The 218,519-nt window shown below is 64.2% G+C and carries 246 protein-coding genes and 4 pseudogenes (2 of these 250 only partly in view); 134 read left to right on the top strand and 116 right to left on the bottom strand.

What is annotated here, in order from left to right; translation table 11 throughout:
- The 6 genes from EJ070_RS30395 to EJ070_RS30370 form a co-directional block, all read right to left on the bottom strand.
- Positions 1-399, bottom strand: partial view of a type I secretion system permease/ATPase gene (locus EJ070_RS30395; RefSeq protein WP_126094657.1) — the start only. It extends 1,356 nt beyond the left edge of the window; 399 of the gene's 1,755 nt are visible here — the first part of the coding sequence; it begins with the start codon at positions 397-399; its stop codon lies beyond the left edge, outside the window.
- A gap of 32 nt (positions 400-431) precedes the next feature.
- Complete coding sequence (locus tag EJ070_RS30390) at positions 432-1,940, bottom strand: family 16 glycosylhydrolase (protein ID WP_126094656.1); 1,509 nt, start codon at positions 1,938-1,940, stop codon at positions 432-434.
- A gap of 342 nt (positions 1,941-2,282) precedes the next feature.
- Positions 2,283-3,074 carry a pyrroline-5-carboxylate reductase dimerization domain-containing protein gene (locus EJ070_RS30385; protein WP_126094655.1) on the bottom strand — a complete coding sequence of 264 codons (792 nt, stop codon included), beginning with the start codon at positions 3,072-3,074 and terminating at the stop codon, positions 2,283-2,285.
- A 56-nt stretch (positions 3,075-3,130) separates the two neighbouring features.
- Positions 3,131-3,835 carry an SDR family oxidoreductase gene (locus EJ070_RS30380; protein ID WP_126094654.1) on the bottom strand — a complete coding sequence of 235 codons (705 nt, stop codon included), beginning with the start codon at positions 3,833-3,835 and terminating at the stop codon, positions 3,131-3,133.
- 302 nt (positions 3,836-4,137) lie between these two features.
- Positions 4,138-5,379: a patatin-like phospholipase family protein gene (locus EJ070_RS30375; RefSeq protein WP_126094653.1), complete on the bottom strand. Its 1,242-nt coding sequence runs from the start codon at positions 5,377-5,379 to the stop codon at positions 4,138-4,140.
- A 174-nt stretch (positions 5,380-5,553) separates the two neighbouring features.
- Complete coding sequence (locus EJ070_RS30370) at positions 5,554-5,997, bottom strand: SRPBCC family protein (RefSeq protein WP_126094652.1); 444 nt, start codon at positions 5,995-5,997, stop codon at positions 5,554-5,556.
- 166 nt (positions 5,998-6,163) lie between these two features.
- Between EJ070_RS30370 and EJ070_RS30365 the strand changes: the two genes are divergently transcribed.
- The gene (locus EJ070_RS30365; RefSeq protein ID WP_245464718.1) at positions 6,164-7,027 is read left to right on the top strand and encodes an aldose 1-epimerase; all 864 of its coding nucleotides are present in this window, start codon (positions 6,164-6,166) and stop codon (positions 7,025-7,027) included.
- A gap of 189 nt (positions 7,028-7,216) precedes the next feature.
- Here EJ070_RS30365 and dinB read toward each other — a convergent pair whose 3' ends face one another.
- Both dinB and EJ070_RS30355 read right to left on the bottom strand, forming a co-directional pair.
- Entirely contained in the window at positions 7,217-8,461 is a 1,245-nt protein-coding gene (dinB, locus tag EJ070_RS30360; RefSeq protein ID WP_126095969.1) for a DNA polymerase IV, read from the bottom strand.
- A 321-nt stretch (positions 8,462-8,782) separates the two neighbouring features.
- Positions 8,783-9,163 (bottom strand): cupin domain-containing protein, encoded by a 381-nt coding sequence (locus tag EJ070_RS30355; RefSeq protein WP_126094650.1) that lies wholly within the window; start codon positions 9,161-9,163, stop codon positions 8,783-8,785.
- A gap of 963 nt (positions 9,164-10,126) precedes the next feature.
- Here EJ070_RS30355 and EJ070_RS30345 point away from each other — a divergent pair.
- Positions 10,127-10,363, top strand: a complete 237-nt coding sequence (locus tag EJ070_RS30345; RefSeq protein WP_126094649.1) for a hypothetical protein — start codon at positions 10,127-10,129, stop codon at positions 10,361-10,363.
- A 25-nt stretch (positions 10,364-10,388) separates the two neighbouring features.
- On the opposite strand, the gene EJ070_RS30340 is transcribed toward EJ070_RS30345, so the two are convergent.
- Complete coding sequence (locus EJ070_RS30340) at positions 10,389-11,606, bottom strand: TadE/TadG family type IV pilus assembly protein (protein ID WP_126094648.1); 1,218 nt, start codon at positions 11,604-11,606, stop codon at positions 10,389-10,391.
- Between the two features lie 280 nt (positions 11,607-11,886).
- Between EJ070_RS30340 and EJ070_RS30335 the strand changes: the two genes are divergently transcribed.
- The 6 genes from EJ070_RS30335 (at position 11,887) to EJ070_RS30305 (ending at position 16,190) form a co-directional block, all read left to right on the top strand.
- Positions 11,887-13,122, top strand: a complete 1,236-nt coding sequence (locus tag EJ070_RS30335; protein ID WP_189350144.1) for a pilus assembly protein TadG-related protein — start codon at positions 11,887-11,889, stop codon at positions 13,120-13,122.
- A 4-nt stretch (positions 13,123-13,126) separates the two neighbouring features.
- Positions 13,127-13,564, top strand: a complete 438-nt coding sequence (locus tag EJ070_RS30330) for a TadE/TadG family type IV pilus assembly protein (protein ID WP_126094647.1) — start codon at positions 13,127-13,129, stop codon at positions 13,562-13,564.
- Positions 13,554-14,045, top strand: a complete 492-nt coding sequence (locus EJ070_RS30325; RefSeq protein ID WP_126094646.1) for a TadE/TadG family type IV pilus assembly protein — start codon at positions 13,554-13,556, stop codon at positions 14,043-14,045. The genes EJ070_RS30330 and EJ070_RS30325 overlap by 11 nt, the downstream gene beginning before the upstream one ends.
- The gene (locus EJ070_RS30320) at positions 14,030-14,293 is read left to right on the top strand and encodes a hypothetical protein (protein ID WP_245464716.1); all 264 of its coding nucleotides are present in this window, start codon (positions 14,030-14,032) and stop codon (positions 14,291-14,293) included. The genes EJ070_RS30325 and EJ070_RS30320 overlap by 16 nt, the downstream gene beginning before the upstream one ends.
- A gap of 442 nt (positions 14,294-14,735) precedes the next feature.
- A complete protein-coding gene (locus EJ070_RS30310; protein ID WP_189350142.1) occupies positions 14,736-15,497 on the top strand; it encodes a hypothetical protein in 762 nt (253 codons plus the stop codon).
- 282 nt (positions 15,498-15,779) lie between these two features.
- Complete coding sequence (locus EJ070_RS30305) at positions 15,780-16,190, top strand: hypothetical protein (protein ID WP_126094644.1); 411 nt, start codon at positions 15,780-15,782, stop codon at positions 16,188-16,190.
- 49 nt (positions 16,191-16,239) lie between these two features.
- Here EJ070_RS30305 and EJ070_RS30300 read toward each other — a convergent pair whose 3' ends face one another.
- Positions 16,240-16,581 carry an exopolysaccharide production repressor protein gene (locus tag EJ070_RS30300; RefSeq protein WP_245464715.1) on the bottom strand — a complete coding sequence of 114 codons (342 nt, stop codon included), beginning with the start codon at positions 16,579-16,581 and terminating at the stop codon, positions 16,240-16,242.
- Between the two features lie 189 nt (positions 16,582-16,770).
- On the opposite strand from EJ070_RS30300, the gene EJ070_RS30295 reads away from it, so the two are divergent.
- A complete protein-coding gene (locus tag EJ070_RS30295; protein WP_126094643.1) occupies positions 16,771-17,004 on the top strand; it encodes a hypothetical protein in 234 nt (77 codons plus the stop codon).
- 118 nt (positions 17,005-17,122) lie between these two features.
- Positions 17,123-17,395: a hypothetical protein gene (locus EJ070_RS30290; protein ID WP_126094642.1), complete on the top strand. Its 273-nt coding sequence runs from the start codon at positions 17,123-17,125 to the stop codon at positions 17,393-17,395.
- A gap of 552 nt (positions 17,396-17,947) precedes the next feature.
- On the opposite strand, the gene EJ070_RS36485 is transcribed toward EJ070_RS30290, so the two are convergent.
- Together EJ070_RS36485 and EJ070_RS30280 are read right to left on the bottom strand one after the other, a co-directional pair.
- Positions 17,948-18,328 (bottom strand): hypothetical protein, encoded by a 381-nt coding sequence (locus EJ070_RS36485; RefSeq protein WP_189350140.1) that lies wholly within the window; start codon positions 18,326-18,328, stop codon positions 17,948-17,950.
- A gap of 250 nt (positions 18,329-18,578) precedes the next feature.
- On the bottom strand, positions 18,579-19,385 hold the full coding sequence (locus EJ070_RS30280) for a DUF1236 domain-containing protein (protein ID WP_126094641.1): 807 nt from the start codon (positions 19,383-19,385) through the stop codon (positions 18,579-18,581).
- 245 nt (positions 19,386-19,630) lie between these two features.
- Between EJ070_RS30280 and EJ070_RS30275 the strand changes: the two genes are divergently transcribed.
- Together EJ070_RS30275 and EJ070_RS30270 are read left to right on the top strand one after the other, a co-directional pair.
- Positions 19,631-19,930, top strand: a complete 300-nt coding sequence (locus EJ070_RS30275) for a DUF1236 domain-containing protein (protein WP_126094640.1) — start codon at positions 19,631-19,633, stop codon at positions 19,928-19,930.
- Positions 19,931-20,150: 220 nt separating this feature from the next.
- The gene (locus tag EJ070_RS30270) at positions 20,151-20,372 is read left to right on the top strand and encodes a hypothetical protein (RefSeq protein ID WP_126094639.1); all 222 of its coding nucleotides are present in this window, start codon (positions 20,151-20,153) and stop codon (positions 20,370-20,372) included.
- A 711-nt stretch (positions 20,373-21,083) separates the two neighbouring features.
- Here the strand turns inward: EJ070_RS30270 and EJ070_RS30260 are convergent.
- Positions 21,084-21,440, bottom strand: coding sequence for a DUF982 domain-containing protein (locus EJ070_RS30260; protein WP_126094637.1), 357 nt, complete (start codon positions 21,438-21,440; stop codon positions 21,084-21,086).
- A gap of 241 nt (positions 21,441-21,681) precedes the next feature.
- Here EJ070_RS30260 and EJ070_RS30255 point away from each other — a divergent pair, with 241 nt between their 5' ends.
- The 5 genes from EJ070_RS30255 (at position 21,682) to EJ070_RS30235 (ending at position 23,989) form a co-directional block, all read left to right on the top strand.
- Positions 21,682-21,981, top strand: a complete 300-nt coding sequence (locus EJ070_RS30255) for a DUF1236 domain-containing protein (protein WP_126094636.1) — start codon at positions 21,682-21,684, stop codon at positions 21,979-21,981.
- A gap of 76 nt (positions 21,982-22,057) precedes the next feature.
- Positions 22,058-22,267: a hypothetical protein gene (locus EJ070_RS30250; protein WP_126094635.1), complete on the top strand. Its 210-nt coding sequence runs from the start codon at positions 22,058-22,060 to the stop codon at positions 22,265-22,267.
- A 109-nt stretch (positions 22,268-22,376) separates the two neighbouring features.
- Complete coding sequence (locus tag EJ070_RS30245) at positions 22,377-22,616, top strand: DUF2934 domain-containing protein (RefSeq protein WP_126094634.1); 240 nt, start codon at positions 22,377-22,379, stop codon at positions 22,614-22,616.
- A gap of 341 nt (positions 22,617-22,957) precedes the next feature.
- Complete coding sequence (locus EJ070_RS30240) at positions 22,958-23,473, top strand: porin (RefSeq protein ID WP_126094633.1); 516 nt, start codon at positions 22,958-22,960, stop codon at positions 23,471-23,473.
- 15 nt (positions 23,474-23,488) lie between these two features.
- A complete protein-coding gene (locus EJ070_RS30235; RefSeq protein WP_126094632.1) occupies positions 23,489-23,989 on the top strand; it encodes a porin in 501 nt (166 codons plus the stop codon).
- Between the two features lie 55 nt (positions 23,990-24,044).
- On the opposite strand, the gene EJ070_RS30230 is transcribed toward EJ070_RS30235, so the two are convergent.
- From EJ070_RS30230 to EJ070_RS30220, 3 genes are all read right to left on the bottom strand, one after another.
- Positions 24,045-24,254 (bottom strand): hypothetical protein, encoded by a 210-nt coding sequence (locus EJ070_RS30230; protein WP_126094631.1) that lies wholly within the window; start codon positions 24,252-24,254, stop codon positions 24,045-24,047.
- 244 nt (positions 24,255-24,498) lie between these two features.
- Entirely contained in the window at positions 24,499-24,843 is a 345-nt protein-coding gene (locus tag EJ070_RS30225) for a hypothetical protein (protein ID WP_126094630.1), read from the bottom strand.
- Positions 24,844-24,943: 100 nt separating this feature from the next.
- Entirely contained in the window at positions 24,944-26,032 is a 1,089-nt protein-coding gene (locus tag EJ070_RS30220; RefSeq protein ID WP_126094629.1) for a GSU2403 family nucleotidyltransferase fold protein, read from the bottom strand.
- Between the two features lie 281 nt (positions 26,033-26,313).
- Here EJ070_RS30220 and EJ070_RS30215 point away from each other — a divergent pair, with 281 nt between their 5' ends.
- Complete coding sequence (locus EJ070_RS30215) at positions 26,314-26,790, top strand: plastocyanin/azurin family copper-binding protein (RefSeq protein WP_245464714.1); 477 nt, start codon at positions 26,314-26,316, stop codon at positions 26,788-26,790.
- Between the two features lie 240 nt (positions 26,791-27,030).
- Here the strand turns inward: EJ070_RS30215 and EJ070_RS30210 are convergent, their stop codons facing one another.
- Together EJ070_RS30210 and EJ070_RS30205 are read right to left on the bottom strand one after the other, a co-directional pair.
- Positions 27,031-27,237 carry a hypothetical protein gene (locus tag EJ070_RS30210; RefSeq protein WP_245464713.1) on the bottom strand — a complete coding sequence of 69 codons (207 nt, stop codon included), beginning with the start codon at positions 27,235-27,237 and terminating at the stop codon, positions 27,031-27,033.
- Between the two features lie 184 nt (positions 27,238-27,421).
- Positions 27,422-28,054 carry a S24 family peptidase gene (locus EJ070_RS30205; RefSeq protein WP_126094628.1) on the bottom strand — a complete coding sequence of 211 codons (633 nt, stop codon included), beginning with the start codon at positions 28,052-28,054 and terminating at the stop codon, positions 27,422-27,424.
- A gap of 80 nt (positions 28,055-28,134) precedes the next feature.
- Here EJ070_RS30205 and EJ070_RS30200 point away from each other — a divergent pair, with 80 nt between their 5' ends.
- From EJ070_RS30200 to EJ070_RS30170, 7 genes are all read left to right on the top strand, one after another.
- Entirely contained in the window at positions 28,135-28,437 is a 303-nt protein-coding gene (locus EJ070_RS30200) for a hypothetical protein (RefSeq protein WP_245464712.1), read from the top strand.
- A complete protein-coding gene (locus EJ070_RS36480) occupies positions 28,434-28,904 on the top strand; it encodes a hypothetical protein (protein WP_189350138.1) in 471 nt (156 codons plus the stop codon). Before EJ070_RS30200 ends, EJ070_RS36480 begins: the two co-directional genes overlap by 4 nt.
- Before the next feature lie 110 nt (positions 28,905-29,014).
- On the top strand, positions 29,015-29,866 hold the full coding sequence (locus tag EJ070_RS30190) for a GcrA cell cycle regulator (RefSeq protein ID WP_126095963.1): 852 nt from the start codon (positions 29,015-29,017) through the stop codon (positions 29,864-29,866).
- Positions 29,867-30,240: 374 nt separating this feature from the next.
- Positions 30,241-30,840: a DUF6456 domain-containing protein gene (locus tag EJ070_RS30185; protein WP_126094627.1), complete on the top strand. Its 600-nt coding sequence runs from the start codon at positions 30,241-30,243 to the stop codon at positions 30,838-30,840.
- A 140-nt stretch (positions 30,841-30,980) separates the two neighbouring features.
- A complete protein-coding gene (locus EJ070_RS30180; protein ID WP_126094626.1) occupies positions 30,981-31,286 on the top strand; it encodes a hypothetical protein in 306 nt (101 codons plus the stop codon).
- Between the two features lie 52 nt (positions 31,287-31,338).
- Positions 31,339-31,767, top strand: coding sequence for a hypothetical protein (locus tag EJ070_RS30175; RefSeq protein ID WP_127221239.1), 429 nt, complete (start codon positions 31,339-31,341; stop codon positions 31,765-31,767).
- 255 nt (positions 31,768-32,022) lie between these two features.
- Entirely contained in the window at positions 32,023-32,484 is a 462-nt protein-coding gene (locus EJ070_RS30170; RefSeq protein ID WP_126094624.1) for an SEL1-like repeat protein, read from the top strand.
- 324 nt (positions 32,485-32,808) lie between these two features.
- Here EJ070_RS30170 and EJ070_RS30165 read toward each other — a convergent pair whose 3' ends face one another.
- The 4 genes from EJ070_RS30165 to EJ070_RS30150 all read right to left on the bottom strand — a co-directional run bounded on the left by EJ070_RS30165 (position 32,809) and on the right by EJ070_RS30150 (position 35,818).
- Complete coding sequence (locus tag EJ070_RS30165; RefSeq protein ID WP_126094623.1) at positions 32,809-34,086, bottom strand: DUF763 domain-containing protein; 1,278 nt, start codon at positions 34,084-34,086, stop codon at positions 32,809-32,811.
- Between the two features lie 262 nt (positions 34,087-34,348).
- Positions 34,349-34,696 (bottom strand): hypothetical protein, encoded by a 348-nt coding sequence (locus EJ070_RS30160; RefSeq protein WP_126094622.1) that lies wholly within the window; start codon positions 34,694-34,696, stop codon positions 34,349-34,351.
- Positions 34,697-34,943: 247 nt separating this feature from the next.
- Positions 34,944-35,267: a hypothetical protein gene (locus EJ070_RS30155; protein WP_126094621.1), complete on the bottom strand. Its 324-nt coding sequence runs from the start codon at positions 35,265-35,267 to the stop codon at positions 34,944-34,946.
- Between the two features lie 155 nt (positions 35,268-35,422).
- Positions 35,423-35,818, bottom strand: a complete 396-nt coding sequence (locus EJ070_RS30150) for a hypothetical protein (RefSeq protein ID WP_245464711.1) — start codon at positions 35,816-35,818, stop codon at positions 35,423-35,425.
- A gap of 277 nt (positions 35,819-36,095) precedes the next feature.
- Here EJ070_RS30150 and EJ070_RS30145 point away from each other — a divergent pair, with 277 nt between their 5' ends.
- Positions 36,096-36,449, top strand: a complete 354-nt coding sequence (locus EJ070_RS30145) for a cupin domain-containing protein (RefSeq protein ID WP_126094620.1) — start codon at positions 36,096-36,098, stop codon at positions 36,447-36,449.
- Positions 36,450-36,657: 208 nt separating this feature from the next.
- On the opposite strand, the gene EJ070_RS30140 is transcribed toward EJ070_RS30145, so the two are convergent.
- The 4 genes from EJ070_RS30140 to EJ070_RS30120 all read right to left on the bottom strand — a co-directional run bounded on the left by EJ070_RS30140 (position 36,658) and on the right by EJ070_RS30120 (position 40,156).
- Complete coding sequence (locus tag EJ070_RS30140) at positions 36,658-38,616, bottom strand: acyltransferase family protein (protein ID WP_126094619.1); 1,959 nt, start codon at positions 38,614-38,616, stop codon at positions 36,658-36,660.
- Between the two features lie 355 nt (positions 38,617-38,971).
- Positions 38,972-39,193, bottom strand: a complete 222-nt coding sequence (locus EJ070_RS30130) for an alkylphosphonate utilization protein (RefSeq protein ID WP_126094618.1) — start codon at positions 39,191-39,193, stop codon at positions 38,972-38,974.
- A 69-nt stretch (positions 39,194-39,262) separates the two neighbouring features.
- Positions 39,263-39,574, bottom strand: coding sequence for a RidA family protein (locus EJ070_RS30125; protein WP_126094617.1), 312 nt, complete (start codon positions 39,572-39,574; stop codon positions 39,263-39,265).
- Between the two features lie 351 nt (positions 39,575-39,925).
- Entirely contained in the window at positions 39,926-40,156 is a 231-nt protein-coding gene (locus EJ070_RS30120; protein ID WP_126094616.1) for a hypothetical protein, read from the bottom strand.
- Here EJ070_RS30120 and EJ070_RS36475 point away from each other — a divergent pair.
- The 5 genes from EJ070_RS36475 to EJ070_RS37515 all read left to right on the top strand — a co-directional run bounded on the left by EJ070_RS36475 (position 40,155) and on the right by EJ070_RS37515 (position 42,819).
- Complete coding sequence (locus tag EJ070_RS36475) at positions 40,155-40,430, top strand: hypothetical protein (RefSeq protein ID WP_189350135.1); 276 nt, start codon at positions 40,155-40,157, stop codon at positions 40,428-40,430. The two genes, EJ070_RS30120 and EJ070_RS36475, sit on opposite strands and share 2 nt — an antisense overlap.
- Positions 40,431-40,812: 382 nt before the next feature.
- Positions 40,813-41,745 (top strand): hypothetical protein, encoded by a 933-nt coding sequence (locus tag EJ070_RS30110; RefSeq protein WP_126094614.1) that lies wholly within the window; start codon positions 40,813-40,815, stop codon positions 41,743-41,745.
- 69 nt (positions 41,746-41,814) lie between these two features.
- Positions 41,815-41,907, top strand: coding sequence for a lasso RiPP family leader peptide-containing protein (locus EJ070_RS30105; RefSeq protein ID WP_126094613.1), 93 nt, complete (start codon positions 41,815-41,817; stop codon positions 41,905-41,907).
- A gap of 87 nt (positions 41,908-41,994) precedes the next feature.
- Positions 41,995-42,084: a putative RiPP precursor gene (locus EJ070_RS30100; RefSeq protein WP_126094612.1), complete on the top strand. Its 90-nt coding sequence runs from the start codon at positions 41,995-41,997 to the stop codon at positions 42,082-42,084.
- Between the two features lie 612 nt (positions 42,085-42,696).
- Positions 42,697-42,819 carry a hypothetical protein gene (locus EJ070_RS37515; RefSeq protein ID WP_281059631.1) on the top strand — a complete coding sequence of 41 codons (123 nt, stop codon included), beginning with the start codon at positions 42,697-42,699 and terminating at the stop codon, positions 42,817-42,819.
- Between the two features lie 35 nt (positions 42,820-42,854).
- On the opposite strand, the gene EJ070_RS30095 is transcribed toward EJ070_RS37515, so the two are convergent.
- Both EJ070_RS30095 and EJ070_RS30090 read right to left on the bottom strand, forming a co-directional pair.
- On the bottom strand, positions 42,855-43,058 hold the full coding sequence (locus EJ070_RS30095; RefSeq protein WP_126094611.1) for a hypothetical protein: 204 nt from the start codon (positions 43,056-43,058) through the stop codon (positions 42,855-42,857).
- 205 nt (positions 43,059-43,263) lie between these two features.
- Positions 43,264-44,181 (bottom strand): LysR family transcriptional regulator, encoded by a 918-nt coding sequence (locus EJ070_RS30090; RefSeq protein WP_126094610.1) that lies wholly within the window; start codon positions 44,179-44,181, stop codon positions 43,264-43,266.
- A 134-nt stretch (positions 44,182-44,315) separates the two neighbouring features.
- Here EJ070_RS30090 and EJ070_RS30085 point away from each other — a divergent pair, with 134 nt between their 5' ends.
- Positions 44,316-45,761 carry an MFS transporter gene (locus tag EJ070_RS30085; RefSeq protein ID WP_245464710.1) on the top strand — a complete coding sequence of 482 codons (1,446 nt, stop codon included), beginning with the start codon at positions 44,316-44,318 and terminating at the stop codon, positions 45,759-45,761.
- A 254-nt stretch (positions 45,762-46,015) separates the two neighbouring features.
- On the opposite strand, the gene EJ070_RS30075 is transcribed toward EJ070_RS30085, so the two are convergent.
- Positions 46,016-47,422: an FAD-binding oxidoreductase gene (locus EJ070_RS30075; RefSeq protein WP_126094607.1), complete on the bottom strand. Its 1,407-nt coding sequence runs from the start codon at positions 47,420-47,422 to the stop codon at positions 46,016-46,018.
- A 110-nt stretch (positions 47,423-47,532) separates the two neighbouring features.
- On the opposite strand from EJ070_RS30075, the gene EJ070_RS30070 reads away from it, so the two are divergent.
- Positions 47,533-48,231 (top strand): helix-turn-helix domain-containing protein, encoded by a 699-nt coding sequence (locus EJ070_RS30070; protein WP_126094606.1) that lies wholly within the window; start codon positions 47,533-47,535, stop codon positions 48,229-48,231.
- Positions 48,232-48,437: 206 nt separating this feature from the next.
- Positions 48,438-50,009 carry an alpha/beta fold hydrolase gene (locus tag EJ070_RS37270; protein ID WP_245464709.1) on the top strand — a complete coding sequence of 524 codons (1,572 nt, stop codon included), beginning with the start codon at positions 48,438-48,440 and terminating at the stop codon, positions 50,007-50,009.
- 157 nt (positions 50,010-50,166) lie between these two features.
- Here EJ070_RS37270 and EJ070_RS30060 read toward each other — a convergent pair whose 3' ends face one another.
- The 5 genes from EJ070_RS30060 to EJ070_RS36470 all read right to left on the bottom strand — a co-directional run bounded on the left by EJ070_RS30060 (position 50,167) and on the right by EJ070_RS36470 (position 54,304).
- Entirely contained in the window at positions 50,167-50,622 is a 456-nt protein-coding gene (locus EJ070_RS30060) for a MaoC family dehydratase (protein ID WP_126094605.1), read from the bottom strand.
- Complete coding sequence (locus EJ070_RS30055) at positions 50,619-51,926, bottom strand: NAD(P)/FAD-dependent oxidoreductase (protein WP_189350133.1); 1,308 nt, start codon at positions 51,924-51,926, stop codon at positions 50,619-50,621. Before EJ070_RS30055 ends, EJ070_RS30060 begins: the two co-directional genes overlap by 4 nt.
- 25 nt (positions 51,927-51,951) lie before the next feature.
- Positions 51,952-53,172, bottom strand: coding sequence for an NAD(P)/FAD-dependent oxidoreductase (locus tag EJ070_RS30050; protein WP_126094603.1), 1,221 nt, complete (start codon positions 53,170-53,172; stop codon positions 51,952-51,954).
- A gap of 66 nt (positions 53,173-53,238) precedes the next feature.
- The gene (locus tag EJ070_RS30045; protein ID WP_126094602.1) at positions 53,239-53,817 is read right to left on the bottom strand and encodes an OsmC family protein; all 579 of its coding nucleotides are present in this window, start codon (positions 53,815-53,817) and stop codon (positions 53,239-53,241) included.
- A gap of 265 nt (positions 53,818-54,082) precedes the next feature.
- Positions 54,083-54,304: a DUF1127 domain-containing protein gene (locus EJ070_RS36470; protein ID WP_189350130.1), complete on the bottom strand. Its 222-nt coding sequence runs from the start codon at positions 54,302-54,304 to the stop codon at positions 54,083-54,085.
- 345 nt (positions 54,305-54,649) lie between these two features.
- Between EJ070_RS36470 and EJ070_RS30035 the strand changes: the two genes are divergently transcribed.
- Complete coding sequence (locus tag EJ070_RS30035; RefSeq protein WP_126094600.1) at positions 54,650-56,068, top strand: nodulation protein NfeD; 1,419 nt, start codon at positions 54,650-54,652, stop codon at positions 56,066-56,068.
- Positions 56,065-56,829 (top strand): slipin family protein, encoded by a 765-nt coding sequence (locus EJ070_RS30030; protein WP_126094599.1) that lies wholly within the window; start codon positions 56,065-56,067, stop codon positions 56,827-56,829. Before EJ070_RS30035 ends, EJ070_RS30030 begins: the two co-directional genes overlap by 4 nt.
- A 162-nt stretch (positions 56,830-56,991) precedes the next feature.
- On the opposite strand, the gene EJ070_RS30025 is transcribed toward EJ070_RS30030, so the two are convergent.
- Positions 56,992-57,921, bottom strand: coding sequence for a LysR family transcriptional regulator (locus EJ070_RS30025; RefSeq protein WP_126094598.1), 930 nt, complete (start codon positions 57,919-57,921; stop codon positions 56,992-56,994).
- A 97-nt stretch (positions 57,922-58,018) separates the two neighbouring features.
- Here EJ070_RS30025 and EJ070_RS30020 point away from each other — a divergent pair, with 97 nt between their 5' ends.
- Positions 58,019-59,029: an NAD(P)-dependent alcohol dehydrogenase gene (locus EJ070_RS30020; RefSeq protein WP_126094597.1), complete on the top strand. Its 1,011-nt coding sequence runs from the start codon at positions 58,019-58,021 to the stop codon at positions 59,027-59,029.
- Between the two features lie 30 nt (positions 59,030-59,059).
- Here the strand turns inward: EJ070_RS30020 and EJ070_RS30015 are convergent, their stop codons facing one another.
- From EJ070_RS30015 to EJ070_RS30000, 4 genes are all read right to left on the bottom strand, one after another.
- Positions 59,060-59,545: a hypothetical protein gene (locus EJ070_RS30015; protein ID WP_245464708.1), complete on the bottom strand. Its 486-nt coding sequence runs from the start codon at positions 59,543-59,545 to the stop codon at positions 59,060-59,062.
- Between the two features lie 102 nt (positions 59,546-59,647).
- Positions 59,648-61,942 carry a xanthine dehydrogenase family protein molybdopterin-binding subunit gene (locus tag EJ070_RS30010; RefSeq protein ID WP_126094596.1) on the bottom strand — a complete coding sequence of 765 codons (2,295 nt, stop codon included), beginning with the start codon at positions 61,940-61,942 and terminating at the stop codon, positions 59,648-59,650.
- Entirely contained in the window at positions 61,939-62,922 is a 984-nt protein-coding gene (locus tag EJ070_RS30005; RefSeq protein ID WP_126094595.1) for a xanthine dehydrogenase family protein subunit M, read from the bottom strand. The genes EJ070_RS30010 and EJ070_RS30005 overlap by 4 nt, the downstream gene beginning before the upstream one ends.
- Positions 62,919-63,419, bottom strand: a complete 501-nt coding sequence (locus EJ070_RS30000) for a (2Fe-2S)-binding protein (RefSeq protein WP_189350128.1) — start codon at positions 63,417-63,419, stop codon at positions 62,919-62,921. The genes EJ070_RS30005 and EJ070_RS30000 overlap by 4 nt, the downstream gene beginning before the upstream one ends.
- A gap of 432 nt (positions 63,420-63,851) precedes the next feature.
- On the opposite strand from EJ070_RS30000, the gene EJ070_RS29990 reads away from it, so the two are divergent.
- Both EJ070_RS29990 and EJ070_RS29985 read left to right on the top strand, forming a co-directional pair.
- Positions 63,852-64,466 (top strand): TetR/AcrR family transcriptional regulator, encoded by a 615-nt coding sequence (locus EJ070_RS29990; protein ID WP_126095958.1) that lies wholly within the window; start codon positions 63,852-63,854, stop codon positions 64,464-64,466.
- Between the two features lie 275 nt (positions 64,467-64,741).
- Positions 64,742-65,572, top strand: coding sequence for an aldo/keto reductase (locus tag EJ070_RS29985; RefSeq protein ID WP_126094594.1), 831 nt, complete (start codon positions 64,742-64,744; stop codon positions 65,570-65,572).
- 49 nt (positions 65,573-65,621) lie between these two features.
- On the opposite strand, the gene EJ070_RS29980 is transcribed toward EJ070_RS29985, so the two are convergent.
- Positions 65,622-65,921, bottom strand: a complete 300-nt coding sequence (locus EJ070_RS29980) for a hypothetical protein (RefSeq protein ID WP_126094593.1) — start codon at positions 65,919-65,921, stop codon at positions 65,622-65,624.
- Between the two features lie 244 nt (positions 65,922-66,165).
- On the opposite strand from EJ070_RS29980, the gene EJ070_RS29975 reads away from it, so the two are divergent.
- The 3 genes from EJ070_RS29975 (at position 66,166) to EJ070_RS29965 (ending at position 69,210) form a co-directional block, all read left to right on the top strand.
- Positions 66,166-67,065 carry a VOC family protein gene (locus EJ070_RS29975; RefSeq protein ID WP_126094592.1) on the top strand — a complete coding sequence of 300 codons (900 nt, stop codon included), beginning with the start codon at positions 66,166-66,168 and terminating at the stop codon, positions 67,063-67,065.
- Positions 67,066-67,118: 53 nt separating this feature from the next.
- On the top strand, positions 67,119-67,721 hold the full coding sequence (locus tag EJ070_RS29970; protein ID WP_126094591.1) for a sulfotransferase family protein: 603 nt from the start codon (positions 67,119-67,121) through the stop codon (positions 67,719-67,721).
- A 112-nt stretch (positions 67,722-67,833) separates the two neighbouring features.
- Positions 67,834-69,210 carry an amidase family protein gene (locus EJ070_RS29965; RefSeq protein ID WP_126094590.1) on the top strand — a complete coding sequence of 459 codons (1,377 nt, stop codon included), beginning with the start codon at positions 67,834-67,836 and terminating at the stop codon, positions 69,208-69,210.
- Between the two features lie 20 nt (positions 69,211-69,230).
- Here EJ070_RS29965 and EJ070_RS29960 read toward each other — a convergent pair whose 3' ends face one another.
- Complete coding sequence (locus EJ070_RS29960; protein ID WP_126094589.1) at positions 69,231-69,962, bottom strand: DUF2270 domain-containing protein; 732 nt, start codon at positions 69,960-69,962, stop codon at positions 69,231-69,233.
- A 113-nt stretch (positions 69,963-70,075) separates the two neighbouring features.
- Positions 70,076-70,264 carry a hypothetical protein gene (locus EJ070_RS29955; protein ID WP_126094588.1) on the bottom strand — a complete coding sequence of 63 codons (189 nt, stop codon included), beginning with the start codon at positions 70,262-70,264 and terminating at the stop codon, positions 70,076-70,078.
- Positions 70,265-70,598: 334 nt separating this feature from the next.
- Here EJ070_RS29955 and EJ070_RS29950 point away from each other — a divergent pair, with 334 nt between their 5' ends.
- The 4 genes from EJ070_RS29950 to EJ070_RS29935 all read left to right on the top strand — a co-directional run bounded on the left by EJ070_RS29950 (position 70,599) and on the right by EJ070_RS29935 (position 74,689).
- Positions 70,599-72,896, top strand: coding sequence for a cation:proton antiporter (locus EJ070_RS29950; protein ID WP_126094587.1), 2,298 nt, complete (start codon positions 70,599-70,601; stop codon positions 72,894-72,896).
- Positions 72,897-72,997: 101 nt separating this feature from the next.
- Complete coding sequence (locus EJ070_RS29945; RefSeq protein ID WP_126094586.1) at positions 72,998-73,579, top strand: GNAT family N-acetyltransferase; 582 nt, start codon at positions 72,998-73,000, stop codon at positions 73,577-73,579.
- A 59-nt stretch (positions 73,580-73,638) separates the two neighbouring features.
- Entirely contained in the window at positions 73,639-74,253 is a 615-nt protein-coding gene (locus EJ070_RS29940; RefSeq protein WP_126094585.1) for a LysE family translocator, read from the top strand.
- A gap of 139 nt (positions 74,254-74,392) precedes the next feature.
- Positions 74,393-74,689, top strand: a complete 297-nt coding sequence (locus EJ070_RS29935) for a DUF1330 domain-containing protein (RefSeq protein ID WP_126094584.1) — start codon at positions 74,393-74,395, stop codon at positions 74,687-74,689.
- Between the two features lie 37 nt (positions 74,690-74,726).
- Here EJ070_RS29935 and EJ070_RS29930 read toward each other — a convergent pair whose 3' ends face one another.
- Positions 74,727-75,938, bottom strand: a complete 1,212-nt coding sequence (locus EJ070_RS29930) for an MFS transporter (protein ID WP_126094583.1) — start codon at positions 75,936-75,938, stop codon at positions 74,727-74,729.
- Positions 75,939-76,234: 296 nt separating this feature from the next.
- Here EJ070_RS29930 and EJ070_RS29925 point away from each other — a divergent pair, with 296 nt between their 5' ends.
- Positions 76,235-76,654, top strand: coding sequence for a VOC family protein (locus tag EJ070_RS29925; RefSeq protein WP_126094582.1), 420 nt, complete (start codon positions 76,235-76,237; stop codon positions 76,652-76,654).
- A 14-nt stretch (positions 76,655-76,668) separates the two neighbouring features.
- Here EJ070_RS29925 and EJ070_RS29920 read toward each other — a convergent pair whose 3' ends face one another.
- The 7 genes from EJ070_RS29920 to EJ070_RS29890 form a co-directional block, all read right to left on the bottom strand.
- Complete coding sequence (locus EJ070_RS29920; RefSeq protein WP_126094581.1) at positions 76,669-78,192, bottom strand: winged helix-turn-helix domain-containing protein; 1,524 nt, start codon at positions 78,190-78,192, stop codon at positions 76,669-76,671.
- Positions 78,193-78,255: 63 nt separating this feature from the next.
- On the bottom strand, positions 78,256-78,483 hold the full coding sequence (locus EJ070_RS29915; protein WP_126094580.1) for a hypothetical protein: 228 nt from the start codon (positions 78,481-78,483) through the stop codon (positions 78,256-78,258).
- Positions 78,484-78,733: 250 nt separating this feature from the next.
- On the bottom strand, positions 78,734-79,627 hold the full coding sequence (locus EJ070_RS29910; RefSeq protein WP_126094579.1) for a carbohydrate ABC transporter permease: 894 nt from the start codon (positions 79,625-79,627) through the stop codon (positions 78,734-78,736).
- Between the two features lies 1 nt (position 79,628).
- On the bottom strand, positions 79,629-80,567 hold the full coding sequence (locus EJ070_RS29905; protein ID WP_126094578.1) for a sugar ABC transporter permease: 939 nt from the start codon (positions 80,565-80,567) through the stop codon (positions 79,629-79,631).
- Between the two features lie 101 nt (positions 80,568-80,668).
- Positions 80,669-81,994: an ABC transporter substrate-binding protein gene (locus EJ070_RS29900; protein WP_126094577.1), complete on the bottom strand. Its 1,326-nt coding sequence runs from the start codon at positions 81,992-81,994 to the stop codon at positions 80,669-80,671.
- Between the two features lie 36 nt (positions 81,995-82,030).
- Positions 82,031-83,107, bottom strand: coding sequence for a sn-glycerol-3-phosphate ABC transporter ATP-binding protein UgpC (gene ugpC / locus EJ070_RS29895; protein ID WP_126094576.1), 1,077 nt, complete (start codon positions 83,105-83,107; stop codon positions 82,031-82,033).
- A 470-nt stretch (positions 83,108-83,577) separates the two neighbouring features.
- Positions 83,578-84,177: a DUF922 domain-containing protein gene (locus EJ070_RS29890; RefSeq protein WP_126094575.1), complete on the bottom strand. Its 600-nt coding sequence runs from the start codon at positions 84,175-84,177 to the stop codon at positions 83,578-83,580.
- 187 nt (positions 84,178-84,364) lie between these two features.
- Here EJ070_RS29890 and EJ070_RS29885 point away from each other — a divergent pair, with 187 nt between their 5' ends.
- Together EJ070_RS29885 and EJ070_RS29880 are read left to right on the top strand one after the other, a co-directional pair.
- On the top strand, positions 84,365-84,598 hold the full coding sequence (locus tag EJ070_RS29885) for a hypothetical protein (protein WP_126094574.1): 234 nt from the start codon (positions 84,365-84,367) through the stop codon (positions 84,596-84,598).
- A 330-nt stretch (positions 84,599-84,928) separates the two neighbouring features.
- Positions 84,929-86,029: an NAD(P)/FAD-dependent oxidoreductase gene (locus EJ070_RS29880; protein WP_126094573.1), complete on the top strand. Its 1,101-nt coding sequence runs from the start codon at positions 84,929-84,931 to the stop codon at positions 86,027-86,029.
- A gap of 46 nt (positions 86,030-86,075) precedes the next feature.
- Here EJ070_RS29880 and EJ070_RS29875 read toward each other — a convergent pair whose 3' ends face one another.
- The gene (locus tag EJ070_RS29875) at positions 86,076-86,609 is read right to left on the bottom strand and encodes an Hsp20/alpha crystallin family protein (protein WP_126094572.1); all 534 of its coding nucleotides are present in this window, start codon (positions 86,607-86,609) and stop codon (positions 86,076-86,078) included.
- Between the two features lie 329 nt (positions 86,610-86,938).
- Here EJ070_RS29875 and EJ070_RS29870 point away from each other — a divergent pair, with 329 nt between their 5' ends.
- The 3 genes from EJ070_RS29870 to EJ070_RS29860 all read left to right on the top strand — a co-directional run bounded on the left by EJ070_RS29870 (position 86,939) and on the right by EJ070_RS29860 (position 88,206).
- Positions 86,939-87,154 carry a hypothetical protein gene (locus tag EJ070_RS29870; protein ID WP_126094571.1) on the top strand — a complete coding sequence of 72 codons (216 nt, stop codon included), beginning with the start codon at positions 86,939-86,941 and terminating at the stop codon, positions 87,152-87,154.
- Positions 87,155-87,216: 62 nt separating this feature from the next.
- A complete protein-coding gene (locus EJ070_RS29865; protein ID WP_126094570.1) occupies positions 87,217-87,846 on the top strand; it encodes a glutathione S-transferase family protein in 630 nt (209 codons plus the stop codon).
- 135 nt (positions 87,847-87,981) lie between these two features.
- Positions 87,982-88,206: a hypothetical protein gene (locus EJ070_RS29860; protein WP_126094569.1), complete on the top strand. Its 225-nt coding sequence runs from the start codon at positions 87,982-87,984 to the stop codon at positions 88,204-88,206.
- A 15-nt stretch (positions 88,207-88,221) separates the two neighbouring features.
- Here the strand turns inward: EJ070_RS29860 and EJ070_RS29855 are convergent, their stop codons facing one another.
- Positions 88,222-89,229, bottom strand: coding sequence for an aldo/keto reductase (locus tag EJ070_RS29855; protein WP_126094568.1), 1,008 nt, complete (start codon positions 89,227-89,229; stop codon positions 88,222-88,224).
- Positions 89,230-89,433: 204 nt separating this feature from the next.
- Positions 89,434-89,931, bottom strand: coding sequence for a GNAT family N-acetyltransferase (locus tag EJ070_RS29850; RefSeq protein WP_126094567.1), 498 nt, complete (start codon positions 89,929-89,931; stop codon positions 89,434-89,436).
- A 326-nt stretch (positions 89,932-90,257) separates the two neighbouring features.
- Between EJ070_RS29850 and groL the strand changes: the two genes are divergently transcribed.
- The 8 genes and pseudogenes from groL to EJ070_RS29805 all read left to right on the top strand — a co-directional run bounded on the left by groL (position 90,258) and on the right by EJ070_RS29805 (position 100,354).
- Positions 90,258-91,886, top strand: a complete 1,629-nt coding sequence (groL, locus tag EJ070_RS29845; protein ID WP_126094566.1) for a chaperonin GroEL — start codon at positions 90,258-90,260, stop codon at positions 91,884-91,886.
- Positions 91,887-92,061: 175 nt separating this feature from the next.
- Positions 92,062-92,286 (top strand): hypothetical protein, encoded by a 225-nt coding sequence (locus EJ070_RS29840; protein WP_126094565.1) that lies wholly within the window; start codon positions 92,062-92,064, stop codon positions 92,284-92,286.
- 266 nt (positions 92,287-92,552) lie between these two features.
- Positions 92,553-95,051, top strand: coding sequence for a DNA ligase D (gene ligD, locus EJ070_RS29830; RefSeq protein WP_126094564.1), 2,499 nt, complete (start codon positions 92,553-92,555; stop codon positions 95,049-95,051).
- 263 nt (positions 95,052-95,314) lie between these two features.
- Complete coding sequence (locus tag EJ070_RS29825; protein ID WP_126094563.1) at positions 95,315-96,226, top strand: Ku protein; 912 nt, start codon at positions 95,315-95,317, stop codon at positions 96,224-96,226.
- A gap of 14 nt (positions 96,227-96,240) precedes the next feature.
- Positions 96,241-97,334, top strand: a pseudogene (locus tag EJ070_RS29820) (tetratricopeptide repeat protein).
- Between the two features lie 215 nt (positions 97,335-97,549).
- Positions 97,550-98,185, top strand: coding sequence for an alpha/beta fold hydrolase (locus EJ070_RS29815; RefSeq protein WP_126094562.1), 636 nt, complete (start codon positions 97,550-97,552; stop codon positions 98,183-98,185).
- A gap of 23 nt (positions 98,186-98,208) precedes the next feature.
- Positions 98,209-98,985: an exodeoxyribonuclease III gene (locus EJ070_RS29810; protein ID WP_126094561.1), complete on the top strand. Its 777-nt coding sequence runs from the start codon at positions 98,209-98,211 to the stop codon at positions 98,983-98,985.
- A 190-nt stretch (positions 98,986-99,175) separates the two neighbouring features.
- Complete coding sequence (locus EJ070_RS29805; RefSeq protein WP_126094560.1) at positions 99,176-100,354, top strand: hypothetical protein; 1,179 nt, start codon at positions 99,176-99,178, stop codon at positions 100,352-100,354.
- Positions 100,355-100,529: 175 nt separating this feature from the next.
- Here the strand turns inward: EJ070_RS29805 and EJ070_RS29800 are convergent, their stop codons facing one another.
- The 4 genes from EJ070_RS29800 to EJ070_RS29780 form a co-directional block, all read right to left on the bottom strand.
- Positions 100,530-100,616, bottom strand: a complete 87-nt coding sequence (locus EJ070_RS29800) for a lasso RiPP family leader peptide-containing protein (RefSeq protein ID WP_126095956.1) — start codon at positions 100,614-100,616, stop codon at positions 100,530-100,532.
- A 500-nt stretch (positions 100,617-101,116) separates the two neighbouring features.
- Positions 101,117-102,071, bottom strand: a protein-coding gene (locus EJ070_RS29790; protein ID WP_245464707.1) for an IS630 family transposase whose coding sequence is annotated in 2 segments (ribosomal slippage) — positions 101,117-101,753 and positions 101,752-102,071 — 957 coding nt in all. Because the reading frame shifts where the segments join, the coding sequence is not laid out codon by codon here.
- A gap of 406 nt (positions 102,072-102,477) precedes the next feature.
- A complete protein-coding gene (locus EJ070_RS29785) occupies positions 102,478-103,665 on the bottom strand; it encodes an IS91 family transposase (RefSeq protein WP_126091547.1) in 1,188 nt (395 codons plus the stop codon).
- Positions 103,666-103,678: 13 nt separating this feature from the next.
- Positions 103,679-104,539, bottom strand: a complete 861-nt coding sequence (locus tag EJ070_RS29780) for a site-specific integrase (protein ID WP_126094674.1) — start codon at positions 104,537-104,539, stop codon at positions 103,679-103,681.
- 193 nt (positions 104,540-104,732) lie between these two features.
- Between EJ070_RS29780 and EJ070_RS37510 the strand changes: the two genes are divergently transcribed.
- From EJ070_RS37510 to EJ070_RS29765, 3 genes are all read left to right on the top strand, one after another.
- Positions 104,733-106,310 (top strand): WD40 repeat domain-containing protein, encoded by a 1,578-nt coding sequence (locus tag EJ070_RS37510; RefSeq protein WP_126094558.1) that lies wholly within the window; start codon positions 104,733-104,735, stop codon positions 106,308-106,310.
- Positions 106,311-106,393: 83 nt separating this feature from the next.
- Positions 106,394-108,640, top strand: a complete 2,247-nt coding sequence (locus EJ070_RS29770; protein WP_126094557.1) for a tetratricopeptide repeat protein — start codon at positions 106,394-106,396, stop codon at positions 108,638-108,640.
- A 228-nt stretch (positions 108,641-108,868) separates the two neighbouring features.
- Positions 108,869-110,893 (top strand): amidase, encoded by a 2,025-nt coding sequence (locus EJ070_RS29765; protein WP_126094556.1) that lies wholly within the window; start codon positions 108,869-108,871, stop codon positions 110,891-110,893.
- A 203-nt stretch (positions 110,894-111,096) separates the two neighbouring features.
- Here EJ070_RS29765 and EJ070_RS29760 read toward each other — a convergent pair whose 3' ends face one another.
- A complete protein-coding gene (locus EJ070_RS29760) occupies positions 111,097-112,338 on the bottom strand; it encodes an MFS transporter (RefSeq protein ID WP_126094555.1) in 1,242 nt (413 codons plus the stop codon).
- Positions 112,339-112,436: 98 nt separating this feature from the next.
- On the opposite strand from EJ070_RS29760, the gene EJ070_RS29755 reads away from it, so the two are divergent.
- Positions 112,437-113,345: a LysR family transcriptional regulator gene (locus tag EJ070_RS29755; RefSeq protein ID WP_126094554.1), complete on the top strand. Its 909-nt coding sequence runs from the start codon at positions 112,437-112,439 to the stop codon at positions 113,343-113,345.
- Between the two features lie 10 nt (positions 113,346-113,355).
- On the opposite strand, the gene EJ070_RS29750 is transcribed toward EJ070_RS29755, so the two are convergent.
- On the bottom strand, positions 113,356-113,883 hold the full coding sequence (locus EJ070_RS29750) for a hypothetical protein (protein WP_189350126.1): 528 nt from the start codon (positions 113,881-113,883) through the stop codon (positions 113,356-113,358).
- 154 nt (positions 113,884-114,037) lie between these two features.
- On the opposite strand from EJ070_RS29750, the gene EJ070_RS29745 reads away from it, so the two are divergent.
- Positions 114,038-114,589 (top strand): isochorismatase family protein, encoded by a 552-nt coding sequence (locus EJ070_RS29745; protein ID WP_126094553.1) that lies wholly within the window; start codon positions 114,038-114,040, stop codon positions 114,587-114,589.
- Between the two features lie 80 nt (positions 114,590-114,669).
- Here the strand turns inward: EJ070_RS29745 and EJ070_RS29740 are convergent, their stop codons facing one another.
- Positions 114,670-115,641, bottom strand: a complete 972-nt coding sequence (locus EJ070_RS29740; RefSeq protein WP_126094552.1) for an IS110 family transposase — start codon at positions 115,639-115,641, stop codon at positions 114,670-114,672.
- A 317-nt stretch (positions 115,642-115,958) separates the two neighbouring features.
- Here EJ070_RS29740 and EJ070_RS29735 point away from each other — a divergent pair, with 317 nt between their 5' ends.
- The 4 genes from EJ070_RS29735 to EJ070_RS29720 all read left to right on the top strand — a co-directional run bounded on the left by EJ070_RS29735 (position 115,959) and on the right by EJ070_RS29720 (position 119,664).
- Positions 115,959-116,414 (top strand): GFA family protein, encoded by a 456-nt coding sequence (locus EJ070_RS29735; RefSeq protein WP_126094551.1) that lies wholly within the window; start codon positions 115,959-115,961, stop codon positions 116,412-116,414.
- A 349-nt stretch (positions 116,415-116,763) separates the two neighbouring features.
- Positions 116,764-117,981: an amidohydrolase family protein gene (locus EJ070_RS29730; protein ID WP_126094550.1), complete on the top strand. Its 1,218-nt coding sequence runs from the start codon at positions 116,764-116,766 to the stop codon at positions 117,979-117,981.
- A 105-nt stretch (positions 117,982-118,086) separates the two neighbouring features.
- Entirely contained in the window at positions 118,087-118,257 is a 171-nt protein-coding gene (locus EJ070_RS29725) for a DUF2934 domain-containing protein (protein ID WP_126094549.1), read from the top strand.
- A 93-nt stretch (positions 118,258-118,350) separates the two neighbouring features.
- A complete protein-coding gene (locus tag EJ070_RS29720) occupies positions 118,351-119,664 on the top strand; it encodes a mechanosensitive ion channel domain-containing protein (protein WP_126094548.1) in 1,314 nt (437 codons plus the stop codon).
- A 31-nt stretch (positions 119,665-119,695) separates the two neighbouring features.
- On the opposite strand, the gene EJ070_RS29715 is transcribed toward EJ070_RS29720, so the two are convergent.
- Positions 119,696-120,001, bottom strand: a complete 306-nt coding sequence (locus tag EJ070_RS29715; protein ID WP_126094547.1) for a hypothetical protein — start codon at positions 119,999-120,001, stop codon at positions 119,696-119,698.
- A 302-nt stretch (positions 120,002-120,303) separates the two neighbouring features.
- On the opposite strand from EJ070_RS29715, the gene EJ070_RS29710 reads away from it, so the two are divergent.
- Positions 120,304-120,459: a DUF1127 domain-containing protein gene (locus EJ070_RS29710; RefSeq protein WP_126094546.1), complete on the top strand. Its 156-nt coding sequence runs from the start codon at positions 120,304-120,306 to the stop codon at positions 120,457-120,459.
- A gap of 170 nt (positions 120,460-120,629) precedes the next feature.
- Here EJ070_RS29710 and EJ070_RS29705 read toward each other — a convergent pair whose 3' ends face one another.
- From EJ070_RS29705 to EJ070_RS29695, 3 genes are all read right to left on the bottom strand, one after another.
- Positions 120,630-120,926: an antibiotic biosynthesis monooxygenase gene (locus tag EJ070_RS29705; protein WP_126094545.1), complete on the bottom strand. Its 297-nt coding sequence runs from the start codon at positions 120,924-120,926 to the stop codon at positions 120,630-120,632.
- A 168-nt stretch (positions 120,927-121,094) separates the two neighbouring features.
- The gene (locus EJ070_RS29700; protein ID WP_126094544.1) at positions 121,095-121,409 is read right to left on the bottom strand and encodes a GYD domain-containing protein; all 315 of its coding nucleotides are present in this window, start codon (positions 121,407-121,409) and stop codon (positions 121,095-121,097) included.
- A 251-nt stretch (positions 121,410-121,660) separates the two neighbouring features.
- A complete protein-coding gene (locus tag EJ070_RS29695) occupies positions 121,661-122,401 on the bottom strand; it encodes a sulfotransferase family protein (RefSeq protein WP_126094543.1) in 741 nt (246 codons plus the stop codon).
- A gap of 335 nt (positions 122,402-122,736) precedes the next feature.
- On the opposite strand from EJ070_RS29695, the gene EJ070_RS29690 reads away from it, so the two are divergent.
- Together EJ070_RS29690 and EJ070_RS29685 are read left to right on the top strand one after the other, a co-directional pair.
- Complete coding sequence (locus EJ070_RS29690; RefSeq protein WP_189350725.1) at positions 122,737-123,924, top strand: PLP-dependent aminotransferase family protein; 1,188 nt, start codon at positions 122,737-122,739, stop codon at positions 123,922-123,924.
- A 448-nt stretch (positions 123,925-124,372) separates the two neighbouring features.
- Positions 124,373-124,918, top strand: coding sequence for a YbhB/YbcL family Raf kinase inhibitor-like protein (locus tag EJ070_RS29685; RefSeq protein ID WP_126094541.1), 546 nt, complete (start codon positions 124,373-124,375; stop codon positions 124,916-124,918).
- 122 nt (positions 124,919-125,040) lie between these two features.
- Here EJ070_RS29685 and yghU read toward each other — a convergent pair whose 3' ends face one another.
- Complete coding sequence (gene yghU, locus EJ070_RS29680; RefSeq protein WP_126094540.1) at positions 125,041-125,910, bottom strand: glutathione-dependent disulfide-bond oxidoreductase; 870 nt, start codon at positions 125,908-125,910, stop codon at positions 125,041-125,043.
- Between the two features lie 383 nt (positions 125,911-126,293).
- Between yghU and EJ070_RS29675 the strand changes: the two genes are divergently transcribed.
- On the top strand, positions 126,294-127,196 hold the full coding sequence (locus EJ070_RS29675) for a S1C family serine protease (RefSeq protein ID WP_126094539.1): 903 nt from the start codon (positions 126,294-126,296) through the stop codon (positions 127,194-127,196).
- A gap of 13 nt (positions 127,197-127,209) precedes the next feature.
- Positions 127,210-128,151, top strand: coding sequence for a LysR family transcriptional regulator (locus tag EJ070_RS29670; protein ID WP_126094538.1), 942 nt, complete (start codon positions 127,210-127,212; stop codon positions 128,149-128,151).
- Here EJ070_RS29670 and EJ070_RS29665 read toward each other — a convergent pair.
- Positions 128,102-128,830 (bottom strand): SDR family oxidoreductase, encoded by a 729-nt coding sequence (locus tag EJ070_RS29665; RefSeq protein ID WP_126094537.1) that lies wholly within the window; start codon positions 128,828-128,830, stop codon positions 128,102-128,104. The genes EJ070_RS29670 and EJ070_RS29665 overlap by 50 nt on opposite strands.
- 186 nt (positions 128,831-129,016) lie before the next feature.
- Here EJ070_RS29665 and EJ070_RS29660 point away from each other — a divergent pair, with 186 nt between their 5' ends.
- From EJ070_RS29660 to EJ070_RS36465, 5 genes and pseudogenes are all read left to right on the top strand, one after another.
- Complete coding sequence (locus EJ070_RS29660; protein ID WP_126095954.1) at positions 129,017-129,613, top strand: YdeI/OmpD-associated family protein; 597 nt, start codon at positions 129,017-129,019, stop codon at positions 129,611-129,613.
- A gap of 189 nt (positions 129,614-129,802) precedes the next feature.
- Complete coding sequence (locus EJ070_RS29655) at positions 129,803-131,176, top strand: adenylate/guanylate cyclase domain-containing protein (RefSeq protein ID WP_126094536.1); 1,374 nt, start codon at positions 129,803-129,805, stop codon at positions 131,174-131,176.
- Positions 131,177-131,258: 82 nt separating this feature from the next.
- The gene (locus EJ070_RS29650) at positions 131,259-131,942 is read left to right on the top strand and encodes an SDR family NAD(P)-dependent oxidoreductase (RefSeq protein ID WP_126094535.1); all 684 of its coding nucleotides are present in this window, start codon (positions 131,259-131,261) and stop codon (positions 131,940-131,942) included.
- Between the two features lie 235 nt (positions 131,943-132,177).
- Positions 132,178-132,300 carry a hypothetical protein gene (locus EJ070_RS37505; RefSeq protein ID WP_281059675.1) on the top strand — a complete coding sequence of 41 codons (123 nt, stop codon included), beginning with the start codon at positions 132,178-132,180 and terminating at the stop codon, positions 132,298-132,300.
- Between the two features lie 18 nt (positions 132,301-132,318).
- Positions 132,319-132,528 (top strand): annotated as a pseudogene (locus EJ070_RS36465) (hypothetical protein); the annotation flags it as partial.
- 616 nt (positions 132,529-133,144) lie between these two features.
- Here EJ070_RS36465 and EJ070_RS37260 read toward each other — a convergent pair.
- A pseudogene (locus tag EJ070_RS37260) lies at positions 133,145-133,270 on the bottom strand (integrase); the annotation flags it as partial.
- Here EJ070_RS37260 and EJ070_RS37255 point away from each other — a divergent pair.
- The 4 genes from EJ070_RS37255 (at position 133,223) to EJ070_RS29625 (ending at position 137,049) form a co-directional block, all read left to right on the top strand.
- Positions 133,223-133,426 (top strand): hypothetical protein, encoded by a 204-nt coding sequence (locus EJ070_RS37255; RefSeq protein ID WP_245464986.1) that lies wholly within the window; start codon positions 133,223-133,225, stop codon positions 133,424-133,426. The pseudogene EJ070_RS37260 and the gene EJ070_RS37255 overlap by 48 nt on opposite strands.
- A gap of 206 nt (positions 133,427-133,632) precedes the next feature.
- Positions 133,633-135,753, top strand: coding sequence for an EAL domain-containing protein (locus EJ070_RS29635; protein ID WP_126094534.1), 2,121 nt, complete (start codon positions 133,633-133,635; stop codon positions 135,751-135,753).
- A gap of 89 nt (positions 135,754-135,842) precedes the next feature.
- Positions 135,843-136,202, top strand: a complete 360-nt coding sequence (locus tag EJ070_RS29630) for a hypothetical protein (RefSeq protein WP_126094533.1) — start codon at positions 135,843-135,845, stop codon at positions 136,200-136,202.
- A gap of 322 nt (positions 136,203-136,524) precedes the next feature.
- Positions 136,525-137,049: a hypothetical protein gene (locus EJ070_RS29625; RefSeq protein ID WP_126094532.1), complete on the top strand. Its 525-nt coding sequence runs from the start codon at positions 136,525-136,527 to the stop codon at positions 137,047-137,049.
- Between the two features lie 82 nt (positions 137,050-137,131).
- Here EJ070_RS29625 and EJ070_RS29620 read toward each other — a convergent pair whose 3' ends face one another.
- The 4 genes from EJ070_RS29620 to EJ070_RS29605 form a co-directional block, all read right to left on the bottom strand.
- Entirely contained in the window at positions 137,132-137,350 is a 219-nt protein-coding gene (locus EJ070_RS29620) for a hypothetical protein (RefSeq protein WP_126094531.1), read from the bottom strand.
- Complete coding sequence (locus EJ070_RS29615) at positions 137,347-137,868, bottom strand: hypothetical protein (RefSeq protein WP_126094530.1); 522 nt, start codon at positions 137,866-137,868, stop codon at positions 137,347-137,349. The genes EJ070_RS29620 and EJ070_RS29615 overlap by 4 nt, the downstream gene beginning before the upstream one ends.
- A gap of 215 nt (positions 137,869-138,083) precedes the next feature.
- Complete coding sequence (locus EJ070_RS29610) at positions 138,084-138,599, bottom strand: ferritin-like domain-containing protein (RefSeq protein ID WP_126094529.1); 516 nt, start codon at positions 138,597-138,599, stop codon at positions 138,084-138,086.
- 80 nt (positions 138,600-138,679) lie between these two features.
- Entirely contained in the window at positions 138,680-138,766 is an 87-nt protein-coding gene (locus EJ070_RS29605; protein WP_126095953.1) for a KGG domain-containing protein, read from the bottom strand.
- A 546-nt stretch (positions 138,767-139,312) separates the two neighbouring features.
- Between EJ070_RS29605 and EJ070_RS29600 the strand changes: the two genes are divergently transcribed.
- Complete coding sequence (locus EJ070_RS29600; RefSeq protein WP_126094528.1) at positions 139,313-139,546, top strand: hypothetical protein; 234 nt, start codon at positions 139,313-139,315, stop codon at positions 139,544-139,546.
- On the opposite strand, the gene EJ070_RS29595 is transcribed toward EJ070_RS29600, so the two are convergent.
- The 3 genes from EJ070_RS29595 to EJ070_RS36460 all read right to left on the bottom strand — a co-directional run bounded on the left by EJ070_RS29595 (position 139,524) and on the right by EJ070_RS36460 (position 140,979).
- The gene (locus tag EJ070_RS29595) at positions 139,524-140,435 is read right to left on the bottom strand and encodes an alpha/beta hydrolase (protein WP_126094527.1); all 912 of its coding nucleotides are present in this window, start codon (positions 140,433-140,435) and stop codon (positions 139,524-139,526) included. The two genes, EJ070_RS29600 and EJ070_RS29595, sit on opposite strands and share 23 nt — an antisense overlap.
- A 70-nt stretch (positions 140,436-140,505) precedes the next feature.
- Complete coding sequence (locus EJ070_RS29590; RefSeq protein ID WP_126094526.1) at positions 140,506-140,808, bottom strand: DUF982 domain-containing protein; 303 nt, start codon at positions 140,806-140,808, stop codon at positions 140,506-140,508.
- Between the two features lie 6 nt (positions 140,809-140,814).
- Entirely contained in the window at positions 140,815-140,979 is a 165-nt protein-coding gene (locus tag EJ070_RS36460) for a hypothetical protein (protein ID WP_189350125.1), read from the bottom strand.
- A 1,051-nt stretch (positions 140,980-142,030) separates the two neighbouring features.
- On the opposite strand from EJ070_RS36460, the gene EJ070_RS29580 reads away from it, so the two are divergent.
- Together EJ070_RS29580 and EJ070_RS29575 are read left to right on the top strand one after the other, a co-directional pair.
- Positions 142,031-143,026, top strand: a complete 996-nt coding sequence (locus EJ070_RS29580; protein WP_126094524.1) for an SDR family oxidoreductase — start codon at positions 142,031-142,033, stop codon at positions 143,024-143,026.
- A gap of 18 nt (positions 143,027-143,044) precedes the next feature.
- Complete coding sequence (locus EJ070_RS29575) at positions 143,045-143,365, top strand: hypothetical protein (RefSeq protein ID WP_126094523.1); 321 nt, start codon at positions 143,045-143,047, stop codon at positions 143,363-143,365.
- A gap of 228 nt (positions 143,366-143,593) precedes the next feature.
- On the opposite strand, the gene EJ070_RS29570 is transcribed toward EJ070_RS29575, so the two are convergent.
- From EJ070_RS29570 to EJ070_RS29560, 3 genes are all read right to left on the bottom strand, one after another.
- Complete coding sequence (locus tag EJ070_RS29570) at positions 143,594-143,896, bottom strand: hypothetical protein (protein ID WP_126094522.1); 303 nt, start codon at positions 143,894-143,896, stop codon at positions 143,594-143,596.
- Between the two features lie 121 nt (positions 143,897-144,017).
- Positions 144,018-144,203 (bottom strand): hypothetical protein, encoded by a 186-nt coding sequence (locus tag EJ070_RS29565; protein ID WP_126094521.1) that lies wholly within the window; start codon positions 144,201-144,203, stop codon positions 144,018-144,020.
- Positions 144,204-144,290: 87 nt separating this feature from the next.
- Positions 144,291-144,494, bottom strand: a complete 204-nt coding sequence (locus EJ070_RS29560; RefSeq protein WP_126094520.1) for a CsbD family protein — start codon at positions 144,492-144,494, stop codon at positions 144,291-144,293.
- Positions 144,495-144,744: 250 nt separating this feature from the next.
- On the opposite strand from EJ070_RS29560, the gene EJ070_RS29555 reads away from it, so the two are divergent.
- On the top strand, positions 144,745-145,155 hold the full coding sequence (locus EJ070_RS29555) for an HD domain-containing protein (protein ID WP_189350723.1): 411 nt from the start codon (positions 144,745-144,747) through the stop codon (positions 145,153-145,155).
- 39 nt (positions 145,156-145,194) lie between these two features.
- Here the strand turns inward: EJ070_RS29555 and EJ070_RS29550 are convergent, their stop codons facing one another.
- Positions 145,195-145,509 (bottom strand): hypothetical protein, encoded by a 315-nt coding sequence (locus tag EJ070_RS29550; protein ID WP_126094519.1) that lies wholly within the window; start codon positions 145,507-145,509, stop codon positions 145,195-145,197.
- Positions 145,510-145,802: 293 nt separating this feature from the next.
- Between EJ070_RS29550 and EJ070_RS29545 the strand changes: the two genes are divergently transcribed.
- From EJ070_RS29545 to EJ070_RS36455, 4 genes are all read left to right on the top strand, one after another.
- Entirely contained in the window at positions 145,803-146,048 is a 246-nt protein-coding gene (locus EJ070_RS29545) for a hypothetical protein (protein ID WP_126094518.1), read from the top strand.
- A gap of 98 nt (positions 146,049-146,146) precedes the next feature.
- On the top strand, positions 146,147-147,199 hold the full coding sequence (locus EJ070_RS29540) for a PAS domain S-box protein (RefSeq protein WP_126094517.1): 1,053 nt from the start codon (positions 146,147-146,149) through the stop codon (positions 147,197-147,199).
- Between the two features lie 154 nt (positions 147,200-147,353).
- Positions 147,354-147,707 (top strand): SPW repeat protein, encoded by a 354-nt coding sequence (locus EJ070_RS29535; protein WP_126094516.1) that lies wholly within the window; start codon positions 147,354-147,356, stop codon positions 147,705-147,707.
- A 135-nt stretch (positions 147,708-147,842) separates the two neighbouring features.
- Positions 147,843-148,019, top strand: coding sequence for a hypothetical protein (locus EJ070_RS36455; RefSeq protein WP_189350123.1), 177 nt, complete (start codon positions 147,843-147,845; stop codon positions 148,017-148,019).
- A gap of 53 nt (positions 148,020-148,072) precedes the next feature.
- Here the strand turns inward: EJ070_RS36455 and EJ070_RS29530 are convergent, their stop codons facing one another.
- A complete protein-coding gene (locus EJ070_RS29530; protein WP_126094515.1) occupies positions 148,073-148,540 on the bottom strand; it encodes an Lrp/AsnC family transcriptional regulator in 468 nt (155 codons plus the stop codon).
- A 142-nt stretch (positions 148,541-148,682) separates the two neighbouring features.
- Between EJ070_RS29530 and EJ070_RS29525 the strand changes: the two genes are divergently transcribed.
- A complete protein-coding gene (locus tag EJ070_RS29525; protein WP_126094514.1) occupies positions 148,683-149,438 on the top strand; it encodes a tryptophan 2,3-dioxygenase family protein in 756 nt (251 codons plus the stop codon).
- A 276-nt stretch (positions 149,439-149,714) separates the two neighbouring features.
- Positions 149,715-150,134: a DoxX family protein gene (locus EJ070_RS29520; protein ID WP_126094513.1), complete on the top strand. Its 420-nt coding sequence runs from the start codon at positions 149,715-149,717 to the stop codon at positions 150,132-150,134.
- 87 nt (positions 150,135-150,221) lie between these two features.
- On the opposite strand, the gene EJ070_RS29515 is transcribed toward EJ070_RS29520, so the two are convergent.
- The 5 genes from EJ070_RS29515 to EJ070_RS29495 form a co-directional block, all read right to left on the bottom strand.
- Complete coding sequence (locus EJ070_RS29515) at positions 150,222-150,527, bottom strand: hypothetical protein (protein WP_126084587.1); 306 nt, start codon at positions 150,525-150,527, stop codon at positions 150,222-150,224.
- 141 nt (positions 150,528-150,668) lie between these two features.
- The gene (locus tag EJ070_RS29510) at positions 150,669-151,082 is read right to left on the bottom strand and encodes a hypothetical protein (RefSeq protein WP_126094512.1); all 414 of its coding nucleotides are present in this window, start codon (positions 151,080-151,082) and stop codon (positions 150,669-150,671) included.
- 88 nt (positions 151,083-151,170) lie between these two features.
- The gene (locus tag EJ070_RS29505; protein WP_126094511.1) at positions 151,171-151,440 is read right to left on the bottom strand and encodes a hypothetical protein; all 270 of its coding nucleotides are present in this window, start codon (positions 151,438-151,440) and stop codon (positions 151,171-151,173) included.
- A 222-nt stretch (positions 151,441-151,662) separates the two neighbouring features.
- Entirely contained in the window at positions 151,663-152,106 is a 444-nt protein-coding gene (locus EJ070_RS29500) for a hypothetical protein (RefSeq protein ID WP_126094510.1), read from the bottom strand.
- A 125-nt stretch (positions 152,107-152,231) separates the two neighbouring features.
- Positions 152,232-152,558: a hypothetical protein gene (locus tag EJ070_RS29495; protein WP_126094509.1), complete on the bottom strand. Its 327-nt coding sequence runs from the start codon at positions 152,556-152,558 to the stop codon at positions 152,232-152,234.
- Between the two features lie 561 nt (positions 152,559-153,119).
- On the opposite strand from EJ070_RS29495, the gene EJ070_RS29490 reads away from it, so the two are divergent.
- From EJ070_RS29490 to msrA, 8 genes are all read left to right on the top strand, one after another.
- On the top strand, positions 153,120-153,506 hold the full coding sequence (locus EJ070_RS29490) for a hypothetical protein (protein WP_126094508.1): 387 nt from the start codon (positions 153,120-153,122) through the stop codon (positions 153,504-153,506).
- A 350-nt stretch (positions 153,507-153,856) separates the two neighbouring features.
- Positions 153,857-154,423: a putative peptidoglycan-binding domain-containing protein gene (locus EJ070_RS29480; protein ID WP_245464972.1), complete on the top strand. Its 567-nt coding sequence runs from the start codon at positions 153,857-153,859 to the stop codon at positions 154,421-154,423.
- Entirely contained in the window at positions 154,420-154,623 is a 204-nt protein-coding gene (locus EJ070_RS36450) for a hypothetical protein (protein ID WP_189350121.1), read from the top strand. Before EJ070_RS29480 ends, EJ070_RS36450 begins: the two co-directional genes overlap by 4 nt.
- A 106-nt stretch (positions 154,624-154,729) precedes the next feature.
- Positions 154,730-154,969: an ABC transporter permease gene (locus EJ070_RS29475; protein WP_126094507.1), complete on the top strand. Its 240-nt coding sequence runs from the start codon at positions 154,730-154,732 to the stop codon at positions 154,967-154,969.
- Entirely contained in the window at positions 154,954-155,148 is a 195-nt protein-coding gene (locus EJ070_RS29470; protein WP_126094506.1) for a hypothetical protein, read from the top strand. Before EJ070_RS29475 ends, EJ070_RS29470 begins: the two co-directional genes overlap by 16 nt.
- Entirely contained in the window at positions 155,148-155,471 is a 324-nt protein-coding gene (locus tag EJ070_RS29465) for a hypothetical protein (RefSeq protein WP_126094505.1), read from the top strand. Before EJ070_RS29470 ends, EJ070_RS29465 begins: the two co-directional genes overlap by 1 nt.
- Before the next feature lie 152 nt (positions 155,472-155,623).
- The gene (locus tag EJ070_RS29460) at positions 155,624-155,875 is read left to right on the top strand and encodes a hypothetical protein (RefSeq protein ID WP_059186486.1); all 252 of its coding nucleotides are present in this window, start codon (positions 155,624-155,626) and stop codon (positions 155,873-155,875) included.
- A gap of 160 nt (positions 155,876-156,035) precedes the next feature.
- On the top strand, positions 156,036-156,554 hold the full coding sequence (gene msrA, locus EJ070_RS29455; protein ID WP_126094504.1) for a peptide-methionine (S)-S-oxide reductase MsrA: 519 nt from the start codon (positions 156,036-156,038) through the stop codon (positions 156,552-156,554).
- Between the two features lie 89 nt (positions 156,555-156,643).
- Here the strand turns inward: msrA and EJ070_RS29450 are convergent, their stop codons facing one another.
- A complete protein-coding gene (locus tag EJ070_RS29450) occupies positions 156,644-156,838 on the bottom strand; it encodes a hypothetical protein (RefSeq protein WP_126094503.1) in 195 nt (64 codons plus the stop codon).
- Between the two features lie 38 nt (positions 156,839-156,876).
- Between EJ070_RS29450 and EJ070_RS29445 the strand changes: the two genes are divergently transcribed.
- Entirely contained in the window at positions 156,877-157,266 is a 390-nt protein-coding gene (locus EJ070_RS29445) for a hypothetical protein (protein WP_126094502.1), read from the top strand.
- A gap of 23 nt (positions 157,267-157,289) precedes the next feature.
- Here EJ070_RS29445 and EJ070_RS29440 read toward each other — a convergent pair whose 3' ends face one another.
- The 3 genes from EJ070_RS29440 to EJ070_RS29430 form a co-directional block, all read right to left on the bottom strand.
- Positions 157,290-157,835 (bottom strand): PAS domain-containing protein, encoded by a 546-nt coding sequence (locus EJ070_RS29440; RefSeq protein ID WP_126094501.1) that lies wholly within the window; start codon positions 157,833-157,835, stop codon positions 157,290-157,292.
- Positions 157,836-158,399: 564 nt separating this feature from the next.
- Entirely contained in the window at positions 158,400-158,852 is a 453-nt protein-coding gene (locus tag EJ070_RS29435) for a GFA family protein (RefSeq protein WP_126094500.1), read from the bottom strand.
- A gap of 93 nt (positions 158,853-158,945) precedes the next feature.
- A complete protein-coding gene (locus EJ070_RS29430) occupies positions 158,946-159,236 on the bottom strand; it encodes a hypothetical protein (RefSeq protein WP_126094499.1) in 291 nt (96 codons plus the stop codon).
- 564 nt (positions 159,237-159,800) lie between these two features.
- On the opposite strand from EJ070_RS29430, the gene EJ070_RS29425 reads away from it, so the two are divergent.
- From EJ070_RS29425 to EJ070_RS29400, 6 genes are all read left to right on the top strand, one after another.
- Positions 159,801-161,027, top strand: a complete 1,227-nt coding sequence (locus tag EJ070_RS29425) for an anion transporter (protein ID WP_126094498.1) — start codon at positions 159,801-159,803, stop codon at positions 161,025-161,027.
- Between the two features lie 153 nt (positions 161,028-161,180).
- Positions 161,181-162,194 (top strand): LacI family DNA-binding transcriptional regulator, encoded by a 1,014-nt coding sequence (locus EJ070_RS29420; protein ID WP_126094497.1) that lies wholly within the window; start codon positions 161,181-161,183, stop codon positions 162,192-162,194.
- Positions 162,191-163,708, top strand: a complete 1,518-nt coding sequence (locus EJ070_RS29415; RefSeq protein ID WP_126094496.1) for a sugar ABC transporter ATP-binding protein — start codon at positions 162,191-162,193, stop codon at positions 163,706-163,708. Before EJ070_RS29420 ends, EJ070_RS29415 begins: the two co-directional genes overlap by 4 nt.
- The gene (locus EJ070_RS29410) at positions 163,708-164,781 is read left to right on the top strand and encodes an ABC transporter permease (RefSeq protein ID WP_126094495.1); all 1,074 of its coding nucleotides are present in this window, start codon (positions 163,708-163,710) and stop codon (positions 164,779-164,781) included. The genes EJ070_RS29415 and EJ070_RS29410 overlap by 1 nt, the downstream gene beginning before the upstream one ends.
- Before the next feature lie 73 nt (positions 164,782-164,854).
- Positions 164,855-165,844: a substrate-binding domain-containing protein gene (locus EJ070_RS29405; RefSeq protein ID WP_126094494.1), complete on the top strand. Its 990-nt coding sequence runs from the start codon at positions 164,855-164,857 to the stop codon at positions 165,842-165,844.
- Positions 165,845-165,999: 155 nt separating this feature from the next.
- Positions 166,000-166,230, top strand: a complete 231-nt coding sequence (locus tag EJ070_RS29400) for a hypothetical protein (protein WP_126094493.1) — start codon at positions 166,000-166,002, stop codon at positions 166,228-166,230.
- A gap of 343 nt (positions 166,231-166,573) precedes the next feature.
- Here the strand turns inward: EJ070_RS29400 and EJ070_RS29395 are convergent, their stop codons facing one another.
- Positions 166,574-167,596, bottom strand: a complete 1,023-nt coding sequence (locus tag EJ070_RS29395; RefSeq protein ID WP_126095950.1) for an aminopeptidase — start codon at positions 167,594-167,596, stop codon at positions 166,574-166,576.
- 335 nt (positions 167,597-167,931) lie between these two features.
- On the bottom strand, positions 167,932-168,471 hold the full coding sequence (locus EJ070_RS29385; RefSeq protein ID WP_126094492.1) for a flavodoxin domain-containing protein: 540 nt from the start codon (positions 168,469-168,471) through the stop codon (positions 167,932-167,934).
- A 320-nt stretch (positions 168,472-168,791) separates the two neighbouring features.
- Between EJ070_RS29385 and EJ070_RS29380 the strand changes: the two genes are divergently transcribed.
- The 4 genes from EJ070_RS29380 (at position 168,792) to EJ070_RS29365 (ending at position 173,113) form a co-directional block, all read left to right on the top strand.
- On the top strand, positions 168,792-169,391 hold the full coding sequence (locus EJ070_RS29380) for a LysE family transporter (RefSeq protein WP_189350721.1): 600 nt from the start codon (positions 168,792-168,794) through the stop codon (positions 169,389-169,391).
- Positions 169,392-169,678: 287 nt separating this feature from the next.
- Positions 169,679-171,766, top strand: a complete 2,088-nt coding sequence (locus EJ070_RS29375; protein ID WP_126095949.1) for an ABC transporter ATP-binding protein/permease — start codon at positions 169,679-169,681, stop codon at positions 171,764-171,766.
- A gap of 163 nt (positions 171,767-171,929) precedes the next feature.
- Positions 171,930-172,373: a hypothetical protein gene (locus EJ070_RS29370; RefSeq protein ID WP_126094490.1), complete on the top strand. Its 444-nt coding sequence runs from the start codon at positions 171,930-171,932 to the stop codon at positions 172,371-172,373.
- A 326-nt stretch (positions 172,374-172,699) separates the two neighbouring features.
- Positions 172,700-173,113 carry a DOPA 4,5-dioxygenase family protein gene (locus EJ070_RS29365; RefSeq protein ID WP_126094489.1) on the top strand — a complete coding sequence of 138 codons (414 nt, stop codon included), beginning with the start codon at positions 172,700-172,702 and terminating at the stop codon, positions 173,111-173,113.
- 71 nt (positions 173,114-173,184) lie between these two features.
- Here the strand turns inward: EJ070_RS29365 and EJ070_RS29360 are convergent, their stop codons facing one another.
- On the bottom strand, positions 173,185-174,543 hold the full coding sequence (locus tag EJ070_RS29360) for a hypothetical protein (protein WP_126094488.1): 1,359 nt from the start codon (positions 174,541-174,543) through the stop codon (positions 173,185-173,187).
- A 196-nt stretch (positions 174,544-174,739) separates the two neighbouring features.
- Between EJ070_RS29360 and EJ070_RS29355 the strand changes: the two genes are divergently transcribed.
- Complete coding sequence (locus tag EJ070_RS29355) at positions 174,740-176,281, top strand: hypothetical protein (protein WP_126094487.1); 1,542 nt, start codon at positions 174,740-174,742, stop codon at positions 176,279-176,281.
- A gap of 99 nt (positions 176,282-176,380) precedes the next feature.
- On the opposite strand, the gene EJ070_RS29350 is transcribed toward EJ070_RS29355, so the two are convergent.
- The 11 genes from EJ070_RS29350 to EJ070_RS29300 form a co-directional block, all read right to left on the bottom strand.
- On the bottom strand, positions 176,381-177,157 hold the full coding sequence (locus EJ070_RS29350) for a hypothetical protein (protein ID WP_126094486.1): 777 nt from the start codon (positions 177,155-177,157) through the stop codon (positions 176,381-176,383).
- Between the two features lie 480 nt (positions 177,158-177,637).
- The gene (locus EJ070_RS29345) at positions 177,638-177,883 is read right to left on the bottom strand and encodes a MoaD/ThiS family protein (RefSeq protein WP_126094485.1); all 246 of its coding nucleotides are present in this window, start codon (positions 177,881-177,883) and stop codon (positions 177,638-177,640) included.
- 54 nt (positions 177,884-177,937) lie between these two features.
- Complete coding sequence (locus EJ070_RS29340) at positions 177,938-180,202, bottom strand: xanthine dehydrogenase family protein molybdopterin-binding subunit (RefSeq protein ID WP_126094484.1); 2,265 nt, start codon at positions 180,200-180,202, stop codon at positions 177,938-177,940.
- Between the two features lies 1 nt (position 180,203).
- A complete protein-coding gene (locus EJ070_RS29335) occupies positions 180,204-180,680 on the bottom strand; it encodes a (2Fe-2S)-binding protein (RefSeq protein ID WP_126094483.1) in 477 nt (158 codons plus the stop codon).
- Entirely contained in the window at positions 180,680-181,540 is an 861-nt protein-coding gene (locus EJ070_RS29330; protein ID WP_126094482.1) for a xanthine dehydrogenase family protein subunit M, read from the bottom strand. Before EJ070_RS29330 ends, EJ070_RS29335 begins: the two co-directional genes overlap by 1 nt.
- Positions 181,541-181,801: 261 nt before the next feature.
- Positions 181,802-182,386, bottom strand: a complete 585-nt coding sequence (locus EJ070_RS29325) for a TetR/AcrR family transcriptional regulator (protein WP_126094481.1) — start codon at positions 182,384-182,386, stop codon at positions 181,802-181,804.
- A gap of 137 nt (positions 182,387-182,523) precedes the next feature.
- Positions 182,524-182,838 carry a cupredoxin family copper-binding protein gene (locus EJ070_RS29320; protein WP_126094480.1) on the bottom strand — a complete coding sequence of 105 codons (315 nt, stop codon included), beginning with the start codon at positions 182,836-182,838 and terminating at the stop codon, positions 182,524-182,526.
- Positions 182,835-183,359 carry a DUF4142 domain-containing protein gene (locus tag EJ070_RS29315; protein WP_126094479.1) on the bottom strand — a complete coding sequence of 175 codons (525 nt, stop codon included), beginning with the start codon at positions 183,357-183,359 and terminating at the stop codon, positions 182,835-182,837. The genes EJ070_RS29320 and EJ070_RS29315 overlap by 4 nt, the downstream gene beginning before the upstream one ends.
- A gap of 318 nt (positions 183,360-183,677) precedes the next feature.
- Positions 183,678-184,376, bottom strand: coding sequence for an RNA polymerase sigma factor (locus EJ070_RS29310; protein WP_126094478.1), 699 nt, complete (start codon positions 184,374-184,376; stop codon positions 183,678-183,680).
- Between the two features lie 70 nt (positions 184,377-184,446).
- On the bottom strand, positions 184,447-185,532 hold the full coding sequence (locus tag EJ070_RS29305) for an HPP family protein (protein WP_126094477.1): 1,086 nt from the start codon (positions 185,530-185,532) through the stop codon (positions 184,447-184,449).
- A gap of 265 nt (positions 185,533-185,797) precedes the next feature.
- Positions 185,798-186,967 carry a cystathionine beta-lyase gene (locus EJ070_RS29300; RefSeq protein WP_126094476.1) on the bottom strand — a complete coding sequence of 390 codons (1,170 nt, stop codon included), beginning with the start codon at positions 186,965-186,967 and terminating at the stop codon, positions 185,798-185,800.
- Between the two features lie 558 nt (positions 186,968-187,525).
- Here EJ070_RS29300 and EJ070_RS29295 point away from each other — a divergent pair.
- The 5 genes from EJ070_RS29295 to EJ070_RS29275 all read left to right on the top strand — a co-directional run bounded on the left by EJ070_RS29295 (position 187,526) and on the right by EJ070_RS29275 (position 192,728).
- On the top strand, positions 187,526-188,554 hold the full coding sequence (locus EJ070_RS29295) for an amino acid ABC transporter substrate-binding protein (protein ID WP_126094475.1): 1,029 nt from the start codon (positions 187,526-187,528) through the stop codon (positions 188,552-188,554).
- Positions 188,555-188,618: 64 nt separating this feature from the next.
- On the top strand, positions 188,619-189,806 hold the full coding sequence (locus EJ070_RS29290; RefSeq protein ID WP_126094474.1) for an amino acid ABC transporter permease: 1,188 nt from the start codon (positions 188,619-188,621) through the stop codon (positions 189,804-189,806).
- Between the two features lie 4 nt (positions 189,807-189,810).
- Positions 189,811-190,968, top strand: a complete 1,158-nt coding sequence (locus EJ070_RS29285; RefSeq protein ID WP_126094473.1) for an amino acid ABC transporter permease — start codon at positions 189,811-189,813, stop codon at positions 190,966-190,968.
- Between the two features lie 77 nt (positions 190,969-191,045).
- Complete coding sequence (locus EJ070_RS29280; RefSeq protein ID WP_126084530.1) at positions 191,046-191,849, top strand: amino acid ABC transporter ATP-binding protein; 804 nt, start codon at positions 191,046-191,048, stop codon at positions 191,847-191,849.
- 240 nt (positions 191,850-192,089) lie between these two features.
- Entirely contained in the window at positions 192,090-192,728 is a 639-nt protein-coding gene (locus EJ070_RS29275) for a TIGR02117 family protein (protein WP_126095948.1), read from the top strand.
- An 89-nt stretch (positions 192,729-192,817) separates the two neighbouring features.
- Here the strand turns inward: EJ070_RS29275 and EJ070_RS29270 are convergent, their stop codons facing one another.
- Together EJ070_RS29270 and EJ070_RS29265 are read right to left on the bottom strand one after the other, a co-directional pair.
- Entirely contained in the window at positions 192,818-194,053 is a 1,236-nt protein-coding gene (locus EJ070_RS29270; protein WP_126094472.1) for an FAD-dependent monooxygenase, read from the bottom strand.
- A 12-nt stretch (positions 194,054-194,065) separates the two neighbouring features.
- Positions 194,066-194,311, bottom strand: a complete 246-nt coding sequence (locus EJ070_RS29265) for a zinc-finger domain-containing protein (protein WP_126094471.1) — start codon at positions 194,309-194,311, stop codon at positions 194,066-194,068.
- 254 nt (positions 194,312-194,565) lie between these two features.
- Here EJ070_RS29265 and EJ070_RS29260 point away from each other — a divergent pair, with 254 nt between their 5' ends.
- Together EJ070_RS29260 and ppx are read left to right on the top strand one after the other, a co-directional pair.
- Positions 194,566-196,761 (top strand): RNA degradosome polyphosphate kinase, encoded by a 2,196-nt coding sequence (locus EJ070_RS29260; RefSeq protein WP_126094470.1) that lies wholly within the window; start codon positions 194,566-194,568, stop codon positions 196,759-196,761.
- The gene (gene ppx / locus EJ070_RS29255; protein WP_126094469.1) at positions 196,758-198,293 is read left to right on the top strand and encodes an exopolyphosphatase; all 1,536 of its coding nucleotides are present in this window, start codon (positions 196,758-196,760) and stop codon (positions 198,291-198,293) included. Before EJ070_RS29260 ends, ppx begins: the two co-directional genes overlap by 4 nt.
- 4 nt (positions 198,294-198,297) lie before the next feature.
- Here the strand turns inward: ppx and EJ070_RS29250 are convergent, their stop codons facing one another.
- The 4 genes from EJ070_RS29250 to EJ070_RS29235 all read right to left on the bottom strand — a co-directional run bounded on the left by EJ070_RS29250 (position 198,298) and on the right by EJ070_RS29235 (position 201,703).
- Complete coding sequence (locus EJ070_RS29250) at positions 198,298-198,720, bottom strand: DoxX family protein (RefSeq protein WP_126094468.1); 423 nt, start codon at positions 198,718-198,720, stop codon at positions 198,298-198,300.
- A 211-nt stretch (positions 198,721-198,931) separates the two neighbouring features.
- Positions 198,932-199,354 (bottom strand): DoxX family protein, encoded by a 423-nt coding sequence (locus tag EJ070_RS29245; protein WP_126094467.1) that lies wholly within the window; start codon positions 199,352-199,354, stop codon positions 198,932-198,934.
- Positions 199,355-199,531: 177 nt separating this feature from the next.
- Positions 199,532-200,929, bottom strand: a complete 1,398-nt coding sequence (gene fumC, locus EJ070_RS29240; RefSeq protein WP_126094466.1) for a class II fumarate hydratase — start codon at positions 200,927-200,929, stop codon at positions 199,532-199,534.
- Positions 200,930-201,229: 300 nt separating this feature from the next.
- Positions 201,230-201,703 (bottom strand): cupin domain-containing protein, encoded by a 474-nt coding sequence (locus EJ070_RS29235; protein ID WP_189350717.1) that lies wholly within the window; start codon positions 201,701-201,703, stop codon positions 201,230-201,232.
- 112 nt (positions 201,704-201,815) lie between these two features.
- Here EJ070_RS29235 and EJ070_RS29230 point away from each other — a divergent pair, with 112 nt between their 5' ends.
- On the top strand, positions 201,816-202,775 hold the full coding sequence (locus EJ070_RS29230; RefSeq protein ID WP_126094464.1) for a LysR family transcriptional regulator: 960 nt from the start codon (positions 201,816-201,818) through the stop codon (positions 202,773-202,775).
- Positions 202,776-202,778: 3 nt separating this feature from the next.
- Here the strand turns inward: EJ070_RS29230 and betI are convergent, their stop codons facing one another.
- Entirely contained in the window at positions 202,779-203,438 is a 660-nt protein-coding gene (gene betI, locus EJ070_RS29225; RefSeq protein WP_126094463.1) for a transcriptional regulator BetI, read from the bottom strand.
- An 85-nt stretch (positions 203,439-203,523) separates the two neighbouring features.
- Here betI and choX point away from each other — a divergent pair, with 85 nt between their 5' ends.
- From choX to EJ070_RS29210, 3 genes are all read left to right on the top strand, one after another.
- A complete protein-coding gene (choX, locus tag EJ070_RS29220; protein WP_126094462.1) occupies positions 203,524-204,462 on the top strand; it encodes a choline ABC transporter substrate-binding protein in 939 nt (312 codons plus the stop codon).
- The gene (locus EJ070_RS29215) at positions 204,459-205,295 is read left to right on the top strand and encodes an alpha/beta hydrolase (protein ID WP_126094461.1); all 837 of its coding nucleotides are present in this window, start codon (positions 204,459-204,461) and stop codon (positions 205,293-205,295) included. Before choX ends, EJ070_RS29215 begins: the two co-directional genes overlap by 4 nt.
- Before the next feature lie 216 nt (positions 205,296-205,511).
- Positions 205,512-205,991: a sulfocyanin-like copper-binding protein gene (locus EJ070_RS29210; RefSeq protein ID WP_245464971.1), complete on the top strand. Its 480-nt coding sequence runs from the start codon at positions 205,512-205,514 to the stop codon at positions 205,989-205,991.
- Positions 205,992-206,053: 62 nt separating this feature from the next.
- On the opposite strand, the gene EJ070_RS29205 is transcribed toward EJ070_RS29210, so the two are convergent.
- The gene (locus EJ070_RS29205) at positions 206,054-206,824 is read right to left on the bottom strand and encodes an NIPSNAP family protein (protein WP_126094460.1); all 771 of its coding nucleotides are present in this window, start codon (positions 206,822-206,824) and stop codon (positions 206,054-206,056) included.
- A gap of 239 nt (positions 206,825-207,063) precedes the next feature.
- Between EJ070_RS29205 and EJ070_RS29200 the strand changes: the two genes are divergently transcribed.
- Positions 207,064-207,705 (top strand): TetR/AcrR family transcriptional regulator, encoded by a 642-nt coding sequence (locus EJ070_RS29200; RefSeq protein WP_245464706.1) that lies wholly within the window; start codon positions 207,064-207,066, stop codon positions 207,703-207,705.
- A 222-nt stretch (positions 207,706-207,927) separates the two neighbouring features.
- Here the strand turns inward: EJ070_RS29200 and EJ070_RS29190 are convergent, their stop codons facing one another.
- Complete coding sequence (locus EJ070_RS29190; RefSeq protein ID WP_126094458.1) at positions 207,928-208,521, bottom strand: hypothetical protein; 594 nt, start codon at positions 208,519-208,521, stop codon at positions 207,928-207,930.
- A 145-nt stretch (positions 208,522-208,666) separates the two neighbouring features.
- On the opposite strand from EJ070_RS29190, the gene EJ070_RS29185 reads away from it, so the two are divergent.
- Positions 208,667-209,800: a metallophosphoesterase gene (locus tag EJ070_RS29185; RefSeq protein ID WP_189350713.1), complete on the top strand. Its 1,134-nt coding sequence runs from the start codon at positions 208,667-208,669 to the stop codon at positions 209,798-209,800.
- A 15-nt stretch (positions 209,801-209,815) separates the two neighbouring features.
- Here EJ070_RS29185 and EJ070_RS29180 read toward each other — a convergent pair whose 3' ends face one another.
- A complete protein-coding gene (locus EJ070_RS29180; RefSeq protein WP_126094457.1) occupies positions 209,816-209,995 on the bottom strand; it encodes a CsbD family protein in 180 nt (59 codons plus the stop codon).
- A gap of 168 nt (positions 209,996-210,163) precedes the next feature.
- Here EJ070_RS29180 and EJ070_RS29175 point away from each other — a divergent pair, with 168 nt between their 5' ends.
- The 5 genes from EJ070_RS29175 (at position 210,164) to EJ070_RS29155 (ending at position 213,703) form a co-directional block, all read left to right on the top strand.
- Positions 210,164-210,823, top strand: coding sequence for a glutathione S-transferase family protein (locus tag EJ070_RS29175; RefSeq protein ID WP_126094456.1), 660 nt, complete (start codon positions 210,164-210,166; stop codon positions 210,821-210,823).
- Positions 210,824-210,936: 113 nt separating this feature from the next.
- Positions 210,937-211,692 (top strand): SDR family NAD(P)-dependent oxidoreductase, encoded by a 756-nt coding sequence (locus EJ070_RS29170; protein WP_126094455.1) that lies wholly within the window; start codon positions 210,937-210,939, stop codon positions 211,690-211,692.
- A gap of 298 nt (positions 211,693-211,990) precedes the next feature.
- Complete coding sequence (locus tag EJ070_RS29165) at positions 211,991-212,320, top strand: YciI family protein (RefSeq protein WP_126094454.1); 330 nt, start codon at positions 211,991-211,993, stop codon at positions 212,318-212,320.
- A gap of 205 nt (positions 212,321-212,525) precedes the next feature.
- Positions 212,526-212,858 (top strand): YkgJ family cysteine cluster protein, encoded by a 333-nt coding sequence (locus tag EJ070_RS29160; RefSeq protein WP_245464705.1) that lies wholly within the window; start codon positions 212,526-212,528, stop codon positions 212,856-212,858.
- 233 nt (positions 212,859-213,091) lie between these two features.
- Positions 213,092-213,703 carry a LysE family translocator gene (locus EJ070_RS29155; RefSeq protein WP_126094452.1) on the top strand — a complete coding sequence of 204 codons (612 nt, stop codon included), beginning with the start codon at positions 213,092-213,094 and terminating at the stop codon, positions 213,701-213,703.
- A 9-nt stretch (positions 213,704-213,712) separates the two neighbouring features.
- On the opposite strand, the gene EJ070_RS29150 is transcribed toward EJ070_RS29155, so the two are convergent.
- On the bottom strand, positions 213,713-214,753 hold the full coding sequence (locus EJ070_RS29150; RefSeq protein WP_189350119.1) for an AraC family transcriptional regulator: 1,041 nt from the start codon (positions 214,751-214,753) through the stop codon (positions 213,713-213,715).
- A 185-nt stretch (positions 214,754-214,938) separates the two neighbouring features.
- Between EJ070_RS29150 and EJ070_RS29145 the strand changes: the two genes are divergently transcribed.
- Both EJ070_RS29145 and EJ070_RS29140 read left to right on the top strand, forming a co-directional pair.
- Positions 214,939-215,364: a GFA family protein gene (locus EJ070_RS29145; protein ID WP_126094450.1), complete on the top strand. Its 426-nt coding sequence runs from the start codon at positions 214,939-214,941 to the stop codon at positions 215,362-215,364.
- A gap of 68 nt (positions 215,365-215,432) precedes the next feature.
- Entirely contained in the window at positions 215,433-215,948 is a 516-nt protein-coding gene (locus tag EJ070_RS29140) for an OsmC family protein (RefSeq protein WP_126094449.1), read from the top strand.
- Between the two features lie 87 nt (positions 215,949-216,035).
- On the opposite strand, the pseudogene EJ070_RS29135 reads toward EJ070_RS29140, so the two are convergent.
- From EJ070_RS29135 to EJ070_RS29125, 3 genes and pseudogenes are all read right to left on the bottom strand, one after another.
- Positions 216,036-216,421, bottom strand: a pseudogene (locus tag EJ070_RS29135) (nuclear transport factor 2 family protein).
- 19 nt (positions 216,422-216,440) lie between these two features.
- The gene (locus EJ070_RS29130) at positions 216,441-216,875 is read right to left on the bottom strand and encodes an OsmC family protein (RefSeq protein ID WP_126094448.1); all 435 of its coding nucleotides are present in this window, start codon (positions 216,873-216,875) and stop codon (positions 216,441-216,443) included.
- A gap of 23 nt (positions 216,876-216,898) precedes the next feature.
- On the bottom strand, positions 216,899-217,909 hold the full coding sequence (locus tag EJ070_RS29125; RefSeq protein WP_126094447.1) for an NAD(P)-dependent alcohol dehydrogenase: 1,011 nt from the start codon (positions 217,907-217,909) through the stop codon (positions 216,899-216,901).
- A gap of 114 nt (positions 217,910-218,023) precedes the next feature.
- Between EJ070_RS29125 and EJ070_RS29120 the strand changes: the two genes are divergently transcribed.
- A protein-coding gene (locus EJ070_RS29120) for a TetR/AcrR family transcriptional regulator (protein ID WP_126094446.1) crosses the window boundary here: on the top strand, positions 218,024-218,519 show its 5' portion. Its footprint extends 122 nt past the window's final position; only the first 496 of its 618 coding nucleotides appear in the window; it begins with the start codon at positions 218,024-218,026; the stop codon falls past the right edge of the window.

Below are 218,519 nucleotides of genomic sequence, written 5' to 3'. Positions count from 1 at the left end.
CGGAGCGAAGGGCAGGTCGAACAACACCGCCACGCCGCGCGACCGGATGAAGGCGCAGACCGAAGCGAGGTCGCGCAGCGGCGACAGGCCGCCCGCATGTTTAGCGGCAAGCGAAAGGGCGAACGTTCCGGCACCCAGCTTTCGGTCGACGGTCGCAGCGACGCGATGCGTGTAGATGGCGCGCACCGCATCGAGGAAGCCGAGGAAGGCGAGAGCCAGCACCGCGATGAGCGAGAGGTAAAACAGCGTCTCGATGCTGGAGGACGGCAGCACGCGATCATAGACCTGGAGCAGGTAGAGCGGGATTACCAACAGCAGGATGTTGATCAGCACAGAGAAGGCGCCGACATCGGCGATGGCGCGCAGAAAGACCGGCCGCAGGCCCGACGGTCGAGTCATTTGCCCATTCCCGGCCGCTGCATGATCGCGCCTTAGGCGTGGCCCCCGAACTCGGAACCGCCGTGCAGCGTGCTGCTGGCGATACTGTACGTGGCTATGCTCTGGGTGGTCTGAGTGGTGGTACTGCTGCTGGTGACGTTCAGCGCGGTCGCCGGCGCGCTGTCGAGCGTGTAGGCGTGGACATAGTCGATCTTCATCTGAGCCGGGGTCGCCAGATGATCCGGCGGCGCGCCGGCCTGACCGCCGACCGCGAGGTCGACCAGCATATACATGGGCTTGTTCATGTCGGACGGCGTCGCCACTTCCGCCACCTGCACGCCATCATAGGTCCAGACAAGCTTGTCCGGCGTCCATAAGAGGCCATAGGTGTGGAAGCCTTGGGTATCCATAACGTTCACCGTCGACCCGACCTTGGTGTGCGTGCCCGTCTCATTGGTGTGCGCGGTCATCAGAAGCGAGTTCGGGCTTTGGCCGTACATTTCCACCACGTCCAGCTCCGGCGGCCACGAGCCGTCCTCCGGCAGCAGCCAGAAGGCCGGCCAGGCGCCGGCGTTTTCGGGCAGGTCGGCGCGCATTTCGAAATAGCCGTAGGTCTGCGAGAAGGAGTCGTGCGTCGTCAGGAGCCCGGAGGTGTATTCGTAGTTGTTGATCAGCGGCTTGATGTCAGCCGGTGTCTGCGCTGCGGTGATGGTGAGAACGCCGTTGTTCACGCTGAACGGGTGGACCGAGCTCGTCGGGGCGTAATTGGCGTCGATATACCACTGCAGCTCGTTGTTCTGGGTGAGCGTGCTGCCGTTCGGCGCGCCCCACCAGAAGTTGGTGTCCCAGGTGCCGCCTTGGCTATTGTGAAGGTTCAGCGTGTTGAACTCGTCGCCGAAGGACAGCGTCATGTGCGATTTGTCGATCGGCAGCTCGAACTGGCTGGGCTGCAGCTTGTCGATGGTCGTGTCCTTGAACTCGAGGATCTCACCGGATCCGAGGTTCAGGATCACGTTCGATCCCGCCTGAACCATGTTAGAGTGAATTGCGTCGAAGGAAGTGAACCCATAGCCATCGAGGCGGACAGTGTCGGTCGCTGCAAAATTGGCGATCAGGTCGCTTCCGTTGCCGTTCTTGATGATGAACGTGTCGTAGCCGCCGCCGCCGTCGATCAGAACATCGTTTCCCACGCCGCCGTCCAGCGTCTGGTGGTCGGCCTTAGCGGTGATGATGTTGTCCAGCGCATTTCCGAACGCATAGCGATTGGCGGTGGTGACGATGAGGTTCTCGACGTTGTTCGGGAGCGTATAGCTCATCCAGGTGCTGATCGTGTCGATGCCTGCCCCATAGCCCTCGGCCACCTTGTTGCCCGCGGCATAGAGGTAATAGATGTCGTCGCCGTAGCTACCGTGCATGGTGACATTGACACCGGAGGCTCCATAGAAGGTGTCATTGCCGGAGGTGCCCCACAAGTCCGGCCCAGACCCAGATGCCGAGAACCAATGGGTGGATGTGCCGCTATAGGGAAGAGGAACGCCTACTGCGTTGACGATGGAGGTCATCGGACAATCTCTCCGTGCTGCCTGGCTCCTGGAACACGCTATGCAGGTTCCGTCGACCGCTTCCAAAAAACTTCTAATTCAAATGATAGTTCCAAGGAATAACCATATAGTACAGAGGAAACTTTCCTTTGGATCGATTAATTCTTCAGAATAGATAGAATAAGGATTTGCTAATACAATTTAGGCGTGAAGTCTGGTTAATTTTATACAATAGTGATGAATTTCTGCCGACTGGTTAGGCAGTCTGCCGCGGATGAACGCATTTGTTGCGGCGCGGCGCTCTCACCCGGGGCGGCGGTTCGAATCAGCGGACGGATAGCGCAGTGACGGACCGTCGTCGGCTCAAAGCTTTCCCATCGCGATCGACTTCAGGAATGCCGCCGCAAGCCCCTTGGCCACCGCTTCGTCGAATCCCGCTTCGCGCATGGTCTCGATTGCCGCGGCGGTGGTGCCGCGATAGCCGAGGAAGGCTTCCACCGTGTCGGCCGGCGAGGCGTCGTTGAGCTTCAGCAGCCGGCCGGTGCCGGTAAGCACGGTGTTGACGGCGCGTCGCGCTACATCGGGCGAGAGGCCGAAGGCAACCGCGTCGCGCATCATCGCGTCCGCCAGCAGGGCAGGGAAGGCGGGGCCCGATCCTGTCAGGCCGGTGAGGTAGTCGATGTCGCGCTCCGTCGCCACCTCGTCCTCAACGCCGCAGGCATCGAAGATCGCGCGCACGGTTGCGCGGTCCACCTCGGTGGTGTCGCCGCTCGCGATCCATGGCGTATAGGATTTGCCGACCTCGGCCGCCGCGTTGGGCAGTGTGCGCGCCACCCGGCGCGTGCCGTGCTTCTCGCCGATCTCGGCCAGTCTTATGCCGGCCATCACCGAAATCACCAGCTTGCCCTTGGCGTCCAGCTCGAGCGACGGCCAACCCTGCGGCCGCACCGAAAGCATGATGACGTCGGAGCGGTCGGCGAGCGCCTGGTTGTCATCGGTCCAGAACGCGCCCGAAAAACGGTCCGGTTTGGCGCTCCGATAGGACAGCGCAAGGTCTTCCACCCGCACCACGCCGGCCGCAAGTGCAGCACCCGCAATGGCACCGCCCAGCCAGCCGGCGCCGCCGACGATGCCGAGCTTGAATGAAGCGCTCATCCTTGCCTCCTCGCCGAAAACCGCAGGGTAGCGGAGGCAGGTCGCTATTCAAGCACTCAATACCCCCGCATCAGCCCGCCATCGACGCGGATGTTCTCGCCGGTGATGTAGGCCGCGCCGTCCGACGCGAGGAACGAGATCGTCGCCGCCACTTCCTCCGACGTGCCGTAGCGCTTCATCGGCACGCTCTGGCGGCGTTCCTCGACAGCGGGCAGGCTGTCGATCCAGCCCGGCAGCACGTTGTTGATGCGGATGTTGTCGGGCGCATAGGTGTCGGCGAAGATCTTGGTGAAGGCGGCGAGCCCGGCACGCGCCACCGCCGAGGTCGGGAAGGCAACGCTCGGCTCGAACGCCCAGGCGGTCGAGATGTTGATGATCGCGCCGCCCTTCTGCTTCTGCATCACCGGCGTCACCAGCCGGGTCGGGCGCACGACGTTGAGGAAATAGGTGTCGATCCCCTTGTGCCAGTCGTCGTCGCTGATCTCGATGATCTGCGCGCGCGGTCCGTGGCCGGCGCTGTTGACCAGGACGTCGATGCGACCCCAGCGTTCCAGCGCACCGTCGGTGAGACGCTTCAGGTCATCGTTCGACTGGTTGGAGCCGGTGACGCCGAAGCCGCCGAGCTCGTTGCCCAGCGCCTCGCCCTTGCCGGAGGAGGAGAGCACGCCGACCTTGAAGCCGTCCGCCGCCAGCCGCTTCGCCGCCGCCGCGCCCATGCCGCTGCCGCCCGCCGTCACCAGAGCCACTTTTTCGTCTGCCATGTCGCTGTCCATCCTGATTTTTGGGCCGTTGTCGAAAGCACTTCAGTTAGCATGGACCTGGGCAGGCACGAACCGGTTTGGATTGCGCCAACGCGGATGGGGTTGGCGAAAGCGGCGGAGCGTGCAATCTCCCCCCTCGAGGGGGAGATGGCCGGCAGGCAGAGGGGGTCGTCTCACATAGATCGCCAACCTCATCTGGCCTCGCAGAGGACGCCGGCGCTTCACGCGCTGCGACCCCCTCTGTCGCCTTCGGCGACATCTCCCCCGCAAGGGGGGAGATTGGCAGCTCGCGCGCCCCGCGCTCAAACCTTGAACCCACTCATCAGCGCCTTTGATATCACCGCGCAGCGCCCCGGCTGCACGTCGCCCGCCTGCAGCGGCACGCCCTTGCCGGCCGGCACGGCCGGCTCGTACCAGGCGCGCAGCGCCTGGTCGCTGGCGCAATAGCCCCAGTTCACCAGATCGACGGTCTCCTTGGCTCCAAGGAAGTGCAGCGAGGTGCCGATATCGGCGGGCGCGATTGCCGCGGTCTGCACGAAGGTCGGCTCGACCACGTCCGGCTTGCTGGCGATCGACCAGTAGACGCCACGCGTGGCGGCATAGTCGGGCCGCGTGGCGTCATCGGGCAAGCCCTGATCGTCGGCGTCCTTGGCCGCCTGGAAACGCGCGACAAGATCGCGCCGCCGCAGCGACCGCACCTGGTTGTCGGTGGTGTCGAGCACCCGCGTCAATTGCGAGATCCAGTTCCAGTAGCCGGAGCCCGACGCCTGCCAGGGCGCGCCGGCATCGCTGACCAGCAGCCAGCGGCAGCGCTTCAGCGCCGGCTCGATGCCGTGATTGTCATAGACCCCGCCATCGGTGAGCACGGCGCGGCCGGCCGGGACCGGCGGGCCGACGCTCGCGTCGAGCTTGTCGTTCTCCCACTCGAATTGCGTGAGGTCGAGCCTGAGCGGCGACAGGAACGGCGGGAAGGCGGACGACGCCGCGACCGCGGTCGCGACCGGCAGGTCCGCATGCTTGGCCATGCCGATCCGGTAATCGGCAATGTAGCGGTTCGACATGCGAAACAGCGAGCCGGTGCTGAGGTTGCTCGAGCAGAACACGAACCAGGGACGTCCGCTCAGGCCCTTAAGCATCGGTCTCGAGCCATCGAACAGATGGCGCTCGTGGCAGGCGGCGACTTCGCGCGCGGCGCTCGAAAACGGATTGAGGATGCCCATGAGGATCGAGGGTGCGTCGAGGAAGACTTGCGAGAAGGCGAGTATTTTTTCCAGGTAAAGCGCGCGGAAGTTGGTTGCGACGCCGTTGGCGAAGGTCAGGCGCGGCCAGAGAACGGCCAGCAGCCCGGCGGCGATCGAGCCGCCCGAGACCGAGCTCACCATGTCGATTTTCTGAAGCAGGCCTGCCTCGTTCAGCCGGCAAAGCACGCCGGCATGGAATAGCATGGCGCGGTAGCCGCCGCCCGACAGGCAGAGGCCGAGATCGTAATGCTCGACCTTGTCTTCATCCGCATCCGGTGATGATCCGGCCGGAATCGGCTCCATCGCGGCCCCCCTCTGCCTGTCCATCCGGCGCATTCGAGCTCGGCTTTGCTCAATCCAGCCCAGCGCAGCCATTCTGGCAAGCGGTGGAAACGCGTAACTTCACAGATTGGAAATCGAGCCGCATGCCGGCCGGGACATGCTGTCGCGGCCGGCGTAGGACCGTTGCGATCGGTACTACTGATTGATCTCGGGCTCGACGAGCCTCGCCAGGTTCTTGAGCGACTCCTGCCAGCCGAGATAGCAGGCTTCGGCCGGAATGGCGTCCGGAATGCCCGCCTGAGTGATCTCCATCTCCGTGCCGACCGAGACTTTGTTCAACGTCACGGTCACCTGCATCTCGCCCGGCAGGTTGGGATCGTCGAACTTGTCCGTGTAGCGCACGAGCTCGCCCGGGACGAGCTCGACATAGTCGCCGCCGAAGGCGTGGCTCTCGCCCGTGGTGAAGTTGCGGAAGGACATTTTGAACTTGCCGCCGACCTTTGCCTCGAAGTGATGGACGCTGCAGGTGAAGCCGTTGGGCGGAAGCCACTTCGCCAGCGCGTCCGCCTCGATGAAGGCGCGGTAGACTTTCTCGGGCTTGGTAGCCAGGACGCGATGCAGGCGGATGGTGCTGGGCATATCGTTTCTCCTGTTGATTGCCGGTCTATGCTCCTATGACGAACGGGGCCTGGCCAGCCCGACATCGACGGAGAAGTTTTTTTGGACGCGTTTGCGGACTTCACGTCTCCTTCTCCGCCAATTCGCGTAAAGATGGGCGGCAACATCGCCATCGATGAGGGCCTGCATGGTGGAGCTTCATGACGGCCGCGCCCGGCTGGTTCTAGCGCCGGAAAGGGGCGCGGCCATCGCGCGCTACGACGCGCTGGTGATCGGCGGCGCGCTGGTTCCGCTGCTGAAGCCGGGAGACGGCACCGGCACGTCCGGCTGTCAGCTGCTGGTGCCGTGGTCGAACCGCATCTCCGGCGGCGGCTTCACCTTCGACGGCCGCTTCCATGCCGTCGAGCCGAACGTTCCGGGCGAAGCCTTTCCGATCCATGGCGACGGTTTCCAGAAACCGTGGCGGCTTGCTCGGCATACGGCAATCGAGGCCGAACTGGTGCTCGACGATGGCGCGATCGGGCCTTACCGTTATGCGGCGTCGATCACCTACGCGCTGCGCGACGGCACGTTGGACGCGCGGCTGACGGTGGAGAACCGCGCCGGCATTCGCCTGCCTTACGGCCTCGGTTTCCATCCCTGGTTCCCGCGCGGCGACACAACCCTGCTGAAAGCAAGGGCAAAGCGCGTCTGGCTGGAGGACGAGCGCCATTTGCCTGTCGGCGTCGTGCCGGTGAGCGAGCGTCCGGGCTGGGATTTCGACCGTCCCATCCCGCTGCCGCTGGAGTGGGTGAACAACGCCTTCGACGGATGGGACCGTCGCGCCTCGATCGTGCAGATGGAGGAGGGGATCAAGATTTCGCTTACCGCCTCGCCGGAGCTTGCCGTTTACATCCTCTATTCGCCGTCACCCGATGCCGGCTTCTTCTGCTTCGAGCCGGTGTCGCACACCGTCGATGCGCATCACGGCGAGGGGCTGACGGTGCTCGAACATGGGGCGACGATGAGCGCCGGCATGAGCCTGGATTGGAAAATTGCGGAAACCGATTGAGGGCGCGCCAGCGGCGGAGCGAAATCTCCCCCCTCGAGGGGGAGATGGCCGGCAGGCCAGAGGGGGTCGTCTCACATAAACGCCGCCCTCACTTTCGTCGCGCAAGCGCCGGCGCTTCACGCGCGGCGACCCCCTCTGTCGCCTTCGGCGACATCTCCCCCTCAAGGGGGGAGATTACCCGCCCCATTCTCATAGCTCCTTCTCGGCCAGTTCCCTGAATTCATCCGGCACCGAGCGCGCGGCTTCCAGCGCCACGGTGCCGTAGCCGACGGCCTCTTTGCCGAAGCGCTGGCGGATCTTGTCGATGGCGCGGTCGGCGCCGAAGCGGGCCAAGCCTTTGCGACTGCCGGGCCTCAGCTTCTCATCCGCCAGGCCGAGCGGCAGTTCAAGCTGCAGCTCGGCATGCTCCTCCAGATGCGAGACCGAGATTGCGAGCAGCGAAATTTCCCTTTCGCCCGGATGGGCGGCGAGCACGCCGCGCACCAGCTCCTCGGCGATTTCGGCGAGCATCGTCGTCGCCTGTATTGGCTGCTCCAACGTCACCGAGCGGGTGACCGCGCGCATGTCGCGGAAGCGCACGCGCACCGTCACCGTGCGGCCGGGCCGGGCTTTGGCACGCAACCGGCTGGCGACGCGGTCGGCGAGATGCAAGAGCGTCGGCACGAAGACGTGTGGCAGGGCGGGCTTGCGGCCAAGCGCCGACTGCGCGCCTGCGGAATGCGCCCGCCTGTGCGTCTCCAGCCGGCGCGGATCGCGGTTCCAAGCAAGGGCAGCAAGCTTCTGGCCTGCGGCGTGGCCGATCAGCCGCTCCAGCGCGCCGCTGTGGGTGCGCGCCAATTGCCCGATGGTCTCGACGCCGATCTCGGCCAGCCGCGCTTTCGTCACCGGGCCGACGCCCCACATCAGCGACACCGGCAAATCGTGCAGGAAGGCGAGTTCGGTGCCGGGCTCGACCACCACCAGCCCGTCGGGCTTCGCCACCTGTGAGGCGATCTTGGCGAGGTGTTTCGTGCGCGCCACGCCGATCGAGATCGGCAGGCCGAGCTCGCTCTTCACGCGGCTGCGGATTTTTCTGGCGATCTCCTCCGGCGGCCCGAACAGATGCGTGCAGCCGGCGACGTCGGCAAAGGCCTCGTCGATCGAGATGCGCTCGACCAGCGGCGTGAAATCGTCGAGCACCTTGATCGCGGCATCGCCGAGGCGCTGGAACTCGCTGAACCGCCCGCCGACGAAGATGAGCTGCGGGCAAAGCTCGCGCGCCTTGCGGCCGGGCATGCCGCCGCGCACGCCGAAGACCTTCGCCTCATAGGAGGCGGCCAGCACCACGCCGCCGCCAACCGCGATTGGTTTGCCGCGCAGCGACGGGTCGAGCAACTGCTCGACCGAGGCGTAGAAGGCGTCGAGATCGGCATGCAGGATGGTGGCGGCATCCATGGCGGGCATCGCGCGCTTCCGTTCCCATCGTGCGGCGTTGCAGCATTAGCTGCATCTTTTGTAAGGGATGTTTGCCAAACAAAAAGAGAACAAAAGAGGTCTACTGTCAAGCCGCCACGCCAAACCGTGCAAACCTCCACAATCCGGCGCAACCGGAAGGTTTGTGCGGTTGCGGTGGTAATCTCTCCTTGAGGGGCAATGGCCGCGAAGCGGCCAGAGGGCTTGTCTCGCGTTGAGCGCCAACTTTCGCGCCAAATGGCGTCTCGCGACGACCCTCTGTTCTACGGCGACACCTCAAGGAGGGAGATTGGCAGTGCCATCTTATGCCGGCTTGGCGTATTGCTCGGCGCTGAGCACCTCGATGCACTGGAACGGCTGATTGCCTTCCACCCAGGCGTCGTGGCCGGGCGGAATGGTGTAGGACGTGCCGGCCTCGAAGGCCTTCTGCGTCCCGTCGTTCATGCGCACGGTGATCGTTCCGGACACGACGTAGCCGACATGCGAGACCTGGCAGCTATCGGTCTTGACCACCGGTTTCACGCATTCCGACCACTTCCAGCCCGGCTGCATGTTCAGCCGCCCGAGCGTGAAGCCCGGCAGCCGCACGATTTCGACACGTGTCTTGGCGGGCGAGCGAACCTCGTCGGGATTGTTGTGCGACTTGGATTCGAGTTTGGTGACGTTCATTGGAGCTTCGGCCATGGCATCCCCCCATATTCCATGAGTCCAAGCGGAACCTGACGCCGCGATCGTCGGCGACCGCTGTCCGATTCATACGCCTTTCAATCCGGGATTGCTAATTTAAATGCAAAGACAAGCAGTCGCGGCCCGGGAAAAAAGGCCCGCGTCTTCCGAGGAAGCGCGCGGGCCGAAGCTGGAGTAGCCTTTTAATCAACGCGTTCGCCGGCCAACTGGTTGCGCCTGCCCGCGCGGCCAGGGCGGGACCGGGAGGCGAATGGCCCGGCCCTGGGGCTGCGGTCCCTCGCGCCGGCGGGACTGAGGTCCCACCTTGCAGCGCAGAGGCCCGAATGGCGGATTTCTTGAAACAAGTGCGGCGGCAGTTCATTGGCTCGGAGGCCGTCGAAAAAAGTCCCTTCATCGGCGGCTGACGGAGCGCCCGCCATTTCCTGCGATGTGGCGGGCAGCTCCACAGCAATTCCAGGAAAAGTGCGTAGCGGTTTTCCGTCCGGAATTGCGACGAACAAACAGAGCAATTCCAGGAAAAGTGCGTAGCGGTTTTCCGTCCGGAATTGCGACGAACAAACAGAGCAATTCCAGGAAAAGTGCGTAGCGATTTTCCGTCCGGAATTGCGTACAGCAAATGGTTAGAGCAGTTGAGCGAACTACCCCAGGGAGATATCCGTGCAGCCCGGCGAGTTATCGCGAACCTATTCGTCGGCCTTCTGCTGGCAGCAGTGACCGCAGGCATCTTCCTCGTCTTCGGCAGGCCGCTCTGGCCGGAGCGACGGGCGCAGATGGTCATCCTGCTTCCGGTCGATCCGACCCGACCGGATCCGCGCGCGGCGCCTGCTTCGAGCCTTGCCTGCCGCCCCGCTTCGATCTCAGCCGCGCGCCGCGGAGACCGCCGTCCAGTTCGTGAGCTGGAACCCGATCGTGCATCCCGCCGTTGATTGCTTCGAAGGGATGGCGCTGGCGGAGGCCGTCATGGACAGTTTCGAACTCATCGATCTTCTTTGCATCGTCGACGCCTGCGCGAGCGATCGCTCGGCCGGGCGTCTTATCTCAATGTCGAAAGCCGTCGAGGAACTGCGCGTCTTGACCGGCGACTTCGTCTCGTCGGACGAGGCGGCTGCGAACGCCTTGAGCCAGGTGGCGCTGAAACGCGGTTGCGCGGTGCTCTTCGACGAACAGCCGGGCGCCGATATCGTGGGCGAGCTGTGATCTCCCCCGGAGGGGATATTGGCGCTCACTTCACCAGCTTGATCATCCTGCCGGCGTACATCTCGCGGTTGCCGAGTTCGGCCGCGCAGTCTGCCTTCACGGCCGAGGTTCCCGTCATCTGCACGATATTGCCGACCACCCGCAGGCAACTGCCTTGCGCATTCATGTCCGAATTGCCGGTATAGGTGATCGTCGCGTCGGGCGCATAGATGAAGCCGCTCACCACGGAACCCGCTCCGCCGTTCAGCGTCAGCGCCGAGGTGTTGCCGTGGTCCTGGAAGATGGTGATGCCGGCATAGGGACCGCTGGTCGGAGGCGAGAGGTTCACCTGCTCGTTGGCGTTGATGTAGAGCTGCGAGCCTTCCATCAGGAAGATCGTGACGCCCTGGCCGGTGAGGCTGCCGTTGCCGCCGGGCTTTATGGTGACGCCGCGCAGGATGTAGACGCCCGGCTCGAGTGTGATCTTTCCCGACCAGGTCTTGTCGCAATAGGTGCCGGGCGAGAGCGTGACCGTCTTGCCGTTGGGCATCGTCTGGCAGAGCCCGTAGGCGGGCGGGGTGACGTTGGCCAGCGGATCGAAGGACGCATACTGGTTTTCCTTCGGCGCGCCGCAGGAAAGGGTGGCATTGGGCGGCGTAAGCCCCGCTGTGGCGCCGACCGTCGAGACGCATCCGGCGCTGACTATGGCAGAGCCGCCCCGGTTGACGGCGTCGGCCGCGTCCGAATTGGCAGCGATCACGCAGCCGTCCATCGCGACGTTGGTCGAGCCCTGCAGGTCGACGGCGTTGTCGGCGTGTGGATCGAGCGCAAGCACGCACGCTTGCGCCCCGGGTTTGATCTCGACGGAGGCGGAGCGGATCGCCTGCCAGGCAGGCGCGCCGCTGATGAAAGCCGGGCGGCTGATGCTGGACGACAGTGAAATGGTATAGGCGCTCGGATCGCCGCTGGCAGTGACCTGGAAGGCGTCGACGCTGCCCGAATATTCCTGCGCGTCGGCGGCGCTCATGTTGGCCGCGAAGAACATCTGGCCGAGCTGCCGCATGTCGCCGGCCGACATCTGCGGCTGGTATTTCGTGCCCACGGCAAGTCCGGCGGCGTCCAGCGAGTTCTGCAGTTGCGCGGCGTCGTCGCTGGTGCCCACGAGATCGACCGCCCCGGCCACGGCAAGCATCAGCGGCACCATGGCGATCGCGGTCGCCACCGCGAAATTGCCGCGCGTCGAAGCCCAGAACTGTCGGATCATGGAAGCATCCCTCGCCGTATACGGCAGAGTGATAAGCCAGCCGTCTCTACGAGCGATTTCCGAAAAAGATAAAATGCAGAAAATGCTAAAATAACAGGTTTATCCGTAGGTTACGCCTTAAGTCTGACGATGCGTGGGACCTAAGTCCGAATGCTTGTGCCACTCAGTCGTAAGTGCGCCCTCTGCGGTCTGACCGGCGCAAGTCGAGCAAAAAAATTAGCCAATCGTTTATCGACAGGTGTTGAACGTGATAGCCGGGATAGCTTGGGTGCGCTCGGCCATGGCCACATTCGGTCGAATTTTCAGAGACTTCTTCTCCCGCCGCCTGCAAAGGGGCGAGGGCGGCAATGTTGCAATCGTCTTCGCGTTCACTCTGCCGATCGTCGTCGGCGGTGCGGGGCTCGGTGTCGAGACGTCCTACTGGTACTATTCGAGCCTGAAGCTGCAGGCGACGGCGGACGCCGCCGCCTATGCCGGCGCGCTGGAAAAGATCCAGGGATCCGACACCGGGGCGATCACCACGGCCGCCACCCAGTCGGCGACCGATAACGGCCTGGGCAATGGCTCCATCACCGTCCACACGCCGCCCACCTCGGGGCCGAACACGGCCAAGAAGGCGGTGGAGGTTATCCTCAACCAGAACCTGGATCGGATGTTCACCTCGATCTTCACGCAGAGCAAGGTGCCGGAGCAGGCGAGGGCGGTGGCGCTCATCACCGACGCCTCCAAGGCCTGTGTGCTGGCGCTCAGTGCCTCGGCCTCGCAGGCGGCGCTCTTCTCTGGCAGCACCAACGTGAAGCTCAGCGGCTGCTCCGTCATGTCGGATTCGATCGCCCCCGATGCCATCAAGGTCCAGGGATCGGCCGGACTCCAGGCCGACTGCCTGATCTCGGTCGGCGGCATTTCGCTTAGCAATGCGGTGGTGACTGACCCCGCGACCTGCAAGGCCCCGATCACCAATGCGCTGCCGGCTGCCGATCCGTTCTCCAGCGTACCTGCGCCCGCGGCCAGCGGCTCCTGTCTGAACGACAACAAGCCGACGCTGGGCCCAGGGACTTACTGCAATGGCATGAACCTCAAGGGCAATGTCACGCTGTCTCCCGGTGTCTATGTCCTCGAGGGCAATTTGAAGATCAACGCCGGCGCGGTCATCCAGGGCGACGGCGTGACCATCTACATGGCCGGCAGCAACACCGTCAGCATGAACGGCAACGCCACGGTGACGCTGAGCGCGCCGACCTCGGGCACCTATTCCGGGGTGCTGTTCTACGGCGACAGGACAGGGACCACGGCGCAAAGCACCTTCAACGGCACCGCGGACTCGCTTTTGACCGGTGCCATTTATTTTCCCAGGCAACAGGTCAACTATCTTGGCAACTTCTCGGGCGTGAACGGCTGCACCCAGGTCGTGGCCGACACCATCCAGTGGTCGGGCAATTCGACCATCAACCAGGATTGCACGAGCCTCGGGATGAAGGATATCCCGGCGGCGCCGTCGGTCGCGATCGTCGAGTAGCGGCATGGGACCCGCGATCTCATTCCGCAAGAACCGCTCAGGCGCCGCCGCGGTGGAATTCGCGCTCGTGCTGCCGGTGCTGTGCACGGCTCTGTTCGGCGTCGCCGACGGCTGGTCCTACGTCACCAGCTCGTTGAATATGCGGGCCGGCGTGAAGACGGCGGCGAATCTGGTGTTAGCCGGCTCCTCCGACGACAGCGCCACCCAAGCCGCCGCGCTCGCAAGCTGGGACAACAAGCCCACCGACGCCGCGGTCACGGTGAACCGCACCTACAAATGCGGAACGACCGTGGTTGACCAGGCGACCCTGTGCGCCGGACCGAAGCTAAACTCGATCTACGTCCAGATCCAGGCGTCGGGCACCTGGGTTCCGCCCTTTGCCTTCGGCCCTTTCCCAAACAACACCGCGCTCGGCCATCAGCAGGTGGTCCGTGTCCGCTAAAGCAATTCCAGGAAAAGTGCGCAGCGGTTTTCCGTCCGGAATTGCGCCTCGATACAGGCAAAAAGCGAGGGCGTTTGCCTGCAATGCCTCAGGCGGCGCCGCCATCGAGTTTGCGCTCATTGTGCCTTTCCTGGTCATGCTGCTCTTCGGCATCTTCGCCTTCGGCTGGTCGATGAATGCCGACTCCAGCGTCCGCTATGCGCTGGAGGCCTCCGCCCGCTCGCTGCAGCTCAACAACACGCTGACCCAGGCCGACATACAGACGATCGCGACGCAGAAGCTGCAGGCGCTTGGCTTGCAGAACGTGAACGTCACGATCACCACCGATCTGCCGAGCGGCGGCTTCTGCATGGCGCATGTGAACGCCAGCTATGCCTTCGTGATCAACTTCCCCTATTTCAGCGACTTCCCGATCAACTACGCGACCACGGTGAACGTGCCGCTGCTCAACAGCGTGAAAGGAGCTTGTCCTCAGTCATAGTCGGAACTGAATCGCCCGATTATGGATTCCGCCTGACCGAGTCCGATATCCAGGCGATCGCGACCAAGAAGCTGCAGGCGCTTGGCCTGAAGAATGTGAACGTCACGATCACCACCGATCCGCCGAGCGGCGGTTTCAAGATGGCGCAAGTGAGCGCCAGTTACGCCTTCGTCATCAATTTCCCCTATTTCAGCGACTACCCGATCAACTATTCGACGTCCGTCACCGTGCCGCTGATCGGCAGCTAGGGGAAATCCAGCGAGAGTATATAATGATATATACTGGCATCGGCTCGGGATGTCTGAAATCAAAACCGTTGGCGCGCCTCGCGCTCAAGTACTCCCGGTGCTAGTAGATGGCGTCCACAACCAGTGCGATATTTCTCCAAAAAAGCGCGGTATAACAAGGAGATGAAGCCCTCTGTGGACGCAGGCTGAGTGGGGCTGGGCCTATGGTCCGACGGGGTATGGGCCTTCATTGTTCCAGAGGGCCGATCTCGATTTGGGCCAAATATTATCGTGAGATTTCAATGGCTTAATGCATTCTCTAGGTTGGAGATGAAGGTATTTCCCAGGTCGCTCCCTTGCCGCGACTGATTTTGACTAAAAGTTACTCCAAGCCGTTAGGGAATTCTCATATGAGGCGATCTAGCGGTTGGGCATTGGTGGCGATCACCTGCGGAGAAACATTATGACGATCCGAAAGACACTTCTGGCCTCACTGGCCGTCCTGGCACTCGCGACTGCTCCGGCGCTTGCCGGCGCCGGCGGCAACGGTGGTGGCAATGGCGGTGGTCACGGCAACAGCGGCGACCACGGCGGCGGCAACGGTAAAGGCGGCGGCAACGGCGGCGGCAAGGGCAACAGTGGCGCAACGCACGGCAAGGCATCGGCTCCGGGCCAGTTGGCGAAGTCGCAGGACGACACGACCGACGACGTCACGGATGACACGCCCGCGACGCCGAAGGAAAAGAACCTGCATGCCAAGCTCGGCCGGCTGAACTCGCTGCAGCGCAACATCAACGCTTACATGAACTCCAAGAGCCCGAAGTTTGCGGCCATCCAGGCCTATGTGACTCAGGCGGCGGCAGCCAAGAACGCGCAAGCCGCGGTTGACGCGGCAACCCAGGCCGTGGCCGATGCCCAGGCCGCGCTCGACGACCTGAATGCGCAGATGACCGCGCTGCAGGCGGACCCGAACGCCACCCAAGAACAGATCGACGCTTTGCAGGGGCAGATCGATGACGCGACCACCGCGCTGAACGACGCCAACCAGGCACTCACCGATGCCCAGACGGAGGCTGCCAATACGCCCGCGCCGGACGACGCGACGTTGGACGCAGCCCTTGCCGACATGGCCAACAAGCCGGTCGACGCCGAAGTCACCGACTGGGCCAAGGGCGTGCTGGCCGACAAGATCGACCAGGCAGCCGCCGCGACGACGACGCCGTAAGGCGCGAAGCGGCAAACCTGCCAGAGGGTGAAACTGTCATGCCGCCGGGCCTCGCCCGGCGGCATTTTGTTTTGGCGGGCGCACGCCGGGCATGGTCGCGTGCCTTCGCGCCCCTCTGTTCCGCCAGCGCCTGAAACATTAGCGAGCTTGCTGGCTCCGCCCGGCACCGCCCGCGATCCACACCAAAATCCACAGCCGCTCCCTGCGCGTCGTGGCTAATATGCTTTGCAGCGTGTAGATTTAGCGGGTGAGGGTTTTTCAGGGCATTGGGAGGACAACAAAATGCCACGGGTTTCGGAACTTTTCTTCAAGACGGCCATCGTGTTTCTCATCCTCGGCATCGCCGCTGGGCTGCAGATGGCGATTTCGGGCGATCACGGCGCCTTCCCGGCGCATGCTCACATCAACCTTCTCGGATGGGTCACCAGCGCGATCTTCGGCGGCTACTATGCGCTCAATCCGGCCAAGGCCGAGCGCCGGATCGCCATGATCCACTACGGCCTCTATACGGTGGGCATCGTGATTATGCTGCCGGCGCTCTACTGGATGCTGGCGGGGGGCCATCCGGAGATCGAGCCGGTCGTGGCGATCGGCTCGCTGATCGTCGCTGCCGCCGTGCTTGTCTTTGCCTTCATTGTGTTCTCGGCTTCGCAGGCCGCCGTGCGCTCGGTCACAGCCGTCACCGCACGCTGACGTCGCGCCGGCAAGCGCGTCGCCTGAATCCGCTTTTGGGCGACGCGCTTTACGGCAGCAGGCTGGGGAACAGCCGTGAGATCAGCGTGTGGATAATGCCGTCCCGCTCGAACGGGCCGGGCAGCTTGGCGGGGCTGGCGTCTTGCTTCGTCTCGTGCGTCGAGCGGGCTTGGGTGAATACGAGCCACAGCACCGCCACGAAGTAGCCTGCCTGCAGCACCACGGCTGCCAGGAATGTCCAGCCGAGCGACGCCCAAGCCGATCCCGTGGCTGCATAGGTCCAACCGAGGATCACCAGGAGTGTTGCCGTCATTCCCACAAGAAACTGCGGAAAATACATTTGCCCAACCGAGCGCCGCGACCGCATGCGATCCTCGGCGACCTCGCCCATTGCTCTACCCATCCCGACCCTTGCACCTTTTCCGGGGTGACCGCAAGGCTGAACAATGCCTCAAACGAACCCCCGCGGCTAGGCCTTTCGGCCGATGCCCTGAGGGCATGTGGTCCGGGACTTCTGCTTTCAGGAACCAAGCCAGAGCCAATCCGTTCCCGATCGGCACATTGATCATGTTGGGTCAAGATGCCGAAATTCTACTTCGATACTCAGGAGGGGGACGACGTCCTGATTGACAGGGAGGGCCTCGATCTTCCCGACCTCGAGGCGGTCAAAGACGAGGTCGCTCTTGCCTTGGCTGATTTTGCGAGAGGCGTTCTGCCGGGCGCCCGCCGGCAGTTGACGATCAAGGTCCGGGACGCCCAGTCACGCCGCGTGCTCTCCACCGCGGTGATTTTCGATGTGAAGCCTCCCCCGTAATAATCGAGTCCCTGGGTCCGCTGCCGGCCACCGGCGGGGCCGCTGCAAGCTGTGGATTAACCAGAGCTCGCGGGGATGCTTGATGGCTCCCTCCACGCGTTGGCCGTAGACTATGGAAATGGGACCTGCAAACTTCGCCCAGGAACTGCTCTCGGCCGCCGATCGAACCGGCGAGATGTCTGGCTCTGATCTGAAGGCGCTGCTTCGCCGGGCCGCGCTCGTTCTCAGAAATGCGGGCGATCTGGGCATGGAAGCAGATATCGAGGAAGCCCTGGATGGGGCCGCGGCCGAGATGCGGGTTTCCAAAGCGCAGTTGCTGCAATCGATTGCCATGCAATGGCTGATCGCCAACTCGCATATTCCGTTATATAAAATGGACGACTGGGGCTAGGATTTCGGCCGGCCAATCCGGAAGTCAAACCGTTGGCGTGTTCTCCCGTCTGGCCCGATAGTCTCCTTCCCAGGGCAACGCCTCGAAATCCGGCTTGAATCCTCCTGCGCGATAGGCATTTTCGGTAATGTAAGTGCCCCTGGTTCCTTCCAGGACACAAGCGAACGGCGGGTCTCCTGGACATCGGTAGAGGCCGACAGCTTTCATCAAAACACCCATGCCGTTGCTGCTTGCTTTGCCGGTCCCGAGGCTTGCATGGGCATTTGCGACCGTCGCCATTCATTTTGATGACGGCGCCGGCAGGTCAAGTGCGGGGTTGAGCGGAATTCCGAGCCTCGGCTGCCGGTATCGGCACGCACCTCGGCGCAGATCTCACACCGGTCTTTCAGCACCAGTCACGCTCCTCGCCGTGACGAATGTCAGCAGAGCTCGTGAGACTGAAGTCCGGCGCGGCAAGGTATTGGTCCGGGCGCTGAAACATAACGCTCGCTGCCTCATTCGAATAGAGCTGGCGAGAGCGTTCCTTCATCGCCGGCGGAGCAGAGATGTCCGTCAGCCCAGGGTTTGGCGGGCATCTTGCAAGCCATGGGGAAGCTGGTGCCCATACCTGTCGAACTTAACAATGTTGATCTCAAATTCGAGTGTCCGCGCTGCAAGCACCCGATTGTCAGGAAAGGCTCGTGGTTCAAGGTGATCGCCAACTTCAGATGCCAGAACTGCAGCGAGAATGTTCGTCTCGGCTACCCTGACAAACTCGCCATATTCGAAAGACACAAGCGTCTGGCTCAACGGCTCTAACCAAAGTCGGGACTGCCCAATTCGATCGTGCCGCGGAGACGTCTGATCGTCCGAAAAGTCACGCCGCCGTGCCGAGCGGCGGAATTGCAACGGCAATTGGACAAGCCGCGCCGCATTCATGCGTTCGAGTACCATGAGTTGCACATCTGCCCCGACGGATGCACACTGCCGATGCCTGGCATTCAACTGTCGGACACGGCCCGGCCTGCGAAGTCCTGTGTCACCACGATAAGCAGGCTGGGCTGTCCGGGTTCCCGCTCCCCTAAATATGGCTTGCTTGCTCTTTCGCAGGCAGCGCAGCTTCGACGGCCATGAGACGCGCGCGAAAGAGGCCCGCTTTGCCTGAGGGCAACGCGGGCCTATTTCGTCGAGATTCTGATGCGGATCAGGTCAGGATCAGCACGATCGTATAGGTGTTCGGGTCGACGATGACGATGCGTCCGTCGGCCAGTACGAAGTACTCATAGTCCTCATAGGCCGGGACGATCTTGACGATGCGGGCCGGCAGTCGATGCAGGCGGATCTTGTGCCGGGGAACCTCGATGCCGACCGAGATGTCGAAGCTGACATCGCGGACCGGCTGGATATTGGTCTCGTGGATGATCTGCGTGATCTGCGTCTTCTGCTCGACCGTCACGTTGGTGATCGAGGCCGTCTTGTTCTGGTCGGTCTGAACGTTGGCATTGCCCTGAGCATTCTGCTCGGTGGTGGTGCCGGTCTTGGTCTGGGCATTCTGCTCAGTGGTCTTTGTCTTGGTCTTGCCCTGGGCCTGTTCGTTCGTCTTCGAGCCCTTCGGGCAGTTGGCCATGCCGGTCTGGCACTTGGCCGTACCCTGAGCCTGCTCCTCGGTCTTGGTGCCAGCCTGACCCTGGGCCTGCTCGTCGGTCTTCATCTTGGTCTTGCCCTGAGCCTGCTGCTCGGTGCTGGTGCCGGCCTGACCTTGAGCCTGCTCATCGGTCTTCATCTTGGCCTTGCCCTGAACCTGCTCTTCGGTGTTGGCGCCGTTCTGCCCCTGGGCTTTCTGCTCGGCCCGCGGCTTCATCTTGCCCTGAGCCTTGCCACCCTTCTGGCAGTCGGCCTGGCCGGCGACGCAGTTGTTGTCGCTGCTCGGCTGCGCGGATTCGGTCTGCGCCATCGCGGCACCGCAACCGACGCCGAGCGCGATCATGCTCGTGATCAGAAGACGTTTCATCTGATTTTCTCCTCGGAAAGTCGGTCCCTTCGCTTGGGTAACCCGGGCTGAAAAGCATTGTTCCGAAACGTTTCGCGAGGCTGCGGTGACATTTTGTGAGAGCGCCGGCGGCAATTTTGCAGGAACAAGGCTTGTTTGCAGGAACAAGGCCTGGCCATCGGCGTTGGGCCGAGTGCCTACCGGCTGTGGAAAATCGCAGGCGCAGCGTGGGAGGCGATGCAACCACGAATGCAAAGGAAAAGACCATGAAAATGCACCTCACAGTCGCCGCCGCGGGCCTCCTGCTGCTCGCCGGCGCAGGCGCCGCGGCCGCTCAGGACGTCATCATCCAGCCCGAGCAGCAGACGGTGATCCGCGAATATGTGCACAAGCAGCCGCTGGCCTCGGTGGAGGTTCCTGGTGTCGAGCTCAGTATCGGCAGCACGCTTCCCGATACGGTCGAACTGCACGAAGTGCCGAACGTCAAATACCGCTACGTCGTCGTCGACAACCAGACGATCGTCGTCGATCCCGACACCCGCAAGATCGTCGAGGTGATCCAGTAAGAAAGGTGCCAGGCAGCGCTGGGGATGGCCCCGCCCTCCGCGGGTGGCGGGCCATAACCCAGTATTATTTTGTTACCAAACGCTAACGGAACCTTCCGCCCGGGCGGGCGTTGCCGCCTCTGGGTTCGCGTTGCCTCATAAGCAACATAAGCCGTTGGCAGGATGCGGATTCGGGCGGCGGCGCAACAGGCAAGGGCTGGGGCGAGGAGGACTGACCAACATGTCGAAACGAGAAATCGGAACATCCCGGTCGCTCGGGATGCGTGTCGCCGATCTGAAAGCCAGGATGCGGGACGCCAGGATCACCGAACATGAGATGAAGACCTTCCAGAAGGTCGCTGCCATCATGGGGAGCGGCGAGGGCTCCCTACGCATCGATGCGGACGACCTGATCGCCGCATCCTTCCTCACCGAACCACTGGGCGAGTCGTCGCCGAACTGACAGCTGCCCTTCCCGCCATTCGATGTCGACCGGCTGCCGGCCTGGATTGGACGGCAGTGAACGGCGTTGCGCGCTGAAGCGCAATGGCCGCTCTGATCATGTGAGGTCGTTCACAGTTTTGGCGCTGGACGTTGTGCAATCGTTGTTGGCGAAGGTGTGACCGCCTCCTGGGGAGAATAGGATGACCCTATCCAGAGACCTGAGCGACAAAGATCTGACTTTTCAATGTCCGAGTTGCTCCCTGACCATCGTCAAAAAGGGATCCTGGGTCAGGACGGTCTCCAGGTTCAGATGCGAGAAATGCCTCGAGGAGGTGAGGCTTCCCTATGGCGAGAAGCTTGCGATCTTTCATCGCCATAAACACCTTGGCCGCTGAGGAACCTCGCGGCGCTAGAGCAATTCCAGGAAAAATGCGTAGCGGTTTTCCGCCCGGAATTGCGTCAAAACAAAGAGATAGATCGGTTCGCCGTTTCTGTGAAACGGTGGAACGCTCTAGTGTTTCGATGGATGACAGCCATGTGGCCGACGCTGGGGCTCAAGCGGCGATCGCCGCCGTAAGCAGGGGAAAAGCTTCAATCGGGGTTTTGTTGCAGATTTGCTAATATTAGGGTTGGCGGCAGCCGGCTTGCCAGGCCGGTCAGGCCCGGCGGTCGACCGCATCACCCCCAACAGACTGTCGGGCCGCTTTGCAGGGGCGCCGCTTGTTCCTCGTCAGGGCGACCGCGCAGCCGTTTTTTGCCGGGCTTGGCTCTCGAGCCTGGCCCTGCGCCTGATCTTGGCTTCGCGCAGCGCCGTCACCGGATCGATGCCGGTCCACATGATGCCGGCCTTCTCCGCGAATGAGAGGAAGGCCCGCCGCGCCTTTTCGAGTTTGATCTCCCCGGCCCGCGCCGCATCGCAAGCCCGAACCGCCGCGCAATAGCTGTCGCCGCGCATCGCCGCGGGCCATTCCTTGAGGAAATTCTGCATCGCGGCCAGCGAGGCGATCTCGCGCTTGAAGCCGGCGCCGACGGTGATGGCCACCGGGGCTCGAAGCGGCATATCGCTTCTGACGAGAATTTCACTCATGGGCGGGACTTTCGGCTTGTCAAATCATCCAATGCAAACAATGCGAAATCGGCGCGACGGTTCCCGTCCGCCCTGCACGGCGGTTCACCGTCGACCGCGGCGGGGTAACATCAATTGGCCGGCGCTGACGGAACAAGAGCTTTCCGCGGACGTTGGCCCTCGGAGCTCCTATGTTCGACCTGCCAGGTTTCCGCGATCGCGGAGGCGGGGCGGAGCTCGCCAACACAACAGGAGACCTATGATGAAAACCCCCCTCATTCCTGCTGTTGCCGGCCTTGCTCTGATCGCCGGCATAGGCTTTGCCGCTGCGGACGAGGTGATCATCACCCCCGAGCAGCAGACCGTTGTGAAAGAATACGTCCACAAGCACCCGATCGCCTCGGTCAATGTTCTGGGACTGGAGCTTGGCGTCGGCTCGACCGTGCCGGACACGGTCGAATTACAGGAGGTGCCGGACGTTCAGTACAGGTATACTATCGTCAACGATCATATGGTTCTGGTTGACCCGAGCACGCGCAGGGTCGTCCAGGTCATCCAGTAACCTTACATGCTTACGAGCCCCGATCCTCCCGCCATGCCGGCGGGGGGATGCCGGCTCCTAGAAAGGAGTCGCAGCCATGCATCACCCTCACGTCGAATCACCTGACATCGCCAAGAACGTCGACAAGCTTCTGGCTGAGCATTGCACCGGCCTGCTGTCGATGAAGGATGCGATCGCGGCTTTGCGCAAGCGCACCGGGACTGAGCGCTCTGATGCCGATTTGGCCGGATTGATTACAAAAAAGGCAGCGTATCTCGGCGTCGCCGTCGTCTCCGACGAGCACTGAAGAAAATCGCCGCCAAAGTTCAGGCGCGAATGCGTCGAGCGCAAGACGCCACCGGAAAATTCGGCTAATGTTTCCGTCGGGGAACGGCCCCTACCAAATGGAGGCGACAGTGACGGACGACAGGCAGGAACGCATTCGCCGACGGGCGCATGAGATCTGGGAACAGGCCGGCCGGCCGGAAGGCGCGCATATGGAGCACTGGGAGCAGGCGGCCGCCGAGATCGACGGCGCCGCGAAGCCGAAAGCCAAGGCCGCGCCGAAGAAGGCCGCCGCTGCCAAGGCCGCCAAGCCAAAGGCGGCGAAGGCTGAAAAGCCAGCCAAGGCCGCCAAACCGAAAGCCAAGGCCTGATTTCCAGCGGCTGCGCCGCCGGCCATCCCGACAACCGTCGAAAAGGACGCGGCAAGCCCGCGCCCGAAGTTTTAGGCACGCGTGAAAGCGCTCTCGCGTTTCCAGCGATAGAGTTAGTCATCTCTAAAATTAGCTACGCTTAATAAATGAGCTTCGCGCGATCGCGATTTGCAGAATAGATCGAGAAATCCACTGTGACCCAGCTGCAACAGCTGCGTTCTCAGTCGAAATGCTCCCAGTAAAAGTCAGGTATTGGCTCAAAGCCCCCGTTGACGCCGCGCGCGCCCTGATGGTGCTTTTCGGGCAAGGGCTTTTCTCAATCCAACTTCGGGGGTCAGGGTATGCGGGGCATCAACCGTCTTATTTCGTTTGCGTTTCTGGCCGCTGCCAGCGGCTTTTCGGCTTCCGCGCAGGCGGCGCCGGTGGAGTACGTCAAGGTGTGCTCGCTTTATGGCGCGCAATACTATTACAGCCCCGGCACCGACACTTGCATCAACGCCAATACCGGCGAAACGAAGCGGAGGGTTGATGACGGCGAGGGCGGGTTCACCACCGTCACCGGCAAGACCGCGCTGGCGAGTAAGGTCGACGACATTGACGGCCGGGTTCAGCGCGCCTTCGAAGGCGCCTCGGTCGCCTCGGCGCTGATCAGCCCGGATCTGATGCAGGGCGAGCATTTCGGCGTTCGCGTCAACTGGGGCAATGCCGGCCAGTCCAACGCCATGGGCGTCACCGGCGCGGCCGTGCTGGGCGAGGGCTTCTTCCCCGGCGGCAAGGGCCGGCTGGCGGGTGCCGCGGGCGTCGCCTTCTCCGGCAAGACCGTTGGCGGCAATGCCGGCCTGCAACTCACCTGGTAAGAGCCGGGGGGCATCATGTTCAGATATCTTCTTGCGCCGGCCATCCTCGGCGCGGCAACGCTGCTGGCGGCGCCATCCGAGGCCGCGGTCGAGTATGTCAGGGTCTGCTCCGCCTATGGCCCCAACTACTACTACAGCCCGGGCACCGACACCTGCATCAACGCCGACACCGGCGTGACCAACCGGAAGGTCGATGACGGCGAGGGTGGGTTCACCACCGTCACCGGCAAGACGGCGCTGGCAAGCCAGGTCGACGACATCGACAACCGCGTCACCCGCGCCTTCGAGAACGCCTCGATCTCGGCCGCCCTTGCCGCGCCCGATCTCGTCCAGGGCGAGCATTTCGGCCTGCGCGTCAACTGGGGCAATGCCGGCGACGCCGACGCCTTCGGCATCGCCGGCGCCGCGGTGCTGAGCGAAGGCTTCGCCCATGGCGGCCGGCTGACCGGCACGCTCGGCATCGCCTTCTCCGGCAACATCGTCGGCGGCAATGCGGGGCTGCAGTTTAGCTGGTAGGCGAGGCTCCCCTTTCTCCCTTCTCACCGCACAAGGGAAGAAGGAGGCCGAACCGTTAGCGCGCTCCTTGCTTCCTGGCGTATTGCGCAACCGCGCAGAGGAAGGCCAGCGCCGCGGTATCGCAGGCCGCCCGCGACGGCGACGGGCCCTTGGCGAAAAGGACCGCGTCCGCCACCGGGATCGTCAGGCCATGCTTTCTGGCAAATGAGGTGACTTCGTAAGGCTGATCGTCAGGCTGTATGCCGATGTCGATTTGCAGGTCCATCAAACGAGTTCCTCCCTGTGCGACTATGCCTCTCCTTCGCCCGAAGGGAATTAAACTACCGGCTCGTTGTCTGCGTCCACCAATTGGCAATTGTGTGAAACGATGCATTTTTCGAGGGGTATAACCTGGGGTTGCCGAGGCATGATTGTTCTCGCGTTGCGGGAGATGTTCGGCAGGACAGAGGGGGCGCTGTCCCGCCCGCGTTCGGTCTTGCTTTCCCTATGGCGCAGAAGAGATAGCCGCCTCACCAGGCATCGCTCGACCTCGCAAATTGCACGCCCGCGGCAATCATCGCGCACTCGCAGTCGCTGATCAGCTTCAGATTCCTCAAATACCGCGCCACCGTTTCCGGCAGCCAGGCGGCACAGGACTCGACATAGGCGCGGCCGTGCACCAGCGTGCCGGTCGACAGACGCTCCTCCTTTTCGGCGATCACCTTGAGATATTGGCGGATGAAGCGGATGTCGTCGGCGATGTCCTGGCTGGCCATGCGCCAGGCATTGGCCAGACGCTCGCGCTCTTTGAGCGGCAATGGTGACAGCAGTGGACGGGAGAGGTCGGCGAAGGCGGCGTGGTTCGCGGTGTTCAAGCAAGTTCCCCTCAAACAAGGGAGATATCGTACTTTATGTACGAAATATGGTCAAGCAGGATTCGTACAATTTGAACGATGCTGCGATCTTCCGAAAAGCCTAAGCGAGCCGCATTGGAAAGCCTTCGAGCTGCGCGCCGATGCCGTTGAGCGCCCGCCCCAGGATAAGATCGACCATGTCATGCCTGTCCGGATGGAGCAGGCTCAGTCCCTTCCGAAGCGCCTCGCGCCAGGCATCTCCGCGCTCCCATGCTTCCGCGAAAGCGAATGCAAGGTCGTCCTGCCGGCGTGTCGTGTCCAGCGCCTCCACCAGCAGGCTGGCCTGGGCGAGATCCTTCTCTCGCTTGGCGGCGGCGCTTCGTTCCCGGCGCGCCGCTATGATCAGCTTGTGGACGGCAAAGCGCTCGGGCGAGGGGACAAGCACCGGCACGCCTGAGCGGTGGAGCAGCACCGTCCTGACCGGATCGCGGATGAGAAAATCGAGGAAGCGCAAGGGCTGCGCGGAAGCACCGCCCAGCGAAGGCATCAGACTGGCGTGGTCGGCATGGTCGTCGCTGCCCCGGTTCGGGGTGAGGAATTCGATCCGGTAGCGGGAAGCGTTCTCATACTGCGTCGTGCGCCCGGCATCGCTGCGGTGCGGGATCTCGCGGAATGTCGAATCGACCGCCTTCAGCACATCGATGACCGGCGGCAGGCTGTCGTCGACCTCGGTCGAGACGGAATGGAATTTTGCGAAGTCGGCATCGCCCGTCTGCAGCGCGGCGCCGGGCAGCCGCACCCCCAGATGCCCGGCATAGGTCTGAAAGGCGACCGTGCCGATGAGCACAGCGCGCAGGCGGAAGAGTCCGGCCTTTTCCAGCGCCTCGACCACGTTGCCGGTGAAAGGGTCAGGCGCCGTCAGGCCGGCGTCACGAACAAGGGTGGAGACCAGCTTGCGGCGGCTTCTGAGATCGTTCTTGATCTCCTTGAAGGTCGCCACCCGCTTGGCGATCTCGGGGTCTTCCGCCGGGCCGACATAACGCCTGGACTTCTGCGGCCGCGTCTCCTCGAAATACCAGTAGTCGCGGCCCTTCACCGGCACGCGCACAAAATTGCCCGCCGTCGAGAAGTCGGTCTCGAAGGAAGCATCCAGGCTGCGCTGCACCAGCTCGGCATAGAGCGTGCGATAGGCGAGATCGATGGTCTTCATGGCCGTTCCTGGGGCGTACGCTTCATTATAAGGGTTCTGCAGTTTTCTTATAACTGCACGCCATTAGGCCGAGTCGCAAGGGAATTATAAGAAAATTGTGAAAATCTTATAACGCGGTTATCCCGCTTGCGCAGAAGGGGCTCTGGCCCAATTTACTTGCCGCTCCCCGCCATGCCGTCAGCTTGCTGTCAGCTTTGTTCCCCTACACAGCGCCCGCGACCGACTGTGATTCCCTAGCAATCCGCCGTCTGAGGTCGCCAGATGGCGGCTAGGAGCACCCTATGCGTTTTTTGAGAATTGGACTGGCCTTGACCATGCTGGCCGTTGCGGCGCCGGCATTCGCCGACTCCACGGTCAACGTCAAATTGTGGGACAAGAACGGCGAGATGAATCCTGATGCCAAAATGGGCATAGGCATGCCGGCGAACATAAGCATGGCCATGATGAAAATCCAGCTCGACAAGAAGGTCGTGCCGGCAGGCAAGGTGACCTTCGATGTCACCAACGCCTCGAAGGGCACCGTCCACGAGATGATCGTCGTGCCGGTGGCCGACCCCAAGAAGACAACGCTGCCATATGTTTCGAACGAGAACCGTGTCGACGAGGACGCGGCCGGCCATCTCGGCGAGGTTTCAGAGCTCGATCCGGGCAAGAGTGGCTCGCTGACGCTCGATCTCAAGCCGGGTTTCTACGCGGTCTTCTGCAACATCCCCGATCATTTCATGAACGGCATGTGGGCGACCATCAAGGTCCAGTAAGGCCTCGTACACCTACCGGACATCTCCCCACTTGGGGGAGATTGGCAGCTTCGGCGCAAGCGCCCTTTCTGCAACGTTGGCGATTGGCGAAAGCAGCGGTGACAGCCAATTTCCCCCTTGAGGGGGGAGATGTCCGGTCCACCCTCCGCAGCTGCTGCGGAGGACGGGCGGGACAGAGGGTGCGCGAAGGAAACGCGGCGTTTCGCCGGGACTTTGCCGGGCGCTTCACGAGCACAGCGCCTAGTTCTTCGCGAGCTCGTAGAGCAGGGCGGTTTTGATATGTCGCCCGGGCTCGCCATCGAGTGACAGAGCGGCGGTGTAGAGTTTCGCGAAGGCCGGGCAGAGACCCTCGAAATTCTGGTTGGCGCTTGCGATTGCATCCATCTCGGCCGGCGTGCCAGCATTCCTGGTGAAGGCGTCGGCCACCAGCGACCAGTCCTCATCCACGGGCCAGCAGCAGCAACAGCGGCAGGCGCCATTTTCGCACCAGCCGTATCAACTGGCTTTCGCCCGCGCCCTCCAGGTCCGTCATTTCGCTGGCTCTCCCCCGAAAACCATCGACCTTGGCCGACTATCTGCATGCAAGCAGAAATTGCCGTGTCGAGAAGTAACGTTCGGCTTTTCGAAACGCTCACATGTCGATCATCGACCGCTTCACCCGCCCGATGATCGTGATCGCGCCCTCCAGCTCCGGCGGCGGGATATCGAGATAGGACGCTGGCTGGAACGGCGGATTATCGTTCGGCCGCCAGCGCTTGTAAGTGGCCCGTCCCGTCTCGTCGGCGATCACGTAGCAGCCATTGGTCACCAGCCGCTTGTCGCGCAGATTGACGAAGATGATCGAATCCGGCGGCGAGATCTTGTTCATCGATGGCCCGTCGACGCGCAGCGCGATCCACTCGCCTTCCTCGAGGTCGGCGGTGGGAATGGTCGGATAATCGGAAAGGTTGACCACGCTGTCCTGACTGCCGAGCTCGCCGGCGCTGATCCAGGACACGATCGGCACGTCGACGGTGACGGGCGAGGGGGCAAAGCCGACGGGTGCGGCTTCGGCGCCGTCCGCATTGAACAAGAGCCAGCCGGGATCGACGCCGAACAGCCGGCCGTATTTCTCCGCCGCCTTGCGCGACAGCGGCCGGTTGCCGTTCTCGTGGCTGATCAGGGTGTTCTTGTTGATGTCGCGAAGCGCCCGCGCCGCATCGCTGGGCGTGGCATAGCCGGCCTGGGCGCGCGCCTGCTGCAATCTGTGCCGGGAATCCATCATCGTACAAAATGCCTGAAAATTATCGTCCATTGTGTACGATTTCGCTTGCGCGTCATTCGTACATAACGTACGCTTAGCGCATGAATGAGCATCCCGCAAGCATTTCCGCATTACCAACGAGCATCCCGGCGCTGCCCACGAGCATTTCGGGGCCGCCCACGAGTGTCTCGGGGCTTATCGACCGCTGGCAGAGCATCGGCGCTTTCGCCGTCGATGTCGGCTGCGGCTACGAGGCCGCTCGCCAGATGCGCCGCCGCGGGCGCATCGCGCCGCAGCACTGGCCGCATGTGGTGGCGGCGAGCCGCAGGCTGGGCATTGCCGGCGTCAGCTACGAATGGCTGGCCGGCTGCGCCGCGGCTGCGATGCAAGGGGAGGCGGCATGAACGCGCGTCCCTCGACTCATGAATTCCATTCGTCCGGGCTGTCCTCCTCCCCGGTCCGGACGCATCCCGGGGCGTTTGCCTCGGATCCGGTCGAGCCGCCCGCACCCCGGTTCACCGGAACGGCCGGAGCCGCTCCTCCCCCGGCTCCGGCCGCCAATTCCGGCGGCACAAGCTGCATCCGCACCGAGGACGGCACCGTCATCCTGTTTGATCGCGCGACGGGCCGGGCGGTGTCGGGCCTGACGCGGGCCGCCGCCGAGGCGGCACTTCTTCGACTGCTTGGTGCGGCGCCAGAGCAATTCCAGGAAAAGTGCGAAGCGGTTTTCCGTCCGGAATTGCGTCGGAACAACGAGGCGCAATTCCAGGAAAAGTGCGAAGCGGTTTTCCGTCCGGAATTGCGTCAAAACAACGAGATGGAGCGCTTAGCCGTTTCCACAAAACGGCGAAGCGCACCAGGCGTCGCCTGACCTCCAACCCTTTCGCTGACCTGACATCGGCCTCGCGGCCGAACCCTGGCGCTTGGCCCGAGCCGAGCCCTTCGCAAGCCCAAGCCCTAGCAATCAACGGAATGAGAAAGATGGCAGCCGCCTACACCGAAAAGGAAATCGACGAGATCGCCGCCTGGCTGAGGGAGGGGCTTTCGGCCTCGCGCATCGCCGGCCGCTTCAGCGCCCTACGCGGCAGCCCGGTCTCGCGCAACGCCATCATCGGCATCGTCCACCGCAACGCCGGCCTCAGCGCCATCGGCTTCGCCAACCCGAAAGGCGGCCGCGCCGGCGGCCGGCCAAGGAAGCACGCGGCGCGGCCGGATCGTCCAGGCCGGCGGGGCAGGGTGGCGGCTGGAGGCGTGACGCTTTCCGAGCCGGCAGCGCTTTCGAGGCATGTCGAGTTGGTGGAGGAAGCCGGCGCCGCAACTGCCAATCTCCCCCCTTGTGGGGGAGATGGCCGGTCCACCCTCCGTAGCTGCAGCGCAGCTGCTGCGAAGGACGGGCAGGGCAGAGGGGGGCGCTGTCCGGCCGACATGCCCATCTGTGGGGTCGCCACGCAAACGGACGTCGTCAAAGCCCGCACTCCGCCCAAGCCCAAAAAACCCAAAGCACGCAAACCCGCGCGCACCTTGCCGCCCGCCTGGCTCGCCCCCGGCGAGCGCCAAAAATCCGAAGCCCAGCTTTACAAGCTTCCCGCACCACCACCCCCGGTGCCGCCCGGCCGCCAGCCGCATGTCGCGGCCATGCGCTTCCTCGAATGCCTGTTCGGCCGCTGCCGCGCGCCGATCGACCTCGCGCTGCGCGAGGATCCGGAACACGATCCGCCCGGCGCCCGCCCCGGCCCCGACATGCTCTGTTGCGGCCTGCGCACGACTGGAACGCGTTCCTACTGCGCGCATCATCATGCGCGGTTCCACGGCCATCGCGGGAGGGGGATGTGAGTGTGCCGACGCTAATCTCCCCCCTTGAGGGGGAGAGGTCGCCGAAGGCGACAGAGGGGGTCGCTGCGCGTAGAGCGTCAGCCTCTTCTTGCGGCGTCTGCAATGTGCTGGAGCTCTACGTGAGACGCCCCCTCTGTCCTGCCCGTCCTCCGCAGCTGCTGCGCTGCAGCTGCGGAGGGTGGACCGGACATCTCCCCCACAAGGGGGGAGATCAGATGTCGCCGTGGCCTTCGCCAATCACCAACGTTGAAAGCAAGAGCCGGCGCTGGAACCGCCAATCTCCCCCCAAGTGGGGGAGATGCTCGGCAGGGCAGAGAGGGGCGCGAAGGAACTCAGCCTTCCCATTAGCCACGCACCACAACCCAAGGACCCCCATGCCCCGCAAACCTTCCAAAAAACCCCAGCCCCCAAAGCTCCCCAAAGGCGAGGCCGAACAGGTGCGCATCCGCCGCGAGATCGGCCATGATTTCGCGCTGAAGCCCGACACCTTCGGTCGCCAGCGCCTCACCCCCGGCACGGCGGAGGCGCGCCGCGTCTACGAGGTGTCGAATGGCGGCTACACCTCTGCCGGCGGCATCGTGCGCCTGCGCAACGTCGATCCGCTGGTCGGCATCACCTCGCTCACCCGCCAGCAGCGCGAGGCAGGAGGGCGCTTCCGTGACGATTTCGAGCGCGCCGCCCGCGAAGGCCTGCAGCCGCAATCCTGGAGCGAGCGCGTCGACAGCGGCCGGGTGGGCGGCGGCATCCCCGACCGCGTGCTTTCAGCCGGCCGCGCGCATGCCCACGCCGCCGCCGCGCTTGCCCATTGGGAGGTAGCCGAGGTGGTGCGCAAAATCTGCCTCGAAGGCCAGTCGGTGAAGGCGCTCGCCGAGCGCACCGGCGACGGGCGGGATGTGGTGGTGAAGCTGCTGAAGGTCGGGCTGGACCTGCTGGCGGTGCATTACGGGATGATGATGGGGAGGCGGGCTGGGTGAGTGGCACAAGAAACGGTTTGGTTTAGAATATATCGCACCCACCATCTCGTTTGATGGCGTCCATGATCGCCAAGGAGACACCGGATTGAAGATGAAGCAGCCGGTCGGTAACGGCCAACTCGCTCCACTGTGACCGTTCAATGACGAAGCTCTGGGAACTGGAAAAGACCGTCGAGGTGGAGTTCACCGTCGAAACAGCAATTTATCGCTTTCGCCTCGAAGCGCAGAAGCCGGCCCACGAGCAAGGCAAATACCGGATCAGGCTATTCGAATATGACGTATTCCGCATCAAGCCGCCCTTTGGCGACTATCCCGAGGACGGCGCCGATCACGAAATCCAGTTCGCCGCCAACCTGTCCATCGACCAGAAGGAATATGAGGCCGCGTCTGCCGACGAAGCATTGCAAATGGCTATTGGCGACCTGCGCAAGCAGCTTTTCGTTTAGAATAGCAGCAGTCGAATATTGCCGGCTCTGGCGCCTCTGACTGGATCATGCTGTGATCAATAGGAAAGCAACAGGTGCCGACGCCGTCGAAGTTGGAATGAAACCAGACATTTTCATCGGCTGCTACGTCAAGGTGTTGTCCTTGTCGAAAGGCAATTACGGGCATCCCGTTGAGGATGTGCGCCAGACGGCTATTGGCACGGTATGCCGGATCGTTGAGCCTTTCGATGGATCCTCGGATGACGGGCTTCAAACAAGGCAAGGCGAATTCCTGGTCGCTTACAAGGCGATCTCGAAGGATGGCGTTGACAGCATTGGCTTTTATCTCCGGCCTAATAATCTCGAAGTGGTTCCTGCCACCGAGGAGCTTTTGCTGCTCTATAGCGACGACCTTTGGCAGTTGATCAGGCCATATGGCGAGCCACAGGACACGTCGACCTTCGCCAGACTCGCGACGGCGTTGGGATATTCACGACCATGACCTACCTTTTCGAGACCGATTGCCATCCGTACGAGGGCCTGCATGAAATACCCCGATGGAACCCTTGCCCGGCTTGGCGACAAGATCCTCGTCTGGGAAGGCAATTAAGGCGTCGTGGTCTGCTCCATGGATACCGACGAATATTCCGAGGAGTACCCCAAGGAAGGTGCTGTCCGAAAAGGCAGGGCTGATCCACTATGTAACGCCTGAGACCGGCATGCGACTGATCGAGAGGAGGAGATGAAGGCAAGGTCCATGACCAGACTGATTGCTCGGCTCCTGATGGGCTTGGTCGTGGTGGCGGCAATTGGCGTGGGGTTGCTGTTGCTGCGAAACAGCCAGATGGATCGAGGTGTACAAGCGCTGAAGCGGGAGGATGGCGCCGCTGCATTGGCGAGTCTGAAACCGCTGGCGCAGCTTGGGGATGGAACTGCCCAGATGCTCGTCGGGTCAATCTATGCCTACGGATGGGGCGGGGTCCACAAGAGTGATGCGGATGCGATTTACTGGTTCCATCGGCTTGGCCCGCGGGGTCCGTTGGTTGCCGAGGAAGGCGCCGATCCAGCAGCGCCATACCAGCTTATGGTTGCAAAAGCCTACGCCGCCGGGGCAGACGGGGTGAGAGCCGACGCCGGCGAAAGTGTGAAGTGGCTGAAGTTGGCGGCTGAAGCTGGAAGCAAGGAGGCCGCCTTAGCGCTCTCCCTATCTCGCCAATGATCTACGACGCCTCTTTGCCCCGCGACGAACATCAGATGAAATGCTGGCCGCCGGAAAAGACCAAACTCTGAAAGACGCAATGCCTTGAGTTCCACATCCACAAGCCCGGCGCCGCCCCTCATCCGCCTGCCGGCACCTTCTCCCCGTGAACGGGGAGAAGAGGGCTGGTCGCGACGCCGGCGCTCATTCTCGACGCTGAAGATTGGCGAAAGCGGTGATGACAGCCCCTTTCTCCCCGTCACTATACGGGGCGAAATGCCCGGCAGGGCAATGAGGGGCGGCGCCGACCGACAGCCTCTGTCAGCGGCGTTTCACCACGCCGCCTCAAGCGTCCTTCTTCAGGGGCTCCGGCTCATCCTCCGGCCCCTTTTCCCACCCGAAAACGCTGCGCCCTCCGAGCAGATGCGACTGGTCCATCTCGCCGGCGACAATCTCCTTCAAGCTCGGCCCCGTCACATAGCGCTCCATCCGCCGCGACTCCCCGTCCAGCCGCTTGAGCGCCTGCAGTTCCTCGTCCCGCCCGAGCTTGGCCTTCCCCACCGCCGATTTCAGCACCGCGATCGTCTCGTCATAGACCTTCAGCGGCACGGGGAAGGGGTGGCGGTCTTTGCCGCCGTGGGCGAGCGAGAAGCGGGCCGGGTCGGAGAAGCGGTAGGGCGCGCCGTGCACCACTTCCGACACCATGGCCAAGGCCCGCACCGTGCGCGGGCCGACGCCGGGCACAAGCAGCAGCTCGGGAAAATCCTTCGGGCCGCTTTCGATCGCCGACGCGATGTTGCCGTGCAGCCGGCGCATGACGATGTCGCTCTCGCGCACGTCGTGATGCGCGGGCATGACGAGGTTGGGGAGCAGCGGCTGCGCGGCCGGCTCGGGCTCGGGCTTCGCGGTTTCTTGGGGCTCCAGCGCGGCAAGCTCGCTCAGGATCTTTTCCGGGCTCATGGTCTTCAGAAGCGCGACCTGGCCTCCGCGCGCTTTCTCCGCGCGATGGTCGGTGAGGTTGACGATCTCGCCCTGGCGCTCGCCCTCGATCGCGGCATGCGGCTGGTCGACGAAGCTCGTTAGCCCCTCCGACAGCCAGTGGTAGCGCCGCGCCTGGCGGGCATCGCCGTTCATGCCCTGCTGCACCACCACCCAGCGCCCGTCATCGCTGACGATGAAGCCGTGCAGATAAAGGTCGTAGCCGTCCTGCACGGCGGCGCTGTCCACCTTGGCGACGAGGCGGCTGGCGGTGGCGAGGGCATCGCCGTCCAGGCCGACGCGGTCGCCGATGGCGATGAGCTCACCCGGCGTCTTGCGCGAATGCGCGCCGCGCCCGCCGCAGACATGGATGCCGAGCTCGCCGGCCATCGGATTGAGGCCGCGTTTCAGCGCGCCGATGACGGAAGTGGTGATGCCGGAGGAATGCCAGTCCATGCCCATCACGGCGCCGAAGGACTGGAACCAGAACGGATGCGCCAGGCGCCGCAAAAGCTCGTCGCGGCCGTAGTGGTGGATGATGGCTTCGCACAGCACCGCGCCGAGCCTGGTCATGCGCTCGCCCAGCCATTTCGGGACCCGCCCGCCATGCAGCGGCAGGTCGGCGCTGCCGCTTCGCTGCGTCACGTCGATTCTCCGTGGATGCCGGCGACTTAGATGGCATTTCGGGAGGGATTTGCAAGGCGGGTGCAAATCTCCCCTCTTGAGGGGGGAGATGGCCGCGAAGCGGCCAGAGGGGGTCGTCTCACATGGAGCGCCGGCGTCCAGAATCCTCCACCTTGTCTCTTTGCCGCGAAGGGCGTTGGCGCTCCACGCGCGGTGACCCCTCTGTCGCCTTTGGCGACATCTCCCCCACAAGGGGCACAAGGGGGGAGATCAGCCGACCTCGTCAATAGCGGCACACCCGCACGCGTTCCAGCACGCGGTGGTGATGGTGCCAGTGCCTCACCCACCTCACATGGCAATGGCGGTAGTGATGGTGCCGGTAGTAGCGGTACGGATAACGCATCGTGTAGCGGGGATAATAGCCGCCGTAATAGCGTGGGCCGTAGTAGCGCGGGCCGTAATAGCGACCGCCATAGAACGGATCGCCGTAATACGGGCCGTAAAAGGGGCCGAAGCCGCCGAACGGACCGAAAAAGCCGCCGCCAAGACCGAAGAACTGTGCATCAGCAGGCGCGACCGTGGCTGCCGCGGAGGCAACGGCGATCACCGAAGCAAGTAGCAGTTTTTTCATGGCAACCTCCTCCTGAAGGTTCACCATGACAACGCTCGGGCCGGCGAAAGGCTTCCTGCGCGGCGTTCACAGGATATCAGTGGCATGTGAAGACCGGCCCGAGTGTGCAGCGGCAGGTCGGCGCTGCCGTTTCGCTGCGACGTGTGCTTTCCGTTACGAATGCCGGCTTTGTAGATGGCTTTTGGGCGGGATTTGCAAGGGGGCTGATCTCGCCTCAAGAGGGGAGATCAGCCAATGCCGACCCGGCTCAATACCTGCAGATGCGGATCGCCTCGTACCTGTGGTGGCGGTGCCTCACATACTCGATATGGCATCGCCTGTGGTGCCGGTAGTAGTAATGCTGACGATAGTAATAGTGCGGCCTGTAGCTGTAATATTCGCCGTAATACGGACGATACATATAGCGATCGCCGTAATAGTCGCCATAGTAGGGCCCGTAGTCGTCATAATAGTCATTGTAATAACCGTCGCCGATGCCGATCCCGAATTCGAGGCGGCCGGCGTTGGCCGGGCCGATCAAGGTGGCCGCCGACGCAATGGCTACGACGGAGGCGAGCAGGAGCTTTTTCATAGACCTCCTCCTTAAAGGTTGATCGCCTCATAAACGCTTCGGAGGCAGCCTATGTTCCCAATCGCTAATATCCCCATCGCGCAGATAAGCAGGCGGCGATGGCTAATCCTACGCCTGGGAGATTAGCCATCGCTATCGGCTTCGCTCAGTCGCCCTTAGTCGCAGATACGCACTCGTTCGATGACGCGGTGGTGATGGCGCCAGTGTTTCACGATCCTAATCCGGCAATTATCATCATAATACCGGTTATGATAGCGCACCACATAACGCTCACGATAGGGAGTGTAGTAGTCGTCGTCATAGATGTGTCGGTAATAGCGATGAGGGTAATACCCGCCATAGTAGTCGTCTCCGTAATAGGGGTCGTAGGACGGGCCTATGCCGATACCGAACTGGACGCTGCCGGCGCTAGCCGGCGCGATCGCGAACGCCGAGGCGATGGCGATCATCGAAGCAAACAGAAGCTTTTTCATCGCTGCCTCCTCTTTCGATGGATGCCCCTTCAGGCAATAAACGGTTTCGGCGCGGACGGTGTTCCCGGGAAAATGCATCGCCCTATCTCTCCTCCTGTGGGAGAGAAAGCGATTTCAACATCTTAGCCGAAGGCTAAGTGCTAGAAATCGCAAGTGAGGGGAAAAGCGCCGGCCTCCGACAAAGGGTGCCGGCGCCCTACGAAATCCCCTTTCTTGCGTCTCTTTCCAAAACAACGAGGGGAGATAGACGCCGCCGTCGCCATACCGCCACTTGCTGTCGCGGCGCCGCGCGTACCCGCCGGCGCCGTCGGCTACTCAATCGCCCAGCCAATCCCGGCAACCACAGGAGCTGCCCATGACCAAGCCCACCATCCTCAAATTCGGCGCCGTCGAGCATGCCGAGGCCGGCGATCTGCCGGGCTGGGTCGTCGTCGAGGGCAGGCCGACCATGCAGACCGCCGTCCAGCACACCGCCGAGGACGGCAAAGTGATGTCGGGCACCTGGCGCGCCTCGCCCGGCACCTACCATGCCACCTACACCGACTATGAATTCGTGCACATGATCGCCGGCCGCATCGTCATCACCCCGGATGGCGGCGAGCCGGTCGAGGTCGGTCCCGGCGACGCCTTCGTGGTCGAGGCCGATTTCAAGGGTACCTGGCAGATCCTCGAGCCGGTGACCAAGCATTTTGTCGTCGTGGTGGGATAGAGCGCCTTCGCCGAAACTGCCGATCTACCCCTTGCGGGGGAGATGCCCGGCAGGGCAGGGGGGTGTGAAGGATCGCCAACCCTTCCGATAACGGCTTCAACCATCGGGAGTCGCAACCTCTCCAGTTGACACGCTGGCGGGACAGCACCCCCCTCTGGCCTGCCGGCCATCTCCCCGCAAGGGGAGATCACGCGCTCGATCGACCTGCCTACCGCCCCACCTTGGAAATCACCCTTTTCTCCACCTCCGGCTCCAGCGATTCCGCGAACGGCGTCGCTAGGTGATGCTGGTCGCGGAAGGCGAGCTGGCCGTCGATGAAGACGTGGCAGGTGGTGGCGTTGCAGAAGCGGTCGGTAAGGTCGACGTAAGAGGCGTTGGGCACGCTGGTGACGATCTCGCGCTCGATCGCCGCCATCTTGTCGTTGGCGGCATCGGCGCGGGTCTGGTCGCAGAGCGAAGGCGCCTTGTCGCGCCACAGCGCGCGCGACACGCAGGTGTCGATGTTCTCGTCGTTGAACGGCACGTCGCGGATGAAGGCGATCTTCAGCCCGGCCTTGCTCAGGCTCGTAAGCGTCGAACGCAGGCCGGCCCGCCACACGGCGTCCGGCGTGTCCGGCTGGCCCTTGCCTTCCGCCATCTTGCGCGAAGAGGTCAGCGCCAGCTCCGAGATCACCACCAGCGAAGGCTTCGCGGCAATGATCTCCTTGATCGCCTGCTCGCGCCATTGGTCGCATTCGCGGTAGTCGCGGTTGAGCTTCGTGACGAAGTAGGAGTAGCGCGAGGGACGGCACGAGCTTTTCAGCCAGGTTTCGACGCGGTAGCCGTTCTTTTTGCCCGCCTCGATCAGCGGCGTCGACCAATGATCGGCGTGGGAATCGCCGAACAGCGCGATCATGCGCTGGCCATTGCCGAACACACAGGGTTTCGGCGTCACCGTGTCGTAGCCCTCGACGCAGGCCTTGGCGCGCGCGGTCGCGGGTTCGGCGGCGCTTGCCGCGATGCTGCGCTGCTCGGGGTTCTGGTGGCGCACCGCAAGCGCGGCATTGCCGTAGGCGGCTGCGACGCCGGTGCCGGTCAGGAGGAGGGCCGGCACCAGCGCCCGCGCCGCATTGGCCATAAGCCAGCCGTTGCGGCGGATCGGATTCTCGATGAGATGGTAGCTCAGTGCCGAAAGCGCCAGCGTCAGCCCGAGGCAGGCCAGGCGTTGGGCGAGCGTCAGCTCCTCCACCAGCATGCCGGCATAGACGATGACCGGCCAGTGCCACAGATAGAGCGAATAGGAAAGTTTTCCGATCCACTGCAAGGGCGGCAGCGCGAGGAGGGCGCTGGGGCCACTCCTCGCGTCGGCCGCGCCCGCCAGCAGCAGAAGGACAGTGCCGGCAACCGGCACCAGGGCCAGAAAACCGGGGAAGGGAGCCTCCTCGCTGAAGGTAAGGTAAGCGAAAGCAATCAGCGCCAGCCCGCAGAGGCTGAACGCCAGGGCAAGCCGCGGGCGCCTCTCCAGCAGCCATGCCGGCGCCATCGAGGCCAGCCCGCCGGCGGCGAACTCCCAGGCGCGCAGCGGCGAGAAATAGAAGGCCCAGGGCTGCGACACGGGGGTCAGCCACGCGCAGACCGCGAAGGAGACGAGGCCAGCAATGCCGATCGCAAACATGATGGTCCGCTTGCCGGGCTTCAGCCAGGCCGCCAGCATCAAGAGCGCCGGCCAGGCGAGATAGAACTGCTCCTCCACCGACAGCGACCAGTAGTGGATGAAGGGGTTGTTGGCGGCGTCGTTGGCGAAATAGTCGAACGACCAGCGGATCAGCCACAGGTTGATCATATAGGCCGAGGCGAACATCGCGCCCTTGGAATAGAGCGCCTGCTCCTCCGGCGACAGGATGATCGCGCCCGCGGCAAGCGTCGCGGCGATGACGAAAAGCGCCACCGGCAGCAGCCTGCGCGCGCGCCGGGCGTAGAAGCGCAGGAAATCGAGCCGGCCGGTCTGTGAAATCTCGGTGGTGAGATGGCGGGTGATCAGGTAGCCGGAGATGACGAAGAAGATGTCGACGCCGGCAAAGCCGCCGGGCAGCGCGCTGAGGCCGAAATGGAAAGCGACGACGCCCGCCACGGCGAGCGCGCGCAACCCCTCGATGTCGGGCCGGAAATCCGGCGATGGTGCTGGCACGAAGACGAACCTCGCAACGGTCGTTCGTATCCCGCCTTGGGATCAAGCCTCGGCTCTACGCGCTCATATTGCAATGCAACAAATCTAACGCAGTGCAACATAGGGGGAGATGGCGAGGGGCGCGCGCGGCGCCGGAACTGCCGATCTCCCCCCTTGCGGGGGAGATGCCCGGCAGGGCAGAGGGGGGTGCGAAGGAACGCGGCGTTTCCCGCTCTGCCTGACAAAAATCCCATGTCTCAGGAAAGCAGGCCGAATGCAGAGAGGTTGGAGGGACAGCACCCCCCTCTGTCCTGCCGGACATCTCCCCCGCAAGGGGGGAGATTGGCTGTCGCCCGCGCAGCGCTCTCCGCCTCAATCACGCCTTCTTCAAAAACTCCGTCTTCAGCACCAGGCCCTTCACCTGCTTGGTGTTGCATTCGATCTCGCCGGGATTGCCGGTGAGGCGGATGTTCTTCACCAGCGTGCCGCGCTTGATCGTCTCGGACGTGCCCTTGACCTTGAGGTCCTTGATCAGGGTCACGGAGTCGCCATCCTTCAGCGGCGTGCCGTTGCTGTCTTTTACGATCGCGTCTGTCATGTCGGGTCTTTCATCGTTTGAATGACGGTGCGTCCGCCTATCGCGCCGATGATGGGCTGGTCAAGCCGATCACCCCTCAATCGTCACCTCCGCCTCGATCTCGACCGGGAGATCGAACGGCAGGGCGGCGACGCCGATTGCCGTGCGGGCGTGGCGGCCGACCTCCGGGCCGAAGACCTCGAGGATAAGATCGGAAAAGCCGTTCATCACTGCCGGCGTCGCGGTGAAGCGTGGCGCCGAATTGACCATGCCGTGCACGCGGCACCAGCCGGTGATCCTGTCGAGGCTGCCGAGCTCGCGCGTGAGGCTCCCGAGCATCGACAGCCCGACCTTGCGTGCTGAAGCCCGCGCCTCTTCCAGCGAGACACTGTCGCCGACCACGCCGCGCCTCCTGGCGCCGCGCCGCGACGAGCTTTCCGGTTCGCCGTCCTTTCGTCAAGAATGACTTGGCCCGAAGAAGAAATGGACTTGGCCTGAAAAACTGGCTCCGAAAAATTAGGCCCGCGCGGACCGCAGCTTTGCGATCCGCGCGGGCGGGCGCCGGCCCCCGCCGGCAGCGCCAAGCCTCCCAACCCTCAGGCTGGCTGGGTGGCTATCTGGTTCGGCCTTTTGCCCGGCCGATCGTTTTTCCTCGCCGATCCGCAGCCGCCGAGCGGCCTCCCGTGAACGGCTCCCCTTTTGTCTTAAGCAATTCCGGACGGAAGCCGCTGAGCATTTCTCGTCGAATTGCTTCTAGAAATGCAGGTCCAGCGGCGGCGGATAGGCCTGGCCCGGTTCGGCGGTCTTCGCCATCGCGCCGGCCGGAAGCATAATGCCGCCGGTGGCTTTTTCATCGAGCAGCGGCCGGTGTTTCTCGGTGTTGCACTTTATCTCGGTTGCCAGGATTTTCGTCTTAGCCTCCGCTGCTTGCGGCAGGGCAAACGTGAGGACAAGCGCCGATAGCGCCGACAGGATGATTTTCATGACGATGTTCCCTCTTGGCTTTGCCGCCTCCTCAATGTTTGAAACCGGACGCGTCGAGCAGGGCGACCTGCCTGCCGTCGATGTAGAAGCGAATCGCGTGCGTGTCGTTGTCGATGGCGATGCGCGTCGGTTGAAGAGCCTGCGCCGCGGGCGCCTGGGGAACTTTCGAGGTAAGGCCTCCGTCGGGCGCGTTGGCAAAGAGCAGCGCCAATGCGATGCATCCCGCGGTGAATACAATGAAGTGAGTCTGGAAGAGGCGGTTGAGGTCATGTGAAGCCGTTCCTTCCTGAGGAGGTGGCATTACGGTTCGGTTGTTCCCGAAAGCCGGGTTTCGCCGTTGCTCGAAATCGAGCGTGTCACAGCTCTACGAAGGAAAGGGGAACTCAAGCCCCACATTCAGCGCGTTTTTCCTGACGGTCTGCCCCTTGCCCGTCGCGAGCTTAGCGCTGGTCGCCGACCCGAAAAGAGAGTACATGCGGAACACCGTGGAATTCTCTGGAATTCCTGGAATATTAGCATATGGAAAACTAGTCGGCTAAGAGCGCGGATCCTGGTGAATGTCTTGCACAGCGGCCTTGCGGCGAGCCTGAAAGCATGATCTTCGCTCGAACAGGAGGCCGATCCCGATTCCATCGGGATGCAACGGGTGCAGCCGGATGGCACTGAATATCGCGCAGAAGTTGCGACTGACTTCGGTCGTGCTCGGAACCGCCACCCGCAAGGACCTGGCGGCGGCGTTCCGCGCCGTCAACCCGAAGACGGCTTTCGATGTCGGCCGGGCCGACAAATGGCTCCAGGGCCGCGCCCAGCCTCGCGAGCACAGCGTCTATGAAGATTGGGCGAAAGTGCTGCGCCTCGAACAGCCCGGCGCCTGGATCGCTGAGAGCGATCTGCCGACCTTCGCGGCCACGATAGCGGCACGCCACGGCATCGATACGGCGGAGCTCGAACGCCGCGCAAGCGCCCAGTCGGAGGCCTCGCCCGGACACGACGACAAGGGCGTCGGCCAGGCGCTTGCCGGAACCTACGCCTGCTATTCGCGCGCCTGGTCGCCCTATTATCGCGGCCAACTCATCAGGGGCCGCCTGTCGATCGAGGCCGGTCCGGGCGTGCATGGGTTCACCGCCACCTATCGCGAGACGTTGCCGACCGGCCAGTTGCAGCTCGGCGGCCCGGTCACGCCGGCAAAGCGCAGCCTCTATCTGCATCTGAAGGAGGTCGGCGGCGAGGCGCAGTTCTTCCTTTGCCTGTTTCCGCAGACGCAGCCGGTGAGTGTGCTCGGCGGCTATATGTGCGGCACCGCCATCATCGGCCCCGAGCCGCAACCCTCGCTCACCAGGATCTTGTTGGTGCGCCTGCGCGATGCGCCCGCCGCCGAACAATGGGGCGGGTACTTGTCGCCTGGAACCTCGATCGCCGCCGACCTGGCGAGCCTCGGCATCGTCATCGAGCATCCGGACGCGGTCGACCGGCAGCTCGGCCAGTTCCTCAGCGCCGAAAGCGACGGCGGCGTCAACCAGATCCCGCCGGCCGAATTCCGCGCCATCATCGAAGTGTTCGACCGCCACTGGCTGCAGCATGCGGGCTAAGGGCGTGCTTGACAGTGCGGCCGCATCGCGCTCACCTGCGCCGGTCGTTGACCCGTGCAGGAACGGACGATGAAGAAGACCTACGAGAAGCCCAGGCTGCAAAAGCGCGGCAGGCTTTCGGCCGTGACCGCCGCCGCGCCGTCGTCCGGATTCACGTTCTGAGATCCGCCCCGGCTGCCGACTGTCCAAACTTGACAATCGCCCCCCGCGGCGCTCATTTTGCGCGGATCGTGTTCAGGGGGAATCTCGATGAAGAAAGCATACAGCAAGCCGACGCTTGACAAGCGCGGAAAGCTCTCCGCCGTCACGGCCGCCAACGGCGCGTCCATAGCGATCTGACGAACGTTTTCGGACCCTCGCGCGGAAACCTCGCGCCGCTTCCGGCCAGGAGCGGGCGGTACACTGCATAGTGCCCGCCCGTCCGGCGCCGCCGCCAAGCTGCTGAAACCCCGTCCGTCCCCAACAGCAACGGTCATGGCGTGACCAGTGACTGCGGAGTGCCACTGGCCGGGCCTGCTGTCAACGCCGGGGGAGGAGCCCGGCGCGAGGCGTTTTCCGCATTGTGCAGGGCCGAAATTGGTCCCCCGCGATCACGCCATGCGGTTGCCGCAGGCCCGGAAAATGGCGGATTTCCGGGCTTTTTGGCCATCCCGCGAGCCGGCTGCGGCTTGTGTGCCTATCCGCTTGAATAGGTTCGTTTTTCGCCGGCTGACCTGTTTTCGAGGCTCGGTTCTCAACCTGACTTTTTTTGGGGGCATTTCCGCAACGCAACATTGGCGCCAGATATCGCTCTTTGAACGGCCAAATCTCCCTCTCGAGGGGTTGAGGGAGCGGTCGGCACGGCAGACGGAAGCCGTTGCCTGGAGAGGAGAGATCAGGCACCTCTGTGAACAGCTTCATGGTGCCCTGACGCCGGTGTGGTATGATATACGATGCGAGCGGGAGGGTGCGATGACCGATCGGTTGCTCGAGATTCTCGCCAGGCGCAAAACGTGGCTGGATCGTATGGCGCTTGGGTTGCTCATTTTCCTGGCAACGCTGATCGCCGCGCTGATGGGCGGCGCCAGCGCCTGAGGGACGTCAGCCCTCGGCGATCGTCAAAGGCTTGGCTATTCCTGACTGACTGGCACGCTGTAGCCGCGCAGGCCGGTCCCGTTGCAGTTCTGGCAGGTCAGCCTCTGGCCGGGGCAATTGTCGCGGCGGCTGCCGGCTGCCGGGCAGCAGGTGCCGTTGGAGGCGACCCACTTGTCGCATTGGAACACCTTGCCTGCCCCCTGGCATTGAGGGCAGGCGAACTTTCTGAAATCGCTCAAACGGCCTCCGGCCGGTCCAAACGGGCTTGGTAACGCCGCGACGGCGGTGCGCGGGTTCCAAGGCATGCGCCCGTTTGTTCGGCAAGCAAATAGATAACATTATTTAGCTTAAGCTAATGAGGCGGAATGCGACCTGCAATGCAAGTGTGGCGGCGTTCGCAGGCTGGCTTGATGGCGATTGCGAAAGTGGTCGCGATAGCTGATCTCATCCCATGGAGGAGATTGGCAGCTTCTGTTCCCCGCACACTTCGCGCACGATCCCCCGCAGCCAGCGATGCGCCGGGTCGGCGTCGACGCGCGGGTGCCATAGCAGCGAGATGGTGAGCCCGGCGAGCCGCATCGGCAGCGCGAAGGTGAACAGGCCTTCGCGGAGCTTGCCGGTGTAGCGCTCGGGCACCGTGGCGATGAGGTCGGAGCCGCGGGCGAGCGCCAGCGCTTCGGCAAAGCCGCCGACCACGGTCGTGATCGTCCGCGCCAGCCCCGCGAGTTCCAGCGCGTCATCGACCGGCCCGCGATCGAGGCCGCGGCGCGAGATCAGGATGTGGCGTCCGGCGGCGAAGCGGGCAGCGGTGATCCCGCCTTCGCTCAACGAATGACCCGGCCGCACGACGCCGACGAAGCGGTCGCGGAACAGCGCCTGCGCCCGCACCTCCGGCCCGGTCGAGCCGCCGACCACGCCGGTTTCGAGGTCGACGCTGCCCTCGCGCATCGGCGCGCTGTCCTTGTCTGGTTTCGGCACGAAACGGAGCTGCACCCCCGGCGCTTCCTCCGCGACGCGCGCTAAAAGGGCAGGGCCGAAATTCTCGACGAAACCGTCGCTGTTGCGCAGCGTGAAGCTGCGGACCAGCCGCTTGAGGTCGAGCCGTTCTGCCGGACGCAGTACGGCCTCCGCGTCCCTCACCAGCCGGCCGACCTCGGCGCCGAGCTCGATGGCGCGCGGCGTCGGCACCAGGCCGCGCCCGGCGCGCACCAAAAGCGGATCGCCGGTCGCCTCGCGCAGCCTTGCCAAGGCGCGGCTCATGGCCGAGGGGCTGAGCTTCAGCCGCCGTGCCGCCTTGGCAACGCTGCCTTCGGCAAGCAGCACATCCAGCGTGACGAGCAGGTTGAGATCGGGTCGCGACATGGCGCGACCTTAGCACGCTTGCAGCGCCATGACATGGCGTTTCATGCACTGTTCAAGTGCAAATGCTGCGTGTTCCGCCATATCAGCCGCGCGCTTATCTTCCCGGCAAGTTTCACCTGAGCCGGAGAAGAACCATGACCGACATCGCCGATACAGCCGCCGTACCGGCAAGCCGCTCGACGACCGGCGCGCTGGCCAGCCTGTCGCTGGCCATGCTCTTGTCCTCGCTCAGCACCAGCATCGCCAATGTCGCGCTGCCGACGCTGAGCATAGTCTTCGCTGCCTCCTTCCCGGCGGTGCAGTGGGTGGTGCTCGCCTATCTCTTGGCCATCACCGCGCTCATCGTCAGCGTCGGACGGCTGGGCGATCTCGTCGGTCGCCGCTTGCTGCTGGTCGCCGGCCTTGGCCTGTTCAGCGCCGCGTCGTTGGCGGCGGCGCTCGCGCCGACGCTGCCGCTGCTGGTCGCCGCCCGAGCCGCGCAAGGCCTGGGTGCTGCGGTGATGATGGCACTGACCATTGCCTTCGTCGGCGAGACAGTGCCGAGGGAGCGCATCGGCAGCGCCATGGGTCTGCTCGGCACCATGTCGGCGATCGGCACAGCCCTTGGACCGACGCTCGGCGGCGTGCTGATCGCCTCTTTCGGCTGGCGTGCGATCTTCCTCGTCAATGCCGTGCTCGGTATTGTGGCCGTAGTTGCCGCACACCGCTTCCTGCCTGCCGATCAAGCGGCGAAACTTCTCCGCCCAGCGGCGAAACTCGTCCGTGAGGCGAGGAGCGACAAACCACGCTTCGACATTCTGGGCACGATCCTGCTGGCGCTGACGCTCGCCGCCTACGCGCTGACGATGACGATCGGGCGCGGTCATTTCGGCGGCATGAACGCCGCGCTGCTTGGCATCGCCGCTCTCGGCGCCGGGCTGTTCCTCTACGTCGAGGGCAAGGTGGCCTCGCCTTTGGTCAAGCCCGCGCTGTTCCGCGATCCGGTGCTGGCGCCGAGCCTTGCCATGAACGCGCTGGTCTCGACGGTGATGATGGCGACGCTGGTGGTCGGGCCCTTCTTCCTGTCTCGCGCGCTGGGGCTCGGCGAGGCGCCGGTCGGCGCCGTCCTTTCCATCGGCCCGATCGTGTCGGCGCTGTGTGGTGTGGTCGCTGGCCGCGTCGTCGATCGCCTCGGCGCGTCGGCGATGGTCGTCGCCGGGCTGGCGCTGATGGCCGCTGGCTGTGTCGCGCTCTCGGTGTTGCCGGCGCTGTTCGGCGTCGCCGGCTACGCGGCGGCGATCGTGCTTCTGACGCCCGGCTACCAGCTCTTTCAGGCGGCCAACAACACCGCCGTCATGGCCGATGTCGACAGCAACGAGCGCGGCGTGGTGTCGGGCATGCTCAGCCTCTCGCGCAATCTCGGCCTCGTCACCGGCACGGCGGCGATGGGGGCGGTATTTGCCTTCGCGGTGGGGGCGGGGGACATCGCCGGCGCGGCGCCGGAAGCGGTCGCGGACGGAATGCGATTCACGTTCGCTGTGGCGGCGGGGCTGGTGGTGATAGCGATGACGATCGCGGTGGCAGGTTGGCGAAGGCGCTGACGCGCTCAATCTCCCCCCTTGAGGGGGAGATGGCCGGCAGGCCAGAGGGGGTCGTCTCACCTAGATCGCCAACGTCTTTCGCGACGAGAGACGACGCCGGCGCCCCACGCGCGGCGACCCCCTCTGTCGCCTTCGGCGACATCTCCCCCACAAGGGGGGAGATCGGCGGTTTCAGCGCCACCGCAGGGTAACCCACCACACATTCCCGCAACCCGTCCTGTCGTCCTTGGCCCCATGCTGCCCCCGAACGTCACTCAAATCGGGCGGATGTTCTGGTTGTGGTGGAAGACGTTATCGGGGTCGTACTTGGTCTTCACGTCCACCAGCCGGTCGTAGACAGGCTCGCCATACGCCTCGCGGACCCGGTTCGGATCTTCGTCGTTGCCGAGGAAGTTGATGTAAACGCCTTCGCGGAACGGCCCGAGGGCGGCGAAGAACCTCCTCGTCCAGGCGGTGTCCTGGTCGCCATAGTCCTCGCCGGGTCGCCACGCCGCGTCCAGGGTGATCGCGTGCGACGCCTGGCGGTTCCCAAACGCCGTCTCGCCCTCGGCCACACGGCTCACCGCCCCCTTCAGTTGGAACAGCGCCACGTAGGACCGCGGCGATGAGGAGGAGAACGCGTGCCCGGCGATCACGTCGACAAGCTCGTCGTGGAGCTCGGGCAGGTGGGTGGACTTCCAGTAGTAGTTCCAGCCGTGGGGGACGGTTGAGTCGAGAGCGCTCTGGAATCCCACGTACGGCGTGGGCCCGACCAGGTCGAGGAGGGGAGTCCCGAATGCGCGGAGCGGGCGGAGCGTCTTCTCACCGTCCTCGATCGGCCCGGCGTAGCAGCTACCCACGATCATCACGGGGCGCCAGTGCAGATCCTCAGGGATGACGGGCAGCGGCGGGGCGGTACCGAACCTCACGACCGTGCCTAGCTCGTCGGGAGCATCGCGGACGAAGTCGCGGTAGAAGCGGAGGACATCCCCGGCGTCGTTTGCGTCCCATAGGATGGGCCCGGCCAGTACGGCAGGCCCGACGGCGTGGAGACGGAACTCGAACGAGGTGACCACGCCGAAGTTGCCACCACCGCCTCGCAATGCCCAGAACAGGTCGGAGTGCTCGTCCTCGGACGCCCGCAGCAGATCACCGTCGGCCGTTACGACGTCGGCGGCGAGTAGGTTGTCGACTGTGAGGCCGTGCTTGCGCATCAGCCAGCCGACGCCACCGCCGAGGGTGAGCCCGGCGACTCCGGTGTGGCTCACGATTCCGCCGGTGGTGGCCAGACCGTGCGCCTGGGTCTCGCGGTCGACGTCGCCCCAGAGCGCGCCACCCTGCACCCAGGCGCTGCGGTCGGCGGGATCGACTCGCACGCCCCGCATCGCCGAGAGGTCGATGACGATCCCGTCGTCGCAAACGGCGGTGCCCGCCACGTTGTGGCCTCCGCCTCGTATGGCGATCTCCATATCGTTGTCGCGGGCGAAGCGCACGGCCGCGATCACGTCGGCGGTCCCGATGCATCGGGCGATCAGGCGCGGGCGCCGGTCGATGGCGCCGTTCCAGACTGCGCGGGCGATGTCGTAGTCGGCGTGGTCGGCACTGATCAGCCGGCCTTGGAATCCGTTGATCTCCGCGACGCTTGGCTGCTGGCTCCGGTGGCCGACGATCATAGTTGTCATTGTCGTGTCCTCTCACTCGAAGGAAGGCCACATCGGACCACCGCGGACCGCTGCCGTATAGTCAAGAATCTGGACTTCACAGCCGACGGCGGGCGTGGAACACTGGCGGCGTGAGAACGTACGGCCAGTACTGCCCCATCGCCCGCGGCGCCGAGATTTTCGCCGAGCGCTGGACACCGCTGATCATCCGCAATTTGTACCTTGGCTGCGGAAGCTTCAGCGAGATCCTGGAGGGCGCGCCCGGACTCTCCCGTACGCTGCTCTCGGAGCGGCTCAGGCAGCTCGAATGGGTCGGGGTCGTCGAGTCGACACCCAAGCCCGACGGGCGCGGGCGCCACTATGAGCTCACGTCCGCGGGCCACGACCTCTTCACGGTCTGCCAGTCGCTCGGCGAGTGGGGTGCACATTGGCTCGAGATTGCTCCCCAGCACCTCGACCCCTTTGTGGCTCTGTGGTCGATGTGCAATGCGCTCCGCAGGGACAGGCTCCCGGATCGACGCGTCGTCATCCGTTTCGACTTCACGGGCCGCCCGCGCCGTGAGCGCTATTGGCTGCTCATCGAGCTTGGAGACACCGAGATCTGCAAGATGTGCCCTGGCTTCGACGAGGACCTCTACATCACGGCGGAAGCCGAAGCCTTCGTCAAATGGCACGCCGGACAGCTTACTTGGGCCCAGGCCACCCGCGAGGGCCGCATCCAACTCGACGGCGACCTGTCGCTCGCCAGAGCCTTCCCGACCTGGAACGCCCGCAGCATGTTCGCTCACATCAGGCCGGTCTCCCGCGCCGCCGTGAGTCCCGCGGGCTGAAATCCTCGGTTCGGCCCTCCCGTCGCGGCGCCGCACCGCCGCCAATGTTACCCATCACACATTCGCCGCCACCAGTCCTGTCGTAACTCAGCCCCAAGCCGGTGGCGACGAGGCTTTCGTAAATTGGCCGATTTTGATATTGCGTGCGGTCATCTCCCGCCGCGAGAAGCAAAGGGGTAAATGGCAGTCGAAGGGTGCCTGGTCGCATGACCGACGGTCCGTATATCGGGCCGCTGGACATCTGCGTGCTCGGCGATTTCCAGGTGGCCCGTGATGGCGCGCTGCTCGACCTGCCGCCGTCGCGCAAGACGAGAGCCTTGCTCGCCTATCTCGCGGTCACCGGCAAGCCGCATCAGCGCGAGCGGCTTTGCGAGATCTTCTGGGACATTCCCGACGATCCGCGCGGCGCCTTACGCTGGAGCCTGTCCAAGATCCGCCAGGTGCTCGGCGACGACGAATCCGCCCTGGTCGCCGACCGCAACTCGGTCTCCCTCAAGGTCGCAACGGACTATGCCCGGCTGCTGCCGCTGGCGAAGGGCGATCTTTCCTTGGCGTCGACGGAAGAGCTCGAGGCCGTTGCCGGTTCGATCCGAGGCGATTTCCTCGCCGATCTCTCGCTCGACCGCTGCTTCGAATACGAGGCCTGGCGCGCGGGCGTCGCCAGCGAGGTCGAGATCGTCGAGCTCGGCATATTGCGCGAGCTGGTCGAGCGCCTTGCCGGCGAGCCGAGGCGGGCGCTGCCGCTTGCCCGGCGCCTGCGCCGGCTGCTGCCGGAGGATGTCGGCCTGGCGGAAGAGATCGAGGCGCTGGAGGAGAAGGTCAGGGCAATGGCCGCCCAGCCGGCACCACGCTCTCCGCAACCGGCCGCGACTGGCGTGGCGCCGGTGCAATCGCCTTCGCCGGCGAAGAGCCCGATGGCCGCGCAGGACCCTGGCCGCGCCGTCCACTTCTGCCGGGCCCGCGACGGCACGAGGCTTGCTTTTGCCAAGACCGGCAGCGGCCCGGCCATCCTGCGCGCCGCGCATTGGATGTCGCATCTCACCTTCGACTGGGACAGCCCGATCTGGCGGCACTGGATGTCGGCGCTGTCGCGCGAGAACCAACTGGTGCGCTACGACGAGCGTTGCAACGGCCTGTCGCAGCGCCACGTCGTCGACGTCTCGTTCGACACCATGGTCTCGGACCTCGAATGCGTGGTCGAGGCGGCCGGGCTCGACCGCTTCACGCTTCTCGGCCTCTCGCAGAGCTGCGCGGTATCGGTCGCCTACGCCATACGCCATCCCGAGAAGGTGTCGGGCATGATCCTCTATGGCGGCTACGTCAAAGGCTGGCGGGCGCGCGGCGACGCCGGCGAGATCGCGACGCGCGAGGCGATCGCGACGCTGATGCGCGAGGGCTGGGGCAAGTCGAACCCGATGTTCCGCCAGGTTTTCTGCTCCATGTTCATCCCCGGCGCCACGCACGAGCATTTCGCCTGGATGGACGATCTGATGCTGCGCACCATATCGCCGGACGACGCCTGGCGCCTGCAGAACGCCTTCTCCGTGATCGATGTCAGCGACCTCTTGGAAAAGGTGCGGGTGCCGACCCTGGTGCTGCACGCGCGCGAAGACAACGTCGCCCCGGTCGAATCCGGTCGCACCATGGCCGCGGGCATTCCCGGCGCGCGCTTCTTCGAGCTGGAGAGCCGCAACCACATCCTGCTCGAAGGCGAACCCGCCTTCGATGAGTTCGTCGGCCACGTCCGCGCCTTCGTCGCCGAGACCGCGGGGTCCTAGACATGTTCCTTCCGCGATCGCGTAATTTCGCCGCCGCGCGCGAAACCTATCTTGAGTGGCGGCGGTTCATTCCGCCTTCGGCCGGTGCCTCAGCTACCCCAACGCCCCCCGCCCACTGCGGCACCGGCCTCAATCTTCTCCGGACAATCTAAGTTGTTCAGCCCTTGGCCAGCGGCACGGTGAACACTGTCGCGGTGCCGGTTAGGCAGAGCTCGCCGGCTTCGTTGCGCACCGATGTCTCCAGCTTTGTGATCGGCTTGTCGGCGCGCACCTCCTTGACCTCGACGCGGCCGGTGATCAATTCGCCGACGCCGACCGCCTTGACGAATTTCCATGAGACTTCGAGGAACACCGAGCCGGGACCGGGAAGGTCCTCCGCTACCACCGCGTTGAGCATGCCGGAGGTGACGCCGCCCTGCACAATGAGCTTGCCGAACACCGAAGCCTCGGCCAGCGCCTTATCGTAATGCAGCGGGTTGCGGTCGCCGGTCATCTCCGCGAACGCGTCGATATCCTGCGGTCGCGTGCGCCGCGAACGCTCGGCGACGGCGCCCACCCGCGGCCGCCCCTTGATGACGCCGATCCACCCGTCCTTCGTCAAATGCACAGTCATGGTCTTGCTCCGGTTCGATTGCGGTAGAGGTTCGAGGTGCTCAGATTCGAGGCGCCGGCCGGAGCCTGCGGCTCGTCCTGGTTGGCCGGCGCCCGATACGGCCGGCCCTTGGCGGACGAGGCGCGGAGGACCGGCATCGGCTGTCCGGCCAGCGCCTGGACCTCGGCTTTCATGACGGCGCTGAAGCGGCGATGCCGCTCGCCGATGTCGGCGAGCGTCCAGTCGAAACCCGCTACCGCGTCCGTGGTGTCGAGGATCTGGTTGGCGAACCGGTCGCGCTCCTGCTGCCAGGCCGCGAAGGCCGCCGCCGAGCCGTCGAGGACCGCGTGCGCCAGGCCCGCGGCATCGCGCAGCGCGTCGGAGATGCCGTGCGCGGTGAGCGGGTCGCGGAAGAAGCCGGCATCGCCGACCAGTGCCCAGCCGGGGCCGCAAGCCTGGCGGATGTAACCCGGCACGCCACGGAACGCCTGCAGGCGGACATCCTTCGGCGCCCGGCTCGCCTGTTCGGCAAGCGCCGGCGAAAGCGCCTCCAGCACCTCCATGCGAGCCCCGCCGTGGCGGAGGCGGAAGCGCTGGTCGAACAGCCGCGTCGGCACCGAAGCGACGATGCAGGCCAGCCCGTCATTGGTCGGGATCAGGGATCCGGCGATGCCGTCGCGGAAATACCATTGGTAGCCGCCCCTTGGTTCGACAGGCGCGTAGGCAAAGACATGGGCGGCCGAAACGGTACCGCTTCGCAGCACCTGCGCGTCGCAGCATTTCGCGACCAGCGAACCGATGCCGTCGGCGCCGACCACGATGTCGGCGCTCACCCGCAAGGCGGCGCGGCCGGCGCCGCGGATCTCGACGCCGCGCACGCGTCCGCGCGTGTCGGCAAAGAGGTCGCCGACCGCCATGTCGTGCAGGAACTCGGCGCCGGCATTGCGCGCGGCGTCGACGAGCATGCGGTCGAGCACGGTGCGCCGCGGCGCGATCAGGCCGGGAAGGTCAGGCCCGGCATTGAGCGGGATGGTGATCTCCTCGTCGCCATAGTGGAACGTCGTTGCCTCGATCAGCGGCGTGCCGGCCTTGAGCAGCGGCTCCAGCAGGCCCCAGCGCGAAAGCTGCAGCACGGCGGGCCGCATCAGCGCATGCGTCGACAGCGTGTCGGAGCCATAGGGCCTGCGATCGATTGCCAGCACTTTCAGGCCAGCACGCGCCAGCAGCAGGGCCGTCGAGGCGCCGGCGCAGCGCGCGCCGACGACGATGGCGTCGTAGCGGGTGCGTTTGGGCACGGGCGGAAGGGAAATCGGGGTCATCGGCATCGTCATTGTCCTCAGGCGGCCTCCTTCAGGCGGCTTGGCGGCCGTTGCGGTCGAGATAGCGGGAGATCTCGGCGGCGATCGCTTGCGCGTCGGCGCCGACGCCGCCGATGAAGTTGGAATCGCGCTTGCGCAGGAAGCGGAAGCCGAGCGCGTAGAGGCCGGGAACGCTGGTGACGCCGCCCTGATGCGCGAGCTCGCCGTCGGCGCCGAGCGCCAGCGGCTCCAGCCAGCCGAACGACCGCGCATAGCCGGTCGCCCAGATGATGGTGCGGATCGAGCCGTCCCTCAGCGAAAGCCGCTGGGGCCAAGCCGAAGGCACGGCTACCGGCTCGCGCCGGCCTGGTCGCGCGTCGCCGGCGAAGCGGTCGATCTCGGCGAGCAGGCGCGCTTGCTTCATTTCCGCCGCCGCGATCTGCGTCGCGAGATCGTCGGCGAAGACGATCTCGCGATCGGCAATCCCGCGCACGCGTCCGGCCAGCTCGACGCCAAGCGCTTGCAGCGTGGCGAGGTCGACATCGGTCTTGTCCGGCCGCCCGGCGAGCTGCAGCGAAGGCTGGCGCCTGGCGCTCTCGGGGTTGGCGAGCGCGTCGAGCGGTTGCGCCATGAAACCCATCCGGCAGAGCCAGAAGAAGATATCCTTGCCGCGCCAGCGCCTCGGCAGGCGCGTGTGCTTGCCGACGGACAGCGTCACCCGCCGCCCCGCGCGGGCGAGCTCGTCGGCGATCTGCACGCCGGAGGAGGACGCGCCGACGACCAGCACCCCGCCGGGCGGCAGTTCGCCGGGGGAACGATATTGCGAAGCGTGGATGCCGAGCGGCTCGCCCTCAGTTGCAAAAGGGATCGACGGCCGGTCGCAATGGCCCGTTGCCACCACAACGGCCTTGGCCGACCAGGCGCCGGCGCTGGTTTCGAGCGCAAAGCCGTCGCCGGTCCGTCTCGAGGAGAAAACCTCGATGCCGCATTCGACCGGCGCCTGCCAGCGCCCCGCATGGGCCTCCAGGCTCGCCACGAAAGCGTGTTTGTCCATGAAGCCGTCCGGATCGTCGCCTTGATAGGGCGAGCCCGGCAGCGCGTTCAGCCAGTTGGGCGTCAGGAGCCTGAGAGAGCGCCAGCTCTGCGAGCGCCAGCGTTCGCCGATGCGGCCGCGCTCCAGCACGGCATGCTCGACGCCGGTCCGGCCGAGGCAATGGCTGAGCGCAAGGCCGGCCTGGCCCGCGCCGACAATGACGACGTCAGCCCGTTTCATGGTTCCGTTCCGCTGGCAGAGGAGGGAAACGGTCCGGACCGGACCGTCTCCACGACCTTCAAAGGGTCACTGGATGGTCTTGATCCCGACCGTGACCGGCACGCCCTTGGTCAGCACGTCGAAGACGGCCGAGCGGGCGCGGGCCTGCTCGACGAGCTGGTTGAGCTTCTCGGCCGGCGCGTCGCCTTCGACCTCGAACGACACCTGGATGTTCTGGAAGCCGTTGCGGACCTCGTCGGAGATGCCGAGGATACCGCGCAGGTCGATGTCGCCGTCGACCGAGCATTTGACCCGGCTGAGCTTGATGCCGCGCGCCGCGGCAATGTTGGCAAGACCCGCCATCAGGCAACTCGCCAGCCCGTGCAGCAGCCATTCCACCGGGGTCGGCGCATTGTCGGCGCCGCAAAGAATGGCGGGATGGTCGCTGTCGGCGTAGTAGGGCTTTTCATGCTTCTGCTCCTGGCCGGCGCCGAAGAAGCCGTGCATCACGCTCTTGCTGTGGGTGCCTTCGATCCATTCGTTATGGGCGCGGAACTGGAACTTCGCCAGCTCCGGCTGGCCGGCCACGAAATTGATCGTCGCAATCAGGTTCGGCGTGTCGACGCCGTTGAGTGGAACGCGTGCAGGTTTGGTGTTGGGTTGCATTTCTCTACTCCCAGGGTTGTTTGCGGCTTGGTTGCCGTGACGCTTTTCTTTGGCGGTCGAGCGTTTGAACGAGAGTGGGTGCCAGCGTGGAATTTTTGATACGCCTACCGTGGAAATTGCGTTGGACATTCCATTTGAGACGAGCGTCCGCCACCGGAATCCAACGCCCGGGAAGCCGGTCGGCGGGCGGGGCCAAACGCGAAAACCCCGGCAATGCCGGGGCTTTTGACAGGCCTTCGAGCCGTTCCGGCCGCCGAAGCGGCCGTCACTCATCCGTGTCGAATTGTCTGTAGCGCACGGAGTACTCTATCTGCGAGCGGCTGATGCCGATGTCCTTCAGCACAAAGTCCGGCATGGCCTGCAGCGCGGCGCGCTCGCTGCGCATCTTCATGGCGCGATAGGCCAGGCTGAGCGCGCGGCCGACGAGGCCGGACAGGCTAAGGCCAGCCCGGCCGGTTTCGCGAGTGGTTCGATCCAAAGTCGTCATTGTCGTCTCCATTGGTTGCGGGCGCGCTTGGTCGCGCGGTCGATGGGGACAATGCAGGATGGGCGAGGGAGCCAGCGTTGGAACCCGCGTCGAAATTGCCGTGGAATCGTGAGTAGGCGAAAGCGGGCGAGCGCGTAATCTCCCCCCTCGAGGGGGAGATGGCCGGCAGGCCAGAGGGGGTCGGTCCGACTGGGCTCGGCCTGCTGCGGCAGATTGAGGTTGGCGTTCCATGCGCAGCGACCCCCTCTGTCGCCTTCGGCGACATCTCCCCCTCAAGGGGGGAGATCAGCAGCTCATTGGACTTGCCCCGGCACAACCCCATATTGAATCTAAGGAGCTTTGAGCGTGAAACTCGCGCGGGTGGCCTTCGTAGCAGCGGCCTTCGTGGCCGCGGCGGTTCTTTTCCCCTTCTCCTCGGCCGGAATGGCGGCGGAGAGGATCGCTCTCAGCATCGCGATCGACGGCGCCATCGGCCCGGCGAGCTCACGCCAGCTCAAGGAGGCGCTCAAGGCCGCGGCCGAGCGCAACGCTGCGGTCCTCATCCTTCAGCTCGACACGCCTGGCGGCCTGGTCACCTCGATGCGCGAGATGATCGCCGACATCCTGGCCTCTCCGGTTCCGGTTCTCGGCTATGTCGCGCCGGCCGGCGGCCATGCGGCGAGTGCAGGAACCTATATTCTCTACGCCACCCATGTCGCGGCGATGGCGCCCGGCACCAATCTGGGCGCGGCGACGCCGGTCGAACTCGGCGGGCTGCCCTCGCTTCCCGGCGGCGAGAAGGACATTGCCCCTGGCAAGGACGGGGTCCCTGACAAGGACGGCAAGGACAGCGGGCGGCCGCCGGGCGACGCGATGATGGCCAAGGTGACCAATGACGCGGTGGCGCTGATCCGCTCGCTCGCCGAGCTGCGCGGGCGAAACGGCGACTGGGGCGAGAAGGCCGTGCGCGAGGCGGCGAGCCTTTCGGCAAGTGCTGCGCTGCAGGAACATGTCATCGACTTCGTCGCCCGCGACACGACCGAGCTTTTGCAACTGGCCGACGGCCGCACCGTCGACGTGGCCGGCAAGAAGGAAGTGCTGGCGACAAAGGGCTTGGCTGTCGAGATGCTGGATCCCGGCTGGTTCATCCGGCTTCTCGGCGTCATCACCGATCCGAATGTCGCCGTCCTCCTGATGCTGGTCGGCTTCTACGGCATCGTCTTCGAGGTCACGAGTCCCGGCGCGGTGGCGCCCGGCGTCATCGGCGCCATCTGCATCGTGCTCGCCCTCTATGCCCTCGATCTGCTGCCGATCAACTATACCGGGCTCGTCCTGATGCTGCTCGGCGTCGCCTTCCTCATCGTCGAGGCCTTCAATCCGACGGTGGTGCTGGGGGTCGGAGGCGCGGCCGCGTTCCTGCTCGGTGCGGCCATGCTGCTCAAGGTCGAGGGGCCCGGCTTCGCCATATCGTGGGTGGTCATCGGCCCGGCCACGGCGCTGACGCTGGGGCTCGCGCTGCTTGCCGGCAGCTACCTCTGGGCGGCGCGGCGCAATCCGCCGCGCGTCGGCGGCGAGGCCATGCGCGGCCTGCCGGTGCAGATCCTCGACTGGGAAGGCGGCGAGGGCCATGTGCTGGCGCTCGGCGAACGCTGGCGGGCGAAGGCCGATGGGCCGATCGCGCCGGGAGATCGCGCAGAGGTGACCGCCGTCAGCGACCTCGTGCTGACGGTGCGGCGGCGTGGTGCAGGTTACGACGGGGCAGGAAACGACGGAGCAAAACAATGACGGTCGGTTATGTCGCCTATCTGGTCCTTGCGCTGCTGGTGATCATGTTCCTGTCGGCGGCCATCCGCATCCTGAGGGAATATCAGCGCGGCGTGGTCTTCACGCTCGGCCGCTTCACCGGGGTCAAGGGGCCAGGGCTCATCCTGCTCGTTCCCTTCATCCAGCAGATGGTACGGGTGGACCTGCGCGTGGTGGTGCAGGATGTGCCGCCGCAGGACGTCATCTCGCGCGACAACGTTTCGGTGAAGGTCAACGCCGTGCTCTATTTCCGCATCGTCGACGCCGAGCGGGCCATCATCCAGGTCGAGGATTTCATGACCGCCACCAACCAGCTTGCGCAGACCACGCTGCGCTCGGTGCTCGGCAAGCACGAGCTCGACGAGATGCTGGCCGAGCGCGACAGGCTCAACAGCGACATCCAGGAGATCCTCGACCAGCGCACCGACGCCTGGGGCATCAAGGTCTCCAATGTCGAGATCAAGCATGTCGACTTGAACGAGAGCATGATCCGCGCCATCGCCAAGCAGGCCGAGGCGGAGCGGCTGCGGCGCGCCAAGGTCATCAACGCCGACGGCGAGCAGCAGGCCGCGGCAAAGCTCGTCGAGGCCGGCCGCATGCTGGCGGCCGAGCCGCAGGCCATGCAACTGCGCTATTTCGAGGCCCTGCACGACATCGCCGGCGAGCGCTCCTCGACGGTTGTCTTCCCGCTGCCGGTGGATTTGCTCAGCCAGTTCCTGAAGGGGCAGGGGAAGGGCGGGTAATCTCCCCCCTTGAGGGGGAGATGTCGCCGAAGGCGACAGAGGGGGGCGCCGCGCGTGGAGCGCCAACTTCTTCTTCGTTGCGACAGGGCGCCGGAGCTCCATGTGAGACGACCCCCTCTGGCCTGCCGGCCATCTCCCCCGCAAGGGGGGAGATTGGCAGCTTCACCGCCGCCAGGGCGGTTCCGGCGAAAATCGCTTGCCGATCCAGTCGGCGAAGGCGCGGGTCTTGGCGGCCTGGCCCTTGGCCGAGGGCATGACGACATAGACCGCGCCCTCGTCGGCCAGCGTCCAGTCTTCCAGGATCGGCACCAGCCGGCCGTCGGCGAGCTCGCGCCCGACCAGCCAGTCCGTGCTCATCATCAGGCCGACCCCCTGCACGGCGGCCTCGACCAGCACCTCGGCGTCGTCGCTGACCAGCGGCCCCGAAACCTCGACGCGCACGCGCCGGCCTTCGCGGTCGGTCATCTCCCAGGCCGGAAAGGTCTGGAAGCCGGTGAAGCCGAGACAGGAATGTTCCAGCAGCGCCTGCGGCGTCTCCGGCCGACCCCTTCGGGCGAGGTAGGAGGGGGAGGCGCAGAGCAGCCGGCGCCGCGTCGCCACCTTGCGCGCCACCAGGCGCGAGTCCTCCAGGCTGCCCAGCCGCACGGCAACGTCGAAATTCTCGGCGACGAGATCGGCGAAGCGGTTGGAGAATTCGGCTTCGATGCGCACATTCGGGAACTCGGCGAGGAACTGGGGCAGGAACGGGGCTACCCACATGCGCCCGAACGTGCCGGGCAGCGCCAGCCTCAGCAGCCCGCGCGGCCCGCCGCCGGCATGCGCGGAGGCGGCGGCTTCCGCCTCGTCGACCGAGGCGAGGATGGCGCGTACGCGCACCAGGAATTCCGCACCCGCCTCGGTCAGCGACACGCTGCGCGTCGTGCGGTGCAGCAGCCGCACCCCCAGCCGCTCTTCCAGCGATTGCAGGCGGCGCGACAGGATGGTCGCGTCGCGCCCGACCCGCGCCGCTGCCCTGGTGAAGGAGCGCGCCTCGGCGACAGCCGCGAACGCCGCCATTTCCGCAAGGGCCGCCGGTTCATGGGATTGCTGCATGATTTGCAATACTCAAATGCAGAGACCAAGGATTATCGAGAAATAGCGCAGCAGCTAGGTTCACTCAACCACCAAACGGCCACCCACGGAGTGAACCATGAAAGCCATCGAACTGACCCAACCCAGGCTGGACGCTTTCCGCACCGCCAGCGTCGCCACACCCGAACCGCAGCGCGGCGAGGTGCTGATCCGCCAGCGCGCGGCGAGCCTGAATTTCGTCGATGTCGCGGTGGCGAGCGGCAACTACCCCGGACCGGTCTTCCCGCTCATCCCGGTTGCCGACGGCGCCGGCGAGATCGTCGCGCTCGGCGAGGGCGTGACAAGGTTCGCTGTCGGCGACCGCGTCGTCGCCCACGCCAAGCCGCGCTGGATAGGCGGCCGGCCCCGTCCTTACGAGATGACGCAGATGCGCGGCATTTCGCTGCCCGGATCGCTCGCAGAATATGTCGCGCTGCCGGCCAATTCGGTCGTGCCGGTCCCGGCGCATCTTTCCTTCGAGGCGGCCTCGACGCTGCCCATCGCCGGCACCACCGCCTGGAACGCGCTCCGCGCCGCCGATGTCGGGCCGGGCTCGGTGGTCGTGCTGCTCGGCACCGGCGGCGTCTCGATCTTCACGCTGCAGCTCGCCAAGGCCGCCGGGGCCACCGTCATCATCACCTCGTCTTCGGACGAGAAGCTCGAGCGGGCCAAGGCGCTCGGCGCCGATCACCTCATCAATTACCGCGCGACGCCGGACTGGGACGGCAAGGTGCTGGAACTGACCGGCGGCCTCGGCGCCGACCTCGTCGTCGAGACAGGCGGCACCGCCACCTTCGCGTGTGCCGTCAACGCCACTGCGCCGGGCGGCACGCTGTTCACCATCGGCTTCGTCACCGGCGCCGAGGCGACCGTCAACCTGCTGCCGATCATCATCAAGGCGCTGAAGGTGGTGGGCAACAACACCGGATCGGTCTCCGACCTGCGCGACGCCGCCCGCGCCATCGGCGCCGCCGGCATCGAGCCGGTCGTCGACAAGGTGTTTTCACAGAACGAAGCGACCGAGGCCTACACCCACATGGCCGCCGGCGGGCTGCATTTCGGCAAATTGGTGTTCGGGTTGGAGTGGTAGGGAAGGCACCGACCGTAGGGGATCGGCGGCTCAATCCGCTTCGTCGCCCGAGCCCTTGCCGCAAGCGGCCAGCACCTTGCCGATCGCCGCGCCGGAGCCTTTCAGCGGAAAGCTCGCCTCGCCATATTTGGCAGCGCTGACTGTCGCCTCGCCTTTTCCCCGCAGCAGGGCGAGCAGCGGGTCGGCGGGGCCGGAAAGCTCGGCCGTGAAGTAGTTGTACATCGCTTCAAGGTCGAGCTTCCGCGTCACGATCTTGCCGCCGGCCTTGAAGGTGAAGGAGGCGTTGATGCCGGGCTCGAGTTGCCCGCCCGCGGCGCCGATATCATAGCTCAGTACTGGCTTGGCAAAGCAAGTCAGCATCAGATGCGCATCGCCCTTCGGCCCGCCGCAGACCGAAGCCGTCATCACGCTGCCGCCTTCGTCCTCCTCCATCTTGGCGGACCAGGCGCAGGAGGCGGCGTGAGCGGGGAGGGTGGTTGCAAGCGCCAGGATGATGGTTGCCGCTATGCTCTTCATGATGCTTCCCTCAGCATAGCGCAATCATACAGAGATTGGCGAAAGCGAGCGAGCGATTGATCTCCCCCGCAAGGGAGGAGATCGGCAGTTTCTACGCCGCCCCTAAATCAACTTCTCCAGCGTTATCGGCAGATCCCGCACCCGCTTCCCCGTCGCGTGGAACACCGCGTTGGCAATCGCGGGCGCGATGCCGACGATTGCCAGTTCGCCCACGCCCTTGCCGCCGAGGGCGGAGGAATGCGGGTCGGGGATGCCGACCGAGATGGTCTGGATGTCGGGAATGTCGGCATTGGTCGGCAGCATGTAGTCGGCGAAATTGCCGTTGACGATGCGGCCGTGGCGGCGGTCGACGATGCCTTCTTCCAAGAGCGCCTGGCCGATGCCCATGATGATGCCGCCCTTCCACTGGCTCTCCGCCAGCTTCGGGTTGTAGAGCCGGCCGGAATCCAGCGCCGACACCACGCGCGACACGCGCACAGTGCCGAAATCCTCGTCGACGCGCACCTCGACGAAATGCGCGCACCAGGAATGGCGCGAATAGTCGCCTTCGGTGTGCGGCAGCGCCGTGGCGATGGTGGTGTAGTTGTTGTAGCGCTGCTCCCGCGTGAAGCTCGCCGGAACGGTGTCGCCCCTGGCCTCGATCTTTTCGCGGCCGAGCATGCCCATCAGCTCGGCGATCGACAGCTCCGGCCCGTCGCCGCGCGGCGAGGCGACACGGCCGTCGTTCACGACAAGCGTGTTCGCCTGCAGCCCATGGAAGGGCGAGCGCGGATCGGAGAGCGCCAGCCCGATCAGCTCGTCCAGCGCCTGGCCCGCCGCCTTGTAGACGGCGCCGGTCATGACGCCGGCAAGCCGCGAGCCGCCGGTGACGCCCGCCCGCGCAAGGCGCGAGTCGCCGAGCTTCACCGACACCTTCCCCACCGGCACGCCGAGCGTCTCGGCGGCGGTCTGCGCCAGGATCGTGTAGGTGCCCTGGCCCATATCGATGGAGGAGCTTTCGACCTCGGCCGAGCCGTCTGCGGAGAGCCTCACCACCGCCTCGCCATAGGCGCGCCGCACCGGATAGGTGCCGGCCGCCACGCCCCAGCCGATGAGCTGGTGGCCGTCGCGCATCGAGCGCGGCTCGCGCGAACGCTTGGCCCAGCCGAAGGCGTCCGCCCCTGTTGCAAACGCCTCGCGAAGCTGGCGTGTCGACCACGCCTTCTTCGCTTCCGGATCCTGTTCGGCATAGTTGCGAAGCCGGATCTCCAGCGGATCCAGCCCAAGCTCATAAGCGAGCTCGTCGATGGCGCATTCGATGCCGAAGGCGCTGGGGTTCTCGCCCGGCGCGCGTTTGGCGCCCGGCACCACCGTGTTCACCCGCACCACATTCTGCTTAGAGGAGAAATTGGGCGTGGCGTACATGATCGAGGTGACGGAGCCGAGCGGCTCGACCCACATGCCGTCGACGGCAGTCTCGTTGACGCCGCGATGCACGATCGACTGGATGCGGCCCTCGCCGTCGGCGCCGATCGCCACCGTCTGGCGGGTTGCGGCGCGGCCGCCATAGGAGGTGAAGTTCTGCGGGCGGTTGAGCATCAGCTTCACCGGTCGGCCGAGCATTCTTGCCGCTGCCGCCGCCACCGCGCTGTGCGCCAGAGCCAGCGCCTTCGAGCCGAAGCCGCCACCGATATAGGGCGAGACCAGCCGCACATTCTCGAACGGCACGCCGAACCATTCGGCATAGGTGCGCGCCATGCCGTCGAGCCACTGGCTCGGCTCCCAGATGGTGAGTTCGTCGCCTTGCCAGCGCGCGATCAGCCCGTGCGGCTCCATCGCCGCCTGGAACTCGCGCTGCGTGTTGTAGGCCGCGCAGATGCGCACCGGCGCTTCGGCGAAGGCGGCCTGCGCGTCGCCCCATTCCTTGGTCATGGCGTCGATCGGGATGCCGTCGCCGGCCTTGCCGTCGCTAAGGTCGACGATGGCCGGCATCTCGTCATACCAGACCTTGACGAGTGCGGCCGCCGCCACCGCCTGCTCGAAGGTCTCGGCCACGACCGCCGCGACATGCTGGCCGGAAAAGGTGACCTCTCGGGCTAAAGGGCAGTAGGGTCCATCGGACGGTCGGTTGCCGAACCAGTCCGATGCGGTCTTGAGCGGCATGATGGTGTCGGGCGTCAGCACCGCCAGCACGCCCGGCGCGGTCTCCGCGGCGCGGGTGTCGATGGCTGTAACCTTGCCGGCGGCGATCGTTGCGCCGACCAGCACCGCATGCGTCAGCCCTTCGAGCTGCTGCTCGACGGCGTATTGAGCGGCGCCCGTGATCTTGGCCGGGCCGTCGACGCGCGACAGGCGTCCGCCGACCGCTTCGAGGCGTGCGCTGTCCGAGGCCGCGTGTTTCATGTCATGAACGGTCATGCCGTCTCTCCCAATTCGAGGATGGCGCGCGCGATGACGCGCGGCGCGAGCGCTATTTTGTAGTGGTTGGCGCCATGGTCGACGGCGCCCTCCATGGCGAGCTCGCTCGCCTTGCGAACGGTCGCTTCGTCGAGCGTCTTGCCCTTCAACGCCTCTTCGACCGCGCGCGCGCGCCACGGTTTGGTCGCGACGCCGCCGAGCGCGACGCGGATGTCGCGGATGGCGCGGCCGTCGCTTTCGAGCTCCAGCCCGACCGCGGCGCTTGCCGCCGCGAATTCATAGGACTGGCGGTCGCGGATTTTCAGATAGGTCGAGCGTCTGGCTGCGGCCGAGCCGGGGATCTCTATTCCCACGATGACTTCGCCGGGGCGGATGTCGTGCTCCTGCTCGGCCGTCGCGCCGGGGGCGAGGAAGAAGTCTTCCACCTTCAGCCTGCGCTCGCCGAGATCGACCTCGGCGTCGAAGGCGACGAGCGCGATGGCGAGGTCGCCCGGATAGGTGGCGATGCAGGCCTCGCTGGTGCCGAGCACCGCATGGCCGCGCGTCACCCCGCCGATCGCCGAGCAGCCGCTGCCCGGCGCGCGCTTGTTGCAGGTCGGGAAGTTTTGCGGATCGCGGAAATAGGGGCAGCGCGTGCGCTGCATCAGGTTGCCGCCGATGGTCGCCATGTTGCGAAGCTGCGCCGAGGCCGCCTGCCAAAGCGCCTCCGACACGGCCGGAAACAAGCTCTTCACCCCGGCATCGTCGGCGACATGGCTCATCCTGGCCAGCGCGCCGATGACGGCGCGGTCGGCGCTGACATCGATGGCGTTCAGTCCCTCGATGTGGCTGATGTCGATGACGGTTGAGGGCTCGGCGACGCCGCATTTGGCGAGGTCGACCAGCGTCGTGCCGCCGGCAAGCAGCATGGCGCCGGGAAGGGCGGCGGCGTTGCGCGCGGCCTCGACGCTGTCGGCGCGGAGATAGGAAAAGTCTTTCATGAGCGGAGCTCCTTGGCTGCCTGGCGGACGGCGGCGACGATGTGCGGATAGGCGCCGCAGCGGCAAAGATTGCCGGCCATGTATTCGCGGATTTCCTCGTCGGAGCCGGCATGGCCCTCGCGGATGCAGGCCACCGCCGACATGATCTGTCCCGGCGTGCAATAGCCGCACTGGAAGGCGTCCTGTTCGAGGAAGGCGGCCTGCACGGCGTTGAGCGTGCCGTCCTCGTCGGCCAGCCCCTCGATGGTGGTGATCGAGCGGCCTTCGACTTGCGCGGCTAAAGTCAGGCAGGCCAGCACCCTTTGGCCGTCGACATGAACGGTGCAGGCGCCGCACTGGCCCTGGTCGCAGCCCTTCTTGGTACCGGTGAGGTGGAGCCGTTCGCGCAGCGCGTCGAGCAGGGTGACGCGCGGCTCGATGTCGAGCGCATGGTCGCGGCCATTGATGGTGAGGTTTATGGAGAGGGTGGTGGGGCTGATGGTGACTTGATCATTCATGGGGCGTCGGGCTCCGATTGCTGGACGCTAGGCGGATGGAAATGGGGCTTGGGAGGAGAGGGGCAAGGTCTGAGGCACGAAGGAGGGCGAGGGCGTAGGAGCTGCCAATCTCCCCCCAAGTGGGGGAGATGCCCGGCAGGGCAGAGGGGGGCGCGAAGGAACGCGGCGTTGGCGGTCTGCTTTTCTTGAGAGAAATGTCTTCGGAGGAATCGCTTACCAAGCCTCGAGAGGCTGGCGGGACAGCGCCCCCCTCTGGCCTGCCGGCCATCTCCCCCACTTGGGGGGAGATCACGCTCTCACCAACACGTGACATACCGCTTCCCCTGATTATATGATAAGACTACTCCACTAAAACGGAGGCGCCTCCGTTTATTTACGTGGGGGCTGACCCGCATGGGTTCAAGCCCCATATTTGCGAGAGTGGAGAAAAAACTGTCCGAGCGGCCACCAGCATCTGCCGAAGAGAAGCCCGACGCCTCGGCGCAAAAGCCATTGCGCGCCGACGCGCAGCGCAACCGCGACAAGCTCGTCGAGATGGCGGCGCAGGCGTTCGCGGCCGACGGCGTCGATGCCTCGCTGGAGGAGATCGCGAAGCGGGCAGGGGTCGGCATCGGCACGCTCTACCGCCATTTCCCGACGCGTGAGCACCTCGTCGAGGTGGTCTACCGCCGCGAGGTGGAGGGGCTCTGCCAGGCGGCCGACGAACTCGCCCGTGATCATCCAGCCGATGTCGCGCTGGAGTTCTGGATGCAGCGCTTCGTCGACTACATCGCCACCAAGCGCGGCCTCGCCACCAGCCTGCGCCTCCTGCTTACCACCAACTCGACGCTGTTCTCCGACACCTCCGGCCGTGTCTCGGGCGCTATGCGAAGCTTGGTCGAGGCGGCCGCCGCTTCGGGAAAAATCCGCGCCGATGTCGACGCTTCCGACGTGATGCATGCGCTCGGTGGAATCTATTCGGCTCCCAACACGCCCGATTGGCGCGAGCGTTCGGGGAGGCTGGTGAAGTTGCTGATGGATGGGCTGCGCTTCGGGGCGAGAGGGTAAGGCTCTCCTTCTCCCCCTTGTGGGAGAAGGTGTTGCCGAAGGCGACGGATGAGGGTGTTCCAGAAAACACCAGCATCTCACTCCGCTGGAGCACCCCTCATCCGTCTCGGCGCTACGCGCCGATCCACCTTCTCCCACAACAAGGGGAGAAGGGAGGAGCGAGCCCTTCGCGCTCTTTATGGCTGGCTCAGCCGTTTTTTCCAGATATCAACTCGTCATCCTAGACCTAGGGCCTACATAGTCGGCACCACCCCTCCCTCCCAAAAGGATCCCCCATGTCCGAACAACTCAAACTCAACGACGGCGCCACCATTCCCCAGATCGGGCTTGGCGTCTGGCAGGTCGATCCCGATATCACCGCCAAGGTCGTGCGCTGGGGGATCGAGGCCGGCTACCGCCTCATCGATACCGCCGAGGGCTACCGGAACGAGGAAGGTGTCGGCGAGGCGATCCGCGCCGCCGGCTTGCCGAGAAGCGAGCTGTTCATCACGTCCAAGCTTCGCAACGGCGGCCATCAGCGCGATGCGGCGCTCCGCGCCTTCGATGACACGATGCAAAAGCTCGGCATTGACCGGATCGACCTGTTCCTGATCCACTGGCCGGTGCCCAGTCAGGACAAATATGTCGAGGCCTGGAAGACGCTGGTCGAGCTCAAGCAAGCCGGCCGCATCAAATCGGTCGGCGTGTCGAACTTCAACCAGGACCATCTGGAGCGCATCATCGGCGAGACCGGCGTGACGCCCGTCGTCAACCAGATCGAATTGCATCCGCATTTCCAGCAGCGCGACAAACGCGAGTTTCATGCCAAGCACGACATCAAGATCGAAAGCTGGAGCCCACTGGGCAGCGGCCGTCTGCTCGCCGACCCGACGCTTGCGGCAATCGCCAAGAAGCACGGCAAATCGGTGGCCCAGGTGATCATCCGCTGGCACCTGCAGCAAGGGCTGGTCGTCATCCCGAAATCGGTCCACCAGGACCGCATCGCCGGCAATTTCAACGTCTTCGATTTCGAGCTGGACGCGGGCGACATGGAGACCATCCAAGGGATGGATTCCGCCGACGGCCGAACCGGGCCTGACCCGGCCACGGCGGCGTTTTTGTTCTGAGGATTAGGCTCCACCTTCTCACACAAGGGGGAGAAGGAGAGAGGTGCCGCTAAATCCCTTCCCCATCGACCAGCGGCACGTCCTCGCCCTCCCAGGGGCTCGGCATCGACCCGCGCCCTGCCGTGGGCAGCGGCATCCAGCATCTCAGCTCCGGCTCGGCATATTCGACCACGCGTCCGGGCGAGGAGTCGGAAGCCCGCCAGCCTTCCTCGCCGAACTGGTCGGCGCGCGACCAGTAGGCCATGTCGACCTCGGCCGGTCCCTGCTCGGACGAGCGCACCGTCACCAGGATGCGGCTGCCGTCCCGCGGCGCGCTCGCCATGTTGCGCCAGTGGTCGGTCTCGTCCATGGGAAGTCCTCCTGCTCAAAGCAATTCCAGGAAAAGTGTGTAACGGTTTTCCGTCCGGAATTGCGCCAAAACGAATACCAATTCCAGGAAAAGTGCGCAGCGATTTTCCGTCCGGAATTGCGTCAAAACAAATTGCCTATTGCGATAGTCGCCGCCCGCCGGGGAGGGGTCAACCCGAACTTGGCGCAAGACAGAAATATCGTTCAGCGCTAATATGTTCCCGACCGCAATCGGATAGACGACGATGGACGACGGATTGCTGTCTCAAGCCACTCGTCTCGGGCCGGTCCATCTCAGGGTGACCGATATCCCGGCAGCCCTCACTGTCTGGCGCGACACGCTTGGACTCGATCCGATCGGCGAGGATGCCGTCACGGCGGAGCTCGGCGCCGGCGGCAGGGCGCTGATCGTGCTCCACGCCGGAGCGGTGACAGCGCTGCCGCAGAAATCGCGCGATCTCTTCCATGTCGCGATCCACGTGACGACGCGCCGCGATCTCGCCCACGCGGCTGCCCGCCTCAAGGCATCGAGATTGAGGTACAGCGCCCAGGATCATCTTATTTCGGAATCGCTCTACGTCTCCGATCCGTCCGGCAACGGCATCGAAATCTGTTTCGACACCCCGGAGCGTTTCCTGCGCCGGGAGGTGTCGGCCGACGGCCGCGTGACGTTGATCGCCGTCGACGGCAGCGCGCATTCGGGTCTCGAAGCGCTGGACGTCCCAGGCCTGTTGCGCGATCTCGGCAATTCCGGCCATGTCGAACCGCGGATGGCAGCCGATGCCTTCATCGGCCACATCCATATGCGCGCCCGCGCGCCCGAGGCGCTGATGCAATTCTATGTCGGCGTGCTCGGCTTCCGGCCGCACATCCAGTCCAGGACCTTCGGCATGTTCGACTGCGGCACCGGGCGCCGGCCGCATATGGTCGCCTTCAACATCTGGGCGCGCGAGGAGTTGCGCGAGCCGCCGCCGAATGCTGCCGGCCTCGACCATTTCACGGTCGAGCTCGCTTCGACCGAGGAGCTCGATGCGGTGGCTTCCAGGCTCAATGACGCCAATGTGCCGGCGAAAAGGATCGGCGACGCCATCGAGGCCGCCGATCCGGAGGGCAGTCGCTTGCGGCTCGTGGTTCAAGGGGTTTGATGGCGGCCACCGGCCGGACGCCGGACCGCACCGGGGAGAGAGGGGAGAAAAAAATGTCGCTGAGGGTGGTAGGAACCGGCTTCGGTCGCACCGGCACGGATTCGATGCGCGAGGCGCTGACGATGCTGGGTTTCGGCCCCTGCCACCATATGTCGGAGGTCATGGCGCATGAGGAACAGAAGCGGCTCTGGCGAGCTCTCGCCAAGGGCGCAGCACCCGACTGGGGCAAGCTCTTTGCTGGCTACATATCCTGCGTCGACTGGCCGTCGGCGCACTACTGGCGCGAGCTGATCCAAGCCTACCCACTGGCGCGCGTGATCCTCACCTGGCGTTCGCCCGAAAGCTGGTGGGAGAGTTTTGCAAAGACGATCGTGCCGGCAATCAGCGACAGCCAGGACCAGGAGTCGCTGGGCATCGCGCTGATCAAGAAGCAGGTTTTCGGCGGCCGCCCGCAGGACCGCGCGCATGCGATCGCCGTCTATGAGGCCAATGTCGAGGCTGTGCTCAAGACCGTACCAGCCGGGCGCCTCCTGATCCACAAGCTCGGCGACGGCTGGGAGCCACTCTGCGCCCATCTCGGCGTCCCGGTGCCGGCCGAGCCCTATCCCAATCGCAACACCGCGAAGGAGTTCCGCACGGCGCTTTCGTTGAATTGAGGCAGTAGGCAGTAGGCAGTAGGGAGTAGGGTAGTGGCAGCCAAAATGCACGGCCCCAGTCTGATCTTTCCCTACTGCCTATTGCCTACTCCCTACTGCCTGGAGCACGACCATGATCTACCCCGAAACCACCTTCCTGACCGCCACCCAACTGGCGGCGGCGATCCGCGAGAAGAAGGTCAGCGCCGTCGAGGCGATGGAGGCGCAGCTTGCCCGGATTGCGCTGGTCAATCCGCTCCTCAACGCCATCGTCACCCTCGATGAGGAAGCTGCCAGGGCCGGAGCGAAGGCTGCCGATCTCGCGATCGCGCGCGGCGAAGCCGTTGGCCCGCTGACCGGCGTGCCGGTCACGCTGAAGGACGGCCACGCCACCGCGGGCATGCGCACCACCGTCGGCCTGGAGGCCTGTGCCGATCATGTTCCGACCACCGACAGCACCATCGCCGCGCGGCTGCGCAAGGCGGGCGCCATCATCATCGGCAAGACCAATGTGCCGCCCAGGCTGCGCGACTTTCAGACCGTCAACCCGATCTTCGGCCGCACCGTCAATCCCTGGGACGTCACCCGCACGCCCGGCGGCTCGAGCGGCGGCGCGGCAGCCGCGGTCGCCGCCGGGCTGGTGCCGCTGGAGATCGGCAGCGACGCCGGCGGCTCGATCCGGGTGCCGGCGCATCTCACCGGCATCTACGGCTTCAAGCCGACGCAGGCGACCGTGCCGATCACCGGCAGCTACGCCGATCCGCCCGACATGCCGCGCAGCTTCCGCCTGCTGTTCGACATCGGGCCTTTGGCCCGTGACGTCGACGATCTCATCCTTGCCCACCGCATCATCGCCGGCGCCGACGGCCTCGACACCGAAGTGCCGCCGGTTGCCACAGACGAGATGCCGGAACCCGCGCTCGATGAGCTCAAGGTCGCCTGGGCGCCGACATTTCCCGGCGTGCCGGTCGCGATCGATATCGCCGATGCGATCACCGGCTTCGCTCGAGCTCTCGACATCGCAGGCGCGCGAGTGGGGCAGGCCTTGCCGCGGCATGATTTCGCGGCCGAGCGGACGCTGTTCTCGGTCTTCATCACCTGGTATTCGGAGGCTTTCCAGCCGCCGCGCGAGGCCTCGCCCTCGCTGTCGGCCTATCTCGAGGCGCTCAACCAGCGCGACGAATTCATCATCGCCTGGGAGCGTTTCTTCGACGACTGGGACGTGCTCGTCTGCCCGGCGATGATGTGCACAGCCTTCCGCCATCGCGAGACGGGGGCGCCGATCCCCGTCGACGGCGTCGAGACGCCGTACTGGAGCGCGCTCAGCCACGTCTGCCGCTTCAACCTGACTGGACATCCGGCCGTCGTCATTCCGATCGGTCTCGACCGCGAGGGCCTGCCGATCGGCGCCCAGCTCGTCGGCCGCCGCCATTCGGAAATGACGCTGCTGGCAGTCGCCAAGGCGCTGGCGCGTCTTACGGACGGCTTCGTCAGGCCGCCGGGATTGTGAGCAGACAGCGGCGCTGTCGCTTACACATGCACGTCGCCGAACGACAGCTCGCCGTCGTCGGCGCGCATCAGGAAGGCAGCGGCCAAAAGCGCGAGATAGAAAACCACCACGCCGCAGACCACCACGATGCCCGGAATGGGACCGAGCGTCGCTACCCGGAAGGTGTCGAGGAGCGAGGCGCCGAAGCCGATCGGCGAGCCTTCGCGCGACAGGCTCGGCGTGGTGATCTTCAATATCCAGGCGAGCAGCAGGATCGTGTACATGAAGATGTAGTTGCGGCGCAGCCGCCTGATCAGCGCCGCGCGCTGCGAGATGAGGAAGCGCGGCGAGCGCAGGCCTTCGCCGACGATCGCCAGCCAGTTGGAGGCATAGTCCGGCTGCGGCGAAAATATCTGCGCGAAATAATAGCGCTCGAACTGGCGCACCCGCGCCCGGTAGACATCGAAGAAGCGGTAGCGCCGCGCCTCGATCCAGAGCAGCAACGTGATCAGAAGCATGGCGAAGAGCAGCACGCCATGATGCGCGCTCGGCGTCGACAGCGACACCGAGAGCATCGCGGCAACCACAGTGATCGACCAGTTGCTGGTGCGGTCGAGGCGGTCGCGCCAGCCGGCCATGCGCGCGATCTCGGCGCGGTGGAAGTGCGACATCGTGGTTGCGAATTCGGAGGAGGTCAGCTTCAGCGCGAACGCGTCGGATCCGCGCGGCGCCGCTGCCGCCTCGGCCGGCTTTATGGTCTGGACCTGGGACATCCCCTTGCCACGTGCCTCCCGCCGTGGCCGGCCGATTGAGCCGGCCACACCCCATATAACACAACGTGCGGCCGGCAAAAATGTTCCTGGATAAGTTAGGATGCGGCGGGACGCTATGCCCGCTTTGAAGTAGCTGGAAACTGCAGCACCTCTGCCTCGGGCCGGGCATACTGGGCGGTAGCCACCGCCTCGATCACGAGGTCGAGCGCGGCGAGTGCCGTGCGGCTCGTTTCATCGTCGCCGCGCAGATAGTGGCAGGCCCTGTCGAGGTGCAGGTGGGCGGCGGCAAAGTCGCTTTTCATTAGCTTCTCCTTATTGCCCGCCGTGTTCGACCATGCGCGAGTCGCTTTACGCAAACGCAAAGATCAGCGGTCGTATTTGAATCGAATTGTCGGGACGGTGCGTAATCTCCCCCCTTGAGGGGGAGATGGCCGCGCAGCGGCCAGAGGGGGTCGTCTCGCATAGAGCGCCAACCTCGTCACGGCGCACAAGACGCTGGCGCTTCACGCGAGGCGACCCCCTCTGTCGCCTTCGGCGACATCTCCCCCGGGAGAGGGGAGATCGCGGCCGTGCAACCGAAGCTCTCGCCAAACCGTTATCGCCGGGCATAATCGAGGGGTGCAGAAATTGTCCTTCATGCCCAACCGGCGCCGGCTGCTGTCGGTCTCTCTCGCGCTTGCGCCGGCGGCGCTCCTTTTGATGCCGGCTGTCGCCTGGGCCGCCGAGAAGAGCGGCATGTCCAGCGAAGGCATCTTCGTTCTCGAAATCATTTTGCTGCTCGTCGTCGGCCGCGGCATCGGCGAATTGCTGGAGCGGTTCGGCCAGCCGGCGGTTATGGGCCAGTTGATCGGCGGCATCCTGCTCGGCCCTTCGCTGCTCGGCTGGCTGTGGCCCGCGGCCGAGCGCGTGGTCTTTACGGGCGATGCCGCGCAAAAGTCGATGATCAATGCCATCGCCCAGCTCGGCGTGCTGATGCTTCTGCTGCTGACCGGCATGGAGACGGATTTGCGGCTGGTGCGCCGCGTCGGCCGCGCCTGCTTCTCCATCTCGGCCACGGGTGTCGCCGTGCCTTTCGTGCTGGGCTTCGCGGCGGCGCAATTCATGCCGGACACGTTGCTCGCCGCCGGCAGCGAGCGTGTCGTCGCCGGCCTGTTCCTTGGCACCGCGCTTTCGATCTCCTCGGTCAAGATCGTCGCCATGGTGGTGCGCGAGATGAACTTCATGCGTCGCGACCTCGGCCAGATCATCGTCTCCTCGGCCATCATCGAAGATACGATCGGCTGGGTGATCATCGCCATCACCATCGGCATCGCTACGCATGGCCGCATCGAGGCCGGCAGTCTGGCCTTCACGCTGGCCGGCGTTGCCGCCTTCATGGGTTTTTCCTTCACGCTCGGCCGGCGCATCGTCTTCGACGCCATCCGCTGGACCAACGACACCTTCCGCTCGGAATATGCGGTGGTCACCGTCATCCTCGCCATCATGGGCGCCATGGCGCTGATCACCGAGCTGATCGGCGTCCACACCGTGTTAGGCGCTTTCGTCGCCGGCATACTGGTCGGCGAGTCGCCGATCCTGTCGCGCCACATCGAGGGGCAATTGCGCGGAGTGATCACGGCACTTTTCATGCCGGTGTTCTTCGGTGTTGCCGGCTTGTCCGCCGACCTCACCGTGCTTGCCGACCCGGAGCTCGCGCTACTTACCGTAGCGCTGGTGGCGATCGCCAGCCTCGGCAAGTTTGGCGGCGCCTTCATCGGCGCCGAGCTCTCCGGCATGAGCCGCGCCGAGGGCATTGCGGTCGGCTGCGGCATGAACGCGCGCGGCTCGACCGAGGTCATCGTCGCCTCGATCGGCCTGTCGATCGGCGTGCTCTCGCACAACCTCTTCACCATGATCCTCACCATGGCCGTCATCACCACCTTGGCCATGCCGCCGACGCTGCGATGGACGCTCGGGCGCCTGACGATCGGCGAGGCGGAGAAGAAAAGGCTGGAGCGCGAGGAGGTCGACCAGCGCGGCTTCATCGCCAATCTGGAGCGGTTGCTGGTGGTGGTCGACGAGGGCGTGGTCGGCCGCTTCGCCGCCTACCTTGCCGGCGTAGTCGGCGCCGGCAAGCCGATGACGGTGCTGCATGCCAGCGGCGAAAGCGAAGCCGAGCCGGGCGAGGCTGCGCATCTGGACGAGATCGAGAAGGGCGCCGAGGAGGGTCGCGAGGCGGCGAAGGAAGCCGACGAGGAGCCCGTGCGTGAAGCCCCCTTGACCCGCCGCAGGCACGAGGTCCAGCTCTCGGCCGAGGCGGTGGCCAAGGAAGCGCGTAAGGGCTATGGCATGCTGCTCATCGGCCTCGGCCGCGCGGTGACCGCCAAGGGCGGTTTCTCGCACCGGCTGAACGAGGTTGCCGGCGCCTTCGACGGCCCGCTCTGCCTGGTGCTGAAACCCGTTGCCGCCGGGCGGCATATGCCGAGGCTTGGCCCCGAGTCGGGTCGTATCCTGGTGCCGGTCAACGGCACGTCGGTCGCTCGCCGTGGCGCCGAGCTGGCGTTGGCAATCGCCGCTGTCACCGGCGCGCCGGTCAAGATGCTCTACGTTGCGCGGGTCGGCCGCGACCAGCCGCGCGACGCCGTCTCGCATCGCCGCAGGGAGGCGGTGCTGAAGGACATTGTCGCGCTTGCCGACCGCTACGGCGTCGAGATCGAGACCGCCATCCGCTCGAGGCCTGCCGCCGCCGATGCGATTGCCCGCCAGGCCGGCAGGGGGGTGGCGTTGATCGTCATGGGCGTGGCGCGCCGTCCGGGCGAGGAGTTGCTGTTCGGCGAGACGACCAGCGATGTGCTGCAGCGCTGCCGGTGCCCGGTCGTGCTGATCTCCGACGCACGCCTGCGCCGCGACGACGAGGGCAGGGAGGCGCTGCGTTCGGGGACGGGCACGGGGTAGGCGATTGGCTAATCTCCCCCCTTGTGGGGGAGACTAACCGTTCCGGCGCCTGGCTCCAAAACCCAACCGGATCGGTTATCCTCGCCGCCGAAGAGGTGACGATGAGCTTCAGTGTAAAACCTCTCGATACGACCACCTGGCCGCATTTCGCCGCGCTGGTCGAGCGTCACAATGGCGTGTGGGGCGGCTGCTGGTGCATGGCCTTCCACGCCAAGGGGGTTGGCGCCGCCGGCAACCGCGCGGCGAAGGAGGTGCTCGTGCGCGAGGGCCGGGCGCATGCCGCGCTCGTCTTCGACGGTCCGGCCTGCGTCGGCTGGTGCCAGTTCGGGCCGACCGCCGAATTGCCGCGCATAAAGCACCAGCGCGCCTATCGCGAGGGACTGACGGCGCTGCCGGACTGGCGCATCACCTGCTTCTTCTCCGACAAGGCCCATCGCGGCAAGGGCGTGGCCGCGGCAGCCCTTGCCGGCGCGCTGACCGAGATCGGCCGTCTCGGCGGCGGCAGGGTGGAAAGCTATCCGGAGGATTCGGAAGGGCGCCCGGTCGCCGGCGCCTTCCTGCATAACGGCACGCTGGCGATGTTCGAAGCGCAGGGTTTCAGCTGCAACCGCCAGATCGGCAAGCACCGCTGGGTGGTCGAGAAGATGGTGACGGCCGCCGGCGCTTCCCCAGCCCGCGGTTGACACCATCGCCCCGCCCTCCGATTGTCCTGGCTCACCTCGTATCGAAGGACTCCACACCAATGACATTGTCGGGCTTTGCCGCCTATTCAGGCGCGCTGGCGATTGCCGCCATCATTCCGGGGCCGCAGATCGTCGCCATCGTGGCGCAGGCGCTCAGGAGCGGCTACCGGCATGCGGCCTGGATGACGGCCGGCATGGTGCTGGGCGACGTGCTCTACCTCGCCGCCGTGCTTGCCGGCCTTGCCTTCATCGCCGAGACTTTCAGCTTTCTCCTGATCGCCATCAAATGGGCGGGCATCGCCTACCTCTGCTGGCTTGCGGTCCAGTTCTGGAGGGCGGGCGAGACCTTCGAGGTCTCCGACAGCGGCGCCGCAAGGAGCGGCGGCAACGCCTTCCTCTCCGGCGTTCTGGTCACGCTCGGCAATCCGAAATCGGTGCTCTTCTACATCTCCATCCTGCCGACGGTGGTCGATATCGGCGCGCTGTCGGCGCTCGACGTGCCGATTCTGCTTGCCATCACCGCCGTCATCCTGGCGGCCGTGCAATTCCCCTTCGCGATCGCCGGCGCCGGCACGCGCCGCACCTTGCAGTCGCCGCGCGCCGCGCGCCTGTTCAACCGCGGCGCGGCGGTGTGCATGGGCGGCGCGGCCGCGACGATCGCACTGAGGAATTGAGGGATCGCGGACAGCCGCCCCGACAGGATCGAGCGTTTCCGGGATGGGCGGGTTTTCACCTTCAATATAAGTGAATTCTAATATAAAATGGTCGCCCCTCTGATGATTTGGAAGATGATCTGAGAAGGGGAGAGTTCCGATGCCCGCCTATCTGATTGCCGATGTCGACGTCACCGACATGGCCATGTTCGACGAGTACAGGCGCGAGGTCCCGGCGACGGAGGCTCGCTATGGCGGGCACTATCTTGCTCGTGGCGGCACGACCAAGGTGCTCGAGGGCGACTGGGAGCCGCACCGCCTGGTCATTATCGAGTTTCCCGACATGGCCGCGCTCACCGCCTGGTACGACTCGCCCGAGTATGAGCGGCTGAAGCAAATCCGTTTCCGCTGCGCCCACACACGTATCATAGCGCTCGAAGGGGTGGCGCCCGCCTGAGCCCCGCCCCCTTTGGGGGCGAGGATCCAGGCTTGTGCTACGCCATCTGCAGCCTCTGCCGGCTTGGCTGCGGCGGGAAGGCGATGGCGATGCCGGCGGCACCGAGGCCGACCAGCGCCGAGCCGACGAACAGCCAGGAATAGCTGGCATAGGCGTCGTAGATCATGCCGCCGGCGAGCGGGCCGAACGACATGCCGAGGCTGGAGAGCATGGTGGCTGCGCCGAGCACGGTGCCGATGATGCGTCCGCCGAAATATTCGCGCGCCAGCACCGCATAGAGCGGCATCACGCCGCCATAGGTGGCGCCGAATATGACGGCGAGAACGTAGAAGTGTTCGAGCCGTGCGGCGCCGAGATAGGCGGCGATCACCATGCCCTGGATCGCGAGGCCGGCGATCAGCACCGGCTTGACGCCCAGCCTGTCGGCGAGAACGCCATAGAGCACGCGCCCGCCGAGGCCGGCCAGGCCCTCGACGCTGTAGATCGAGACGGCCGCCATCGGCGCCACGCCGCAGGCCATCGCATAGCTCACCATGTGGAAGATCGGGCCCGAATGCGCCGCGCAGCAGGCGAAGAAGGTCATGCCCAGCACCAGGAATTGCGGCGAGCGCAGCGCCTGGCCGACGCTCATGCCGGGATCGTCGGCGGCGGGTGCCGGCATGCTGCCGTCGTGTGCAGCGACCGCCGCCGGCGGTTGGCGCACCAGGAACACGGCGGGAAGAAGCAGCACCCAGGCCATGACGCCGATGTCGAACATCGCCGTGCGCCAGTCATAGGCAGAGATCAGCCAGCGCGCGAAGGGCGAGATGGTCATCGGCGCTACTCCCATGCCGGCCGAGACCAGCGACACGGCGAGGCTGCGGTTGGTGTCGAACCAGGCGGTGGTGAGCGCGATCATCGGCGCGAAGAAGGCGCTGGCCGCGAGCCCGACGATCACGCCGTAGCTCAACTGGAAGACCAGCAGCGAGTTGGCGCGGCTTGCCACCACCAATGCCAGGCCGAGCAGCACCGCGCCGGCAAGCACGACGGGCCTGGCGCCGAAGCGGTCATAGATCGCGCCCCAGGCGAAGCCGCCGACGCCCATCACCAGGAAATTCAGCGTCATGGCGCTGGAAATGCCGGCGCGCGACCAGCCGGTGTCGAGCGACATTGGCTCGAGAAAGATCGCCAGCGAGAACATCGCGCCGAGCGCCACACAAGTCATCAACGCGCCAGCCGCGACGATGACCCAACGATAGGAAAGCTTCATGGTTTTCTCCCATGCCGTAAGGCATCCTGTTTGATGCGGCACGGTTTTTCCAGGTTCATCGCGCCGCTTGCGTCCGAAGGACGCCGCAGGCGACACCGATCCTACAATCTGGTTGCATTTTTTATCCGGATTTTTTTGGAGTGCCTATCTCCCCCCTTGTGGGGAGATGGCCGGCAGACCAGAGGGGGGCGCTGTCCCGCTAGCGTCTCAACATGTCAGCAGTCAGTGGCGCCCCACATTGACCGCGCTCCCGCCCCTTCTACATTGAGCCCTCTCAACCCAGGAGGCGTCACCTCATGCAACTCTACCGCGGCCGGCTCATCGACCACATCCAGCTCGTGGTGCGCGACCTCAAGGCGAGCCGGCGTTTCTACGGCGCGCTGTTCGAGGTGCTGGGCATCCCGGTCGGCGGCGAGGCGGAGGATTATTTTTGGGCGGACGAGCTTTTCATCTCCAGCGCCGACAGCCGCGCGGCCCTCGGCGTGCTGACCGGCCGCCACCATCTCGCCTTCCAGGCGAAGGACCGCGCAATGGTCGACGCGTTCTATCACGCCGGGCTCGCAGCCGGCGGCAAGGACAACGGCGCGCCGGGCGAGCGCCGCTACCACCCCGGCTACTACGCCTGCTTCCTGCTCGACCCCGACGGCAACAATATCGAGGCCGTGTTCCATGGCGAGGCGAAGCGGAGCGCGGCGGCGGTGGAAATCAGCTTTTAGGAAGGGCGACCGGCTCAGATGGCCGTGTCCCAGCCGGCGAGTTCGAGCCCGCGACGGAGTCGTTCGCGGTCTTCTAGGCGTTTCATGCGCATTTCTCGGACGATCTGGGCGATGGTGAGGTCGGGTTCCAGGGCACGACCTTCCCTGACGCAGGCCAGCGCCTTTTCGTGGTCGCCGGCAAATGCATGGCATGCGGCCAGCCGCGCCCATTGCCAGGCGCTCTTGCGGGGCAGGCAGGAGAAGGAAGCGGCCGCTTCCCGGTATCGGCCGACGGCCAGCAGGGCTTCGCCGCGATCGTAATAGTACCAGGTCGGATGCATGGGATTGAGCTGGACGGCCTTGTCGAGCAGGGCCAGGCCGGCTTCACCATCGCCGCGCAACGCCCGGAAATGGCCGGTCTGGGCCAGCGTGTCGGCGTCATAGGGATTGAGATCGAGCGCGCGGGCGAAATGCCTTTCGGCGGCGTCGTACTCGTCACGGCCGCGATAAAGCAGGGTCAATGCAAGAATGCGGTGGCACCGCGCCTCGTCGGGGCTGAGCGCGATGGCATGAAGTGCGCGATCACGCGCCTGGTCGAGCACGGCGCGCGGCGCATCGGCATAGCCGCCGATGATCACCTCGGCGAGCGCAAGGTAGGCGTGCGCCAGCCCATAGCCTGGATCGCGCTCGATCGCCTTCAGGAAATGCGCGCGCGCCTCCTGGTTCACGCCCTCGCCATAGCTGCGCAGCAATTCCTTCCCGCGCAGGAAATGCAGATAGGCCTCGACATTGGCGGCGGGCGCGGGAAGACCCCGCCGCATCACCGCGCTTTCGATGTTGGCGACCAGCGCCGTCACGATCCGCTGCGCCACCATCATCTGGAAGGCGAAGATTTCGCCCTTGGGGAAGGTGAAGCTCTGCCCCCAGACGCGCCGGCCGGACGCCGTCTCGGTAAGCACCACGCGCGCGCTGTAGTCCGCTCCGACGGTCTCGACGCTGCCTTCGGCGACATAGTCGGCCCCGAGGCGCTCGGCGGTCGCGCGGATGTCTTCGCGTGAGTGCTCGGCCAGAGCAAATGCGGAATGACGCGCCAGCACGGCGACGGTCTTGAAGCAGGAGAGCGCGTTGGTGATTTCCTCGACCGCGCCGTCGAACAATGCCTTGGCGGTGCTGTCGGCCGGATCGACACGGAAGGGCAGGACGGCCACCATCGGCTCCGCCCGGGCGGCAGCCGCGGCGCCGGCGGGCGGTGGCACCGCCTCGTTCCCCGGCGCCTGGAACAGGTAGCCCCGGCGCGGCACGGTGCGGATCAGTGCCTGCGCCTCGTCGCCGATCGATTTGCGCGCGTCGTGGATCGATTGGGTAAGCGAGTCCTCCGAGACGATAATTCCCGGCCAGACCGCCTGCAGCAACTCTTCCTTGCTCAGAACCCGATCGGGATTGCGCGTCAGATAGGCCAGCAGCTCCAGGGTTTTTGGCCGGACCGGCACGATCTCGCCGTCACGCCGGAGCGTACCCCGGTCGAGATCGAGCACCGCGCCGCCGATCCGTAGCGCCAAGCTCTTGCCCCATCGCCGCGCTTCATCGCGCGCCGTTCATGGGAATGACAAATGTCGGCAAGGTCAAGCTGGAAACAAGTTCAAGCCTGAAAAGAGGCCGCGAAGGCGAAACCTTGGTCGGGTCGGCTCGGTGGCCGGGGCTTTGTCGCTGGACGCCACCCGTTCGAGGTAGCTCAGCATCTCGTTGCTCTCGCCGCAGCATGGGCCGGCAAAACCGGTCGATAGGAAACGAAGCATTTCCTCTCGTGCCAGCTGGGCGGACTGGAAAGGCGCGTCGGCGTTGATATGCATGATCCACCTCCAGGTAGCCAACGGCAGCGGTGCTCGTCGCAGATCGCTCATCGGGCTGTCTGCGAAAGCATCGCCGCGACAGGGCTTCTTTGTCCTGAACGGCAGCTGATATTTTGCTGAATTCCATCGCCGCATCCGGTTCGCGGCTGGCGGGCATACGCAGGCCGTGCCGCATAGCGGGCTATCCCGTCAACAATCCCGACGTCGCTGCGGCATCCGCGACGCGGCAAAGCCGATGCCGGGGCGGCGCTTATTCCTTCACCGCGCCCGTCATCGAGGAAACATAGTGCTCGACGAAGAAGGAATAGAGCACGACCACCGGCAGCGAGCCGATCAGCGCCCCCGCCATCAGCGCTCCCCATTCGTAGACGTCGGAGCGGACCAGCTCGGTGAGCACTCCCACCGGCACCGTCTTCTTCTCGGACGATTGGATGAAGGTCAGCGCATAGATGAATTCGTTCCAGGAGAGCGTGAAGGCGAAGATGCCGGCCGAGATCAGGCCCGGGACCGACAGCGGCAGCACGATCTTGGTCAGGATCTGCCAGCGGGTTGCTCCATCGATGAGCGCGCATTCCTCCAGCTCGAACGGGATCGAGCGGAAATAGCCCATCAAGAGCCAGGTGCAGAACGGGATCAGGAAGGTCGGGTAGGTGAGGATCAGCGCGAACGGCGTGTCGTAGAGACCGAGGTTGAACACCATCACCGACAGCGGGATGAACAGGATCGAAGGCGGCACGAGATAGGCGAGGAAGACGGCAAGCCCAACCTGCCGCGCCCCCGAGAACCGCAGCCTTTCGATCGCATAGGCTGCGAGCACCGCGGCCGCCAGCGACAGGAAGGTGGCGGCGGTCGAGATGATGACGGTGTTGAGCAGCCAGCCTGGATAGGACGTCTCGAAGAGCAGGTAGCGTATGTGCTCCAATGTCGGATGCACCACCCAGAACGGATTGTAGTTCACATAGTCGGTCATCTCGACATTGGGTTTAACCGCCGTGATCGTCATCCAGTAGAACGGAAACAGCAGCACGATCAGAAACACCAGCAGCGGCAGATAGACCGTCACCACCCGCCGCGGCAGGCTCTGCAGGTAGCCCATGCCGCCTTCGTCGGCGTCCAGGTGCTCGACTTCCTTGATCGCCGCCATGTCAGTCTCCGCCGCCTTGCTGCCACCTGCGCCGTTGCAGGCCGAAATAGCTGAACAGGATCGCCGCCAGCAGGAAGGGGATCATGGCGACCGCGATCGCCGCGCCCTCGCCAAGCTGGCCGCCGGAAATGCCGCGCTGGAAGGACAAAGTCGCCATCAGGTGGGTGGCGTTCACTGGCCCGCCGCGGGTCAGCACATAGATCAGCTGGAAATCGGTGAAGGTGAACAGCACCGAAAAGGTCATGGTGATGGCGATGATCGGCGTCAGCAGCGGCAGCGTCACATGGCGGAACAGCTGCCAGCGGCTGGCGCCGTCGAGCGTGGCGGCCTCGTAAAGCGATTGGGGAATGGTCTGCAGGCCGGCAAGCAGCGTGATGGCGACGAACGGAATGCCGCGCCAGACATTGGCCGCGATGACGGAAGCGCGCGCATTGGTCGGGTCGCCGAGGAAATTGATGCGATGGTCGATCAGGCCCATCTGCTGCAGCGCCCAGGACAGGATCGAGAACTGCGAATCGTAGATCCACCAAAAGGCGATGGCCGACAGCACCGTGGGCACCACCCAAGGCAGCAGGACGATCGCGCGGAAGAACGATTTGAAGGGCAAGTTCTCGTTGAGAATGAGAGCGAGCCACAGGCCGAGCACGAACTTCAGGATCGATGCGCTTATCGTGTAGAGCAGGGTGTTGAAGACGGAGAGCCAGAAGACGCCGTCGCTCCACAGATATTGATAGTTCTCGATGCCTATGAAGATGCCGGGACGGCCGATACGGGCATCGGTGAAGCCGAGCCAGACACCGAGCCCGAGTGGATAGGTGAGAAACACCAGGAGCAGCGCCGCCGCCGGCAGCATGAAGCCGAGGCCAAGAGCGTTCCGGCTCTCGGCGAGCCGCGACAGGATCGACGGAGGTCGCTGAACGGCAACGGATGGCACGGCCATGGCGTGGGTTCCCTATGAAGTCTGATGGAGCGGCCGGGGCGGCTCTTCGTTCCGAATGCCTCCGGACGACAGGCGGCCACCCCGGCTCAGGTCGAACAGGATCAGACGCGATAGTAGCGGTTGGCGCGCTTTTCGGCCTCTTCCATCGCTTCCTGCGGCGTGGCCTGGCCTGTTACCGCCTTGGCGAACATGTCCACCAGCACATAGTCGGCCATGGTCGCGGCGGAGGCATAGCCGAGCGGCCCGGCATAGCCGTTGGGGCGCAGTGTCGCCGAGGCTTTCGCGTAAGCCGCATTGTTCGGGTCGGCCTTCCACACCGGATTGTTCTCGAAAGCCTTCAGCGTCTGGCAGCAATACGCGGCCGACGACGTGATCCAGTCCGGCATCTGCGGGTCCTCGAACATGAACTGCAGATAGGCTTTGGCCGCATTGGGGTAGGGGGTGTAGTTGAAGATCACGGCCGTGGTCACCTGGAACAGCTCGACCGATTTCCCGACCGGACCGATCGGCAGGTTGGTGGTGCGCATGTCCTTGGCGATTTCGGTCAGTTTCGGATCCTTGTCCTTGTTGACCTTGGCGGTGTTGTAGACCGAAATGCCGTTGGCGATCACGCTCACTTCGCCGGCCAGGAAGGCGCGGTTGTTGTTCACGTCGAGCCAGCTTTCGGTGCCGGGAATGAAGGTCTTGTAGAGCTCCTGCGCATACTGGATCGCCTTGAGCGTCTCGGGGCTGTTGATCGTCACCTTGCCGGTTTCGTCGACCATCTGCCCGCCATGGCTCCACAGTAGCCAATGCGCGTAATTGTTGCCGTCACCGACGCCGTGGCCATGCGTGAAGCCGGCCGGATGGCCTTTCGCCTTCAGCGCCTTGCAAAGCTCGAGAAAGCCGGCCGTGTCCTTCGGGAATTCGGAGAAGCCAGCCTCCTTCACCCAGCTTTCGCGATAGACGATGGCGTTGCCGATGGTGGCGAGCGGCAGGCCGAGGAACTTGCCCTCGCGCGTCGCATACTGTTTCGGGCCGTCGTACCAGCCGCCATACTTCTTGCCGAGATAGTCGCCCAGTTCCGTCACGTCGAGCAGCTTGTCGGGATATTGGTGGGGGTCGTCGAACCAGACGAACATCAGGTCCGGGCCGGAACCGACATTGGCGGCGACAGCGGCCTTCGGACGGATGTCTTCCCAGCTCTCCTTGTCGACACGGACCTCCACGCCCGTCGCTTCGGTGAACCGCTTCGAATTCTTCAGCCACTGGTCCTCATCGCCCTGCACGAAAGGCGACCAGCGCAGCAGCCTGAGCTTCGCGCCGTCCTCCGGCTTGTATTTCAGGCCCTCCTGGGCGAAGGCGCTCGAACCGATGAAGCGGCTGCCCAAGGCACCGGCGGCCGCGCCGGCGGTCGTGCGAATCACGTCGCGTCTGGTGAATTTCATGCTCGTCTCCTCCTGTTTGTTCCTCGTTGCGTGGCTTTATCGCGCTGCTTCGATCCGCCTGCCGGTTTCGCCGTGAAACAGATGGATGGGGCCAGGCTCGACCGACAGCCGAATGGTCTCTCCCGGCGTGAAGGAATGGCGCTCGCGGAAATTGGCGACGATGTCCTCGCCGCCTGCCGTCCGGCCGATGACCTGCACTTCCGAGCCGGTCGGCTCGATCACCGCCACGGTCACCGGAATGCCATCGTCGGCCAGCCGCAAATGCTCGGGCCGTACTCCGAGCACGATGGCTTCGCCGTTGCCGATCGAGGGTGGTTTCGGCAAAGGCACGGAAATGCCGCCCGCGGCCTGGAAGGACGGCGCGCCATCGGCTACGAATGTGCCCTTGAGCAGGTTCATGGCGGGCGAGCCGATGAAGCTCGCGACGAACAGGTTGTTCGGCCGGTCGTAGAGCTCCAGCGGCGGCCCGATCTGCTCGACGACGCCGTCATGCATGACGACGATCTTGTCGGCCATGGTCATGGCCTCGATCTGGTCGTGGGTGACGTAGATGGTGGTGGTCTTCAGCCGCTGGTGCAGCTCCTTGATCTCCGCGCGCATCTGAACCCTCAGCTTGGCGTCGAGGTTGCTGAGCGGCTCGTCGAACAGGAACACCTGCGGATTGCGCACGATGGCGCGGCCCATGGCGACGCGCTGGCGCTGGCCGCCTGAAAGCTGGCGCGGATAGCGCGACAGAAGCGGCACCAGCCCGAGGATTTCGGCCGCCCGCTTCACCCCGGCATCGCTTTCAGCCTTGGGGACACCCTTGAGCATGAGCGAGAACGCCATGTTCTCGGCAACCGTCATGTGCGGATAGAGCGCGTAGTTCTGGAAGACCATGGCCACGTCGCGCTCCTTTGGCGCAACGTCGTTGACGATACGGCTGCCGATCGAGATATGGCCGCGCGAGATTTTTTCCAGGCCGGCAATCATCCTGAGAAGCGTTGATTTTCCGCAGCCGGAAGGCCCGACAAGCGTGACGAACTCGCCGTCGTCTATGCCGACGCTGACGCCATGCAGGATCTCGGTGGCTCCAAACGATTTGTAGACATCGCCAATCGCGACAGACGCCATCGAACTCCTCCCGATGGTCCCTGCGAAGCCTCGCGGGGAGCCGTTTCTATCAGGTGTGGTTGAAACGGATGCCGGCAAGTCGGCAGTCCACCACTGAAGTCGGCGACGTTTGCCCCAGCTCCCCCCGGGTCACGCGACTGTGAAACGGTAGCGCTACCAAACCTGCCTGTAAAGCGGCGGCGCGCAGGCTTATACTTTCGTCGCTGAGGACAGATGAGCGGCACCAGCCTTGAGGGGATGTCGAACCGGGCCGTGCCGAATCGCCGCCGATCAATTCGTCGAATAGCGGCCAATAAACATTAGAGAATACTAAGATATTGGATTTCAACCTGCCCGGGAAAATCCGCACGTTCCGGCGGAGTGGGATTGGCCGCCATGCGTCCAAGGTGAGGGAATTGCCGGGTCGGTGCTTTCCATTGTGGCTCTGCTCGCTACGGGCAGGGAACCGCACAACCGCTGCTTGGTCCTTCTCACCCGCCGATCAGGAATCCCGCGATCAGCTTCTGCAGGTTTCCGCCGGGTCCGAACTCGACCTTGTCGAAGTCGCGGCCAGCCTGGCGCTGGGCCTTGGAAAGCTGGTCGAGATATTGCGTCAGCTCGGCCCTGATCTTGGTGCAGCCGGGGTCGTCGGCGACGGTGAGGCCGACGCTGAAGGCGACGATCTTGTCCACCATGTCGACGATGCCGGCGCCGTGCACCTTCTCATGCGCGGCGAGCCCGGCGGCGAAGGAATCCCAGCGCGCCTGCACGGCAGGTGGAAGCTTCCCGGCGGGCTTGGGCAGCGTGTAGGTGATGATCAGCTTCGGCCGCGCCGTCTTCAGCACGCAGGCACCGCCCTGCGGTTGGTAGTCCCGCTGCCACGTCAGTTTGAAATTGGTGTGCGCGATGACCCGCCGCTCGGTACCCGCGCTGTCCTTGCCGATCACCGGGCCTTTCTCGCCGATCGAGACATAGAGCGCCTCCGGCGTCTGGCCCGAGATCGCATAAGTCTCGATCTTCTCGACCGGCTTCCAGTCGGCGAGGGCTGGGGTGGAGAGGAGGAGGGCGGAAAGCAGGATGGCTGGCTTCATGGGACTCGGTGGGATTCCGGGCGAGGCTTCGTGCATAGCGATTGTCGGCGGCGAGCGCAAAGCTAGCCGCCGCTGGCGCTCCTTCGCGCCACCCTCTGTCCTGCCGACGTCTCAACATTGATCGTCGGAACCCACCGCCGCCGTCCCCCGTTTCTATGCCATCGCCTCGATCCACGGGGAGGGCAGGATGACCCGCAACGAGATCATTTCGGTGCTTGGCCCGGTCGACGAGACCGTGATCGCCGATATCGCGCTCACCGGCGCCAGCCTCGAGGAACTGCGCGAGGCTTTCGCCTGGATCGGCGCCGACGAAGCGCTGATGAACGAGGGTCGCGCGATGCCCGGCGCGCGCGTGGCAAAACTGATCGAGATCCTGGAGCCGCCCGAGGACGAGCCCGAAGCGCCCGGCGGAGTGGAGTAGGGAGCCGACGCCGTATCTCCCCCCTTGTAGGGGAGAAGCGATTTCAACATTTTAGCGGAGCTAAGTGCTAGAAATCGCAAGAGAGGGGATTTGCTTGGCAGAGGCCTTGAGGCTGGCGGGACAGCGCCCCCCTCTGTCCTGCCCGTCCTCCGCAGCAGCTGCGCTGCAGCTGCGAAGGCTGGACCGGACATCTCCCCCACAAGGGGGCGGGTCGGATGTCGCGGTCGCGTTCGCCAATCGCCAACGGGTTGGAGGGATAGGTGTTTCTCCCCACTTGTCCCTTCCACACCTCCCGGCATAGCCTGATATGGCCTGCGCGAGGAGGGGAGCATGGACACCAATGTCGTCATTGTCGGCGCGGGGCCGGCGGGGCTGGCCGTCGGCGCCTGCCTGAAACAGGCGGGGGTGGATTTCACCATCCTCGAAAAGGCCAGCGAGGTGGCGCCGGCCTGGCGGCGGCACTACCGGCGCCTGCACCTGCACACGGTGAAATCCTTTTCGTCACTGCCTTTCGTGCCGTTCCCGAAAAGCCACCCCCGCTACGTCCCGCGCGAAAAAGTGGTCGCCTATCTCGATGCCTACGCGCAGCATTTCGGCCTCGAGCCGCGCTTCGGCGTCACCGTGAAATCGATCCGCTGCGAGGGTGCAAGGTTCCTGGTCGACACCGACGCCGGCGAGATCAGGGCCCGCAAGATCGTCGTCGCCACCGGCAACAATGCCGAGCCCATCGTGCCGGGCTTCCCAGGCATCGAGGCGTTCAAGGGCGAGGTGCTGCACAGCGCCGCCTACACCGAGGCCGCGCCCTATGTCGGTCGGAGCGTGCTGGTCATCGGCATGGGCAATACGGGCGCCGAGATCGCGCTCGATCTGGCCGAGTCCGGCGCGCGGCCGACGATCTCGGTGCGCAAGGGCGTCCACATCGTTCCGCGCCAGCTCTTCGGCGTGCCGATCCAGATGGTGGGCATCGCCAGCCGGCCGATGCCGCAGGCGCTGAACGACTGGATGTTCCCAAAAATCCTCGACCTGGCTTTGGGCAGGCTGGAGAAGTACGGCATCGTGCGGCCGAAGACCGGCATTCTTGCGCAGATCGACGCCGGGCGCATTCCGGTGATCGATGTCGGTACGGTGGCGGCGATCAAGGCGGGCAAGATAGGCATCCTCCCCGACATCATACGCTTCACCGAGAATGGCGCGAAATTCAGCGACGGGCGGGAGACAAAATTCGACGCGGTGATTTTCGCCACCGGCTACCGCCCGGGCTATGACGGCTTCCTGCCTGCGGAGCTGCGGCCGGCAAAGAGCGGCGTCAATCCGCGAGCGGCCGACCTCGGCGTCTATCTCGTCGGCTTCCACAACCCGGTCACCGGCCTGCTGCGCGAGATCGGCATCGAGGCGCAGGCTGTGGCCGCTGATATCAAGAAGCGGGGGTGAAAGTGCGCCCCCTTTCCCCACAAGGGAGGAGGGGGGCGCCAGGCCCTCAATGCTTCGCGCTGCTGGCCTTGCCTTCGTTGACGGCGATACGCTTGGCCTTGGTCTGGGCGCGCTTGGTCTTGGGCAGCGCTACGGTGAGCACGCCGTTGCGGAAGCTGGCGTGGACCTTGTCTTCCTCGACTTCGTAGCCGATCGGGATGCGCCGCTCGAAACGGCCATAGAAGCGTTCGGAGAATTGCTTGCCCTTGTCCTCGGTCTCGGCGCGCTTCTCGCCGCGCAGCGTCAGCACGCCGTCCTCGAGCAGCACCTCGATGTCCTTTTCCTCCATGCCGGGAATCTCGGCGGTCACGTGGATCTCCGTCTCGCTGTCGGAGATTTCCACACTTGGCCAGGCTTGCCCGGCATAGGCCCCGCCAAACGACGGCATGCGCGTTTCGAAGCCACGCATGGCGTCGTCGAACAGGCGGTTCATTTCCCGATGCAGCATCATGAAGGGGTCGCCTCCACGATGGAGATCGCGATATATGTCGGAGAGCTGGCTGCCCTCCCGGCCCCAGGGAATGAGATCACGGATTGCCATTGCATTTCCTCCTCATCTGGTCGCGTCAGGATGTCGTTGAATGTCCCGGCCTGGGATCGTGTGACTCTCAAGTCGAGCCGCGCCGTCGCATCGGGTCCGTGCCCAAATGGCCAGAAAATCGTGGCCAGCAAGTCGCGGCCGGCAAGCCGGCGGCGTTGCCGGTCCCCTCAGGCGACCGGCAAGTGTCGATGTGGAAGTTGTCTGATCGAAGTCAAGACCCACGTTCCGTCTGCCGGCAGATTTGATCATGGAACCGGGAAGCCGGCCGCATGCCGGGCCTCGTTGTCGTTCAAAGGCCCGCCCTTGCATGGGGCGGTGTGGGGCCAGCCATGACACGCGAGGACATCATTTCAGTGCTGGGCGGTGGACGCACCGTCATCGCCGCCATCGCGCTGACCGGCGCCAGCCTTGGCGAACTCCGCGATGCGTTCGCCTGGATCGGCGTCGACGAGGCGCTGGTCAATGAAGGCCGCCGTATGCCGGGCGCTCGAGTGGCGAGGCTGATCGAGATCTTGGAGCCTCGGAGCCTGCGGATCGCCGCATGAATCGGGTGGCGCCCCTGACCGCCGCATGCGAAACCAGTCCCAGTCAATCGGGGGACCCAGCCATGCTTACGCTCTACGACTACCTGCCATCGCAAAACGCCTGGAAGGTGCGTGTCCTGCTGGGACTGCTCGGCATTGCCTACGAAACCCGGCAGGTGTCGATCTTCGAGGGCGAAAGCCGCACGGACGCGTTCCTCAAGCTCAATCCGGCGGGCGCCGTTCCGGTGCTGGCGGTCGAGAATGGTGAGGCGATCGCCGAGTCCAACGCGATCCTCGCCTGCGTCGCGGAGGGCACGCCCTACCTGCCGGCGGACCGCCTTGCGCGCGCCAAGGTCATGCAATGGCTGTTCTTCGAGCAGTATTACGTCGAGCCGGTCATCGGCTCGCTGCGCTTCTGGACGCTGACCGGGCGGCTGGAGCGCAACAAGGCGATTGCTCCCGGCAAGCGCGAGGCAGGCGCCCGCGCGCTGGCGGCACTCGAGCGCAGCCTGCAGGACATGCCGTTCCTGGTTGGCAGCTCGCTCACAATCGCCGACGTCGCCGTCTATGCCTACAGCCACCGCGCCGAGGATTGCGGTTTCTCTCTCGCCGATTATCCGGCGGTGAGCGCCTGGATCGGCCGAGTGAGCGAGGCGATCGGCCCGGGCTATCCGGTGCATCCTTATAGCATCGACCCGCATTCGGGCGGTTGAGCGAAGCGCGCTTCGACGAAGTTCCCGGAACGGAAGTCGGGGCAGGGCGTTTCCGAAAAGCAGTGTGCCGGCGCCTTCTATGCAAAGCGTCGGCAGTTCCGGCCTGCTTTCCAACGCAAGCAATGGAGACCGGAAATGGTTCGCGCCATCGCTATCGCCATCCTCGCCGCCGGCATTGTCGGCCTGCCTGCCATGGCGGCCGAATACTGGGTCGCCAGGGATGCCGTCTCGAAGCAGTGCGAGATCGTGCCGAAGAAGCCCGACGGGACGCTGGTCATCGATCTCGGCAAGAAGAAATACGCCAGCGAGGGCGAGGCCAGGAAGGCAATGGAGGCGTTGCCGGATTGCAGGGAGAAGTGAGGCAGGTCGGTGACCCTACCGGTCCACCATCGACATCGTCCGCTCGTTATACCTCGGCCCCGACACTTTGTCCGGCGTCAGCGCCATGTCCAGCCCCAGCATCTCGGTGGCGTCGAGCTTGATGTCGGCCGCCGCGACATTCTCCTCCAGGTAAATCCGCCGCTTCGTGCCGGGGATCGGCACGATATCGATGCCGAATTCCGGCCCCTTGGCGAGCAGCCAGGCGATCGCGATCTGGCCGGGCTTCACGCCCTTGGCGGTTGCGATGTCGCGCACCGTGGCGGCGGCCGCGACGTTCAAGTCGAAATTCTCGCCCTGATAGCGCGGGTCGCCGCGACGGAAATCGCCTTCGGGATAATCCTCCGCGCGCCTGACGTCGCCGGCGAGGAAGCCGCGGCCGAGCGGCGCGAACGGCACCAGGCCGATGCCGAGTTCCGCAAGCGCCGGGATGATCTCGGGCTCGAGGTTGCGCTCCCACAGCGAATATTCGCTCTGCAGCGCCGAGACCGGATGCACGGCATGCGCGCGGCGGATGTTGGAAATCCCCGCCTCCGACAGGCCGAAGAAGCGCACCTTGCCTTCCGCCACCAGCTCGCCGACCGCGCCGGCGACATCCTCCATCGGCACGTCAGGGTCGACGCGGTGCTGGTAGAGGAGGTCGATGCGGTCGGTGGCAAGCCGCTGCAGCGAAGCCTCCACCACCTCGCGGATATGCTCTGGCCGGCTGTCGCGCCCCGTTCCGTCCTGCTTGCCGTCGACGATGCGGAAGCCGAATTTTGTCGCGATCGTCACCTGATCGCGCCGGCCCTTCAGCGCGCGGCCGAGCAGCTCCTCGTTGATGAAGGGCCCGTAGACCTCGGCCGTGTCGAGGAAGGTGCAGCCGAGCTCGATCGCCCGGTGCAGCGTCGCGATCGACTCCGCCTCGTCGGCCGGTCCGTAGGACTGGCTCATGCCCATGCAGCCGAGGCCGATCGCCGAGACGACGAGCCCCTGGTTGCCGAGTTTCTGCTTGCCCAGGCTCATCGTCTTGCTCCGGCCGAATTTGCAACCCGGCTAAATTATAGGGTCGGCACCGAGCACGTCCAGCGCTTGATCCATGTCAAGGGAAACCGGAGAGCGGGATCGTATGGTCGGTCCGTCTTGGGAAGGACGCAAGGCGGGCGGGTGGTTCCGGCCGACTCCACTCCCTCGGAACCCTGACGGAACCACCTGGACCGCCTTGTTGGCTCAGGCCATCGGCAGCAGCCGACGCATGATCAGCGAGGCGTGGCCGCCGACCCCATGCGCCGCCGGCCGGTGCTCGACCACCTCGAAGCCATGCTTGCGGTAGAAGGCGATCGCCCGGTCGTTACCCTCGATCACCTCCAGCGCGATGCTGGGAATGCCGGCATGGGCGGCGAGCACGGCATGCAGAAGATCGACGGCAAGGCCGGTGCCGAACTCCTGCGGTTCGATATGCAGCCGGTCGAGCATGACGTCGCCTTTCTCATCCATCGCCGCCATCGCATAGCCCGCGATCGAGCCATCGGTCCGCTCCGCGACGAACGACATCTTGTCGTGGTCGGCGAGCTCCTCGGCCAATTTCTCCGGCGCGTGCTTCTCGTCGGAAAGCCGAGCGGTGTTTTCTTCACCCATGATCGGCGAATAGGTCCGCCGCCAGGACCCTCCGAGCAACCGCGATACCTCTGCCAGGTCGTTCTTTGCCATCGCCCTGATCTGCACCATTGCAATCTCCTTCGCTTGCCGGCGCAAGGCGGCGGCGCGGCCCACCTTCTGCGGCCCTGCGCGAATGCCTGGCAAGGCCGGCCGCCGGATCACTCGAACGGGCTGACAAGGCGAAGTGTTCCGATGCTGCACTGCACAAGTTCGCCTGGCAGCGCGGCAGCCGCTGCTTGTCCTCCCACCATCCTGAATAAGCCCATGATTACAGTGCGTTGAAATTAAGACAGGCGCCGAAAAATTCCGGGTTTCGGCCTTGAAACCCCTAGGCGCCAGACTAGTTCGATAGACGCGCGCGGCCCAGAAGAGGGCGTTCGCGGAGGGAGGGTTCCATGGTTGCCAAGGAAGTGAAATTCCACACCGAGGCCCGCGACAAGATGCTGCGCGGGGTCGATATCCTGGCCGACGCGGTAAAGGTGACGCTCGGGCCCAAGGGCCGCAACGTGGTCATCGACAAGTCGTTCGGCGCCCCTCGCATCACCAAGGACGGTGTGACGGTGGCGAAGGAAATCGAACTGGTGGACAAGTTCGAAAACATGGGCGCACAGATGGTGCGCGAAGTGGCGTCGAGGACCAGCGACATCGCCGGCGACGGAACCACCACCGCCACGGTCCTTGCTCAGACCATCGTGCGGGAAGGGGCGAAGGCCGTCGCCGCCGGCATGAACCCGATGGACCTGAAGCGCGGCATAGATCGCGCCGTCGAGGCGGTCGTGGCCGAGATCAAGGCCAATGCCCGCAAGGTGACCCGCAACGACGAGATCGCCCAGGTCGGCACCATCTCGGCCAATGGCGATGCCGAGATCGGCCGCTTCCTGGCCGAGGCGATGCAGAAGGTCGGCAATGAAGGCGTCATCACCGTCGAGGAGGCCAAGACCGCCGAAACCGAGCTCGAGGTCGTCGAGGGCATGCAGTTCGATCGCGGCTATCTCAGCCCCTATTTCATCACTAACCAGGACAAGATGCGCGTCGAGCTGGAGGAGGCCTATCTGCTGATCCACGAGAAAAAGCTCTCCAACCTGCAGGCGCTGCTGCCGATCCTTGAGGCGGTGGTGCAGTCGAGCAAGCCGCTGCTGATCATCGCCGAGGATGTCGAGGGCGAAGCTCTGGCGACGCTGGTCGTCAATAGGCTGCGCGGCGGATTGAAGGTCGCCGCCGTCAAGGCGCCCGGCTTCGGCGACCGTCGCAAGGCGATGCTGGAAGACATTGCCATCCTCACCGGGGGTCAGGTCATCTCCGAGGATCTCGGCATCAAGCTGGAGAATGTCACGCTCGAGATGCTCGGCCGCGCCAGGCGGGTGACCGTCGAAAAGGAAACCACCACCATCGTCGATGGCGCCGGTGGGAAGGAGGAGATCCGGGGCCGCGTCGCCCAGATCCGGCAGCAGATCGACGAGACCACCTCAGATTATGACCGCGAGAAACTGCAGGAACGGCTGGCTAAGCTCGCCGGCGGCGTGGCTGTCATCCGCGTCGGCGGCTCGACAGAGGTCGAGGTCCGGGAGCGCAAGGACCGGGTCGACGACGCGCTGCACGCCACACGCGCGGCGGTCGAGGAAGGCATCCTGCCCGGCGGCGGCGTCGCGCTGCTGAGAGCCGTAAAGGCGCTCGACGGGGCCGTCGTCGACAATGCGGACCAGAGGACCGGCATCGAGATCGTGCGCCGCGCGCTGGAAACGCCGGTGCGCCAGATCGCCGAAAATGCCGGCGCAGAAGGCTCTCTCATCGTCGGCAGGTTGCGCGAAAGCGGCGAATTCTCCTTCGGCTGGAACGCGCAGACCGGCAACTATGGCGATCTCTACGGCCAAGGCGTGATCGATCCCGCCAAGGTGGTGCGCACCGCGCTGCAGGACGCCGCCTCCATCGCCGGCCTGCTCGTCACCACCGAGGCGATGGTGGCGGAAAAGCCGAAGAAGGAGACCGCTCCGGCAATGCCGCCCGGAGCGGGAATGAATTATTGAGCCAGCCACTTCGCCATCCCCCGGCTTAGGCCGTGGGTGGCGAAGCTCAGGGGCTTTCGCAATCACGACCTTGCCGGAACGATCGCCGCCGTTGCGCCAAAATTGACTCCCCCGCCGCTCTCCGCCATCCTTATATCCGCCGCCCTTCACGCGGCAGCATGTTCAGAGTGAGGCCATGGCCAGTCCCGTCGCCAGAGAAAATTCCCGCCGCGCCGCGGTGAAGAAGGCGCTCGACCGCCACAAGGTCCATGTCACCGCGCAGAGCTTTTCCGGCGGCACCTACAGCGCGCGCGTGCTGGTCGATGGCGAGGCCTATTGGGTCGACGAGTTCCGGCTTGACCAGCTCAGGCAGGGGTTGACGCCCGCCGAGCTGGAATTGACGCCGGCCGCCGACGATTGAGCGTGGCTGCCGTCGTCTCGCACTGCGCCGGAAAATCCGAAATGCTGGCGGGACAGCACCCCCCTCTGTCCTGCCGGACATCTCCCCCGCAAGGGGGGAGATTGGCAGTTTCGCCGGCGGCGCCCTTCGTTCAACACTGGAGATTGGCGAAGGCCAACGCGACATCTGATCTCCCCCCTTGCGGGGGAGATGTCCGGCAGGACAGAGGGGGGTGTGACGGAACGCGGCCTTTGCCATTGTCTGCTCTGCGCCTTGGCGCCTAACCCATGCCCTCCAAGCTCAAATCCTACCGCGCCAAGCGAGAGTTCAGCCGCACGCCGGAGCCCACTGGCGGACTGATCGGCGAGGGCGGCAACCGCTTCGTCGTCCACAAGCACCACGCCACCGCCGACCATTACGACCTGCGCCTCGAAGTCGGCGGCGTGCTCAAAAGCTGGGCGGTGCCGCGCGGGCCTTCGCTCAACCCGGCCGACAAGCGCCTCGCCGTCGAGACCGAGGACCACCCCATCGAATATATCGACTTCGAGGGCGTCATCCCCGAAGGCGAATATGGCGGCGGGCCGATGATCGTCTGGGACACCGGCACCTGGGCGCCGATGGAGGATGTCGAAAAGAGCCTCAGGACCGGCGCCTTCAAGTTCCGGCTGGCCGGCCAGAAGCTCAATGGCGGCTGGATGCTGACCAGGCTGAAGCCCAAGCCCGGCGAGGACGAGAACAAGAAGAACTGGCTCTTGTTCAAGGAGCGCGACCTCGCCTCCGACACCAAGCTGGACATTCTGGAGGCGCGGCCGGAAAGCGTGAAGTCCGGCCGCCGCATTGAAGAGCTGGCGGCGCCGCGGAAGAAGCCGCAGCGCCTGCCGCCGAGAGCCGGCTCATTGAAGCCGGGCACGCTGCCTGGCGCCGTCAAGGGCGACCCGCCGACCCGCATCGAGCCGCAGCTCGCTACCCAGGTGACGGAGCCGCCGGGCAGCGAACACCCCGCACAGAAAACCCGCGAGCTCTGGCTGCACGAGATCAAGTTCGACGGCTACCGCACCATGGCGCATGTCATCGATGGCGAGGTGCGGCTGATCACTCGCGGCGGCATCGACTGGACGAAGCGCTATGGCAATCTCCCGCAGGCCTTCTCGCGCCTGCCGGTCAGCCGGGCGATCATCGATGGCGAGATCATGGTTCTCGACGAGAAGGGCATCTCGCGCTTCGCGCTGCTCCAGGACGCGCTGGCCGAGGGCGCCGGCTCGAAGCTGCATTTTTACGCCTTCGATCTTCTCCACCTCGACGGCTGGGATCTGCGCAAGGTGCCGCTGCAGAAGCGTAAGGCATTGCTTGCCGAACTGCTCGCCGGTCAGGCCGCCAATTCCGCCATCCAGTACAGCGACCATGTCGAAGGCGACGGGCGAGGTCTATACGAACAGGCGACGGAACTGGGGTTGGAAGGCGTCATCTCCAAACGCGCCGACGCCATCTACCAGAGCGGCCGCACCAAGAGCTGGACCAAGATCAAGGCGCAAAAGACAGGCGATTTCGTCATCGCCGGCTACACTGTCTCCGACCGGGCGGAGGGGCTGGCGGCGCTCGGCATGGCCGAGTTCGAGGATGGCGAATTGCATTATCGCGGCAAGGTCGGCACCGGCTTCGACCGCGACATGGCGACGGACCTGCTCGCCAGGCTGGAGCGGCTGACGGCCGGCGCCACGCCGCCCGAAGGCGTGCCGCGCGAGATCATGCGCGAGATGCACTGGGTCAAGCCGCTGCTCTCGGCCCGCATCCACTACGCCAACCGCACCGCCGACAATGCCTTGCGCCACGGCGTCTTTCGCGGGTTGCGCGATGTCGGCGGCCTGACCACGCCGGTGCCGGTCAAGCGCAAGCGGCTGATCGCGGAATCCGACCTTGCCGCCATTTGGGTCACCAATCCGGAGCGGCGGCTTTTCGGCAAGACCGGGCCGACCAAGCTCGACATCGCCGTCTACTACGCGCTGGTCGGCGATTTCATGCTGCCGCACATCATCGGCCGCCCGGTGTCGCTGGTGCGCTGCCCGACCGGCAAGCCACAGGACTGCTTCTTCCAGCGCCACGCCTTCACCGGCATGCCGCCATCGGTAGCGGTGTTCGAGTCCACCAATTCGGAAGGCGAGACCAAGACCTATCTCTCGGTCGAGGACGCCAAGGGCTACCTTGCGCTGGCGCAGTTCGGCGTTGTCGAGTTCCACACCTGGGGCGCGCACCGCACCAGGCTCGACAAGCCGGATCAGATCGTCTTCGACCTCGACCCGGGCGAGGGGATTTCCTGGCGCGAGGTGGTCGAGGCTGCCGTCCACATCAAGGGTGGGCTGGAAAGCCTCGGCCTGGTGCCGTTCGCGAAGACCTCCGGAGGCAAGGGCATCCACATCACCGTGCCGGTGACGGAGAAGCAGAATTGGAAGAAACTGCACCAGGCCTCGAGCGCCATTTCCACCTTTCTCGCCGCGACCGCGCCTGACACCTTCACCACGACGATGGGCAAGGAAAACCGCAGGCGCCGCATCTTTATCGATTTCCACCGCAACGCCCGCGGCCACACCTCCGCGGCGCCCTATTCGCTGCGCGCCCGCACCAATTTGCCGGCCTCGACCCCGGTGAGTTGGACGGACCTGGAGACGATCGACGCGCCGGAGGATCTGAACTACGCCTCGCTGCCAGGGCTCTTGGAGACGTCGGGCGATCCCTGGGCGGAGATCGATGAGGCTGCGAGGGATTTGCCTTCCCGTTTTTCGTCATTCTAGGGTCTGCGCGCGTCGCTTCGCTCCTTGCTTCGCCCTAGAATGACGAAGCATCAAGGCTTTCGGCCAATCGCCAGCGTCTCAATCCCTCTCCATCGACGCTTCCTACAATTTGAACTATCCTCCGGCCCAATCCGCCCCAAAAACACTTCGTCAGCAATTTGCATGTACCATCAGGGGTCGGTGTAGGATTTCCGCAGCCTCATTCGTCCTTCGGACGAAGCGCTGCAATTAACCGTCAGTGCATGGCCGCGTAGGAGTTCATCATGGCGCCCAGGGCAAGTTGGAAAGGTTATCTCAAGCTCAGCCTCGTCAGCTGTCCGGTTCGGCTCTATCCGGCCACCAGCGCGAGCGAGCGCATCTCGTTCAACCAGTTGCACAAGAAGACCCACAACCGCATCAACATGAAGCCGGTCGACCCCGAGCTCGGCCTGGTCGAACGCTCGGATCTGGTAAGAGGCTACGAATACGAGGACAAGCAGTACATCATCATCGATGATGCCGACCTCGACGCGGTGAGGATCGAATCCAACCACACGATGAACATCGAGGCCTTCGTCGACGAGGACGAGGTCGATGTCATTTACCAGGACTCGCCCTATTATCTGGCACCCGACGGCGCCATGGCGGAGGAAACCTTCGCCGTGCTGCGGGAAGCCATGCGCAAATCCGGCAAGCTGGCGATTGCGCGCCTCGTTCTCTCCAGCCGTGAGCGTGTCGTGACGATCGGCGCGCGCGAGAACGGCATGTTCGTCTGCACCTTGAGGAACCCCAACGAAGTGCGCGGCACGGCTGAATATTTCGGCAACATCCCGGCGGGTAAGCCGGACCCGGAAATGCTGGAGCTTGCCCAGGCGCTGATCAAGCAGAAGGAAACCCACTTCGATCCGAAGAACTATGAGGATCGCTACGAAGTGGCGCTGATGGCGATGATCCGCGAGAAGCTGAAAGGCCACAAGCCGATCATCGCGGCGGCACCGGAGCGCGGCAATGTCATCAACCTGATGGATGCGCTGAAGGCGAGCCTGTCGCAGCAGGCGAAGCCGCCGGCCAAGTCGAAGAGCAAGGCCGAAGAGGCGCCGGCCAAGCCCGCCAGGAAGGCGGCCGCCGGTGGCGGCGCGCCTGAGAATCCGCTGAAGGCGAACCTGTTGAAGGCCGTCGGCAAGAGCAAGAAGTGACTGGAGGGCCGGCGATCGTTCCCGGCGCCGTCTTCGGCGTCGTTGGCGCGTTTGTAGCCTTTCCGCTCAGGCTCGGCGCGCGCGAGGTCGAGCGCCGACATGCCGAGCTGAGGCGCGGCGTCACGCGCCGCACCACGCATGTCGTGTTCGGCCGCGCGCTTCTCGTCAAGCCGACGAAGGCCGACGACGCCGAGATCGAGCGTCGCGCGAAAGCCGAGCGCGGCGCCGGGCGTGCGCTCATCAGCGAGAACGGGTTTCTGCGCCTGCTCGGGCTGATGAAAGCGCCGGAGGCGTCCTCGCTTTCCAGGCAATCTCTCATCGACCAGTCGCGGCTTACCGGCGACGATCTCGACATGCTGTCGCTGTTCGACGCCTTCGAGCATGATGCCGAGCCTTACTCCTTCCGCGACCTGATCCTGGCCCGCAAATATGCGGGGCTGATCGCCAGCGGCGCCACCTGGGGCGCGATCGCGCGCTCCGTCCACCGCTCCGGCCCGGTTGCCTCGCTCACCGCCAAGTCGCTCAACCTTGGCTCGCAGCATGGCAGGCCGGATGCGATCTATCTCGACGATGGGATGAGCGAACTCGACGGCCAGCTCCTGTTCGATCTCGGCTCACCGGAAGACGACACGATTGAGGAGTTGTTCGCCGAGGCCGAAGCCGCGGAAGAGGGGGGCGCCACGACGACGCGGCCGCGCTCTACCAGCGCTGCCTGGCGATCGATCCCAAGGATGCCATCGCCGCCTTCAACCGCGCCAACTGCCTGCGCGGCGCCGGCCGTGTGGCCGACGCCGCGCACGACTACGCCCGTGCGATAAAACTCGATCCGGGCTTTGTCGAAGCCTGGTTCAATCTTGCCGGGCTGATGAGCGACGAGGGCAAGGTGGCGTCGGCGAGAAGGCATTTGCAAAAAGCGATCGCGCTCGACAAGGCCTATGCCGATCCGGTGTTCAACCTTGCGCGGCTGGAATTCGACGCCGGAAATCTGAATGAGGCCCGCCGGTTGTGGGTGCGCTATCTCGAGCTCGATGCGGGGTCAGAATGGGCAAGGCTGGCGCAGAAGGGGATACAGTTCGTGGACCTGCACATGGCGCGCACGGCGGGGTGAGCGCCTCTCCTCCTCCCCTTGTGGGGGAAGGTGGATCGGCGCGCAGCGCCGAGACGGATGAGGGGTGTTGGAAGGAATGAGACGCTGGTGATCTTGTCGTTTGCCGGGAAATCGATGGGCGTGTCCGCCAAGCTGGAGCACCCCTCATCCGACCGAGCTTCGCTCGGCCACCTTCTCCCACAAGGGGAGAAGGGGTCGCCCACGCCGGAGACGCCATGACCTACTTCCTCTTCGACGGCCCCGAATCCGCCCCCGTCACCATCCTGCTCGCCCACGGCGCCGGCGCGCCGATGGATTCCGCCTCGATGGCCGCCACTGCCAAGGCGCTTGCCACCGCCGGCTTTCGCGTCGCGCGCTTCGAGTTCCACTACATGGCGGCGCGCCGCTACGGCCACCGCAAGCCGCCGCCGCGCGCCGAGACGGTGAATCCCGAATACATCAAGGCGATCGCCGATCTGCGCGCCAAGGGCGTGACCGGCAAGCTCATCATCGGCGGCAAGTCGATGGGCGGGCGCGTCGCCTCCATGGTCGCCGACGAGATGTTCGCCAAGGGCGAGATCGCCGGCCTGGTCTGCCTCGGCTATCCCTTCCATCCGCCCGGCAAGCCGGAGCAACTCCGGACAAAACACCTCGCTGACTTGAAGACCCCGACACTGATCTTCCAGGGCACGCGCGACGAGTTCGGCACGAAGGACGAGGTCGCGACCTACGGCCTGTCCGAGGCTATTCAGGTGGTCTGGCTGGAGGACGGCGACCACGACCTGAAACCCCGCAAGGCGGTGTCGGGGTTTTCGACGGCAGATCATCTGAAGACGGTGGCGGAGACGGTGAGGGCCTGGATCGCGGGCTGATTGCGCCGACGAGTCTGACTTGAATGAAACTCGCCACCTTCAACATTAACAACATCAACAGCCGGCTGGAAAACCTTCTCGCCTGGCTGGCCGTCGCCAAACCCGATGTCGTCTGCCTGCAGGAGCTCAAGGCGCGCGACACGCAGTTTCCGTTGACCCGGCTGGCGAACGCCGGCTACGGCGCGGTGTGGAAGGGCGAGCCTACCTGGAACGGCGTCGCCATTCTCGCGCGCGGCGCCGAGCCGGTGCTGACGCGCGACGCGCTGCCCGGCGACGATGGCGACCGGCAGGCGCGCTACATCGAGGCGGCGGTCGACGGCATCGTCATTGCCTGCCTCTATGCGCCGAACGGCAATCCGCAACCGGGGCCGAAATTCGCCTACAAGCTCGCCTGGCACGAGCGCTTCGCGGCCCATGCCAGCGAGCTTCTCGACACCGGCCTGCCGGTGGTGCTCGCCGGCGACTACAACATCGTGCCCGAGCCGCGCGACATCTACCAAACCCGCTCCTATGACGACAACGCGCTGGTGCAGCCTGAAAGCCGCGCCGCCTTCGCCGCGCTCATCGAGCAGGGCTGGACGGATGCGCTGCGAAAAGTCTTCCCGAAGGAGGAGAAGCTCTACACTTTCTGGGACTACCGCCGGAACCGCTGGCCGCGCGACGCGGGGCTGAGACTCGACCACGTCCTGTTGTCGAAGAAACTGGTGCGCAAGCTGAGAGGGGCCGGCATCGATCGCGGGGTGCGTGGACAGGACAACGCCAGCGATCACGCGCCGGTGTGGGTGGAGGTGGCTACCTGACCTTCTCCCACAAGGGGAGAAGGGCAAGTCGGCGCTGTCCCTCCAGCATTTCAAGGCCTGCGCTTAGCGTTTAATCAGTGGTGGTTGTGCGGCATCGACGTCCCACGCTAGTTTTGCAAGTCATAAAAAGGGGGGGCAGACTTTATGCTTTTCATCTTGAATATTTTTGTCCAGCCATCGCTCGCCCGCCATGGCTAATACCCTCATCCTTCTCGTCTCGGCCCTCTTCCTCGCCGGCGCGATCGCTCTCATCATTCTCGCCCGGCATCTCCATCGCACGCGCCGCAAGGCGCGCGGCAGCGCCGATCCCGCGCGCGATTATGCGCCCCGCACCAACTGGAGCGGCGGTCGCGGAACGCTCAACTATTCCTCCTTCGTCTTCATGGATGTCGACGGCGACGGGAAATTCGGAAAGGCCGACCGCCCGATAGGCGGCATCGTGGTGCGGGCCTATGACGAGAAGGGCGCCTTCCTCGCAGCGGTGCGCACCAACAATGGCGGCTTTGCCAATTTCGTCATGTCGACAAAGAAGCGCCGCGCGGTCCTGCGCAAGCCTGGAACCTACCGCTTCTGCGTCTCCGTGCCGAAAGGCTGGCGCGTCAGCACCGGCAACGAGAACCAGTCGCTGAGGCTCAGCGGATTGCCAGGCTCACCCGCCGGCCTGGTGGGAGAGGATCTGCCCGCGATGGTCGGCCTCTCGCCAGCGCGCTTCGTGCGCGGCATCGCGGAGGCCGAGGCAACGCTTTCGCTGCTGGGCAAGGGCAGGCTGCTGGAGACCAGGCCGATCGCGCCCGGCAGCTTCCATATCGATCTTCCCGCCGAGGCCGACACGCTTGCGATTGCGGGCTCGGGTCTTGACCGGCGCCTCGCGCTCTCGCCCTATCCGGCCGATCTAGGCCTTTTGCGGCCGGGCGCGATCGCCGCCAAGGCGGCGCTCGAGACGGTCGGCTTCGACGACGTCACCGCGCTGCCCTTCCAGAAAGTCCCTTCCGGCCATGGCGGGCTCGACTGGCGCAACCTCAACGCCCTGACGAGCCAATATGTCAAGGACAGCGAGGGGTATCTCAACGGCAATCTCTCTGGCGGCCATGTGACCTACACCAGCAGCGGCCATCCGGCGGAGTTCGGCCGTGCCACGCCCTTCGGCTTCCATTCGGCGATGCTCGCCGCCGCATGGCTGGCCTCGGAAGGCGAGGTGGCGCTGGTCGAAAGCTGGCTCGGCGACGATCTCGTCGCCAGCGACGAGATCGTGCTTTCGGCGCTGACGCCGGTCCATTACGCGCCGATGCTGAAGGCGGTGACGCGCGTGCGCATCTCCACGAAGCACTACTGGCAGGCTGTGCTGGATGAACTGGTGCTGGCGCGGTGAGGCCGGTCTTCGCCCAGTTTATCTGCCACTGACGGGCCTTATGCGGAATTGCCGTAGTCTTGCCCTTCTGGCGAGGATCGGCTCCACAGCCCTGACAAGCACAAAGGAGCGACATCGAGAACGATGCCGCTCCTCAACTGCGCCGCGGTTCAACTGCGCCGCGGTGCGAATTCGATCAGCCTCGAGAGGGGGCGTTCAGCGCCGTGACTGCCGAAAGCTTGCCCTTGCGGACGACGGTCGGCTTCTCGTATGTCTTCTTCACTGTCTAAATCCTCCAATTATCCTGAATGCAAATTCACCGGCAGGCATCAACGCGCCGTGCCAGAACACCCTAGCACGAGCCGATCAGGCTCTTCCGTACCTGCAGTGGTTAAGTCGGCGTGGAAAGCGACTGCGCTACAACCGACGAAAGCCGGCCCTTTTTCACCAGGGAAGGCCTCTCGTAAATCTTCTTCATGCCAAGCTCTCCTGAAAATCCCCGCCGGATAATGTCATAGGGGGCATTCTTGTCAACCAAGCCGGCTGGTAGTCCAGTCTATTCTTTGGAAATGTGGCTTTCTGCTCACAGGTTGGCCGGTCACCATGCGAAAGACAAAGAACCGCGCGCACCAAGCACCGGGATATTGGTTCGCAGTCCGGGTAATCCGAACAACGGCCGCAAGCTGGATGGAAAAGACAGGCCTCGCCAAGGCATATTTATCTTATCTCGTGTGATGCCTCACACTTAGCCTTGGCAAGAAGCTCGGCTAGAGCGGCGGACTTTCATGTGAGTCCATAGCCTGCGGCAGTGAAGTAGTTTCTGCATTCTGTTGGAGAGAAGAGATTGCAGATATCGCCGATGGCCTGCCACAGGGCGTCGATGGTTCTGATGGCCCTTGCGCGCAGATGCGCCTTGAGCTTGGCGAAGGCCATTTCGATCGGGTTGAGATCGGGGCTGTAGGGCGGCAGGAAGAGCAGCCATGCGCCTCTGGCCCGGATGGCTGCCTCGGCGGCCGGACTCTTGTGGGCAGCGAGATTGTCGAGGATGACGACATCGCCCTTTGCCAGCGTCGGAGCGAGCTGCGTTTCGACGTAGGTCTCGAAGATGCGGCGGTTCATTGGCGTGTCGACGACGAAAGGGGCGGTGAGCCCATGGCAGCGCAGCCCGGCGATGAAGGTCTGCGTCTTCCAATGTCCGAACGGTGCCTTTGAGCGCAACCGCCGACCCTTCAGGCAGCGACCGCGCGGGCGCGTCATCTTCGTCGTGGTTCCGGTCTCGTCAATAAACACCAGCCGATGTGGCTCAAGCCGCATCCGCGGCTGGCGTTTGGCCCGCCACTCCTGGCGCGCCTTGCTGATGTCGGGTCGATCTTGCTCGCTGGCCAGCAGCGTTTTTTTTGAAGCGGTAGCCGTTCCTGATGAGCCAACGTGAGATCGAGGCGGGAGCGACCTGGACGCCTGCAGCAGTAACCAACTCGGCGGCAAGCTCCGGCATGGTGATGTCGTCCTTCTCGGCCACACAACCAAGCAGGAACGCACGATGCGGGTCGAGCTTGGAATGGCGGCGACCCCCGCTGGCTTTGGGCGCCAGGCTCTCGGTCTTTCGATAGTTCCTCATCAGGATCACGACGAACGAAACCGACACCCCAAAATGTGCCGCCGCCGCACGCCGCGAATGGCCAGCCTCGACAAACCGTACAACGCGTTCACGCAAATCGAGCGAATAAGGCTTGGGCATGGCAAATCACCTCCATAAGGAAGTGAATCACAAACCCAACATCAGTGGAATCTGGAGGCTTCTGTGAGGTCCGTTGGCTCGACGGAGCCGCTTGGCACGACGTCGGACCTCATTGCAAGCCGGATTGAACGGAGCCGCGGGTCGGTCTGGCGCTATGGGGATTGTAGCCCTGCGGAGCGGTGGGGATTGTCTTTGCCAGGCCGATGAACGGCGTTCGCGGTTCGACCACGGCGATGGAGAGCATGGCGGAAGGCAAAACCGTGATGGCGTGAACCGTCAGACAGGTAGCAGTGGCCTCTACCGCTGGTCTGGCTGCTTGCGGCTTTGTGCGATGGGGCAAAGGTCTGGGTGCCGGCGCGCAAGGCGACGGGTGCCGAACCAGACGATGTGGACGCACTCGGCGTGATCATGAGGTGTCATTCCAGAAGGGGGTCGGCGCCTGCCCGCATCGCCAGGTGGCGAGCGTGACCATCGCCCCTCCGCAGCATGGGCAGCGATGCGTCAACGCCAGGCGCCCGGCGGCGACAGCGGCGCTTTCGGCACTCGGTTCGAGATTGTTCTGCTGTTGGCTGGCCAGCAGTCGGCGGCACAGGCCGAGCTTGGCGGCGCGATGACCGTTGGCGAGGAAGCCGTAATGACGGATGCGGTGGAAGCCGTCGGGCAGCGTGTGCAGGAGGAAGCGGCGGATGAACTCATCGGCATCGAGCGTCATGACCTTCGTCCTGCCGCCATGACGATAATCCCGCCAGCGGAACGCGACGCGATCGTCGGCCATGCTGACCAGCCGGGAATTGGCGATGGCGACGCGATGGGTGTAGCGGCCGAGATAAGCCAGTACCTGTTGCGGGCCGCCGAAGGGCGGCTTGGCGTAGACGACCCATTCGAGGTGACGGACTTCGGCGAGCAAACGGGCGAAGGCATCGGGCTTTGCCAGGTGGGCGAGATCGCCGAAGAAGCCCAGCCGGCCCGCATCATGGGCCACTCGCAGTTCCTCCAGGAAGCGGCGGCGAAACAGGCGCGACAGCACGCGCACGGGTAAAAAGAATCCCGGCCTGCACGAGATCCAGCGTGCGCCGTCGGGCGAGACGCCGCCGCCCGGCACGATGCAATGCAGATGGGGATGGTAGGTGAGAGTCTGGCCCCAGCTGTGCAGCACTGCGATGAGGCCGATCTCGGCGCCCAGATGTCTGGGATCGGCGGCGATCGTGCGCAGCGTCTCGGCCGCCGCCTTGAACAGGATCGTGTAGAGCGCCGTCTTGTTGTGGAAGGCGATCGCGGCGACCTCGGCCGGCAGCGTGAACACCACATGGAAGTAGGGCACCGGCAGCAGCTCGTCCTGCCGCGCGGCGAGCCAGTCCCGGCAGGCCTGGCTCTGGCACTTGGGGCAATGCCGGTTGCGGCAGGAATTGTAGGCCACGCGAATCGACCCGCAGGAGCGGCAGCCCTCGACATGACCGCCCAGTTCGGCGGTCCGGCATAGCTCGATCGCGCTCATCGTGCGGCGCTCGACGCGCCCGAGATGGCCGTCATGGGCCTGCCGATACGCCTCGCCATGGCGGCGGAAGATATCCGCCACCTCCAGTCTCGCCGGCATGGGCGGGACCGGATCAACCCGGCGGCACGACCTCGACGTTCAGCCGGTCGAGCGGGCTCGTCGTGCGCCGGATTAGGCCGTTCGAGACCCTGGTGTAGCGCGCCGTGCTCGACAGGTTGTTGTGGCCGAGGAGAACCTGGATGATACGGATGTCGGTGCCGTTCTCCAGAAGATGCGTGGCGAAAGAGTGCCTGAGCGTGTGGACCGTCACCCGCTTGTCGATGCCGGCGGCCGCACGCGCCGAGCGACAGGCGGAATACAGCACCTGCACATCGATAGGGCGATCGGCGCCGCGCCCGGGAAACAGCCAGTCCTGCGGCTTCGCCAGCCGCCAGTAGATCCGCAGGATGCGCAGAAGCTGCGCCGACAGCATCACGGTGCGGTCCTTGCCGCCCTTGCCATGCTCGATCCGGATGACGCCGCGACCGCTGTCGATGTCGCCGACCTTTAGGCCGACGGTCTCCGAGGCGCGAAGTCCAGCAGCGTAGGCTGTGGTCAGGGCCGTGCGCGTCTTCAGGCTCGGGACCGCTTCCAGGAACCTGACCACCTCGTCGGCGCTCAACACCACTGGCAGCGTGCGTGGTAAGCGGGCGTAGACAATGCGCTCCGGGATCTCGGCATGGCCCAACGTCACGCCGTAGAAGAACCGCAGTGCGCACACCGTCTGGTTCAGCGCCGGCCACGAAATCCCCGTTGAAACCAGATGCACCTGGAAGGCGCGCACGTCCTCAAGGCCAAGCCGGTCAGGGGAGCGGCCAAAGTAGCGCGAAAACTTCGCCACCGCATGCACGTAGGATCGCTGGGTGGCCGGCGACAAATTGCGGATCGTCATGTCCTCGATCATGCGCCGGCGAAGAGGGCTCAACTCGACCATCTCATTGCTCCTGTTCTCGAGATTGCGCTTCAACAGCCACAATCCTTCAAAACAGAAGCGTCACCCGCAAACCGATCCGCCAAATGCCGCGTTAGCGGCTTCGTTCAATCCTTCACGATTCAACCTGAACGTCCGACGCTCTAGGATGTTGAAGCCGCTTCGGTCATCGGACGGGCGGCCGCGGGGGGCGCTGATGAAAAGTTCGACCGACAGGCTGCTGGCGCTGGCGATGCTCGTCGTCGGCTTCGCCTGCTTCGCCAAGCTCTATCTGGCGCTGGGCGGCGAGCCGCCAGCCACGACGCGCGCCGGGATCTTGGGCGCGGCAGGCGTGCTCTCGGTCCTTGCCGGGTTTTTGTTCCTCGCGGGCCTGCTGCCGGCGGCGGCAAGGCATGATCCTTCCGCGCCTCTCTTCGGCCGTGACGCCGAGGTGGCGCCCGCCGGACGTCCCACGCTGCGCCGCATCGCGCTTGCCGTGCCGGTGCTTGCCCTGCTCGTAATCGTCGCCGACCAGCCCGGCCCGTGGCGGTCGTCCGACGGCGAAGCGGCCGCACCGACCGAGCCCAAGGAGGTCGCCGTCGTCCCCGCGCAGCCCGCGGAGCCTGTGCCGGCTCAGGCTCCACAGCCGGCTACCCCTGCTCAGGAATCGGTGGCGAGGCCGCCCGCCGAGCCTGTTGCGGCGCCTGCCCGGCCGACGCCCCTGACCGAGGTGCCGCCCGACCTGGCGCGCGCTCCGCCAGCCCAGCCGTCGACGCAGCAGGCTTCCCCGGCGCCCACGGAGCCCGCCCAGCGGACAGCGCTGGCTCCTCCTACGCCACCCGAAACGGTCGCTCCGCCTCCGCCGACGCCTCCGGCCCGGCCGACCGCGCCCGAAGGCCATCGCGACGCCGTCGTCTGGCTGGCGGTCTCGGCCGATGGGCACGAGATCATGAGCGCCAGCACCGACCGCATGATCAAGCTCTGGGACATCGACGGCAAAAGGCTGATCCGCGACCTCGGAGCCCACAAGGACATGGCGCGCACGGCGCTCTTCATGCCGGACGGCAAAACCGCGCTGACCGCCGGCGACGACGGCGAGATCGTGCTGCGTCAGCTTTCCGACGGCGCGGTGCTGCACGTTTTTTCGTCAGGCCTGAACGGCGGTGTCAACAAGCTGGCGATCACCTCGGACGGCAAACGTGCGGTCAGCGGGCATAACACCATGGGCAAGGTCATCGTCTGGGATATCGAGAAGGGCTCCGCGCTGCATGTGATGGCCGGGCACTTCTGGCCGGTCAGCGCCGTCGCCGTCTCCCCCGACGGCACCCGCGCGCTCACCGCCAGTATCGATGGCGAACTGAAGCTCTGGGACATCGTCGCCGGCAGAGAACTGCGTAGCTGGCATGGTCATGACCGCGGCGCCTATGGCGCCGTCTTCACTGCCGACGGCCATCATGCGGTGACCGGCAGCGGCGACTGCACGATCAAGCTCTGGGATCTCGACGGTTTCAAGGAGGTGCGCCGTTTCGACGGCCATTCCGAAACCGTCTATGCGCTGGCGCTATCGGCCGACGGCAAACGGCTGGCCTCCGGCTCGCTCGATGGCACGGCCAGGCTATGGAACATGGATACCGGCGCCGAGATCGCCGAGTTCGAGCCCGGCACCGGCCCGATCTACGCGGTCGCCTTCGCCGCCGACGGCACGCTGCTCACCGGCGGCATCGACCGCACCATCCGCGACTGGCCGGCGGCGGGCGGGGATGGGGTGGTGCTGTTCGCGGGGGCGCCGGAATAAAAAGAGACGTCCACAACCGGGGATATTCCAGAACGGCGCGGCTTGCGCTAGTGATTACTTGTGGGTTGCAATGGGTTGGGGCAGTGAGCAATAACGACCGGCCGCTTGAAGCGGATATGACTGTTTTCAGCCCGCCTGCGCGGCGTCGCCGAAGACTCTTTCCAATCATCCTGATATCGCTGACAGCCTTCGTGCTGTTTTGGCCGGCGCGAAACTACTACGTACAATGGTCGGCCATAAGAAAAATGCAAGCTGCCGCCCTAGCCAAGGACTATGACGAAGAGTTCCATCAGTTGTCGTTACTGGCGAACATGGGCAACCGGGATTCGCAGGGCTATCTCGGCACGATGTATTGGCGCGGCCAAGGAACCGCACAGAACGACGAGAGGGCAGTCTTCTGGTGGCGTAAGTCCGCGGACGGTGGAAATGCGGAGGCCGAAGCCGCCCTTAGCCAAGCTTACTCTCTTGGGCGCGGTGTCGCGAGGGAGGACCAGCTCGCCGCCAGCTTGGCGCGAAAGGCGGCGGATAAAGGCAACGCAAATGGTCAGTATCAGCTCGCGGTCCTCTACTCACAGGGCCACGGGCTGAGCAAGAGTGACGAGCAGGCACTCTACTGGTGGCGCAAGGCTGCTGATGCGGGAAGTGTCGAGGCCGCGTACAGTCTTGGCCAAGCTTACTTTTATGGCCTTGGCGTCAAGAAAGACGACAAAATTGGAGCGACATGGAGTCGCAGGGCGGCCGACAACGGGCATGCGGAGGCCGCCTATGTTCTCAGTAAGGCCTACAAGTTCGGCCTCGGTGTCGACAAGAACAGCCAGCTTGCCGCCACCTGGGCGCGCAAGGCTGCGGATCTGGGAAACGCCGACGGCCAGTACATGCTCGGCGTTCTCTACCATCTGGGTGAAGGCCTGACACAGAACGACAGCCTTGCATTTCAATGGTGGATGAAGGCCGCTGCCGATGGTGTCGCGCAGGCGCAATACAATGTCGGCACCGCGTATGCCACTGGAAAGGGCGTCGGCAAGGATGATGCCCAGGCATTCCTTTGGACGAGCAGGGCGGCCAACAAGAGTGACCCCTTAGCACAATCAAGCCTGGGTACGATGTACTGGCTTGGTATGGGCGTGCGGCAGGATGATGTTCAAGCCGTTGCCTGGTGGCGCAAAGCTTCGGAGCAAGGCAACGCCGAAGCACAGTTGTCGCTGGGGAATGCGTACTTGAAGGGCAGGGGCGTTGCCCAGAGCAGCCGGGATGGTGCAGTCTGGTGGCTCAAAGCCGCGGACGCAGGCAACGCGGACGCTCAAGGTCAACTCGGCATTCTGTACCACCAAGGCCTCGGCGTTGCTCGGGACGACCGGTTGGCGGTCAAATGGTGGACGAAGGCCGCGGCCAGCGGCGTTGCGGTGGCACAGTACAGTCTCGCAAACGCGTATCGCACGGGAAATGGCGTTGCCAGGGACGACGCCCAGGCATTCTACTGGATGAACAAGGCAGCGGATCAAGGCACCCCCCGAGCGCAATCCGCGCTCGGCGGGATGTATGCCGTCGGCGCCGGTGTTCCGCAGGACTACGCTCAAGCCGCGATCTGGTGGCGCAAGGGTGCCGAGGCAGGAAATGCCGAAGCCGGCTATAATCTTGGCCGGGCCTATTTGCTCGGCGAAGGAATCGAGCAGGACGACGGGTTGGCCGCCAAATGGACGCAAATGGCCGCCGACGGAGGCAATGCCGACGCCCAGTACCAGCTTGGCATTCTGTACCATGAAGGTCGCGGATTTGCCCTGGATGGCGGATTGGCCTTCCAGTGGTGGATGAAAGCTGCGGTCAACGGGCATGCCGTCGCGCAATACAATATCGGCACGATGTATGGATTGGGACAGGGCGTCAAACAGGACGACGCCCAGGCACTCGCTTGGTTGAGTAAGGCTGCTGAGCAGGGCAACGCGATGGCCGAGGAAGCAGTCGGGAACGCCTATTCCACGGGTACCGGTGTCTCGGAGAGCAAGGCGAATGCAATTGCGTGGTGGCTCAAGGCCGCACGGCAGGGAAATCTAAATTCGAAGCTCAGCCTGGCTTACGCATATGCAAACGGCGTAGGCGTCGCCAGGGACGACAAGGCCGCCGAGACCTGGTGGCTTGAGGCAGCCCAGGCTGGCAATGTCGATGCCGAGTTCAGCCTTGGTACGCTCTACTTTCGGGGGATTGACGGCAAGCCGAACTACCTGGAAGCAACCAAGTGGTTCCTCAAGGCGGCCGAGCACGGCAACGCCCAGGCCAAGACCTATATCGAGCTCATGAAGGAAAACGGTCAGTTCGATAGCAAAACGCTGTGAGCTGAGATGCCTGCAATTGACAACTGGTAAGAGCGGCTGAGCGCGTAATCTCCCTCAAATGGGCCCCGCAACGGGATCATCAGCGTTGGCGGCGCCACCATTCCTGCAACGCCGGCGATTGGCGAAGCCAGCGCGCCAGCCAATCTCCCCCCTTGCGGGGGAGATGCCCGGCAGGGCAGAGGGGGGTGTGACGGAACGCAGCCTCTGCAAAGGAATTCGCCCGCAATCATGCCCACCCTCCACCTCGTCGAAGCCTCGATCGCCGATCTGCGCCGTGCACTGGAGGAAGGCACCGTCACCAGCGTCGAACTGGTCGGCGCGTATCTCAGGCGCATCGCCCATTACGACCGGCACGGCATCGCGCTCAACGCCGTGCCCATCCTCAATCCACAGATGTTCGAGGAGGCGGAGGCTTCCGACCGGCGCTGGCGCCAGGGCAAGACCCTCGGACCGCTCGACGGCATCCCTTACACCGCCAAGGACAGCTACAAGGCGAAGGGCCTGACGGTTGCCGCCGGCTCGCCGGCCTTCGAGCATCTAGTCGCCACCGACGACGCCTTCACCATCGCCAGGCTGCGCGCCGCGGGCTCCGTGCTCGTCGGCCTCACCAACATGCCGCCGATGGCCAATGGCGGCATGCAGCGCGGCGTCTATGGCCGCGCCGAGAGCCCATACAATGCGGACTACCTCACCGCCGCCTTCGCCTCCGGCTCGTCCAACGGCTCGGGCACGGCGACAGCGGCGAGCTTCGCCGCCTTCGGGCTCGGTGAGGAGACCTGGTCGTCCGGCCGCGCGCCGGCCTCCAACAACGCGCTCGTCGCCTACACGCCCTCGCGCGGCGTGATCTCGGTGCGCGGCAACTGGCCCCTGGTGCCGACAATGGACGTAGTGGTGCCGCATACGCGCAGCATGCCCGACATGCTCGAACTGCTCGACGTCATCGTCGCCGACGACGAAGAGACGCGCGGCGACTTCTGGCGGGTACAGCGCTCAGTGCCGATCCCGAAGGCGTCCGAATTCAGGCCGGCAAGCTACAAGCGGCTGGCGTTGCAAGGCGTGCTCAAGGGCAAGCGGCTCGGCGTGCCGAAAATGTATATCGGCAGGGACGAAGGCGCCGACCGGCCGATCGAGACCCGCGCCTCGGTGCTAAAACTCTGGCGACAGGCGGCGCGCGACCTGGAGGCGCTCGGCGCGGAAGTGGTCGAGGTCGATCTTCCCGTCGTCTCGAATTACGAGCGCGACCGGCCGGGCGCGCGCTCCATGGTCGATCGCGGGTTGGTGCCGGCGGCGTTTGCCGAGCGCGAGATCTGGGATCTCTCCATCTGGTCCTGGGACGACTTTTTGCGCGCCAATGCCGATCCGGTCCTTCCCGATCTCGCCGCGGTCGACGGCCCAAAGATCTTCCCGCAGCCGCCGGGCGCGCTGCCCGACCGCTACGGCGACGACGGCTTCGATCTGGCGGAGTATGTCGAGCGCGCCAGGCGAGGTGTGACGCCGCTCGAAAAAATTCCCACCATCGAGGCGGGGCTGAAGGGGCTGGAGGCAACGCGCCGCGTCGATTTCGAGGACTGGCTGGACACAAACGGGCTCGACGCTGTGGTGCTGCCGGCCGCCGCCGATGTTGGGCCCGCCGACGCCGACGTCAACGAGACCTCCGCCGCGCTCGCCTGGCGCAACGGCACCTGGGTCGCCAACGGCAATCTCGTCTGGCGCCATCTCGGCATCCCGACAGTGACGGTGCCGATGGGCACCATGGCCGATATCGGCATGCCGGTCGGGCTGACCTTTGCCGGCAAGGCCTATGACGACGCGGCGCTGCTGCGCTTCGCCGGCGACTACGAGCGCGCCACGAAGCGCCGCACCGTCCCGCCGCGCACGCCGCCGTTGGCGGGCGATGTGTTTGTGGAGGGCCGGGACGCGCCGGGTCCGGCTGGCGATGTGCCGCTTACGATAATGCTGACTGCCGAGACGACCCGCGCCGGCGACACCGACGAGATCGCGATCACGCTGGAGATCGATGCAAGCGAGGCAGGACCGGATGTCGCCGTCGTCAAGGTCCATCTCAACGGCGAGTCGGTCCATATGCAGGCGAGCGGCAACCGCTATACCGGCAGGGTCGTCGTGCCGGCCTCGACGCATCAGGGCTTCCACAGCGTCTGGCGCGGCTCCTACGGCTCGATCGTCACCGCCATCGTGCGCCTGCCGGATGGGCGCGCGGCGGGGGCGTATGTGGTGACGGGCGGGATAGGCTAGCGCCTCACCTTCTCCCCTTGTGGGAGAAGGTGGATCGGCGCGAAGCGCCGAGACGGATGAGGGGTGTTGGACGGAGCGCTGCGCTGAAAGGTAAAGCTCTGAAATCGCTCAATATTTCTGCATCTCATTCCTTCTGGAACCCTCATCCGTCGCCTTCAGCGACACCTGCTCCCACGAGGGGAGAAGGTGAGGGCGGCGCCACCTCATTTCACCCAATCCACCACCAGCGCCACAACCCCAAATACCGCCCCCGCCGCGCAGACCGCATTCCATCCGCCCCATGCCCAGGCGATTCCCGCCAGCAGCGAACCGATGGCCCCTCCGATGAAAAAGATGCCGACGAAGAGCCCGTTGAGTCTTCCGCGCGCCTTGGGCTGCAAAAGGTTGATGGCGCGGCGGCCGAGCGTCTGGTCGCCGGTGACGCCGATGTCGAGCAGCACGGCGCTTGCGCCCATCAAGATGAGTGGCACCCATGTGCCGCCGGCTTCGGCCGCGCCCGCCCACGCCGCAAGGCCGAGCGCCGCGATCAGGCCGAGATGGCAGGCAATCGTCGCCGGTCGCGTGAAGCCGCGGTCACCGGCGCGGCCGAAGAGCGGCGTCACCGCCGCGCCGCCGGCACCGGCCAGCGCGAACAGCGCGATGCCGCGCTGGCCGAGATCGAAGGGCGGTGCTGCAAGGCGTAGCGCCACCGCCGTCCAGAATACACTGAAGGCCGCCATCACAAGGCTCGCCGTCAGCGCACGACGGCGCAGCACCGGCTCCTCGCGCAACAGCTCAAACAGCGATGCGAGCAGCGCCGCGTAGCTCGCATTTGCCAGCGGCCGCCGCCGGGGCAGAGCGAGCCCGAGCAGCATGGCGAGCAGCGCCAGCGCGCCGGCGCTGATGCCATAAAAGGCGCGCCAACCGAAGGCGTCTGCGACAAGGCTGGCGAGCGGACGCGAGAGCAAAATGCCGATCATCAGGCCGCTCATCACATCGCCGATGACGCGCCCGTCCTGTCCGGGCGGCGCCATCGAGGCCGCGACCGGCACCAGCACCTGGATGCAGGAGCAGGCGGCGCCGAGGATGAAGAGCAGGAGGAGCAGCGAAGCGGCAGAGGGCGCGAACGCCGCGACGGCCGCCGCAACTGCGGCGACGCAAAGCATGCGCAGCACCAGCACGCGGTTCTCGACGAGGTCCGACAGCGGCACCAGGAAGAACAGCCCGGCGGCATAGCCGAGCAGGGTGGCCATCGAGACCAGCCCGCTCTCGGACGCAGCGGCCCCCAGCGACGGGCCGATCAGCCCGACCAGCGTCTGCGGCGCGAAGAGGTTGGTGACGATGATGCCGACCGAAGCGGCAAACAGCAGCGTCTGCGATCGGGTGATGGCCCCGGTGCTCTCGCCGGCTCGGGGTCGCTCGGCGAACTCGGCCGCCGCGACTTCGGCATTGTTGGTTCCGTGCATGAAAAATCCTCGTGGCTCGCATATCTGCCGAGGACTTTATTGCGATCGAGCATAATGCTACAATTGAATTAACACGATAATGATTATGCGAGTTACGCATGAACATCCATGACCTCGAAGCCTTCGTCGCCGTCATCGAGACCGGCTCCATCGTCGCCGCCTCGGCCAGGCTCAATCTCACCCAGCCAGGTGTCACGCGCCGCATCCAGAGCCTGGAGGAGCGGCTGGCCACGCCCTTGCTCGACCGCCAGTCGAAGCCGCTGAAGCCGACCGCTTCGGGCCGCGAGGCCTATGAGCATGGCCGCCGTGTGCTGCGCTCGCTGGAGGATTTGAAGGCCAGCGTCTCGCCAGCCGGCGAGGTGAGGGGCGAGTTCCGCCTCGGCATCATGCCCTATCTCTCGACCAGCGCGCTGTCCGAGCCGCTCGACAGCTTGCGCGCCGCCTTCCCGCAACTGACGCTCAAGATCACCTCCAGCCTGTCGCCGCGCCTGGTCGAGCAGGTGCTGCACAGCGAGATCGACGCGGTCGCCGTCTGCCTTGCCGACGGCGTCGCGCCGCCGCCCGAGTTGGTCGGCGACGATCTCGGCGTGCAGTCGGTGCTTTTGGTGGCCTCGCCAAGCCTCGGCGTGCCGAAGCCGGCCGAGCTCACCGATCTTGCGCGCTACCCCTGGGTGCTGAACGAGACCGGCTGCGGTTTTCGCGCCTTCATCCGCCACCGCTTCGAGCTGGCGCGGCTGCCCTTCCATGTCGGCGTCGAGGCGCAGGGGGCCGACTTGCGTATGTCGCTGGTGGCGCGCGGCCACGGCATCGGCGTCGTAACCCCCGGCGCGCTGTCGGGCAGCCCGTGGCGCGACGTGGTCGAGGTGGTCAACTGCCCCGGCTTCCGCCCGCAGGTGCGCTGCTGGCTGCTCCACCGCCCGCCGGCCGGAAGGCTCGCGCGGCCGATCGCAGTGTTCCGCGACGCCTTGGCCGAGGCGCTGAAGGGCCCGATGCCGCTGATGTCGTAGGGTGGCGGTGCTATCTTTCCTTTGGTGGGGGAGATAGCGATTTCAACACTTTAGCGAAGCCAAGTGTTAGTAATCGCCAGAGTGAGGGCGCAGCGCCGACCTTTGTGGTCGTCATCTCTGAGCCTTGCGATCGGGGCAGGGAGGCGAGCCATGTATCCCAAAACTTCTGCTGCATGTGGACGAACACGGGAACCACATCATAGCCCTGGTCAAATATATTGACTAAATTGCTCTTGTTAGGGTGTTCCCCTGTTTTCACCTTGCAGACCACCAATCCACGACTCATCTCGGTCACGGTCCCCTCAGGGAAAACGTTGCAGCTCGCGCCGTAACAAAAGGGCAGTATCCCTTCGACTTCGAGCTGCTTGCGGATTTGGCACAACGCTTCGAAATAGTCGTCTTCTTCCGCCTCGATGACCTTGTTCCGATAGCTACAGGTGAGCCGGCACTTGATTCCCACATCTTGCAGCGTGAACAACGCCTGCTCGTCCTCGCCGGCGTCTGCCCCGATCAGGAATACGCTGCATTGTTGATTCATTGTTATTTCCCCAGACATTCCGCCCAATCACTCGGCTTAAAGTAGTTGTAATGTTATCACTTTTCAACTGGGGATTGTTCGCCTCGACTCGACAATGGTACCTGCGGCGCTGCCCCATCCTTGACCCATCCTCCACCCACGCTATCCTCGCGCCATGCCGAACACCGCTCCCTCCGCCGCCGCTCCGCTCATCGTCATCGACCTTCAGACCGGCATGTTCGACGGCCGCTTCGATCCGCCGATTCACGACGCGGACACGATCGCCGAGCGCGCTCGAAAACTGATCGACTGGGCGCGCCGCTCCGGCCGCAAGGTGGCTTTCGTCCGCCATGACGGGCCGGCGGGCGATCCGCTGGCTCCGGGCGCTTCCGGCTGGCCGGTGTGGCCGCAACTCGGCCAGGCCGCCGACGAGCCGACCTTCGGCAAGACGGTCGGCAATGCTTTCTCCAACGCGGCGCTTGCCGAATGGGTGGCAGGGCAGGGTGCTAAGGACGTCGTGCTCATCGGCGCCCAGACCGATTTCTGCGTCGCTGCCACCGTCAAGGGTGCTTTTGCCGAGGGGCTCGGCGTCACCGTGGTCTCCGACGCGCATTCGACGCTGGATTCGCAAGAGGAGAAAGCGCCCGACATCATCGCGCGGCACAACGACGCCTTTGCCGAGCAGGGCGCGCGGATGACGACGACGGCTGCGTTGGTGGAAAGCTGAGCGCTCTTCTGCTTCTCCCCTTGTGGGAGAAGGTGGATCGGCGCGATAGCGCTGAGACGGATGAGCATCTGTGTTTGTTGTCAAGGAGCGATTGGGCTCCAGGTACGGTCTTGTGTGATGAGCGCATTGGCCATGACGACGAGCTTTCGCATAACGGCGACGAGAACGATCTTTGCGGGCTTGCCTGCGTTGCGCAGCCGGGAGGCGAACACGGCAAGATCGTTGTTGTAACGACTTGCTGACAGAGCAGCCATGTAGAGGGCGTTTCTGACGCCCTTGCGTCCGCCTTTGATTGCGCGGCGTCCCACGTGCGGGCCGCTATCGTGGGCGACTGGAGCGAGCCCCGTCAGCATGGCCGCCTGCTTGGCGTTGAGCGTACCCATCTCGAGGAGGCCGGCAAGGAGGGTGGCGGCGGTGGCCGGCCCGATGCCCGGGACCGACATCAAGATGGTATAGCGTCGGGCAAGTACGGGATCAGCCGAGATCAAGCGTCCAATCTCGGCTTCGAGACGTACGATATGGCTCTGAAGCGCTTTGAGCCTGCGGTTGAGTTCAGCGCGCAGGAAGGGGCTTTTGAACGTCGCCAAGCGGTTGATGAGCGCGGTACGCTCGGCGCTGGCGGCACTGCGTGCGCCAACCATCTCCTGCAGTAACTCTATCGCAAGTGAAGCAGGCGCCGTTTCCGACGGATCGAGTGCAACTCCCATCAAGGCCAGCAGCCGGGCGTCGATCTTGTCGGTCTTGGCAAGCTGGCCGCAGGCTTCTGCGAACAGCCGAGCTCGCAGCGGGTTAACGACGGCCACGTGCAATCCGGCCTCGTGCAGCGAGCGCTGCGCCGCACGATGATATTTGGACGTCGCCTCCATGATCACGCACCTCACCGCAAGACTTTGGAGCTGGCGCTTCAGCCGCCGCAGGCCACAACCATCATTGGTCACGCGAAAACCCTGACCGACCGGATGGACGTACACATCCAGCCACTCTTTACACACGTCGATGCCGGCATAGACTGCCAGCATCGCATTCGGTTCGGACAATACCTTGCCTTGCATGCGGGACTTGCTCCCCATCATCTGTTCAGGACCCGTGCGAGAACGAATGGACCTTGCTCAACCGCGGTTCACGCCAAGGGGTGTACGGTCCCATCCGTCCACTCCCCGGCGGACGGCCATCTGTCGGGGAGTGCAGCTATCTTGCACAAATAGCCGCTGTCCCAACATGCAAGGGGTGTTGGAAGAAACGAGGCGCCTGCTGTTGAGGCGCCAGGATCTCCATCGCCTCACTCCGTCCAGCATCCCTCATCCGTCGCCTTCGGCGACACCTTCTCCCACAAGGGGAGAAGGGGGAAACCAACCCAAGGAGCCCCACCGTGCCAACCCTTTCCCTGCCCGCTGAAGGAGGCTGCCGCTGCGGCCGCGTGCGCCTGAAGATTTCGGCGAAACCTTTGCTCACCATGGCCTGCCACTGCACCGGCTGCCAGCGCATGTCGTCCAGCGCCTATTCGCTGAGCGCCGCCATTCCCGCGCAAGGCTTCGAGATCACCAAGGGCGAGCCGGTGATCGGCGGCCTGCACGGCGCCTCGAAACATTATTTCTGCGGCTACTGCATGAGCTGGATGTTTACCCGGCCGGAAGGGCTCGACTGGTTCGTCAATCTGCGCCCGACCATGCTCGATGACCCTGCCTGGTTCACGCCCTTCATCGAAACCTGGACCAGCGAGAAATTGCCTTGGGCGACGACGCTCGCCGTGCACAGTTATGCGGCCCTGCCGGCCTTCGAGGAATATGAGGAGCTGGTCGCGGAATACGCCAGGACGCAAGCCTGATTGCCCAGAACAAAACGGCGACCCGGGTCAGATCGCCGTTCAGTTCATGGTCGACGCGGCCGTTGGGGGCGACATTGTTGGGGATGTGCTTGGGCGTCCGCGTCGACCACGGCGGCCTCATACCGCAGACTGTACTATGGCACATTTTTTTCGCGCGGAAACTTCCGCGAAAGCGGAATAGGCAGGGAGCACGGACTTCCCCACCGGCATGTGAGATTAAGGTTAACGGCGGCGGTTGCGAAGGCGATCGGGCGCGCAATCTGCCCACAAGCGAGGAATTCGGCGGCTTCGACGAAACACTTTCTATCCCCTTCCGCATTGACCTCCGCTTCCCGAGCGGCGACGAGTGATGCATTCACCTCGAACGGATCGCATCTTGCACCAGTTTCTCAACGCCAGGCTCGCCGACGACTCGCTGGCCGACCTCACCGTCACCGAGGGCCGTTTCCGCGCCATCACCCCCGCCGCCAAAGCGGCAACCCCGCCGCCAGGCGCCATCGACCTTGCCGGAAAACTCGTGCTGCCGGGTTTCGTCGAGGGCCACATCCACCTCGACACGTCCTTCTATGGCGATGCCTGGCGCCCGCATATTCCCTGCACCACCGGCTTCGACGTGCGCGAGCGCGTCGCCTTCCAGATGCAAAACCTCGCCCAGGCCGCGCCGATGGAAGAGCGCGCGAAAAACCAGCTCGAGCTTTGCATCGGCCATGGCAGCCTTGCGATGCGCAGTCACGTGATGGTCGACGGCGTGGTCGGGCTGAAACATGTCGAGACGATTCTCGCCGTGCGCGAACACTATCGCGAGCTGATCGGCATCCAGCTCGTCGCCTTTCCGCAGAGCGGCATCCTGTCCTCGCCCGGCACGGCCGAGCTACTGGACGAGGCGCTGAAACTCGGCTGCGATCTCGTCGGCGGGCTCGACCCGGCGAGCTTCGACCGTGACGTGAAGGGCCATCTCGACGTGGTCTTCGGCCTTGCCGAAAAGCGCGGCGTCGGCGTCGATATCCATCTGCATGACGCAGGCACGCTCGGCCTGTTCGAGATCGAGGAGATCGCCGCGCGGACCACCGCGCTGGGCATGCAGGGAAAAGTCGGCGTCAGCCACGCCTACGCGCTGGGCGACATTTCCGCCGACACCTTGGCCAGGGCCGGCGAGATGCTCGCCGCCTCAGGCGTCGCCATCATGAGCAACGCTCCCGGCAACCATGCTTTCCCGCCGGTGGCGGCATTGCGCAAGGCGGGCGTCACGGTCTTTGCCGGTTCCGACAACATCCGCGATTCCTGGTGGCCCTATGGCGATGGCGACATGCTCAACCGCGCCAACATGATCGGCTACCGCTCCGGCTTCTACGAGGACCGCGAACTGGAGGCGGCTTGGGATGTGGCGAGCCATGCCGGCGCGAAAGCGCTGGGGCTGGAGGGCTACGGCATCGCGGTCGGCGCCAAGGCCGATTTCGTCGCGCTGAAGGCCGAGCATGTGCCGGAGGCGGTGGTCGCTGTGCCGAGAGAACGCACGGTCTATCGTGGGGGCAGGGCGATTGCCAGGGATGGCGCGATGATCGGGTGAGGGGCGGACGCTGCGCCGAGAAAATTGGCCACTGCAGAGCCTTCGCATGGATCGTTTCGCTGGCGCCGACGTTCCTTCTGGTGAAACAGAGATCGGGAGGAATCCATGGCTGAACAGACCAGGGAAGAACGCATCCGCCAGCGCGCCTATGAGCTTTGGGAAAAAGAAGGAAAGCCCGAGGGCGCCGACTTGCGCTTTTGGGAACAGGCGATGAGCGAGATTGACGACGAGGATCAACGCAAGGGTTCGCCGGACAAACGGCGACGTGCCAGCTAGGCCGGCGCATAGCTGCCGGCCGCGGTCCTGAAACGGGCCTTGGGACGAAGGCGGACTCTGGGTTGTTAGCCCGTGCATGATGGGCGTGTGGCAATGGATGTTCGCGACGCCATCACTCGAGCGCTGGCCTGGTCCAGCGGATGGTTCGACTATGCCGCCACGCCGTGGCTCCTCTATCAGCTCGCTATTATCCTGGCCCTGTTTCTCGCGGCCAGGCTCGCCGGGCGACGCGTCGAGCCGTTCGTTGAGGACCGGGCACGCCAGATCAAGGGTCACCCCGGACTGCTGAGGGTCGTGATCGCCCTGTTGCGGCGCACCGACTGGATTCTTTTCGCGCTCTTCCTGGTCGCCGCGCTCAACTTCATGCGCCCTTTCGTGTGGCCAAGCCACACCTACCTCGTCCATGTCGCGCTTTCGCTGTCGCTTGCGTGGCTTGTCGCGTCGGTGCTGTCGCGCGTCGTCCACAACCGCCTCGTCGCCCGCCTGCTCGGCTGGCTGATCTGGATCTATGCGGCGCTTGTCATCCTGGGCGTCAGTGACGAGACCGCGGCGGTGCTGGACAGCCTCGCCATCCCCATGGGCGCCATCCGCCTTTCGGTCCTCGTGCTGCTCAAGGCGGCGCTGCTGCTGGTCGCCACGGTCTGGCTTGCGGTGGTCATCGGCAACTATGTCGATGAGCGTGTCCGCATCTCCGAGGAACTGACACCCTCAATCCGCGTCCTTGTCGGAAAGGTGGCGAAGATCGGCCTGGTGCTGGTTGCCGGCGCTGTCGCCCTTTCCGCCGTCGGCGTCGACCTGACGGCGCTGACGGTTTTCTCCGGCGCGATCGGCGTCGGTCTCGCCTTCGGGCTGCAGAAGGTCGTTTCGAACTTCGTCTCCGGCATCATCATCCTGCTCGACAAGTCGATCAAGCCGGGCGACACCATTTCGCTTGAAGGCACATTCGGCTGGATACGTGAATTGCGGGCGCGCTTCGTCTCGGTGGTCACGCGCGACGGCCGCGAATATCTCATCCCGAACGAAGACTTCATCACTCGAAGGGTCATCAACTGGTCGTTCAGCGACAATCTCGTGCGGCTCGACGTGGACTTTGGCGTCTCCTACGACGCCGACCCGCATAAGGTCAGCGAACTGGCGATAGCGGCCGCGATCAGCGTCGGCCGGGTCGAAGCCGACCGGCGGCCGGTCTGCTGGCTGACGGGGTTCGGCGATTCCTCGCTCAACTTCGTCCTGCGCTTCTGGATCCGCGATCCGCAGCAGGGGCTGACCAATGTGCGCGGCAAGGTGCTGCTGGCGCTGTGGGATACGTTCAAGGAGAACGGCATAGGCATCCCCTATCCGCACCGCGAGGTCATCGTCAGGGAGGCCGGGCCGACCGGGCTGAAAGGCAATTGGGCGGCGCGTTGAGCGGCGGCGAGGTGTCGGGGCGGCGAATGGATCAGTCTGAATCTTCCCCAAGCTTTCCCAAGAACCACTTGGCTGCGATCACTGTCCCGAACCCCAATGCAGCTATGACGGCAGTGATTGGCGTCAAGCCAATCGTCAGGTAGGCGAATGTTCCAATCGCAAGGCCAACGGAATTAACCCAACTGGGCGCTGATTGGTCTAAGTGATTTTCGAGGATGATTTCACCGGCGAATAAAACGCCGGATTGAAAGATGAGCAGCCAAAATAGAACCGCAAAGAGCCCAAATCTTCTCGCGAAGAATAGGCGCTCAGCAGCATACGGGGCGGCGACTGCCACAAAGTATAAGCTCAGAAGAAACATCTGACTGAATTAGCATGGCGCGATAAAATATCCTATCACGGGCGTGAGCTTACGCATCAGCCGATGAAGCATCCGATATCGGGGGTGACGCAGCCCGGGGTGGGCATGGCGCTCGTACCTCTGCGATCCCCCAATTAGTTCGCATGCATATGTTTCAGGCCGCTTGGGCTTCGTGAAGCATTTCACCGTTCGTGCGCAATCGACTGGTTACAGACGCACCTCAAAAGCGGCGCTCGGTGAACGGCCGATCTTTCTGCCGCTGCCTTGTGGAGGTCCCGATGTTTAAGAGCTTTAGCCGCATCCGCGCCGCCTTTGCGCAGGCGAGCGAGCGCCGCAGGACGACGCGCGAACTGAACGGCCTGCCGCCGGAAATCCGCAAGGACATCGGCTGGCCTGATTCCGTTCAGGACAACGAGATCCGGCTGCCGTTCTGAGAGCAATTCCAGGAAAAGTGTGCAACGGTCGGGCTCGGCGACTTCGCCGTAGCCGTCCGTCCGGAATTGCGTAAAAACAAATGGTTAGAGCGGCTCGGCGATTCTGCCCCGAACCGCTCTGAGGAGCCGGGCGCGCCTCGCGGCCCGGTCATCGCCAATTGGCGGCTTCGTCAGCCTATTTCCGCAACGACCGTCCCGGACACCGGGTCCGTCACGCCGAGATCGCCGCCGAGATCCTCAAGCATATCGCGGAACGTGTCGAGAATGCCGATCATCATCGGGCGCGCCGCGGCGAGGCTGTCCATGTCGCTCCATTCGCCGACAAAGCAGAATGTGCGTTCGCCGGTCTTGATCAGGGCGCCCTTGCGAAAGCCGTTGGCGTCCAGCGAGATCTTCTGATGCGCGTCGACGAAGGCCTTTTCCTGGCCTGGCTTGGTGCGAAAGCGGACTACATTGTAGGCGGTCATGGCTTCCTCCGATCGGTTTGAGCAGCAATCCTGTTCTAGCCAAGGAGCGCTGCATGTTTCCTGGGCGGCATCCACCGTGCGGGCGCATCCTCGGTTGCCGGATGCTGTCATGTGCGAACCGGCAGCACGGGTACGTTCGATCCGCCCCATGCTGCCTCGTCAGACGGGTCAGCCGGCGGGCTTGTAGACGCCGGCAGCCTTGTTGGCGGCCGCGATCACCGCCTTCATGTCGAGCTCCTCGAGGACGACGAGGTCTCGCACCGAACCGCTTGCCCGCACCGCAAGCGTCATGCCCATCCCCGCAACCTGATCCGGCACCTCGCCATTGACGACGACGTCATAGAGGCCGCGTGTAAACACTAGACTGTTCATCTTGCCGCCGACGCTTTCGAAAAGCGCCTGGACCGCAGCTTCCCGGTTCGATCCCTGCATCAGCCCTTTGGCGGCATTGGGTTCGTAGTTCGCCAATATGGTAACCTTCATGGGAATCTCCTCCAAATATCACTGTCTCGGGCTGCCCGATCACCTGGGCGGCCCGGACTTGCCTTCTTTTTCCTGACATTTGACCTGGTCTTTGGACCGCCCGGGCAATCACAGCCAACGGGCGGTTCAACCGGAGCATGGCTTCGGCTTACGATAATATGCGCCTATTCTAATATAACGACAATCCCGCTGTTGGCACTGGACGCTGAGAGGCACCCTGCTGCGCCCACCGCCGATCCGGCGTTCTCCGCTTACCCCAGCCACCACCAGAGCCCGCCGACCGCCAGCGCGATCAGCGCCGCGACGCCGGCCAGCATCACATAGGAACCTATGATCATGTCGCGGATGATCTTCTTTACGCTGGCGCGGTCGTTGAAGTTGGGGAAGGGCTCGTTCGGAAGCGGGACGCCGAGGAAATCGCAGAGCGGGCCCCAGCCGTCGGTGACCTTGAAGACCAGGAGCCTTTCCGGCGACACCGCCGCCTTCACCTCGTCGATATAGGCGTTGTAGCGCGCCACCGCCTTGTCGCGGTCGTTCATCACGCCTTTCAAAGCGCGGCCCCAGACCAGCTTCCGCGACATGTCGCCGAACTTGCGGCCGAACGGCGTCAGCCATTCCAGCACCCTGACCTGCCAGACATTCTCGGTGAAGTAGATCGTGTCGATGGTGCTTTCGTACCAGGCTTCGGCGCCGCGCGGATGCAGCGTCAAAAGCACCTTGGCGCGAGGGTAGGCGGCCATCAATTCCTTCCATACGCAGCAGCCCGGATTGTCGACGGTCGCCCGGTAATTGGCGAAGACGCGGTTCCAATCGTGCTGGCTTCCGGGCGGGCTGTTAACCACCTTGCGCCAGAAGTCGAGATGGCCCTTGTTGGCCTTGTTTATGATGACTTCCTGCATGTGGTAGCTCGGAAAGCCAAGCCTGTTCAGCGCGGCGAAAGTGGACCACGTGCCGGTGCGGCCGAATCCGGCCCCGATAATCTCGAGCGTCATGCGTACCCCCCAATCGGCCGGATTGATTTTCTCTCAGGCTGCCGGCTTCTGGGTTTCATGCTGCGCCGAGTTCGCTTAGCCCGCAACATTTTTCCATTAGCGTTGACGAAAATATGCAGGCCCAGCGCATGTCGCCCAAAGTGTCCCGGCGGTTTTGGGAAGACGACATGCGTGACAACAATGTCGCCTGGACGATGCGTCGTGGCCGTTTTGGCTATTCACGCCGAAAGCAAAGGCTGATAATAGGTCAGCTTGGTTGACCTAAATACAAAAATTCGCCCCCCGGGAGGTGCGCCTTGACCCTGTTGAACCTTCTGGCCTCGCGCTCCTCGCGCATGAAGGCCTCGGAAATCCGCGAGCTGTTGAAGCTGCTCGACCAGCCCGACATCATCTCGTTTGCCGGTGGCATCCCGGATCCTTCGCTGTTTCCTGCCGAAGCCATCGGCGACGCCTATCAGGCCGTGCTCGGCGGGGCGGAAGCGGGCGCTGCGCTGCAGTACCAGGTCAGCGAAGGTTTTCTGCCGCTGCGCAAATGGCTGGCCGGCCATATGGGCAGCCTCGGCGTGGCGTGCGACGAGGGCAACATCTTCATCACGTCCGGTTCTCAGCAGGCGCTCGATTATCTCGGCAAGCTGTTCCTGTCGCCGGGCGACACGGCTTTGGTCACCTGGCCGACCTATCTCGGCGCGCTGCAGGCCTTCAACGCCTATGAGCCGCGCTACGACAGGCTCAACACGGCCGGCGGCAACATGACGCCGGAGGCCTATCGCGCGGCAGCCGCCGCCCCTTCTGCCTTTTCGAAAGGGGGCGGCAAGGTGAAATTCGCCTATCTGGTGCCTGACTTCGCCAACCCGACCGGCAACACGCTTGATGCCAAGCAGCGCGAGGCGGTGCTCGACCTTGCCGGCGAGCTCGACATCGCCGTCATCGAGGACGCCGCCTACCGCGCGCTGCGCTATGACGGCGAGGCCGTGTCGCCGATCCTGGCGCTGGACTGCGCACGCTCCGGCGGCATCGATAACGCCCGCACGCTCTATTGCGGTTCCTTCTCGAAGATCCTGTCGCCCGGCATGCGTGTCGGCTGGGTCTGCGCGCCGCGCCATGTGGTGGAAAAGCTGGTGCTGATGAAGCAGGCTTCCGACCTGCACAGCCCCTCCATCAACCAGATGGTGATGCACCGCGTCGCCGAGACCATTTTCGAAGGCCAGGTGGAAAAGCTGATCGGCGCCTATCGCCGGCGCCGCGACGCGCTGCTCGGCGCGCTCGAAGCCAACATGCCGAATGGCATTTCCTGGAACCGGCCGGACGGCGGCATGTTCGTCTGGCTGACGCTGCCGGAAGGCGGCGACGCCACCGAGCTGCTGGCGCGTTCGGTGAAGGAGGCGCGCGTCGCCTTCGTGCCGGGCAACGCGTTCTTCGCCGACGGCACCGGCCGCAACACGCTGCGCATGTCGTTCACGCTTGCCGATGACCGCGCGGTGGGCGAGGGCGTGCCAAGGTTGGCGAAACTGTTGAGAGGTTAATCTCCCCCCTTGAGGGGGAGATGTCGCCGGAGGCGACAGAGGGGGTCGCCGCGCATCGAGCGCCGACGCCTTTCCGCAAAGGTGAGGAGGTTGGCGCTCGATGTGAGACGACCCCCTCTGGCCTGCCGGCCATCTCCCCCTCGAGGGGGGAGATCGGCAGCCAACCATCACCTCCTTCTCGCGCAGGCGTGATCGGTGGTGCGCAGGCGTGATTGTCGGCGCGGCCGATTCTTCGGCTAGGGTCGCGGCCGATCCAACACCCCCTGGATCGACAGGCCGCGAAGTCCCACCTTCGCGGCCCGAACGAAAGAGCCCCGACGGCCTCCACCGGCGGGGCTTTTTTTCGTTCTTGAGACGTTGGCGCTGCCCTTTTTTTGGGCCGCTTTTCCGCTAAACTCATCACGTCTCGGCCAAACTCATCACATCTCGGCCAAAAGGGGAGGAAAGCATGACCTTACGCCTTGGCTTAACCTTGCTTGCGCTCACTGCTTTCGCCACCCAGGCATCGGCCTTCGAGATCTCCAGCCCGTCGGTCTCCAACGGCAAATGGGACGCAAAATATCTCGGCGACAAGGCCGGCTGCGGCGGCAAGAGCGTTTCGATCGCGCTTGCGTGGAAGAATCCGCCGGCCGGCACCAAAAGCTACGCTCTCACCATGTTCGATCCCGACGCCAATGGCGGCAAGGGGTTCTGGCACTGGCTCGCCTGGAACATCCCGGCAAGCGCCAAGGGCCTGGCCGAAGGCGCGGGTTCCAAGGGCGGCAAGCGCCTGCCCAAGGGCACCGTGTCCGGCACGGGCGGTGTCGGCCGCGCCGGCTATTTCGGCCCATGTCCGCCGCCCGGCAGCGGCGCGCATCATTATGTCTTCACGCTCTACGCGCTGGGCGAGGCGAAGCTGCGCACGCCGGAAAATCCGTCGCCGGATATGGTCTCGGTCGCGGCGAAAAGCTCCGCGCTCGGCGAGGCGAGCGTGACGTATACGTATGGGAGGTAGCGGGGCGCTCTACCTCCCCCTTGTGGGGAGGTCGGACCGAAGGTCCGGGTGGGGGTCGGCGCCAGCCCCCCGCCCCGCTGCTTCGCAGCGACCCTCCCCACCAGGGGGAGGGTAGGAGATACTCACTCCGCCGCCACCAACTTATCCTGCGTCTTCGTTTCGAAGTCGCTGGCGTCGTGGCGCTCGTGGAGCTGGTAGGCCGGGTCGCCGGAGATGCGATTGACCATGCGGCCGCGCTTCACCGCCGGCCGGGCGTCGATTGCGTCGGCCCAGCGCTGCACGTGCTCGTATTCGTGCACGGCGAGGAACTGCGCGGCATCGTTGTAGCTGCGGCCCTTGGCCAGCCCGCCATACCAGGGCCAGACCGCCATGTCGGCGATGGTGTAGTCGGGGCCGGCAAGGTATTCGCTTTCCGCCAGCCTGCGGTCGAGCACGTCCATCTGCCGCTTGGTCTCCATGGCGAAGCGGTCGATGGCGTATTCGATCTTTTCCGGCGCATAGGCGTAGAAATGGCCGAAACCGCCGCCGAGATAGGGCGCCGAGCCCATCTGCCAGAACAGCCACGAGAAGGTTTCGGCGCGGGCGGCACGCTCGGTAGGCAGGAATTCGCCGAACTTTTCGGCCAGATAAGTGAGGATCGAGCCGGATTCGAACACGCGTACCGGCTTCGGCTCGCTGCGGTCCAGCAGCGCCGGGATCTTGGAGTTCGGGTTCACCCCGACGAAGCCTGAGCCAAACTGATCGCCTTCGTTGATGCGGATCAGCCAGGCGTCGTATTCGGCACCCGTGTGGCCGAGCGCCAGAAGCTCCTCCAGCATGATCGTGACCTTCTGGCCGTTGGGGGTGGCCAGCGAATAGAGCTGCAGCGGATGCTTGCCGACCGGCAGTTCCTTCTCATGCGTCGGCCCGGCGACCGGCCGGTTGATCGAGGCGAAGGCGCCGCCATTCGGCTTGTTCCAGGTCCAGACTTTCGGCGGGGTGTACTGGTTCATCGTGGGGGGCCTTGTGGGTTCGGGGGGCGGATGCGAGTTGGTTGACGCAAGATTTAGGTGCGGTTCCGCGCGCGTCAAAGAAAAAAGTTCAATTTTCGTTGAACTAATGACTGGGCCAGGATTTTTCCCCTTCTCCCCTTGTGGGAGAAGGTGGATCGGCGCGCAGCGCCGAGACGGATGAGGGGTGTTGGAAGAAATGATACGAGGGAGATTAGGACGCGGGGAGCAAACGGCCGAAGGCGCGCTCCGTCCAGCACCCCTCATCCGACCGAGCTTCGCTCGGCCACCTTCTCCCACAAGGGGAGAAGGGAATGGCGTCAGCCCTTGCACCACGCCGCATTGGCCATACCTATAGAAAAAGACCCGCAATCCAGGATCGACCGATGACCATCGAAAAAGTCTCGCGCTCCGTCGTGTCCGTGCGCGCCACGGTTCCGGACGACGCCTTCACCGCCAATGCGCTGGGCACACGCCGCGAGGGCAGCGGCGTGGTGATCCGCGACAACGGGCTGGTGCTCACCATCGGCTATCTGATCACCGAGGCCGACGAGGTGTGGCTCACCGACCAGGACGGCCGCGTGGTCGCCGCGCATGCGCTGGCCTACGATCAGGAGACCGGCTTCGGCCTGGTGCAGGCGCTGTCGCCGCTCAACCTGCCGGCGGTCGCCTTCGGCAACGCCAGGAAGGCCAATATCGGCGACGCGGTGACGCTTGCCGACGGCATCGGCCAGCAGGTCGATGCCCACATCGTCACCAAGCAGGAATTCGCCGGCTACTGGGAATATCTCATCGACGAGGCGATCTTCACCGCGCCGGCGCACCCGTCCTGGGGCGGCGCCGCGCTGTTCGACCGCGACGGCAAGCTGCTCGGCGTCGGCTCGCTGCGCCTGCAGATGAGCCGCGCCGGCGAGGTCGCCGACATCAACATGATCGTGCCGATCGACCTTCTGACGCCGATCCTCGACGACTTGGTGAAGCGTGGCCAGTTGGCCCGGCCACCGCGCCCGTGGCTCGGCGCTTTCTCGGCCGAGTCGAACGGCATGGTGGTGGTGATGAGCGTCGCCGAAGGCGGTCCAGCGGCAAAGGCAGGCCTGCGTCAGGGCGACATCATTTCCGACGTGCGCGACGGTGAGGTCGACGGTCTCGCCGACTTCTATCGCAAGCTCTGGCAGAACCCGGCAGGCGCCGAGATCCCGTTGCGCGTGGTGCGCGACGGCCGCGAGACCTGGCTCAGGGTAAAATCCGCAGACCGCAACTCCTTCCTCAAGAAGCCGCAGCTGCAGTAGCGCCGCCCGCCCGATGCATCCAAGGTTGCTGAAGACATTTCTCGCGGTTGCGCGCACGCGCAACGTCACCCGCGCCGCGGTGGAGGTCAATCTCGCGCAGTCGAGCGTCAGCGACCAGATCCAGGCGCTGGAGGCCGAGCTTGGCGCCAGCCTCTTCATGCGCTCTCGGCGAGGGCTGGAGCTGACACCGGCCGGCGAGGCGTTGAAACCCTATGCCGAGGAATTGCTGTCGCTCGCCGACGACGCGCGCGCCGTCATCGATGCCACCAGGAGCGCGACGGCCGGCCGGCTTGCGATCGGCGCGCTGGAGACGATTGCCTCCGCAAGGCTTGCCGGCTGGCTGGCCGACTTCCATGCCGTTCATCCCGACATCGACATCAAGCTGAAGATCGCCGGCAGCGGCGAGTTGCTGCGCAGGCTCGGCGACGGCGAGATCGATGTCGCCTTCTGCTTCGACCGTTCTGGCGCGAGCGAATCGGACGAGCGCTTCGCCAGACGCGTCGTCGCGGCCGAGCCGCTGGTGCTGATCGCGCCGCCGGGCGAGAACAGGACGGAGGTCGATCTGGCGGAGCTTGCCGAAAAACGCTTCGTCGCCACCGAAACCGGATGCGTCTACCGCGCCATGGTCGACAGAGCTTTCACCGAGGCGGGCCTCGGCGGGCCGAGGCTCGCGGCCGAGGTCGGCAGCATCGACGCCATCGCCGGGCTGGTGGCAGCCGGCGCCGGCTTCGGCATCGTGCCGCGCCTGGCGGTCGCGGCCGTGCTCGATCGCGGCGGGGTGGCGGAGGTCGCCTGGCCCGGCCCGGTCCGTTCCGCGGGCCTCGTCATGATCTGGCGCCGCCGGCGCGTCCAGCCGCCGACGCTCAAGGCGCTGCTCGCGGCGATGGATGAGGGCTTTGCGCCGGTCAGATCAGCCGGTGGCCGCCCTCCACATGCAGGGTCGTTCCCGTCGTGAAACCATTGCCCATCAGGAAGCGAAGCGCGTCCGCAATGTCTTCCGCCCGCCCGACCCGCCCGGCCGGCAGGCGCTTGGCCATAGCTGCGAGCGTCTCGTCCTTTTTCTCGCCGGCGACGAACTCCCAGATCGGCGTGTCGACCCAGCCGGGCGAGACGGCATTGACGCGGATCGGCGCAAGCTCGACGGCCAGGGCCCGCACCAGCCCTTCGAGCGCTGCGTTGACGGCCGCGACGACCGCGCCGCGCGCCGCCGGCCGGTTGGCGGCGATGCCGGAGACGAAGGTGAGCGAGCCGCCCGGCGACAGTTTTGGCGCGCCATGCTTGGCAAGCAGCAGCGGCCCGTAGACCTTGCTTTCCACCATCTTTTGCGCGGCTGAAAGCTCGATCTCGGGCAACAGCCGGTAGGCGCCTTCGATCGCGGCGGCCGTGCTGACGATATGGTCGAGCCTGCCGATGCGCGCGAACAGCGCCGCGACCTCGTCCTCGCGGCTGATGTCGACCGCCGCCGCCTCCAAAGTGGCCGGGCGGCCGAGTTGATCGCGGGCCTTGCTCAGCTTCGCTTCGCCGCGCCCGGCGATGATGACGCTGGCGCCTTCGTCGAGGCAGCGCCTGGCCAGCGCCAATCCCATGCCAGAACTGCCGCCGACGATCAGGATTTTTCGATTGTCCATGTCCATGCCTTTCCTTTGCATGGATAGTGATGTGGCAGGCGGATGCTCGACGCGGAAACGGAAGAAACCGATAGTGTCATCGGAAAGGCCGATGGCATCCTCGGATCTGCTGACAGAAACTGGCACCAACCATCGCTACAGCAGCGGCGGAATCGTTCAAACTGTCGGTCGAGACAAGCAGACGAGGTGATGATGGCCCCGATCAAGGTCGATCCGGAGAAGATCCGCGAGTTCCCCGACGCGGAGAGTTTCTATGCCTGGCTCGGCCAAAACCACGCCGGCGAAAGCGAGGTCTGGATCAAGATCCATAAGGTAGGTTCGGGTCTTCCCTCGATCACGCCAAAGGAGGCGATCGACGTTGTGCTCTGCTTCGGCTGGATCGACGCGGTGCGCAAGTCGCTCGACGAGAAGAGCTTTCTGCAGCGCTACACGCCGCGTGGCAAAAAGAGCATCTGGAGCAGGATCAACATCGACAATGTCGCGCGCCTGACCGAGCAGGGCCGCATGACGAAGCATGGCCTGCGCGAGGTCGAGGCGGCCAAGGCCGACGGGCGCTGGGACCGCGCCTATGGCGGGTCCAAGGAGATGACGATCCCGCCCGACCTGCAGGCGGCGATCGACGCTGAGCCGAAAGCGAAGGAAATGCTGGCAAAGCTCTCCGCCCAGAACCGCTTCGCGCTCGCCTTCCGCACCCACAACATGAAGACCGAGGCCGGGCGCAAGAAGAAGATCGCAAGCTTCGTCGACATGCTGAAGCGCGGCGAGACGATCCACCCGCAGAAGAAGTAGGCCGGACACTTGGTACCCGATGCGGAGCGCGACTTTCGACCGACCCGGGGCGGACTATCGGACTCGACGATGGCATCCAAGCCATTGCTGGGCTAATGTCGTCCGAACGAGGCTGAAACGGTGTCCGGCTGATAGACCTTTTATTGACTACCAGCGTTTGGCGCCACTCGTACAGGAAGATCGGTTCCGATGCCTACGTTGCTATCGCTGCCCGACGACATATCGATCAAATCGGCGCTCGGGGAATCTGTCCTTGAAGCCGCTCGCCGGGCAGATGTCCCGATCGCCTGCGCTTGTGGCGGTAAGGCCAAATGCTCAACCTGCCGGATCTGGATTCTCGACGGTGCAGACGGCTGCCCGGAGCGCACAGCGCTGGAGCGCACGCTCGTAGAGCGGCTGGGGCTTGGCAACAACGTACGCCTGGCATGCCAGCTCAGACCTGCCTCCGACATCACCTTCCGCAGGCTCGTACTCGACGAGACCGACCTGCGAATGACCAGTCAGCTGCTGCCGCACAGGTCCACCAGTGCGGGCGAGCTGAAGTCGGTCGTCATTTTCTTCAGCGACGTAGCCGGATTCACCCACTTCTCCGAAACGCTGACGCCTTACGATGTCATGTATCTGCTCAATCGCTATTTCACTCAGGTCGCCGAAGTCATCGAGCTCAACAACGGCTACATCGACAAGTTCGTCGGCGACGGGCTTATGGCGATATTTGGCGTGAACGGCCAAGACGATGCGCCGGTGCGCGCGGTCAATGCGGCCCTACAGACCCTTGCCACGGTCGATCGGCTGAAGCCGTTTTTTGCCTCGATGTACGGCATCGACTTCGATATTCGCGTCGGTTTGCATCTGGGCGAAGCGGTGATCGGTTCGGTCGGATCACCCGGAAACGAGCGCCTGACGGCTATCGGCGATGCGGTCAATGTGGCGAGCCGCGTCGAAACAGCCAACAAGGAGGCCGGAACCCGCCTCCTGATTTCGGAGACGCTCTATGAACGGGTCAAGGACGAGGTTGAAATATCCGATTTCATTCGGGTGCGTTTGCGCGGTACCTCCGACCGAATTACGCTGTACGAGATAAGGAAGCTGAAGGTTGAAGCCGAGCGCCGGTTGAACGAAAAAGGCGCGCGCGAGACTATGCAACTGGGCGGCAAGACGTGGCACCGGACGGTCGCGACGGGCGAACTGAAGGACGGCGACTACAAAGTCATCGAGTTCCAAGCGCTTTACGTCGTGATTTTGCGCAGGGGCGGGCGCGTCCATGCCTTTAACAATGCCTGCCCGCATCTGAAATTGCCGTTCTTCGAAAGCACCTCGCGGACCAACGGCCACGCACGACAGGCGAGCACTGTAGACGAGGATGGCACGCTGGTGTGTCGCTGGCATCACTCCGGATTCGATCTGGATACAGGCGAAATCGTAAAGTGGTGCGAGGCGCTCAACGAGGATGGAACTTCGGCCGGCATGGAGGTCCTCGGCGATATTTCGAAGAACCGGGCTCCGTTGCGTCTCATTCCGTGCCGCGAGGAGGATGGCTACATCTGGGTCGGTCTCGATTGAACGTGCCGACCGGATCGTCCAAAAAACTCCCGCGAGTCTGTTGTCGGTCCGACCAAGTGTCAGATTTTGACCAGCGGGAGCAATGACCAGCACAGCAAATCATTCCGGCAAGGTGGCGCTCGTCACCGGCGCCAATCGCGGCATTGCCCTGGAGACCGGCCGGCAGCTCGCCGGACTTGGCTTCACCGTGCTCATCGGCGCGCGCGACCTCGCCAAGGGCGAGGCGGCGGCGAAGAAACCCGGCGGCAATGTCGAGGCCATCGCGCTGGATGTCGCCGCGCCCGATGGGCCAGCCCTTGCTGCAGCCGAGGTGGAGCGCCGATTCGGTCGGCTCGACGTGCTCGTCAACAACGCCGCCATCCACTACGAGTTGTCCGCGCGAGCGCTGAATCCCCACCGGACGGTGGGCAGCAAGGCCTTCGAGAGCTATGTCGTCGGCGCCTGGCGGGTGGCGTTCGCCTTCGCGCCGCTGCTCAGCGCCTCCGGTCATGGCCGGCTGGTCATCGTTTCGCCCGAGGCTGGCTCGCCGGCCTATTCGACCGGCAGGGCGACGCTCAGTGCGCTCACCCGAATTCTCGCGGCCGAGCTGCGCGACGCGGGCGTCCTGGTCAACGCCATCAGCCCGGACTGGATGGAGACCGACATGGGCGGGCCCGGCAGCCGCCCAGTCGCGCCAGGGGCGGCCGGCATCGTATGGGCCGCGACCCTGCCGGACGACGGTCCGACGGGCGGCTTCTTCCGCGATGGCATGAAGCTGCCGTGGTGAACGGCTCGAGCGTCCTACCTGCCCATACGCCTTGCTACGAAAATAGCATTCTCGGCCTACGAAGTGTGATGCGAGGCTCCGCGCCCGTGCACCCAAGGCACGCGGTGGTGCGGTCTCGCGAGAAGAGGAGTGGCAGGCGGGATCGAGCCCAAAATCCAAAAATCCGGACGAAACTGTTGAACCATTGCGAGGCCCGCCGTGTTTGACGTGGTTGGCCACGAGGGAAGGACCACCAGTGAGAGCACCCTATCTCGTCTCGGCCGCGCTCATTGCGGCATCTGCAATGCCGGCGGCGGCTGGCGAAATCTCAGACGGCAAGGTCAAGATCGGCATCTTGAACGACCAGTCGGGCGTCTAGCCGATGGCCGACGGCACGCTGAAGCTGGTGGCGGTCGAATACATCACCTCGAAGGGTCCGGCATCGCTCGATGGCCAGCTGTTCAACTTCAACAGCGCGCCCAACCGCTACGGTCTCGGCGAGTTCTACGAACTGCATGTCTGGGCCTGGAAGAGCAACCCGACCGGCACCTTCGCCGACATGAACCCGAAAGTGTCGTGCGAACACGCGATTGCGCCGAGTCAGTAAGAAACGCCAGGCGGTGAAGCTGCCGATCTCCCCCCGTGAGGAGATGCCCGGCAGGGCAGAAGGGGCGCTGTTCCGCCGGCATCTTTGGGCTTGGATTCCTCGCCTCCGCTGAAAGCGGGGGAGAGGTGGCCGCAAAGCGGCCGGAGAGGGGGCTTCGCAGGGCGCTGTCCCCCTCTCCGTCTCGGCTTCGCCGAGTGTCCAGCCGATAGATGGGTAACACTTTGAACCGGATACATAGGTTACAGTTTTCCCCCTGAGTTGCTGTCCGCCGCAGTGCCGTCTGGTCGGGTTGAAGGGCACTGCGGCGGACCAGTTTCTTGTGTCTGCCGTCGATGAAGCCGAGCGGATGGGTATAGAAGTGGAGCGCCCATTGCCCGTTCTCGGTCTCGGTTGCGGCAACCGCTTCACCCGCCAATGTCTTTGAGACGTAGATGAAGTCGCCGTTCCACTTGATCTCGCCGTTTTGGCGCACGCTGCGCACCGCAGCTTCGGCCGGATAGTCCGGCTCCGGTATCGTCTTCGGCATGGCGCGGGTCGAGGGGCGGTAATGCTGTGCCGGCGTGTCCATGCCCAGCGCCTCGTGCGGGCGCTCCTCATTGTACTCGCGCCGGAAAGCCTCGAAGGCCCGAGCCTGCGCCGCCCTGTCGGCCTCCGGCGCCTTGGCCAGCGGCAGCATGGTCAGGTGGAAGCGCTCATGGCAGCCGTTCTGCTGCGGCTTGCCCGGCTGGATGCGCTCCAGCACGATGCCGAGCTTGATGAAACGCACGCTAAGCGGCGTCAGCCCGGTGAGGCCGACCGACGCAAATGGCGAGCCGTTGTCGCTTCTGAACCGATCCGGCAGGCCATTCTCCTCGAACGTCCGCTCATTCCGCAACAAAACGAAGCCGCTCGTCCATGAGTCCAGTCTCTCGCCAAACCATCGCCGACGTTACGGGAGAAGCACTGTGGGCGACGCTGCCAATCTCCCCCCTTGAGGGGGAGATGTCCGGCAGGACAGAGGAGGGTGGGACGGAGTGCGACCTACGCAAGGGAACCGCCCCCTAGTAACCATTTCTTCTCTGCTTTCATGCAGGATGCCCGAAGGGGGAGAGGCAAAACCAGGGCATGGCGGACGACGAGAAACGTAAGGGTGAATTCTGGGCGCTGGCGCTCGACCGCGCCCAACTCGGCCTGTGGGACTGGAACCTCGCGACCGGCGATTGCTACTATTCGCCGACCTGGTGGAGGATGCTGGGCTATGCCGAGGGCGAGCTCGCCAACACGTCCGATCTCTGGCTGAAGCTCACCCATCCCGACGACCGCGAACGGGCGCTGGCGAGCGGCGACCGCCACATCGCCGGCCTCGTCGATTCCATCGATACAGAACTGCGCCTGAAGCACAAGGACGGCCACTGGGTCTGGGTGCTCGACCGCGGCGGCATCGTCGAGCGCGAGGCCGAAGGCAAGCCGCTGCGCCTGATGGGCGTGCAGACCGACATCACCAGGCAGAAAGAGGCCGAAGCCGCGCTCGAGCAGATCAATGTGCGTTTCCGCCTTGCGCTCGCCGCCAGCGGCACCGGCATCTGGCATTACGATATCGGCACCAACAAGAGTTATTGGGACGCGCGCACCAGGGAGATCTTCGGTCTTGTCAGCGATACCGACGAGGTGACGGCCGGCCTCTGGCACACCTATCTCCACCCGGACGACAAGGAGGCCACCGAGCGCGCGCACCTGCCGCCGCCGGGCTCGGAGAGCGTCACCGCCACGCAATATCGCATCATCAGACGCGACGGCGAGATCCGTCATGTCGAGTCGCTGGTGCGCTTCATCGCCGGCGTCGGCTCGGCCGGCCAGATCCTCGGCACCGTGCGCGACATCACCGACGAAAAGAAGCGCGCCGAGGAGCTTGCCTATGCGGCGCGCCACGATGCGTTGACCGGATTGTTGAACCGCTCGGCCTTCGACCGCCTGCTGGCCGAAAACATCGGCGCGGCAGACCGGCTGCCGCTTGCCGTGTTCTATGTCGACCTCGACTACTTCAAGGCGCTCAACGACTATGCCGGCCACGCCGCCGGCGACCTCGCGCTGAAGAGTGTCGCGGCAGGCATCGTCGCCAGCCTGCCGCCCTCGGCGCACGCCGCGCGCCTCGGCGGCGACGAGTTCGCGCTGCTGGTGCCGAATTGCGACGACGCCTGCGCCGAGCGGCTCGCGCGTGCGGTGCTCGCCGCCGTGCGCGACGCCGATCTCGGCCCGGCCGTCACCTCGCGTCGGCTCGCTGCCAGCATCGGTATCGCCTTCGTGTATGACCGCAACATCACCGTCGCAGACGCGCTCGCCTGCGCCGACGACGCCTGCTACGCCGCCAAGGCCGGCGGGCGCGACCGCTTTGCGGTGTTCTCGGCCGAGACGGCCTCCGGCTCGGGCGGCCTCAACGCCGCGCGGCTCGCCGCCGACCTGGTCGACGCCATGGAGGACGGCCGGCTGAAGCTGTTCGGCCAGGAGATCCATCGCCTGGGCAGGCCCTGGGAAGAGAACCGCCATGTCGAGGTGCTGGCGCGGCTCGAAGGCCGCAATGGCAAGCTGATCCCGCCGGGTGAGTTCATGCCGGTGGCCGAACGCTTCGGCCTTGCCGCCCGGCTCGACCGCTGGATCATCCGCGCGGCACTGGCGCGCCACGGCAAGGCGATGCGCTCCGGCGCCATCTCGCTCGGCTTCAACCTGTCGGCGCAGACGCTCTCCGATCCGCAGCTCTGGGACTTCGTCGATGCCGCGATCGCCGGGAGCGGCGCGCCGCCATCCGGCATCGGCTTCGAGATCACCGAGACCGCCGCCGTCACCAATTTCGACGCGGCGGAAGAATTCGTGCGCAAGGCCAGGTTGCGCCGCTGCCGCGTCAGCCTCGACGATTTCGGCGCCGGCATGAGCTCCTTCGAATATCTGAGGCGCTTCCCCATCGACGTCATCAAGATCGACGGCTCCTTCGTCGAGCACATCGCCGAAAGCCGCTTCGACCGCGAGATCGTCTCGGCGATCGCCGGCATTGCCAGAAGCATGGGCAGCGCCGTGGTGGCCGAGAAGATCGAGGAAAAGAGCGCGTTGGAGATCCTCATGGGCATGGGGGTCGCCTATGGCCAGGGCTATTTCCTGCACAGGCCCGAGCCGCTCGAGGCGATCGTGGCGCGGGCGGCCGGTGGCGCGGCGCCGTTTGAAAGACCGCATGCCCGAGTGGGCGGCATAAAATAAGCAAACGCTAAAATTGAAACCGCTCGTTTAAGCGCGCCGTAATCCGGCAAGGCAATGATCCGCACCGACAATCGGATCGGAGCGACGAGATGAAGACCCTTCCAACGCTGGCGGCAACCGCAATCGGCCTGCTCGGCATCTTTGCAACGCAGCCATCCTTCGCGGGTTCGGACCATGGCGGCCAGGTGACCGTGGCTGAGGATGACGACGACCAGGGCGCCGCCGCCGGCGATGACGGTGACCACGCCGTCGCCGAGAATGACGAGGCCGATCATGAGGGCGACGGCGTCGGGACGGGCTCGCATGACGGCGACCAGGACGAGGATGGCGATCACCAGGGCGGCGATCACGACGGCGGGGACAGCGACAGCCATGACGGCGGCGGCGACAGCGGTGGCCACGATGGGGGCGGGGACAGCGGCAGTCATGACAGCGGCGGCGACGACTGACGATCGGCGTTGAAAGCCGCAATCTCCCGGCGGGGGACCGCCCGGCGGGCAGCGGAGGGGCGCTGCCTGCCGGCCTGCCGCGCGCCAGGAAACTGAGGCAATTCCAGGAAAAGCCCGCAACGGTTTTCCGTCCTGAATCGCATGAAACAAACACTTGGAACGGTTCATCGATCCCATCAAAACGCTGAACCGCTCTAGGAAATTCTTAGGATTATTGGGCTACGGCCTTGCCGAACCGACCTTTGCTTTGCTCAAGGCATGATGTCTTGGCTCGAATATCCGGCACCCATTCCATGACGGACGGGTACCGTCGAGGCCAGCAATGTCTTCACTCCCCACGCTGAATAACGCCGCCCTTTCGATCCTGCAGCAGCAACGCCCGGCGTCGGCGGCCGGATCGGCAGGAGACGGTCTCGTCGCGAACATCAATCGCACCCCCGCCGATCTCGGCTCCGGCGCGCCGCTCATGGCCGAAATTTCCCAATCCATGTTCAGCCTGGACGGCCTCAACGTCACGGCGACAAAGGTCCGGCTGATGGAGCGCGCGGGCAAGGAGTTCGGCCTCGACCAGGGCGACTACGAATCCGTGATCTCCTATGGCACGGCCGTCAAGAACGCGGTCGAGGCGCTGAAGCGGCAATCCCCGTCCGCGATCGCAGAGATCGAAAGGCAGCTTGGCCTGGATCAGCTTGGCGTTTCGCTCGATACGCTGGTCAATTCAATCGCCGATCCGCAAAGCAGCGACGGCGACAGGTTGGACGCTGCGCTGGAGAGGGAAGCTGGCAAGCAAGGCGAGGGGAAATCTGCTTCCATCCAGCCAGACGAGATCGGTCTTTACGGTGGCTGAGGGCGCGTGCCGATCTCCCCTCATCAAGGGGGGAGATTACATCCGCTCAGTGACTCACCTCTCATTCGACGTCGGGCCGAACTCAGCCCTCCGCCTTCATGGTTCGCGCGATCTCAAGCAGCTTGTCGCGATCATGCCCATGCTCGCGGATCAGCTCGCGCGCCTGCTTGGGCGAGAGATCGGTGTTTTCGGCCAGGAACCGCACGTCCGGATCGTCGCCGCCCTTGGTCGGCAACCGGCTGGGTGACGGCGCATGACCGGCGCCCGGGCGGTTCGGGATCTTGCCGTTAGGCTGGTTCATCGTAAAACTCCCGTTGTTGCCGCTCCAGCCCGCCGTCCCGATGACCTGCCGCGTGCCTGCTTCTTGCGGCGCAGCACCTCATCGGTTCCGACGATGTGCTTCGACCCGCCGGTGATAGCGGTCGAGACGACCGCCGGCGGATCGCTCGCCGGGAAACTGTCCTCCAGACCGGACTGCAACTGTTCCTCCAGCGTCTCCGGAATCTCCGAGCGCCCTTGCGTGCGGCGGTCGTCGATCTCCTCCAGATCGCTCTTCGTGTCGGGATGGCTGCGCACATTCCTCATCGTCGACACAATCAGCTCGATCGCGAATTCACGCATGGCGTCGGCATGTGGCGCGGCGATATCCGTTTCCTCGACAAGCCTGATCAGCGACGTCTCCATCTCGCCCAGTTCTTTCAGGCCCTGACAGCGGGCCAGCCGTTGCGACAGCGCGTTGATGAGGGCGGGAGCAAAGGTCGAGTAGGCTTGCACGCGTGTCTCGTCGACGCGTTCGGGATGAAGGGTCTGCAGCGACATCGGAGCCTCCACTGGTTGTCCCGCCGATAGCGGCCGCCTTGCTGGACGGCCGCTTCTAGGCAACTGCGGGAGGCGCGACTGGTTCCATCAGGGAGAGAATGGCTGATGCGGCTATGTCCCTCGCCCCGGCACGGATCGGCGCCAGCATGCGGTCCCGACTGCGAGCCAAGACCGCACGACCGCATCAGGTCCTTGGCATGCGAATGACAGCCACGTCAGGCGGCCGCCCGCAAGGCCCGTTCGTTGGCGCCGCTTTCGCCGAGCTTGGTCAACGCCTCGTCGGTAGCGGCTTCTTCCTTGAGCGTCTCACGCAGCAGCGGCAACGCGTCGGCCAGGCCGAGTTGCTCCGCCCAGGCAATCAGCGTGCCGTAGCGCGCTATCTCATAGTGCTCGACCGCCTGGGCGGCGCCGACAAGGCCGGCATCGAGGGCAGGTTCCTCCTCATACTCCTCGAGAATCTCCGCGCCTTCTTCGAGAATGCCGTCGATCGCCGGGCAGGTCTTGCCCCTGGCGGCCTTGCCGATGAGTTCGAAGACCTGTTCGAGACGGTCGACCTGGCCTTCCGTCTCCAGGCGATGCTTCTCGAACGCCGCGCTCAGTTCCTCGGACTGTGCCGCCTTTGCAAGCTTGGGCAATGTCTTCAGGATTTTCTTTTCCGCGTAATATATGTCTTTCAGGCCGTCTACGAAAAGGCTTTCAAGGCCGTTCGCCGCCCCGGATTTCTTCGCCATTGTTGCGCTCCATCGATTTGAATGACACGTCGATTTTGAAAAAGGGAAAGCGCCCGCGTCAGCGGGCACCGGTTCGAGATTTAGGACTGGCCGCCCGTGCGGCCTGCTTCGGAAGCCCGTTCGCGGTCTTCGGCAAAACTGCCGCTGCCGCCTCTGTGCTGACCCATGTTGCGGTTTTCAGCTTGCTGCTGCCCGCTGCCGCGACGCCGATCCTGGTCGCGGTTCTTATGGCTCTGCTGGCCGGCCTTCACATGCTGTTCGTGGCGTCCACCTCGATTGGGCATATCTGAACTCCATCTTGTCCCGGATGGTCTTGGTGTGAATTCAAGGGAGGTTTGACTTCCTTGAATAGGAAGAACCGGCGCCCGCGGCGGCCGTTCCGCGCGAAATATTTTGTGAATAGCGCGGCGGCGATCGTCGACCCGCCGGTCGGAAATGGGAATGAGCAGCGAGCCGCCCGCTCGCTGCTTGCAGGCCATGGTCCGAGCAGTTCCTACGACCGAGGTCCGAGGAGCCCGAGCATTAGGCCCGGCAGAGCAACCAAAGCATGCGTTTCGAGTTATTGGGCGGTCGTCGATGGACCCCCCTCCGTCGTCGGCTTTTGGGTGCCCGCCGTTTCCGCGCAAACGGCGGGCACCCGATACCGTCGGAACCCAACAAGAATCATCGTAACAAGGAAGCCGCGTTGCCGGTTTCGAAAGTGAGACGACGTTTTGCCCCTTATTTCTGCCAAGCCCGCGCTGCGGAACGCTGAAAGCCGCCCCGCAAACGACAATCATTTCTCCGTGCTCGCCGACACCTCGATCCTCGACCTCATCCAGGACGATGAAGACGCCGCCGACATTGCCAGGCGCGCCGTGCGGCTTGGCAACGCCGTGGTTATCGCCATGGCGCTCTGCCTGATCGCCGCGCCGGCGATTTATCTCACCCTGGTCTACGGGCTTTAGGCGGCAGCAGAAAATCGCTGAGCATGGCGGCTGTCTCGTCAGGCAGTTCCTCGGGAAAGAAATGACCGCCGGGCATTGCGCCGCCCTGCACATCATGGGCCCAGCGCCGCCACAGCTCCAGCGGGCCGCCTTCGGCTGCATACCACTCGGCGAGCGCGCCATGCTCGCTCCAGAGCGTCAGGACCGGGCAAGCAATGCGCCGGGCGACCGACCGGTCGGCATGATCATGCTCGCGGTCGAGCGTCGCCGCCGCCCGATATTCCTCACAGATGGCATGGATATGCATCGGATCGTGCAAGGCCTTGACGTAAGCCTGCCTCACGGCAGCCGGGAACACGTCAGGCGAGGAGCCCCAGCCGCCCAGCGCATTGTCGACGATCGCATCCGCGGCCGCCGCCATGATCGTCTCCGGCAGCGGCTCCGGTTGCGCCAGCAGCGACCAGGGCCAATAGCCGAGCGCCAGCCGGGCGTCGGCCCGGTCCCAGGCATCGGCGGTGGGTATGATGTCGAGCACGGCTAGCTTTTCGATACGATCGGGGCAGTCCAGCGCCAGGCGATAAGCCACACGCCCGCCGCGATCGTGGCCGGCAACCATGAAGCGGGCAAAGCCGAGCTTCGTCATCAGCGCCGCGACGTCGGCGGCCATGGCGCGCTTGGCGTAAGGCGCATGGACCGGATCGGATGGCGGGCAGGAGCTTCTCCCGTAGCCGCGCAGGTCGGCGCAGACGACGCTGAACCGGTCGGCGAGCTTCGGCGCCACGTCGCGCCACATCAGATGCGTTTCGGGGAAGCCATGCAGCAGGAGCAGCGCCGGTCCGCTGCCGGCGCGGCGAATGAAAATCCGTGCTCCGTCCGTGTCGACCTCGGCGATTTCAAACCCTTCGAACATGTTTTACCTTCCCGGTGTCGGAACGGCTCAGGTCGGGTATGGTTGCTGCGGCCACTGGAAGGTGAGCGCGTCAGTCCGGCGGGCTCTTGCCGTCGCGTGACCATAGCGCGTCGAGCATCGAGAGCGCCGCGCTAGGGTCGGCCGACCTCAGGAGGCCTTGCTGGGCGGCAGCCTTCTTGAAGGCGGCGAAGGCAACAGCCGGGCGGCAGATGCCTGCCATGGCGTCGTCGACCAGCCGCGCCGCCGCGAGGTAGTCCGGCGCCTTCTTGTCCTTCCATTCTCCGCCAAGCGCCTTTTTTGCGCCGGCGATCGAGGAAACCACCATCGTGCCGCCGCTGACGAAGCGGATGGTAAGCGGCAAAAATCGGCTCATGGCCCGTCACCACCCGATCCATTCGCGTGTGCGCCAGGCGAGGCCGACGAAGGGCGCCGCAGTCAACACCGCCGCCGCAATGAAGAGAGGATTGTTCGCCCAAATGGATTTCATGTTGCCACCATCAGGATTGGGATCGCCATAAACGAAGATGCCGCCGACCGGTTGCATTCGATCGGCCAAGGGCGGGCTGTAAATGCGAGCTACATGTTGCTCGCTGGCCGAATGGGCGGAGCCCGACGGTGGGGCGGGCGCGGCCGTAGCCTTAACGGCACGTCGGCGAGCGAAGCATGGTCAGCCTGAGAGGAGTGGTTGGGGCGGCACGCTGGCGCCGAAATGTCCTTGATAGCTTGCCGATCAGATTTCCAATGTCCACGGTACTCTCCTCCTAAGAGTGACCCCAAACAGTGATCGACTAGCATCTGCGGCGATCGTCCGCATTTAACTTTGACGTATGCGCTGATGAACCGTGCCGAAGCGGTCGGGGGCAAAGGCCCGGCCTGCCATCCTGTCTCGACTCTATCCGCAGGCCCGGGCCGCAACGCTAGCGGAGGCTGCGTTCATATTGACGCTTGCATCCTGCTCCACGCACGATCGCGAAAGATCGGATACTCGGGAAGGATCATGCACAGGATCAAACGGTTACAGGGTCCTTTGCGCGTCCAAAGGACGCGCGAGGCGGTAGAACCTGGGGATACGACTGGCAATGCGCCTGGCCACCTCGGTTCCAGTCGGCGAACAGCGCCGAGCAGTCGATTTCATCGTGAAACTGAGCATCGGGAGCAAACGAGAGCGAGGAGGCGTAGGCTCTCAGGCACCTGAGCCTGAGCGTTTTCTCAAGCCGTAGCTGGCGCTCGTCCTCAACCGGCAATGGGCGAAGCGTCCTTTTGTTCTTTTCGGCAGGAGAGCGCATCTAATTCTCCTCGTCGTCACCGAAACCCGCGGAGCTGACCGGCCCTGCACCGGAGCAACAGGAACCGGAGTGCTCCGACGTCCTGCCCGGGAGTTCAGCGAGATATCACTACAGCCGCTGCCCGCTGTCGCCATCCATTTTGATGAGGCCGGCCATCCTTTAACGAAGACGTCTCCGCTCCACTCGCGAAAAGGGCGGGAGCATCCCGATTGACGCCGGCCGCGACGGTCCGCTCCTAAGGGTCGACATCCGACAGGGCCAACTTTTTCTCCCCGCATGCGTTGTTCTTCCAAAGCGACGGAGAAAGCGATGCCGACGAGATCAGCCACGCCGACCCAATCCGACACCGGGCAAGCTGTGCGCAAGCAGCGCGATGTGCAGCGCAAGGTCGATGCCAAGGACCGCGTCAGGTCGAACGGCAAATCCAAATCCTCGCGTGCGATGCAGGCCGGCGCGCGAAAATATCCGGTGCCACCTTTCCCGAAGCAGCATCACCCGAAGCCCGGCGAGGAATGGGCGATCGAGCCGGCACCGCTCTACGATGCGCCGTTCTGGCTAGGCTCGAATAAGCTAGGCGGCAAAGTTGCACTGATCACCGGCGGCGATTCCGGCATCGGTCGCGCGGTCGCGGTGCTGTTCGCGCGCGAAGGCGCCGATGTCGCCATCGTCTATCTCAGCGAGGACCGCGATGCCAAGGCGACGAAAGCGGCGGTCGAGGCCGAGGGCAGGCGCTGCATCACGCTGCGCGGCGATGTCGCCAGGCGCGCCTTCTGCCGCAAGGCCGTCGAAGAGACCGTGAAGAAGCTCGGCGGGCTCGACCTGCTGGTCAACAACGCCGCCTTCCAGGTTCACTCGGCGGACTTCGCCGATCTCACCGAAGAGCATTTCGACACCACGCTGAAGACCAATCTCTACGGCTATTTCCACATGGCGCAGGAAGCCGTGCCGCACATGAAGCCGGGCTCGGCGATCATCAACACCGGCTCCGTCACCGGCATCGAGGGCTCCAAGGAGCTGGTCGATTATTCGATGACCAAGGGCGGCATCCACGCCTTCACCCGTGCGCTCTCCGGTAATCTCATCGGCAAGGGCATCCGCGTCAATGCGGTGGCGCCTGGTCCAGTATGGACGCCGCTCAACCCGTCGGAGAAGGAGGCCGGGGACGTCGCGCAGTTTGGCGCCAAGACGCCGATGAAGCGCCCCGCCCAGCCGGAGGAGATCGCGCCGGCCTATGTATTCTTGGCTTCGCCGCAATGCTCAAGCTACATCACCGGTGAGATCCTGCCGATCGTTGGAGGTTACTGAACCCATGAGGAGGATCCCATGCAGAAAATTCTTCTCATCATGGCAGCCGTTATGATGTCGGTGCTGCCGGCGGTCGCCCAGACGGCCGATCAGCCGATGGACCAGCAGCTCATCCCCGACTTGCAGCAACTAGGGGACTGCCAGGCCAAGCCCGACACCAAGGAGCCGCAGCAGAAGCCGCAGGCCGCCACGAATGAACTGTCGGAAACGCTCGACAAATGCGGCGGTGTGCTGAAGCCGCCGCCCACCGGCGACAAGAACACCACCGTTCCGCCGGCCGACAACAGCCAGATGCCGATTATCGAGCCTGATGAATTGCCGCCGCAAAACCCGAAGTAAGGACGGCCAACCGGACTGGCCCGGAACTTTTGCCAGGCGCGCGAGTTACCGGACAGTTTCCCGAGCTTCGTGTTACTCCCGAAATTGCAGCCCCGGTCCTCTCGGCCGGGGCTTCTTTTGATCTCGGCGCTGGCCCACCCCCTGCCGCCTGTCCGGAACCATCCCGACCGCGATACCAAACCGCGTGTCGGCGGCGAGGTTGCCACATGATCGTTGCCAGCAGCTTGATCACGGTGCTGGTCTCGGGGTTCCGGCGGCGGAGACGGAGGTGACGCTGCTTGGCGGCGATCCGAGGCTTGGCCTTTTCTCGGTCACGCTGCCCTGGCGCTCGTCCCCACGCTTTTCGATCTCGTAGGAAAGCCAGCGGCAAAACATGCCGACGATCGACGTGGCGGCGCCGCCGAGCAGGCAGGCAATCAACAGCGGACTTTTCGATGCGCTCTCCCAACTGACGGTCGCCAGCAGGATCACGCTTGCCGTCGAGATTGTATAGCCGATGCCCTTGAGCAGATGCCGCGACGATCTGGTCATGCTGATGCCCGCCTTTCAAGTGGAACAGCCAGCAGTGACCGAAGTTCCATTCCGCAATGCCAAGGTAGCCGCCAGCCGGCGGATACGTCCTGCCGGTGGCGCGATCGGCCCCCTTGCGGGCTCAGCGCTTCTGTTTTCCGTTGTCTGGCGACTTGAACCCTGACGTCACATGCGCCTCGCGCATTATCCGCAGGGCTTCGTCAGGGGTGAGGCCGCATTTGCGGGCAAAATAAATCGCTTCGGAGGCCTCTGATCGCGAGGCTGTGGCGAAAACGGACAAGGCCGTTCTCGATTTCTTCTTGGCCATCGGTTCACCGTGCCATGAATCACTTAGTCAGCTAACATAGCCTCATTGTCCGGAAATCAAAATCCCTTGCTTTCCGGTCGGCGGACACTACCAGCCTTGGCGCCTCGCCCAGTCGTCGATGTCGCGACGGATACGGTCCTTCTCGATGCCGTAGCGTTCCTGGATCTTGCCTTCGAGCTGGTCGCGCTTGCCGGCGATGCGGTCGAGGTCGTCGTCGGTGAGCTTGCCCCACTGTTCCTTGACCTTGCCTTTGACCTGCTTCCAGTTTCCTTCGACGCGGTTCCAATCCATGGCGCGAACTCCTTCGTTTTGCACAAGGAGCTAACGGCGGCGCTGCACGGAGGTTCCTGCCTTTGCCGAACGCCGGAATCGGGATTTGGAAGGGAACATTTAGGCGTCGCTGATGTTCCTCTTGCACCATGGCGCGCAGTCCCAGCATCCGCGCGAAATGTGCGCTGTCGGACCGGGTATCCAGAGCCCGATCCAGCCCGTCTCGGCCCTCTCCCCGCCGAGGCGGGCTTACAGGTTGATCGAGGTGAACATGCTCCACCGGGCAGCGAAGATCGCCAGGCAGGCCCATCGCGGCCAACTGGACAAGACCGGCCGACCCTATATCGAACATCTAAGGCGCGTTGCCGACGCCGTCGAAACCCACGACGAGAAGACCGTCGCTTACCTGCACGACGTGATCGAGAAAGGCGAAGGCTGGTCGCTGAACAGGCTGGAGGCGGCCGGCTTCGGATTGCGGGTGGTCGTGGCGGTCGATGCCCTGACCAGAAGGATGGACGAGAGCGAGCAGGCCTTCATCTTTCGCGCAGCCTCGAACCCGCTGTCGCTGCCCGTCAAGAAGGCGGACCTCAAGGACAATCTCTGGCAGGCGTTTCAGGCGGGCATCGCCCCGACCAAGTACGAGGAGGGCCTGCGCTTGCTGGGCGAGTTGAACGGCCACTAAAGCGCGTCGCGGCGAATTCGGGCGACGCGCTTGTGCAATTCAGCCTTTCGGATCCAAATGAAGCAGATCGATCGGGGAACCCGGCAGCCGTCGTTGGTCGAGTGCCTTTTCCAGATCGTTGCGCCTGTCGCCCGGCCAAGCGTCATTGAGGTCGAGCGCGGTGAGAACCTGCTCGTCGAACTCGATCGGCGCGCCGTAGATCTGGGCCACCTGCATGACCAAATCTTCGATATCCTCGCGGGCGAAGTTCTCTTCGAGGTTCCGGAGCCTGATCTCTTCCGACAAGCTGATGATATTGACGATCCCGTTCGCTTGCAGGGCCTCCTGGACCTTGCGGTGGGCATCATCGCGCATCTGGTCGGGAAATTCTCGTTGCATCGGAAAACCCTCCTTTCGCGGACGGTTTGTCCCTCTGTTCGCACCATGCGCCCGTATCGGGCGAATAGCAATAGGAAAATGTAAAAATTCATAAATAAAACAAATAGTTAGCATAGTATCACGAATGTGATTTCGTGGTATCACCCGCATCGTTAGGGTCATCCGCCTTTTGCCTATCGAGCAACCTTGACGTTCTGCGTGCTGTTTCCCATTTTCACTCATAGTGAGACACATACTCATTCCTGGTATTGGTCTCTTGGGAGGCTGAAGTGGCTGAGTTGGAGCGACCGCAGCGGCTGCAGATCATGTTGACCGAGGAGGAACTGGCGGCAGTCGAGAACTGGCGCTTCGACAAACGAATGCCGAGCCGTTCCGCTGCCGTACGCGAGCTTTTGCGCCGGGGTCTCGCGGCGGAAGGTTTCCTGACCGCCGAGACCGGCGTCAAGTCGCAGGACTTCGGTGTGCTGTCGCCGACCGCCAAAGGCGACGAAAACCCCGATCGCTCCGAGACTTAGAGCAAGATGGCATCTCATCTTTTCATCTTTTGCGGGTTGTTGTCTTGATCCGCAAGTGCGCTAACTAACGCCTTGGCGCAATCCAGGGGCAGGGAACAGTGAAATCCGGGGGCAGGGCATCACAAATCAGCAACGCCGATGCGCGGCTGGCGGCCATTGTCGATTCCTCATTCGACGCCATCATTGGCAAGAATCTGAACAGCATCATCACCGACTGGAACCACGCGGCCGAGCGCATGTTCGGCTATAAAGCCGAGGAGGTCATCGGCCAGTCGATCCTGATGCTGATCCCCGAGCGCCTGCAGGACGAGGAAAGTGACATTATCGGCCGCATCCGCAGGGGCGAGGGCGTGGCGAGCCTCGACACGACGCGAAAGCGCAAGGACGGCTCGCTGATTGCTGTTTCCATCACGGTTTCGCCGATCAGGAACCTTTCCGGCCAGATTGTCGGCGCGTCCACGATAGCTCGCGATATCACCGCCTCCAAGGAAAGCGAGCGCCGCATCCGGCTCCTGATGCGTGAGGTCAACCATCGCGTGAAGAACCAGTTCGCGGTCATCCTGTCGATGGTCCGCGAAACCAGCAAGCGTTCGACCGATCCCGGCGAGTTCGAGGAGATGATCCGTGCGCGCATCATGGCGCTGTCGCGCTCGCACGATCTTCTGGTCACTTCGGAATGGGCGGGGGCGAGCCTCTTCGATCTCATCCAGGAGCATCTGAAGCCGTTCGGCCATGAGGAGCGCATCTCGCTCTCTGGCCCGCTGCTGACGCTGCAGTCGAACGCCGTGCAGAATCTCGGCATGGCCTTCCACGAACTCGGCACCAATTCGTCGAAATATGGCGCGCTGGCGGGTGAGGGCGGCAATGTCGAGATCACCTGGACGGTCGACACCGGCCCGGAGGCCCGGCGCCGGTTTCACCTTGTCTGGCAGGAGGCGTTGAACCACCCCGGCGGACAGAGCGAGACGAACGAGTCCACACGAAAAGGCTTCGGCACGGTGGTGCTGCAGCGCGTGGCGCCGCAATCGCTTGGCGGAACCTCCAGCCTCGAACGCTCGCCCGGCGAGCTGAAATGGTCGCTGACGGCGCCGCTCGAGGCTATCGTCGTCCCGCAGCTGGGGGCGGAAGGCGAAGGCGACTTCAGCGTTTGAGAGGTATTTGCCGTCTGGCACCGGGCAGGGCGCAAGCCGCGGTTGCCGGCTCGCGTCCTTGCAGCTTCACAAAACGTAATTATATCAATGAGTGAGCGTGCAATGTCCACGCGAAGTGAGTTGCTTTGGTCAAGCTTCATCCATGGAGGTTGTCATGGCAATGATGGAAGCGAGAAAGAGCATGGACTGGATCACTCTGGTCCTTGCGATCTGCCTGTTCATCTCACCCTGGGTCATCGGATTCACCGCGGTAATGGTGCCCGCGTGGAACGCCTGGATTGTCGGCGTTGCGCTCGGCGCTCTGGCGCTCGCGACGCTTTCGGTGTTCGCAGAATGGGAAGAATGGGTAAATATGGCCCTCGGGCTCTGGCTGATCGTGTCGCCCTGGCTGCTGGGCTTTGCGGCCGACACGAATGTGATGGCCACGCATGTCGTTCTCGGCGTGCTGGTGATCGCGGCATCGGCCTATGCCGTCTGGGACTTCCGTCATCCCCACGCGCATGCGTGAGCGGTGACTGAGCGGGAGCCCGCCGCGCAAGCGGCGAGCTCCTTTGATTTTGACAGTGGGGCATTGGGTGGTTGCGGCGGCTTCACGCATTGCTGCAACCGGAAACCTTTTCGCGCATTCTTGGGAATGGCCTCGATGCTCCACCCCGATAAGCCTGCCAAATGCTGCTCCTATTGCGGTGGCCGCGACCATGATTTCGAGGAGTGCCCGAAGCGCAAGGCCGATGCGGAAAAGGAAGAGGTAGCGCGGGACGGAACTCGTCACGAGGATCTTCAGCCTGGCCCGGAGGTGACCTCCGAATACCTACCGTAGCGTTCCTTCGCGCTCTGTCCCGCCGACGTCTCTTTGATCTTTGCCGCCGTGACTTATGTCAGCGCATGCGCCGCGGCGTCGGCGAACGAGATATCGCCCTTGATCTCGCGCATCGCCATCGAGGTCACGGTGCGGCGCACGCCGGGCAGCCGGCTGAGTTCCTCGCGCAGCATCCTGTCCAGCGCCCTCATGTCGACGGTGACGATCTGCAACAGATAGTCGGCCTCGCCGGTCGTGGCGTAGCAGCGGCGGATCAGCGGATGCTTCTTCACGGCCGCCTCGAAGGCGTCCGAGACCTCAAAGTCGATCGACACCTGGATGAAGGCCTCGATGCCGAAGCCGATCGCCGCCGGATCGATGCGGGTGGAATAGCCGCGGATGGCGCCTGCATCCTCAAGTGCCTTCACCCGTTTCCAGCACGGCGTCTTGCTCAGGCCAACCTCTTCGGCTAGTTCGCCGAAGGAGATGCGCGCGTCGCGTTCGAGGGCGGCAACGATTTTGCGGTCGACGGCGTCCAGCATATTTCGTTCTCCAAAACTCTATAAAAGGCGATGAATTGTCCTTCGATTTCGCCGAATTGGATAACAGAAAGGAACAATGTTCAAGCCGAAAGCGCTATTCTTTGGGCATCCGTCGAACATGCCCGTGCGAGGAGGATGAGCCATGGACAAATCGGACTATCACGCCCGCATCGAGGCGCCCGAAATGCGCGACTACGGCGTTTATCTCAAATGCGACCAACTGCTCACCTGCCAGAAGCCGCTCGCCGAGATGGTCAACGCCGACGAGTTGCAGTTCCAGATCGTGCACCAGGTCGAGGAGCTGTGGATGAAGCTCATCGCCTACACGCTGGTCGACGTCCTCGATTATCTGGAGAGAGAGGATACGCATCGCATCGTCACGCTCATGGGCCGCGTGCACCGGCTGATGCGCATGATGACGGCGCAGCTCGACCTGCTGGAGACCATGTCGCCCAAAGAGTATCAGCAGATACGCCTCGAGCTCGGCAATGGCAGCGGCCAGGAGTCGCCGGGCTTCAAGCTCATCCTGCGCCTGCCGCCGGACCTCTGGCGGGCCTTCAAGCACTCCTATCTCGACGGCCGTGGACTCTCGGTCGAGGACATCTACGACGCCCACTACGACCATGGTGACGCTTACGTCGTTGCCGAGGCGCTGATTGAGTTCGACGAGCTCTTCCAGAAATTCCGCGCCAACCACCTTTATCTCATCCACCGCTCGATCGGGCTCGGCGCGAAGTCGCTCAAAGGCCGACCGGTGGAAATCCTCGAAGGCGGCGCCCGCCACCGCTTCTTCCCCGAGCTCTGGGACATACGCTGCGACATGACCGACCGCTGGGGCGCGTCCTACGGCACCGTGCGGGACTCGATCAGCCATCCGCGGCAGGCGAAGGCGGGGTAGGGCCGGCGCCCCTTCTCCCCTTGCGGGAGAAGGTGTCCGAGCGAAGCTCGGACGGATGAGGGGTGTTGGACGGAGTGTGGCTTTGAAGACCTAAGCGCTTAAAATTGCTAGGCCTTTTTAGGTCGCCTTCTTCCGGCACCCCTCATCCGTCTCGGCGCTCGCGCCGATCCACCTTCTCCCACAAGGGGAGAAGGAGAAAAATTTCCACCCCTTGTCGGAACCATCGCCCTTCGTTCGTCCTTGGAGCATATCGACCGCTCCAACCGGAGGACAAACGTGGAAACGCAATCGACCTGGCAGACCGCCGCCATTCTCATCGCCCGCCTGATCTTCGCCGCCATGTTCGCGATGGGGGTGGCCTTCAAATTCATGGATATGGGGGCGACCGCCGGCTATATCGCCGCGGCCGGCTTCCCGTTCCCGCTGTTTCTGGCCTGGTGCGCCGCGATCCTCGAAACGCTGCTGGTGATCGCTTTTCTCACCGGCGCCTTCATGACGCCGCTGGCGCTGATCGGCGCGGTCTATGTCGTCTTCCTCGGCTTTGCCTTCCACGGCCCGTCGCACTGGGCCGGTAACCAGGCCGAGTTCGGCGCCTTCATGTCGCATTTCCCGTTCGCCGCCGGCCTGCTCTTCGCCGCAGCGCACGGCGCGGGCAGCGTGCTCGCGGTGCGCCAGGGCTGGCCGAGCAGGGCGTGAACTTCCCTTCTCCCCGTTTACGGGGAGAAGGTGCCGAAGGCGGATGAGGGGCAGCGCCGACTTGCCTCGAAACCGCTTCCCTTGACCTCACATCTGGTCGTTGTACGGCTCCTTCATCTGGCCGACCATGCGCGCCAGCTTCGAGAAGGACGGCATGTCCGCCTCGGGCTGGCACTGGTTGGCGAGTTCGAGCAGCCGGATCGGGAAGTTGACGGCGTCGCGGCTCGACGCCGACATGCCTTCGGACCGGTCTTCCCCGGTCTCCACCGCCTCGGCCTTGCGCAGCGCGATGTCGATCTCCTCGACCGTCAGCACCCCCTTGCGCACGAGAGTATGGTTGATTGCGGCGACGGCCATCAGCAGGCCCTCGAGTTGCAGATTGGCGACGTTCATGGCGCTTCCTCCCATTGACCTCGCCTCAAAAACGCGCGAGCGGCGTTTCCGATCCGGCGCGATGCTTGGTGCCGCTGCGTGTTCGGTCCCGATTAGCTAGGCGGGCCGTTTCGGCATGACAGCGAGGACCGGGCGGTCCCGCTATTCCCTGCCTTGCAGGATGCGCACGAAGCGGCTGTTGTCGGCCGTCTGGGAATGGATGCCCTGAATGTCGCGATAGCTAAGCCGGCCGCTCGCCCACGCATTGAAGAACCGATTGCAGAAGGCGTCCGGAACACGGGCGATACCGACCTTCATCAGCTTCGCCACGGTCTGCCTGTCCTCCAAACGGCGCGATCCGATTTGCTTGGTGCAGTCGGCGATGATTCCTCGCTTGAACGCAGGGCTGCCCTGCATCGCCGCTTGCGCGCTGTTCCATTGGCCTTCTTTGGCGCTGGTGCAGCCGGCCAGAAGTGAGGCGCCGATAAGCACCGCTCCAAAACGCATTTCGAAACGCATCTGTCCTCCTGAAATCAAATCGCGCCCGAACCGAGCAAAATTCCATGACGCGAACAAGGCGGTTCAGATGAGTTCCAAGTAAATAACCTGGTCCACTGCGACGATTTCTCATTGAAAGCAGCCGCGGGCCGGCCGCCGGCGAGGTCTAAGCCTCCATCAGGCGTTCGCCATATTCGGTCCAGAGCTGCTTGGCCTCACGGCTGCCAAGCGGCGGCGTCGAGCGGTCGCCGTAGGAGATGGCGACGGCGCTCAGATCATACTGGCCGTCGGCCTCGGCGATGAAGCGGATGGCTTCGCCGAGCGGCCTCGAGTGGAAGATCGGATCGGCCTGGCCCCGGCCCAGGCTGCGAACGCCCGAAATGCTTGCTGGCACATGCCGCATCCGAAAGACGGATGCCATGGCAGGTTTGTCCATGCCCGCTCTCCGCGATTCCAATGCGGGATGATTCCATAAGGTCCGGCTGATGACCAGTCATTACAAGCCAGACGGGGCAGGACTGCCCGAGGAAGTAAGCCCGGGCTCGCGGCGCTGCCTTCCTGTCTACGAGCAGCGACGAGACGGCAAGACCGTTTCGCGCTTGGCCTTTCCTGCCAAGGTTGATGAGGCAGCGACGAGGCGGCAAGGCCGCCTCGCGCTTTAGCGATGCCAGCGGTGGAACCAGTCGGGCTCCGGCTGCGAATTTCTGGCGATGGCGAGCCCGATCAGCACGCCGAACAGTCCGCCGATCGCGACCGCGGTGGAAATCGTGCCGGGATTCTGCTGCACCGTTTCGGAAACGCTATGCGCCTGGCTGCGCAATTGCCTGGCCGTGCGCGAGGCGCGGCCGGTGGCGCTGCTGTAGAGGTTCGAGGCGCGGTCGGCTGCGCTTTGATACCACCCGTGAGCCGTCTCCTCGGCCTGGTCGGAGAGCATCCGGTTGAGCCGGCTCACCTCGCGCTTCAGCTCCGCGATCTGCTTCTTCATCGCCGCCTCGGAAGCACCCGAGGACCGCGCGCTGCGCGACGCGCCTCTGTTGCGCGGGGTGCTCACCGTGCCCTTGCCGTTGCCGCTTGTCTGAGTGCTTGTGTCGTTGTCCGCCATTGTTTTCTCCCTTTTTTCATCCAACGGCCGGGGCGTCTCCTGGTTCCCAGCGAGCTGACCGCGACCGCCAAAGGCAAGGGCCGCGGAGCGAACTCCACGGCCCTCAGTGCAACGAAATTCAAAGGCTACTTGCCGCAGTGGTTGTCGTTGACGGTGGGCGCGGTGGTTCCGGACGACAGGTTGCTGGCATCCGGCTGAGCGCCCTGCGGACCAGGCGCGCAGTTGCGGTCGGCGTTCGAATTCATGCCGTCGTCATAGGCCGGGCCGCCATAAATGCTGCCGGTCGTGCCCGTGTCGATGTTGTTGTCGGGATTGGGAATAACCGTCTGGCCGCTGCCGATGCCGGTCGTATCGTTTGCGTTGCCCGAGCCCATATGGCCGGCACTCTGCGCCATCGCCGCCGTGGCAAGACCGATCGTGAGCGCCGAGGCCGCAAGGATGGTTCTAAACATGATTTCTCCTTTCTTGGCGAAGGTCGTCGCGTCGCGACTAGGGGCGCAACCATTCGGACCGCCCATGGTTCCAAACAAAAATGCCCGCCTGCGGCGACCTGTCCCGGTCAGGCCGTTTTTCGACGGCCGGGCGTTTGCGGTGGTGCGGCGCCATGGAGAGGCTCTCAAAGAAAATAGGAATATTTACCTAAAAGCCGTTGCCCGGTGAGGGCAGCAATGCTATGATTTTATCCATGGTGCTGATTTGCGCCAACGACCCGCCGCCCGGCGGGTCTTGTTTTGCAAGCGCACACAAAATTCCTGGAGCGCTGGCGGGACAGTACCCCCCTCTGGCCTGCCCGTCCTCCGCAGCAGCTGCGGAGGGTGGACCGGCCATCTCCCCCGCAAGGAGGGAGATCAGCAGCTCCCGCGCCGGCCCTTCTTACTGTCTGCTGCGCCAATTGGCGAAAGCGGCCGCGACATCCAATCTCCCCCTTTGCGGGGGAGATGGCCGGCAGGCCAGTGGGGGTGGGCGGGAACTCGACCTTTCAGTTGAATTGCGGAAGTCTTGCATGCCACGCTATGCCACCATCATCACCGGCGACGACGGCGCCGAGATCGTCAGCGCCATCGGCGAGTTCGAATCCTTCGGCGCGCCGCGCCGCGCCGCGCCGCGCCGGCCGCGTCGAGCAAGTCGCGCCGGGCGTGCGCATCGGCATGGTCCGCGGCGGCCCGGTCGAGCCGGTCGCCGGCTTCGGCTTTCCGCGCCAGGGCCTGGACCATTCGGCGATCGCTGCCGTTACGGCGACGCTGAAGGCAGCGTCTGGTCCGTCTCCTGAGGTCGCTTCGATCGGCGAAGCAGCGTCGCCAAGGCCAGTTCGCTCAAAGCCGCGCAAGAAACCGGCGCGCAAGGTCGCCAAGGCGCGAACGGCCAAGGCACCAGTCTCCGATGCGACGGCCCATGGCTGACGGAGCGAGCAAGGCGCGACGCAGGACGACCGGTGCCCGAACCGCAAGGCCGAAGACCGCAAGAGCGACGCCGGCCGGCACGGCTGCCACCCGCCCGAAGCGCTCGAAAAAAACGCTGGGCGATGATTTCGCCGCAGCACTTCGCGCCGACTTCCGCGCCCATGGCGCCGGCGTGATCGCCGCCGTGCGGGCGGAAAAGCCCGACCAGTATCTGAAGGTCGTGCTGACGATGCTGCCCAAGGAATTCTCGCAAGGTCTCGATGCGAACCAAAACAGTCTCGACCGGTTGAGCGATGAAGAGATCCGCAGCCGTATCCGCGGCCTCGAAGCGAGGCTCCGCCCGCTCCTCGATGCCGATCAGAACCTACCGGCGCTTCTATTGGGATGCCGTCCTTGGCGCCGCGCTCCCCGACGGCATCGACTACGCCGTCTTCGACTTCGCGGTGAACAGCGGGCCGGGCAGGGCGGCGAAATACCTGCAAGCGGCGCTCGGCGTTGCGCAGGACGGCAGAATCGGCCCGGCCACGCTCGCCGCGGCCAGGGCGAAACCCGCCGGCGTTGTCATCGATGCGCTTTGCGATGCGCGGCTCGCCTTCCTCCAGCGGCTGCCAACCTGGCCGACCTTCGGCAGAGGCTGGAGCGGGCGCGTGGCTTCGGTGCGCCGGCAAGCGCTGCTGATGTCGGCAACACCGCAAATGCCTCCTGGATCCTCGCCAATGATGCCAGCATCCCCGGGCGAGGCGCCAACGGTTGCGACGCCTGCCGGGGGCGCGACACAACCGCCCGCCGTGCCGCCGGCAAAGTCTCCGTCATCCGGCCTTGCCGGCATCTTCGCCTTGATCGTTCTGGCGCTCGGCTCGGCCGTCGCGTGGGCCGCGCATCTTCCCTGCAATCTCTTCAGAGTGTTTTGCCAATGATCGCCGTCATCATCCGCATCGGCCTGCGCTACGGCGCCGGCGTCCTCGTCGCGCGCGGCCTGCTCGGCGCTGGCGACGCCGCGGCGCTTTCGGCCGATCCTGACATCCAGGTGGCGCTCGAAACCGGCATCGGCCTGGCGCTCAGCTTCGCCGCCGAGGCCTGGTACGCGTTCGCCCGAAGGTTCCACTGGTCGAAGTGAGGGAGCAAAAAATGGTCGAGGTCTTCACCGAACTCATCGGCCGGGCCTTGCCCTGGGTCATCGGCGCGCTGCTCCTGATCGGCGCGCTTGTCATGTGGTGGCTGGCATGACGGCGCTACTCTCCTTCCTCGCCGGCAATCCGGCGATCCTGGGCATCCTGGCCTCCTTTGTCGCGGCGCTTGGCTGGGGCTTTCACCAAAGGCTCGCCGGCGCGCGCGCCGAGCGCGCCAGGCAAGCGGCCAGTGAAGCGGCGGCCCGCAATATCGCCGACCAGGTCGATAACGATGTCGGCGCGCTGCCCGCGGATGCGGTCAAGATGGAGCTGAGGTCATGGGCAAAAAACTGATCGCCGCTGTCCTCGCCGCCGCGCTCAGCGGCTGCGCCACGGCCAAGAGCGGCTTTTGCGCGATGTCCTCGCCGCTGCGGCTCTCCGCCAAGGCGGTCGATGCGCTGTCGAACGAGGAAGCGAGGACGCTTCTCGCCCACAACCGCAAGGGCGAGAAACTCTGCGGCTGGAGGCCGTGATGCACGACATCTTCGATCTGCTTGGCATTAAGGGCCAGGTGGTGGCCGCCGGTCTCGCCGGCGGGGTGCTCAGGGCACTCTCGCGCCATCGCTACAAATTGCGCGAGATGGTGGCATCGCCGATCTGCGGCGCTTTGGCCGCCGCCTATCTGACGCTGCCTGTCGCCGCCTGGGTTCAGGCGAGCGGCCTGCCGATGCCGGACGCCGCCGACGATACCACCACTTTAGCCGCCGCCTTCCTCATCGGCGTCTCGGCCATGTGGATCTCGGACATCGTGTTCGAGGTGGTGGTGCGGCGGTTCAGGCCGGCGCCGGAAGAATGAGGTGGTCCCCCGGCACGGACTTTGCCAATCCAGGCCTGTTCGTAGACGACCTTAAGCCGTCGGCAGATTCTCTGAAAACTCCGTGAACCAATTTGTGCCGCCGGGCGACGCATGGGTGCAAATGAACACTATCTACCCATGGAGATTTTCCGATGACTGCAATCCTGCGCAATGCACTTCTCGCCGCTGTCGCCGTCTCAGCCTTGGGCGGCTCCGCGATGGCCGGCCAGCAGATCTACGAATGCGACAACACGCCGACCAACAAGCTCTGGGCCGGCCGCTGCTGCGGCGTCGGCGATGCCAACTGCCTGGGTGGCGAAAGCCACCACCAAGGCAGGGGTGATCACGGCCGAGGCGACAAGGGCGGGAGCAACAACGGCAGAGGCGATAAGGGGCCTAAGTGAGGCCGGCCAGGCAACCGATGATCGCCGGTTCCCAACCGGCGAGCATCGGGCGCAGACCAGGTAACTCCGCGCTCTGTTGCCTCACCCTGTCGGACGCTTGAGCGGCTGGAAGAAGCAGGCCACAATCCCCACCTATGGAGAAATCCAAAGGAGGTTTGACATGGCTTCTTCCGAACGTGCGGTCCTTGCCGGCGGCTGCTTCTGGGGCATGCAGGATTTGATCCGTCGCTTCCCCGGCGTGATCTCCACTCGTGTCGGCTACAGCGGCGGCGACGTGCCGAACGCAACCTACCGCAACCACGGCACCCATGCCGAGGCGATCGAGATCATCTTCGATCCGACCAAGACCAGTTTCCGCACGCTGCTCGAGTTCTTCTTCCAGATCCACGACCCGACGACCAGGAACCGCCAGGGCAACGATGTCGGCATGAGCTACCGCTCGGCGATCTTCTACACCAGCGACGAGCAGAAGCGGGTGGCCGAGGATACCATCGCCGATGTCGACGCCTCGGGCCTGTGGCCCGGCAAGGTCGTCACCGACCTCGCTCCGGCCGGTCCCTTCTGGGAGGCCGAGCCCGAGCATCAGGATTATCTCGAGCGCTATCCCAACGGCTACACCTGCCATTTCGTCCGGCCGGGCTGGAAGCTTCCGGTCCGTCAAAAGGCCGCCGCATCATAAAAATAGCGGCTACGCAGCAGCCGCTTTTGCACGATCACGCCCGCCGTGCCGAAAGGCATGGCGGGCTTTTTGTGTTCCGGCATGCGGACTCAGCCCTTGGCTCGGCGATTCTCGTTTTCGTGGCTGCCGATCCAATGGGCGCGGATGCGGTCGCTGGCTTCGAGATAGGCCATGTCGATGAGATAGGTCAGCAGCTTTTCGCCATCGGCCTCAGCCCTCTGGCGAAGCTCCCGCAATATCCCCTGCGCAAACTGCAGGTTTTCCATTTTGCTTGGCTGGTCCATCGGTGTCCCCAATGTCTGCGAAGTAGATCTGGCTAACTATGCTGCATGAAGATTGTGACGCGATTAACGGTGGGGACGTATCCGGTTGCATTGACCTCGATCAACAAACCGGTTGGACATTACGAAAAAATGTCGATATTTTACGCCCCAATCGGATAGCGACCATGCACGAAGATGAGGGCAGCACTCCCGACAAGTTGCAAGCCATGCTTGACGTGATTGCCAGGAGCGAACCTTCGAGTGGGGAGGCCGATGTCGGACGGATGCAGGCCGACGCCATCAAAGCCGCTAATGTGCTGATCGAATTCTATGCCGATGCCGCGCTCGAACGAGCCAAGCTCATCGAGCGCCGCTCGCCCCAGTCGCATTTCGCGCGCATGGTGACGGCCGAGGTCGGCAGGCGCGGAAGGCTCGCGCCCAGAAGCTAGCCCAGAAACTGGCAAGGTTCGCTTCAGGACGATTTGTGCCCCCTCGATTTCTCGCCAAGCCTTTGCCGGATCTCTTCCTGGATGTTGTCCAGCAGGTAAGACAGCATGTCGTGCCCGATCGATTGCGCGATCGCCTGAGCCTGCTCGACATGGTCGTGAATTTCGCGCAGCGAATGCTCTTCGCACGCGGCGTCCTGCGTCAGATCGACGAACCAGCCTGGATAGAGCGCCGCCTCGCCCATGCCGTCGACATAACATCGGCCAACGGCAAGGATCTTGCGCAGTCCCATCTTTTCCGAGCGGACCTTGTAGACTTCGCGGAAGCCTGACCTGCGCTCTATCGCCTTGCGGATCGCCAGCCGAACCCTCGACCGGTCCTCCCGCTCGATGCTTTGCATCCACCTTTCCAGCGGAGCGCCATGCGAGAATTCCTCGAGCGTCAGGTCGAAATAGGCGGATAGATTGGCATCCCCGTAGATGCGGTCACGCTTGATATCCCAGGTCCAGAACCCGTCGATCGGTGGATACCGCATATGCGCGTAGCGGCTGCGTTCGGGCGCCGACGTCATGAAAACCGCCCCGTCCGGTTTCAAGATTCGCCAGTACTATGTCGCAAAATCCCAAAGAAACAAAGATGGCATTTGTACAAGGCAGAAAATCATAGGGACCGCTGCTTGCTTACATAGTTTGATGGCATGGTTGGCATAACCAGAAAATACGAATGATGAATAAATTTTCTCTTGCCGAAACAATTTTCACTTCGCTGCTGCAACTGAAGCTTGGCGCTTCCCGCGATGGGCAAAAACCGCGCCATTCAAAATAATCTTAAAGTTGTATTCGCCTGGATGCGTGCCAAGGCTGGACATTCTATCTATTTTGCAAGGCCGGCGCGGCAATGCTGGTGTGTTGCCTGAGCCGCGCCGGCCAAAGCGGCCTCCAAAAGGTTTCGCCGCGCCCGGGATGCTAACGGCCGTTGTCGCTCCGGCAAACCGACCGGTGGTTGAAAATGCGCGTACTTCAGGAAGAAGATAGGGCCTCGCGGGTCAGCGGCCGACCATTTCCGGACACATTGCCGACTCACTGAAACCGAAGCTCTCTCTGGCATCGGACTTAAGCCTTGCCGGCGCCAAGACCTAGGCTGAACGCCGATGTGGCTCCCCGCCCGTCTCCGGTTCGCCACCATCGGCCGCCGAATCGTCGGCAATCCTGTCATGGTCGAACTGACGCGCCTCGGGCAGGGGATGCAACCAGTGCTCGCGGCGGCCAATCCACAGTTCGTAGCTGGGCACCAGCCCTTCGGTTGGCGCGACGTCGAGGCTGCCGATCATCACCTCGACCTCGTCCTCTCCGACGGACGGCACACGGCTGCCGCAGGTCGGACAGAAGCTGCGATCGCCATAGGTGCTGGTGATTCCAGTGCTTTCGAAAGCTTGGCGCGGCCACACGGCAAAGGCGTGAAAGACCGAGCCGCTGGTCTTGCGGCAGTCCTTGCAATGGCAAAGGCCGACCCTCAGCGGCTCGCCGGTTACCCGGAATTGCACGCCGCCGCACAGGCAACTGCCGCTGCGGATGATATCGTTGGACATGGCCGTTCCTCCTGCAGCCGGTCTCGCGGGATCGCTAACCGCTACAATTCGAGCGCCGCCGCAACGGTTCCGCACTGCAGGTGGAAGCGTCACTCAACCGGGGAAGTCGAAGACCGGTTCCTCGCAGCGGTAGACGCGGCATGGACCGTCGCGGGTCGGAATCGCGACCGAGATCGGCACCTCCGGCCAGTCGCACTCATTGCCGAACTGGCGCACGAAACGATCATAGGTGTTGGGCCCGGTGGTCAGCACCGCGGCGTGCCGGCTCTGGATCAGCGCCTGCGCCTCGGCGCAGCTCATGGCGCGTGTGTCAGGTCGGGCATGAGCGGCGCACGTTGCCCACAAGATCGTGCCGGCAGTAAGAATGATCGACAGGCTTTTCATGGAGGTACCGGGATTCCAGTCATGGACTTTTCGGTAACGAGTATGGATCGCCGCCGGAACACCGCAAGTCTTTTGAGCGGCGCCCTGGTGCCATCGCCCGGAGCGCCCGCCGGCTTCGGCTGGGCGGCGCGACCGGTCAGTCGTTTTTGCCTTCGTGTCCGCCGCATTCGAGGCACGCCATACTTTGCCCTGGGCAGTTCAGCCGGTGTGTCCCTTCCGGGCAGCAATGACCGTTGGAACTGACCCAGCGTTCGCAAACGAAGACTTTCCTGGCGCCGTGGCAGCGCCGGCACTCTATCGAGGGCATCGGCTTTTCCTCGGGCGAGACGCGATGCTCCGCCTCAACGACCGTGTTCATCCGTTTGATCCCCAACGACTGGATAGTCGGCCCGGTTTTTTGGAAAATATTACATTAGCCATCCGCGATATAAAAGCCCGGCGACGGATGACGAAAGTTTCATCGGTCGACGCTTCCCCTTTGCGCCGCCCTTGCTAAAGGTGGTCCGGCAAAGAGCGCCCGAGCAGATTCCGCCGGGCAAGGGCAGGTAACGGGATCTTCCGGCAATGACATGGACCGGCGCGGGCGTGCTTTTCATCCTGGTAGCCACCTATGCCGGGGTTGCTGTCGGCCGCATTCCCGGCCTGCGCCTCGATCGCGCCGGCATCGCGCTGCTCGGCGGCGCCGCCATGATCGCTATCGGCGCGATCGGTATGGAAGACGCCTACCGCGCCATCAATTTCGACACCATCACGCTCTTGCTTGGCATGATGATCGTGGTGGCGCATCTCAACGTTTCCGGCGCCTTCCGCGCGCTGGGCGGTTTCGCCATCGAGCATGCGCACGCGCCCTTCATGCTTCTGATCATGGTGACGCTTCTGACCGGCGTGCTCTCGGCCTTCCTGGTCAATGACGCGATCTGCCTGGTGATGGCGCCGATCGTCGTCCACGTCACCCGCGTCATAAACCGCAATCCGGTTCCCTACCTCATCGCCACCTGCACAGCCTCCAACTGCGGCAGCGTCGCCACCATCACCGGCAACCCGCAGAACATGGTGATCGGCGCGCTGTCGGGCATTTCCTATCCGGCCTTTTCGGCGGCGCTCGCGCCTGTCGCGCTGTTCGGCCTTATCGCCGTCATCGTCATCATCCGCATCGTCTACCGCGCTGAATTCTCCCGCACGGTGGAGCTCAGCCCCGAGGTCTATCGCGGCCGTATGCTGCCCGGCCAGGTGCTCAAAGCGACCATCGTCTGCGTGGCGCTGGCCATTGCCTTCTTTGCCGGCGTGCCTGTCGCCAAGGCGGCGCTGATCGCTGGCGCCTTCCTGCTTGTCACCCGCGCGATCAAGCCGCACCGCATCTACCGCGAGATCGACGGCCCGCTGCTGTTCATGTTCGCCGGCTTGTTCGTGGTCGTGGCGGGCGCCGAGCGCACGCTGCTCACTCCCGACATGGTCGCCTGGGCGAAGACTATCGGTCTCGACAACGTCTGGCGGCTCTCCGGCTTCACGGCGGTGCTTTCCAACATCATGAGCAACGTGCCGGCGGTGCTGGCGCTGAGGCCCTTCATCCCGGGCCTCGGAAACCCTGAGCGCGCCTGGCTGGTCGTGGCGATGAGCTCGACGCTCGCCGGCAATTTCACCCTGCTCGGCTCCGTCGCCAATCTCATCGTCGCCGAGCAGGCGAAAGCGGCGGGCAAGGAACTGTCCTTCTCCGCCTTCTTCAAGGTCGGCCTGCCGCTGACCTTGCTGACTCTCCTCGCCGGCACGGCCTGGCTGGCTTTCACCTCCTGACTTCGAACTTTTCCGCCGCGACAAAAATCTGTCGCGGGTGTCCATCGAATCGATTGCGCAAACGTTTCGATGGCTCTATGGTCTCGCCAGATCCGCCGAAGAGCGGACGGGAAACGCATCTAAGGGAGGAGCGCTTGCGGGCACTCCGTTCGCATGCCGACAATGGCTGAGGTCGCGCGCCGCGCCGGCGTTTCGGTTTCCACCGTCTCGCATGTCGTCAACCGCACGCGCTTCGTCTCGCCCGAGAAGGCGCAGCTCATCAACGACGCCATCGCCGCCATGGGCTACCAGCCCAACGAGCTGGCGCGCTCGCTGAAAGTCGCCTCGACCAACAGCGTCGGGCTCGCCATCTCGGCGATCTCCAACCCTTACTTCACCGACATCATTTGCGCCGTCGAAGCCGAATGCGCGCGGCTCGGCCTGATGGTGTTCCTGTCGGACACGCAGGAAGACCCCGACCGCGAGCTCCAAGTGGTGCGCGCCTTCCACCAGCGCCGCGTCGACGGCGTGATCCTGGCCCCGTCCGGTTCGCCTGAGCGCGCGATCGCCTATCTCGCCGACAAGAAGCTGCCTTGCGTCTTGATCGACCGCTTCGCCGACGACCGCTTCGACCAGATCGGCGTCGAGAACGAGACGGCGATGCGGGCGCTGATCGACCATGTCGCTTCCTTCGGCCACAGGCGTATCGGCTACATTGCCGGCCAGCCGGGGCTCGCCACCACGCGCGAGCGCGTCGACGCCTTCCGCGCCTCGCTTGCAGCCAATGGACTTGAGTGCCTGCCGCACTATGTCTCGCCGGAGAATGTCGACACGGCGAGCGCCACGGTATCGACCCATGCGATCCTGTCGCTGCCCGCGCCGCCCACCGCATTGGTCACCGGCAACAACATGACGACGATCGGGGCAGTCCGCGCCATCCGCGAGAAGGGTCTTTCGATCCCGCGTGACCTCTCGCTGGTCGGCTTCGACGATTTCGAATGGGCCGACTGCTTCGAACCCAGGCTGACGCTTGTCGAGCAGCCTTGCACCGAGATCGGCCGCCAGGCGGCGGCGCTGCTCAGCGAGCGCATCGCCTCCAGCGGCGCGGCGCCCCGCGCCGTACGGCTCCAGGCGAGGCTGCAGGCGCGCCAATCCTGCGCGAGGCCGGCCGAGGCGAGGCCGGCATGAGCGCGCCGCTGCTTTCCGTAACCGGCGCTGTAAAGCGCTTCGGCGGCGTTCAGGCGCTGCGCGGCGTCGACTTCGATTTGAAGGCCGGCGAGATCCACGCGCTGCTCGGCGAGAACGGCGCCGGCAAGTCGACGCTGATGAACCTCCTGTCGGGCGTCTACTCGCCAGATGAGGGCGAGATACGCATCGACGGCAAGCCGGTCACCTTCAACAACCCGCGCGAGGCGCAGGCCGCCGGCATCGCCACCATCTTCCAGGAACTGGACCTCGTGCCCTCGCTCGACGTGGCGGCAAACCTCTTCCTCGGCCGCGAGCTGATGCGGCCGGGCGGCATGCTCGACGTGCCGGCGATGCGCCGCGAGGCCAAGCAGCGGCTGGAGGCGATTGAGCTCGCCATCGATCCGGCGCGCCTCGTCGCCGACCTGTCGATCGGCCAGCGCCAAGTGGTGGCGATCGTCAAGGCGCTGTCCTATGCCTCGCGCGTGCTGATCATGGACGAGCCGACGGCCGCACTTACCGTCGGCGAGGTAGAGCGGCTGTTCGACATTATGAGGAAGCTCGCCGCCACGGGGGTCGGCATCGTCTACATCTCGCATCGCCTCGAGGAAGTGCCCGATATCGCCGACCGCGTGACGGTGATGCGCGACGGCCGCGTCGCGGGCATCACCGAGCCGCATGCGCCGCAGGCAGAGCTGGTGCGCCTGCTGGTCGGCCGGCCGCTGGACGAGCTTTATCCCGCGCGCGCCAGGTCGGCCGGCAAGACGCTGCTCAGGCTCAAGGATGCGAGCTTCAGGCTCGTTCGGGAAAGCGCCGGCTGGCAGCCGCCGCGCGGCATTTCGCTCGAGGTCAGGGAAGGCGAGATCGTCGGGCTTGCCGGTATCATGGGAGCAGGGCGCACCGAACTGCTCTCCGCGCTCTACGGCACCGGCCTTGCCGGCCGCTGGCAGGGCGAAGTCGCGGTCGACGGCAGGCCGGTGAAACTCGAATCCATCGACGCGGCGCGCAAGGCCGGCATCGCTTTCGTCACCGACGACCGCCGTGGCAGCGGCCTGATGCTCAGGATGGCGGTGGGCCTCAACCTGGTGATGTCGGTGATCCGTCGTATCTCGCCGGCAGGCCTGATGTCGCCGCGCCGCCAGGCGGAGGCCGTGAGGCAGTCCTTCGGCCAGTTCGATATCCGCCCGAAGAACCCCGACATCGCCGTCGGCGCGTTGTCGGGCGGCAACCAGCAGAAGGTGGTGCTGGCCAAGGAGATCCTCGGCAATCCGCGCCTGCTGCTGCTCGACGAGCCGACACGCGGCGTCGATGTCGGCGCCAAGGGCGAGATCTATGCCAGGCTCAGGGCACTCGCGGCGCAGGGACTGGGCATTCTGGTCGCCTCCAGCGAGATGCCGGAACTGATCGGGCTTTGCGACCGGATCGTGGTGCTGCGCCAGGGGCGCAATGTGGCGGAATTCATCGGCGGCGTAGACGAGCACACCGTGCTTGCCGCGGCAAACGGCAGGGAGGCCTGATGTCGGACCAGAAGATTGAGGGGACGGCCAATCCGGCAGTACCCGGCCGGCGGACCGCAACAGCGGCGCCAAAACATCGCGTCGACCCGCTGGCCATCATCGTGCGCTTCCAGAGCCTGATCGGCCTGGTGCTGGTGGCGATCGGCGGCGTCATCTTCTCGCCCCGGCGCCACGGCGAGATCCTGTTCCTCAACCCCGACAACATCGCCAACATCGTGCGCGCGGTGTCGGAGACTGGCATCATCGCCATCGGCATGACCTTCGTCATCATCACTGCCGGCATCGATCTCTCGGTCGGCGCGGTGCTGGGTCTCTCCGCCGTGGTGACCGCCACCATGATGATCTCCGGCGGCTTCGGCCTCATCGCCACCATCCTGGCCGTGCTCGTCATGGGCACCGTCTTCGGCATCGTCCAGGGCACGATCTCCACCCGCTTCCGGCTCGAGCCCTTCATCGTCACGCTCGCTGGCCTGCAGGCGGCGCGGGGTCTGGCGCTGGTCGTTTCCGGCAATCAGTACATCAACATTTCCTATGGCGACGGGCCGGGTCTCGCGCCGCCGGTATTCGCGGTGCTGGGCGAGCGTCTGTTCGACAACACCGTGCCGGTGGCGACCATCGTCTTCATCATCTTTGCCGCGATAGCCACGCTGGTCCTCAACACCACGCGCTTCGGCCGCTACGTCTATGCGGTGGGCGGCAACGAGCGCGCGGCGCGCATTTCCGGCGTGCCTGTGTCGATGGTGAAGATATCGGTCTACGCCATCACCGGCTTTGCCTCGGCGCTTGCCGGCATCGTGCATGCCGGACAGTTCAACTTCGGCAGCGCCAATGACGGCATGGGCTATGAACTGACGGCCATCGCCGCCGTCGTCATCGGCGGCACCAGCCTGTTCGGCGGCGCGGGCTCTATGGTCGGCACCGTCGCCGGCACCATCATGCTGGGTGCGCTGGCCAACATCCTTCAGCTCAACAACATCACCCCTGCCATGCAGCTGCTCGCGACCGCCGCGATCATCGTCTTGGCGGCAGTGCTTCAATCCCTCGTTCGCCGCCGCGAGGGTTTGGGACGATAGGAGGTCGGCGGCAGCATCCCGAAAGAGCAACCAAAGGTCTGGCACCGCGAGCCGGACGAGGAGGAGACTGAGCATGAGAACCACACAGAGAGGATTAAGCAGCGCGCTCAAAGCCGTGCTTCTGGCGGGCGCCGGCCTGTGCATAGCAAGTGCTGCCCAGGCGGCCGACCCGATGGTGAAGGCCTGCGCCAAGGACGGCCAGTTCATCATCGGCTTTTCGCAGGCCAACAACGCCGAGCCCTATCGCCAGCACGTCAATGACGAGCTGACGGCGGCCGCCAAGGAAGTGCCGGGCTTCACGCTGCAGATCGCCGACGGCGCCGGCAACGTCAACACGCAGACCTCGCAGGTCGACAATTTCATCACCCAGAAGGTCGACATCCTGTTGATCTCGCCTTTCGAGGCGGCACCCCTGACGCCCGCCGTGAAGCGCGCCATGGATGCCGGCATTCCGGTGATCGAGCTCGACCGCAAGACGGTGGGCGACCCTGGCAAGGACTACACGGCCTTCATCGGCGGCGACAATTTCAAGATCGCCGAGGAAGCCGGCAAGTTCACAGCTTCGAAGCTGCTGCCCGATGGCGGCGAGGCGGCGGTGCTGGAAGGCCTGCCGAGCTCGACGCCGGCGGTGGAGCGCCTCAACGGCTTCAAGGAAGGCGTGAAGGCGAACCCGAAGATCCAGATCGTCGCCGAGCAGGCCGCCGACTGGGTTCCGGATAAAGCCCAGACCGCCTTTTCCGCTATGCTGCAGGCGCATCCCGACATCAAGGTGCTCTATGCCTCGAACGACATGATGGCGGCGGGCGCGCTGCTGGCCGCCAAGGGCGCCGGCAAGGACGTCAAGATCATCGGCACCGACGGCTTGCCTGGCCCGGCCGGCGGCATCGAGGCGGTCGCCAAGGGCGACTGGGCGGCGACCTTCACCTATCCAACCGGCGCCAAGGAAGCGATCGAGATGTCGAAGAAGATCCTGCTCGACTGCGCGACCTCCGTCGAGCCGACGGTGACCGTGGACACCACCGCGATCACGGCGGAGAACGCGAAGGCGCTGGCCGGGAAATAGCTCCACAATCGAAACTGTTGCGAAAAGGCCTCCGAGAGGGGGCCTTTTTTGTTCGTAGGCCTGGCCCCTTCGCGCCAAGCCAAAGCTCTCATCGGTATCGCCATGCCGCGAATCTGTGTTAAGCGCGCCGCGCAACCAACCAAAGGACGACACAAGTGAGCGAACCGACCGTGGCCCAGGCGACCGAAAATATCTACGCCTCGCTCAAGGCGGACAATGCCGACATCGACGTCCATATCGCGACGCTCAAAGCGGCGCTGGCGCGAGAAGGGCTGAAAGAGGCGGTGTTCGATCCGGCCAAGTTGGCGCACAACAACCGCTCGGGCCGCAAGTTGATGCAGGCTTATTTTCGCCAGCGCGGCGTGACCGTGACGTTTCCGAGCTAGCGCTGCGCCCGGAAGACGTTGCAAAGGCCCCGCAAGGGGCCTTTTTTCGGGCCGTAGCGCGGCTTCGTGTGGCGGCCGGGGGGCAATCGCATATGGCAGCGCTGCCCCCGCTCCGTCTCGGCGCTGCGCGCCGAACCACCTCTCCCCCATTTCATGGGGCGAGGAACCCAAGATTGCCAAGGTCACGGCCTTCGGCGATTAGCGTTTCCTCGCCCCCGCCGAAGGTGGGGGAGAGGGGTGGCTCGGCGAAGCCGAGACGGAGAGGGGGAGCGCCCCATGTGATTGGCTGCCCGAGCCGGCATCGCTCAGGGCCGGGCTGCGCGGGCCGCCTTGTCCGTCAAACTCAATTACATGTCGCCGCGGTCTTCAAGGCCTGCGCACGGGAAGGTTCGGGCAAGGCCGCGATCCGTCGAACGGAAGCATAGAATCTTGGATAGTCGCCGGAACACAAATCGAACAGGCGAAGAAACGCCGGAACCCGTTCGCCGTAGACAGCAGTGGCGGCGAGCTTTGCGTTGTTGATCGGGGCATCGAACCAGGCATCGTATCTGCGGTATCCGGCCCATCGCCTATCGCGCATTTGCCGGTAGCGCATCCGCAGCCTGTCGATTGTGGCTGCCTTGGCAGCCGCCATCTGGTCCGGGGCACGGGGACTTCCATAGACCTGCCTCAACTCGTCCCGGGTTTTCGCTATCAGACCGAGAAAATCGGCACTGCGCTTGCGATTGGCCTCGTAGCGGCGCAATCCGGCGCGATTGCCGGTGGCGCGCAGCCATTTCCTCACGCCGGTGGTTTCGACGGCAACCGCGAAAGCCTCATTGAACGCGGAGTCATTGTTCACATAGATTTTCTGATGCGCCAGCTCGTGGAAAACAAGGCTTGCGAGATAGGTGTCGTCCTGACGCAGCATGGTGCTGAGCAGCGGGTCGCTGAACCAGCCCAGCGTGGAATACGCGGTGACGCCTGAGACATAGACGTCCAGCCCCTGTCGCTGCAGTCCGACAGCGCTTTCGGCTGCGGATTTCCGGGAAAAGTAACCCCGGTACGGAACGCAGCCGAAGACCGGAAAGCACCATGTTATTGGCGTAAGCGAGAATTGCGGCGCGGCAAAAACGGCAAAGGTCACAGAGTCCCGGCCGACGTCGACATAGCTGCGGTAGCTGCTGTTGTCGGGCAGCGTCAACTCGTCCGTGGCAAAGCGGCGTATGACGCTCGCCGACGTCAACTTGGCGCGCAATGCCTCCGGCGTCGAAGGATCACGGATCAGCTTCCCGACATTTCTGCGCGCCGCCATGATCTCAACATGGCCCTCCAACGACTGCGCGTAGTACGAAATGCTGGTGCACCCGGTCACGCCGGACGCCATGATCACAGCGGCAAGCAATCGAAAAACGCGCTTCACAGCTTGCCCACCGCTTGCTCATCTCCCCATGGAGCAAGTGCCTCATTTACCCCTAATGCATGTCGCCCAAAAGTGCGCAGCGGTTTTGGGGGAACGACATGCATCAAAACAAAGACTTAAAGCGCGTCGCCTGGCTCCGCTTCAGCGCGACGCGCTTTAAGTCTCAAACAGGCGCACCAGTCTTCGTCAAGACCTGGTGGGCAGCGGGTCGGACTTTCGAATTTGTAAGGATTGGCCATGTTCCATGCGCCACGCCGGCAAGCAAGGCGAAGGGTGCGCCGATGCCGGCTGCGCCGGACTCAAGCACCTCCTTGTTTAGCCAGATCGAGAAATCGATCGGCGAAGTTGGCGAGTGCGTTCCAGTCAGTGAATTCGTGATCGCGCTCGGAGACCGGATCGCCGCTCTTCATGACGACGAATTTGACGAACTGCTCCTGAAAGAAATCGTACTTGGTGAAGCGCAAGGCACCCCCAAGGAGGAGGGTCATGCCTGGCTGCCACCCTGTCACGGCGACGAAGCGATCCACGTATTTTTGAGCTTCCGCCTTTTGGTCTTCCAGCGCCGCCGAGAGACTGACGGATATGAAGGCCGAAGGCTTGGCGTTCAGCGCTTCGTGATGTGCAAACACCAAGTTCGTGACGGTTTCCTGGTGGTGCTCTTGGTGGACCGAGGCTGCAATGACGAACGCGTCGAAGTGTCCGAGCTTCAAATCGGATGTGAGCTCTGCGCTATCCACAAGCTCGACCTGGTGCCCGCGTTCGCGGATATGCGCTGCCGTCCGTGCGGAAATTTTCTCCGTCTGCCCTTCGGTCGTTCCATAGATGATCAGGACGTTCACGATGTCCCTCCGACAGCGGAAGAGACATTCATGGGGACAACCGATACGAGCCAGCCCGGCATGCCAGCACCTCAATGCTTCACAACAGCACCGCATTATAGCCCATGGAACGGGCTCCACGAACTGCTTTTCGCCGTGACGTCGGGGCTTGGAGCACGATCCTTGGCGCCGTGCTGGCCGAACGGATCGGCTTGCCAGGGTGGTGACAATCCGCTTTGCGCGTGCATTGCTTGCGCGGCAACCGACATCGACCTGGGAGAAGAGCCTTGTCCGAGATTGCAACCATCCTTTCCATCCTTGGCGTTTTCCTGCTCGGCGCGATGAGCCCCGGGCCGAGCTTCGTCGTCGTCTCGCGCATCGCGGTTGCCGGCGAGCGCACCGACGGCCTGGCGGCGGCGATCGGCATGGGCATCGGAGGCTTCATCTTCGCCACCATCGCGGTCGCGGGCCTGACCGCGCTGCTCGTGCAGGTCGCCTGGCTGGACATTTTTCTGCGCATCGCCGGCGGCGCCTATCTGTTGTGGATCGGCATCAAGATCTGGCGCGGCGCCAACGAGCCGATCGAGATCGCCAGCGATGCATCGGCGCGCGCCGGCTCGTTCTGGCGGGCGCTGCGCCGCGCGCTTCTGGTGCAGCTCGCCAACCCCAAGACCGCGATCTTCTACGCCTCGATGTTCGCGGCCATGCTGCCGGCCTCGCCGCCGCTGTGGATGCTCTTCGTGCTGCCGCCGCTGCTCTTCCTCAACGAATTCGTCTGGTACGCGGTCGTCGCCTTCGCCTTTTCCGCCAGCCGGCCGCGCTCGGCCTATCTCAGCACCAAGCACTGGATCGACCGCGCCGCCGGCGCCGTGGTCGGCGCGCTCGGCATCAAGCTGATGTGGGAAGGCATGGCCGCCGCGCGCCGGGGTTTTAGCGGGTGAGGTGACAAGGCGGAGAGCCAAAATCGCATAGGGTGCTCCCCCTCTCCGTCTCGACTTCGTCGAGCCACCTCTCCCCCACGTTGTGGGGGCGAGGAAACGCCAATCGCCAGAGTCGCGACCTCGCAGACCTTGGGTTCCTCGCCCCCATGAAATGGGGGAGAGGTGGCTCGGCGGAGCCGAGACGGAGCGGGGGCCGGCGCTGCCCTATGCGATTGCCGACCGAGTGGATGACTCGCTGCCGCGCGGAGACGGTGAAACTTTCTGATTTTCAGGCCGTTGTCGGCCTGATGTCAGAGACCAAATCCAAACCGAAGGCGACCGGCGCCAAACCAAACGATGTGGGGACGTCGCGCCAGGAGAAGTCGCGCGAAGAGAAAACGCGCGAAGAAAAGCCGCGCCCGAAAAAGTCGAGCCCTCCGGAAAAGCCGAGTCCAGAGAAATCAAGCGACGCGAAGGGACCGCCTGCCGAAGCCACGCCGGAGGCCGTCGGCGAACCCGCGCCGCCGCCGCCGGAATCCGTCGAGCCTGATCCCGAGCTGACGCATGAGGAGGCCGAGCAGGCGCGCAAGAAATATCTGCTGCGGCGTTTCTGGATCAGCGCGCGCGGCTACTGGGGACGCAGCGGCGACCGGCGCGCATGGCCGTTCACGATCGGCGTGTTGATGCTGATCGTCGTCAATATCGGCTTCCAGTACGGGATCAATGTCTGGAACCGCTCGATCTTCGACGCCCTCGAGCAACGCAATGCCGGCACCGTTTACTTCCTGATCGCCATCTTCCTGCCGCTGGTGGCCGGCAGCGCAAGCCTTGTCGTCACGCAGGTTTATATGCGCATGACGATCCAGCGCCGCTGGCGCTCGTGGCTCACCACGTCGGTCATCGCCCGCTGGCTCGCCAACGGCCGCTACTATCAGTTGAACCTCGTCAAAGGCGATCACACCAATCCTGAAGCCCGCCTCACGGAGGATTTGCGCATCGCCACGGAATCGCCCGTCGACTTCATCGCCGGCGTCCTCAACGCGTTCCTGTCGGCCTCGACCTTCATCGTCGTGCTGTGGACGATCGGCGGGGCGCTGAGCTTCACGCTCGGCGGCTTGAGCCTCACCATTCCCGGCTTCCTCGTCACCGCCGCGGTCATCTATGCCGCCATCACCTCCACCTCGATGGCGGTCATCGGCCGCCATTTCGTGAAACTCTCCGAGGACAAGAACCAGGCTGAAGCCGAACTCCGCTACGTGCTGACGCGCGTGCGCGAAAACGGCGAGAGCATCGCGCTGCTCGGCGGCGAGGAGGAGGAGCGCAGCGGCATCGACAGGAGTTTCGGCCATGTGCTGAGGCAATGGGCGCTGCTGACCGGCCAGCACATGCGCACGGCGCTGGTCTCGCAAGGGTCGAGCCTGTTCGCGCCGGTCGTGCCGATCCTGCTGTGCGCGCCAAAATTCCTCGAAGGCTCGATGTCGCTCGGCCAGGTCATGCAGGCGGCCTCCGCCTTCGGCATCGTGCAGGGCGCGTTCGGCTGGCTGGTCGACAACTATCCGCGCCTTGCCGACTGGAACGCCTCGGCGCGCCGCATCGCTTCGCTGATGATGTCGCTCGACGGGCTGGAGCGCGCGGAAGAGAGCGAGGCCTTCGGACGCATCCAGCACGGCGAGACGGCGAACGGCGCCATGCTCAGCCTCGACAATCTCTCCGTCACGCTCGACGACGGCACCTCCGTGGTCAAGGAAACCGAGGTCGAGATCGAGCCAGGCGAGCGGGTGCTGGTGGCCGGCGAATCCGGTTCGGGCAAATCGACGCTGGTGCGGGCCGTCGCGGGCCTGTGGCCGTGGGGCAGCGGCAGCGTCGATTTCCACGCCGGCAGGCGATTGTTCATGCTGCCGCAGCGCCCCTACATCCCCTCGGGCACGCTGCGCCGCGCCGTCGCCTATCCCGCCGCCGCAGACAACTGGACAATCAAGGAGATCAACGCCGCCCTCGACAAGGTCGGCCTCGACTATTTGAAGGACAGGCTCAAGGAAGAGGCGCCCTGGGACCAGACGCTGTCGGGCGGCGAAAAGCAGCGCCTCGCCTTCGCGCGCCTGTTGCTGCACAGCCCCGATATCGTCGTGCTCGACGAAGCGACCTCGGCGCTCGACGAGAAGAGCCAGGATAAGATGATGCGGACAGTGGTCCGCGAGCTGCCGAAGGTCACCATCATCAGCGTGGCGCACCGTGCAGAGCTCGAAGCTTTCCACAGCCGCAAGATCACGCTGGAGCGCCGCGAGGGCGGGGCGAAGCTGGTCAGCGATGTCGATCTGATCCCGCGCAAGGCGAAGCGCAACCTCATCACGCGCGCCTTGTGGGGTTCGAGCGGACGCGGCGGCGGGCGGCGTTAGATGGGGCAGGGCGATGCCCGTTTCGTGGCGGCCGTCCGGCGGCTGATTCAGCGCCGCGTGCCTGGAACCAATGACGGTCTAGAACTGTTCAGCTATGTGTTTGATACGATGCCGACATGCCCGGGCCGGCTGGGCTGGGCGGCGATCTCGAGGAGTTCTCATCATGAAGATTTCGTCCAGGTTTCGTTCAGTCGCGGTTGCCGCCATCGCCGCCGCGTGCGTCGGCTTCGCCGGCGCCGCGCATGCCGACAGCGGCACGATCCGCTTCGCAGTCTACAAGGCGGCCTTCTTCATCGGCGGCTCCGGCGGTGAGGGCACGCTGACCTTCCACGGCCGCAACTATCCCATCTCGATCGGCGGCATTTCGGGCGGCCTCGCCTTCGGCGCCTCCAAGACCTACTTCAAGGGCAAGGTGCGCCACATTCGCCGCGCCAGCGACGTGACCGGCGTGTACGGCGCGGCGGGCGGCGGCGGCGCGCTCGGCAGAGGCGCCCAGGTGATCGTCATGACCAACGACAAGGGCGCCGAGCTCGAGCTCACCGGCAGGCAGGTGGGCCTGCAGGTTAACGCCGATCTCAGCGGCATGAGCATTGGGCTGAGGAGGTAAGGGGTCGACGGCCTCGACTGCTGAAGGACAGGATCGAGGGGCCCGTCGGGTGGCAGGGCAATCGCATATGGCGCCCCCCTCTCCGTCTCGGCTTCGCCGAGCCACCTCTCCCCCACTTTGTGGGGGCGAGGAACCCAGGCTCTCAAGGCCGCGACGTCAGCGATTAGCGTTTCCTCGCCCCCATGAAATGGGGGAGAGGTGGCCGCGCAGCGGACGGAGAGGGGGCAGCGCTGCCATATGCGATTGCCCTGCACCCCCTACAGACAAAGCGTCCGCGCTTCGGGTAAGCTTCTGCCGGGCGCTATGTCATCGAAGGGGGGATTGAGGTGAACGAAGTCAGTCCAAGGCCGATCGCGGAGATTGCCAGCTATCACGCCCATATCTACTATGACGGGCCGGCCGAGCGGCAGCAGGCCGAATGGCTGCGCCTGCGCATCGGCGAACGTTTCCGCGTGCGCCTGGGCAACTGGCGCGACGAGCCGGTCGGCCCGCATCAGCAGGCGATGTACCAGGTCTCGTTCGCCAACGAGATCTTCGCGACGCTGGTTCCGTGGCTGATGCTGAACCACGGCGGCCTGAGCATCCTCATCCACCCGAACACCACCAACCCCAAGCGCGACCACCTGGTCGACCCGATCTGGATAGGCCGCCCGCTGGCGGTGAAGGGCGATGTGCTTGGCGAGGAGGACGAGGCGGAGGAGGCGCTGGAGGTGAATACGGAGCCGACGCTGGGGGCTTAGGGGGCGGCGAAGGCTCTTCGCAGGTGTTGGTTGAGCAGCGATTGCGGGATGGTACGATCCTTTGGCGGTGGCTAAATCTCTCGCCAAATGGCGCGCCGTGCCTGCCACTTGATATATTCCAAGGGCGTCACTCCTTGTGCGCCGGTCATGAGGCGGACTGCTAACCGCTCATACTCGTCGCCCGCCTGCGCCTTAGCAATATCAAACTGGCCTTCGTGTGCGATTGAATTCCTGACTGCGTAGACGGCGCGAACCATATCCCACAGGGCGATAGCTTCGGTGGCCGATTGGGCACTGGTGCTTGTAGAACCCCCTATGTACAACGTTTTTTGGACGCCCTCTTCAACGTAGTTCCCAAACATTTCATAGGTGCCACCCGCTAGGATGTATTCGTAAACCCTGCCATGTTTGCTGTTCGTGGTTTCGGCTTTTCCGTTCGCCTTCAGAATTGGCGATCCATCTGGGTGATGGACTGGTTTGCCGCCTGGAATGCTATGTTCCGCGACAAGTTCCATCACTGACCAAAAGCGCAAAACCGCAAATCCGTATTCGGGTTCTGCGGTAGCATCCGCATAGGTGGCGACAATCAGTCGAGAAAATGGACTCGTCTCCAGTCTTGGGAGCAATCTCTCTATCAAATTGCCAGTTTCAACTGGATTGAAGTCAACAGCAAAATTGCCCCTGTAGCCGGGAAAAACGAACTCATGCCACCACCGATTCGTATCATACTGAGCAACCACATAGGCGAACGCTCTAGGCTTTTGCCCTCGGTCTATACCCAGTATGCTGAAGACACGTTGAGCGTGCTGCGCGCAGTATTTGAACGCTGCGTCGACGTTGTCGGCGACCACTTGTTCGTATGAGATAACGAATATCGGAGTTGACGCCTGAAATGATTGTTCGGTGGTCTCAATAAAGGGTAGCGGCTCAGATCCGTCGCTTTCGAGGAAGCCGTTTACAATCTCCCACATGTCGCGATGTGAAAGTCCAACTCCAAGCGGAAATATGGAAAAGCCCTCTAGCTGTTGGGATTGGTGAATCAGGCAACCGACACCGAATACGCGGACCAGGAAACGTAGTCCTTCATCCGATTCTTCCAGAGGGCTAACGATATGTGGCTTTCGAGCGAGCAAAGACCGCCGGAAAATTATGGCCTCTGCCCGCTTTGCGATTGTTTCTGGAGAAGCAGGGATTTCAATTGCAGACCGTATTTGAAAAATAACGGTAGGGGGGAAGGTAACGCTAAATTGTTGGGGGTCGACGTCTTCCCCATCGCCGTCAACCGAAAGGGTTACCCTCGCGATGCGATAGAGGCCTGGCGTCATACCTGCGGAAAGGTTCTGTTCTATTTCGAGAGATTGCTCAACTATTCTCGGTGTAGATCCAAAACCGAAGGCAAACTGGTCGCGCAGGCGATCGAGGCGAAGCATGTCTACACTAACGTTTCTCACTCTTGAAAGGTTAACGTTGGAAGAAACAGTGAACCTACAGGAAAATAGGTCTCCTAACACGTAGGAATGAGCACTTAGGATCACTAGAGTCGATTGGGCCGGAATCATATTCTTTCCTGTCTCACCTTAGTTGAGCGGTTCTCCGCAGTGTGATCGGCAGTATTGGAGTAAGGGAATGGGGAGAAAGCCTCGCGTTGATAAAGCCAGCGAATATGAGTTCGCCACTATTTGCGCAAATGCTGGCGTGTATCCACAGGTCGTCAACGAGGATGAGACAGGCTGGGACTGCCTCGTTGAATTTCCGCCGGACCCAAACTTCGTGCCGGCGGAGGCACAACCAGCTGGTCTTTCTGCATATGCACAAATAAAATCGACGATTGGTCGCTATCGCAGCACGTCAATCACCTTGTCGAACGCTCGCCGAATGGCCCAACAGGGCCATCCTTGGTTCATCGTTCTTTTCCATCGACCTGCGTCGGGTGAACGACGAATATATGCGCGTCACATTTGGGGCGATCTGATAACGGAAAGCTTGAAGGCGATACGCCTGGCAGATCTAGCGGGCGAAAAGCTTCACAAAAGAACGCTCGCGATTTCATTCGATGGTAGCGACGACCATACCGAAGACCTGGTCCAATGGATTGAGCAGACGATCATAGCGGTCGGTGTCGACTATCAAAGTAAGAAGCTAAACATCTTTCGGTCAGTTGGATATGAGGAAGGTCACGCTTCAATTAAATTCAGTTTCCAAGTTGAAAACGCGGACGAAGTTGCCAAAGTTTTTCTGGGTATTGGTGAGGTGCAAATACAAAATTTCGAGTTTGTTCCGAAGCGGTTTGGACTGCCAGACAAACGTGGCCAATTGCTCGCCGGCACCGCGACCCTAACGGCATCGCCCGCAACTTGGTATAGTTGCCAGATCAGAATTCGGGCAAAGAATAAAGACACCCCGATTGTGATACCGGGGAAGGCGGCGTTTACGACCTTTCCGAGAGGTTATGCACGCTTCAGCTCTGAGTTCTTGGACCTAGTTTGGTCAACCAGCGACAACGGCGTTCAATTCAACAGCAAAATCACAATCGAAGAGCGCCGAAGTTTAGGTGCGTTGGTGGCGCACGTCCGATTATTGACGCTTGTCACAAGCAGTGACACGGACATGCAAATTTGGGCCGGGGGCAGGCGCATCTACGGAGGTCGAGCGCGAAAAGCTGCGGACGGTCGCTGGCACCAGCTCTACCCGGTTCTGGAGTTCCTTCGTTCGCTCTCCACGGACGATGTTGAACTCTCAATTGCAGATGTGGTGCGAGCTTCGGCAGAGTTGGGCCGCTTTCAAGAGATTGCTGCCGTCAGAGGAGTAGCCTGCACTCTTGAATTTACCGATGTTGAGAGGGTTCCAGTAGGCGCGGAACGGCTGCTCTATTCCGCGCAGGTGACAGTGGGTTCAGCGACTTTTTTCGCGATTGTGGAGCGGCCGGTGATCCGTGAGGATGCGACAGGTCCGCAAAAACACTTTGCACTTGGCGACCCTCGAATCATCGAAAGCTACGCTGCAACGGGCGACGGTCTTGAGCAGCAGTTTCAGGCTGACTTCGAACGGGAGATCAACCAAAGCTTTCTTACATTGGGTGTGGCCGATATACGGCCCGCATTTGAAGGACACGAGATACGCATCTACGGGTCGCCTGGTTTTGATCGCCTCGATGCGATCAATTCCTAGGCAACTATGAATCTCCAACTGCACCGGCGCGCCAAAGTCGCAACTGATGAAGAAGAGCGCACTTTCGACCGCGCTAAACAGCGCGGCAACCATCATATGTTATTTGCTATCGATTTCACGGTGCTCAAATGATCGACCTGTGACCTGGTCGGTATTCTGATTTGTCCACCAAAATTGAAAAAAGTCATTGCGTGCGTTAAGCTTTTCCAGGATAGCAACTTCTTTTGTTTCTTCCTCGTTGTAAGGAGCCGCCAACCCATCGAGCGTCCCAGTATCACCCAAAATAACATATTCAAAGCGTTTGAGATCTGCCTTTTCGATCTCAATGTTTGACCCGGAAATGAGAAGTTTGGCGGATGGTCGAACGCCGACTCGCACAATTTCGGGTCCTACCACTTCATAGTAGGCTGGGTTTGTGCCAACGTTCGGATGAAAGTATAGATGGTTAGGTGCTACTACTGCGCATTGCAAGTCGAAGCCAATAGTAGCTACTCTGTCCGTCGTGCTTCCTCGATAGACTTTTAGAGACAGGACCTTCTCTCTAGTACTGCTCGATGTCGTCTGAAAATTGATGAATTCATCGGAGGACATCGCTATCCGGCGAAGGTCTTGCTCGTTATTTATATTGGTCAAGGGCGTGAAATAGCCATAAGCGACGTTGAGCAGATTGCGCGTGCCTGCTAAATTCCATTGTGATGACCAAAGTTCGTTGGTCCTCCTGATGTTCGCAGCCGCGGCCCGATTAGTGTGATGATATAGTCTAAGCGCGAAATCGCCGTCTGGTGTCCGTCGACAGAGCCCTGTCGCCAAGCTTGCAAGTCTTTTCGGCCCATCAAACGTACACCGATAGAGTTGGGCTCCGTCTTCGTAGTTCAAAACTCGATCCTCAGACCGGACTCTCACCAAGAGCCTTGCAAAATTGGAAGCGCGAGGTGGGCCAATGTCCAAGCTGAAATCGGCAATATGCCGATCATCCTCGACGTTAAACGCGATGAGCGGTGGCGAGAAAAAGCTTGGCAAGAAAAACCGAAGTTCACTGACCCCAATTAGTACGTCTGGGATGAGATAGGTTCTTCCTTTGCTATGAGCAAGTCGTAGTTTTATGAATCCGCTGTAGTCTCTGCGGTTGCGGTCGTCAGGCCCGATCGCAGGAGAGCTACGAACTGGTGGGCCAGCCAGATTGCTCCACGGGTGTACTGGATGTTTCAAAACGCTGATCCTTGAAATCGAATCAATATTAGTCTTGAAAGGTACCTTGCGAGGTTTGTCAAAGCCGTTTATTTAGTGAAAATGGCAAATGCATAGGTTAAGTGCGAAAGTCTGACTGTGCTACACTTTATCCGCCGCTTCCCTACATCACCCCCCCGCCAATCTCGGCAGCAGGAAAATCTCCGCCCCAGGCGGCAGCTCTTTCGACCATGTATCGCGATAGATCGTCCCGTCGATCGCGACCGCTATGCCGCGATCGATCAGGGGTTCGAAGGCGGGATACTGTTCCGAAAGTTTCCGGAACAGCTCCCTTATGTCCTTAGCCTCGATGTCGAGCTTGCTCTGGCCTCCGGCGGCGGCGCCGAGCGAGCCCCAGAGCGTGACTTCGACCATTAGCCTCAGATCCTCATTGGACCGTAGCTGAAAATCGCTTCGCGTTTTTCAGCATCAGCCTTCCCGTTCGGCCTCGAGCGCCGCCAGGATGCGCGGCGGCGACATCGGGATGTGCGTCATGCGCACGCCGACAGCGTTCGACACCGCATTGGCGATCGCCGCCAGCGGCGGCACGATCGAGGTCTCGCCGACGCCGCGCACCCCGTAGGGGTGGTTGGGGTTGGGAATCTCCAGGATCTGCGTGTCGATCATCGGCAGGTCGGAGCACACCGGGATGCGGTAGTCGAGGAAGCCGGGGTTCTGCAGCCGCCCGTCCTTGCCGTAGATATACTCCTCGTTGAGCGCCCAGCCGATGCCTTGCGCGGCACCGCCCTGGTACTGGCCCTCGACATAGGTCGGGTGCACCGCCTTGCCGGCGTCCTGCACCACCGTGTAGCGCAGCACCCTGGTCGAGCCGGTCTCGGGGTCGACCTCGATGTCGCAGATATGGGTGGCGAAGGACACGCCGGCGCCGTCGGCGACGAGCTCGCTGTGGCCGGCGATCGGCCCGCCGGTCTTGCCGGAGGAAGCCGCGATCTCCTTCAGCGACAGTTTTCCCAGATTACCGTGCTTCTCGCCCTTGGCGACCGCATGGCCCTTTTCCCAGGCGACGTCGTCGACCGGAATGTCCCACATCTGCGCCGCGCGCTCGCGCAGCACCTTGATGGCGTTGCGGGCGGCCGAGATGGTCGCCATCGAGGACGAGAAGGTGCCGCGGCTGCCGTCGGTCATGTCGTTGTAACCGAGGCTGGAGGTGTCGGCGACGATCGCCTTGACGTGGCTGTAGTCGATGCCGAGCTCCTCCGCCGCCACCAGCGACAGTGACGCGCGCGAGCCGCCGACGTCCACGGTGCCGACCGCGAGCGAGACCGAGCCGTCCATGCCGATGTTGAGGTCGGTGCAGGTCTGGCCGCCGAAGTTGAACCAGAAGCCGCAGGCCATGCCGCGCCCCTGGTTGAGGCCGAGCGGCGCCTTCATGTGCGGATGGTTCTTCACCGCTTCCAGCGTCGGGCCGATGCCGATCGGGCCGTAGACCGGGCCGTAGGAGGCGCGGGTGCCTTCCTGGGCCGCGTTCTTGATGCGGAAATCGACCGGATCCATGCCGATCTCCTTGGCGAGCTCGTCGACCGCGCTTTCCACCGCGAACGCCGCCATCGGCGCCGAGGGCGCGCGATAGGCCGCCGTCTTCGGCCGGTTGACCAGCACCTCGTAGCCGACGGTCTTGACGTTCTCGAGCTTGTAGCAGGCGAACGCCGTCATGGCGCCGATCTCGGCCCACATGCCGGCATAGGGGCCGCAGCTATAGCGCAGCGTCGCTTCGGCCGCAGTGATCGTGCCGTCCTTCTTCGCGCCGATCTTGACGTCGATCGAGGTGGCGCTGGTCGGACCCGAGGCGCGAAAAACCTCGTCGCGGGTCATCACCAGCTTCACCGGCCGGCCGGCCTTGCGCGACAAGGCGAGCGCCACCGGCTCGGCCCAGACATGGGTCTTACCGCCGAAGCCGCCGCCGATCTCGGAGGAGGTGACGCGCAGCTTCGAGGCTTCCATGCCGAGCAACTGGGCGCAATGCTGGCGGTAGACGAAATGCCCTTGCGTGCAGACCCACAGCTCCGCGGTGCCATCCGGGTTGACGCTCGCTACGCAGGCATGCGGCTCGATATAGCCCTGATGCGTCTGCTCGGTCTTGAAGGAGCGCTCGACGACGAAATCGGCTTGGGCGAAACCCTGATGGACGTCGCCATGGCCGTATTGCGTGCGCTTGGTGACGTTGGACGGTTTTACGGGCTTTTCCTCCAGCCCCTCGGTGAAGATGGCGTCGTTGATGAGCGGCGCGTGGTGCTTCATCGCCTCGTCGACATCGGTCACATGCGGCAGCACCTCATAGTCGACCTCGATCAGCTTCAGCGCCTGTCTCGCGGTGCGGGCGTCGATCGCGGCGACCGCGGCCACCGCATGGCCGTCATAGAGCGCCTTGGTGCGCGCCATCGAGTTGTCGAGGATGTCGTACATCGCGGCATCGCCGTCGGTGAGGTCGGGCAGGTCTTTCGCCGTGATCACCGCCTTCACGCCGGCGAGTTTTTCCGCCTTCGAGGTGTCGATCTTCCTGATGACGGCATGGGCGTGCGGGCTGCGCAGGATGCGGCCCACGAGCTGCCCGGCCATGTTGAAGTCGGCGCCGTAGCGCGCGCGTCCCGTCACCTTGTCGACGCCGTCGGGGCGGATGGGGCGCGTGCCGACCGAAGAGAAACTGCGTCCCGAATAGCGCGGATCGAAATTCATCTCAGGCTCCCTTCATCACGTTTGCCGCGTCCTGGACGGCGCGCACGATCTTGTCATAGCCGGTGCAGCGGCAGAGGTTGCCGGCCAGCCCGAAGCGGATTTCCTCCTCGGTAGGCGAGGGGTTCTTCGCCAGAAGGTCCTTGGCGGCGATCAGGAAGCCGGGGGTGCAGATGCCGCATTGCAGCGCCGCATGCTCCAGGAACTTCTGCTGCAGCGGGTGCAGTTGGTCGCCGTGCGCCATACCCTCGATGGTCTCGACCTGCCGGCCTTCCGCTTCCGCGCCGAGCACCAGGCAGGAGCACACCAGCCGGTTGTCGAGGATGACGCTGCAGGCGCCGCAGTCGCCGGTGCCGCAGCCTTCCTTGGCGCCGGTGAGCCCCAGCCGGTCGCGCAGCACTTCGAGCAGCGTCTCGTCGGGCTGGCAGAGATACTCGACGTGATCGCCATTGATTGTCGTTGAAACCGCTACACCGGCCATCATTTGCCTCCTGCACGCTCATAAGCGGTGGCGGCGACCCGTTTCGCCAGCACGCCCGCGACTTTTCGTCTGAATTCGATGGTGCCCCGCTTGTCGTCGATGGGACGGCAGGCGCCCGAGCAGACTTTTGCCAGCCGCTCCAGCGTCTGTTCGTCCGGCTTCGAACCGACGAGAACCTGCGCCGCCTCCTCGACGAGCAGCACCGTCGGCGCCGCGGCGCCCAGCGCCACGCGGGCCGCCTTGATGATGCCCGCCTCATCGAGCGTCAGGTTCACGCCGGCGCTCACAACCGCGATGTCCATCTCGGTGCGCGGAATGAAGCGCTGATAGGCGTCGCCCGCATGCGGCGGGCGCTTGTCGAGCAGGATCGCCTCGACGATCTCGCCCTTGGCGAGCGAGGTACGGCCAGGCCCGGTCGGCACGGCCTCCACGGCAATGGTGCGCTTGCCGTTCGGCCCGGCAACCACGGCCTTGGCGCCGGCTGCCACCAGCGCCGGCACGCTGTCGGCGGCGGGCGAGGCGTTACAGAGATTGCCGACGATGGTGCAGCGTCCCTGCACCTGCTTCGAGCCGATCAGCTTGGCCGCCTCGACGACGCCCGGCCATGCCTTCTTCAGCGCCGCGTTCTCGCCCAGCACCGCGCAAGGCACCGCGGCGCCGATCCTGAAGCCGTCGGCCGTTTCCTGGATATCGCTCAGGCCGTTAATCGCCTTGATGTCGACGATCAGCTCGGGCTCGATGAAACCACCCTTCATCCTCACGAGAAGGTCGCTGCCGCCGGCAAGGATGGCTGCCGGGCCAACCGCCTTGGCGAGCTCGCCAACGGCATCTTCTATTGAAAGCGGACGTATGTAACGCATCGTCTCCCCTTGGTGGTCGTGATCAGATCGACCGTTATAAAGACTCTCCTTATAATGACCATCCGCTTCCTGCATTGCACCACCCAAGTCAGGCCGGCTGGCCCTAATTCTCGTCCCAGCTCTTTGGTCCAAGGCGCTGGAACAACCCGCCCGCGCCGAGCCGGCCAAGCCTCCTTCATGGTTTCCGGCGCAGCCGGGGGGCGCCAGGTTGCGGCGAAGGGGGATGCGGCCGCGTTTCGCCGGCCGGTTCGAAGCCGGGATCTACGCCCTCTGCGCCATCCGCGCCCGCACCAGCGTCGCGGCGGCGTGGCCGGCGGCGGTGATGTAGTCGGGATTGTGGTGGATCAGCATGCTGGAAAAGGCGCCGTCCATCAGCAGCACGATCTCGCGCGCCAGCATCTTCGGTTCGCGCACGCCATGGCTCGAAAGCTCGCCCGCCAGCCATTTCTCGAAATTGCTCTTATGGCGGGAGCCGGCCTTCACCGCCGGATGGCCGGGCATCGCGGCGAGCTCGGCGGCCGTGCGCAGGAAGCCGCAGCCCTTCCATTTGACGTGCCGCGCCACGCGCGCCAGATGGGTGAAGATCGCCACGACCTTCTTGTCCGCGCCGCCTTCCGCGGCCTCGAACCAGCCGGCCATCTGCTTGAGGTTCGGCTGGTCGCGGCTGTCGAGATAGGCCGTGATCAGCTCGTCCTTGCTCTTGAAGTGATAGTAGAGCGTGCGCTTGGTCAGCCCCGCCTTTTCCGCCACGGCATCGACGCTGACGCGGCCGATGCCTTCGGCATAAAAGAGTTTCGCCGCAGCGTCGACGAGGCGTTTTCTGGTCGGATTGGCCTTTTCGCTCATCCACGAAGTATACCGACTAGTGAATATACAAACAAGCCGAAAGCCGCTCCCTTGCGGCCGCTCTAAGTCCAAGGGAAGAATTCATGGACGCATCGGCTGGACAAGGCGCGGCGCGCCTCGCCCGACCGGGCGGCGGGTCAGGGCGAAACCTCCAGGTGACCCTTCATGTTGGGGTGGAAGCGGCAGAAATAATCGACCGCTCCCGCTTGCTTGAGGGTGATCCTGCCTTTCGACTTCGGCGGGATCGTCACCTCCCAGCCGCCTTTCACCGTGGCGGTGTGGGCGATCACGTCCTTGTTGGTCCACTCGATCGTGTCGCCGACCTTGGCCTCGACGCTCGCCGGCGAGAAGACCAGCTTGTCGATCGTCAACTCGATGGTGGCGGCGAGCGCCGGCGAAGCGACGAGCGCCAGCGTCAGCGCGGCCAGGAGCGGCAGCAGGCTCGCCCTCATTTCAGCGCGCCGGCGACATGTTCGGCATGCTGCTCATGCCCCTGGAAGATTTTCAGGCCGGTCTCGAGCAGGCTCTTCAGCTCGGTATTGCTGGCCGAGGGGATGAGCAGCGTTTCGAGCGCGCTGTCGACCTGTTTGTGATAGGCCACCTCGTTCTCGATATAGGCCTTGTCGAAGGCAGCCCCTTTCAGCTTCGCCAGCTTGGCGCGCTCTTCCTTCGCGGCCTTCGCCAGCGCCTGGCTGGTGGCGTTGTCCTCGGGCGTGACTTTCAGCTTCTTCACCAGGTCCAGGGCCTGCTTGTTCACCGCCTCGTGGTCGCGCTCCATGTCCTTGGCGAAGTCGACGACTTCCTTGGTCCTCGATTTCTTGATCGCCAGCTTGGCGGCCTCGATGTCGATCGTGCCCGCCGTATAGGCGATATGGGCGATCTGCGGGTCGGTGGGCTTCTCAGCGGCCCGCGCATAGGGCGCGGCGCCTGCAAGCAGGAAGGCCGCAAGGGCTGCGGTCGGTCGGATAAACATGGCATCTCCTTCGCCCGGCACATCTGCAGGGCTCATCTGGGGTTGACGGCCATTGGATGCGGGGAGAGGCGAAACGTTCCCGGCGTTTTCTCTGCGGGGAGCGAGCACTGCTACGCCGAGTTCCGTCACACCCCCCTCTGTCCTGCCGGACATCCTCCCCGCAAGGGGGGAGATTGGCAGCTTCGGCGCCCCGCCCGTCCTGCAGCGTTGGAGATTAGCGAAAGCCGGCGCGACATCCGATCTCCCCCCTTGCGGGGGAGATGTCCGGCAGGACAGAGGGGGGTGCTGTCCCTCGGCGTTCGCGAATAGCGACGCGCGCTAGCCCTCGAACCCCAGCCTTTTCATCACCGCCTGCGTCAGCCTATCGCACCGCCGGCCGGCGAAAGGAAAAGCGTCGAGCAGCACCGGGCCGATCTCGTCGTCCAGCGCCTTGCGCACCAGCGCACGCGCCCGGTGCAGCCTGGTCTTTACCGTCTCCGGCCTGATGCCGAGCACCTCGGCGGTCTCCTGGATGCTCAGGCCTTCGATGACACGGGCGACGAAGACGCTGCGATAGACGTCGGGAAGGCTGTCGGTCGCCCGTTCGACGAGCCCGAGGATCTGCCGCTGCGCCATCGTCCGCTCCGGATCGTCGCCAGGGTTCAAGTTACTTGGGTTCAGGGGAAACCGGATGATCTGCGCCTCCGGGTTTTCAGGCATCGCCACCATGCGCTTCTTCTTGCGCAGCCGCCCGAGCGCCTCGTTGATCGTGATGCGCGACAGCCAGGTGGATAAAGAGGCATCGCCGCGAAAGGCATCAAGACTGGCGAAGGCGCGCAAATAGGCCTCCTGCACGATGTCCTCGGCCTCGGCGTCGTTGCGCACCACGCCGCGCGCGATGCGGTAGAGCCGCTGGTTGTGCGTCTTGATGATTGCGCGGAAGGCATCCGCTTCCCGCGCAAGCGCGCGGCGCACCAGCGCCATGTCGCCATCATCGGCCGCGGCAATAGCGGCAGCTTGCAGTGCGGGCTTCCTCATCGTGTCCCGATCTCCCGGACAGGCGTTGCATCCAGCAATTGGATGCGCTCGCCGGCAAAAGGTTCCCGAGCTATGCTACAGCTTTCAGCGCCGCCCTGTCTGCGGTCTCCACGCGTGCGGCCGCCGCGAGCAGATCGGTCTGGGTGATCAGGCCAAGAATATGCCGCCCGGCGTCGACGATCACCACCGCATGGCTGTGCCCGTCGGTCAGCGCCGGCAGCAGGCTCATCGCCGGCGTGTCGGGCGAGGCGGTGCCGGCCTTCGACATCACGCCCTTTACCGTGTCGGTCGGTCTCGTCAGCTCGCGCAGGCCGACGGCGCCGGCCAGCCTTGCCTCGGCGTCGACCACCGGCAAGATGCGGATATTGTGGTCGAGAAGCTGCTTTCGCGCCTCGTCCGCGGTGGCGTTCTCCGTCACCGAGATCACGTCGCGGGACATGATGTCCCGGCAGAGCAGGGTGCGGTGCGAGCGCACCGTCGCCTGCAATTCGACCTGACGCAGCAGCCTTTCGATGTCGTCGCGGTCGATGTCGAAGCTCTCGTCGAGCGCGGCAAGGGCAGCATCGACATCCTCCGGCCGGAAGCCGACGCGCGTCGTGGGCGGCCGGTCGGCGGTGCCGTGGCTGTTGGCCACAGGCGCGTGGACATGCGGATAATTGCGCCGCGACAGCTTGTGGAACAGCAAGCCGAGCGTCACCAATATGATCGAATTCAGCGCCACCGGCACGAAGGGAAACAAAAAGCCTGCGCTGACCACGGCCGGTCCGCCAAGCACGCCGGTGAGAGCCGCGGCGCCTCCCGGCGGATGCAGCGAGCGCGTGAACGACATGGCGGCAATGGCGAGCGCCACGGCCAGCCCGGAGGCGATCACCGGGTCATGCACGAAATGCGCCACCGTGACGCCGACCAGCGCCGAAATCGTATTGCCGCCGATGATCGACCAAGGCTGCGCCAGCGGGCTCGAAGGCACGGCGAACAGCAGCACGGCGGAAGCCCCCATCGGCGCCACCAGCAGCGCCACATGCGGGCCGCTCCCCATGGCGAGCCCGCTGATCACGCCGGTCAGCGCGACGCCGATGGTCGCGCCGATGCAGGCAAGCAGTCGTTCGCGGAGCGTCGCGCCGGCAAGGATCGGAACGAAGAGGCGGAACGCCATGGCAGGCCCTTGGGATCAAATGGCTGGAATTTGCGCTGCTCGCAATGCCGCCGAAGCCACGGATTTGGAAGCCAAACCAATCCGTATATTCGCGGCCGGGAAGAATATTATTGCGCGAGGCGACGCGTTCGCCACACCGCCAGCGGCCTCGGCTTTCTCAATCGCGCCCAATCTCCCGGACAGGCGTTTCATCCGTGAATTGGATGCGCCTGCCGGCAAAAGGTTCCCGGACTTGTCCGATCTGGTCGGGCGCTATGCCCGCCGCTCAGACTTCGGCTGCCGCTTTGAGCCCGCGCTGGATGTCGGCCTTGAGGTCCTCGACGTCCTCGAGCCCGATCTGCAGGCGGATGAGCGGACCGGCATAGGAGCCCTTGGCTATGGTGCGGTCGCCCAGGAAGACCGGCACGGCAAGGCTCTCATAGCCGCCCCAGGAATAGCCGAGGCCGAAGATCTTCAATGCGTCGAGGAAGGCGTGCTGCTGTTTTTGCCCGCCACCCTTGAGCACGATCGAGAAGATGCCGCTCGAGCCGCAGAAGTCGCGCTTCCACAGCGCGTGATCCGGGTGGCTTTCCAGTGCCGGATGCAGCACCTGCGCCACGCCCGGTTGCTCCTCCAGCCAGCGCGCGATGTCGAGTGCGCTCTTCTGGTGATGCTCGAGCCTGACCCCCATCGTGCGCAGGCCGCGCAGCACCTGGTAGACGTCGTCCGGCCCGGAACAGCATCCCAGCGTGCAGAAGCCTTCGTAGAGCGCCTTCCAATGCGTTTCGTTGGCCGACACCGTGCCGAGCAGCACATCGGAATGGCCGGCCGGATATTTGGTGGCCGCATGGATCGAGATGTCGACGCCATGGTCGAGCGGTTTGAAAAAGAGCGGCGTCGCCCAGGTGTTGTCCATCATGACGATGGCGCCTGCCGCATGCGCGGCCTTTACGATTGCCGGAATGTCCTGCACCTCATAGGTGTTCGATCCCGGCGATTCGGCGAACACCACCTTGGTGTTGGGCTTGATCAGCTGGGCGATGCCGGCGCCGATGCGCGGATCGTAATATTCGATCTCGACACCGAGGCGCTTCAGCATGGTGTCGGCGAAATTCCGTGTCGGATGATAGACCGAATCGACGATCAGCAGATGGTCGCCAGCCGAGACGAAAGTGAGCAGGGGGATTGTCACCGCCGCAAGGCCGGATGGCACCGCGATCGTGCCGGCTGAACCCTCCAGCGCGTCGACGGCCAGCGTGAGCGCATCCATGGTCGGCGTGCCGCGCGTGCCATAAGTGTATTTCTGGCTGCGCGATGCCATCGCGGCGGCGTCGGGATATAGCACTGTCGAGGCATGCACGACCGGCGGATTGACGAAGCCGAAATAGTCGCGCGGGTTGTTGCCGGAATGGGCAAGCCGCGTGTTGATGCCGATCTTGCTGCCGTCTGTCGCCATGGTTCGTCGCCTGTCGTAGTGTGTCTGGAGCTCAGCCATAGTGCGGCGTGGCGGCCCGTGCAACCGCTCCGAGCCCGCCAAGCGTCGGTGTTTGGGTGGGCCAAATAAAAGCTCGCCGGCTCACCGATCGCGCCCTTTGCGCGCCTCCGGTGGACTTGCGTCGAAGGCACCTTGGCGCGCCCGCCCTTCGCCATGAATCGCGCCAGTCCTTCCATCGCCGGCGACAGTAGTTACCGGCATGAATTAGCGTAACGTTCAAAATTTCCGTGGGCTCCGACTTGCCGGTTCCGGTTGCAGCTTTTGACCAATTCGCGGGCGCTTCTGACTGCAATTCGGGCATTTCCGGCAATCGGTTTTCAAACGTGTCGCAATTCGGTCATTTCCCTTGACCTCACAGGAATAATCGCCTTCGATGCGTTTCGTGAATGGGAGGCAGTGCACCGGCAACGGTGCGGGTCCGGGAGTGGGCCGAAGTGGGAGCTGCATTCACACATGAAAAAAGATCAGGGCTGCCTGGGAAGCAGGGGCGCCTGTAAAGCAGAAAAGGGTCTGTGGGTCATGAAACACATCGCAATCGGCATTCTTGGCGCCGCCGCGCTCGGGTTTACGGCGTCGGCAGCTTCGGCCGGCACGCTGGATACCGTGAAGCAGAAGGGCTTTATCCAGTGCGGCGTCTCGACCGGTCTCGCCGGCTTCTCGGCGCCGGACGACAAGGGGGAATGGCAGGGCATCGACGCCGACTTCTGCCGCGCCGTCGCGGCCGCCGTCTTCGGTGACGGCACCAAGGTCAAGTTCACACCGCTCAGCGCCAAGGAACGCTTCACCGCGCTGCAGTCCGGCGAGGTCGACATCCTGTCGCGCAACACCACCTGGACGATCAACCGCGATACCGCGCTCGGCCTGAACTTCGTCGGCACCACCTACTATGACGGCCAGGGCTTCATGATCAACGCCAAGAAGCTGCCGGGCGTGAACTCGGCGCTGCAGCTTTCGGGCGCCGCCGTTTGCGTGCAGACCGGCACCACGACCGAGCTCAACCTTGCCGACTACTTCAAGTCGAACAAGATGGAGTACAACCCCGTCGTGTTCGAGAAGCTGGAAGAGGTCAACGCCGCCTATGACGCCGGCCGCTGCGACGTCTACACCACCGACCAGTCGGGCCTCTATGGCATCCGTCTGACGCTGGGCTCGCCTGCCGATCACGTCGTGCTGCCCGAGATCATCTCCAAGGAGCCGCTCGGCCCGGCCGTGCGCCAGGGCGACGATCAGTGGTACCACATCGTCAAGTGGACCTACTTCGCGCTGCTCGACGCCGAGGAGCTCGGTATCACCAAGGCCAATGTCGACGAGATGAAGAACTCGGACAATCCCGAGGTCAAGCGCGTGCTCGGCCAGGAAGCCGACACCAAGATCGGCACCGATCTCGGCGTCTCCAATGACTGGGTCGTCAACATCGTCAAGGCGGTCGGTAACTACGGCGAAATGTTCGAGCGCAATGTCGGCTCCGGCAGCCCGCTCAAGATCGCGCGCGGCATCAACGCGCTGTGGACCAAGGGCGGCCTGCAATACGCTCCGCCGATCCGCTGATCGAAACGTGATCCCGGGGGGCAGGTCATCTGCCTCCCGGTTTCTCTTTCCAGGGGATGGTCGCATGGCATCGCAGGAAATCCTTCGCGAGGAGCCGAGCCGCGGCTCCTTCGTCAATGACCCGAAAATACGCAGCATCTTCTTTCAGACGCTGGTCATCGTCTTGTTGTTCGGCTCGGTCTGGTGGATCGTGCAGAACGTCATCGACAATCTGGCTCGCCTGCACATCGCCTCCGGCTTCGGCTTCCTGAGGGGCAGGGCCGGTTTCGACATCTCGGATACGCCGATCGCCTATACGTCCGATTCGACCTATTTCCGCGCCATCCTCGTCGGCCTGATCAACACCATCATCGTCGCAGTTGCCGGCATCGTCACCGCCACCATCATCGGCTTCGTCATCGGCATCGGTCGCCTGTCGCACAACTGGCTGATCCGCAAGATCTGCACGGTCTATGTCGAGATCTTCCGCAACATCCCGCCTCTGCTGGTCATCTTCTTCTGGTATTCGGGCGTGCTGGCCGTCCTGCCTCCGCCGCGCGAAAGCTTCCACCTGCCGTTCGGCACTTTCCTCAACCAGCGCGGCTTTTATTTTCCGCGCGCGATTTGGGGCGATGGCTCCTGGCTGATCGGCGTCGCCTTCGTCGTGGCGCTCGCCATGGCCTGGTTCGTCGCGTACCGGGCGCGCCAGCGCCAGATGGCGACCGGCCAGCAGTTCCCGGTGTTCTGGACCTCGGTGGCCCTGATCGTCGGCCTGCCGGTGCTTGCCTTCCTGCTCGCCGGGATGCCGCTCACCTTCGACCTGCCGAAGCAGTCGACCTTCAATCTGACTGGCGGCTTCCAGGTCAAACCCGAGTTCCTGTCGCTCTATCTGGCGCTCTCCTGCTATACGGCGGCCTTCATCGCCGAGATCGTGCGCGCCGGCATCAGGGGTGTCAGCAAGGGTCAGACCGAGGCGGCCGGCGCCCTTGGTCTGCGCTCCGGCCCGATTCTGCGCCTGGTTGTGGTGCCGCAGGCGATGCGTATCGTCATTCCGCCGATGACCAGCCAGTATCTCAACCTGACCAAGAACTCCTCGCTTGCGATCGCCATCGGCTATCCGGACCTTACCGCCACTGCCGGCACGGTGCTCAACCAGACCGGGCAGGCGGTCGAGGGCGTATTTATCATGATGATCGCCTATCTGGTGCTGAGCCTCATCACCTCCGCGGTGATGAACGTCGTCAACGCCAGAATGGCGCTGGTGGAGAGGTAGGGTCATGCAGGAACACGATATGTCCTGGGTGCGCACCGAGATGGCGCTTGCCCAGCCGGCGCCGCCCACCGAGCGCGGCGCCTATGCCTGGGTGCGCAAGAACCTGATCGGTTCGGTCAGCGACACGATCCTCACCGTTCTCGGCATCGCCATTGTTCTCTGGGTGCTGCCGCAGGTCATCAACTGGGCCTTCATCAGCGCCCAATGGATCGGGCCCAACCGCACGGTCTGCGCAACGGTCGCGCAGGGCGGCATCCAGCCCGACGGCTGGAGTGGCGCCTGCTGGGCCTTCGTCAACGCCAAGTTTGGGCAGTTCATGTTCGGCACCTATCCGGTCGAGGAACGCTGGCGGCCGATCCTGGTCGCTGTCCTGCTGGTGGTGCTTTTGGTGCCGATGCTGATTCCACGCGTGCCGCGCAAGGGACTGAACGCCATCCTGCTCTTCCTGGTGCTGCCGGTTGTGTCTTTCTTTCTCTTGTCCGGCGGTGCGTTCGGCCTCCCGCTTGTCGAGACTTCGCGCTGGGGCGGGCTGCTGGTGACGCTCAGCCTCTCTTTCGTCGGTATCGCCGTGTCGCTGCCGCTCGGCACGCTGCTGGCGCTCGGCCGGCGCTCCAAGATGCCGATCGTCAAGATGCTGTGTGTGATTTTCATCGAGACCGTGCGCGGCATCCCGCTGATCACGGTGTTGTTTTTCGCCAGTGTCATGCTGCCGCTGTTCCTGCCGGCCGGTGTCACCTTCGACAAGTTCCTGCGGGCGCTGATCGGCGTGTCGCTGTTCGCCGCCGCCTATATGGCGGAAGTGGTGCGCGGTGGCCTTCAGGCGATCCCGAAGGGGCAGTATGAGGGCGCCGATTCTCTCGGCCTCGGCTACTGGCAGAAGATGGGTCTGATCGTGCTGCCGCAGGCGCTGAAGCTGGTCATCCCCGCCATCGTCAACACCTTCATCGGCATGTTCAAGGACACCAGCCTGGTGCTGATCATCTCGATCTTCGACCTTTTGGGCGTGGTCAAACAGAACCTGTCCGACGCCAACTGGGCGACGCCGCAGACCGCGAAATCCGGCCTCGTCTTTGCCGCCTTCGTATTCTGGCTGTTCTGCTTCGGCATGTCGCGCTATTCAATGTACACCGAACGCCGGCTCGACACCGGCTACAAACGCTGATGCATGTCGCCCAAAAGTGTGAAACGGTTTTGGGATAACGACATGCATCAAATCGAACGATAAAAGGGGAATTGGCCATGAGCACCGAAAACGCCGTCAGCGCGGAAGACATCAAGGTCGATGCCAAGAAGATGCATGTCTCGACCACCGATGTCGCCATCGATATCGTCGGCATGCACAAATGGTACGGCGAGTTCCATGTGCTGAAGGACATCAACCTCAAGGTGATGCGCGGCGAGCGCATCGTCATCTGCGGTCCGTCCGGCTCCGGCAAGTCGACCATGATCCGCTGCATCAACCGGCTGGAGGAGCACCAGAAGGGCAAGATCATCGTCGACGGCAAGGAACTGACCAACGACCTAAAGAAGATCGACGAGGTGCGCCGCGAGGTCGGCATGGTGTTCCAGCATTTCAACCTGTTCCCGCATCTGACCATCCTGGAGAACTGCACGCTGGCGCCGATCTGGGTGCGCAAGACGCCGAAGAAGCAGGCCGAGGAAATCGCCATGCATTTCCTGAAGCGCGTCAAGATCCCCGAGCAGGCCAACAAATATCCCGGCCAGCTCTCGGGCGGCCAGCAGCAGCGCGTGGCGATCGCTCGCTCGCTGTGCATGAATCCGCGCATCATGTTGTTCGACGAGCCGACCTCGGCGCTCGATCCGGAAATGATCAAGGAAGTGCTGGAGACGATGGTTGGCTTGGCCGAGGAGGGCATGACCATGCTTTGCGTCACGCACGAGATGGGCTTTGCCCGCAAGGTCGCCAACCGGGTGATCTTCATGGATCAGGGCCAGATCGTCGAGCAGAACACGCCGGCCGAATTCTTCGACCATCCGCGCCATGAGCGCACAAAACTATTCCTGTCGCAGATCCTGCACTAACACAGCGCGACAACGATTTGAGAAGCCCGGCCGCAAGGTCGGGCTTCTTTGTTTTTGGACGATCGGCTAAGAAACTCTGTGCTTAGAGCGGTTTCGGCTTTTCACAGAATCGCTGACCCACTCTAACTATTTGTTTTTACGCAATTCCGGACGGAAAACTGTTACACACTTTTTCTGGAATTGCTCTAGAGGCGCAACGGAGCCCCGCCGTTGACGAGAAAATTCCTGCGTTTCCCGTCCATGCTGGTCGCTGTGCTCCTTTTTACCGCCGCGCTCGGCACGCTGGTGCCGCGCCCACTCTGGCCGGCGGTGGCCGCGGGCGAGGGCACCAGGCGCATACTGGTGCTCAAGAACCCGATCCATACCGACATCGCGATCCCGGTCGATGACGGCGTGCGCCGGCGTTATCATTTCCTCGCCGACGCCGGGCTGCCCACCGATGCGCCGCAGGCGCGCTACCTTATTTTCGGCTGGGGCGGTCGCGCGTTCTACCTGGAGACGCCGACATGGTCGGAACTGAGGGCCGTGCCGGTGCTGAAGGCGCTGACGCTGGACGCCTCGGTGATGCATGTCGACCTCGCCGGCGCGATTGCCGAACCGCGCCCGGACGTCGCTGGCTTCGACATCGACGAGAAGCACTTTTCGGTGCTGCTCGATTACATTCAATCGAGCTTCCGGCAGGGGCCGAACGGGCCGACGGTCATCGACAATGCCGGCTATTCCAGCTTCGACCGCTTCTACGAGGCCAACGGCCGTTTCAACGCGCTGGTCGGTTGCAACACCTGGACGGCGGCGGCACTGCGCACCGCCGGCCTGCGCACCGGCTGGTGGAACCCGCTCCCGGTGTCGCTGGGGTTGTCGATGAGGCTGTATGATTGATGGTTGGCATATCCGCGAGTTGCGAACGCCGCGTTCCGTCACACCCCCCTCTGTCCCGCCAGCCTGTCGAGCTTTATCGCTGCGACGCCTTACCGCCCTACAACGTTCCGCTCCTCCCAGCCATAGAGCCAGTCCAGATCCGCCGCGAGCTTTTCCGCCGGCCGCGTCGCCAGCACCAGGTTGCGGGCTAGCGCCACCGGTCCCCAGGCATGCCATGCCAACCGGTTGAGCGCGCCGCGCCTGAGCACCTTCTCGATGCGCGGGCGCCTGAGATTTTCCCAGATACCGAGGCTTTGCCGCGGATCGGCGGGAAAGTCGGCGACCAAACTGGCAAGCATCGCGGCGTCCTCTATGCCCATAGCCGCGCCCTGCGCCGCGAACGGCGTCATGGCGTGCGCGGCGTCACCGATCAGCGCGACGCCTTCCGGCATCGTCCAGCACTGCTGCTCGACGGTGTGGATCGGAAATGCCGTCCAGGGGCCGGCGAGCGTGGCAAGCCTTGCCAGAACCTGCGACGTGCCGCGCATGGCGCTGGCGAGAATGGCGGGATCGGCATGGCCCGACCAGCCTTCGGCAATGCGCTCGCCCTTGGTGAAGGCGGCGAGGTTGACGGCGCTGCCCCCGCTTACCGGATAGGCGACCATGTGGAAACCAGGATGGAGGAAGGCGGTGACGCAGTCGAGCGCGCCGATCGCCGCAAAGGCCTGGCCGGCGGCGCTTGTCGCCGCCACCGTGGCGCGCCAGGCGAGCTCGCCGGAAAAGCGGCTTCTCGCAAAAGCGGGCTCTCTGCCGGCAAGTTGCGATCTCACCGTCGACCAGACGCCGTCGGCGCCGACCAGCAGGCCTCCGGCGACCTCGATGCTGTCGCCATCCGTTTCGGATGTGACGGTGATGTTGGGAGACGAAATGGCGATGGCCGTCACCCGTGCGCCTGTCACAAGCTCGATCTCGGGCCGCTCCGCAACCGTCGCCGTCAGCGCGGCATGCAGGTCGGCGCGGTGCGCCACAAGATAGGGCGCTCGCCAGCGGTCTTCGCCGGCCTGGCCCAGCGGCACGCGTGCCAGCTCGCGCAAGGTGGCGGCGTCCTTAAGCACCACCGCTTCCGGCCTGATCGCGCTCAGCCGTAAGCGGTCGAGCACGCCGAGCCGGCGCAGGATGCGGGTCGCGTTGGGAGAAAGCTGGAGCCCGGCGCCCACGACTTCGAGCTGCCTGGCCTGCTCCAGCACCGTGACGGGGTAGCCGCGCTCCGTAAAGGCCAGCGCCGCCGTCAGCCCGGCTATGCCGGCCCCGGCGATGACGACCTGCCGGGACCGCGCCTCATCCATGATCGCGCAGAATCAGGCGGCCTGGTCGATATAGAGGCAGCCGGCAGGCTGCGTTTCCGTCGCCTTCAGCTTTGGCGAATAGCGGTAGAGCGTCGAGCAATAGGGGCAGACCTTCTCGTTGTCGTCGCCCATGTCGAGGAACACATGCGGATGGTCGAAAGGCGGGTTGGCGCCGGTGCACATGAATTCCTTGACGCCGATGTCGATGACCGGATGGCCCGCATCGTTCTGGAAATGTGGAATGGAACCGCCTGCCATCGTCGTCTCCAATTTGGTCTCGGCTTGATTTCGGCCCGTTTGCATCTGGATCATAACCGGTCTCTTTGCAAGATCGATGAAATGAAACTGTCGCAAAACCCTGTCAGAGGATAAGTTGAGCCGGTTAAGCGCATCGCCCCGGAAACGAACCGATTCCGTGACATCATGCGTCATGAAAGCATGTTAGAGCATCCACAACGCGTCCGGCGGTGTATGGCGCTCAAAGAGAACGGTTGCAGGCAAGAGCAGGAATCATGAGCGAACTGAGGCCGGTGCAGAGCGAGTTCATCACCGTCGAGGCGGCAAGCCCGGACGGCGGTAATCCCGACCGCTTCGTCAACCGGGAATTTTCCTGGCTGCAGTTCAACCGGCGCGTGCTCGAGGAATCGCTCAACACGCGCCACCCGCTGCTCGAGCGCGTCCGCTTCCTGTCGATCTCTGCCGCCAACCTCGACGAGTTCTTCATGGTCCGCGTCGCCGGCCTTGCCGGCCAGGTGCGCGAGGGCATCGCGCTGAAGAGCCCAGACGGCCGCACGCCCGAACAGCAGCTCGAACAGTTGCTGCGCGAGGTCGAGCGTCTGCAGGAAGACCAGCAGAAGAGCCTGTCGACCCTGATGGAGCTGCTCGACAAGGAAGGCATCGAGAGCATCACCCGCGACGGGCTCACCAAGGACGAGAGGGCCTGGCTGGAAGAACATTTCCAGGACCAGGTTTTCCCGGTGCTGACGCCGCTGTCGATCGACCCGGCGCATCCGTTCCCGTTCATTCCCAATCTCGGTTTCTCGATGGCGCTGCAATTGCGCCACCGCAAGAACGGCGAGGAGATGAGCGCGCTTCTGCGTCTGCCGGTGGCGCTGAAACGCTTCATCCGTCTGCCCGACCGCAAGAACCATGTCCGCTTCATCCCGTTGGAGGAAGCGGTCGGCATCTATATCGGCAAGCTGTTTCCCGGCTACGAGGTCAAGGGCTCAGGCACGTTCCGCATCATCCGCGACAGCGATATCGAGGTCGAGGAAGAGTCGGAAGATCTCGTGCGCCTGTTCGAGACGGCGCTGAAGCGCCGCCGCCGCGGTTCCGTGATCCGCATCGAGTTCGACACGCTGATGCCGGCCGAATTGCGCGACTTCGTCGCCGGCGAGCTCGGCGTCTCGTCGAGCCGCATCAGCGTCTTGACCGGTCCGCTGGCGCTCAACCAGATATCCGAGATCGTCGCTGTTCCGCGCGACGACCTCAAATTCACGCCCTACAACCCGCGCTTCCCCGAGCGTATCCGCGAGCATGGCGGCGACTGCTTCGCCGCGATCCGCGAGAAGGACATCATCGTCCACCACCCCTACGAATCGTTCGACGTCGTGGTGCAGTTCCTGCGCCAGGCGGCGGCCGATCCGGAAGTGGTCGCGATCAAGCAGACGCTCTACCGCACCTCGAACGACAGCCCGATCGTGCGCGCGCTCATCGACGCGGCCGAGGCCGGCAAGTCGGTCACAGCGCTTGTCGAGCTCAAGGCGCGCTTCGACGAGGAGGCCAACATCCGCTGGGCGCGCGACCTCGAGCGCGCCGGCGTTCAGGTCGTGTTCGGCTTCCTGGAATTGAAGACCCACGCCAAGATGTCGCTCATCGTGCGCCGCGAGGACAGCCGGCTGCGCAACTACGTGCATCTCGGCACCGGCAACTACCATCCGGTCACCGCCCGCATCTACACCGACCTGTCCTTCTTCACCACCGATCCGACGATCGCGCGCGACGTCGCCCAGCTCTTCAACTTCATCACCGGCTATGCGGAGCCCGCCGAGGAGATGCGCATCGCGGTGTCGCCCTTCACGCTGCGCAAGCGCATCCTGAAGCACGTCTCCGAGGAGATCGGCCATGCGCGTGAAGGCAGGCCGGCCCGCATCTGGATGAAGATGAACTCACTCGTCGATCCGACCGTCATCGACGCGCTCTATGACGCCAGCCGCGCCGGCGTCGAGGTCGACCTCGTTGTGCGCGGCATCTGCTGCCTGCGGCCGCAGGTGCCGGGCCTGTCCGAGAACATCAGGGTGAAGTCGATCGTCGGCCGCTTTCTCGAACACAGCCGCATCTACTGCTTCGGCAACGGCCACGGTCTGCCGTCGGACGAGGCGATCGTCTACATCTCCTCGGCCGACATGATGCCGCGCAATCTCGACCGCCGCGTCGAGACGCTGGTGCCGATCACCAATCCAACTGTGCATGAACAGGTGCTTGGCCAGATCATGCTGGGCAATGTCATGGACAACCAGCAAAGTTTCGACGTATTGGCAGACGGAACCTCCCGGCGCGTCATGCTGGAGGAGGGCGAGGAGCCGTTCAACGCGCAGGAATATTTCATGACCAATCCGAGCCTTTCCGGACGGGGTGACGCGCTGAAATCGCATGCGCCCAAGCGCATTGCTCAGTTCAAGCGCCGCAAGAAGAACGGCGCCGCGTGATTTCAATTTCCCAGGGCCGGCTCCAGGACCGGCGGCCGCTGTCGATCATCGACATCGGATCGAACTCGATCCGCCTTGTCGTCTATGAAGGGCTGGCGCGCTCGCCGACGCTGCTGTTCAACGAAAAGATGCTGGCCGGCCTCGGCCGCGGCATCGTTTCGACGGGCAAGCTCGATCCCGAGGCGGTGACGCGCTCGATGGAGGAGTTCCGGCGGTTTCGCGCGCTTTCGGACCAGGCCGGCGCCGAGCACATGTATGTGCTGGCAACCGCGGCGGCCCGCGAGGCGATTAACGGCCCGGACTTCATCCACCGCGCCGAGGACGTGCTGAAGACCGAGATCCGGGTGCTCTCAGGCCGCCAGGAAGCGCATTATTCGGCGCTCGGCATCATTTCCGGCTTCCACCCGGCCAACGGCATCGCCGGCGACCTCGGCGGCGGCAGCCTGGAGCTCATCGATATCAATGGCGAAGCGATCGGCGACGGCATCACGCTGCCGCTCGGTGGGCTGCGCCTGCAGGATATGGCGAAGAACTCGCTCGTCCAGGCGCAGAAGATCGCGCGCCAGGAACTGGCGCGGGCGAAGCTCTTGAAGGGCGGGCAGGGCAGGGTCTTCTACGCCGTCGGCGGCACCTGGCGAAACCTCGCCCGCCTGCACATGGAGATGAACAACTACCCGCTTGGCGTCATGCATCACTACGAGATCGCCGCCGACAGCGCCCAGACCTTCCTTAGGCAGGTGGCCAAGGGCGAGATCGAGAAGGTCAAGGGTATCGAGGGCGTCTCCAAGAACCGCCGCTCGCTGCTGCCTTACGGCGCCGTCGTGCTGCAGGAGATCATGGCGGCCATGCAGCCTTCCAAGATCGTCGTCTCGGCGCAGGGCGTGCGCGAGGGCTTCCTCTATTCGCTGCTTGACGCCGCCGAGCAGAAATCCGATCCGCTGATCTCGGCGGCCGAGGAATTGGCGGTATTGCGTTCCCGCTCGGTCCATCATGCGCACGACCTCGTCGAATGGACGGGCAAGGCCTTCAAGGCCTTCGGCATCGACGAGACGGTGGACGAGGCGCGCTATCGCCACGCTGCGTGCCTGCTCGCCGATATCGGCTGGCGCGCGCACCCGGAATATCGCGGACGGCAGTCGCTCAACATCATCGCGCATGCCTCCTTCATCGGCGTCGACCATCCCGGCCGCGCCTACCTGGCTCTGGCCAGCGCCTACCGCCATGACGGCATCTTCAGCGATGGAATCGCGCCGGAGATCAAGGCGCTGGCGCCGTCGCGCATGCTCGAGCGCGCCCGCGTGCTGGCGGCGATGATGCGCGTCGTCTACCTGCTGACGGCGGCGATGCCGGGCGTGATGCCAAGGCTGAAATGGGAAAGCCGCGGCAACGGCGCGCTGGCGCTGGTGCTGCCGGCCTCGCTCTCCGACCTCTATGGCGAGCGCCCGGCCGGCCGGCTGGCGCAACTGGCGCGCATCACCAACCGCCGCCTGGTGCTGGCGGTCGAAGGCGGTCCGAGCGTTTCCGTCAAGTAACGGATCACGTGACTTCGGCGCCGATGCCAATGCTGCGCCCGTCCGCCGACCAGGCGCCGGCGCCGGCCATGGCGAGCGCCAGGAAGCCGCCGGCAATGGCAATGTCCTTCATCAGCATCTGCTGGTGCAGGAAGGCTAAAGTCGCATCGTCGCCGCCCTGGCCGTAATGGCCGATGAAGCCGGCGACGATCGAGAAGGCGGCAAGCAGCAGCGCCACGATCCGCGTCTGGAAGCCGATCAGGATCAGTAATCCGGCGATCAGCTCGAACAGGCCGGTGCCCCAGGCGGCTAAAGTCGGCAGCGGCAGGCCGAGGCCGGCGAAATAGCTGGTGGTGCCGGCGATGTTGGTGAGTGCCTGGAATCCCGACGGCACGAAAAGCGCGGCAAGCAGGAGCCGCGAGATCAGAAGCAGTGCGTTGCGGAACATTGCAACCTCCCTTGCCGACGCCCGATCAGGATCTGGCCGGCTGCCGGTGCAGTCTACGCCTGCAACCGGAAAACGAAAAAGCGGTGCGAAAAATTCCGCGCCGCTTTGGTTTCAGGCTTGGGAGGGGGAGCAATTCCAGGAAAAGTGTGAAGCGTTTAGGTTCGGCGACTTCGCCGTAACCTTCCGTTCGGAATTGCGTCAAACAAAAACTTCAGCCGCGTTTGGCGTCGATCGAGTAGGCGCCGGCGCCGGACGAGGCGAGCAGGATGAAGCCGCCGGTGATGGCGAGGTTCTTGAGGAACTGGATCATCTGCATCTGGTCGGCCCAGCCGGTATGGGCGACCAGCCCGGTGGCGATCGTGAAGATGGCGAGCACCCAGGCGGCGACACGCGTCTGGAAGCCTACGAGAATGGCAAGGCCGCCGACAAGCTCGATGAGGCCGACGACGACGGCGGTGACGGTCGGCAGCGGCAGTCCGAGGGCGCCGAAATAGCCGGCGGTGCCGGAAATGGCGGTAAGCTTGCCGAAGCCGGAAAGCAGGAAGATGACGGCAAGCAGGGCGCGGCCGAGCAGGATGGTGGTGGAATTGTTGGACGCGGTGCCGGCGGTAGCGGCGGAAGTGTTGATGGACATGGCGGGTCTCCGAGCGGGGTTGAATGCCCAGTCAGATAGACGACGAAGACCGTTCACCAAAGCTGTCTATGCGGCGACACATTGTTCACAGATTATATATTCTATGGTCGCGCCGACGGACGCGAAATTCGCGTCGCGAGAATCGGCTGCGGGAGCAAATTCTCCCGCCGCAGAATGTCACCCCGGATGCGTCATGTCCTCCGGCCGCACCAGCCGGTCGTAGTCGGCTTCGCTGACCAGTCCGGTGGCCAGAGCCTCCTCGCGCAGCGTGGTGCCGTTCTTGTGCGCGGTCTTGGCGATCTTGGCGGCGTTGTCGTAGCCGATGGTGGGGGCGAGCGCCGTCACCAGCATCAGCGAGCGCTCGAGCGCGGCCTTGATGTTGTCTTCCCGGGCCTCGATGCCGACCACGCAATTGTCGGTGAAGGACACGGAAGCGTCCGCGAGCAGTTGCACCGACTGCAGGAAATTATAGGCCATCAGCGGATTGTAGACATTGAGCTCGAAATGGCCCTGGCTGCCGGCGAAGGTGAGCGCGGCGTTGTTGCCGAACACCTGCACGCAGACCTGCGTCATCGCCTCGCACTGGGTCGGGTTGACCTTGCCCGGCATGATCGAAGAGCCCGGCTCGTTTTCCGGCAGCGAGAGCTCGCCGAGGCCCGAGCGCGGGCCGGAGCCGAGAAAGCGGATGTCGTTGGCGATCTTGAACAGCGCGGCCGCCGCCGCGTTGATCGCGCCATGCGAGAACACCATGGAATCGTGCGCGGCGAGCGCCTCGAACTTGTTCGGCGCGGTGACGAAGGAAATGCCGGTGATCGAAGCGATGCGGTCCGCCACCTTTTCCGCGAAGCCGACCGGCGCGTTGAGACCGGTGCCGACGGCGGTGCCGCCCTGCGCCAGCTCCTGCAGGCCGGGCAGCGTCATCTCGATGCGCTTGATCGACGAGACGACCTGCGCGGCATAGCCGGAGAATTCCTGGCCGAGGGTGAGGGGAGTGGCGTCCTGCGTGTGGGTGCGGCCGATCTTGATGATGTGGTTGAAGGCGCGGGCTTTGGCGGCAAGCGCCTTGTGCAGATGGTGCAGCGCGGGGATCAGGTCGTGCACGATCCGCTCGGCGCAGGCGATGTGCATGGCCGTCGGATAGGTGTCGTTCGACGACTGGCTCATATTGACGTGGTCGTTGGGGTGCACCGGCTTCTTCGAGCCCATCACGCCGCCGAGCATTTCGATCGCCCGGTTTGAGATCACCTCATTGGCGTTCATGTTGGACTGCGTACCGGAGCCCGTCTGCCAGACGACGAGCGGGAAGTGGTCGTTGAGCTTGCCGTCGATGACTTCCTGCGCCGCCTCGACGATCGCCTTGCCGACGGCTGGATCCAGCCGCTTCATCTCCATGTTGACCTCTGCCGCGGCGCGCTTGATGACGCCCAGCGCCCGCACGATCGAGGCCGGCTGCTTTTCCCAGCCTATTCTGAAATTGCCCAGCGAACGCTGCGCCTGCGCGCCCCAGTAGCGGTCGGCCGCCACCTCGATGGGACCGAATGTATCGGTTTCGGTTCTGGTCTTTTCAGCGCTCACGAAAGGTCTCCGCTTGTCGAATTCGGCAACGGCGTATCGCGTTGCACAAAACGCATCAAGCGAAGATTGCGGGCGAGCGGGATGCAAATCGGTTGAAGCGTGGCGCCTCTTCCTTCTCCCCTTGTGGGAGAAGGTGGATCGGCGCGCAGCGCCGAGACGGATGAGGGGTGTTGGAAGAAACGAGGCGCCAGAAAATTGAGGATTGAAAGCGCCTAGTTCTTCAACGTCGCAATCCTTCCAACGCCCCTCATCCGTCGCCTTCGGCGACACCTTCTCCCACAAGGGGAGAAGGGAAAGCGCTCACCCCATCGGCGGTCCGACAATATCGATGCCGTTCTCGGCGCAAATCCTTGTCAGCGTCTCAATCATCTCCGGCGTCGGCTCCGCCGGCGGCGGCAGGTCCGGCCGTTCGGCAGGACGGCTCGCCATGCGGACCATCGTTTCGAAATCCGAACCACGCGTGATGGTGAGCGTATGCGCGCCTTCCGGGGATTCAACCTTGAATGTGTGCGGCAGGCCTTTCGGCGTGATGACGGTCTCGCCAGTGCCGACGATCCGCTCACGGTCGTCGATCCGGAAACGCATCCGTCCCTCGATGATGTGGAAGATCTCGTCCTCGTTGCGGTGCACATGCAACGGCGGGGAATCGCCGCAGGGCAGGCGATGCTCGATGACGCAGACGCCATCCTCGCCGTCGGCCGACGAGATCTGGACGGCGACGAGCGTGTTGTTGAACCAAAGGAGTTCCTTGCCTGCTATGGTCCTGTTGATCATTGTCACGATTTTCTCTCCCTGTGCTGGGGCCGGCCGAGCGGCGTCGACGGGGACCTAAACAGGGATGGGCGGGCGACGGAAATCGAATGATCGTATGGGGCGGATTGATGCGATGAATTTGAATGCGCTGGATCTCAATCTGGTAAGAGTGCTCGACGCGCTTTTGCGCGAGAAAAGCGCGACGCGCGCCGGCGAGCAGATCGGCCTCAGCCAGCCCGCCGTGAGCGCCGCGCTCAACCGCCTGCGCCACGCGCTCAACGACCAGCTCTTCGTGCGGCGCGGCAACGACATGGTGCCCACGCCGCGCGCCGAAAGCCTGGCCGAACCGGTGCGCGCGGCGCTGCGCGAGATCGAGCGAGCCTTCCAGCCCACGACGGCCTTCGACCCGGCGAGACTGCAACGGACCTTCACCTTCATGGGCGCGGATTTCTTTTCCATGCTCTTGATGCCGCCCTTTGCAGCGCGCATCGCGGCCATTGCACCTCGTGTGTCGTTCCGCTTCCTCGACAGCGCCAGTGGCGATGTCTCGAAGCTGCTGCAGGAGGATCAGATCGACGTGGCGTTGGAGCGCCCGCTGGACGTCGCCGAATGGGTCTCCAGCGTGCCGCTGTTCGGGTCGCCCTTTGCCATCATCGCGGCGAAAGACAATCCCGCGCTTCGCCATGCGGGGATCGCCGAGGGGGAAGAGGTGCCGCTCGACCTCTTCTGCGAGCTGCCGCACGCGCTGCGCTCCGTCGACGGCTCGATGTCGGGCTTCACCGACGACGCGCTGGGCAGGATGGGCCGGACGCGCCAAGTCACGCTCGCCTTGCCGCATTTCCAGGCCGTTGCGCTGGCCGTGGCGAGCGGATCCTATCTGGCCGCCGTTCCAAGACAGTTCGCGGCGGTGGCAGCGAAATCCTTGCCGCTCGGCATCTATCGGGCGCCGATTTCAATTCGTTCTCCGGCGGTGCGGATGTACTGGCACGCCCGCCGCGACGACGAGGCGCCGCATCGCTGGATCCGCGAGCAGATTCTGGACGAAATTGAGGCGCTTGGCTTCCGCAACCTGGATAACGAGGTCGGGGACTAGACCTCACCCCGCCGTATGGCGGAGGCCAGCCTCGACGGTTGCGGGCCGGCGCAGGGCGAGCCGCCCCGCGACATAGTCCTTGACCTGGCGGACCGCCTGTTCGCGTGTGACGCTGCCCGGCTGCAGCCCGAGCCGGAGCCACAGCCCGTCGATCAGCGCGGTGACGCCGAGCACGATCTCATCCGCTAGGTCCGGCGATGCAAGGTCGCGCAGGCCGGACAACAGGTTCGAACGCATGCGCGCGTGGATGACCTTCTGGATGCGCGCCAGCTTCTCGTCGCGCGGCACCTCGGAGCAGAGCGACAGCCAAGCGTGGCAGAGCGGCGGCAGGAACAGATGCTCCTCGAAATTGCCCTCGATCACGGCGTGCAGTCGTTCCATCGGCGTCCGTGCGCGCCGAAGCCTGACGACCACCGCATTGCGGAGCACGGCATTCGCCTCGCGCATGGCATGCTCGAACAGTTCCTGCTTGTTGCGGAAATAGTGCAGCACGATGCCCTTCGAGGCGCCGGCCTGGGCCGCGACCTTTTCCAGCGTCGCGCCGGCAATGCCCTCGCGCTCCAGCACCGCGAAGGCTGCCTGCCGCAATTCCTTGCGGCGTATGTCGCTGAGACGTGTGAGTTTCACCGGACCGATCCATGCATCGCGAATCCATGTTGACATTTTCGCCCGCTCAGATCAATGATTGACCAGTGGGACAATAATATGACCAGTTGGTCAACGAATAGTCGACATGAGGAGAACCGGAATGTTGCGTATGCTTGCGAATGGCGTCTGTGTCGCGGCCCTGATGCTGACTTCCCAGGCCGCCAGGGCCGCCGAAGCCGAGGACTGCAAAGTGGTCCGCATGGCGGAGCCCGGCTGGAACGATCTCGCCTTCACCACGGGCGTGGCCAAGGTGCTGCTCCAGGCGCTCGGCTACGAGCCGCAGAGCGAGGTGCTCGGCATCAACGTCATCTACGAGGGCATGAAGAACAAAGACCTCGACCTGTTCCTCGGCTACTGGGACCCGGCGATGGTCACTTATTACGAGCCTTACAAGAAGGACGGCTCGATCGAGAACGTGCGCGTCAATCTGGTCGGCGCCAAATACACCTTCGCCGTGCCGACCTATGTCTGGGAAGCCGGCGTCAAGGATCTCTCCGACCTGCACAAATTCGCCGACAGGTTCGGCAAGAAGATGTACGGCATCGAGCCCGGCTCCAACCAACTGATGATGGACGCCATCGCCGATCCTCAGTTCCATCTCGACGGCTGGCAGGTGGTCGAGTCGAGCGAAGCCGGCATGCTCTCGGAAGTCGGCTACGAGATCAAGGAGAAGCAGTTCATCGTCTTCCAGGGCTGGGCGCCGCATCCGATGAACACGATGTACGATTTCAAGTACCTGACCGGCGGCGACAAGTTCTTCGGCCCGAATTTCGGCGCCGCCACCGTGACGACGCAGGTGCGCAAGGGCTATCTGCAGCAATGCCCGAACGTCGCGCAGCTCCTGAAGAACCTTGCCTTCGACATCGATATGGAAAATGTCGGCATGGGCTACCTCATCAATGATGGCATGAAGCCGGAGGAGGGGGCGCTGAAGTCGATTACCTTGCACAAGGATCGCCTCGATGGGTGGCTGGCCGGCGTCACCACCTTCGACGGCAAACCCGGCCTTGCCGCGGTCAAGGAAAAGCTCGGACTGTGAGACCGGCGGCATTGGACCTGCCGGAGCACGAGACCGAGCAGGACGCCTGGCCTAGCCGCAAGCAGTTTGTCGATGTCGGCGGCCTCGACGCTGCCTATGTCGAGATCGCCGGTTCAAAGCCGCCGCTGGTGCTTGTGCACGGCTTCACCGACACCAGCCGCAGCTTTTCGCTGCTGATGCCGTATCTCGCCGGCCGCCGCCTGATCATGCCGGACCTGCGCGGCCACGGCGCTTCGCAGGCGCGTGAGGACTGCGCCGTCGCCGATTTCGCCGAAGATATCGCCGGACTGATCCGGCGCCTGCGGCTCGACCGGCCGGTCCTGGTCGGCCATTCGCTGGGAGCCATGGTGTCGATCGCGCTGGCAGCGCGGCACCCGGAACTGATCGGTGGGCTGGTGGTCGTGGCCGGCACTTTGAAAACCGGTTTCGCGCCGGACCATCCCCTCGTCGCCGGTGTCGCGGCGCTGCGCGATCCGATCGCCCCGGCCGATCCGTTCTATGACTGGTGGCATGCCTGCGGCGCGAACGTGCCGCGGGCCTTCCTTGCAGCCATGGCTCAGGACGCCTCGGCGATGCCAACGGCGCGATGGCGCGCCATTCTCGAAGAAATCCGCCGTACGGATCTGACCGCTGCAGCGCGGGCCGTGCGGGTCCGGACGCTGATCATAGCGGGTGCCTGCGATCCGCTTTTTGGTGAGGCGCACCAGCAAGCTTTGGCTGAAGCGGTAGCCGGCTCACGCCTCGTGTGGGCGGAGCATTGCGGCCACAACCCGCATTGGGAGGATCCGGCTTTCGTCGCCGAGGTCTTAAGCCAGACCCTTCGGGGCTCGTGATATCCTGTTGGATTCGATCTCGGAGATCCGCTGAGTATGCACCGGTCGGGCGGTCCATTAAGGCCCGGAAGGTTTGATCCAGCGCAAGGCCGAGGGTGGCCGGAGGTGCAACCATACCGCTACCGTTGGGCTGTTGATTGGTTCTACGGCCTTAAGAGGTCGATTGCCGGTGTCGATTCCATCGGTGCCTGCCGGAGGAACTTCGCTGTGAAAAGCATGGTAAGCAGTGCGGCACTGTCGCTTGCCGCGGTTGTTGCGATGGCTGGTGCCGCTCAGGCTGCCAGCACTGTTCAGGTTTCGTTGTGGGACAAAGGGGCGAACACGCCCATGACCACCGGCTTCGCCTATGGAACGCCAAATCTCGACATGTCGAAGGCAACCATGGGGATGACGGCCAAGCCCGCGACGGTGAAGGCCGGCAAGATCACGTTCAAGGTGAAGAACAGTTCCAAGGATACTATCCACGAAATGATCGTGATGTATCGAGCGGATCCCAAGGACCCGCTTCCCTACATTGCTGCCGAGAACCGGGTCGATGAGGACAAGGCCGGCGACAAGGGAGAGGTTGCGGAACTCGACCCTGGCGCTTCGGGCACGCTTACCGTAAACCTGAAACCTGGCAAATACGTGCTCATCTGCAATGTCCCGGGTCACTTCGCGACGGGCATGTGGACAGAGTTCACCGTCAAGCCGTAGCAGCCGAACTGGCGAAGCGACTGACATTCCGTATCTGTCGGCAGGCAGCCTCCCGGCAGGGATCACCGGCCCACCAACGATCGGGATGTCGGCGAAAGCAGAAGCATCTGGGATGGCTTTGTCAGGCTCGGCTCCAAAGCTTTCCGGAAGACTCGCCACGCCGGCGAAGCGGCGAGGGCGGCTTGGCATCGGTCGAGCGCCTCTTTGTTGCCGAAACCAGTGACAGCGATGAAGACATTTTCGCCAACTCGCACCGGCAGGCGCGGGAACGTGTTTTCGGCGTGCTCGCTGACGAAGGCGCCGAGCAGGCGTGCGCCGTTTGCCGCAAGCTGCGGAATCGCTTCCGTCCGGAAACGCTCGGCGAAGGCAGCACCCATACCCGGGCGCAAATGATGAATCGAAATCTCAATAATGCTGTCTAAGCGGCCTTCCGGATTTGCTTTTCCGGCTTCGGCGATGGCGGACCTCTGCAGTCCCGACAGGTCGAAGCCGGCATCCCGCCATGCCGGCTTCAGAAGCAGCACATCGTCCGAATCGATCATCGTCGCGTTGGCGGCGTCGCGATGCTCGGCCCAGACCGGCCCGCCATAGAAGGCGCTCAGCGCGTCTTTTCTGGCTCTCATGTCGTCGAAGCCGCGCAGCCAGACGAACATGTCGGGGCGGTGGAGGTCGCGGAACTGGCCGATGATGGTCATGCCGGTCGCTTCCTGGCTCACGATGAACTCCCGGTCGAACAGCGCGATCAGCGTTTCGCGCTGGCCTGGCCTCAGCGTGTATTGGCGAAGCTCGACGATGGGTGAGGCAAGGCGGGGGGCACTTCGAACGATGTTCATCGTCGACTCCAAAACAGGGCGATCATCCTGTTTATAAAACAGACCGGTTGTCCTGTTTTGTCAATCTGGTATCTTTCCTTTTCCTTCTCCCCTTGTGGGAGAAGGTGGATTGGCGTGCAGCGCCAAGACGGATGAGGGGTGCTGGACGGATCGCCGTCTTTGCCAAGCTGGAGCACCCCTCATCCGCCTTCACTTCGTTCAGGCACCTTCTCCCACAAGGGGAGAAGGGGGAGATGGCGATGCGCAAGAAGCGCACCAACGACCCGGCAGGTATGCGCCGCCGGGTCCTCGATGTGGCGGAGGAGTCCTTCCAGGCGCGCGGCTATCACGCCTCGAGTCTCGGCGACCTGACGGCGGCGGCCGGCGTCACCGGCGGCGCGCTGCATCACCATTTCCCGACCAAGAAGGCGCTGGCGCTGGCGGTGATCGAGGAGCGCGTGGCGGCAGCGGTCGAAGAGACCTGGATCGCTCCGGTGCGGGCGGCGTCGTCGGCGCGTGAGGGCGTGCGCGCCGTGTTCGAGGCGGTGGCGGCGGAACTGGAACGGCAGGGCTATGTGCGCGGCTGCCCGCTCAACAATCTGGCGCACGAACTGTCGCTCGCCGACGCCGATTTCCGAACGGCCCTTGCGGGGATTTTTGCCGGCTGGCGACGGGCGATCGCCGACAAAGCGCGGGCCGATCAGCAAGCCGGCGGGGAGGACGGCACCGATCCCGACCGCTTCGCGGTACTTGCGGTAGCGGTTTATTCCGGCGCCATGTCGATGGCCAAGACCGCGCAGGATGCGGGTGTGCTGCGGGAATGTTTGAAGGGGTTGGAAGGCCTCCAGCCATCGCTAGGCCGACTGACAGGGAAGCGACGCCGTAGGATGTTGCTGCGATAGACGATTCAGGAACGTTAGCGGGACAGCACCCCCCTCTGGCCTGCCGGCCATCTCCCCCGCAAGGGGGAGATTGGCAGCTTGGCCGGCGGCACTTTTCCTGCAGCGTTGGCGATTGGCGAAAGCGTCGAAAACAGCTGATCTCCCCCTTGCGGGGGAGATGGCCGGCAGGACAGAGGGGGGTGTGAAGGATCGCCTTCGCTTGAGACCTAAAGAAAGCCGGCACTACTCCTTCAGCGGCTTGATCGTCTCGAACCCCACCTCGCTTTGCGCGCTTGTGCCCTCGTCATAGCGCCGCGCCAGCACCGCCTGAAGGTCCGGCGAATAGAGCGCGGTGAATGTGTCGATTACCGCGCCGGTATCGCCGGTAAGCGTCTCGCTCACCGCCAGGACGTTGTATTTGCAGTCACCGAGCTTGTAGGTCTCCTTGCCCCTGACGGCCAAAGCCAGCGTTTCGGTGCCCTTGGGTGCCTTCTTCGCCGACAGCCGCACGAACTCCGTCTTGCTCCTGGCGCCGGCCTTCAGCGGAAACAGTTTCTTGATGTCGCCGAGCGGGATCATCGACAATCGGCCCGTTTCGCTGTCGCGGAAGACCTCGATCAGCCCGGCATAGAGATATTGCGTCTGCGGCGATTGCGACTGGTAGTTGTTGGCGACAGCGACCATGCCGCCCGGCGCCGGCCGGAACTCGCTGCGGATGCCGGACTTCTCCAGCACGAAGCCGGCCTTGGCGGACTTGGCGTCGACGCAGTCGGCAGCCTCGGCGGTGCCGGCGAGGGTCAGCATGGCGAGCGCCATACCGGTCGTCATGGGTTTCATGCCGTCCTCCAGGATGCGTTCTGGAAGGAATGACAGACCCTCGCCGCGCTGTCGACCCAAGCGCCCTTCACGATTCAACCAAGGCTTGAAAAGTCCATGGACCGCCGATCTGGACGATGGGGCGCTGAAAATGTTCAATCGAGCGATGATGGATCGCCTGTCCTCGGCATTCTTGTCCCGCCGCGATTTCCTGGGCCTGGCGGCTGGCCTTGCCGCGACTTGCGCCCTGCCGCGCTCGGCCTTCGCCCAGACCGGCCGGCGCATCCAGCCGATCGACGCAACCTTCCTGTTCATCGCCGACATCCATGCCTGCCGCATGGCGAGCGGGCTCAGCCCGCATTGCGCGCAGGAGGGCAAGACCGACGCCGCACTTCTGCGCAACGTCGCGGCGCTGAATGCGATCGCCGACAAGAAATGGCCGGTCGAGATCGGCGGTGTCGCAACCGGCCTGCATTCGGCCGGCACACGCATCGGCACGCCGCTCGGCCTCGTCACCGGCGGCGACATCACCGACGATGGCGGCGGCCAGGTCACCGAGCCCAGCGAAGGCACGCAACTCCTGCAGTTCAGCCAGCGCTACCAGCAAGGCATCGGGCCGGACCGCGTCCACATTCCGGTCTATGTCGGCCTCGGCAATCACGACCTCGACCAGAACGGCTCGCCGCCGCATGTCGACTGGTACCGGCGCGAGTTGCGCGACTATGTCGAGGTCAACCATCGCCCCGGCGTGTTCTTCAAGCCGCCGGTGCCGGCAACCGAGTACGACGTCGACACCGACTGCTATTCCTGGGACTGGGGCGGCCTGCATCTCGTCCAGACGCATCGTTTCGCCGGCGACACCGGCCATGGCGCGATGAGCAGCCTGCCGTGGCTGAAGCAGGATCTGGCGACCTATGCCGGCGACGGCCGCCCGGTGATCCTGTTCCAGCATTATGGCTGGGACACTTTTTCGACGGAGCGCTGGGATCCGGCAAAACGCATTTACGACGACGGCGGCACAGGCGGCCCGCACTGGTGGGGCGAGGCCGACCGCCAGGCGCTGGTGGCCGCGCTGAAGGGCTACAATGTCATCGCCGTCTTCCACGGCCATCAGCACGAAGTGCCGATGATCTACCAGCGCGACGGGCTCGACCTCGTCAAGCCGAAGGCGGCCTATATGGGCGGTTTCGCGCTGGCGCGGGTGACTGACGACAATATGGATGTGCTCCTGGGCGAGGCGGCCGGCGACCATGGCGAGGTCGTCTTCACCAACGCCTTTGCGAAGACGTTTGAGACGTGACCGCGGGCCTGCCAATCACATCGCTTTTTTGAGCATGGCTTTCATGTCGCCACAGGCCTTCTGCACCTGGCCCGCAGACTTGTCCGCCATGCCCCTGATTTGCATCACACGGTTTCCGGTGGCCTTGCCTATCGTTAGCCGGACCGAACCTTTGACCTGCTTGGCCAAGCCCAATATTTGATCCATGTTCACCATCTCCGCATCTCCCGGAGATCCAATCCGCGAGAGAAACGGCCAGGTCTGGTTCGCGGTTCCGTATCCGTGTGGTCGGCAGGGCCGGGCCGAGGGGGCGGCTGGCCTGCATAACCCTTGTCTGCTCCGCTATGCGATCACTAAGGTGACACCTGAATCGGGGGAACCGTCTTGGCGAACTTCACTCTCTTCATCGGCAACAAGTGCTTTTCGTCCTGGTCTCTCAGGCCATGGGTGGCGATGAAGCATCTGGAGATCCCCTTCGAGGAAAGCTTCGTGCGCCTGCGCACGCCGGAGACCGCCGCCAACCTTGCCAAGGTCTCGCCGACCGGACTTGTTCCAGTCCTGAATCACAATGGCAGGATCGTCTGGGAAACCCTTGCGATCCTTGAATATCTGGCCGACCTCTACCCCGAGAAAAAGCTCTGGCCCGAAGACCTCGGCGCCGGTGCCTTCGCCCGCTCGGTAGCGACCGAGATGCATTCGGGTTTCCGCGAGGTGCGCTATGGCTGGCCGATGAACCTGCGCCGGCCGAAGGCCCATAAGCCGCTCGATGCCGAGGGCGAGGCGCAGCGGGCGCGCATCGAGGCGATCTGGCGGCAATGCCGCGAGCGATATGGCGAGGGCGGCCCGTTCCTGTTCGGCCATTTCACGGCCGCGGACGCCATGTATGCGCCCATCGTCACCCGCTTCGACACCTATGGCGGCGAGCTGGCGCCTGTCACCCGCGCCTATGTCGACGCGGTCCTGGCGACACCGGCGATGCGGCACTGGTACGCCGAAGCCGCCAAGGAGCCTTGGCCGGAGCCGGGACCGCACGAACAGGACTAGGCCAAGGCGAGCCGCTTCGATGTGGAGTTGCGTCAACTGCTCCGATGGCGGGGCTTCAAGAACGTCTCTCGCAGCCTATGTGAGGGAGCGGGCCGGGCTCCTGGAGAACTCTCATGACATCCACAAACTCCCAACTCGCCGGTAAGGTCGCGCTCGTCACCGGCGCCTCGTCCGGCATCGGCGAGGCGACCGCCGCCGCCCTTGCCGCCGCCGGCGCGAAGGTGGCGGTCGCCGCCCGCCGCGTCGATCGCCTGGCGACGCTGGCCGGCCGCATCGAAAAAGCCGGCGGCACGGCGCTGACCATCGAAGCCGACATCGCCAAGGGTGATGACGTCATCGCCATGGTCGACAAGGTCGTTTCCGAATGGGGCCGGCTCGACATCCTCGTCAACAATGCCGGCGTCATGCTGCTTGCGCCGGCGGCTGAAGCCGATCTCGACGACTGGCGGCGCATGATCGAGCTCAACCTGATCGGCTTGATGGCCACCACCAAGGCGGCGTTGCCGCACCTCAAGTCTGCCAAGGGCCATATCGTCAACGTCTCGTCGGTGGCCGGCCGCGTCGCCAATCCCGGCGCCAGCGGCTACTCGGCGACCAAGTTCGGCGTGGTGGCCTTTTCGGAATCGCTGCGCCGCGAGGTCTATGCCGACAAGGTGCGCGTCACCGTCATCGAACCCGGCCTCGTACGCACCGAGCTCGGCGACCACATCACCAATCAGGAATTCAAAGCCGGTCTGGAACACCGCCTTGCCACGATGGAAGCTCTGACCGCCGAAGATATCGCCAACGCCATTCTCTATGCGGTGAGCCAGCCGCCGCGCGTCAACATCAACGAAATCCTGATCCGCCCGACCGATCAGGAGCGTTGAACCAGGCAATGCGGCTGAGCTGCGCCTTTATGGCCGGCCAGGAAATCGGCCACGCTGCCGGCGATCTCTTCCCAGCCCGGCTCCTCCAGCAGCCAATGGGCGTGACGATCGCGGACGCCGAGTTTCGAAATCGAGGCGGAATATGCCGAGGTGATCGGTCACCGGCCTCGAGGACCTCAAGCGCCACCTCAAGGCGATCCTCGATCGCTTTGATCGGCAGGGCGGTTTCGGCATGGACTGAAGGGTCTCTTGCGCCAGCCGAGCTGACCGGCGCAGTATTAGTCTCGGAGGAGCATCGATGGCCAGCAACGAAGCATCGCGTGAAGCCAAGGCGCCAATGATCTTCCATTGCCGGATGATCCCGCCGCGGCCTGATTTCGCCTTCACCATGACGGAGGAAGAGCAATCGCTGATGAACGCGCATGCCGACTATCTGCGCGGCCAGCTTCGCGCCGGCACGATGATGCTGGCCGGTCCCGTCGCCGATCCAGCCGGACCATGGGGCCTATTGATCCTGCGCGTCGGCAGCGAGGCCGAGGCCAGAGCGGTGACCGACGGCGATCCGGTGGTGCGTTCGGGCCGCGGCTTCCGTTATGAAATCCTGCCGATGATGAGCGCGATCATGTAGGGCGAAAAAAACGCCTCTCGCGCTTTTTACGGCGCGGGAGGCGCTTTTGCCGTCAACCTTTCTCGATTGCTCATGAACTGCTGACGACCAGAAATAACTCGCAGCCGGCGAAAGGGTTCCCGGCAAAATAAAAAATTCTTGTTCGATCGATGCGGGTGGATTCCCGACCTCTGTGCTAGAGGCACTTGCAGCACGAGGATCGCCTTTGCCGCACGACCAATCCCTTCTAATCCTTAGCGATGCATCTGCCGCGTTCGACTGCCAGAGCTGCGGCGCCTGCTGCGCTTATTCGGCCGACTGGCCGCGCTTTTCGACCGAGGAGGACGAACAGCTCGACCGCATTCCGGCCGAACTGGTTGCGGCCGACCACTCCGGCATGCGCTGCGAGGGGGGCCGATGTTCAGCGCTCACCGGCGAGGTCGGCAGACATACGGCCTGCGGCATCTACGAACTGCGCCCCGATGTCTGCCGCGCCTGCATGCCCGGCGGCGATGACTGCCTGATGGCAAGGGCGGCGTATGGGCTGGCGTTGAGCTAATTTCCTCGCCCCCGCAAGGCGGGGGAGAGGTGGCCGCGAAGCGGCCGGAGAGGGGGCTGCGACGCTGGTGGGTTTCCTCTGACTGCTTTCAAGGGCGGCGCCATTCCCCCTCTCCGTCTCGGCTTCGCCGAGCCACCTCTCCCCCACTTCGTGGGGGCGAGGAAAAGCGCCCCGCTTGCCCAGACCCACACCTCCCGGTACCGTGCCCCACGGGCAGGGCCTTGGAGGAAACCGTGAGCATCGAATTCCTGTTGACGTCGCTGATTATCGTCGCTTCGCCCGGCACCGGCGTTCTGTACACGCTGAGCGCCGGCCTTTCGCGCGGCGCGCGCGCCTCGGTCATCGCCGCCTTCGCCTGCACTCTGGGCATCATCCCGCACATGGCGGCCGCCGTCACCGGTCTCGCCGCGGTGCTGCACACCAGCGCAGTCGCCTTCGAGACGCTGAAATATCTCGGCGTCGCCTACCTGCTCTACATGGCCTGGAACACGCTGAAGGAGAAAGGCGGGTTGAGTGTCGACGAGAACGTCGCCCCGCGCTCCGCGGCCAGGATCATCACCTCCGGCATCCTGATCAACATCCTCAATCCAAAACTGTCGATCTTCTTCTTTGCCTTCCTGCCGCAATTCGTCAGCACCGGCGAGCCGCACGCGCTTGCCAAGATGCTGGAACTCTCCGGCGTCTTCATGCTGATGACCTTCGTCGTCTTCGCGGTCTACGGCGTGTTCGCTGCCTCGGTGCGCAGCCACATCGTGTCGCGGCCGATGGTGCTGACCTGGATGCGCCGCACCTTCGCCGGTGCCTTCGTCATGCTCGGCGCCAAGCTGGCGCTGGCCGATCGCTAGTTCGCCGCCTCAGTCAATCAGTTCGTTGCGCGGTTCGCCTTCGGTTTCGGGAGCCTCATCGCTTCCGGAGCCGGACGCGGCCCGAACGCCAAGCCGCCAGGCCGAAGGCGGGACGCCGATCATCTTCTTGAAGGCACGGCTGAACGCCGCCTCGGACTCGTAGCCGATGTCCGCCGCAATGCTGGCGATGTTGCTGTTGCCGGTGCTGAGCAGCTCCGAGGCGATTTGCATGCGCCATTTGGCGAGGTAGTGCATCGGCGGGATTCCGATGAGCCTTGTAAAGCGCTCCGCAAGGACCGTGCGGGACAGGGCGGATTCTCTCGCCAGGGATTCAATCGTCCAGTTGTGCGCCGGCCGGTCGTGGATCAGCGCCAGCGCCTTGCTCAGATGCGGATCGCGCAGACCCGCCAGCCAGCCGGTCTGCTGCGGCGGCAGCGATTCCACATAGCGACGCAGCACGTCGACAAACATCAGTTCGCTGAGCTTGGTGAGCACGGTCTCGCTGCCCGCCCGCTTCTGCGCGACCTCCGATACCGCCAGTTTGATGAACTGACCGAGCCAGCCGGCATCGCCTTTTGAGTCTCCGGCCTTGATGACCGGCGGCAGCGCTTCGAGCAGTGGGTTGAACGGCAGGGCATCACAGGCCAGATAGCCGCAGACGAGCCCGGCCGAGATCGATCCCTCGCCGCTGACGTAGTTGAGGTGGAACGGCTTTTGACTGGCGGATGCGATCTCCAGCACATCCGCCGGCGGCGGATCCGCCCGCAGGTCGGGATTGCTCGACATGATATGCGGGTCGCTTCTGGTGAAGACCACGACTTCGCCGGCCTCCACGACGATCGCCTCCTTGCCGATGATGCGGGCGAAGCAACGGCCGCTCGTCAGCACGTGGTAGGAAATCAGGTGATCCGCGCCGGGAAGGATCTTCGGCAATATCGAGGAGGGGGCGGGCGAGCAGACGGCCCATGGATCCTGGGCCTTTATGTCGAAAAACGTCGCGCCGGTGAGACGCACCGTTTTCAAGAGATCAGACAGAGCGTCCCCGGCCATAGCAGCGTCCAGCGGGTTGCGCAGCAACCTGGCGCAATCCCTTTCGAGTTCCGGACGCGCTGTCAAGTGAGGCGGACGCCGCGTCATTCCGTTCATTGCCGGAAGCTTTAAACCCGCACTAGCGCTTGCGTGGTGCCTCAAACGGGTGCGTGGCGCGGTCGAACCAAACGAAGAGGATGTAAGTCATGACGGTACACAAGGGCGGCTGTTTTTGCGGCGCCGTGGAGATCGAAGTGCACGGAACCGCCGAGGCGATGGGCTATTGCCATTGCAGTTCCTGTCGTTCGTGGTCGGCGTCTCCGGTGAACGCCTTCACGCTGTGGAAGCCGGAGAACGTCAAGGTCACCAAGGGCGCGGAGTTCCTGTCCGGCTTCAGGAAGTCGAAGATGAGCGACCGCCAGTTCTGCACCAAATGCGGCGGTCACCTGATGACGGATCATCCGCCGCTCGGACTGGTCGACGTCTATGCGGCGACGATACCGACGGTGGAATTCAAGCCGGGGGTCCATGTCAACTACGCCGAGACTGTCCTGCCGATGAAGGACGGCTTGCCGAAGCTGAAGGATTTTCCGGCCGAGCTCGGAGGCTCCGGGGTGAGCGTGCCAGAGTAGTCCCGAGCGGTAGTCCCAGCGATGACACACGATTTCCACGAACCACATCTCACGACAGGAGAATACGCATGGACATCGCGACATTTCGCGCCACGCAGGAGCCGATCAAGGATCTATATCGCAAGGATGCGCGGGCGGCACTTCTTACGCTGAAGGCCAAGGGCAGCGCCGACGACTCCAGGGTGACCTGCAAGGTCGAGACCGGCCGCGGCCTTGCGCTGGCCGGCATCCATCCGAAAGCCGGCGGCAGCGGGCAGGAACTCTGTTCCGGCGACATGCTGCTGGAGGCGCTGATCGCCTGCGCCGGCGTTTCGATGCGGGCGGCCGCCGCCGTGCTGGAGATTCCGATCAAGTCGGCCGAAATCTCCGCCGAGGGCGACGTCGATCTTCGAGGTACGCTGGGCGTCACCGAAGGCGTGCCGGTCGGCTTCAAGGAGATCCGCTTGCGCTTCGACATCGAGACGGACGCTCCGCAAAACCGGCTCACCCAACTGATGGAGCTCACCGATCGCTACTGCGTGATCTTCCAGACCATCCAGCGCAGCCCCAGGACCTTCGTGAAGCTCAACAGGGTCGCGCGGTAAGCGACACGGTAATGCGAGTTGCCTGGGATCCAAACCTTGGCGGGCGGATTCCGGGCGGGGCCTGAGCGCGGCCTGTCGCGCCAGGCCCTATCCCTTCACATAGCCCATCGCCTCGACGATGCGACCGTCGGCGACGCGCATCAGGTTGACGCCGCGCCGCGAAGCGCCGTCGGCCATCCAGAAGCGCCAGCGGATCGTCGCCCGGTCGCCGGCAACGAAGGTTTCTTCGATATCGAAGCGCTGCCAGGTGCGGTGGCGATCGCCGACCACAGCTCGACGCAGGCGGCCTTGCCGGTGCGGCGGGCGCCGTCCGGCGCCGGCGTCGTGTTCTCGATCACGCAGTCATCCGCCACCAGATCGTCCAGCGCCGACGGATCGTGCTTTTGAAAGACGTCGTTTTAGCGCCGCATGATCTCGGCCGTTTCGGTGGAGTGTTTGGCCGTGGCGATGTCGATGATGAGTTCGTGGGTCATTGGATTTTTCTCCTCCGCTTCAGTGGTCAATGAGGCTTGCCTTGAGCGTGATCGTGGCGACGCCAGTCAGCGCGCGTGAGACAAGGCAGGTTGCCTTGGCGGCCTGCGCCAGCCGCTCGAATTCCTCCCCGGTCAGCCCGGCGACGCTCGCCTCGGTCTCCAACTCAATGCGGGTGATCGTCGGCCCGGCCGTGGTGGCGCCGAGATGCACTTTTGCGATCGTGCGGATGTGTTTCGGGATATGGCCCTCGCGGCCAAGGATGGCGCTCAGCGCCATCGAGAAGCAGCCGGCATGGGCGGCCGCGATTAGTTCCTCCGGATTGGTGCCCGGACCGTTCTCGAAGCGAGACGGGAAGGAATAGGCGCTTTCGAACACGCCGCTGCCCAGCCGCAACCGCCCGGAGCCCTCCTTGAGCGTGCCCTGCCACTCGGCCGAAGATTCGCGAATTGTCATTGCCGTTTCTCCTCTCTGGTTGGTCACACGCCGTCGATGACAACCTTGCCGAAGACGTCGCCCTGCTGGAAATGGCGGTAGGCTTCGCGCCCCTCGGCGAAGGGGAAAACCCTGTCGATGATCGGCTTCAGCCGATGGGTGGCGACGGCTGCAAGCATCGCCTCCAGCTCGTTGCGGCTGCCGACGAAGACACGGCTTATGGTGGCGAGGCTGCGCTGATAGACGGCGCTTGGAATTTCGACCGATTTGCCCTTCTGGTCCTGCACCGTGAGCAGCACGATGCGGCCGTAAAGCGTGCTTGCGATCAGCGATTGCGCGAAGGTGGCCGGACCGCCGGTCTCGACGACGAGATCGATGCCGCCAGTCGCCTCGCGCAGTTTCATGCCCCATTCCGGCGTCTCGGTGGCTGCGATGACGAGGTCGGCGCCGAGCGCCCGCACCCTGTCGGCCTTCTCGCCGCGTGAGGTGACGGCCGCTACGCGGCAGCCGGCGAGCTTGGCAAACTGCAGCGCAAACAATGCGACGCCGCCTGAACCGATGACCAGAACCCATTGTCCAGGCTTCGGAATCTCGGCGCCCGTCACCGCGCTCCAGGCGGTCAGGCCGGCACAGGTGAAGGTCGTGGCTTCGTGCCAGGAGAGGTGGTCGGGCAGCCGCACCGCCCATTGCTCGTCGAGCAGGGCATATTCCGAGAGCATGCCGTCCAGCGTGCAGCCGAGCTGGTCGACGATGCCGGGATGCATGCGGCCGTCGACCCAACGGGCGAAATAGCTGCCGGTGACGCGGTCGCCGACGGCAAAGCGTGTGACGCCGTCGCCGACCGCCGCCACCTCGCCAGCGCCGTCGCTAAGCGGAACGATGCCAGCGCGGGGCGTCAGCGGATAGGTGCCGTTGAGGATCATCGTGTCGCGGCGGTTGAGCGAGGTGGCGCGCACGCGCACGACGATCTGGTGCGGGCCGGGCCGTAGCATCGCCTCCTCGCGCGCCACCAGCTTCTCGATCCCGCCGAATCCTTCAAGCCGATATTTCTGCATTTGCTGCCCCTCAAATATGTAGACCGATTTACATATTATGTAGACCGATTGTCATATTATGGGCAAGGCCTATAATGCGACTCCTGACAAAAGTTGACATGGCCAGAGGTTGATGTGGCGACGGACACGCGCACCCGCATGATCGAGGCGACGGCGCTGCTCATCAGGCGGCGCGGCTATCACGGCACCTCGCTCAACGACATTTTGAGCGCCAGCGGCGCTCCTCGCGGCTCGCTCTATTTCCATTTCCCGGGCGGCAAGGACCAACTGGTCATCGAGGTTACGCGCGACAGCGTGGCAAAGGTCACCGAGCGGCTCGCCGCCGATCTTGCCACGGAAGGCGACCCGGCCGTCGCCGTCCGCCGTATCTACCAGTCGGTGGCACGCATGCTGGAAGAGAACGAATTCTCGCTCGGCTGCCCGGTCGCGCCGGTGGTGCTGGACGCGCCGAACGATGTGCCCGACCTCGTGGAGATCTGCCGCTCGGCCTTCGAGCAGTGGATCGGCCTGTTGCACCAGGCCTTCGTCAGGGCAGGGGTGGCCGAGCGCCGCGCGCAAGCGCTGGCGCTGTTAGTCGAATCCTCGCTCGAGGGCCTGATGGTGATCGCCC

Origin of the sequence: Mesorhizobium sp. M1E.F.Ca.ET.045.02.1.1, from assembly GCF_003952485.1 — a bacterium.
Taxonomy (GTDB): domain Bacteria; phylum Pseudomonadota; class Alphaproteobacteria; order Rhizobiales; family Rhizobiaceae; genus Mesorhizobium.
The sequence above is the reverse complement of the archived record's forward strand: the minus strand, read 5'-3'. Positions and strand labels throughout refer to the sequence as shown.

Coding starts and splice junctions, on each gene's coding strand:
- EJ070_RS29440 (WP_126094501.1), bottom strand. CDS start 157,835: ATGACGTCGGCGCCCGAACGCAGCCGCTACGCGCATATGCGGTATCCA.
- EJ070_RS29745 (WP_126094553.1), top strand. CDS start 114,038: ATGCCGAACACCGCTCCCTCCGCCGCCGCTCCGCTCATCGTCATCGAC.
- EJ070_RS29480 (WP_245464972.1), top strand. CDS start 153,857: ATGCCGATCAGAACCTACCGGCGCTTCTATTGGGATGCCGTCCTTGGC.
- EJ070_RS29490 (WP_126094508.1), top strand. CDS start 153,120: ATGCCACCATCATCACCGGCGACGACGGCGCCGAGATCGTCAGCGCCA.
- EJ070_RS29850 (WP_126094567.1), bottom strand. CDS start 89,931: ATGGTGCAGATCAGGGCGATGGCAAAGAACGACCTGGCAGAGGTATCG.
- EJ070_RS29250 (WP_126094468.1), bottom strand. CDS start 198,720: ATGTTCCGCAACGCACTGCTTCTGATCTCGCGGCTCCTGCTTGCCGCG.
- EJ070_RS29965 (WP_126094590.1), top strand. CDS start 67,834: ATGATCTACCCCGAAACCACCTTCCTGACCGCCACCCAACTGGCGGCG.
- EJ070_RS29425 (WP_126094498.1), top strand. CDS start 159,801: ATGACATGGACCGGCGCGGGCGTGCTTTTCATCCTGGTAGCCACCTAT.
- EJ070_RS29500 (WP_126094510.1), bottom strand. CDS start 152,106: ATGGCGGACAACGACACAAGCACTCAGACAAGCGGCAACGGCAAGGGC.
- EJ070_RS30390 (WP_126094656.1), bottom strand. CDS start 1,940: ATGACCTCCATCGTCAACGCAGTAGGCGTTCCTCTTCCCTATAGCGGC.
- EJ070_RS29610 (WP_126094529.1), bottom strand. CDS start 138,599: ATGGCGAAGAAATCCGGGGCGGCGAACGGCCTTGAAAGCCTTTTCGTA.
- EJ070_RS29725 (WP_126094549.1), top strand. CDS start 118,087: ATGGCTGAACAGACCAGGGAAGAACGCATCCGCCAGCGCGCCTATGAG.
- EJ070_RS29940 (WP_126094585.1), top strand. CDS start 73,639: ATGACATTGTCGGGCTTTGCCGCCTATTCAGGCGCGCTGGCGATTGCC.
- EJ070_RS30220 (WP_126094629.1), bottom strand. CDS start 26,032: ATGAAGACCATCGATCTCGCCTATCGCACGCTCTATGCCGAGCTGGTG.
- EJ070_RS29615 (WP_126094530.1), bottom strand. CDS start 137,868: ATGTCGCTGCAGACCCTTCATCCCGAACGCGTCGACGAGACACGCGTG.
- EJ070_RS36475 (WP_189350135.1), top strand. CDS start 40,155: ATGACGATGTTCCCTCTTGGCTTTGCCGCCTCCTCAATGTTTGAAACC.
- EJ070_RS29980 (WP_126094593.1), bottom strand. CDS start 65,921: ATGGACGAGACCGACCACTGGCGCAACATGGCGAGCGCGCCGCGGGAC.
- EJ070_RS29765 (WP_126094556.1), top strand. CDS start 108,869: ATGCCCACCCTCCACCTCGTCGAAGCCTCGATCGCCGATCTGCGCCGT.
- groL (WP_126094566.1), top strand. CDS start 90,258: ATGGTTGCCAAGGAAGTGAAATTCCACACCGAGGCCCGCGACAAGATG.
- EJ070_RS29625 (WP_126094532.1), top strand. CDS start 136,525: ATGTCTTCACTCCCCACGCTGAATAACGCCGCCCTTTCGATCCTGCAG.
- EJ070_RS29700 (WP_126094544.1), bottom strand. CDS start 121,409: ATGAAGGTTACCATATTGGCGAACTACGAACCCAATGCCGCCAAAGGG.
- EJ070_RS30160 (WP_126094622.1), bottom strand. CDS start 34,696: ATGAAAAAACTGCTACTTGCTTCGGTGATCGCCGTTGCCTCCGCGGCA.
- EJ070_RS29675 (WP_126094539.1), top strand. CDS start 126,294: ATGACCATCGAAAAAGTCTCGCGCTCCGTCGTGTCCGTGCGCGCCACG.
- EJ070_RS29915 (WP_126094580.1), bottom strand. CDS start 78,483: ATGCATATCAACGCCGACGCGCCTTTCCAGTCCGCCCAGCTGGCACGA.
- EJ070_RS30075 (WP_126094607.1), bottom strand. CDS start 47,422: ATGACAACTATGATCGTCGGCCACCGGAGCCAGCAGCCAAGCGTCGCG.
- EJ070_RS29805 (WP_126094560.1), top strand. CDS start 99,176: ATGGCTAATACCCTCATCCTTCTCGTCTCGGCCCTCTTCCTCGCCGGC.
- EJ070_RS29340 (WP_126094484.1), bottom strand. CDS start 180,202: ATGAATTTCGATCCGCGCTATTCGGGACGCAGTTTCTCTTCGGTCGGC.
- EJ070_RS30280 (WP_126094641.1), bottom strand. CDS start 19,385: ATGAAACGTCTTCTGATCACGAGCATGATCGCGCTCGGCGTCGGTTGC.
- EJ070_RS30385 (WP_126094655.1), bottom strand. CDS start 3,074: ATGAGCGCTTCATTCAAGCTCGGCATCGTCGGCGGCGCCGGCTGGCTG.
- EJ070_RS29265 (WP_126094471.1), bottom strand. CDS start 194,311: ATGGCAGGCGGTTCCATTCCACATTTCCAGAACGATGCGGGCCATCCG.
- EJ070_RS29755 (WP_126094554.1), top strand. CDS start 112,437: ATGAACATCCATGACCTCGAAGCCTTCGTCGCCGTCATCGAGACCGGC.
- EJ070_RS29660 (WP_126095954.1), top strand. CDS start 129,017: ATGGCCCCGATCAAGGTCGATCCGGAGAAGATCCGCGAGTTCCCCGAC.
- EJ070_RS29280 (WP_126084530.1), top strand. CDS start 191,046: ATGAGCACCGAAAACGCCGTCAGCGCGGAAGACATCAAGGTCGATGCC.
- EJ070_RS30295 (WP_126094643.1), top strand. CDS start 16,771: ATGCCGAAATTCTACTTCGATACTCAGGAGGGGGACGACGTCCTGATT.
- EJ070_RS29740 (WP_126094552.1), bottom strand. CDS start 115,641: ATGCAAGGCAAGGTATTGTCCGAACCGAATGCGATGCTGGCAGTCTAT.
- EJ070_RS29575 (WP_126094523.1), top strand. CDS start 143,045: ATGCAGAAAATTCTTCTCATCATGGCAGCCGTTATGATGTCGGTGCTG.
- EJ070_RS30255 (WP_126094636.1), top strand. CDS start 21,682: ATGAAAACCCCCCTCATTCCTGCTGTTGCCGGCCTTGCTCTGATCGCC.
- EJ070_RS29505 (WP_126094511.1), bottom strand. CDS start 151,440: ATGGACAAACCTGCCATGGCATCCGTCTTTCGGATGCGGCATGTGCCA.
- EJ070_RS37270 (WP_245464709.1), top strand. CDS start 48,438: ATGACCGACGGTCCGTATATCGGGCCGCTGGACATCTGCGTGCTCGGC.
- msrA (WP_126094504.1), top strand. CDS start 156,036: ATGGCTTCTTCCGAACGTGCGGTCCTTGCCGGCGGCTGCTTCTGGGGC.
- EJ070_RS37515 (WP_281059631.1), top strand. CDS start 42,697: ATGACCGATCGGTTGCTCGAGATTCTCGCCAGGCGCAAAACGTGGCTG.
- EJ070_RS29560 (WP_126094520.1), bottom strand. CDS start 144,494: ATGGATTGGAACCGCGTCGAAGGAAACTGGAAGCAGGTCAAAGGCAAG.
- EJ070_RS29415 (WP_126094496.1), top strand. CDS start 162,191: ATGAGCGCGCCGCTGCTTTCCGTAACCGGCGCTGTAAAGCGCTTCGGC.
- EJ070_RS29230 (WP_126094464.1), top strand. CDS start 201,816: ATGAATTTGAATGCGCTGGATCTCAATCTGGTAAGAGTGCTCGACGCG.
- EJ070_RS29875 (WP_126094572.1), bottom strand. CDS start 86,609: ATGGCAATCCGTGATCTCATTCCCTGGGGCCGGGAGGGCAGCCAGCTC.
- EJ070_RS29170 (WP_126094455.1), top strand. CDS start 210,937: ATGACATCCACAAACTCCCAACTCGCCGGTAAGGTCGCGCTCGTCACC.
- EJ070_RS30250 (WP_126094635.1), top strand. CDS start 22,058: ATGCATCACCCTCACGTCGAATCACCTGACATCGCCAAGAACGTCGAC.
- EJ070_RS29590 (WP_126094526.1), bottom strand. CDS start 140,808: ATGAGCCGATTTTTGCCGCTTACCATCCGCTTCGTCAGCGGCGGCACG.
- EJ070_RS29620 (WP_126094531.1), bottom strand. CDS start 137,350: ATGAACCAGCCTAACGGCAAGATCCCGAACCGCCCGGGCGCCGGTCAT.
- EJ070_RS29360 (WP_126094488.1), bottom strand. CDS start 174,543: ATGCTTCGCCTCGATCGCCTGCGCGACCAGTTTGCCTTCGGTTTTGGA.
- EJ070_RS30310 (WP_189350142.1), top strand. CDS start 14,736: ATGACGATCCGAAAGACACTTCTGGCCTCACTGGCCGTCCTGGCACTC.
- EJ070_RS29555 (WP_189350723.1), top strand. CDS start 144,745: ATGCTCCACCGGGCAGCGAAGATCGCCAGGCAGGCCCATCGCGGCCAA.
- EJ070_RS30375 (WP_126094653.1), bottom strand. CDS start 5,379: ATGGAGCCGATTCCGGCCGGATCATCACCGGATGCGGATGAAGACAAG.
- EJ070_RS29330 (WP_126094482.1), bottom strand. CDS start 181,540: ATGCGTTACATACGTCCGCTTTCAATAGAAGATGCCGTTGGCGAGCTC.
- EJ070_RS30345 (WP_126094649.1), top strand. CDS start 10,127: ATGGACAGTTTCGAACTCATCGATCTTCTTTGCATCGTCGACGCCTGC.
- EJ070_RS29370 (WP_126094490.1), top strand. CDS start 171,930: ATGAAGATTTCGTCCAGGTTTCGTTCAGTCGCGGTTGCCGCCATCGCC.
- EJ070_RS29785 (WP_126091547.1), bottom strand. CDS start 103,665: ATGCCGGCGAGACTGGAGGTGGCGGATATCTTCCGCCGCCATGGCGAG.
- EJ070_RS29165 (WP_126094454.1), top strand. CDS start 211,991: ATGGCCAGCAACGAAGCATCGCGTGAAGCCAAGGCGCCAATGATCTTC.
- EJ070_RS30155 (WP_126094621.1), bottom strand. CDS start 35,267: ATGAAAAAGCTCCTGCTCGCCTCCGTCGTAGCCATTGCGTCGGCGGCC.
- EJ070_RS29395 (WP_126095950.1), bottom strand. CDS start 167,596: ATGGCGTCCGGCGTGACCGGGTGCACCAGCATTTCGTACTACGCGCAG.
- EJ070_RS30180 (WP_126094626.1), top strand. CDS start 30,981: ATGACGAAGCTCTGGGAACTGGAAAAGACCGTCGAGGTGGAGTTCACC.
- EJ070_RS29190 (WP_126094458.1), bottom strand. CDS start 208,521: ATGAAACCCATGACGACCGGTATGGCGCTCGCCATGCTGACCCTCGCC.
- EJ070_RS29295 (WP_126094475.1), top strand. CDS start 187,526: ATGAAACACATCGCAATCGGCATTCTTGGCGCCGCCGCGCTCGGGTTT.
- EJ070_RS29865 (WP_126094570.1), top strand. CDS start 87,217: ATGCTTACGCTCTACGACTACCTGCCATCGCAAAACGCCTGGAAGGTG.
- EJ070_RS29200 (WP_245464706.1), top strand. CDS start 207,064: ATGCGCAAGAAGCGCACCAACGACCCGGCAGGTATGCGCCGCCGGGTC.
- EJ070_RS37510 (WP_126094558.1), top strand. CDS start 104,733: ATGAAAAGTTCGACCGACAGGCTGCTGGCGCTGGCGATGCTCGTCGTC.
- EJ070_RS29880 (WP_126094573.1), top strand. CDS start 84,929: ATGGACACCAATGTCGTCATTGTCGGCGCGGGGCCGGCGGGGCTGGCC.
- EJ070_RS29435 (WP_126094500.1), bottom strand. CDS start 158,852: ATGTCCAACGATATCATCCGCAGCGGCAGTTGCCTGTGCGGCGGCGTG.
- EJ070_RS29130 (WP_126094448.1), bottom strand. CDS start 216,875: ATGACAATTCGCGAATCTTCGGCCGAGTGGCAGGGCACGCTCAAGGAG.
- EJ070_RS30050 (WP_126094603.1), bottom strand. CDS start 53,172: ATGAAACGGGCTGACGTCGTCATTGTCGGCGCGGGCCAGGCCGGCCTT.
- EJ070_RS29945 (WP_126094586.1), top strand. CDS start 72,998: ATGAGCTTCAGTGTAAAACCTCTCGATACGACCACCTGGCCGCATTTC.
- EJ070_RS30015 (WP_245464708.1), bottom strand. CDS start 59,545: ATGAAGAGCATAGCGGCAACCATCATCCTGGCGCTTGCAACCACCCTC.
- EJ070_RS29900 (WP_126094577.1), bottom strand. CDS start 81,994: ATGAAATTCACCAGACGCGACGTGATTCGCACGACCGCCGGCGCGGCC.
- EJ070_RS30260 (WP_126094637.1), bottom strand. CDS start 21,440: ATGAGTGAAATTCTCGTCAGAAGCGATATGCCGCTTCGAGCCCCGGTG.
- EJ070_RS29270 (WP_126094472.1), bottom strand. CDS start 194,053: ATGGATGAGGCGCGGTCCCGGCAGGTCGTCATCGCCGGGGCCGGCATA.
- EJ070_RS30010 (WP_126094596.1), bottom strand. CDS start 61,942: ATGACCGTTCATGACATGAAACACGCGGCCTCGGACAGCGCACGCCTC.
- EJ070_RS30380 (WP_126094654.1), bottom strand. CDS start 3,835: ATGGCAGACGAAAAAGTGGCTCTGGTGACGGCGGGCGGCAGCGGCATG.
- EJ070_RS29210 (WP_245464971.1), top strand. CDS start 205,512: ATGGTAAGCAGTGCGGCACTGTCGCTTGCCGCGGTTGTTGCGATGGCT.
- EJ070_RS36480 (WP_189350138.1), top strand. CDS start 28,434: ATGAACGCGCGTCCCTCGACTCATGAATTCCATTCGTCCGGGCTGTCC.
- EJ070_RS29460 (WP_059186486.1), top strand. CDS start 155,624: ATGACTGCAATCCTGCGCAATGCACTTCTCGCCGCTGTCGCCGTCTCA.
- EJ070_RS29300 (WP_126094476.1), bottom strand. CDS start 186,967: ATGGCGACAGACGGCAGCAAGATCGGCATCAACACGCGGCTTGCCCAT.
- EJ070_RS30230 (WP_126094631.1), bottom strand. CDS start 24,254: ATGGACCTGCAAATCGACATCGGCATACAGCCTGACGATCAGCCTTAC.
- EJ070_RS29315 (WP_126094479.1), bottom strand. CDS start 183,359: ATGTTTATCCGACCGACCGCAGCCCTTGCGGCCTTCCTGCTTGCAGGC.
- EJ070_RS29580 (WP_126094524.1), top strand. CDS start 142,031: ATGCCGACGAGATCAGCCACGCCGACCCAATCCGACACCGGGCAAGCT.
- ligD (WP_126094564.1), top strand. CDS start 92,553: ATGCCCTCCAAGCTCAAATCCTACCGCGCCAAGCGAGAGTTCAGCCGC.
- EJ070_RS29325 (WP_126094481.1), bottom strand. CDS start 182,386: ATGAGCGAAAAGGCCAATCCGACCAGAAAACGCCTCGTCGACGCTGCG.
- EJ070_RS29355 (WP_126094487.1), top strand. CDS start 174,740: ATGGGGAGAAAGCCTCGCGTTGATAAAGCCAGCGAATATGAGTTCGCC.
- EJ070_RS29320 (WP_126094480.1), bottom strand. CDS start 182,838: ATGAGGGCGAGCCTGCTGCCGCTCCTGGCCGCGCTGACGCTGGCGCTC.
- EJ070_RS36485 (WP_189350140.1), bottom strand. CDS start 18,328: ATGGTACTCGAACGCATGAATGCGGCGCGGCTTGTCCAATTGCCGTTG.
- EJ070_RS30170 (WP_126094624.1), top strand. CDS start 32,023: ATGACCAGACTGATTGCTCGGCTCCTGATGGGCTTGGTCGTGGTGGCG.
- EJ070_RS29825 (WP_126094563.1), top strand. CDS start 95,315: ATGGCGCCCAGGGCAAGTTGGAAAGGTTATCTCAAGCTCAGCCTCGTC.
- EJ070_RS29465 (WP_126094505.1), top strand. CDS start 155,148: ATGCACGACATCTTCGATCTGCTTGGCATTAAGGGCCAGGTGGTGGCC.
- EJ070_RS29310 (WP_126094478.1), bottom strand. CDS start 184,376: ATGAGGAAGCCCGCACTGCAAGCTGCCGCTATTGCCGCGGCCGATGAT.
- EJ070_RS29450 (WP_126094503.1), bottom strand. CDS start 156,838: ATGGACCAGCCAAGCAAAATGGAAAACCTGCAGTTTGCGCAGGGGATA.
- EJ070_RS30290 (WP_126094642.1), top strand. CDS start 17,123: ATGGGACCTGCAAACTTCGCCCAGGAACTGCTCTCGGCCGCCGATCGA.
- EJ070_RS30305 (WP_126094644.1), top strand. CDS start 15,780: ATGCCACGGGTTTCGGAACTTTTCTTCAAGACGGCCATCGTGTTTCTC.
- EJ070_RS29665 (WP_126094537.1), bottom strand. CDS start 128,830: ATGGACATGGACAATCGAAAAATCCTGATCGTCGGCGGCAGTTCTGGC.
- EJ070_RS29910 (WP_126094579.1), bottom strand. CDS start 79,627: ATGGCGGCGATCAAGGAAGTCGAGCACCTGGACGCCGACGAAGGCGGC.
- EJ070_RS29515 (WP_126084587.1), bottom strand. CDS start 150,527: ATGAACGTCGCCAATCTGCAACTCGAGGGCCTGCTGATGGCCGTCGCC.
- EJ070_RS30005 (WP_126094595.1), bottom strand. CDS start 62,922: ATGAAAGACTTTTCCTATCTCCGCGCCGACAGCGTCGAGGCCGCGCGC.
- EJ070_RS30190 (WP_126095963.1), top strand. CDS start 29,015: ATGGCAGCCGCCTACACCGAAAAGGAAATCGACGAGATCGCCGCCTGG.
- EJ070_RS29885 (WP_126094574.1), top strand. CDS start 84,365: ATGACCCGCAACGAGATCATTTCGGTGCTTGGCCCGGTCGACGAGACC.
- EJ070_RS30025 (WP_126094598.1), bottom strand. CDS start 57,921: ATGCAGCAATCCCATGAACCGGCGGCCCTTGCGGAAATGGCGGCGTTC.
- EJ070_RS29635 (WP_126094534.1), top strand. CDS start 133,633: ATGGCGGACGACGAGAAACGTAAGGGTGAATTCTGGGCGCTGGCGCTC.
- EJ070_RS29335 (WP_126094483.1), bottom strand. CDS start 180,680: ATGGCCGGTGTAGCGGTTTCAACGACAATCAATGGCGATCACGTCGAG.
- EJ070_RS29140 (WP_126094449.1), top strand. CDS start 215,433: ATGGACATCGCGACATTTCGCGCCACGCAGGAGCCGATCAAGGATCTA.
- EJ070_RS30090 (WP_126094610.1), bottom strand. CDS start 44,181: ATGTCGCGACCCGATCTCAACCTGCTCGTCACGCTGGATGTGCTGCTT.
- yghU (WP_126094540.1), bottom strand. CDS start 125,910: ATGAACCAGTACACCCCGCCGAAAGTCTGGACCTGGAACAAGCCGAAT.
- EJ070_RS29345 (WP_126094485.1), bottom strand. CDS start 177,883: ATGGTCGAAGTCACGCTCTGGGGCTCGCTCGGCGCCGCCGCCGGAGGC.
- EJ070_RS29260 (WP_126094470.1), top strand. CDS start 194,566: ATGAGCGAACTGAGGCCGGTGCAGAGCGAGTTCATCACCGTCGAGGCG.
- EJ070_RS36470 (WP_189350130.1), bottom strand. CDS start 54,304: ATGACGACTTTGGATCGAACCACTCGCGAAACCGGCCGGGCTGGCCTT.
- EJ070_RS30240 (WP_126094633.1), top strand. CDS start 22,958: ATGCGGGGCATCAACCGTCTTATTTCGTTTGCGTTTCTGGCCGCTGCC.
- EJ070_RS29275 (WP_126095948.1), top strand. CDS start 192,090: ATGCTGGTCGCTGTGCTCCTTTTTACCGCCGCGCTCGGCACGCTGGTG.
- EJ070_RS29405 (WP_126094494.1), top strand. CDS start 164,855: ATGAGAACCACACAGAGAGGATTAAGCAGCGCGCTCAAAGCCGTGCTT.
- EJ070_RS29605 (WP_126095953.1), bottom strand. CDS start 138,766: ATGGGTCAGCACAGAGGCGGCAGCGGCAGTTTTGCCGAAGACCGCGAA.
- EJ070_RS30215 (WP_245464714.1), top strand. CDS start 26,314: ATGCGTTTTTTGAGAATTGGACTGGCCTTGACCATGCTGGCCGTTGCG.
- EJ070_RS37255 (WP_245464986.1), top strand. CDS start 133,223: ATGGCAGCCGTTCTGCTGCGGCTTGCCCGGCTGGATGCGCTCCAGCAC.
- EJ070_RS30270 (WP_126094639.1), top strand. CDS start 20,151: ATGTCGAAACGAGAAATCGGAACATCCCGGTCGCTCGGGATGCGTGTC.
- EJ070_RS29760 (WP_126094555.1), bottom strand. CDS start 112,338: ATGCACGGAACCAACAATGCCGAAGTCGCGGCGGCCGAGTTCGCCGAG.
- EJ070_RS30145 (WP_126094620.1), top strand. CDS start 36,096: ATGACCAAGCCCACCATCCTCAAATTCGGCGCCGTCGAGCATGCCGAG.
- EJ070_RS30205 (WP_126094628.1), bottom strand. CDS start 28,054: ATGATGGATTCCCGGCACAGATTGCAGCAGGCGCGCGCCCAGGCCGGC.
- EJ070_RS29925 (WP_126094582.1), top strand. CDS start 76,235: ATGCAACTCTACCGCGGCCGGCTCATCGACCACATCCAGCTCGTGGTG.
- EJ070_RS29570 (WP_126094522.1), bottom strand. CDS start 143,896: ATGACCAGATCGTCGCGGCATCTGCTCAAGGGCATCGGCTATACAATC.
- EJ070_RS30335 (WP_189350144.1), top strand. CDS start 11,887: ATGGCCACATTCGGTCGAATTTTCAGAGACTTCTTCTCCCGCCGCCTG.
- EJ070_RS29810 (WP_126094561.1), top strand. CDS start 98,209: ATGAAACTCGCCACCTTCAACATTAACAACATCAACAGCCGGCTGGAA.
- EJ070_RS29935 (WP_126094584.1), top strand. CDS start 74,393: ATGCCCGCCTATCTGATTGCCGATGTCGACGTCACCGACATGGCCATG.
- EJ070_RS29470 (WP_126094506.1), top strand. CDS start 154,954: ATGGGCAAAAAACTGATCGCCGCTGTCCTCGCCGCCGCGCTCAGCGGC.
- EJ070_RS29145 (WP_126094450.1), top strand. CDS start 214,939: ATGACGGTACACAAGGGCGGCTGTTTTTGCGGCGCCGTGGAGATCGAA.
- choX (WP_126094462.1), top strand. CDS start 203,524: ATGTTGCGTATGCTTGCGAATGGCGTCTGTGTCGCGGCCCTGATGCTG.
- EJ070_RS30200 (WP_245464712.1), top strand. CDS start 28,135: ATGAATGAGCATCCCGCAAGCATTTCCGCATTACCAACGAGCATCCCG.
- EJ070_RS29890 (WP_126094575.1), bottom strand. CDS start 84,177: ATGAAGCCAGCCATCCTGCTTTCCGCCCTCCTCCTCTCCACCCCAGCC.
- EJ070_RS30370 (WP_126094652.1), bottom strand. CDS start 5,997: ATGCCCAGCACCATCCGCCTGCATCGCGTCCTGGCTACCAAGCCCGAG.
- EJ070_RS30300 (WP_245464715.1), bottom strand. CDS start 16,581: ATGGGCGAGGTCGCCGAGGATCGCATGCGGTCGCGGCGCTCGGTTGGG.
- EJ070_RS30235 (WP_126094632.1), top strand. CDS start 23,489: ATGTTCAGATATCTTCTTGCGCCGGCCATCCTCGGCGCGGCAACGCTG.
- EJ070_RS29380 (WP_189350721.1), top strand. CDS start 168,792: ATGAGCCCCGGGCCGAGCTTCGTCGTCGTCTCGCGCATCGCGGTTGCC.
- EJ070_RS29530 (WP_126094515.1), bottom strand. CDS start 148,540: ATGCTGGACGCCGTCGACCGCAAAATCGTTGCCGCCCTCGAACGCGAC.
- EJ070_RS29730 (WP_126094550.1), top strand. CDS start 116,764: ATGCATTCACCTCGAACGGATCGCATCTTGCACCAGTTTCTCAACGCC.
- EJ070_RS30060 (WP_126094605.1), bottom strand. CDS start 50,622: ATGACTGTGCATTTGACGAAGGACGGGTGGATCGGCGTCATCAAGGGG.
- EJ070_RS29720 (WP_126094548.1), top strand. CDS start 118,351: ATGGATGTTCGCGACGCCATCACTCGAGCGCTGGCCTGGTCCAGCGGA.
- EJ070_RS29975 (WP_126094592.1), top strand. CDS start 66,166: ATGGACGACGGATTGCTGTCTCAAGCCACTCGTCTCGGGCCGGTCCAT.
- EJ070_RS29985 (WP_126094594.1), top strand. CDS start 64,742: ATGTCCGAACAACTCAAACTCAACGACGGCGCCACCATTCCCCAGATC.
- EJ070_RS30045 (WP_126094602.1), bottom strand. CDS start 53,817: ATGCAACCCAACACCAAACCTGCACGCGTTCCACTCAACGGCGTCGAC.
- EJ070_RS29710 (WP_126094546.1), top strand. CDS start 120,304: ATGTTTAAGAGCTTTAGCCGCATCCGCGCCGCCTTTGCGCAGGCGAGC.
- betI (WP_126094463.1), bottom strand. CDS start 203,438: ATGTCAACATGGATTCGCGATGCATGGATCGGTCCGGTGAAACTCACA.
- EJ070_RS30020 (WP_126094597.1), top strand. CDS start 58,019: ATGAAAGCCATCGAACTGACCCAACCCAGGCTGGACGCTTTCCGCACC.
- EJ070_RS30120 (WP_126094616.1), bottom strand. CDS start 40,156: ATGAAAATCATCCTGTCGGCGCTATCGGCGCTTGTCCTCACGTTTGCC.
- EJ070_RS29550 (WP_126094519.1), bottom strand. CDS start 145,509: ATGCGCGATGATGCCCACCGCAAGGTCCAGGAGGCCCTGCAAGCGAAC.
- EJ070_RS30185 (WP_126094627.1), top strand. CDS start 30,241: ATGCCCCGCAAACCTTCCAAAAAACCCCAGCCCCCAAAGCTCCCCAAA.
- EJ070_RS29960 (WP_126094589.1), bottom strand. CDS start 69,962: ATGTCCCAGGTCCAGACCATAAAGCCGGCCGAGGCGGCAGCGGCGCCG.
- EJ070_RS29855 (WP_126094568.1), bottom strand. CDS start 89,229: ATGAGCCTGGGCAAGCAGAAACTCGGCAACCAGGGGCTCGTCGTCTCG.
- EJ070_RS29420 (WP_126094497.1), top strand. CDS start 161,181: ATGCCGACAATGGCTGAGGTCGCGCGCCGCGCCGGCGTTTCGGTTTCC.
- EJ070_RS29495 (WP_126094509.1), bottom strand. CDS start 152,558: ATGTTTAGAACCATCCTTGCGGCCTCGGCGCTCACGATCGGTCTTGCC.
- EJ070_RS29650 (WP_126094535.1), top strand. CDS start 131,259: ATGACCAGCACAGCAAATCATTCCGGCAAGGTGGCGCTCGTCACCGGC.
- EJ070_RS29750 (WP_189350126.1), bottom strand. CDS start 113,883: ATGAATCAACAATGCAGCGTATTCCTGATCGGGGCAGACGCCGGCGAG.
- EJ070_RS29535 (WP_126094516.1), top strand. CDS start 147,354: ATGGCAATGATGGAAGCGAGAAAGAGCATGGACTGGATCACTCTGGTC.
- EJ070_RS36455 (WP_189350123.1), top strand. CDS start 147,843: ATGCTCCACCCCGATAAGCCTGCCAAATGCTGCTCCTATTGCGGTGGC.
- dinB (WP_126095969.1), bottom strand. CDS start 8,461: ATGGATGCCGCCACCATCCTGCATGCCGATCTCGACGCCTTCTACGCC.
- EJ070_RS29655 (WP_126094536.1), top strand. CDS start 129,803: ATGCCTACGTTGCTATCGCTGCCCGACGACATATCGATCAAATCGGCG.
- EJ070_RS30085 (WP_245464710.1), top strand. CDS start 44,316: ATGACCGACATCGCCGATACAGCCGCCGTACCGGCAAGCCGCTCGACG.
- EJ070_RS29475 (WP_126094507.1), top strand. CDS start 154,730: ATGACGGCGCTACTCTCCTTCCTCGCCGGCAATCCGGCGATCCTGGGC.
- EJ070_RS29950 (WP_126094587.1), top strand. CDS start 70,599: ATGCCCAACCGGCGCCGGCTGCTGTCGGTCTCTCTCGCGCTTGCGCCG.
- EJ070_RS29245 (WP_126094467.1), bottom strand. CDS start 199,354: ATGTCCATCAACACTTCCGCCGCTACCGCCGGCACCGCGTCCAACAAT.
- EJ070_RS30150 (WP_245464711.1), bottom strand. CDS start 35,818: ATGCATTTTCCCGGGAACACCGTCCGCGCCGAAACCGTTTATTGCCTG.
- EJ070_RS29410 (WP_126094495.1), top strand. CDS start 163,708: ATGTCGGACCAGAAGATTGAGGGGACGGCCAATCCGGCAGTACCCGGC.
- EJ070_RS29595 (WP_126094527.1), bottom strand. CDS start 140,435: ATGTTCGAAGGGTTTGAAATCGCCGAGGTCGACACGGACGGAGCACGG.
- EJ070_RS29970 (WP_126094591.1), top strand. CDS start 67,119: ATGTCGCTGAGGGTGGTAGGAACCGGCTTCGGTCGCACCGGCACGGAT.
- EJ070_RS29205 (WP_126094460.1), bottom strand. CDS start 206,824: ATGAACATCGTTCGAAGTGCCCCCCGCCTTGCCTCACCCATCGTCGAG.
- EJ070_RS30355 (WP_126094650.1), bottom strand. CDS start 9,163: ATGGCCGAAGCTCCAATGAACGTCACCAAACTCGAATCCAAGTCGCAC.
- EJ070_RS29305 (WP_126094477.1), bottom strand. CDS start 185,532: ATGGCGTTCCGCCTCTTCGTTCCGATCCTTGCCGGCGCGACGCTCCGC.
- EJ070_RS30030 (WP_126094599.1), top strand. CDS start 56,065: ATGACGGTCGGTTATGTCGCCTATCTGGTCCTTGCGCTGCTGGTGATC.
- EJ070_RS30100 (WP_126094612.1), top strand. CDS start 41,995: ATGAAGAAAGCATACAGCAAGCCGACGCTTGACAAGCGCGGAAAGCTC.
- EJ070_RS36450 (WP_189350121.1), top strand. CDS start 154,420: ATGATCGCCGTCATCATCCGCATCGGCCTGCGCTACGGCGCCGGCGTC.
- EJ070_RS29695 (WP_126094543.1), bottom strand. CDS start 122,401: ATGACGCTCGAGATTATCGGGGCCGGATTCGGCCGCACCGGCACGTGG.
- EJ070_RS29905 (WP_126094578.1), bottom strand. CDS start 80,567: ATGGCCGTGCCATCCGTTGCCGTTCAGCGACCTCCGTCGATCCTGTCG.
- EJ070_RS30330 (WP_126094647.1), top strand. CDS start 13,127: ATGGGACCCGCGATCTCATTCCGCAAGAACCGCTCAGGCGCCGCCGCG.
- EJ070_RS29685 (WP_126094541.1), top strand. CDS start 124,373: ATGACCTTACGCCTTGGCTTAACCTTGCTTGCGCTCACTGCTTTCGCC.
- EJ070_RS29670 (WP_126094538.1), top strand. CDS start 127,210: ATGCATCCAAGGTTGCTGAAGACATTTCTCGCGGTTGCGCGCACGCGC.
- EJ070_RS30055 (WP_189350133.1), bottom strand. CDS start 51,926: ATGCCGATGACCCCGATTTCCCTTCCGCCCGTGCCCAAACGCACCCGC.
- EJ070_RS30340 (WP_126094648.1), bottom strand. CDS start 11,606: ATGATCCGACAGTTCTGGGCTTCGACGCGCGGCAATTTCGCGGTGGCG.
- EJ070_RS29840 (WP_126094565.1), top strand. CDS start 92,062: ATGGCCAGTCCCGTCGCCAGAGAAAATTCCCGCCGCGCCGCGGTGAAG.
- EJ070_RS29930 (WP_126094583.1), bottom strand. CDS start 75,938: ATGAAGCTTTCCTATCGTTGGGTCATCGTCGCGGCTGGCGCGTTGATG.
- EJ070_RS29525 (WP_126094514.1), top strand. CDS start 148,683: ATGGACAAATCGGACTATCACGCCCGCATCGAGGCGCCCGAAATGCGC.
- EJ070_RS30275 (WP_126094640.1), top strand. CDS start 19,631: ATGAAAATGCACCTCACAGTCGCCGCCGCGGGCCTCCTGCTGCTCGCC.
- EJ070_RS29780 (WP_126094674.1), bottom strand. CDS start 104,539: ATGGTCGAGTTGAGCCCTCTTCGCCGGCGCATGATCGAGGACATGACG.
- EJ070_RS30130 (WP_126094618.1), bottom strand. CDS start 39,193: ATGACAGACGCGATCGTAAAAGACAGCAACGGCACGCCGCTGAAGGAT.
- EJ070_RS29445 (WP_126094502.1), top strand. CDS start 156,877: ATGCTGCATGAAGATTGTGACGCGATTAACGGTGGGGACGTATCCGGT.
- EJ070_RS29565 (WP_126094521.1), bottom strand. CDS start 144,203: ATGGCCAAGAAGAAATCGAGAACGGCCTTGTCCGTTTTCGCCACAGCC.
- EJ070_RS29815 (WP_126094562.1), top strand. CDS start 97,550: ATGACCTACTTCCTCTTCGACGGCCCCGAATCCGCCCCCGTCACCATC.
- EJ070_RS29185 (WP_189350713.1), top strand. CDS start 208,667: ATGATGGATCGCCTGTCCTCGGCATTCTTGTCCCGCCGCGATTTCCTG.
- EJ070_RS36460 (WP_189350125.1), bottom strand. CDS start 140,979: ATGCAACCGGTCGGCGGCATCTTCGTTTATGGCGATCCCAATCCTGAT.
- EJ070_RS30105 (WP_126094613.1), top strand. CDS start 41,815: ATGAAGAAGACCTACGAGAAGCCCAGGCTGCAAAAGCGCGGCAGGCTT.
- EJ070_RS30365 (WP_245464718.1), top strand. CDS start 6,164: ATGGTGGAGCTTCATGACGGCCGCGCCCGGCTGGTTCTAGCGCCGGAA.
- EJ070_RS29285 (WP_126094473.1), top strand. CDS start 189,811: ATGCAGGAACACGATATGTCCTGGGTGCGCACCGAGATGGCGCTTGCC.
- EJ070_RS29125 (WP_126094447.1), bottom strand. CDS start 217,909: ATGCAGAAATATCGGCTTGAAGGATTCGGCGGGATCGAGAAGCTGGTG.
- EJ070_RS29690 (WP_189350725.1), top strand. CDS start 122,737: ATGAAGGCCTCGGAAATCCGCGAGCTGTTGAAGCTGCTCGACCAGCCC.
- EJ070_RS29955 (WP_126094588.1), bottom strand. CDS start 70,264: ATGAAAAGCGACTTTGCCGCCGCCCACCTGCACCTCGACAGGGCCTGC.
- EJ070_RS29430 (WP_126094499.1), bottom strand. CDS start 159,236: ATGAAAAGCCTGTCGATCATTCTTACTGCCGGCACGATCTTGTGGGCA.
- EJ070_RS30000 (WP_189350128.1), bottom strand. CDS start 63,419: ATGAATGATCAAGTCACCATCAGCCCCACCACCCTCTCCATAAACCTC.
- EJ070_RS29150 (WP_189350119.1), bottom strand. CDS start 214,753: ATGGCCGGGGACGCTCTGTCTGATCTCTTGAAAACGGTGCGTCTCACC.
- EJ070_RS29630 (WP_126094533.1), top strand. CDS start 135,843: ATGAAGACCCTTCCAACGCTGGCGGCAACCGCAATCGGCCTGCTCGGC.
- EJ070_RS29860 (WP_126094569.1), top strand. CDS start 87,982: ATGGTTCGCGCCATCGCTATCGCCATCCTCGCCGCCGGCATTGTCGGC.
- EJ070_RS30110 (WP_126094614.1), top strand. CDS start 40,813: ATGGCACTGAATATCGCGCAGAAGTTGCGACTGACTTCGGTCGTGCTC.
- EJ070_RS29375 (WP_126095949.1), top strand. CDS start 169,679: ATGTCAGAGACCAAATCCAAACCGAAGGCGACCGGCGCCAAACCAAAC.
- ugpC (WP_126094576.1), bottom strand. CDS start 83,107: ATGGCGTCTGTCGCGATTGGCGATGTCTACAAATCGTTTGGAGCCACC.
- EJ070_RS29705 (WP_126094545.1), bottom strand. CDS start 120,926: ATGACCGCCTACAATGTAGTCCGCTTTCGCACCAAGCCAGGCCAGGAA.
- EJ070_RS29235 (WP_189350717.1), bottom strand. CDS start 201,703: ATGATCAACAGGACCATAGCAGGCAAGGAACTCCTTTGGTTCAACAAC.
- EJ070_RS29290 (WP_126094474.1), top strand. CDS start 188,619: ATGGCATCGCAGGAAATCCTTCGCGAGGAGCCGAGCCGCGGCTCCTTC.
- EJ070_RS29870 (WP_126094571.1), top strand. CDS start 86,939: ATGACACGCGAGGACATCATTTCAGTGCTGGGCGGTGGACGCACCGTC.
- EJ070_RS29180 (WP_126094457.1), bottom strand. CDS start 209,995: ATGGTGAACATGGATCAAATATTGGGCTTGGCCAAGCAGGTCAAAGGT.